The organism is Colwellia maritima (assembly GCF_022669015.1).
Taxonomy (GTDB): domain Bacteria; phylum Pseudomonadota; class Gammaproteobacteria; order Enterobacterales; family Alteromonadaceae; genus Colwellia; species Colwellia maritima.
This window is the reverse complement of record NZ_JAKKSL010000001.1, coordinates 1,095,759-1,326,444: the sequence shown is the minus strand read 5'-3', so window position 1 is coordinate 1,326,444 and position 230,686 is coordinate 1,095,759. Positions and strand designations below refer to the sequence as shown.

The 230,686-nt window shown below is 37.4% G+C and carries 184 protein-coding genes, 1 tRNA gene, 37 pseudogenes and 2 riboswitches (2 of these 224 only partly in view); of the genes and pseudogenes, 103 read left to right on the top strand and 119 right to left on the bottom strand.

The genetic code is table 11. The annotated features are described in order from the left end of the window. From L3081_RS06560 to cobO, 3 genes and pseudogenes are all read left to right on the top strand, one after another. A protein-coding gene (locus tag L3081_RS06560) for a TetR/AcrR family transcriptional regulator (RefSeq protein WP_242284318.1) crosses the window boundary here: on the top strand, window positions 1–55 show its 3' end. Its footprint begins 626 nt before the window's first position; only the last 55 of its 681 coding nucleotides appear in the window; the start codon falls outside the window, past its left edge; the stop codon is at window positions 53–55. Window positions 56–293: 238 nt separating this feature from the next. Continuing rightward, window positions 294–2,367 (top strand): annotated as a pseudogene (locus L3081_RS06555) (M13 family metallopeptidase). 254 nt (window positions 2,368–2,621) lie between these two features. Further along, window positions 2,622–3,245, top strand: coding sequence for a cob(I)yrinic acid a,c-diamide adenosyltransferase (gene cobO, locus L3081_RS06550; RefSeq protein ID WP_242284316.1), 624 nt, complete (start codon window positions 2,622–2,624; stop codon window positions 3,243–3,245). 63 nt (window positions 3,246–3,308) lie between these two features. Here the strand turns inward: cobO and L3081_RS06545 are convergent, their stop codons facing one another. The 6 genes and pseudogenes from L3081_RS06545 to L3081_RS06520 form a co-directional block, all read right to left on the bottom strand. Continuing rightward, window positions 3,309–3,713, bottom strand: coding sequence for a hypothetical protein (locus L3081_RS06545; RefSeq protein WP_242284314.1), 405 nt, complete (start codon window positions 3,711–3,713; stop codon window positions 3,309–3,311). Window positions 3,714–3,784: 71 nt separating this feature from the next. Further along, the gene (locus L3081_RS06540) at window positions 3,785–4,315 is read right to left on the bottom strand and encodes a hypothetical protein (protein WP_242284313.1); all 531 of its coding nucleotides are present in this window, start codon (window positions 4,313–4,315) and stop codon (window positions 3,785–3,787) included. Between the two features lie 70 nt (window positions 4,316–4,385). Then, the gene (locus L3081_RS06535; RefSeq protein ID WP_242284312.1) at window positions 4,386–4,646 is read right to left on the bottom strand and encodes a hypothetical protein; all 261 of its coding nucleotides are present in this window, start codon (window positions 4,644–4,646) and stop codon (window positions 4,386–4,388) included. 327 nt (window positions 4,647–4,973) lie between these two features. Beyond that, complete coding sequence (locus tag L3081_RS06530; protein WP_242284311.1) at window positions 4,974–6,107, bottom strand: reprolysin-like metallopeptidase; 1,134 nt, start codon at window positions 6,105–6,107, stop codon at window positions 4,974–4,976. Between the two features lie 153 nt (window positions 6,108–6,260). Next, window positions 6,261–9,489 (bottom strand): annotated as a pseudogene (locus tag L3081_RS06525) (efflux RND transporter permease subunit). A gap of 2 nt (window positions 9,490–9,491) precedes the next feature. Continuing rightward, the gene (locus L3081_RS06520; RefSeq protein ID WP_242284310.1) at window positions 9,492–10,709 is read right to left on the bottom strand and encodes an efflux RND transporter periplasmic adaptor subunit; all 1,218 of its coding nucleotides are present in this window, start codon (window positions 10,707–10,709) and stop codon (window positions 9,492–9,494) included. 384 nt (window positions 10,710–11,093) lie between these two features. Between L3081_RS06520 and L3081_RS06515 the strand changes: the two genes are divergently transcribed. Both L3081_RS06515 and L3081_RS06510 read left to right on the top strand, forming a co-directional pair. Next, window positions 11,094–11,549 carry a tellurite resistance TerB family protein gene (locus L3081_RS06515; protein WP_242284309.1) on the top strand — a complete coding sequence of 152 codons (456 nt, stop codon included), beginning with the start codon at window positions 11,094–11,096 and terminating at the stop codon, window positions 11,547–11,549. 67 nt (window positions 11,550–11,616) lie between these two features. Then, window positions 11,617–12,482, top strand: a pseudogene (locus L3081_RS06510) (CvfB family protein). 297 nt (window positions 12,483–12,779) lie between these two features. On the opposite strand, the gene L3081_RS26500 reads toward L3081_RS06510, so the two are convergent. The 12 genes and pseudogenes from L3081_RS26500 to dapA all read right to left on the bottom strand — a co-directional run bounded on the left by L3081_RS26500 (window position 12,780) and on the right by dapA (window position 22,315). Further along, a complete protein-coding gene (locus L3081_RS26500) occupies window positions 12,780–12,902 on the bottom strand; it encodes a hypothetical protein (protein WP_274620349.1) in 123 nt (40 codons plus the stop codon). Window positions 12,903–13,071: 169 nt separating this feature from the next. Further along, window positions 13,072–13,662 (bottom strand): class I SAM-dependent methyltransferase, encoded by a 591-nt coding sequence (locus L3081_RS06505; RefSeq protein ID WP_242284308.1) that lies wholly within the window; start codon window positions 13,660–13,662, stop codon window positions 13,072–13,074. Window positions 13,663–13,925: 263 nt separating this feature from the next. Then, window positions 13,926–14,213, bottom strand: a complete 288-nt coding sequence (locus tag L3081_RS06500; RefSeq protein ID WP_242284307.1) for a flavodoxin family protein — start codon at window positions 14,211–14,213, stop codon at window positions 13,926–13,928. A 58-nt stretch (window positions 14,214–14,271) separates the two neighbouring features. Next, window positions 14,272–14,679: a PaaI family thioesterase gene (locus tag L3081_RS06495; protein WP_242284306.1), complete on the bottom strand. Its 408-nt coding sequence runs from the start codon at window positions 14,677–14,679 to the stop codon at window positions 14,272–14,274. Between the two features lie 30 nt (window positions 14,680–14,709). After that, on the bottom strand, window positions 14,710–14,916 hold the full coding sequence (locus L3081_RS06490) for a hypothetical protein (RefSeq protein ID WP_242284304.1): 207 nt from the start codon (window positions 14,914–14,916) through the stop codon (window positions 14,710–14,712). A 155-nt stretch (window positions 14,917–15,071) separates the two neighbouring features. Then, window positions 15,072–16,865 (bottom strand): TonB-dependent receptor domain-containing protein, encoded by a 1,794-nt coding sequence (locus L3081_RS06485; RefSeq protein ID WP_338027146.1) that lies wholly within the window; start codon window positions 16,863–16,865, stop codon window positions 15,072–15,074. Next, window positions 16,841–17,530, bottom strand: a complete 690-nt coding sequence (locus L3081_RS28070) for a carboxypeptidase-like regulatory domain-containing protein (protein WP_338027145.1) — start codon at window positions 17,528–17,530, stop codon at window positions 16,841–16,843. Before L3081_RS28070 ends, L3081_RS06485 begins: the two co-directional genes overlap by 25 nt. A 94-nt stretch (window positions 17,531–17,624) precedes the next feature. Continuing rightward, window positions 17,625–17,942 (bottom strand): hypothetical protein, encoded by a 318-nt coding sequence (locus tag L3081_RS06480; RefSeq protein ID WP_242284303.1) that lies wholly within the window; start codon window positions 17,940–17,942, stop codon window positions 17,625–17,627. A 131-nt stretch (window positions 17,943–18,073) separates the two neighbouring features. Then, the gene (locus tag L3081_RS06475) at window positions 18,074–19,279 is read right to left on the bottom strand and encodes a succinylglutamate desuccinylase/aspartoacylase family protein (protein WP_242284302.1); all 1,206 of its coding nucleotides are present in this window, start codon (window positions 19,277–19,279) and stop codon (window positions 18,074–18,076) included. Window positions 19,280–19,337: 58 nt separating this feature from the next. Further along, entirely contained in the window at window positions 19,338–20,558 is a 1,221-nt protein-coding gene (locus tag L3081_RS06470; protein ID WP_242284300.1) for a PLP-dependent decarboxylase, read from the bottom strand. Window positions 20,559–20,563: 5 nt separating this feature from the next. Then, window positions 20,564–21,314, bottom strand: a pseudogene (locus tag L3081_RS06465) (2,3,4,5-tetrahydropyridine-2,6-dicarboxylate N-succinyltransferase). Next, complete coding sequence (gene dapA / locus L3081_RS06460; RefSeq protein ID WP_420839701.1) at window positions 21,311–22,315, bottom strand: 4-hydroxy-tetrahydrodipicolinate synthase; 1,005 nt, start codon at window positions 22,313–22,315, stop codon at window positions 21,311–21,313. The pseudogene L3081_RS06465 and the gene dapA overlap by 4 nt, the downstream one beginning before the upstream one ends. Window positions 22,316–22,437: 122 nt before the next feature. Further along, window positions 22,438–22,652: riboswitch (Lysine riboswitch) on the bottom strand. A gap of 330 nt (window positions 22,653–22,982) precedes the next feature. Here dapA and L3081_RS06455 point away from each other — a divergent pair. The 4 genes and pseudogenes from L3081_RS06455 to arcA all read left to right on the top strand — a co-directional run bounded on the left by L3081_RS06455 (window position 22,983) and on the right by arcA (window position 26,587). Next, window positions 22,983–23,444, top strand: coding sequence for a hypothetical protein (locus L3081_RS06455; RefSeq protein WP_242284298.1), 462 nt, complete (start codon window positions 22,983–22,985; stop codon window positions 23,442–23,444). Between the two features lie 108 nt (window positions 23,445–23,552). After that, a pseudogene (locus tag L3081_RS06450) lies at window positions 23,553–24,026 on the top strand (class I SAM-dependent methyltransferase); the annotation flags it as partial. Window positions 24,027–24,075: 49 nt separating this feature from the next. Further along, a complete protein-coding gene (locus L3081_RS06445) occupies window positions 24,076–25,701 on the top strand; it encodes a sensor histidine kinase (protein WP_242284294.1) in 1,626 nt (541 codons plus the stop codon). A gap of 172 nt (window positions 25,702–25,873) precedes the next feature. Then, window positions 25,874–26,587 carry a two-component system response regulator ArcA gene (gene arcA / locus L3081_RS06440; RefSeq protein ID WP_242284293.1) on the top strand — a complete coding sequence of 238 codons (714 nt, stop codon included), beginning with the start codon at window positions 25,874–25,876 and terminating at the stop codon, window positions 26,585–26,587. A gap of 29 nt (window positions 26,588–26,616) precedes the next feature. Here the strand turns inward: arcA and L3081_RS06435 are convergent, their stop codons facing one another. Together L3081_RS06435 and L3081_RS06430 are read right to left on the bottom strand one after the other, a co-directional pair. After that, window positions 26,617–26,973, bottom strand: coding sequence for an Hpt domain-containing protein (locus L3081_RS06435; RefSeq protein ID WP_242284291.1), 357 nt, complete (start codon window positions 26,971–26,973; stop codon window positions 26,617–26,619). 349 nt (window positions 26,974–27,322) lie between these two features. Further along, window positions 27,323–27,844 carry a TetR/AcrR family transcriptional regulator gene (locus L3081_RS06430; RefSeq protein WP_242284290.1) on the bottom strand — a complete coding sequence of 174 codons (522 nt, stop codon included), beginning with the start codon at window positions 27,842–27,844 and terminating at the stop codon, window positions 27,323–27,325. A 410-nt stretch (window positions 27,845–28,254) separates the two neighbouring features. Here L3081_RS06430 and L3081_RS06425 point away from each other — a divergent pair, with 410 nt between their 5' ends. Together L3081_RS06425 and L3081_RS06420 are read left to right on the top strand one after the other, a co-directional pair. Beyond that, window positions 28,255–28,623, top strand: a complete 369-nt coding sequence (locus L3081_RS06425; RefSeq protein WP_242284288.1) for a VOC family protein — start codon at window positions 28,255–28,257, stop codon at window positions 28,621–28,623. A gap of 73 nt (window positions 28,624–28,696) precedes the next feature. Further along, window positions 28,697–29,390, top strand: a pseudogene (locus tag L3081_RS06420) (cupin domain-containing protein). A gap of 58 nt (window positions 29,391–29,448) precedes the next feature. On the opposite strand, the gene L3081_RS06415 reads toward L3081_RS06420, so the two are convergent. After that, entirely contained in the window at window positions 29,449–29,649 is a 201-nt protein-coding gene (locus L3081_RS06415) for a glutaredoxin family protein (RefSeq protein ID WP_242284287.1), read from the bottom strand. Window positions 29,650–29,958: 309 nt separating this feature from the next. Between L3081_RS06415 and folE2 the strand changes: the two genes are divergently transcribed. From folE2 to L3081_RS06380, 5 genes and pseudogenes are all read left to right on the top strand, one after another. Further along, complete coding sequence (gene folE2, locus L3081_RS06410) at window positions 29,959–30,933, top strand: GTP cyclohydrolase FolE2 (protein WP_338027143.1); 975 nt, start codon at window positions 29,959–29,961, stop codon at window positions 30,931–30,933. Between the two features lie 402 nt (window positions 30,934–31,335). After that, window positions 31,336–35,944 (top strand): annotated as a pseudogene (gene gltB / locus L3081_RS06400) (glutamate synthase large subunit). A 19-nt stretch (window positions 35,945–35,963) separates the two neighbouring features. Further along, window positions 35,964–36,479, top strand: coding sequence for a hypothetical protein (locus tag L3081_RS06390; RefSeq protein WP_242284283.1), 516 nt, complete (start codon window positions 35,964–35,966; stop codon window positions 36,477–36,479). An 11-nt stretch (window positions 36,480–36,490) separates the two neighbouring features. After that, a pseudogene (locus tag L3081_RS06385) lies at window positions 36,491–37,189 on the top strand (FAD-dependent oxidoreductase); the annotation flags it as partial. A gap of 7 nt (window positions 37,190–37,196) precedes the next feature. Then, window positions 37,197–37,454 carry an FAD-dependent oxidoreductase gene (locus tag L3081_RS06380; protein ID WP_242284281.1) on the top strand — a complete coding sequence of 86 codons (258 nt, stop codon included), beginning with the start codon at window positions 37,197–37,199 and terminating at the stop codon, window positions 37,452–37,454. 471 nt (window positions 37,455–37,925) lie between these two features. On the opposite strand, the gene L3081_RS06375 is transcribed toward L3081_RS06380, so the two are convergent. The 6 genes and pseudogenes from L3081_RS06375 to L3081_RS06355 form a co-directional block, all read right to left on the bottom strand. Next, on the bottom strand, window positions 37,926–38,294 hold the full coding sequence (locus tag L3081_RS06375; RefSeq protein WP_242284279.1) for a hypothetical protein: 369 nt from the start codon (window positions 38,292–38,294) through the stop codon (window positions 37,926–37,928). A gap of 12 nt (window positions 38,295–38,306) precedes the next feature. Next, window positions 38,307–38,795, bottom strand: coding sequence for a hypothetical protein (locus L3081_RS06370; protein WP_242284277.1), 489 nt, complete (start codon window positions 38,793–38,795; stop codon window positions 38,307–38,309). Between the two features lie 375 nt (window positions 38,796–39,170). Beyond that, window positions 39,171–40,143: pseudogene (locus tag L3081_RS06365) on the bottom strand (transposase). Window positions 40,144–40,549: 406 nt separating this feature from the next. Further along, window positions 40,550–41,872, bottom strand: coding sequence for a hypothetical protein (locus L3081_RS06360; protein WP_242284275.1), 1,323 nt, complete (start codon window positions 41,870–41,872; stop codon window positions 40,550–40,552). A 380-nt stretch (window positions 41,873–42,252) separates the two neighbouring features. After that, window positions 42,253–42,381 (bottom strand): hypothetical protein, encoded by a 129-nt coding sequence (locus L3081_RS26495; protein ID WP_274620348.1) that lies wholly within the window; start codon window positions 42,379–42,381, stop codon window positions 42,253–42,255. 60 nt (window positions 42,382–42,441) lie between these two features. After that, window positions 42,442–43,950, bottom strand: coding sequence for a dipeptidase (locus tag L3081_RS06355; protein WP_242284274.1), 1,509 nt, complete (start codon window positions 43,948–43,950; stop codon window positions 42,442–42,444). A 458-nt stretch (window positions 43,951–44,408) separates the two neighbouring features. Here L3081_RS06355 and L3081_RS06350 point away from each other — a divergent pair, with 458 nt between their 5' ends. From L3081_RS06350 to L3081_RS06340, 3 genes and pseudogenes are all read left to right on the top strand, one after another. Next, a complete protein-coding gene (locus L3081_RS06350) occupies window positions 44,409–45,329 on the top strand; it encodes a LysR substrate-binding domain-containing protein (RefSeq protein ID WP_242284272.1) in 921 nt (306 codons plus the stop codon). 226 nt (window positions 45,330–45,555) lie between these two features. Continuing rightward, window positions 45,556–50,015: pseudogene (gene gltB, locus L3081_RS06345) on the top strand (glutamate synthase large subunit). Between the two features lie 23 nt (window positions 50,016–50,038). After that, window positions 50,039–51,469: an FAD-dependent oxidoreductase gene (locus L3081_RS06340; protein ID WP_242284270.1), complete on the top strand. Its 1,431-nt coding sequence runs from the start codon at window positions 50,039–50,041 to the stop codon at window positions 51,467–51,469. Between the two features lie 118 nt (window positions 51,470–51,587). Here L3081_RS06340 and L3081_RS06335 read toward each other — a convergent pair whose 3' ends face one another. After that, window positions 51,588–53,846: a xanthine dehydrogenase family protein molybdopterin-binding subunit gene (locus tag L3081_RS06335; RefSeq protein WP_242284262.1), complete on the bottom strand. Its 2,259-nt coding sequence runs from the start codon at window positions 53,844–53,846 to the stop codon at window positions 51,588–51,590. Continuing rightward, window positions 53,843–54,319, bottom strand: coding sequence for a (2Fe-2S)-binding protein (locus tag L3081_RS06330; protein WP_242284260.1), 477 nt, complete (start codon window positions 54,317–54,319; stop codon window positions 53,843–53,845). The genes L3081_RS06335 and L3081_RS06330 overlap by 4 nt, the downstream gene beginning before the upstream one ends. A 255-nt stretch (window positions 54,320–54,574) precedes the next feature. Here L3081_RS06330 and L3081_RS06325 point away from each other — a divergent pair, with 255 nt between their 5' ends. From L3081_RS06325 to L3081_RS06315, 5 genes are all read left to right on the top strand, one after another. Beyond that, window positions 54,575–55,543, top strand: coding sequence for a sialic acid TRAP transporter substrate-binding protein SiaP (locus L3081_RS06325; RefSeq protein ID WP_338027265.1), 969 nt, complete (start codon window positions 54,575–54,577; stop codon window positions 55,541–55,543). Beyond that, window positions 55,518–55,733 (top strand): hypothetical protein, encoded by a 216-nt coding sequence (locus L3081_RS06320; RefSeq protein ID WP_242284259.1) that lies wholly within the window; start codon window positions 55,518–55,520, stop codon window positions 55,731–55,733. Before L3081_RS06325 ends, L3081_RS06320 begins: the two co-directional genes overlap by 26 nt. Window positions 55,734–55,753: 20 nt before the next feature. Next, a complete protein-coding gene (locus L3081_RS28945) occupies window positions 55,754–56,095 on the top strand; it encodes a TRAP transporter small permease (protein ID WP_420839700.1) in 342 nt (113 codons plus the stop codon). Window positions 56,096–56,245: 150 nt separating this feature from the next. Next, a complete protein-coding gene (locus tag L3081_RS28065; RefSeq protein WP_338027142.1) occupies window positions 56,246–56,404 on the top strand; it encodes a TRAP transporter large permease subunit in 159 nt (52 codons plus the stop codon). Beyond that, window positions 56,373–57,386 (top strand): TRAP transporter large permease, encoded by a 1,014-nt coding sequence (locus L3081_RS06315; RefSeq protein ID WP_274620347.1) that lies wholly within the window; start codon window positions 56,373–56,375, stop codon window positions 57,384–57,386. Before L3081_RS28065 ends, L3081_RS06315 begins: the two co-directional genes overlap by 32 nt. Window positions 57,387–57,396: 10 nt before the next feature. Here L3081_RS06315 and L3081_RS06310 read toward each other — a convergent pair whose 3' ends face one another. From L3081_RS06310 to L3081_RS06275, 8 genes and pseudogenes are all read right to left on the bottom strand, one after another. Next, window positions 57,397–58,953 (bottom strand): Na+/H+ antiporter NhaC family protein, encoded by a 1,557-nt coding sequence (locus L3081_RS06310; protein ID WP_242284257.1) that lies wholly within the window; start codon window positions 58,951–58,953, stop codon window positions 57,397–57,399. Next, window positions 58,954–59,499: a type 3 dihydrofolate reductase gene (gene folA, locus L3081_RS06305; protein ID WP_274620346.1), complete on the bottom strand. Its 546-nt coding sequence runs from the start codon at window positions 59,497–59,499 to the stop codon at window positions 58,954–58,956. It abuts the gene before it with no gap. Window positions 59,500–59,649: 150 nt separating this feature from the next. After that, window positions 59,650–59,886, bottom strand: a complete 237-nt coding sequence (locus tag L3081_RS06300) for an RNA recognition motif domain-containing protein (RefSeq protein WP_242284255.1) — start codon at window positions 59,884–59,886, stop codon at window positions 59,650–59,652. A gap of 90 nt (window positions 59,887–59,976) precedes the next feature. Next, on the bottom strand, window positions 59,977–60,564 hold the full coding sequence (locus tag L3081_RS06295; RefSeq protein WP_242284254.1) for a hypothetical protein: 588 nt from the start codon (window positions 60,562–60,564) through the stop codon (window positions 59,977–59,979). A gap of 134 nt (window positions 60,565–60,698) precedes the next feature. Next, window positions 60,699–61,409 carry a DUF6445 family protein gene (locus tag L3081_RS06290; RefSeq protein ID WP_242284252.1) on the bottom strand — a complete coding sequence of 237 codons (711 nt, stop codon included), beginning with the start codon at window positions 61,407–61,409 and terminating at the stop codon, window positions 60,699–60,701. A 31-nt stretch (window positions 61,410–61,440) separates the two neighbouring features. Then, on the bottom strand, window positions 61,441–62,172 hold the full coding sequence (locus tag L3081_RS06285; protein ID WP_242284251.1) for a SapC family protein: 732 nt from the start codon (window positions 62,170–62,172) through the stop codon (window positions 61,441–61,443). 106 nt (window positions 62,173–62,278) lie between these two features. After that, entirely contained in the window at window positions 62,279–63,859 is a 1,581-nt protein-coding gene (locus tag L3081_RS06280) for a tryptophan halogenase family protein (RefSeq protein ID WP_242284250.1), read from the bottom strand. Between the two features lie 80 nt (window positions 63,860–63,939). Next, window positions 63,940–66,781: pseudogene (locus L3081_RS06275) on the bottom strand (TonB-dependent receptor). An 819-nt stretch (window positions 66,782–67,600) separates the two neighbouring features. Between L3081_RS06275 and L3081_RS06270 the strand changes: the two are divergent. From L3081_RS06270 to L3081_RS06260, 3 genes and pseudogenes are all read left to right on the top strand, one after another. After that, the gene (locus tag L3081_RS06270; RefSeq protein ID WP_242284248.1) at window positions 67,601–68,182 is read left to right on the top strand and encodes an RNA polymerase sigma factor; all 582 of its coding nucleotides are present in this window, start codon (window positions 67,601–67,603) and stop codon (window positions 68,180–68,182) included. Next, on the top strand, window positions 68,175–69,296 hold the full coding sequence (locus tag L3081_RS06265) for a FecR family protein (RefSeq protein ID WP_242284246.1): 1,122 nt from the start codon (window positions 68,175–68,177) through the stop codon (window positions 69,294–69,296). The genes L3081_RS06270 and L3081_RS06265 overlap by 8 nt, the downstream gene beginning before the upstream one ends. 133 nt (window positions 69,297–69,429) lie before the next feature. Continuing rightward, window positions 69,430–70,896 (top strand): annotated as a pseudogene (locus L3081_RS06260) (sugar porter family MFS transporter). A 72-nt stretch (window positions 70,897–70,968) separates the two neighbouring features. On the opposite strand, the gene cgtA reads toward L3081_RS06260, so the two are convergent. The 3 genes from cgtA to rplU all read right to left on the bottom strand — a co-directional run bounded on the left by cgtA (window position 70,969) and on the right by rplU (window position 72,902). Continuing rightward, entirely contained in the window at window positions 70,969–72,132 is a 1,164-nt protein-coding gene (gene cgtA, locus L3081_RS06255) for an Obg family GTPase CgtA (protein ID WP_242284244.1), read from the bottom strand. Window positions 72,133–72,317: 185 nt separating this feature from the next. Further along, entirely contained in the window at window positions 72,318–72,575 is a 258-nt protein-coding gene (rpmA, locus tag L3081_RS06250) for a 50S ribosomal protein L27 (protein ID WP_242284243.1), read from the bottom strand. Window positions 72,576–72,590: 15 nt separating this feature from the next. After that, complete coding sequence (rplU, locus tag L3081_RS06245; protein WP_242284241.1) at window positions 72,591–72,902, bottom strand: 50S ribosomal protein L21; 312 nt, start codon at window positions 72,900–72,902, stop codon at window positions 72,591–72,593. A gap of 308 nt (window positions 72,903–73,210) precedes the next feature. Here rplU and ispB point away from each other — a divergent pair, with 308 nt between their 5' ends. From ispB to L3081_RS06230, 3 genes are all read left to right on the top strand, one after another. Further along, window positions 73,211–74,197: an octaprenyl diphosphate synthase gene (gene ispB, locus L3081_RS06240; RefSeq protein WP_242284239.1), complete on the top strand. Its 987-nt coding sequence runs from the start codon at window positions 73,211–73,213 to the stop codon at window positions 74,195–74,197. A gap of 69 nt (window positions 74,198–74,266) precedes the next feature. Continuing rightward, window positions 74,267–74,671, top strand: a complete 405-nt coding sequence (locus L3081_RS06235) for a VF530 family protein (RefSeq protein ID WP_242284237.1) — start codon at window positions 74,267–74,269, stop codon at window positions 74,669–74,671. A gap of 128 nt (window positions 74,672–74,799) precedes the next feature. Beyond that, a complete protein-coding gene (locus L3081_RS06230) occupies window positions 74,800–75,210 on the top strand; it encodes a bacteriohemerythrin (RefSeq protein ID WP_242284236.1) in 411 nt (136 codons plus the stop codon). 116 nt (window positions 75,211–75,326) lie between these two features. On the opposite strand, the gene mdh is transcribed toward L3081_RS06230, so the two are convergent. After that, the gene (gene mdh / locus L3081_RS06225; RefSeq protein WP_242284234.1) at window positions 75,327–76,259 is read right to left on the bottom strand and encodes a malate dehydrogenase; all 933 of its coding nucleotides are present in this window, start codon (window positions 76,257–76,259) and stop codon (window positions 75,327–75,329) included. 256 nt (window positions 76,260–76,515) lie between these two features. On the opposite strand from mdh, the gene argR reads away from it, so the two are divergent. After that, complete coding sequence (gene argR / locus L3081_RS06220; protein ID WP_242284232.1) at window positions 76,516–76,989, top strand: transcriptional regulator ArgR; 474 nt, start codon at window positions 76,516–76,518, stop codon at window positions 76,987–76,989. Window positions 76,990–77,108: 119 nt separating this feature from the next. Here the strand turns inward: argR and L3081_RS28060 are convergent, their stop codons facing one another. The 14 genes and pseudogenes from L3081_RS28060 to L3081_RS06160 all read right to left on the bottom strand — a co-directional run bounded on the left by L3081_RS28060 (window position 77,109) and on the right by L3081_RS06160 (window position 88,358). After that, a complete protein-coding gene (locus L3081_RS28060; protein WP_338027141.1) occupies window positions 77,109–78,044 on the bottom strand; it encodes a response regulator in 936 nt (311 codons plus the stop codon). A 40-nt stretch (window positions 78,045–78,084) separates the two neighbouring features. Further along, window positions 78,085–79,863, bottom strand: a complete 1,779-nt coding sequence (locus L3081_RS28055) for a histidine kinase dimerization/phospho-acceptor domain-containing protein (protein ID WP_338027140.1) — start codon at window positions 79,861–79,863, stop codon at window positions 78,085–78,087. After that, entirely contained in the window at window positions 79,818–80,420 is a 603-nt protein-coding gene (locus tag L3081_RS28050) for a hypothetical protein (RefSeq protein WP_338027139.1), read from the bottom strand. The genes L3081_RS28055 and L3081_RS28050 overlap by 46 nt, the downstream gene beginning before the upstream one ends. A 114-nt stretch (window positions 80,421–80,534) precedes the next feature. Beyond that, the gene (locus L3081_RS06210; RefSeq protein WP_242284231.1) at window positions 80,535–80,783 is read right to left on the bottom strand and encodes a fibronectin type III-like domain-contianing protein; all 249 of its coding nucleotides are present in this window, start codon (window positions 80,781–80,783) and stop codon (window positions 80,535–80,537) included. Next, window positions 80,761–82,389 carry a glycoside hydrolase family 3 C-terminal domain-containing protein gene (locus L3081_RS06205; protein ID WP_274620345.1) on the bottom strand — a complete coding sequence of 543 codons (1,629 nt, stop codon included), beginning with the start codon at window positions 82,387–82,389 and terminating at the stop codon, window positions 80,761–80,763. The genes L3081_RS06210 and L3081_RS06205 overlap by 23 nt, the downstream gene beginning before the upstream one ends. Before the next feature lie 2 nt (window positions 82,390–82,391). Beyond that, entirely contained in the window at window positions 82,392–82,763 is a 372-nt protein-coding gene (locus tag L3081_RS26490) for a glycoside hydrolase family 3 N-terminal domain-containing protein (RefSeq protein ID WP_274620344.1), read from the bottom strand. Further along, window positions 82,718–83,137, bottom strand: a complete 420-nt coding sequence (locus L3081_RS06195) for a hypothetical protein (protein WP_242284229.1) — start codon at window positions 83,135–83,137, stop codon at window positions 82,718–82,720. Before L3081_RS06195 ends, L3081_RS26490 begins: the two co-directional genes overlap by 46 nt. A 50-nt stretch (window positions 83,138–83,187) precedes the next feature. Continuing rightward, window positions 83,188–83,784, bottom strand: coding sequence for a CBM9 family sugar-binding protein (locus tag L3081_RS06190; RefSeq protein WP_242284227.1), 597 nt, complete (start codon window positions 83,782–83,784; stop codon window positions 83,188–83,190). 26 nt (window positions 83,785–83,810) lie between these two features. Next, complete coding sequence (locus tag L3081_RS06185; RefSeq protein ID WP_242284226.1) at window positions 83,811–83,975, bottom strand: hypothetical protein; 165 nt, start codon at window positions 83,973–83,975, stop codon at window positions 83,811–83,813. Next, window positions 83,972–84,547, bottom strand: a complete 576-nt coding sequence (locus L3081_RS06180) for a gluconokinase (RefSeq protein WP_242284224.1) — start codon at window positions 84,545–84,547, stop codon at window positions 83,972–83,974. The genes L3081_RS06185 and L3081_RS06180 overlap by 4 nt, the downstream gene beginning before the upstream one ends. Continuing rightward, a complete protein-coding gene (locus L3081_RS06175) occupies window positions 84,540–84,800 on the bottom strand; it encodes a hypothetical protein (protein WP_242284222.1) in 261 nt (86 codons plus the stop codon). The genes L3081_RS06180 and L3081_RS06175 overlap by 8 nt, the downstream gene beginning before the upstream one ends. After that, window positions 84,793–86,925 carry a GH36-type glycosyl hydrolase domain-containing protein gene (locus L3081_RS06170; protein WP_242284221.1) on the bottom strand — a complete coding sequence of 711 codons (2,133 nt, stop codon included), beginning with the start codon at window positions 86,923–86,925 and terminating at the stop codon, window positions 84,793–84,795. The genes L3081_RS06175 and L3081_RS06170 overlap by 8 nt, the downstream gene beginning before the upstream one ends. Further along, window positions 86,918–87,127 (bottom strand): hypothetical protein, encoded by a 210-nt coding sequence (locus tag L3081_RS06165; protein ID WP_242284219.1) that lies wholly within the window; start codon window positions 87,125–87,127, stop codon window positions 86,918–86,920. The genes L3081_RS06170 and L3081_RS06165 overlap by 8 nt, the downstream gene beginning before the upstream one ends. Next, window positions 87,085–88,358 (bottom strand): annotated as a pseudogene (locus L3081_RS06160) (MFS transporter). Before L3081_RS06160 ends, L3081_RS06165 begins: the two are co-directional and overlap by 43 nt. A gap of 391 nt (window positions 88,359–88,749) precedes the next feature. On the opposite strand from L3081_RS06160, the pseudogene L3081_RS06155 reads away from it, so the two are divergent. The 3 pseudogenes from L3081_RS06155 (at window position 88,750) to L3081_RS06145 (ending at window position 94,951) form a co-directional block, all read left to right on the top strand. Continuing rightward, window positions 88,750–91,733, top strand: a pseudogene (locus L3081_RS06155) (TonB-dependent receptor). A gap of 166 nt (window positions 91,734–91,899) precedes the next feature. After that, window positions 91,900–93,443, top strand: a pseudogene (locus L3081_RS06150) (tryptophan halogenase family protein). Window positions 93,444–93,473: 30 nt separating this feature from the next. Continuing rightward, window positions 93,474–94,951, top strand: a pseudogene (locus L3081_RS06145) (tryptophan halogenase family protein). Between the two features lie 126 nt (window positions 94,952–95,077). On the opposite strand, the pseudogene L3081_RS06140 reads toward L3081_RS06145, so the two are convergent. Together L3081_RS06140 and L3081_RS06135 are read right to left on the bottom strand one after the other, a co-directional pair. After that, window positions 95,078–97,620, bottom strand: a pseudogene (locus L3081_RS06140) (glycoside hydrolase family 3 protein). A 136-nt stretch (window positions 97,621–97,756) separates the two neighbouring features. Then, window positions 97,757–99,017, bottom strand: a pseudogene (locus L3081_RS06135) (sugar MFS transporter). 285 nt (window positions 99,018–99,302) lie between these two features. Here L3081_RS06135 and L3081_RS28045 point away from each other — a divergent pair. The 3 genes and pseudogenes from L3081_RS28045 to L3081_RS06120 all read left to right on the top strand — a co-directional run bounded on the left by L3081_RS28045 (window position 99,303) and on the right by L3081_RS06120 (window position 103,409). Further along, window positions 99,303–100,634: pseudogene (locus L3081_RS28045) on the top strand (GH1 family beta-glucosidase). A 64-nt stretch (window positions 100,635–100,698) separates the two neighbouring features. Then, window positions 100,699–102,270, top strand: a complete 1,572-nt coding sequence (locus tag L3081_RS06125) for an MFS transporter (RefSeq protein ID WP_242284216.1) — start codon at window positions 100,699–100,701, stop codon at window positions 102,268–102,270. Between the two features lie 134 nt (window positions 102,271–102,404). After that, complete coding sequence (locus L3081_RS06120) at window positions 102,405–103,409, top strand: LacI family DNA-binding transcriptional regulator (RefSeq protein ID WP_242284214.1); 1,005 nt, start codon at window positions 102,405–102,407, stop codon at window positions 103,407–103,409. Window positions 103,410–103,423: 14 nt separating this feature from the next. On the opposite strand, the gene L3081_RS06115 is transcribed toward L3081_RS06120, so the two are convergent. From L3081_RS06115 to L3081_RS06090, 6 genes and pseudogenes are all read right to left on the bottom strand, one after another. Then, the gene (locus L3081_RS06115) at window positions 103,424–104,374 is read right to left on the bottom strand and encodes a DUF808 domain-containing protein (protein WP_242284212.1); all 951 of its coding nucleotides are present in this window, start codon (window positions 104,372–104,374) and stop codon (window positions 103,424–103,426) included. A 179-nt stretch (window positions 104,375–104,553) separates the two neighbouring features. Then, window positions 104,554–104,709: a type II toxin-antitoxin system RelE/ParE family toxin gene (locus L3081_RS06110; protein ID WP_242284210.1), complete on the bottom strand. Its 156-nt coding sequence runs from the start codon at window positions 104,707–104,709 to the stop codon at window positions 104,554–104,556. Further along, complete coding sequence (locus L3081_RS06105; RefSeq protein WP_242284208.1) at window positions 104,696–104,983, bottom strand: type II toxin-antitoxin system ParD family antitoxin; 288 nt, start codon at window positions 104,981–104,983, stop codon at window positions 104,696–104,698. Before L3081_RS06105 ends, L3081_RS06110 begins: the two co-directional genes overlap by 14 nt. A 237-nt stretch (window positions 104,984–105,220) precedes the next feature. After that, a pseudogene (groL, locus tag L3081_RS06100) lies at window positions 105,221–106,866 on the bottom strand (chaperonin GroEL). Between the two features lie 70 nt (window positions 106,867–106,936). Then, on the bottom strand, window positions 106,937–107,227 hold the full coding sequence (locus L3081_RS06095) for a co-chaperone GroES (RefSeq protein WP_242284206.1): 291 nt from the start codon (window positions 107,225–107,227) through the stop codon (window positions 106,937–106,939). Window positions 107,228–107,341: 114 nt separating this feature from the next. After that, window positions 107,342–107,881: an FxsA family protein gene (locus L3081_RS06090; protein WP_242284204.1), complete on the bottom strand. Its 540-nt coding sequence runs from the start codon at window positions 107,879–107,881 to the stop codon at window positions 107,342–107,344. A 141-nt stretch (window positions 107,882–108,022) separates the two neighbouring features. Between L3081_RS06090 and cutA the strand changes: the two genes are divergently transcribed. Continuing rightward, window positions 108,023–108,337, top strand: a complete 315-nt coding sequence (cutA, locus tag L3081_RS06085) for a divalent-cation tolerance protein CutA (RefSeq protein ID WP_242284203.1) — start codon at window positions 108,023–108,025, stop codon at window positions 108,335–108,337. Window positions 108,338–108,372: 35 nt separating this feature from the next. Further along, a pseudogene (locus L3081_RS28940) lies at window positions 108,373–110,266 on the top strand (protein-disulfide reductase DsbD). A gap of 131 nt (window positions 110,267–110,397) precedes the next feature. Here the strand turns inward: L3081_RS28940 and L3081_RS06075 are convergent. The 6 genes from L3081_RS06075 to L3081_RS06050 form a co-directional block, all read right to left on the bottom strand. After that, on the bottom strand, window positions 110,398–112,836 hold the full coding sequence (locus L3081_RS06075) for a bifunctional diguanylate cyclase/phosphodiesterase (protein WP_242284201.1): 2,439 nt from the start codon (window positions 112,834–112,836) through the stop codon (window positions 110,398–110,400). 16 nt (window positions 112,837–112,852) lie between these two features. Next, on the bottom strand, window positions 112,853–113,173 hold the full coding sequence (locus L3081_RS06070) for a hypothetical protein (RefSeq protein ID WP_242284199.1): 321 nt from the start codon (window positions 113,171–113,173) through the stop codon (window positions 112,853–112,855). Window positions 113,174–113,217: 44 nt separating this feature from the next. Continuing rightward, window positions 113,218–114,078: a hypothetical protein gene (locus L3081_RS06065; RefSeq protein WP_242284198.1), complete on the bottom strand. Its 861-nt coding sequence runs from the start codon at window positions 114,076–114,078 to the stop codon at window positions 113,218–113,220. Then, window positions 114,056–114,340: a hypothetical protein gene (locus L3081_RS06060; RefSeq protein WP_242284197.1), complete on the bottom strand. Its 285-nt coding sequence runs from the start codon at window positions 114,338–114,340 to the stop codon at window positions 114,056–114,058. The genes L3081_RS06065 and L3081_RS06060 overlap by 23 nt, the downstream gene beginning before the upstream one ends. A gap of 657 nt (window positions 114,341–114,997) precedes the next feature. Then, window positions 114,998–116,224, bottom strand: coding sequence for a hypothetical protein (locus L3081_RS06055; RefSeq protein ID WP_242284196.1), 1,227 nt, complete (start codon window positions 116,222–116,224; stop codon window positions 114,998–115,000). Further along, entirely contained in the window at window positions 116,202–116,615 is a 414-nt protein-coding gene (locus tag L3081_RS06050) for a substrate-binding domain-containing protein (protein WP_274620339.1), read from the bottom strand. The genes L3081_RS06055 and L3081_RS06050 overlap by 23 nt, the downstream gene beginning before the upstream one ends. A 520-nt stretch (window positions 116,616–117,135) precedes the next feature. Between L3081_RS06050 and aroQ the strand changes: the two genes are divergently transcribed. From aroQ to L3081_RS06030, 4 genes and pseudogenes are all read left to right on the top strand, one after another. Then, window positions 117,136–117,600 carry a type II 3-dehydroquinate dehydratase gene (aroQ, locus tag L3081_RS06045; protein WP_242284195.1) on the top strand — a complete coding sequence of 155 codons (465 nt, stop codon included), beginning with the start codon at window positions 117,136–117,138 and terminating at the stop codon, window positions 117,598–117,600. 89 nt (window positions 117,601–117,689) lie between these two features. Then, a pseudogene (gene accB, locus L3081_RS06040) lies at window positions 117,690–118,132 on the top strand (acetyl-CoA carboxylase biotin carboxyl carrier protein). A 23-nt stretch (window positions 118,133–118,155) separates the two neighbouring features. After that, complete coding sequence (accC, locus tag L3081_RS06035; protein WP_242284194.1) at window positions 118,156–119,502, top strand: acetyl-CoA carboxylase biotin carboxylase subunit; 1,347 nt, start codon at window positions 118,156–118,158, stop codon at window positions 119,500–119,502. 118 nt (window positions 119,503–119,620) lie between these two features. Beyond that, the gene (locus L3081_RS06030; RefSeq protein WP_242284193.1) at window positions 119,621–119,791 is read left to right on the top strand and encodes an oxidoreductase-like domain-containing protein; all 171 of its coding nucleotides are present in this window, start codon (window positions 119,621–119,623) and stop codon (window positions 119,789–119,791) included. A gap of 308 nt (window positions 119,792–120,099) precedes the next feature. On the opposite strand, the gene L3081_RS06025 is transcribed toward L3081_RS06030, so the two are convergent. Beyond that, window positions 120,100–120,546: a MarR family winged helix-turn-helix transcriptional regulator gene (locus L3081_RS06025; RefSeq protein ID WP_242284192.1), complete on the bottom strand. Its 447-nt coding sequence runs from the start codon at window positions 120,544–120,546 to the stop codon at window positions 120,100–120,102. 117 nt (window positions 120,547–120,663) lie between these two features. Between L3081_RS06025 and hppD the strand changes: the two genes are divergently transcribed. From hppD to L3081_RS06010, 3 genes are read left to right on the top strand one after another with little or no spacing between them, the layout of a single operon-like run. Then, window positions 120,664–121,737, top strand: coding sequence for a 4-hydroxyphenylpyruvate dioxygenase (gene hppD / locus L3081_RS06020; RefSeq protein ID WP_242284191.1), 1,074 nt, complete (start codon window positions 120,664–120,666; stop codon window positions 121,735–121,737). Between the two features lie 11 nt (window positions 121,738–121,748). Then, window positions 121,749–122,309, top strand: a complete 561-nt coding sequence (locus L3081_RS06015; protein ID WP_242284190.1) for a VOC family protein — start codon at window positions 121,749–121,751, stop codon at window positions 122,307–122,309. After that, window positions 122,309–123,316, top strand: coding sequence for a fumarylacetoacetate hydrolase family protein (locus L3081_RS06010; protein ID WP_242284189.1), 1,008 nt, complete (start codon window positions 122,309–122,311; stop codon window positions 123,314–123,316). Before L3081_RS06015 ends, L3081_RS06010 begins: the two co-directional genes overlap by 1 nt. Window positions 123,317–123,520: 204 nt before the next feature. Here the strand turns inward: L3081_RS06010 and grxB are convergent, their stop codons facing one another. The 3 genes from grxB to L3081_RS06000 form a co-directional block, all read right to left on the bottom strand. Continuing rightward, complete coding sequence (gene grxB, locus L3081_RS06005) at window positions 123,521–124,171, bottom strand: glutaredoxin 2 (protein ID WP_242284182.1); 651 nt, start codon at window positions 124,169–124,171, stop codon at window positions 123,521–123,523. A gap of 138 nt (window positions 124,172–124,309) precedes the next feature. Beyond that, window positions 124,310–124,480, bottom strand: coding sequence for a DUF6436 domain-containing protein (locus L3081_RS28935; protein ID WP_420839699.1), 171 nt, complete (start codon window positions 124,478–124,480; stop codon window positions 124,310–124,312). A gap of 89 nt (window positions 124,481–124,569) precedes the next feature. Further along, window positions 124,570–125,439 carry a DMT family transporter gene (locus tag L3081_RS06000; RefSeq protein ID WP_242284181.1) on the bottom strand — a complete coding sequence of 290 codons (870 nt, stop codon included), beginning with the start codon at window positions 125,437–125,439 and terminating at the stop codon, window positions 124,570–124,572. A gap of 399 nt (window positions 125,440–125,838) precedes the next feature. Between L3081_RS06000 and L3081_RS05995 the strand changes: the two genes are divergently transcribed. Continuing rightward, window positions 125,839–126,030, top strand: coding sequence for a hypothetical protein (locus L3081_RS05995; protein ID WP_242284179.1), 192 nt, complete (start codon window positions 125,839–125,841; stop codon window positions 126,028–126,030). Between the two features lie 186 nt (window positions 126,031–126,216). Continuing rightward, window positions 126,217–126,417 carry a hypothetical protein gene (locus tag L3081_RS05990; protein WP_242284177.1) on the top strand — a complete coding sequence of 67 codons (201 nt, stop codon included), beginning with the start codon at window positions 126,217–126,219 and terminating at the stop codon, window positions 126,415–126,417. A 233-nt stretch (window positions 126,418–126,650) separates the two neighbouring features. Here L3081_RS05990 and L3081_RS05985 read toward each other — a convergent pair whose 3' ends face one another. From L3081_RS05985 to L3081_RS05940, 10 genes are all read right to left on the bottom strand, one after another. Further along, a complete protein-coding gene (locus tag L3081_RS05985) occupies window positions 126,651–126,890 on the bottom strand; it encodes a hypothetical protein (protein ID WP_242284176.1) in 240 nt (79 codons plus the stop codon). A gap of 186 nt (window positions 126,891–127,076) precedes the next feature. Continuing rightward, window positions 127,077–127,982, bottom strand: coding sequence for a DUF3800 domain-containing protein (locus L3081_RS05980; protein ID WP_242284175.1), 906 nt, complete (start codon window positions 127,980–127,982; stop codon window positions 127,077–127,079). Continuing rightward, complete coding sequence (locus L3081_RS05975) at window positions 127,975–128,316, bottom strand: hypothetical protein (protein ID WP_242284174.1); 342 nt, start codon at window positions 128,314–128,316, stop codon at window positions 127,975–127,977. Before L3081_RS05975 ends, L3081_RS05980 begins: the two co-directional genes overlap by 8 nt. Next, window positions 128,313–128,717, bottom strand: a complete 405-nt coding sequence (locus L3081_RS05970; protein WP_242284172.1) for a restriction endonuclease subunit S — start codon at window positions 128,715–128,717, stop codon at window positions 128,313–128,315. Before L3081_RS05970 ends, L3081_RS05975 begins: the two co-directional genes overlap by 4 nt. Before the next feature lie 146 nt (window positions 128,718–128,863). Then, on the bottom strand, window positions 128,864–129,310 hold the full coding sequence (locus tag L3081_RS05965; protein ID WP_242284170.1) for a restriction endonuclease subunit S domain-containing protein: 447 nt from the start codon (window positions 129,308–129,310) through the stop codon (window positions 128,864–128,866). Next, window positions 129,307–130,863: a class I SAM-dependent DNA methyltransferase gene (locus tag L3081_RS05960; RefSeq protein ID WP_242284169.1), complete on the bottom strand. Its 1,557-nt coding sequence runs from the start codon at window positions 130,861–130,863 to the stop codon at window positions 129,307–129,309. Before L3081_RS05960 ends, L3081_RS05965 begins: the two co-directional genes overlap by 4 nt. A 76-nt stretch (window positions 130,864–130,939) precedes the next feature. After that, complete coding sequence (locus tag L3081_RS05955; protein WP_242284168.1) at window positions 130,940–131,185, bottom strand: DNA-binding protein; 246 nt, start codon at window positions 131,183–131,185, stop codon at window positions 130,940–130,942. Between the two features lie 26 nt (window positions 131,186–131,211). Then, window positions 131,212–132,024, bottom strand: a complete 813-nt coding sequence (locus L3081_RS05950; RefSeq protein WP_242284167.1) for a Fic family protein — start codon at window positions 132,022–132,024, stop codon at window positions 131,212–131,214. Window positions 132,025–132,235: 211 nt separating this feature from the next. Then, a complete protein-coding gene (gene hsdR / locus L3081_RS05945; RefSeq protein WP_242285598.1) occupies window positions 132,236–134,446 on the bottom strand; it encodes a type I restriction-modification system endonuclease in 2,211 nt (736 codons plus the stop codon). Then, window positions 134,443–135,645: a type I restriction endonuclease gene (locus L3081_RS05940; protein WP_242284165.1), complete on the bottom strand. Its 1,203-nt coding sequence runs from the start codon at window positions 135,643–135,645 to the stop codon at window positions 134,443–134,445. Before L3081_RS05940 ends, hsdR begins: the two co-directional genes overlap by 4 nt. 221 nt (window positions 135,646–135,866) lie before the next feature. Here L3081_RS05940 and L3081_RS05935 point away from each other — a divergent pair, with 221 nt between their 5' ends. The 11 genes from L3081_RS05935 to L3081_RS26450 all read left to right on the top strand — a co-directional run bounded on the left by L3081_RS05935 (window position 135,867) and on the right by L3081_RS26450 (window position 141,797). Next, entirely contained in the window at window positions 135,867–136,766 is a 900-nt protein-coding gene (locus tag L3081_RS05935) for a nuclease-related domain-containing protein (RefSeq protein WP_242284163.1), read from the top strand. 521 nt (window positions 136,767–137,287) lie between these two features. After that, the gene (locus L3081_RS28040; RefSeq protein ID WP_338027263.1) at window positions 137,288–138,031 is read left to right on the top strand and encodes a tyrosine-type recombinase/integrase; all 744 of its coding nucleotides are present in this window, start codon (window positions 137,288–137,290) and stop codon (window positions 138,029–138,031) included. Next, window positions 137,973–138,479, top strand: a complete 507-nt coding sequence (locus tag L3081_RS05925; protein ID WP_242284159.1) for a site-specific integrase — start codon at window positions 137,973–137,975, stop codon at window positions 138,477–138,479. The genes L3081_RS28040 and L3081_RS05925 overlap by 59 nt, the downstream gene beginning before the upstream one ends. 196 nt (window positions 138,480–138,675) lie before the next feature. Continuing rightward, the gene (locus L3081_RS05920; protein WP_242284157.1) at window positions 138,676–138,873 is read left to right on the top strand and encodes a helix-turn-helix domain-containing protein; all 198 of its coding nucleotides are present in this window, start codon (window positions 138,676–138,678) and stop codon (window positions 138,871–138,873) included. A gap of 83 nt (window positions 138,874–138,956) precedes the next feature. Further along, window positions 138,957–139,169 (top strand): helix-turn-helix domain-containing protein, encoded by a 213-nt coding sequence (locus tag L3081_RS05915; RefSeq protein WP_242284156.1) that lies wholly within the window; start codon window positions 138,957–138,959, stop codon window positions 139,167–139,169. 11 nt (window positions 139,170–139,180) lie between these two features. Beyond that, window positions 139,181–139,570, top strand: coding sequence for a hypothetical protein (locus L3081_RS05910; protein WP_242284155.1), 390 nt, complete (start codon window positions 139,181–139,183; stop codon window positions 139,568–139,570). Beyond that, window positions 139,567–140,256 (top strand): toprim domain-containing protein, encoded by a 690-nt coding sequence (locus tag L3081_RS05905; protein WP_242284153.1) that lies wholly within the window; start codon window positions 139,567–139,569, stop codon window positions 140,254–140,256. The genes L3081_RS05910 and L3081_RS05905 overlap by 4 nt, the downstream gene beginning before the upstream one ends. A gap of 196 nt (window positions 140,257–140,452) precedes the next feature. Continuing rightward, window positions 140,453–140,725, top strand: coding sequence for a hypothetical protein (locus tag L3081_RS05900; RefSeq protein WP_242284151.1), 273 nt, complete (start codon window positions 140,453–140,455; stop codon window positions 140,723–140,725). Further along, window positions 140,703–140,966: a hypothetical protein gene (locus L3081_RS05895; RefSeq protein WP_242284150.1), complete on the top strand. Its 264-nt coding sequence runs from the start codon at window positions 140,703–140,705 to the stop codon at window positions 140,964–140,966. Before L3081_RS05900 ends, L3081_RS05895 begins: the two co-directional genes overlap by 23 nt. Further along, window positions 140,908–141,582 carry a primase-helicase family protein gene (locus tag L3081_RS05890; RefSeq protein ID WP_242284149.1) on the top strand — a complete coding sequence of 225 codons (675 nt, stop codon included), beginning with the start codon at window positions 140,908–140,910 and terminating at the stop codon, window positions 141,580–141,582. Before L3081_RS05895 ends, L3081_RS05890 begins: the two co-directional genes overlap by 59 nt. A gap of 80 nt (window positions 141,583–141,662) precedes the next feature. After that, window positions 141,663–141,797, top strand: coding sequence for a hypothetical protein (locus L3081_RS26450; protein WP_274620338.1), 135 nt, complete (start codon window positions 141,663–141,665; stop codon window positions 141,795–141,797). A 272-nt stretch (window positions 141,798–142,069) separates the two neighbouring features. Here L3081_RS26450 and L3081_RS05885 read toward each other — a convergent pair whose 3' ends face one another. From L3081_RS05885 to L3081_RS05790, 18 genes and pseudogenes are all read right to left on the bottom strand, one after another. Further along, window positions 142,070–143,242, bottom strand: a complete 1,173-nt coding sequence (locus tag L3081_RS05885) for a trypsin-like peptidase domain-containing protein (RefSeq protein ID WP_242284148.1) — start codon at window positions 143,240–143,242, stop codon at window positions 142,070–142,072. Further along, entirely contained in the window at window positions 143,235–144,248 is a 1,014-nt protein-coding gene (locus L3081_RS05880) for an ankyrin repeat domain-containing protein (protein ID WP_242284147.1), read from the bottom strand. The genes L3081_RS05885 and L3081_RS05880 overlap by 8 nt, the downstream gene beginning before the upstream one ends. A gap of 418 nt (window positions 144,249–144,666) precedes the next feature. Then, window positions 144,667–144,743 (bottom strand) — tRNA-Ile (locus L3081_RS05875). A 315-nt stretch (window positions 144,744–145,058) separates the two neighbouring features. Then, a complete protein-coding gene (rpoD, locus tag L3081_RS05870) occupies window positions 145,059–146,924 on the bottom strand; it encodes an RNA polymerase sigma factor RpoD (RefSeq protein ID WP_242284145.1) in 1,866 nt (621 codons plus the stop codon). 199 nt (window positions 146,925–147,123) lie between these two features. Further along, a pseudogene (dnaG, locus tag L3081_RS05865) lies at window positions 147,124–148,876 on the bottom strand (DNA primase). A 189-nt stretch (window positions 148,877–149,065) separates the two neighbouring features. Then, window positions 149,066–149,518, bottom strand: a complete 453-nt coding sequence (rplI, locus tag L3081_RS05860) for a 50S ribosomal protein L9 (protein WP_242284143.1) — start codon at window positions 149,516–149,518, stop codon at window positions 149,066–149,068. Between the two features lie 18 nt (window positions 149,519–149,536). Continuing rightward, window positions 149,537–149,764, bottom strand: a complete 228-nt coding sequence (gene rpsR / locus L3081_RS05855) for a 30S ribosomal protein S18 (RefSeq protein ID WP_242284141.1) — start codon at window positions 149,762–149,764, stop codon at window positions 149,537–149,539. A 50-nt stretch (window positions 149,765–149,814) separates the two neighbouring features. Beyond that, a complete protein-coding gene (priB, locus tag L3081_RS05850; protein WP_242285596.1) occupies window positions 149,815–150,150 on the bottom strand; it encodes a primosomal replication protein N in 336 nt (111 codons plus the stop codon). Between the two features lie 10 nt (window positions 150,151–150,160). Next, a pseudogene (gene rpsF, locus L3081_RS05845) lies at window positions 150,161–150,578 on the bottom strand (30S ribosomal protein S6). 339 nt (window positions 150,579–150,917) lie between these two features. Continuing rightward, a pseudogene (locus L3081_RS05840) lies at window positions 150,918–154,016 on the bottom strand (efflux RND transporter permease subunit). Continuing rightward, window positions 154,013–155,349, bottom strand: a pseudogene (locus tag L3081_RS05835) (efflux RND transporter periplasmic adaptor subunit). The pseudogenes L3081_RS05840 and L3081_RS05835 overlap by 4 nt, the downstream one beginning before the upstream one ends. Window positions 155,350–155,351: 2 nt before the next feature. Continuing rightward, window positions 155,352–156,767: pseudogene (locus L3081_RS28930) on the bottom strand (TolC family protein). A 222-nt stretch (window positions 156,768–156,989) separates the two neighbouring features. Continuing rightward, a complete protein-coding gene (locus L3081_RS05825; protein WP_242284140.1) occupies window positions 156,990–158,273 on the bottom strand; it encodes a DUF945 family protein in 1,284 nt (427 codons plus the stop codon). A 99-nt stretch (window positions 158,274–158,372) separates the two neighbouring features. Further along, window positions 158,373–159,128, bottom strand: coding sequence for a 23S rRNA (guanosine(2251)-2'-O)-methyltransferase RlmB (gene rlmB / locus L3081_RS05820; protein WP_242284138.1), 756 nt, complete (start codon window positions 159,126–159,128; stop codon window positions 158,373–158,375). A 132-nt stretch (window positions 159,129–159,260) separates the two neighbouring features. Beyond that, complete coding sequence (rnr, locus tag L3081_RS05815) at window positions 159,261–161,738, bottom strand: ribonuclease R (RefSeq protein ID WP_242284136.1); 2,478 nt, start codon at window positions 161,736–161,738, stop codon at window positions 159,261–159,263. Window positions 161,739–161,905: 167 nt separating this feature from the next. Next, entirely contained in the window at window positions 161,906–162,523 is a 618-nt protein-coding gene (locus tag L3081_RS05810; protein ID WP_242284134.1) for a tetratricopeptide repeat protein, read from the bottom strand. A gap of 321 nt (window positions 162,524–162,844) precedes the next feature. Then, window positions 162,845–164,981, bottom strand: a pseudogene (locus L3081_RS26445) (TonB-dependent receptor). Between the two features lie 53 nt (window positions 164,982–165,034). Next, on the bottom strand, window positions 165,035–166,159 hold the full coding sequence (locus L3081_RS05790) for a PepSY-associated TM helix domain-containing protein (protein ID WP_242284129.1): 1,125 nt from the start codon (window positions 166,157–166,159) through the stop codon (window positions 165,035–165,037). Window positions 166,160–166,417: 258 nt separating this feature from the next. On the opposite strand from L3081_RS05790, the gene L3081_RS05785 reads away from it, so the two are divergent. From L3081_RS05785 to L3081_RS05780, 3 genes are all read left to right on the top strand, one after another. Continuing rightward, the gene (locus tag L3081_RS05785; protein WP_338027129.1) at window positions 166,418–167,332 is read left to right on the top strand and encodes a cyclic di-GMP phosphodiesterase; all 915 of its coding nucleotides are present in this window, start codon (window positions 166,418–166,420) and stop codon (window positions 167,330–167,332) included. A 26-nt stretch (window positions 167,333–167,358) separates the two neighbouring features. Further along, window positions 167,359–167,604: a hypothetical protein gene (locus tag L3081_RS28025; protein WP_338027128.1), complete on the top strand. Its 246-nt coding sequence runs from the start codon at window positions 167,359–167,361 to the stop codon at window positions 167,602–167,604. Window positions 167,605–167,669: 65 nt separating this feature from the next. Then, window positions 167,670–168,713 (top strand): DUF484 family protein, encoded by a 1,044-nt coding sequence (locus L3081_RS05780; protein WP_242284127.1) that lies wholly within the window; start codon window positions 167,670–167,672, stop codon window positions 168,711–168,713. An 83-nt stretch (window positions 168,714–168,796) separates the two neighbouring features. On the opposite strand, the gene erpA is transcribed toward L3081_RS05780, so the two are convergent. After that, window positions 168,797–169,138: an iron-sulfur cluster insertion protein ErpA gene (gene erpA / locus L3081_RS05775; protein WP_420839718.1), complete on the bottom strand. Its 342-nt coding sequence runs from the start codon at window positions 169,136–169,138 to the stop codon at window positions 168,797–168,799. A 160-nt stretch (window positions 169,139–169,298) separates the two neighbouring features. Next, window positions 169,299–170,015, bottom strand: coding sequence for a DUF6776 family protein (locus tag L3081_RS05770; protein WP_242284123.1), 717 nt, complete (start codon window positions 170,013–170,015; stop codon window positions 169,299–169,301). A 153-nt stretch (window positions 170,016–170,168) separates the two neighbouring features. Here L3081_RS05770 and L3081_RS05765 point away from each other — a divergent pair, with 153 nt between their 5' ends. The 7 genes and pseudogenes from L3081_RS05765 to hemL all read left to right on the top strand — a co-directional run bounded on the left by L3081_RS05765 (window position 170,169) and on the right by hemL (window position 177,335). Next, window positions 170,169–171,995 carry a chloride channel protein gene (locus L3081_RS05765; protein ID WP_242284122.1) on the top strand — a complete coding sequence of 609 codons (1,827 nt, stop codon included), beginning with the start codon at window positions 170,169–170,171 and terminating at the stop codon, window positions 171,993–171,995. Between the two features lie 14 nt (window positions 171,996–172,009). After that, complete coding sequence (gene hemJ / locus L3081_RS05760) at window positions 172,010–172,447, top strand: protoporphyrinogen oxidase HemJ (protein WP_242285590.1); 438 nt, start codon at window positions 172,010–172,012, stop codon at window positions 172,445–172,447. Window positions 172,448–172,596: 149 nt separating this feature from the next. After that, the gene (locus tag L3081_RS05755; RefSeq protein WP_242284120.1) at window positions 172,597–173,661 is read left to right on the top strand and encodes a S41 family peptidase; all 1,065 of its coding nucleotides are present in this window, start codon (window positions 172,597–172,599) and stop codon (window positions 173,659–173,661) included. Next, a complete protein-coding gene (locus tag L3081_RS05750; RefSeq protein ID WP_242284118.1) occupies window positions 173,631–174,248 on the top strand; it encodes a S41 family peptidase in 618 nt (205 codons plus the stop codon). The genes L3081_RS05755 and L3081_RS05750 overlap by 31 nt, the downstream gene beginning before the upstream one ends. Further along, window positions 174,238–174,630: a hypothetical protein gene (locus L3081_RS05745; RefSeq protein WP_242284116.1), complete on the top strand. Its 393-nt coding sequence runs from the start codon at window positions 174,238–174,240 to the stop codon at window positions 174,628–174,630. Before L3081_RS05750 ends, L3081_RS05745 begins: the two co-directional genes overlap by 11 nt. A 285-nt stretch (window positions 174,631–174,915) precedes the next feature. Further along, window positions 174,916–175,925: pseudogene (locus L3081_RS05740) on the top strand (aspartate carbamoyltransferase). A 102-nt stretch (window positions 175,926–176,027) separates the two neighbouring features. Continuing rightward, window positions 176,028–177,335: a glutamate-1-semialdehyde 2,1-aminomutase gene (gene hemL, locus L3081_RS05735; protein WP_242284115.1), complete on the top strand. Its 1,308-nt coding sequence runs from the start codon at window positions 176,028–176,030 to the stop codon at window positions 177,333–177,335. Window positions 177,336–177,371: 36 nt separating this feature from the next. Here the strand turns inward: hemL and L3081_RS05730 are convergent, their stop codons facing one another. Together L3081_RS05730 and moeA are read right to left on the bottom strand one after the other, a co-directional pair. Further along, window positions 177,372–177,755, bottom strand: a complete 384-nt coding sequence (locus L3081_RS05730; protein WP_242284113.1) for a hypothetical protein — start codon at window positions 177,753–177,755, stop codon at window positions 177,372–177,374. Between the two features lie 68 nt (window positions 177,756–177,823). Then, window positions 177,824–179,059: pseudogene (moeA, locus tag L3081_RS05725) on the bottom strand (molybdopterin molybdotransferase MoeA). 220 nt (window positions 179,060–179,279) lie between these two features. Then, window positions 179,280–179,472, top strand: a riboswitch (molybdenum cofactor riboswitch). Between moeA and moaA the strand changes: the two are divergent. The 10 genes and pseudogenes from moaA to L3081_RS05670 all read left to right on the top strand — a co-directional run bounded on the left by moaA (window position 179,459) and on the right by L3081_RS05670 (window position 186,482). Then, a pseudogene (moaA, locus tag L3081_RS05720) lies at window positions 179,459–180,431 on the top strand (GTP 3',8-cyclase MoaA). It overlaps the preceding riboswitch by 14 nt. A gap of 1 nt (window position 180,432) precedes the next feature. Next, a complete protein-coding gene (mobA, locus tag L3081_RS05715) occupies window positions 180,433–181,083 on the top strand; it encodes a molybdenum cofactor guanylyltransferase (RefSeq protein ID WP_242284111.1) in 651 nt (216 codons plus the stop codon). 42 nt (window positions 181,084–181,125) lie between these two features. Then, the gene (gene moaB, locus L3081_RS05710; RefSeq protein WP_242284110.1) at window positions 181,126–181,668 is read left to right on the top strand and encodes a molybdenum cofactor biosynthesis protein B; all 543 of its coding nucleotides are present in this window, start codon (window positions 181,126–181,128) and stop codon (window positions 181,666–181,668) included. Next, window positions 181,668–182,176: pseudogene (gene moaC, locus L3081_RS05705) on the top strand (cyclic pyranopterin monophosphate synthase MoaC). The gene moaB and the pseudogene moaC overlap by 1 nt, the downstream one beginning before the upstream one ends. 79 nt (window positions 182,177–182,255) lie before the next feature. Then, on the top strand, window positions 182,256–182,504 hold the full coding sequence (gene moaD, locus L3081_RS05700; RefSeq protein ID WP_242284106.1) for a molybdopterin synthase sulfur carrier subunit: 249 nt from the start codon (window positions 182,256–182,258) through the stop codon (window positions 182,502–182,504). 1 nt (window position 182,505) lies between these two features. After that, window positions 182,506–182,967 (top strand): molybdopterin synthase catalytic subunit MoaE, encoded by a 462-nt coding sequence (gene moaE / locus L3081_RS05695; RefSeq protein ID WP_242284105.1) that lies wholly within the window; start codon window positions 182,506–182,508, stop codon window positions 182,965–182,967. Window positions 182,968–182,987: 20 nt separating this feature from the next. Then, window positions 182,988–183,809, top strand: a complete 822-nt coding sequence (gene modA, locus L3081_RS05690; protein WP_242284103.1) for a molybdate ABC transporter substrate-binding protein — start codon at window positions 182,988–182,990, stop codon at window positions 183,807–183,809. Between the two features lies 1 nt (window position 183,810). After that, complete coding sequence (gene modB, locus L3081_RS05685; protein ID WP_242284101.1) at window positions 183,811–184,491, top strand: molybdate ABC transporter permease subunit; 681 nt, start codon at window positions 183,811–183,813, stop codon at window positions 184,489–184,491. A 4-nt stretch (window positions 184,492–184,495) separates the two neighbouring features. After that, window positions 184,496–185,657 (top strand): annotated as a pseudogene (locus L3081_RS05675) (molybdenum ABC transporter ATP-binding protein). 60 nt (window positions 185,658–185,717) lie between these two features. After that, complete coding sequence (locus L3081_RS05670; protein WP_242284089.1) at window positions 185,718–186,482, top strand: HesA/MoeB/ThiF family protein; 765 nt, start codon at window positions 185,718–185,720, stop codon at window positions 186,480–186,482. An 81-nt stretch (window positions 186,483–186,563) separates the two neighbouring features. Here L3081_RS05670 and rmf read toward each other — a convergent pair whose 3' ends face one another. From rmf to L3081_RS05645, 5 genes are all read right to left on the bottom strand, one after another. Further along, entirely contained in the window at window positions 186,564–186,737 is a 174-nt protein-coding gene (gene rmf, locus L3081_RS05665; RefSeq protein WP_242284087.1) for a ribosome modulation factor, read from the bottom strand. 601 nt (window positions 186,738–187,338) lie between these two features. Further along, window positions 187,339–188,415 carry a GYF domain-containing protein gene (locus tag L3081_RS05660; RefSeq protein ID WP_242284085.1) on the bottom strand — a complete coding sequence of 359 codons (1,077 nt, stop codon included), beginning with the start codon at window positions 188,413–188,415 and terminating at the stop codon, window positions 187,339–187,341. A 65-nt stretch (window positions 188,416–188,480) separates the two neighbouring features. Further along, window positions 188,481–188,927 carry a hypothetical protein gene (locus L3081_RS05655; RefSeq protein ID WP_242284084.1) on the bottom strand — a complete coding sequence of 149 codons (447 nt, stop codon included), beginning with the start codon at window positions 188,925–188,927 and terminating at the stop codon, window positions 188,481–188,483. Between the two features lie 212 nt (window positions 188,928–189,139). Beyond that, window positions 189,140–190,528, bottom strand: a complete 1,389-nt coding sequence (locus L3081_RS05650; protein WP_338027126.1) for a cbb3-type cytochrome c oxidase subunit I — start codon at window positions 190,526–190,528, stop codon at window positions 189,140–189,142. A 4-nt stretch (window positions 190,529–190,532) separates the two neighbouring features. Then, window positions 190,533–190,973 carry a c-type cytochrome gene (locus L3081_RS05645; protein WP_242284082.1) on the bottom strand — a complete coding sequence of 147 codons (441 nt, stop codon included), beginning with the start codon at window positions 190,971–190,973 and terminating at the stop codon, window positions 190,533–190,535. A 414-nt stretch (window positions 190,974–191,387) separates the two neighbouring features. On the opposite strand from L3081_RS05645, the gene L3081_RS05640 reads away from it, so the two are divergent. Continuing rightward, the gene (locus tag L3081_RS05640; RefSeq protein ID WP_242284080.1) at window positions 191,388–192,257 is read left to right on the top strand and encodes a hypothetical protein; all 870 of its coding nucleotides are present in this window, start codon (window positions 191,388–191,390) and stop codon (window positions 192,255–192,257) included. A 26-nt stretch (window positions 192,258–192,283) separates the two neighbouring features. Here the strand turns inward: L3081_RS05640 and L3081_RS05635 are convergent, their stop codons facing one another. Beyond that, complete coding sequence (locus L3081_RS05635; RefSeq protein WP_242284078.1) at window positions 192,284–192,601, bottom strand: cupredoxin domain-containing protein; 318 nt, start codon at window positions 192,599–192,601, stop codon at window positions 192,284–192,286. A 305-nt stretch (window positions 192,602–192,906) separates the two neighbouring features. On the opposite strand from L3081_RS05635, the gene L3081_RS05630 reads away from it, so the two are divergent. Both L3081_RS05630 and L3081_RS05625 read left to right on the top strand, forming a co-directional pair. Continuing rightward, complete coding sequence (locus L3081_RS05630) at window positions 192,907–193,278, top strand: hypothetical protein (RefSeq protein ID WP_242284076.1); 372 nt, start codon at window positions 192,907–192,909, stop codon at window positions 193,276–193,278. A 57-nt stretch (window positions 193,279–193,335) separates the two neighbouring features. Continuing rightward, window positions 193,336–193,755 (top strand): hypothetical protein, encoded by a 420-nt coding sequence (locus L3081_RS05625; protein WP_242284074.1) that lies wholly within the window; start codon window positions 193,336–193,338, stop codon window positions 193,753–193,755. Between the two features lie 12 nt (window positions 193,756–193,767). On the opposite strand, the gene L3081_RS05620 is transcribed toward L3081_RS05625, so the two are convergent. Together L3081_RS05620 and L3081_RS05615 are read right to left on the bottom strand one after the other, a co-directional pair. Further along, window positions 193,768–195,498 (bottom strand): bifunctional protein-serine/threonine kinase/phosphatase, encoded by a 1,731-nt coding sequence (locus L3081_RS05620; protein ID WP_242284073.1) that lies wholly within the window; start codon window positions 195,496–195,498, stop codon window positions 193,768–193,770. Window positions 195,499–195,685: 187 nt separating this feature from the next. Then, window positions 195,686–197,161: pseudogene (locus L3081_RS05615) on the bottom strand (NarK family nitrate/nitrite MFS transporter). A gap of 283 nt (window positions 197,162–197,444) precedes the next feature. On the opposite strand from L3081_RS05615, the gene L3081_RS05610 reads away from it, so the two are divergent. Next, complete coding sequence (locus L3081_RS05610; RefSeq protein WP_242284071.1) at window positions 197,445–198,716, top strand: MFS transporter; 1,272 nt, start codon at window positions 197,445–197,447, stop codon at window positions 198,714–198,716. A gap of 47 nt (window positions 198,717–198,763) precedes the next feature. Here the strand turns inward: L3081_RS05610 and narL are convergent, their stop codons facing one another. Then, complete coding sequence (narL, locus tag L3081_RS05605) at window positions 198,764–199,402, bottom strand: two-component system response regulator NarL (protein WP_242284069.1); 639 nt, start codon at window positions 199,400–199,402, stop codon at window positions 198,764–198,766. A 49-nt stretch (window positions 199,403–199,451) separates the two neighbouring features. Beyond that, complete coding sequence (locus tag L3081_RS05600; RefSeq protein ID WP_242284067.1) at window positions 199,452–201,275, bottom strand: histidine kinase; 1,824 nt, start codon at window positions 201,273–201,275, stop codon at window positions 199,452–199,454. A gap of 394 nt (window positions 201,276–201,669) precedes the next feature. Between L3081_RS05600 and L3081_RS05595 the strand changes: the two genes are divergently transcribed. The 6 genes and pseudogenes from L3081_RS05595 to L3081_RS05555 all read left to right on the top strand — a co-directional run bounded on the left by L3081_RS05595 (window position 201,670) and on the right by L3081_RS05555 (window position 211,430). Beyond that, window positions 201,670–203,274, top strand: coding sequence for an MFS transporter (locus L3081_RS05595; protein ID WP_242284065.1), 1,605 nt, complete (start codon window positions 201,670–201,672; stop codon window positions 203,272–203,274). A gap of 219 nt (window positions 203,275–203,493) precedes the next feature. Beyond that, window positions 203,494–207,307 (top strand): annotated as a pseudogene (locus tag L3081_RS05590) (nitrate reductase subunit alpha). A gap of 19 nt (window positions 207,308–207,326) precedes the next feature. Beyond that, window positions 207,327–208,872 (top strand): annotated as a pseudogene (gene narH / locus L3081_RS28020) (nitrate reductase subunit beta). Between the two features lie 7 nt (window positions 208,873–208,879). Continuing rightward, window positions 208,880–209,617 (top strand): nitrate reductase molybdenum cofactor assembly chaperone, encoded by a 738-nt coding sequence (gene narJ / locus L3081_RS05565; protein WP_242284062.1) that lies wholly within the window; start codon window positions 208,880–208,882, stop codon window positions 209,615–209,617. A 12-nt stretch (window positions 209,618–209,629) separates the two neighbouring features. Beyond that, the gene (gene narI, locus L3081_RS05560; protein ID WP_242284060.1) at window positions 209,630–210,307 is read left to right on the top strand and encodes a respiratory nitrate reductase subunit gamma; all 678 of its coding nucleotides are present in this window, start codon (window positions 209,630–209,632) and stop codon (window positions 210,305–210,307) included. A 283-nt stretch (window positions 210,308–210,590) separates the two neighbouring features. Further along, a complete protein-coding gene (locus tag L3081_RS05555) occupies window positions 210,591–211,430 on the top strand; it encodes a peptidylprolyl isomerase (protein WP_242284058.1) in 840 nt (279 codons plus the stop codon). 115 nt (window positions 211,431–211,545) lie between these two features. On the opposite strand, the gene L3081_RS05550 is transcribed toward L3081_RS05555, so the two are convergent. Then, a complete protein-coding gene (locus L3081_RS05550; RefSeq protein ID WP_242284056.1) occupies window positions 211,546–212,157 on the bottom strand; it encodes an alpha-ketoglutarate-dependent dioxygenase AlkB family protein in 612 nt (203 codons plus the stop codon). Window positions 212,158–212,300: 143 nt separating this feature from the next. Between L3081_RS05550 and L3081_RS05545 the strand changes: the two genes are divergently transcribed. Continuing rightward, a complete protein-coding gene (locus L3081_RS05545; RefSeq protein WP_242284055.1) occupies window positions 212,301–213,515 on the top strand; it encodes a M24 family metallopeptidase in 1,215 nt (404 codons plus the stop codon). Between the two features lie 107 nt (window positions 213,516–213,622). Here the strand turns inward: L3081_RS05545 and L3081_RS05540 are convergent, their stop codons facing one another. After that, window positions 213,623–214,942, bottom strand: a complete 1,320-nt coding sequence (locus tag L3081_RS05540; protein WP_242284053.1) for an NAD(P)/FAD-dependent oxidoreductase — start codon at window positions 214,940–214,942, stop codon at window positions 213,623–213,625. 285 nt (window positions 214,943–215,227) lie between these two features. On the opposite strand from L3081_RS05540, the gene L3081_RS05535 reads away from it, so the two are divergent. The 6 genes from L3081_RS05535 to L3081_RS05510 all read left to right on the top strand — a co-directional run bounded on the left by L3081_RS05535 (window position 215,228) and on the right by L3081_RS05510 (window position 218,931). Beyond that, window positions 215,228–215,401, top strand: a complete 174-nt coding sequence (locus tag L3081_RS05535) for a hypothetical protein (protein ID WP_242284051.1) — start codon at window positions 215,228–215,230, stop codon at window positions 215,399–215,401. A gap of 75 nt (window positions 215,402–215,476) precedes the next feature. Then, window positions 215,477–216,505: a 4-hydroxyproline epimerase gene (locus L3081_RS05530; protein WP_242284049.1), complete on the top strand. Its 1,029-nt coding sequence runs from the start codon at window positions 215,477–215,479 to the stop codon at window positions 216,503–216,505. Window positions 216,506–216,605: 100 nt separating this feature from the next. Then, window positions 216,606–217,172, top strand: a complete 567-nt coding sequence (locus tag L3081_RS05525) for an aldehyde dehydrogenase family protein (RefSeq protein ID WP_242284048.1) — start codon at window positions 216,606–216,608, stop codon at window positions 217,170–217,172. Then, window positions 217,105–217,647: an aldehyde dehydrogenase family protein gene (locus L3081_RS05520; protein WP_242285570.1), complete on the top strand. Its 543-nt coding sequence runs from the start codon at window positions 217,105–217,107 to the stop codon at window positions 217,645–217,647. Before L3081_RS05525 ends, L3081_RS05520 begins: the two co-directional genes overlap by 68 nt. Then, window positions 217,584–218,021, top strand: coding sequence for an aldehyde dehydrogenase family protein (locus tag L3081_RS05515; RefSeq protein WP_242284046.1), 438 nt, complete (start codon window positions 217,584–217,586; stop codon window positions 218,019–218,021). The genes L3081_RS05520 and L3081_RS05515 overlap by 64 nt, the downstream gene beginning before the upstream one ends. 247 nt (window positions 218,022–218,268) lie before the next feature. Further along, the gene (locus tag L3081_RS05510) at window positions 218,269–218,931 is read left to right on the top strand and encodes a GntR family transcriptional regulator (protein WP_242284044.1); all 663 of its coding nucleotides are present in this window, start codon (window positions 218,269–218,271) and stop codon (window positions 218,929–218,931) included. Window positions 218,932–218,975: 44 nt separating this feature from the next. On the opposite strand, the pseudogene L3081_RS05500 reads toward L3081_RS05510, so the two are convergent. Both L3081_RS05500 and L3081_RS05495 read right to left on the bottom strand, forming a co-directional pair. After that, window positions 218,976–220,279 (bottom strand): annotated as a pseudogene (locus tag L3081_RS05500) (MGH1-like glycoside hydrolase domain-containing protein). 41 nt (window positions 220,280–220,320) lie between these two features. Beyond that, window positions 220,321–221,430 carry a trehalase domain-containing protein gene (locus L3081_RS05495; protein ID WP_242284039.1) on the bottom strand — a complete coding sequence of 370 codons (1,110 nt, stop codon included), beginning with the start codon at window positions 221,428–221,430 and terminating at the stop codon, window positions 220,321–220,323. 123 nt (window positions 221,431–221,553) lie between these two features. On the opposite strand from L3081_RS05495, the gene L3081_RS05490 reads away from it, so the two are divergent. From L3081_RS05490 to L3081_RS05460, 7 genes are all read left to right on the top strand, one after another. Beyond that, a complete protein-coding gene (locus L3081_RS05490; protein WP_242284037.1) occupies window positions 221,554–221,934 on the top strand; it encodes a hypothetical protein in 381 nt (126 codons plus the stop codon). Then, the gene (locus L3081_RS05485; protein ID WP_242284035.1) at window positions 221,931–222,875 is read left to right on the top strand and encodes a hypothetical protein; all 945 of its coding nucleotides are present in this window, start codon (window positions 221,931–221,933) and stop codon (window positions 222,873–222,875) included. Before L3081_RS05490 ends, L3081_RS05485 begins: the two co-directional genes overlap by 4 nt. A 558-nt stretch (window positions 222,876–223,433) precedes the next feature. Next, entirely contained in the window at window positions 223,434–226,421 is a 2,988-nt protein-coding gene (locus L3081_RS05480) for a TonB-dependent receptor (RefSeq protein WP_242284033.1), read from the top strand. A 311-nt stretch (window positions 226,422–226,732) separates the two neighbouring features. Continuing rightward, window positions 226,733–227,395 carry an MFS transporter gene (locus L3081_RS05475; RefSeq protein ID WP_242284031.1) on the top strand — a complete coding sequence of 221 codons (663 nt, stop codon included), beginning with the start codon at window positions 226,733–226,735 and terminating at the stop codon, window positions 227,393–227,395. Between the two features lie 78 nt (window positions 227,396–227,473). Beyond that, window positions 227,474–228,547, top strand: a complete 1,074-nt coding sequence (locus L3081_RS05470) for an MFS transporter (protein ID WP_242284029.1) — start codon at window positions 227,474–227,476, stop codon at window positions 228,545–228,547. 5 nt (window positions 228,548–228,552) lie between these two features. Next, window positions 228,553–229,665, top strand: coding sequence for a proline racemase family protein (locus L3081_RS05465; RefSeq protein ID WP_242284027.1), 1,113 nt, complete (start codon window positions 228,553–228,555; stop codon window positions 229,663–229,665). A 28-nt stretch (window positions 229,666–229,693) separates the two neighbouring features. Continuing rightward, window positions 229,694–230,686 carry the 5' portion of a M24 family metallopeptidase gene (locus L3081_RS05460; RefSeq protein WP_242284025.1) on the top strand. It continues 102 nt past the right edge of the window, so the window shows 993 of its 1,095 coding nt (coding positions 1–993); the start codon lies at window positions 229,694–229,696; its stop codon lies beyond the right edge, outside the window.

The window sequence follows — 230,686 nt, the reverse complement described above, 5'->3', positions numbered from 1 at the left end:
TGATGAAATGTGTCAATGCGCCGTTGATCTATTTATTACTCATCCTGACAAATAAATAGCATTCTACCCGAAAAAATTAACCAACCAACTCAAGCCACTTGTAAACATTTTGTAAATTTATTATAAACTTTTAGTTACATAAAATATGTAAATAGATGTGTCTCTAACTAGAAGTTTAATTAAATTCTTCGTAACATTGAATAACCATATTTTTCATAACAACGTATCTAATCTAAACACAAAACATAAATTGTGCCGTAGCATATGTTCAAAAATAAAATGAGAGTGATTACATGAAAACAATTATAGCAAGTGCAGTATGCTCTTCTTTACTGCTACTTAGTGGCTGTAGCAACAGCGACGAGTCAAAATCAACAACTAAAAACAGTATTACAACGCCTCAAAAATCAGTACTAGCTTCAGGTATTGAACAAGCAAATATAGATCATAGTGTTCGTCCTCAAGATAATTTTTATCGTTATATCAATGGCGGATGGATGAAAAAAAATAACATTCCTGATGATAAAACCGCGATTGGCTCCTTTTATGATTTACGAGATAAAGCCGACAATGACGTAAAAGCGATTATTGAAGAGCTAGCGGCAACCAAAAATTTAGCGATGGGTTCAGATGAACAAAAAGTTGCTGATTTATTTCGCTCATACATGAACACAGATAAACGAAACTCGCTTGGCATAACACCTATCAATAGTATTTTCAATGCAATTAATAACCTTAAAAATAAAGATGATTTAGCCACCTTCTTTGGTGCCTACTCATCAAGTGGCATTAATAATCCTCTTGCCCTCTATGTCAATATAGATGAAAAAGACTCGTCGAGCTATGCTGCTTATATTTGGCAAAGTGGATTGAATTTACCTGACCGAGATTACTACTTTAATGAAGAAGAACGTTTTGTATCACTGCGCGCAAGCTATCTAACACATATTGAAAAAATGCTAACATTAGCGGGATTACCAAACGCAAAAGCTTCAGCTAAAAATATAATGGTATTAGAAACCAAATTAGCCAACTCTCATTGGACACGAGTCGAAACGCGAGACAGTGAAAAAAGCTATAATAAGATTTCCACAAACAAATTGCACACCTTAACAAATAAATTTAACTGGAACGCATTTTTAAGTGCTGAAGGGATCAATAAACAAAAAGATATTATTATCAATCAACCAAGTTTTATTGAAGGTTTTGGTAAAGTATTTGATGAAACCTCATTAGCTACTTGGCAGCAATATTTAACCTTTAATACCTTAAATGCCTTCTCAAGCTATCTAACAACAGACATTGATAATGAAGATTTTGATTTCTTTTCAAAACAACTGAACGGCCTAAAAGAACAGCGTCCACAGTGGAAACGTGGCGTTAGCGTAGTCAACAGAAATTTAGGTGAGGTTATTGGTAAAGTTTATGTGGCTCGTCACTTTACGCCTGCAGCTAAAGCACGCATGAGTGAGTTAGTTGAAAACTTACGCAATGCCTACGGTTCAAGTATTGATAACTTAGACTGGATGTCAAAGGACACTAAAAAAGCAGCCCAAGTGAAACTAGCCGCATTCACACCTAAGATTGGTTATCCTGATCAATGGGAAGATTACGCCAAACTAACCATCAATGCAGATGATTTAGTCGGTAATATTATCCGTGCCCGTAAAGTTGCTTGGTGACAAAGAACTAGCGAAATTAGGAGGTCCTATCCATAAATGGGAATGGCACATGACCCCTCAAACGGTAAATGCCTATTACAATCCACCGGCAAACGAAATTGTATTTCCTGCCGCTATTTTACAAGCACCATTCTTTAATATGCAAGCTGATGACGCGGTAAATTACGGTGGTATTGGTGCCGTTATTGGTCACGAAATGGGCCATGGTTTTGATGACCAAGGCAGTAAATATGACGCTATCGGCAACTTACGCAACTGGTGGACAGAGCAAGATCTTAAAGAATTTTCGAAACGTACCAAAGCATTAGTTGACCAATATTCTGCCTACCAAGTATTTGATGATTTAAACATTAATGGAGAATTAACTTTAGGCGAGAATATTGGTGACTTATCCGGTGTCACTATTGCTTATAAAGCGTATAAAGCCTCTTTAAATGGTAAAGAAGCTCCGATTATTGATGGTTTAACGGGTGACCAACGTTTTTTCATGGGCTATGCCCAAATCTGGCGCTCTAAAATAGTGGAAAAATCAATGCGTAATCGTGTTGCAACTGACCCTCACTCTCCAGGTGAATTCCGCGCCTTAGGTTCACTATCAAACATGAATGAGTTTTACAAAGCTTTTGATGTTAAAGAAGGTGATGCAATGTATATAGCACCAGAAAAACGCGTAACGATTTGGTAATTCCGTTTCATTAACCGGCCGTAAGGCACTAAAAGTAACGAGCCCATATACTAGGCTCGTTACTTTTTACTTCTTAGCAAAGACCTAATATTCCTATTTCCTCCCTTTTCGTAACTATCATTCATTTCAAGACTTAAGCATTGCAAATAAAATATCAATTACTCCACCGTATAACCTTTGAAATACCGCCAATAACTCTTATACTCTTCCCTATAGAATATTCATAATTCCTATTAAAGCGAAGATATAATCCGATGACCGATAACAGCGAAGAAAAAAGCTCAGAAACAAAAAGTACACAACATAAAAAACGTATGCAAGCCGTAAAAGAAAAAGTGGATCAACGTATTGAAAATGCCCAAGAAGAACGCGGTATTTTAATTGTTATTACTGGTAATGGTAAAGGCAAATCTACTTCAGGATTTGGTACTATTGCTCGTGCTGTGGGTCATGGTTTAAATGCTGCTGTTGTGCAATATATAAAAGGCACTTGGGCTTGTGGTGAACGTGCATTACTTGAAAATGCGGGTGTTAGTTTTGATGTGATGGCCACAGGATTTACTTGGAATACTCAAGATAAAGAACACGATATTGCCGCAGCACAAAAAGTATGGCAACGCAGTAAAGAATTATTAAAAGATAACAATATAGATGTCGTTTTACTTGATGAGTTAACCTATATGGTTGCTTATAAATACATTGATTTAGATGAAGTACTTGAAGCTTTAAAAAATCGTCCTAAGAATCAACACGTGATAATTACCGGACGAGGTTGTCATCGCTCAATTATTGATTTAGCTGATACTGTTAGCGAAATACAATCAATCAAGCATGCTTTTGACAACAGTATAAAAGCACAAAAGGGGATTGATTGGTAAGCAATCTATCCTCCCTCTTAATGCAGTAGTTTTGGCTAACTACTGAAAACTTATCAGACCCTATTACTTTTCCGTTAACTGATGTTTGTTTTCTTGGCAGATAATTAACATTTTTTCATTGTATTGGCGCATAAAGCTAATAACTTTTTTACGCGCCTCTCGTTGTTCTTCCGAGGTAATAACATCACCGGTGGTTGGTGAATACTTTTTCCCACAAAGTGCAATTGCTGCTTTATAATCACTGGATTCTACACCTGGAATATTCATGTTTCTGCCTGAAGTAACCAGTAACCTGTAATCTTTATTTTTAGTCGCTAACAATAACGCTTGATTTAATTCATCTGAATCGGTTATTTCCATCATATGCGGCTTAGTCTCCTTCTCATTAATCACCTCATCGGTTGAACTCGATACAGTAGTACAAGCGGTATTGAACAAAACGGATAATATCAAGATAATATATTTCATGGATATACAGTTCCTTTTCTAACAAAAGAGGGTTTGAGTAAATAGCGTTGATATTCGTTTGATGCTGTTACTCATCGCCCTTTACTCAAATAACGCAAAGGCAGTACAAGAATAAAGCATAATAACCAAGAAATACCTCCTGAAGATTTACCACTAGTTGTTTCTGACACAGGATCTGGTTCAGGCTCTGGTTTTGCTTCTACGGTAATGGCTACAACAAAAACATCACTAGTTACAGTATCTTTATTCGCAATAACCGGAACGCTTAACTCGCCAACAAAGTCACTGTTTGGCGTAATAGTGTCACCTGAAACAGTATAATTAGCGCCTGCTTGAATAGTGATTGAATCAGGGCTTTCACAGGCATAAGTAAAGTGTGAACTGTTAAGTACAACACTACCTCCTTGCACAATCGAAAATGGTTGCCGGATGATGATGGCAATATCACTAGATGCTAAAGCTTTATCAATGGTAAAGCTCCCCTCATTTATTGTGTAAAAAACATTATTGCTACAGGCCAATTTTACTCTTGCACTTATTGTGTTGATGTCATCACTGCAAAATGAACCTATATCAATGTTGGCACTACCATCATTAACCACACCACTTGCTAAGGTAATATCAAAATTATCACCATTATCTCTAGAAAGTAATATCTCAACTGACGGGCAATTAATTGGGTCTATATCCGTGCCACCACCTGCCGATTAAATTACTAGCGTTTGTCCATGTCTCGCCCAATAATGGTGTATTAAGAGAAAAGGCTTCTCCAGTGTCAATAACGGTTAACTTAGTTTCATCAAAACTTACCCCACCTTCATCATCAAACACCATCAAACGAAAATTTAATTCTCGGTTTGTTGTCGGTAATGATTCACCGATAGTACTTACCCCACTAAGTACATCAGTTAATTGAGGAAAATAACGACTCACATCCGTACTGGGAAAAAAGCGCGGAACAAAGGCCGTGTGCCGTCATCTATTTGCTCAAGTAATGATGAGCTTGCTTTGCCTAAATCAAATTGTTGCCGCCTATAGCGCAAACTATCACTATCACTATCTTGCGCACTACCTGATAATTTAAAAGGTGTTTGCGCGGGAATGGTATAGTCTAATCCGGCGTCAACTACGGCAGTATTATTAGGTGTTCCTGTCTCTACACCACATTGACTACCAAGCCCTGCTTGAATATTATCACGTATTTGATCTATGGACCTTGCATGAAAAAATGCATCAGAATGAGGCTGTATATTTTGATCATCACAAATACCAAAGATAAGACATAATTGTTGAGCCGCTACCTACTTCATAAGCCGAATGGCTTACTCGGTTTCCTTCACAGGCACCTGCAGAGCCATTAAACGTATGATTAGCACCAAATTGGTGTCCTATTTCATGGGCAACATAATCAATGTAAAAAGCATCATTCGTGGGATGAGAGTCACCTGTTACCCCATCACCTTTATAGATCGAATCGCAAACGCCACCAAGTACGGCTAAACCACCGCCATCGGTATTAACAACATGACCAATATCATAGTTTTCGCTGCCAATAATACCGTCAATAACTTCTGTGTTGATATCACCATCATCACTATCATTATTAAATGGGTCTGTGTCAGTGTTGGTGAAAATTAATAAATCATTATTTTCTACCAATTCTAGTTTTATCGCCAAATCATGTTGATACACCTGATTCAAACGATTAACCAAGGTAATTATTTCAGCCATTGCACTGGCTACTGTATCACCATTAAACTCTGTGTATTCTGCTGCTGCTGCTATGGCAATACGATAGGTTTTCATTGTGCTTTGTGATTCAATCGATTTATTTGCTCGATAAACGGATGGATCTTGCAATATACTCGGGTGAGATTTCATCTGCTTCGGCGGATGAAATTTATGCGTTAACTTACTCGCCAAACGATTATCTACATCAGAGTAACTCTGATATTCACTGTTATGTTCATTAAAAATTCTTTTCTCTTTCGATGATTTAAGAGTATCTTGGTTTTTAATATACACATTTTCAGGTTCAATAAATATACGTTCTCCACCATAATAAAACATACCGTGGAATCCATTAGGCGTAATATCAAAACGCCCGGTATTACTCAGATTATCAAGTTCCGTTCCTGCAAAAGTCCTCGTGTTAGGGTATTTTTTGGCAAGGCCATCTGCCATGATTTTCACCGGAACTAATGTAAAACGAGTAAATTCCCCATTAGGCAAAGGTAATGCGACAAGTACAGATTCAGCATCACTTAGCAGTAAACTACGTAAATCATCAATATCCGCAGTAAGCGTTGTTCCATTACTACTTTGCTTAAAAAAATGACTCTGTTCATCCTCTATATCTTGTGCGAGAACGACATGAGATATAACCGTTTGCATAAGTAATATTAAGAAACTGTATACCGTTAATTTGTTCAATTGCTTCATTTCGTTCTCATTTGTAAAAATCACTGATTTAAGCTTAGCGGTAATGTAATAAAAAAACCACTGATAATACAGTGGTTTTTTACTAATAGGCAAAGAATAGTGTTATTAATTTAAAGGTAATTCTTGCCCTTTTATTATGTCTTCTGGCCTAGCCGTTGTTTTCTTTTTACGGCTAAATAATGTTCGTAAATCCTCAATAATAACGTATAGGCTAGGTATAAATATTAACGTTACAATAGTGGCAAATAACACGCCGAACGATAACGACACAGCCATAGGAATAACAATTTGAGCCTGCGCACTGGTTTCAAAAAAGATAATAGGTACTAAACCAATAAATGTCGTAGCTGAGGTTAGCATGATGGCTCTAAAACGTTTTGTACCCGCATGTATAACCGCATCTTTTAAGCGCTCACCCCGTTTTCTTGCATTATTTACATAATCCACCATGACTAATGAATCATTTACAACAACCCCTGAAGCGGCCAATATTCCCATTATTGATAATGCACTTAAATCCATACCTAAAATAAAGTGACCAAATACCGCACCAATAACTCCAAAAGGAATTACGACCATAATCATCACAGCTTGTGAATACGAACGTAATGGAATAGCAAGTAAAGAAAATATAACCATCAAAGAAACAACAAAATCTCTAAGTTGATTATCAGCACTGTCCATTTCTTCTTGAATACTACCAGACACTTCACTCTGAACATGCGGATATTGTTTCAGTAATTTAGGAATAAAATTGTCCCTAATATCTTTTGCAACTTCAAATGGCTCAACTTGCTCTGCATCAACACTTGCCCAAACATTAATTGTACGATTGCCATTTTCACGTCGAATTCGGGTAACACCGTCAGTTAATGAAATGTCAGCCAGTTCAGACAATGGAAGTTCTGCCCCATTAGGTGCTTGTATCATCACGTCATCAACATGCCCAACACTACTACGTTGTTCTAGTGGGTAACGCACCATCACTTTAATTTCTTCACTATCACGTAGTATACGTTGTGCTTCTAAGCCATAAAAACTGTAACTAACTTGTGATGCCACTTCTGCCAATGTTAAGCCCATGCTGTAAGCTAAAGGCTTCAGTTCAAGCTGTACTTCTTTGGCACTAGTTTGACGTGAATCATTGACATCACCCACACCTTTAAGTGAGTTAAGTTTAGCTTTTAATTGTTTGGCTGCTGCTAATAATTGTGCATCATCAATACTTTCTAATTTAAACGCCACATCACCATCATCACGCCCACCGCCAAATAAATTATCACTGATCGTTAATGATTTCACGCCCGGATAACTAGGGATCGCTTTCCGCCATAAATCAGCCAATTCAAACGTATTAATTGGTCGATCTTTTGGTATCACTAATTTAACCATAACATTACCACTAGTGCGGCTACGTAAGTCTACTTGCATATCCGCAATCATAGAACGACCATATTTTCCCTCTACTTCTTTATCTACTTTGTAAATAATACGTTCGATATTTAATAACGTTTTTAACGTCGCTTTTTCTGAAGCATCAATATTCATATCAATAGTCACACGAGGAAAATCATGAGGGATTTTCGGTTGTCCTATAAATCGAACAAAACCACCACTATATAAGCCTGCACTTAGTAGCATAAGACTAATAAAAAACATTAATACGCCATAGCGATATTCAATACACACGGTTAAAGTCGGTCGGTAAGTATTTTCAATAAAGCCTTTTAACTTGATATCTACCCATCGACGAATTCTATCCATTGGATTTTTAGGATTAAATGTCTTTGCTTTCATTTTAACTAAATGTCTTTGGTAAAATAAGCTTTGATTCAATCAACGAGAAAATAAGACATAGCACAACCACTGCCCCAATAGCCTTACCAAAAGCCGATGAGGGCCCCTCACCAAAGAGAAATGGTACAAAAACAGCAATAGTCGTTAATACACCAAAGGTAGCCGGCATGGCTACACGTTTAACGCCTCGAATAACATTTTCAGTGGTATGCCCATGCTCTTCAATTTCATCATGAGCGCTTTCGCCCATGACAATAGCGTCATCCACCACAATACCTAGCACCAAAATAAAGGCAAACAAGCTAATAATATTGATCGTTACATCAATAAATTCCATTGGCATTACTAGCAATGTACCAAGGAAACAAACCGGTAAGCCCATCATTACCCAAAAAGCTAAACGCACACGTAAAAATAATGCCGGCATTAAAAATACCAGAATCGCACCACTTTTCATGTTATCTAACATCATGTTCAGACGACCTTTAAGGTAGTAGGTCATATCTACCCAAGTTTCTAACTTAACGCCTTGGGGTAATAATTCAGATTTTTCTTCAACATAAGCATTTATAACATCGGCAACATCCGTGATACTTTGATTATCAGCAGCACCAATAAATAATGTTACGGAGTTTTTTCCATTGAATTTAGAATATTGCAATCCTTCTTCAAAGCCATCATTAATGGTTGCGACGTCACCTAATAAAATTTTGCTTCCGTCCGCTAAGGTAATAAGAGGAATTTGTTCAAACTCATGCCCTCGGTAGGCTTGGTTTTCAACCCTGAGATTAATATAGCCATTTTCTGCACGAATTTGACCCGCTGACATATTTCGCGACGAATTACGCACAGCATTGGCAACATCTCTAAAACTTAAACCATATTCTCTAAGCTTATCCTTACTGACTTCAACAGAAATTTCATAACCTAAACCACTATAAAATTCAGAAATATTAATTTTAGGTAATTGCTGTATTTCATGATGAATTTTACGACCTAACTCTTTAAGTTCACCGTTAGTCAAATCACCATACAAGCTGATGTACATAACTTCTTGACGGAATTTTTCGCGTTCTACTTTAATTCGCTCCATCCCATCAGGAAAACTCGAAATTGAATCAATGGCCGATTTAACTTCTTCTAATACAACTTGAGGATCATAATCAAGCTCTACTTCAAACCAACCATTTGAAAAATTTCGATTTGAATAAGTAATCACTCGTTTAAGACCTTGCACTGTTTTCAGTGCTTCTTCAATTTTGATGGTGATGCCTTCCTCAACTTCTTGAGGTGCTGCGCCAGGATATGGAGCAGCATATGAAATCCAATTGATTTTTACTTGCGGAAACATCTGTTTATCAATGGTTTGCATCGTAAGAAAACCACCGATCAAAATAAACGCCATTAATAAATTAGCCGCAATCGTATTACGGGCAAACCAAGCAATAATCCCTGTATTAGTATCAATAGTCTCATCTACTTTTTTGGGTATTACCGCATTGTCATCTTTATTGTTATTTTCAGAAAGAGAACTCATACCTATGCCCCCTTATTCTCAATACTTACAACTTGCGTGTCGACATTTTCCTGTGTGCTTTTATCTTCAAGCTCCTCTGCTTCATCACTCGCCAAGGTTAATTTCATCCCTGCAACAGGATAATCTAAAGCGGAAACAATCAGTTTATCCCCATCCATCAAACCATCAGAAACAATGACATTACCGCCCTGCTCTCGCAGAATATTTATTTTTGCGAAATGTAGTTTTGATTCATTATCTAAAATAGCGACACTGTTATTTACCACTAAATATCGGGGGACAATACTTGCCTGTGCAACGTCAACACCTAATATTTTTGCTTGAACATAAGAACCAAAACGTAATGGGTGTTCATTTATTTTCGTGTTTTCTTGTAAATGATAAGGGTCTTTAATTTCTGCCACTAAATAACTCATGCGACTATCACTATCAATAACGCCTTCACTTCGTGCTATTTCTGCTTGCCATTGTATTTCTTCACCGGAATAAGTACCTATTAATTTAACTTTAGCCTGTGCTCCTTGATCCAATAAAAACTGTAATTGATTATCCGCAACAGGTAATCGCACTTCAGCAATATCAGTACCAAGTAACATACCGATTTCACTCCCCACACCAACAAATGATCCAAGACCAATTTTTCGACTATTGATCATTGCATCGTAAGGCGCTCTTATTTCAGTGCGCTGTAAATTACGTTTAGCACGTAAAATGGCTGCTTGAGCAGATTTAACACGGGCTAATTCTTGAGCAAGCTGCGGTTTACGTAAACTTAACTCGGTTGGTGATGTATCGGTTATTTGTTTCCATTCTTGTTCGGCCACTTTGCCCTGAGCCACTTCTTTTTCTAATGCTGCTCGCGCAGAAGCCATATTTGCTTGAGCATCAATTAATGCCGCATGGTAATCATTAGGATCGATACGCGCGAGTAATTGATCTTTTTTAATCAGTCCTCCACGAACAAAAGCATCGCTTAGTTCAACAATTTCACCACTAACTTGTGCCACGATTGTCGTTTCATATTTAGGTTTAACTATCCCGTAAGAACTGACTTCAAGTGTCATAGGTGCGACAGAAATATTTTCAACTGCAACAATAGGCGTTTTATCTACAGGAGCCTTTTCTTCAGGCGGCTTTTTCATACTAGAAAAACCTACAAATGCGAGTGCTCCAATTGCTAAAATGGCGATAGGTATAATTATTTGTTTTTTACGAGCCACTGTTTTATCCCTTTTAAAATCTATATTTATTATTAAACAGAAAATTAATGACAATTATCTGATCATATCAATAAATCATAGCGAATTAATCGCCACGACATATTATAAAGTTGTAACTGTCTATTACAAAATGTGCGCCTATTTGCAAAAATGTTATAAAAAAACACAACAAAAATAACAATACAGATAATTATCAATAAGTTAACTGCAAATATTTTAAAAGAGATTTATTTGAATAAGTATCATAAACTGAATAACTAAATATCTAGTTAGTTAAATACACCATTTATTGAACTTTTTATAAATTTACTTTGGCAAATTAACCACTATCAAAACATTAAAAGACAACTATTGTGCCTTTTATAACATTCTCGAGGAACAACTATGCTCAATAGAATTACTGATTTTTTTAACACCATGCTGAACACTGAAAGTAAACAAACTGAAAATACAGTTTCTATCGAAATTGCTTGCGCCGTATTACTCTGCGAAGTGATGCGGGCTGATCATGTGTTTACTGAAAATGAACAAGATGAACTCTCCACTATTTTAACAAAGCAATTTAACTTATCAGAGCCTGAAGTGACTAGCACTTTAGAACAAGCCTTTTACTTAAGTGAAAATGCTAATGATTTTTATCAATTTACGACAAGAGTAAATCAGCACTATTCCCTTGATGACAGGATCAAAATAGTCACCTTATTGTGGCAAGTCGCTTACGCTGATGGAGAATTAACCAGTATTGAAGAGCACATTATTCGCAAAATTGCTGATTTGCTACATTTAAGACACAGTGAATATATAGCAACTAAAATTGCTGCCGAACAATTTGCTAAATAATTAGTGAAGCGTATTAGAATCGGGTAAACTAGCACCCGAATTAATTCCCCATAAAGTGGCACCATCAATGACAAACTCAAGCGAACAATCAACTAACCTTCCTCACGCTCAGATAGGAAAATATAATACGCTCAATGTTGTTGCAGTAAAAGATAACGGTGTATATCTTGATGGTGATGATTTAGGGGAAATATTATTACCCAAACGTTATGTACCTGCCAATTGCATAGTTGGCACAAGCATTGACGTTTTTCTCTATACTGATTCGGCTGACAGACTTGTTGCTACGACAGAAAAAGCATTAGGGCAAGTAGGAGAATTTGTTTCTTTGAAAGTTGTGCAAGTAAATAAAATGGGGGCTTTTTTAGATTGGGGCTTACCAAAAGATTTATTAGTGCCATATAACCAACAACATTCTGATATGGAAGTTGGCAAATATTATTTAGTGCGTATTTTTCTTGATCAACATACCGACCGTGTTGCTGCATCAAGTAAGCTTGATAAGTTTATTGATATTTGGCCGCCGAATATCAACAAGGTGATAAAGTTAAGCTGATTATTGGCGGTAAAACTGACCTAGGTTTCAAAGCCATAGTAAACGATTTGCACTGGGGTTTATTATACGACAATGAAATTTTTCAACCGCTACGTATCGGCAAAAAAATGGATGGTTATATCAAACAAGTTCGCGAAGATGGGCGTTTAGACTTACTACTCACACGAGGCAGTAAAAATACCGTAAATAGCTTCGCTGATAAATTATTAGACCAGTTAGAAAAGAATAATGGCTTTATTCCACTCCACGACAAAAGTGCACCAGAACTCATTCAAAGACGGTTAGGTGTAAGTAAAAAAACGTTTAAAGCTACCGTTGGAAATTTATTGAAAAATGGTAAGTTGATCATAGAAAAAGAGGGGATAAGATTAAAGTAAGTATAGAGCAATTTGATATTCTTAATAACGAATGAGCTAACTTAGGTTGCTCATTCGTGGCCACGTCGCACTACCTATCTAAATAACCTCAGCTCGGCTTAAATAAATGTTCTTCTAGCAGCTATTTTTACTGACTTCGGCGTTAAATTCACTTACAACAGCTCCCTATTGACGCGTAAATTTGCCTTGCTTATTCTGCGGACTAAAGTAGTAAAACTATCAAGCTAGAAGTGAAGCGAAATTTTAATGTCTAATTTTCAACAAGTTAACTATATATCAAACCGAGCTCAGGTTATATTAACGAAGTAAATTGAACCGACCCATTAACATTGGCAGTAAAGGAAAAACAACTATTGCTACAACCAATAACAAAATTTGGCCTACGCCGGTAGTATCTTTAAACTCTTCTTCGTGTGACATTTTTATTACATCCTAACAAGTGAAATTGGCGCTATTCTAACGAGTTATGACTTCAAAATGAAGCATATATTGATCTATATCAAGTATTGAAATTGGTGATGTAAAAACATGAACAAAAATTGTGCTACAACATAAGAAAAACATGGATAAATTCATGCCTAAATTAAAGTTAATTAGGTTTTATCGCTACTATTTGTGCAATGGCTTGTTGAGTATTATCTTGTATAGAAACGTCCACAATTCCCTCAAAACTATGCACTATTTTCCAATCAGAAAAAATACTGGCTAATTCACCGTGTTTTAATAAAAAATCAGAGTTTTTAGGGCGACCTAACAGAGCTTGCTGCTCGGTAAAGGTTTCATAAATAACCATTCCTCCAGGTATTATTGCTGCTTTAATTTGTTCAAATAATGGTCGATGCAAATAACGAAACACAATAATGGCACTAAATAACTTATTCTGTAGGGGTGAAATATGATCCGGAGCAGATGCTGACGATGCTGCATTGATGAGTTCAAAATCCACTTGCCAAAAGTGCGCTAATTTTTGTTTATCGGTTGCTAACATTTCTACTGACTGTTTAACTTGCTCAAGGATTTCTCCTTTTACATCAGCAAAAATAACAGGGATATTATTTTCAATTAAATATAAACCATTTCGCCCATGACCACAGGCAAGATCCAGTACGGGTACCTGTTCTTTCGCTTTTAAAGCCTGCAATGAGGATAAATATTGTTGCAATAAAGCTGAATGTGGCATTTTAATAAGCTCTTTTGGGAACAAGAAAAAACATAACTAGCAGGGACTTAACGCGATAAATTTTAATAATTTATCTATATGATCTTTCTCTACAAAGTCATATTCGCATGGGCAATAAAGCATGTCATGATAAATCATACCGAGATAATTTGCCGAAAGAATAAAGGGTTGCTCAAAACACAAAGGCGATTCATTATCAGACCCTGTCGCTAATACAGAACAATACTTACCTTGTAAACCACGTCCTATTTCTTTTTTAATCGTTAAAAGATCGGATAAACGGTCAAAAAAACTTTCATCTGCCCGCTCATAGAATACCAGTACATTGGGGTTGCAAAAATCAAGTAATCGTAATGCAGTAGCATCTTAGCTAAGTTAATAAAATCATCTTCTTGATTTCTATGCTCATAATCAAACATTGAGATAGCGTAATCTGATAAAAAAAACACATCGGCAGCTTGATATGCTTGATAACACTTAACTAACTTATGGGTATTACCCTCTGCTCTAGCAGTACCTAAAATAATAGCTGTTTTTAGCAAACTATCCATTAAACTGCTCCTGTACAACGTATTATCTATTGCCAAACATTCTATAACGCATTACCCGTTATTTTGAGTGTGGCACTGAATATGTACCCACCACATGAGCGACCGTTTTAGGATCGCCTTGTGAATATAACGACACCTCTCCGACAATAAGTGTTTTACCTACTTTCAGTAATTTACATTCACCAATAATGGGCTTGGTAGATGAAGGTTTTCTCATAAAATTGATAGTCATACTGGTAGTAACAGTTAATGACACAATGCCAATCTCACCTAAAATAGCAACATATAAAGCATAATCAGCAACAGCCATCAAAACAGGGCCAGACACTGTATTGCCAGGTCTTAATTCATCAAATCCTATTGACTGTTTAACGACTGACGACTGCTTACCTACGGATTCAATCGTGCATTTAGCCTGAGGAAAATCTGCCTTCATAAAATCAATTATTTCATCTTTAGTTGCCAAAGATTTTCTCCCAATAGTTTATACCGCGCTTTACAGTTTAATGAAATAAGGAATGGCGACTAACACAACCCCAACAGCTAACAATAGCGTAACATTAGGCATAAAGTATGGGTATACAAAAAGCGCTAATCCCGTACAGAATGGCACAATCGCTTTTTGCTTTTTTCCATACATAAAGTAACCTATTCCGATACCACCAAATAAAACACTCCAAACCATTATTGATGCGCTATCCATTCATTAACCACCTGTTTGGTAAAAACAATAACTATAACAAGTCAAATACTATCATAAATATTAATGTAATCGACTTAGCCAATCAGTATTATTAAAACTTGTGTATGAATGCGCATCTCAAAAACTAAATACTCAGCAAAACGTTCAATACTTGCTTAAAAACTTCCGCGTATACCAATGCTAAAATTACGTCCTGGTAATGGCGACACGTCTTTTAAAAATGACGAATGCACTTTCGCCACTTCATCTGTTAAATTATTGCCTTTGATATAGACCACTAAATCATTACCAATACCGTCAATATAATAATTCATGTTGATATCTAGTAAAGTATATGACGCCGTTTTAGTTTCTAATGAACCAATGTTATCTTGTTCAAAATAATGATTAACGCTGAATTCACCATCATAACTATCACCTTGGTATTGTAACACGCCACCAATACGCATAGGCGGTGTTCTCGGTAAATACCCACCATCAGATAATTGTGCGTTTATGTAATCACCAAATAATCGTGCTTTTAACGGTGCTGCAATTTGATATACAAACTCAACTTCAACACCATACATGTCAACATCGTCTTGGCGATAAACTAAAATGGGTAAACCCTCTTCATCTATTTCATCGTCTGTGTGCACATCTTCTTCATGCTCATGTGCCGCTTCAAAAAATAACCCGGTATCTTGCTGATAGTAATAGTCTGTAACATGATTATAAAAAGCACTGATGATAAAACCAAAATCACCCTCAAACTTACGCCACGTTAAATCAAGGCTGTAAGAAGTTTCAATATCTGGCGTTTGTGGGAATGCATCTACATGTACTTCGCCATTTTCTGACGATAAATCATAAAGCGCCCCTACTTCAAATGTGTTGGTACCTATGTGAGGACCAAATGAAAATAATTCTGCAGCTGAAGGTGCACGTTGAGAAAGCGCAAGTGAAACACCTAGGTTATAGCCCGTTTGATAATTCCATACGAGCCCTGTAGAGGCACTTACTGGGGTGAAATTTTGCTTACCAAATGAAATGTTTTCTGCATCATGGTCATCCTGATGATCATGATCGTCGTCATGTTCAAAAACAGACAAATCAACCCCTTCACCTTTTTCAGTAATATTAACACGCTCAACTCTAGCACCAACTTGTAGTAAAAGGTTGTCAAAATGTTTTTCTTCTAACCACGCAACCGCAAAACTTTCCGTGGTAGACGGTGGAGAAAAAGCTTCTTCGCCGATAGCTTCAAAATCAGATTTTTTATAATGCAACGTCCAAGCACCTTGCCAACCATATGTTTCTTGATGGTATAAATCTGTTTTCACTTCAATACTTTCATTATTAAACGTAGTGCCAACTTCGCCATCTTCAATTTCTCGATCTTGGTAGTCGGTATAAGCCATTTTAGTTGATAACTGCTTAATGAAATGTTTATCAAAGTTTACCTCACTTAGCAGTTGTACTCTGTCTTGCTCCATCTCAGCTTGCGTACCTTCATCAATTGCTTCTTCGTTATGCTCTTCTTCGTCATGATGTGTATGACCTGGAATACCATAGTCACGACTCATTTTTCCATAAGAAACCCCAACATAGCCTTGATCAAATATGTAACTAGAGCCTAAGGTAAAACCACTGGATTCGGATGCTGAGTTAGCTAAATGACTAGGTGTTTCTTCCAGTTCTTCACCCTCTTCATGTTCTTCTTCATGTTCTTCTTCATGGGCATGGGCATCAAAATCACTTGGTAAACGATAATCACCAAGATCACGCCAAAAACCATCAAGATGCACAGCAAAATTTTCACTACCTGTTTGAGCAGAAAAAGATCCCTGTTTTTCATCAGATACATCGTTATATTGTAACAACCATTCTGCTAATGTTTCACTTGATTTAGGAACACGGTTATCTACCACATTCACTACACCACCTATTGCACCACTGCCATAAAACAACGTAGTGGCCCACGTAACACCTCAATTTGAGTAGCGGTACTTGTTTCAGCAGATACTGCATGATCGGCACCAACACGTGACGCATCACCGGCATCTAAACCATTTTGTGTAATTAGTACGCGAGGACCGTCCAAACCACGAATAATAGGGCTACTGGTAACTGAACCATAAAAATTTGAATGAACACCCACTTCATTTTTTAACGTCTCTCCTAAGGTGGAGGCTTGTTTTAATTTAAGGGCATCACCCGACAGAACATTAACTGGTAAAGCCGATTCAATCGTAGAAGAATGTAATGGGGTCGCGTATACATCTATCACTTCTAATGCAGAAGGTGAAAGTTGAATAACCACATCAGATATATCAGCCTGTTCAAGGGTAATATATTGATTTTTATGAGCGTAGTTTTTAGCCGTAGTATGCAGTTCAACTTGGCCTGCTCGTAAATTTGAAAGTGTGAAAAGACCTAATTCATCTGTGGTAATAAATTGTGCTATACCGTTAACGCTAACTACAGCTGAGCTAACAGGTTTTCCTTTTTGGTCAACAACTTTTCCCGAAATATTTTGTGCGAGGGTTACCGAGCTATAACCTAGCGATACAGCTAATAAGCTTAAAGAAAAAGTAGCATAACGCTTCTTTGTTAAAAAAGAATGAATAAACATGACTGTGTTCCAATAAAAATTAATAATGTTTATCAACAACAAACTTAACGTAATAATTAATGTTGGCTGATGATTAAAATAATATAAAAATTTACTAAAACACTGGTGGTGCTCTTAAGTGTGGTTGAACAAAGGTATTAACTTTAAATTGAGCAGAGTTAACATCAGCAACCATATAGCAATAACTTGCAATAAAATCATTTTTTATCAGTGATAAGTCAGGTGGGGTATCAAGCCCTTGATGACATATATAACACTCTTGTTGTTCAATATTAATATCATTGATTGCAACGTGACTGGCGTGCACAAATGTTGACGTTATCAATAACACTACAAAAACCACGAGTGCAAGCGCAGTCATGGTTGATGGTTTTTTAGCACTGATTTGTTTAGAGCGAAAAGGTAATGTCATATTGCTTGTGATAATATAACACAAGAGTTCTTTCTACAAGAAAACAATACTCACAAAAACTCACAAAATTAATAAGTGAGCGTTCTCATCCTTATTTCACTATCAATAGTTAAATATTATTTAAATACTGGTTAAAGCTCAAAGTAGTTGCAAAAAACTTTATAGAGCTCTGTTCCTTGGTTTACACTAGCCGATGCAAAATGCAAAATTGGTATCACGGTTCTATCTAAACAGACATTATGTAATGGATCACCATCACCATAATTATCCATCCGTAAAATGCGAGCCAATGGCTCCCCCGGCAATGGCTTGCCAAATTCGGCTAAGTAATCCACCATCCCTCCCATTGGCGAATACAAGGCTTTGTAATCATCTAAGTAACAAGCGTAGCGTGTCATTTCTTGCGGAAAATAACCGTTAGATTGTCCATTTTGCAAGGGAGTTGAGTTATCATTCTTTTGAGCAATAACCCCTTTATATTGTAAATAACTTAAAATACTTAAGGCATCTTGGTGTGCTACTGCTAAATCAATTTGCTCCTGAGAGCCTAGCTCAACTGTGAAACTTTCTTTCGCGAAGATACCTTTACCCATCACAAAATTTCTACCCAATTTTTGATACGCTTCTTGTAAACTCCACCATGGACAAAATGTTGACTCATCCATCGCGCCACCAAAATCGTTAGGAATTAATAACGTATGAGGTATATCAAAATAACTTGCGCTTGCTTTAGCATACTCAGGGCAATATAAATGTTTACTCGCGATTGGCCCTGTGTGTAAATCAAGCACTAAATCGGCTTGATGCGCCATACGTTGCAGCTGATAAGCAATACGCTGCCCTGTGGTTAACCCCCAAATATTATGGTCGAGTTTTTGTTCAATTTGCGCCAACAATAATTCTTGAAATTTTGCTTGAATTTCAGCATCCGAAGCATCAATATTGCGCTCTGCAAAAGGTGCGATAACCATTTCGTCAAAGTGATACATTCGGTTCCAATTAACCCCTGTAATAGGGTCAAATCGGCCTAATGTATATTCACCATTTTTATGATTGCAAGCAACAGGGTTAGCATAAGGCACTAGCGTTATATTACTTTGAATATCACAGTTTTTTAATAACTCAAGTAACTGAAAAATTACCGCATTACCTTGCACTTCAGCGCCATGCATATTGGCTTGAATATAAACATTAGGTACTTTATTCTCAAAACTAGCACCTTGATCTGTTGGTTCAACCTCAAAAGAATAAACAGGTACTGTCAGTTTGGCACCACTGGCCATTTCCCCCATATGGATAATACTTTTTTTGAACGTATTGGCTTTGAAGGTATTCATATTTTCTTTCATCTTTTATCTCTCAAACAAAAGCTAATCTACTTTACATAAAGTAGATTTACGCAAGATAGGTACTTGCAGGTTTAGCGGCTCTAATTTCAACCAATTCGCCCTTTTGCATAACATATTCTGCTGCCAGTTGATGGCACAAAAAGAATGGCATGCTTTCAGTAAACCCATAGGCACCACAGTAACCAAAGACTAATTCATCTCCTACCTGAACATCTTCTGGTAAAGGTAGTTGCCCTAATTTATCCATGCTAGTACATAACGGACCATGAATATCAAAGTATTGTTCAACTTGCTCCGACTGACGAAGCAAAGTGACTGGAAAGGGTTGGTCGGTAATAGCCGGACGAATAATATGGTTAATACCTGCTGCCAATACTAATTGTTCTTGGCCATAATTTATTTTTCTGTCAACCACAGGCACAACATAATAGCCACACTCTGCTACCGCAAAACGTCCTAACTCTAACCAAAGTTCATCAACCCCTGCTTGGGCTTTTATATCCGCTAAATCGCGGATAATTTGTTGCCACACTAATGTGTTTCCTTCCCCAACATAGTCAATACCCAAGCCACCGCCTAGGTCAAGAATTTTTAAATCCATGCCTATATGCGTAGCGAGTTTTATTAAGGGTGCAACCATTTGCTCCCATAATGAATACATTTTTTCATTACTGAGCATATTGCCCCATTGAAAAATATGTAATCCACAAATATTCAAGGCCGGATAATCACTTACCCGCACACTTTGCCATTCTCGTACTGACAAACCAAAAGGCGTTAAACTGTTACCCCCTAGCGGGTTTTTTTCACCGTCAGGCCACTGTAATTGCACTCGCAATAACACCGTTGGCTTTTTAAAGTTTTCATCCTGAACAATTTCATTAAGCCAGATTAATTGGTTTAAACTTTCTACAACAAACGTAGCAACGCCTTGTTTTAAAAAGGCCGCAAGTTGTTTTTTAGATTTAGCAGGCCCAGTGTTAAGAATCCTATTCGGACTAATTCCTTGTGCTAATACTTGTGCTAACTCACCTGAGCCGGCTACATCAAAATTGAAGCCTTGACTATCAAAGGTTTGAATAATTTTTGATAAGGGATTAGCTTTTACGGCAAACCATAACTTAATCACATCTTGCTGCTGTAATTTAGCTAAGTGCTGCTTTAAGGCATCAAGTTGATAAACAAAATAACCTTGTTCATCTTCTGGCGATTGATGCGCTAATAATGCATATTCAATCGTGGGGTCGAACCAAGCGGGTTTAGTCATAATGCTTATCTCAAAATTGACTCTAATTCGAGTGCCGCGTCACTTTGTTCGTCACGATATTTAACAATCAAAGCACAGGCCATATTCAAGCCCTGTGCTTTAGCCCATTCACCTTTTACAGGTCGCGTACCCGGTACTACAATAGCATTTTCAGGAATTTCAGCGCCTTTTTCACGCATCACTTCATTAACACAATCATATACTGGTACGGATTTAGATAACGTAACGCCTGGGGCTAATACAGCGCCCTTCTTCACTACAATACCTTCAACTATTACAACGCCTGCACTTAAAAAGGCGTTATCTTCGATAATAACAGGGCTAGCACCAATAGGCTCTAACACACCACCAATTTGCACCGCGGCAGACACATGGACTTTGCGGCCTACTTGAGCACATGAACCAATCAAGGCATGGCTATCCACCATAGTACCGCTATCTACATATGCACCAACATTAATATAAGGCCGGCGGCATGATAATAACGCCTTCAGCTACATAAGCGCCTGCACGAACAGAAGAGCCACCAGGGACTAAACGCACACCATCTTCTGGTGAAAATTGACGAGCCGGCAAATTGTCTTTATCAACAAAACCTTGATAATTATCGGTAAAACTTATGTTTTTTCCTGCTTTAAATGCCGCTAATATACCTTGTTTTACTTCGACATTAGCATGCCAATTTCCATTCTCATCTTGATTTGCTGCACGTAATGCGCCTGTTTCTAACTGTGCTATAACATCTTGCCAGTTCATGCGATATTCCTATTTTCAACTGTATTTATAAAAGAAGACTGGCTAACTTGTGCTAACCATTGATTAATTTGTTTATCAAAATCTAATAACTCGCTGTTATTAGATAACTCCAAGTGGGTCAGTGGTGCACGTAATATGGGCGTTTGAATATTTTGTTGTTGTTGCATTAACACTTTCACGGGAATGGGATTAGCAACGCAAAAAAGCGACGCTACTGCATTATTCCAAAGCGGAAACATACTTTCCGTTTGACCCGATAAACATAACTGTACGTAGGTTTGAGTAGCTTGTGGCCAAGCATTAGCGCACACAGACACTAAACCTTTCACGCCTGCCGGCACTAAATAGGGCAACATAGCATCTTCACCACTATATAACTCAATAGACGGGCATGATTGACGGTAATTCAAAAACTTAGTTAGATCTCCACTCGCCTCTTTCATCGCCCAACAATTAGGGTGATTTTGTAAGTTTTGTACTGTTTCTACAGGAATTTCAACGCCACTTCGAGAAGGTACGTTGTAAAGCATGCAAGGAAATTTAGCTGCATCTAATAACGCTTCAAACCACTGTGTTTGACCAACAACACCGGGCTTTGCATAAAGGGGACTTCCCAGTAGAAAACAGTCAATATTTAGCTTATTACAACGTTCAACCCAACTGATTTGTTCTGGTAAATTATATCCTCCTACTGCTACCATAATTGGTACTTCAAGGGATAAACCACAAACAAACTCAACGATACTTAACTGCTCAGCATGGGTTAACGCCAAACCTTCACCGGTACTACCAAGTAACAATAAACCATTACCCGCTTTAGCTTGCGCTGTGGCAATGGTTTTTAAACTAGTAAAATCAATGTGATTATTTTCAAGAAAAGGGGTGACTAACGCGGTCCATAGCGGAAATTTCTCAATACTGTGTGCGATACGACCTTGGCTGCCATTACCTTGAGAATTTATGTTAATAGATGATGTATTTTTCATTGCTCTCGAACTCATTAATGATTGCACTGCGCTGAACGCAATACAAATTAGTTCGGAGAACTTAACGGCATTTACTAAGAGCCAAATAAAATACCGGAGTATTTTTTGCAAACAGGACGTTTACTGGCTTTTATGCAAAGGCCAGAAGCTCTCCACTCAATTATAACCTACCCTTGGCAAGTCAATATCAGTGACAGTTGTCGGGATTCAGCCCAAACAACCGATAAAGGTTTCATCAAAAAAACGTTTATCTCGGCGTTAATCCCCCTCATTATCATTAGCAAAGTTTGATCTTTGTGTGTTAAAAATAACACAATGATAATTACCTGGTTAACGCTCCTCTTCTGGCCCCTCTATATCCGTTCCACTTAAAGATGCTCGTTTCAGGAAGGCCGGTTTAGAAACGCTTTATGCTACGTTATTGATTTTGAGAAGGGAGTGACCATTCCCTGCAATCAATGTCTTGTCTAAAGGCGTTTCTAATTCTAGCTGAATCCTGCATCTTCAAGTGGAGCGGATATATAACTTCACGGAATAAAAAACCATAAAGTTAGAATTAGGGACGCGGCTATTAAAACACTTTAAACACTTTTTTGTCAATATTGAGCACCGCTAAAAGTTGAATTCAACGGGTTATTAAGTAGAATACTATCTTCTATCATATTCACTACCATGCCTATTCATGCCAACGTCAAACATCAGCCAAATATTATTACGTAATAGTGAGCTATTATCTGCCAACACCCCACTATTCATCAACTTAATGGCTGATGATTTCATCAACAGTTATTTAGCTGAAAACCCAAACGCAGAGATTAACTGCTATAACACCAATTATATTGACCACCTTGCCATTAATAACAAGTATGGTTCGCGAGTGGCTACACAGTTTAACAGCGAATATAAAAGTGATCTAAAACACGATGTAGTGATCATCAACTTCCCTAAAAGCAAAGATGAGCTTGCTTTCACGCTCGCGATGATCGCTCCTTACTTACTTGAAGATGCTAAAGTTATACTCGTGGGAGAGAAAAAAGGCGGCGTACAATCTAGCCCTAAACTTACCGCCGACTTTTTACAGCACTGCCAGAAAATTGATGCGGCACGCCATTGCCTTATATTTGCTTGGTATTGTGAATTCTGACAAACTCAATAAACCGTTTACGCTAAGTGACTGGTTTAAATACTACCAAATCAATATAAATAATATTGAACTCACTATAGCGTCTCTACCCGGTGTTTTCAGCCAAAAAAACTCGATATTGGCACCGCTTTACTATTAAATAACTTACCAGAGGTTATGAAAGGTAAAGTATTAGATTTTGGCTGTGGTGTCGTAATCAGCTGTTTTATTGGGAAAAAACATCCTGACACTCATTTATCTTTACTTGATGTTAGCGCTCTAGCAATAAAGTCAGCAGAAGAAACACTTACCCTAAATAACTTATCAGGTACTGTTTTTCCTTCTAATAGTTTATCTATGGTTAAAGGACAATATCAACACATTGTATCTAACCCTCCGTTTCATCAGGGAACAAACACAAGTTATCAGGCAACAGAAGACTTTTTAAAGGGTATTCACAAACACATGCACGCCCGTGCAAATATCACTATTGTCGCCAATAGTTTTTTAAAATATTTGCCAATAATGCAGCAGCACATTGGTAAAACTAAGCCCCTGATAAATACACAAGGTTTTACTATTTATCACAGCCAATTAAATTAAATAGAGTGCCGAACTTGATATATTTATTTTTTTCAGCGATGGTGACATTATGAATAAAAAAATTAAAGTAATGTCTAATCACAAATTCTTATTTGGCTCAATTCTAGGGGTTGCTTTTATTGTATTAACGCTCATTTTAGTCAGTACTGTCTATATTGCTGAAACACAAGAACAGTCAAGCATTGAGAGGAATACCCAAGCATGGGCTAACACATTAGCACAATTAAGCCTTAGCTATTTAGTTGAAAACGAGAACAATGCGCTTAATGCTGAACTAAAAAAATTAGTCGCGCCAACCGACATCAATTACGTGCATGTTTATAAAAAAAATGACGACGAACAGATTACATACTTTACTGGGTATAATAAAAATATCTATTTTCCTTCAATACCGGATAAGATAGAGCAAATACAAACGTTATCATCATTCAGATACCAAAATGATCATTTGGAATTAGTGGTAAAAATAGCACAAGATGAAATAACACAGGGTTATTTATACATTCAAGTGAGTACAAAACACATTGAAGATTTTAAACGAGAACTAACCTTTGATGCAGTATTATTACTATTATTGGGTTTAACACTGTTTTTACTTTTAACTATCATTATTAAAAAGAAAATAAATCAATCAATTACAACCATAACAGAATCAGTACAAGCAGTATCCCACAGCAAAAACTACCATCATACGATAAAGCCGTTGTCCATTCTTGAATTTGATGTGTTAGCGCAAAACATCACCTTTTTATTAAATAAAACGGCCAGGCAACTCAATAAAGCAGATGAAAAACACCAACAAATTCTGCTTGAAAATAAAAATTTAGAAGTAAAAGTCCAAACAAGAACGGATGCGTTAAAAGAGTCAAATCAAGAATTACTTTCAACCTTAGAGAAGCTCCACCAATTTCAAGGGCAACTAGTTGAAACTGAAAAAATGGCATCGTTAGGCGACATGGTTGCAGGCATTGCTCATGAAGTAAACACACCAATAGGATTAGGCGTTACCGCATCGTCCTTATTAAGTGATCGCCTCATCGAAATTAAACAAGCTTTTGAAGATAAGTCGTTAAAATCAAGTCAATTAAAAAAATTCTTAAATCAAGGTGAAGAGAATATAGGTATTATTTACCGAAACCTAGAACGCGCTGCTAAGTTAATTTCCGGCTTTAAAAAAGTAGCGGTTGATCAGTCAAGTGTTGACACCCGAGTGTTTAATGTAAAAGAATTAATTGAAGAAGTATCCATTACGCTAAAAGGAAAACTCAACAAACTGCATATTGACCTTAATATAGACTGTGCTGAAAACCTTGTTGTAGAAAGTAAACCAGGACCACTTAACCAGATACTGCTAAACCTTATCTTAAACTCTATTATTCATGGTTTTGAGAATAGACCTGATGGTGTAATAGAAATTAATGTTATTTATTTAAGTGACCAATTACATTTTTCTTATAAGGACAATGGAAACGGTATAAGTGAGAGTATTAAAACAAAAGTTTTCGAGCCTTTTACCACAACAAAACGCGGCAGTGGTGGCAGCGGTTTAGGGCTTCATCTGGTCTATAATATTGTTACACAAGCCTTAAATGGGCATATAGACTTTGACAGTAGCGTGGGGGTAGGCACAACATTTAATATCACTTTTCCTGCTTTACTCATTTCAGAACAATAAACTATAACCATTAAAACCCACTAAATATTAGGTAATGTAATTGTTATTTAATCCATACTTAGTTACCATGGTTAATAGGATGTTAAATTAATTGACGCCATGATTTAACACTATAACTAAAATGAATAACGCATTTTTTTGCTAAAAAATAACAATAACTTACGGAAATAGCATGGATAATTACCAAGTCCTTATTGTAGAAGATGAAGATGTCACCCGTTTTAACCTACGTAACTTATTTGAAGCTGAAGGTTATAAAGTTGTTGAAGCAACTGATGGTGAAACAATGGCTACAATGCTTAGTCAGCATGAAATAAATCTCGTTATAATGGATATTAACCTCCCAGGAAAAAATGGACTATTACTTGGTAGAGAACTTGCTAGGAACAAAAACTTAGGCCTAATATTTCTCACTGGTCGTGATAGTGATATAGATAAAATATTAGGACTTGAAATTGGTGCCGATGATTATTTAACCAAGCCATTTAATCCGAGAGAATTAACCATCAGAGCTCGAAACATATTGAGTCGAATTGGTAAAAATAATACCGAAAATGAAAGAGAATCAATTCAAGCTATTGTTAACTTTAATGGCCGGACATTAAATGGAAATTCTCGAGAAATGACAAGTCCAAGCGGAAATGTTATTGCAATCCCCCGAGGTGAATATCGCGCATTACGCTTACTCATTAAAAATCAAGGCAATATTGTTTCCAGACAAGCTCTTATTAAAGAAATGACAGGACGTGATTTACGTAGCAATGATAGAACAGTTGATGTCACTATTAGACGACTACGTAAACATTTTGAATCAGATGTTAGTACGCCAGAGTTAATCAATACAATACACGGTGAAGGTTATCGTTTTGTTGGGCAATCTGATTAATTAGATGATTTAACTTAAACAATAACGCATTATAAACTTGCTAGCCAATGAGTAAATTCAGCCATAGCTTGTTTATTATGCATATTAAGATCTGCTAATTGTTGTGCTCTACCATTCTTATTTTCATTTGTTTTTTCCATATTTTTCAATCGAGTATATAAAGCCTTCAAACCAACACTACCCGCGGCTCCCTTCATTTTATGACAACGTGCTTGCCATAATTGCACATTACCGGTATGCAGAGACTCTTCTATATCTTTCAAGTAAATCACTACTTGTTGTTCATACAAAGAAAACATTTTCTTAACAATGGGATAACCTAAACTTTGGGCATACTCATTAAGAAGATCAACATCTAACTCTATCAACTCATTACTTTCATTCATAAAATGACCTATATACACCTAACCTATACATGACCCTAAATTGATTAAGTCATTATTTCCAATGCAGTTTAACAATTTTTCTCTATAGCACCAAATTAATGACGTTAACACCACTGGTAAGAAGGGGTATACCAACGTAGAAACATTGTTCAAATAACGTACTTTCATCCAAAAAATATAGTGTTGTTGGGAGAATCGTAGACATAAAGAATTTAGTGTTGGATCAACCCGAAATTTGTTTAATAGTGTAAAATATACCTACTACTGTTTGCGTAAGCCCTTATCTACATAAAAACGAACAAAGACTAAATACTGTACCCCAGATAACCATGATAAATAATTATAGATGTCACTTTTGAGTAGCAAGAGTAAAGTAACTATGGTCATTCAATGCTTTGCTAATCATCATTGCACCTTCAAGTATGCTAACCGTGGTTATTGCAGAATGCGAAGGATTAACTTCACCATTAGCAGTATGTGCCGCATTTAACCATGCTAAATTTTTAACAAAAAATCGCTTTACTTCAACTTGAACTTTCTCTGGCAAACTTTCATTTTGAGCACCTAATAACCCACATAAACACATTTTATCGTCAGTCAACAAAGCACCTTTGAAAATTTTTGTATAAATATCAATTGGATTTTCGCCTCTTGCTTTAATGTCGTCTACATCACCTAATGCCGCTAAAAAAGCGTCAGTATATTGATGTGCTAACTCAGCGCCTAAATCAGCTTTAGTCGGAAAGTGATAATGCACACTAGCACTTTTAATTCCAACTTCGTTGGCAATTTCTCTAAAACTGAAATTGTTATAACCGCCTTTACGTACTTTATTTTCAGCGACTTTTAACAGTTCTTCTTTTTTGCTCATGATCATAATCCTATACTGGACGGGCAATTATCTAACACTAGATAGCCCATTACAAGGCATATCACTTTTAGTAAAAACCCATTAATTACCCGAATTTCATTAGAACCATCAAGATAATAACGCGATACAGCATCACAAAAAAACATTGAATAACACATAAATACTTGTTTACCTCTCCTACCCTAGTTTCAATTTTTCATTGTGAACGACAATAAAAAATCATTGTTTATCTATATTATATCTGTGTTTTTTAAATTATTACGCAAAAGCAATTCAAACAAACCCATTGACTACCTACTGATAGGTAGTTTAATATTCGTTCGTTCGAAAACAAATATATTACTCAGGTCACTCAATTAAAACCTATGGATATATTTCAAAATTCATTTGATAAAATTAAGGTACTAATAATGATTGGATACACTACTATCGGTTCAAAAAACCTAGACAATGCGGTTTCTTTTTACGATGCTTTACTTACTCTAGTTGGAGGTAAAAGAGTAATGGAAATGGATAGAATTAAATTTTATGGTACAGAGACAGGTGGTGCAATGTTAGCTGTATGTACGCCCCATAACAATGAAGAACAAAGTTGTGGAAATGGTCAACAAGTTGCAATTCCTGGTGGATCGATTGAAGGTGCACAAGCGCTTTACAGTAAAGCAATTGAATTAGGTGCTACTGATGCAGGCGAACCTGGGCAACGTTTTGATTTCTTCTACGGTTCATATGTTTATGACTTAGATGGCAATAAACTTTGTTTCTTCCATATGACTTAATCGTTAATATAAAAACATTAAAAAGGTTGATAGTTTGTCAGCCTCTTTTATTCACCTGATTGAGGAACCAAAAATGAAAATTGCGGCCGATTTTAGTCAACGCATTGTTGTGCATAGCGACACCCTTGAATGGATTGAATCACCCATGCCAGGGGTACATAGAAAACCACTTGATAGAGTAGGTGCTGAAGTTGCACGTGCAACAACCATAGTACGATATGCACCTGGCAGTAAATTTTCACCTCATGTTCACACTGGTGGCGAAGAATTTATTGTGCTTGATGGTGTATTTCAAGACGAACATGGTAACTTTCCTGCGGGATCTTATATAAGAAACCCACCACAGTCGAAGCACCAACCAAGTTCAGATACTGGTTGTACTATGTTAGTAAAGTTATGGCAATTTCAACCCGATGATAGAACACACGTTCGGTTACAAACAAATTTTATGGGCAGTGTTTCACCGGGAAACTTTAAGGGAATACATATTACCCCTTTGTATAAAGATACTATTGAAGAGGTGAGTATATTGCACTTTAAACCTGAAGCAGAGATAACACTTACTGTAACAAATGGTGCAGAGCTATTTGTGTTATCAGGTTCACTAACTGAACAGACTGATATGTTAACCCAAAGATAGGCGGTTACGCGTGCCAGTAAATGGCGAAATTAACGCTAAAGCAGGTAAAGAAGGCGCTAAAATTTGGCTTAAAACAGGTCATTTAATTGATGTTAGCAATCAAATTATGCGCGTAACAAATGCTTAGCTGCCGATAAAATGATACTTTGATGCTTAACCTGTGCCATAGAGTTTCTTAAAATTTGCTAAATTCCGCCAATCATGACTTCATTACCAATTTTTAAAGTCGGTACAGAGCGAGCCCCTATAGCATCAAGCTCTTTTCTACCGCGCTGCATTTTGGCATTGGTTAATCTGTATTTAATACCATTATCATCTAAGTATTTTTGAGCTTCACGACAATGAGGACATTTATCTGAAATATATAAAACAACACGTTTCATCATTAACCCTTACAAATCATTTAAAGACTAATTATTTTACTGAACTATCAAAAAAAACAAAGATAAATATTGACGGGACAACTGCCTGACAACTACAAGAAAAATCCTCCTCCTGAGAAAAGCACTACCCTATTGACGTGTGAGGTTAAAATTTTCTCACGATGCGCCCGCATAAACGCTGTAAAATATTGAAGTAGTATGGGGATAAAAAATAAGATAGAATACGCGACCTTGAATTTACTTGTTGTGCGGTTAATTAGCTATCATCGCGCAGCCTTTGTTAAGTACCTATAGCTTAAAAGCGGAGTCATAATGCCGACAACGATGCCTGATATTGCCAACCACACCACTGCACAAACCGAAGGGACACTTGATTGGGTTGGTATGAGCAATATTGAAATGCCAATAATGGTCGCCTCAAAAGGTGAAACTGAGCGTATGGTTTCAGCTCATGTTAATGCGTTTGTAAACCTAAAGGAAGCTCAAGCAAAAGGCATTCATATGTCACGCCTTTACTTACTCCTAGATGAATTATCAACAAGCAACATATTAAATTATCACAGCTTAGTGACTTTGCTTGATGGTTTTATTAGCAGTCATAATGATTTAAGTGATCAAGCCAAAGTAACCTTTAACTTTGAATATCACTTACGTAGAAAATCACTCATTAGCGGTAAAGAAGGGTGGAAAGCATATCCTATCACGCTAACTGGTCATTTGAATCAAGGTGAACTGGCAATAGAAATGTCTATTGATATACGTTATTCGTCCACTTGTCCTTGTTCTGCCGCCCTAGCGCGACAACTAATTCAAAAAGCATTTCAGCAAACCTTTCAAAAAGATAGCAACGCTGAAAACTTTGATTTAAACAAAGTTCATGAATGGCTTGGCACAACAGAAGGGATTGTTGCAACACCTCATTCTCAACGCTCTGTTGCTGAGATAAAGGTAAAACTTAACAATGATATCAGTGACTTTCCTATTACGGACTTAGTTGATTTAATTGAAGGTGCTTTACAAACGCCGGTACAAGCAGCCGTTAAACGTGAAGATGAGCAAGAATTTGCCCGTTTAAATGGACAAAATCTAATGTTTTGTGAAGATGCTGCGCGTCGATTACAATACAGCATGAATCAAGCCCAAGAATATGATGACTTTTGGCTAAAAATAAACCACCTTGAGTCTTTACACGCTCATGATGCGGTTAGCATAACAACCAAAGGTGTTCTTTGGTGGTTATCAACCATAAAAGCACAGAGTATCAATAAACTCACTTGTAACTTATGATTTTATAAAAGCCTCTTCAGTTATGTTGTGGCTTTTTTTAGCTCCTTTTTACCCATTTTTAGATAGTAATGAAACATTTAGTGCTTATCTAGCATTTAATTTAAGCATTTTTAATAATTATTTATCGCTGTATATATTCAAATAATCTGCATATATATTCATAAAAGCATTGACTAAATCCCCTTTTACGGGTAATTTTGCCGACCGCTTTAAATAATGATTTTCATTAATAGCATATCACCTCATAAAAGGCTCAGTAGAAGCTTGGTGTTTAATGCTCGAGAAGCTATAAGTAATATTCTGAAGGATCAGCATCGTACAGTTGGGGCATTAAAAATATACAGCTTAAATTAGCAAACACACTGTAGCTAATAAAAATAGTTGATGAAATAGGAATAACCGATGAATGATATGAGCAAAAAATCACAAGGCCTTTATCGCGCCGAATTTGAACATGATAGTTGTGGTATTGGCTTTGTCGCCAACCTAAAGGGTAAAAAATCTCACGATATTATTGAAAATGCACTTACCATGCTAAGCTGCATGGAACATCGTGGTGGTACCGGTTTTGACGTCAAAAGTGGTGACGGTCTTTACGGTATTCTTATTCAAATCCCACACGATTTTTTAAGCCAAGAAACGGCAAAATTAGGGTTTAACCTACCCGATGCAGGTAATTACGGCGTAGGCATGATTTTCTTTCCGCGCGATGAAGTGCAAGGTGAAGCGTGCCGTGATATTTTAAACCAAAATATCACTGAACTTGGGTTAACTTTAATAGGTTATAGAAACGTACCTGGTGATAATTCAATGCTAGGTGCTGCTTCATTTGACAGCGAACCCAATATTGAACAGGTATTTATTGCCAAACCAAGAGAATTAAACGCACAAGAGTTTGAACGCAAGCTTTTTGTACTGCGTAAATATACCTCTCATAAAATTAATGCCACCATTGCCAAAGAGCGTGACGAATTTTATGTTACCTCAATGTCATCAACTAAATTAGTTTATAAAGGACAATTTACCACCGAGCAAGTGCGTCAATATTACCTTGATCTGCAAGACGAACGTACTATCTCTGGTATGGCGATGTTCCATTCTCGTTTCTCAACGAACACTTTTCCGCGTGGCGTCGTGCGCAACCATTTAGATATATTGCCCATAACGGAGAAATTAATACCGTACGTGGCAACATTAATTGGATGAACGCACGTGAAGCGTTATTTAAGTCAGTTAATTTTAGCGATGCTGAATTAAAAATGTTAAACCCCATTTGTAACAAGGATAACTCTGATTCTGCCAACCTTGATATGGCAATAGAGTTGTTAGTGCTTAGTGGCCGTTCATTAGCGCAAGTGATGATGATGATGGTGCCAGAAGCATGGCAAACGCAAACTAATATGGATGCTACCAAACGCGCCTTTTACGAATACTATGCCTGTATTATGGAGCCGTGGGACGGTCCTGCTTCATTATCTTTTTCTGATGGTAATGTTATCGGTGCAACACTCGATCGTAACGGTTTACGCCCTTCTCGTTATTTATTAACGGAAGATGGCACCTTGGTTATGGGCTCAGAAACGGGCACATTGTGTGTTGACCAATCAACTGTTGTTGAAAAAGGTCGCCTTCAACCAGGCAAAATCTTTATTGCTGATTTAAAGCAAGGTCGTATCATCAGTGATGATGAAGTTAAAAAGCAAGTTAGCTCTGCACAACCTTACGGTCAATGGGTCGCAAAAAATAAAATAGAATTGGATCAATTACCCGTACCAACGGCTTCAATTGCACAACCACCGTTAACAGAGCTACGCAAAATACAAAAAGCGTTTGGTTATACTAATGAAGACCTTAACCTGATACTTGCGGGTATGGTGGGTACAGCAAAAGAGCCATTAGGCGCCATGGGTACCGATACACCATTAGCCGTATTGTCGCATCGTCCACAACAGCTCTCACATTATTTTAAGCAATTATTTGCGCAAGTAACTAACCCACCAATTGATCCAATTCGTGAGGAATTAGTAATGTCATTGCGTGGTTATATCGGTAAGTCTCTTAATTTGCTTGAAGAAACTGCGGCGCATTGTCATAAAGTTGAAATTGACCAACCTGTGCTCACCAACGAGCAATTACGTAAACTTCAACACATTGATAACGACCATTTACAATCAAAAACCATCAGTATTACTTTTAAAGCAACTGGCGAAGGCGGCGCACTTAAAAAAGCCCTTGATCGTATTTGTTTATATGCGAAAAATGCCGTCGAAGATGGCTATGCACTATTAATATTAAGTGACCGTGAAGTTGACAGTGATCACGTTGCTATTCCTTCAGTACTAGCAACCGCTGCGGTACATCATTATTTAATCCGTGAAAAATTACGTTCTTATGCTGATATTATTTTAGAATCTGCTGATGTTCGTGAAACACATCACTTTGCAACTGTTATTGGCTACGGCGCTGCGGCAGTAAACCCATACCTAGCATTAGAAAGTATGTTTGCTTTGCGTGACGAAGGTGTATTAGATAACAAATTAACGAATGATCAAGTAACGGATAAATACATCAAAGCCGTTGGCAGTGGTTTATTGAAAACCTTCTCTAAAATGGGTATTTCAACATTACAATCATACTTAGGCGCGCAAATTTTTGAAGCCTTAGGTATTAACTCTGATGTTGTTGATGAATACTTTACCGGTACGGTTAGTCGTATCCAAGGTTTAAGCCTAGATCAAATCGCTCAAGAAGCTGTTTTACGTCATCGTGAAGGTTTCCCTGAAGCCAGTCGTATAGCTATTGAAAACTTATTGCCTACGGGTGGTGAATACTCATGGCGCAATGATGGCGAACGTCATTTATTTAGCCCAACGGTTATTCGTTTACTGCAACATTCAACGGCAAGCAACGACAAAAATCAATTCAAACAGTACACTAAAACGGTTGATGACCAATCTAAAGAAGCGTTTACGTTACGTGGTTTACTCGACTTAAACAGTGATCGCCCTGCCATAGATATCAGTGAAGTTGAACCCATTGAAAATATTTTCAAACGTTTTGCCTCAGGCGCAATGTCGTTTGGCTCAATATCATGGGAAGCTCATACAACATTAGCCATTGCCATGAACCGTATTGGCGGTAAGAGTAACAGTGGTGAAGGCGGTGAAGATCCAATTCGTTTTACACCATTAGAAAATGGCGATTCAATGAATTCGCGTATTAAACAAGTTGCATCTGGTCGCTTTGGTGTTACCAGTCATTACTTAGCGAATGCTGACGAATTACAAATTAAAATGGCGCAAGGTGCAAAACCGGGCGAAGGCGGACAATTACCAGGTGACAAAGTTGATGCTTGGATTGGTAAAACACGTGGTTCAACTCCAGGTGTAGGGTTAATTTCACCGCCTCCACATCATGATATTTATTCTATAGAAGATTTATCACAACTTATTTTTGACCTTAAAAATGCTAACCGTGAAGCACGTGTTAACGTGAAATTAGTGTCAGAAGCAGGTGTAGGTACCATTGCCTCAGGTGTAGCTAAAGCCTACGCTGATGTTGTATTAATAGGCGGCCATGATGGCGGTACTGGTGCTTCTCCACTAAGTTCAATTAAACATACCGGCTTACCATGGGAATTAGGTCTAGCTGAAACACATCAAACCTTAGTACGTAACAAGTTACGTAGCCGCATTACCGTGCAAACTGATGGCCAACTTAAAACGCCTCGCGACTTAGCTATTGCGACTTTATTAGGTGCAGAAGAATATGGTATGGCAACAACCGCACTAGTGGTTGAAGGTTGTATCATGATGCGTAAGTGTCACTTAAATACTTGTCCTGTTGGCATTGCCACACAAGATAAAGGTTTACGTGATAAGTTTACAGGTCGTGCTGACATTCTAGTTAACTTCTTCACCATGATGGCTGAAGGTCTACGTGAAATCATGGCAGAGCTTGGCTTTAAGAGCATTGAAGAAATGGTTGGCCAAACCCAATGTTTAAAACCACGTAGCAATGTTGATCATTGGAAATACAAAGGTGTTGACTTAACACCACTATTACACAAAGCAGAAAGTGATGATGGTGAGACGCTTTATCGTTCTATTGAGCAAAAACATCTCATACACGATATTATTGATCGTCAGATGATTAAAGATGCACAAGCCGCGCTTGATTCATCGCAAAGTGTTGAACTTGAATACGACGTAATTAATACCGACAGAACCGTTGGTGCGATGATTTCTAACGAAATATCTAAAAAATACGGCGCTGAAGGTCTAACTGAAAATACCATTAAAGTGAAGTTTAACGGTTCAGTGGTCAAAGTTTTGGTTGTTTCTCAGCTAAAGGTTTACGTTTTGAGCTTGAAGGTGATGCTAATGATTACTTTGGTAAAGGTTTGTCTGGCGCTAACTTAGTTGTTTACCCAAGCAAACAAGCTAAATTTCTAGCAAATGAAAACATCCTTATTGGTAATGTAGCTTTCTTTGGCGCAACTTCTGGTTCTGCCTTTATTCGTGGTGTTGCAGGCGAGCGTTTCTGTGTTCGTAACTCAGGCGCTACCGCAGTTGTTGAAGGCGTAGGTGATCACGGCTGTGAATACATGACTGGCGGTAAAGCAGTTATATTAGGTAGTACTGGTCGTAATTTTGCGGCAGGTATGTCTGGCGGTGTTGCTTATGTTCTTGATAAGAAAAAAGACTTTTCACCTAAATGCAACATGGAAATGGTGTCATTAGAAACCGTTGAAACCGAAGCAGAAAGTGCTGAATTAAAAGCCTTAATTACTCAACATTTTGAGGCAACAGGCTCAGACGTTGCTAGTGAATTATTAGAAGATTGGGACAACAACGTTAAACAATTTGTGAAAGTAATGCCGGTCGATTACAAGCGAATGCAAGGTTACATGAATGACGTACGCGCAAGTGGCAATTTTGAATCAGAATATGACATTGCCGTCAAAGCTTTCGATATCCATTTAAACAACATAGCTAGCGCAAAAGCTTAAGCTGCAAGGAGAATATATTATGGGAAATCCAACAGGGTTTATCAACGTAGGTCGTGCCTTGCCAACTGAACGTAAAGCAAGTGAACGTTTAATTGACTGGCTTGAAGTATATGAAGAAATTCCACAAGCAGCGGTAGAAAAACAAGCTTCTCGTTGTATGGATTGTGGTGTACCGTTTTGTCAATCAGCTAAGTCAGAGTTCGCTCCTGCTGTGGGCGGTTGTCCGGTAAATAACATTATTCCTGAATGGAATGATTTAGTTTACCGCGGTCGCCGGAAAGACGCAGTAGAGTTATTGCATAAAACCAATAACTTCCCTGAGTTTACAGGTCGAGTTTGTCCTGCGCCTTGTGAAGGTGCATGTGTATTAGGTATTAATTCAGATCCTGTTACTATCAAACTACACGAAAAAGAAATTATTGATACCGCCTTTAAAGAGGGTTGGGTCGTTGCAGAGCCACCTTCAGCACGTACAGGTAAAAATGTTGCTGTTATTGGCTCAGGACCGCGGGTCTTGCGGCAGCTGCGCAATTAAATAAAGCGGGCCATATGGTCACTGTTTATGAACGCGCTGATCGTATCGGTGGATTATTAATGTATGGCATTCCAAACATGAAATTGCAAAAAGAATTAGTGCAACGTCGTGTTGATCTGCTAGCTGATGAAGGCATCGTTTTTGTAACCAACACCGAAGTAGGTAAAGACATCAGTGTTGATCAACTTGAAAAAGACTTTGATGCTGTAGTGCTATGTATTGGTGCCACTGTACCGCGTGATTTACCTGTTGAAGGCCGTGAACTTAACGGTATTCATTTTGCTATGGACTTTTTGAAAGCCAATACCAAAAGTTTACTTGATAGTGAGCATAAAGATGGCAATTTCATTAATGCCGCAGGTAAAAATGTTGTTGTGATTGGGGGTGGTGATACGGGTACTGACTGTATTGGAACTTCTTTACGTCATCAATGTGCAAGCGCCATTCAATTAGAGATTATGCCTCGTCCACCTGAAAAACGTGAAGAAGCGACTAATCCTTGGCCACAATGGCCAAAACGCTTGCTAGTTGATTACGGTCAAAAAGAAGCCATTGCTATTCAAGGCCAAGATCCACGTCAATACTTGGTAATGACCAAAAAAATTGAAGGTGATGAACAAGGTAATGTAAAAGCGGTTCATACCGTTGATATTACCTGGGAGAAAAACGACAAAGGTCAAATGTTCCCACAAGAAGTTCGCCGGCAGTGAAAAAGTATTGCCTGCCGATATCGTCCTGATCGCCATGGGCTTTATGGGTCCTGAGGGTGGATTAGTTGAACAATTTGGACTGGAAAAAGATAACCGTTCAAACATTGCTGCTGATTACGACAAGTTTGCCACTAGCAAGCCAGGCGTATTTGCTGCGGGTGACGGTCGTCGTGGTCAAAGCTTAATTGTATGGGCAATTGACGAAGGTCGCCGCTGTGCACGTGAAGTAGACACTTTCTTGATGGGTAAGAGCTATTTACCTTAAGTCCGGTTAACTTAAGTTGTTTAGCTTAAGCTTAAAGCATTAATTATGCTTATACCAAAAAGCGCTTTGATAGATTCTATCAAAGCGCTTTTTTTACTAACGTCAATTAACTGCTTTATCGCTGTAAACATAATATAGTGCCGGCAAAAGGTTAACCGATGAATGTCTAGTGCTCCTGCTACCAAAAAGGATTAAGGAAAAGCAGGCAGTGATGAGATCACACTAAGAGAGCCTCAATATGTGTTTGCCGTAAACGAGCGTTTAATGGCTAACTGACATAACGAAGATTCAACTTTAAGCGACTGTCCTTTTTAATTTTTCTGTCCTTTTTAATTTTGGGTTTAGTATCACTTAGGGATATCTGGATCAAAATCCATCATGGTTAATGAACCGCCCTGTGCGGAGCCGCATGCAGGGTGGTGTGGGGGGCCGGAGGGTAGAAACCTCCGGCTACCCGATTTATATGCAATTTTAATAAAAGCCGTGAAGGGAAATAACAAGAGGGGATTTATATTTATACTTTACAACCTGATTACAAATAAAAAAATTGACGTTGTTCTTTTGATAATGCCCTTTGATTTCTTCAAGGACTTTTTTAACCACTTGCTTTAATCGACCTTTGTATATTTGCGAAACTGATGCCGAAAGCAACTCGGTTGTGAGCTGTGTCATTGCCTTATTGCAGAAATTATTAGCGCTAACTGCCTGCATATAGAGCTCTAAGGTTTTTACTGTTGGTAAAAGTTCCTTAAAATTTTTACTCTCAGGGTACATCTTTTGAAGGATAAATTGTAAATTGTCTTGATCTTCTTTATCAAGAGCATTAATTGCATTAGACATATAACTTCCTAGTTAATTGATTTGGATTGATTTTAAAAAATTTAAAAATTTATCTTTTGACATAGTAGTTGAAATACTAATTAAAGATGGTGTGACTATATACGCGACATGGGTTTGAGGTATATCTGGCTTTTTTTCAATAAAAAAGCTGATATTACTAGATTGAAATTCTTTAGTTTCAGAAAAACTATCATAAATGCCCTGATAAATTTTACTTTTACTATTTTTATTTACTTTATGTATTTTGTCTTGATGGATTTGAACAATTGAAATAGAGCTGCCGTCTTCTAATGTCACTAATGATTTACTTTCATTAGATTGTTGCACTATTAGATATTGGTCATCAGGGATCTTAATTGCAATTCCTGCACCATCTTCTAGAAGCCTTATCGTTTTCCAATTATTATTTAAAGGGAATGAATACCCACTAAATATGATGTTATCTAATGCAGAGCATGAAATGCTAGTGAAGAGAAAAAAGGCTATTAAGGCACTTTTCATTGATAATTCCTTTTATTACTGATGATATTTAAATGCTAACACATACTAAATAATGATGCACACACTATACTGCGCATTGCATATAACAGCTTATTGAACACCACTTTGGGGGTTATAACACCCCAAAACGGCGTATATTACATGTGTAAATAAATATTAGCTAGGACACTCGCTTATAAAGTAAACCAGAAAAAAACAATAACACAAGTTAAATAGCCACTCAAAATAAGCCAAATGATTGCTAATAAATCCTGTATGCGAATAATACTTACCAAATTTGTAAAATACAGTAGAAAACTCGGTTTTTTAGACACACCAAGGACATCAGGCTTGATGTTTTGTTTTAAGATAAGAGGAGTGATAGACGTTAAGTCGTTACGCTAACAATTTATCACAACAACTGACATTGGTTCGCCGCTTTAATCCTTTATGCTCACAGTAATCGGTTAACACATCACTATGACCTACCGCGCCACGGAATACCTTTCTAAAGTCTTTTGTTAAGGTTAGCCAATTATCAGGACTTATGTTCAAGCGGTTAAGTAAAGCAGGTTGAGTTGCTACAATATAGCCTGCTTTATCTTCACGGAAACACCGACCTGTCAGTTCAATTAATTCAAGGTAATCTTTAAGCTCAAATGGTAAGCCTTTTGGCATTGCTTTACGTGGGTTTCCTACAAATGGTAGTAATGATTTGGGTTGTTTAGCTTTTTTAGCTTGTGCTACTCGCTCTTTTACACTGGTATGTGCGGATGTTTCAGGCGTTATGGCAATGTTAGCTCTAACGGGGTTTAAATCTACATAGGCCATACAAGCCGCAAGTGCCGCTTCATCTAATAGCGCTTGGGATTTAAAGCGCCCTTCCCAAAAATGACCTGTACAGTTATCTTCTTGATTGGCTTGTATTGCAATACTTTGGTTCAGTAAGCGCATAAACCGGCTGATATCCATCAAACGATTGCGATAAACATCTACTGTTTCAAGTAAAGAAGTCATAAGGTACTCAGGGATTTCTTCTCCTCGGCAATATTTTTGCGTTAATAAGGTACCTTTAAATAACTGATGCCGCTCTCAAGCACTTCAACTGTTGACCAAGCTTTTGCTGTGGCTTCATCCACAAACAGTACCATGTGGGTATGATTACTCATTACTGCGTAAGCGCACACATCAATAGCAAACACTTGACTTAGGCTGAGTAATTTATCCTCAACCCGACCCGCCTGTGCTCAAAGTTTTCCCCTGTGTTTTTATCTTCACCACATAAAAAGGCACGGCGAACACAACGAGAAATACAATGATAATAAGGGGTATCAACTAAGCTAATGAGTTGTTTTCTGGCAGTTGTCATAACAAAACCTCTGAATAATGGTTATAGATTAACCTTAGTTCAGTGGTTTATATTATTCAACTTTAAGCGACTGTCCTTTTTAATTGTTAAACCTCTCAATTAATGGTGATAGATTAACCTTAGTTCAGTGGTTTATATTATTCAACTTTAAGCGACTGTCCTTTTTAATTCCTAAATACAAGCAGAAAAATGGTGTGCCTTACCTAATTCAGCCTTTTTTTTAAGCGTTTCTATAAAAACTTTTTGTGTATCGCTGTTTAGTTTCTCTAAGTGCTCAGTAATATTCATTTAGAACCAACGTCTCCGGATTATTCGTGAAATGAAACGCCCGCATTTGCGGTCGGGTTGGAGCGCAGCGGAAAACCAGTCCGATAACATGCGCTTGTTAAATTTTGGCTGCTCCTGACTAGAAGTACTTAACATTATCTCGTTCCGGCCTATCGTCTAACTCTACGTCTTTTGCTTTAGGGTGAGTTTGAAGATTTTTTCTTAAGCTACCTATTGATATGTAACACGCTTCAACAATTTTCTTTTGTTTATCAATAAACTTAGGATCATAATCATTTTCAATGACTTTATGAGCCGGTTTTTGTCGCTCTCTTCTCACATTCTTTAAAGGCTTCAACATTTTTTTGGGGAAAGAGTCATCTGGAAATCTAAAAGACTGATTCACCCATTCCTCTAGGAGTCTTAGCGTTCCTTTTTGGACTCTTTCCACCATATTGTCGCCAATGGGTTTTAGCTCTTCTAGCTCTAGCGAACTCTCAAAAAATGACTTGTTAATATTCTCTGATAGATATTTATCAAGAAGGTTAATGAAGTCGTAATAATTTTTGGACGTAGGCGAAAAGAAAAATGTGAAGTTCTTAGGGCGGTGCTCACCATCTAGCTCTTTATGAAAGAGCGGTACACCAAAAATTGACTCAGTAATTTTGTAGATAGCATTGATTTCATCAATCAATGCAGTGAACACAGATTTTGATGTTATCCACTGCCCTAAAATTAAGTTATTATAATAATCATCTAGTACCTTGCATTCTGTCTTGGGTATTTCTTTAGCTCCCCAAGCAACTTGATGTTCAGAAGAAAGCTTGCCCAAATCACAAAGCATAACAGCTACAACCCTAGCGTCTGACGAATCAAACCCTAGGCCAAATGATTTTAAAAATATTTGATCTTCTTCTCTAAGTATTGGATTGCCTTCATCATCATATTTACATGATATTTGACCACTAAAATCTTTAAACTCGAAATCAAAACGAGGTTCATTCGAGTAACGCTCTAGGATGTCTGTTTCAAAAAACCTAAAACTCATTTGAGGTTCAGATAGAGCCAAATCAATACTATATTTTGCGTACCCATACTTATCAATATCTCGATTTTTTTTTGCATATTCCGGAGTTGGATATAAGCAAATAGGGTATTCGGTTGTCTCTACTGCTAGTTCGAAGTTACCGAATGATTGTTTCTCCACTTTAATTGATTTTGCGTGTTCTAGTATCTCTAATTGAGATTGAACTGGATGATGCTGAAAACCAATAATGTGAGGATTGGTGCTAGATTGAATTGAAACAATTCCAGATTTTACAAGCTCTTTTATGTGGTCAATTGACTCTTCATATTCTAAGTTCAAGTCTTGTGAAACCTGTCGCAAAGGAATTCCATTAAAATCTGAAGAGTCACAGAAAAAGGAAAAGACCAGTTTTTCAATATTTTTTAAGTCACTCACACTCGAATCCATCCACGTACTCTTGAGAAATTTAACAGCTTATTGAACACCACTTTGGGGGTTATAACACCCCAAAACGGCGTATATTACATGTGTTAATAATTTCACTAAAAAACACCTTTGTAAACAGATAATTATATGTATTTAAAAATAGCTTTTTGTTGTTACGCCCCAAAACGCCTTGTAATAATGTTATAGGACAAAATTACAAACACAATGTAAATAAAACTATTAACGTGGCCTGAATAGCTGCTATAGGAAGGCAGAACTGTGCTTTATATTTCTTTATCTAATAATTCATACTACTGCGTAATAAAATGAAAGTTTGCCATGATAAAGGTAGCAAGCACTGATATTTCACGTAGTCAAAAGATTACCTATTAGTCATTGATCAATAATGATTTAGTTAAACTTTCTGTGAAGTATATTGGCGAGCTACATTCATAGGCAATAGCATCATCTTCCGGGGTATTTAATATATTAGGCGGATAGCCATGGTTAGAATTCATTCTGACACAGCGCAATGAATTACGCCCTACACGGGGTAAGCTTTTATTCTTTACTGCGCTTTACTGCGCTAATTCAATCAACACCGCAGTATACATCTTCAAATTCAATATAAATTGTTCCATGGTAATGAACTCATGTTCGGAATGCCCGGTGTATTCTTTACCTGGCATGGAAGGACCAAAACTAACAGCATTAGGGAAAAGCCTTGAATTGGTACCACCGCCAATGGCGACAGGTTTAGCTTCAGTAATACCTGTATAAAACGAGAATACATTTAGCAAGGTATCAATTTGCGGCGCATTATTTTGCACAAACGGTTCGCCAATATAGTTTTTTAAATTGGTGAGAGTTACTTTATTCGCTTGCTGCCACTGATTAAGTGTTAAATTAATCTCATTTTCTAATTGTGCTGCGGTTTTTCCTTTGGGTCGACGTAAGTTAATATTAAGCTCTATGCCCTGCTCTTTTTGCTTCAATACGGTTGGTTGTAAAGACATTGGCCCCATAAAATCATCGCTATAAGCAACATTGCCAAACTTTTCACCATATAAGTCGGTGCCTAAATTATCATTAATAAAATTAACGAGCGCACCACTGGCGTTGTTAGGCCAACGGGTAAATGATAATAAATCAGCTAAATAGGTAATCGCATTGACACCATCTTCTGGCTTAGATGAATGCGCTGATTTCCCCAATGCTTTAATCGTTAATGCATTTCCATGCCATTGGTAATTGTAATGAATCTGAGGATGAGATTTCGCGATTTTTTGCACTTTAGCTAATAAAAATTCATCTGCATTTTCAATGGTTGCTTGTGCATCCTCTGGAATTTGACTACCAAAAAATCCCCCTATAAAGTCACTTAAATAGCGTTGCTCTGTCGTAATCTCTTTGTTTGGAAAAGTCATGCTGATGGTGCCATAACCTTTTTCCGCCGTAACAACAGGATATTCAGCGTCAAGGGTAATGTTTACTTGAGGTAAAGTGTGTTCTTTAATGTAAGCTTCTAACGGTGCCCAATCTGATTCTTCAGCCATATAAACATATAGTTCAATACGTTTATTGAGTTTTATCTTCATGTCTTTAATAGATTTCATTGCATAAAGGGCATTCGAAATTGAGCCTTTATCATCCTCTGTGCCTCTGCCAACTAATTTTCCAGGCTCGGAGGTAAGATCCAGTTCAAAGGGTGATTTAGCCCATTTAGTCGGCGTCGCAGGCTGAACATCGCCATGGGTGATCATACCAAGTCGTTCTTTACTATCCCCTAAGCCAATAATGACAATATAGCCGTGGTCGGTGTAATCTAAACCAAGCTGTTTTGCTTGTTGTGCTAATGATTTTTTAAATGCTTGGTGAACAGGATTTTCTGTTGACGGAAGCCCCTCAACTGCAACCGTATTGAATGATATCAATTCTTCAAGGCTATCTAACATCTTTTGTTGGTAAGAATCTACGGCATATTGCGCGGTATTATTTGCCACATCACTGACCTTTGCTTGAACCTGAAAAGGCTGAGCTAAAGCACTTAGTAACAATATAAAATAGTAAACTGAACGTCTAATCACTGGGTAACTCCTTTTTTGTTGACATTTTATCCCTATTTTGGGAATAAATTGCAAGAGATGAATATAATTTTATTACTTCTGATAAATAGCCAAGGATAAACCTAACTTATTTGACATGTTCGTCAACAACTTTTCTATTGAGTCAAGGCACATACGTTTCAGTTGTTTTTCCGCCTATTACTTCTTCATTATCAATCTTATCTTTCCCTCCATTTTCGCTAAGCATTATAGATTTTTCTGTTAGTTTAGTCATATACATCAATATTTCCTTCTTATGGCAATATGATCATTTTGTATTGTATTCCATACGTAAACCAACAATAATTATTTACATAATCTATAAGCTTAGCTTATATTGCTGCATTACTATTTCTATTCTTGTAAAATTAATAAGGATTAAACTGAAGCCTCTTTTTACATGAGCGAGATAAGCGATAACTCAATTGGATTGGCGATAAATGGACAAACGGTTAAAACATTTAAACAATTTACGTAGCTTTGAGAGTGCGGCTCGCCATCAAAGTTATAGTAAAGCGGCAGCAGAATTATTTGTTACCCAAGCCGCAGTAAGTCAACAAATGCGACAACTGGAAACATCGCTAGGTGCTCGATTATTTACTCGACGTGGTCGAAAAATGCAATTGACCGACAGCGGCGACAAGCTATATCAAGCAACCCAACTTGCTTTTAATACGCTGTTAAAAGGTTTTAATAGCATTCAAACCGAAGATATCGCAGGCAGTCTCACAATCACCTCTACTCAGGCCTTCACTTCATTGTGGCTTATGCCAAGGTTGTATCAATTTTCAGTGAAACACCCTGATATAAAAATCAAAGTACTCGCCTCTAATTGCCTTGAAGACCTTCGCCAAGGACATATCGATCTGGCAATTCGTTTTAGAACCACAGCAGACAGTGATATCAGCGAGGAGATGACTTATGAATTTGTCAGTGAGGATCATGTTTATCCAGTTTGTTCAGCTCAACTTGCTAATAAAATGCACTTTAATAATCCCCAAGATATTTTAAACTGTTGGTTGGTAAGCTTAGAACATGAAGGTCTTATTAATTGGTCTGCTTGGTTTACACAAGCAGAGATCATACACTATCAAGCCCATACAAAATGGACTCAAGTGAGTAGTGGCGACATGGCATTAAGTGCTGTACTCAGCGGTCATGGGTTTACTTTAGCTTCAGAAGCGTTATTTTCCCAGTATATAGAAACGGGTCAGTTGGTTATTCCATTTAATATTAAGCACCCAATATCCTTTAAACGATACTATGTCTATGATCCTAATTCAGCGAAGAAAGCTCGCCTGAATATTTTTATTAACTGGCTAAAAGAAGAAACATTAAAAGACAAAACCAAAACAAAATAAAAACAAATAGTTAAACCTAATAACCTGTAAATGGAAAATTCCCTCCTTTTGAATACGTGGTAACAGTCATGAGCAAAAGCTCTATTTTCAATTGACCTTTTCCTGACAAATGAGTAATGTAACCATCCCTCCTCTTGGATAAAAATGGAATAGTTAATCGCTTTTCTCTTACCTTTGATCCTTTTTTGTTCTGTTTACCAAGTGGACTTTTTATTAGGAGACAGTAATGCAGCTTTATGATCATAGCGTTCAACGCGAAAATTGTGGTTTTGGCTTAATCGCCCATCAACATGGTGAAACCAACCATAAACTTATTAAAACCGCTATTTCGGCCTTAGATCGCATGCAACATCGAGGTGGTATCGCTGCTGATGGTAAAACAGGTGATGGTTGTGGTTTATTGTTACAAAAACCAGATACTTTCTTCCGGGCTGTTGCTGAAGATAATGGTCGAAACTTGGTAAAAAATATGCAGTAGGCATGATCTTTTTAAACCCCGATCCTGTTGCTGCTGCATTATCTAAAAAAATACTAGAAGAAGAGTTTGCTAACGAAAGTTTGACCCTTATCGGTCGGCGAACAGTACCTATCGACACCTCAGTATTAGGTGATGCCGCCATCAACAACATGCCAAAAATTGAGCAAGTATTTGTTGATGCACCTCCAGGTTGGCGAAATCGTGATCTAGAACGACGCTTATATATGGCACGTCGCCGTGCAGAAAAACGTATTACTGACGATGTATTTTATGTTGCCAGTTTGTCGTGTTTGGTTACTATCTATAAAGGCTTAATGATGCCAATAGATTTACCTAACTTCTATTTAGACCTTGCCGATATTCGTATGCAAAGTGCTATTTGTGTTTTTCACCGTTTTTCAACAAACACATCACCACAATGGTATTTAGCGCAACCCTTTAGATACCTAGCACATAATGGGGAAATCAATACCATTAATGGTAATCGTCAATGGTCACGGGCACGTACATACCGTTTTAAATCGCCGCTATTACCCGATTTACATGATGCCGCTCCTTTTGTTGGTCAAACAGGCTCGGATTCTTCTTCGTTAGACAATATGCTTGAACTTTTTCTTGCCGGTGGTATGGATTTATACCGCGCGATGCGTTTATTAATGCCGCCGGCATGGCAAAACAGTAACTTAATGGACGATGACTTACGCGCCTTTTACGAATTTAACTCTATGCACATGGAACCATGGGACGGCCCGGCAGGTGTGGTTATGACCAATGGTCGCCATGTTGCCTGTAATTTAGATAGAAACGGCTTACGCCCGACCCGCTATGTTATTACCCGTAATGGTTTCATTACCCTTGCCTCAGAGGTAGGTATTTGGGATTACGGCGAAGATGAAGTGGTTGAAAAAGGTCGTGTTGGTCCCGGCGAAATGCTCGCCCTTGACACCTATACAGGTAAGCTTTTCAACTCAAACGACATCAATAATGAATTAAAATGTCGTCACCCCTACCGTGAATGGCTTAACAAAAATGTTCGCCGTTTAATTCCATTTGACGAGTTAGAAGCAAATCAAATAGGGGTACGCGTTTTCTCTGATATTGAGATGAATCAATACCATAAAATGTTTAATTACAGCTATGAAGAAATTCATCAAGTTATTAAAACACTAGCAGAAAATGGTCAAGAAGCGACTGGCTCAATGGGTGATGATACCCCTATGGCTGTGCTCTCAAGTAAACCACGTGTGCTATATGATTATTTCAGACAACAATTTGCCCAAGTAACCAATCCACCTATTGATCCGTTGCGTGAGCGCTACGTTATGTCGTCGGGTACCTGTATTGGTCGTGAACACAATGTCTTTAACGAAACATCCGGCCATGCGGATCGTATGCTCTTTTCCACTCCCGTATTAATGTACACCGGTTTAAAACAACTGCGTGAGCTTGACCCGGCTCACTACCGTTCTGACACATTAACACTAACATACGATGACGAAGAAGGTTTAGAAGCCGCAATTATTCGTTTATGTGATGAAGCTGAAGATTTAGTCAGAGATAAAAGTACGGTTATTTTAGTACTTTCAGATAGACAAATTCACAAAGGATTATTAGTCATTCCTGCCGCAATGGCGGTGGGTGCAGTACAAAAGCGTTTGGTAGATCAACAACTACGCTGCGACTCTAATATTATTGTAGAAACGGCTTCAGTACGCGATTCACATCAATATGCCGTGTTACTAGGATTAGGGGCCACCGCTATCTATCCTTATTTAGCCTTTGAAACTATTGAACAATTAGTGGAGCAAGGGCAAATTAAATTAAGTGCTCGTGATGCAGTCGCTAACTATCGCGAAGGTATCAACAAAGGCTTATTGAAAATACTCTCAAAAATGGGTATTTCAACGATTGCTAGTTACCGTTGTCTTTGGTTTATTTGAAGTTATTGGCTTAAACGAAAACATAATGAATTTATGTTTTAGCGATTTACCTAGCCGAATTCAAGGAGCTGATTTTTCTGATATTGAACAAGACAATATTAATCTTGCTCGTAAAGCTTTCTTACCCCATCAAAAAATGTCACATGGCGGTTTACTGAAATATGTTCACGGCGAAGAATATCATGCCTTTAACCCAAATGTGGTGAACTACTTACAACGTGCCGTACAAAACGGTAATTACGATGACTACCGTAAATTTGCCGACGAAGTCAATAACCGTCCTATCGCAATGCTGCGAGATTTATTAGTGTTAAAAAATGATGGTGAGGCGATTGATATTTCACAGGTTGAAAGTAGCAATGAAATGTTTAAACGGTTTGACTCTGCTGCCATGTCAATAGGTGCATTAAGCCCAGAAGCCCATGAAGCACTTGCTATTGCAATGAATCGTTTAGGTGGCAGTTCAAATTCAGGTGAAGGTGGTGAAGACGAACGCCGCTTTGGTACCGTTAAAAATTCACGTATCAAACAAATTGCCTCAGGACGCTTCGGGGTAACACCGCACTATTTAGTCAATGCTGATGTGTTACAAATTAAAATAGCGCAAGGTGCAAAACCTGGTGAAGGTGGCCAATTGCCCGGTGATAAAGTCTCACCATTAATTGCAAAGTTACGCTATTCAGTACCTGGTGTCACACTTATTTCACCACCTCCGCATCATGATATTTATTCAATTGAAGATTTAGCACAGCTTATTTTTGATTTAAAACAGGTCAACCCGAAAGCGGTTATTTCTGTTAAGTTAGTGTCTGGCCCTGGTGTGGGAACTATTGCCGCAGGTGTTGCCAAAGCATATGCTGATTTTATTACTATATCGGGTTATGACGGTGGTACTGCCGCTAGCCCCTTAACATCAGTGAAATACGCAGGTTGCCCTTGGGAATTAGGCTTAGCTGAAGCACATCAGGCCTTGGTAACTAATGGTTTACGCCATAAAGTACGTTTACAAGTAGACGGTGGGTTAAAAACCGGGGTCGATATTGTTAAAGCTGCCATATTAGGTGCAGAAAGTTTTGGCTTTGGTACAGCACCTATGGTGGCATTAGGTTGTAAGTTTTTGCGCATATGCCACTTAAATAATTGCGCAACCGGTGTAGCTACGCAAGATGAAGTGTTACGCGAGCAATTTTTTAAAGGCTTACCTGATCAAGTGATGAATTATTTTAAATTTATTGCTCAAGATGTACGTGAGATCCTTGCTAATTTAGGCGTTAAAAGTTTAACCGACATTATTGGTAGAGTAGACTTGCTAACACAAATTGAAGGCATTAGTGCCAAGCAACAAAAATTAGATTTATCGCCGATTATCGCACCGGTTGTCGCTGCAGATGATACGGCGCTTCATCAAACAGAAGCAAACAAGCCGTTTGACCAAGGACAGCTAAATCAGAAAATGGTCGCTATTGCACATGAGGCCGTTGCACATTGTAAAGGTGGGGAATTCAGATTCACCATACAAAATACCGATCGTTCTGTTGGGGCAACTTTATCAGGTGAAATTGCTCGACAACATGGCGATCAAGGAATGGCGGCTTCACCAATTACTTTTCATTTATCTGGCACTGCAGGTCAAAGCTTTGGTGTATGGAATGCTTTGGTGGATTGCACCTTAAACTTACGGGTGATGCTAACGACTACGTAGGCAAAGGTATGACAGGTGGAATAATAACAGTTATGCCACCAAAAGGCGTTGAGTACCAAAGCCATAAAACAATGATTATGGGTAACACCTGTTTATACGGGGCAACTGGCGGTCAATTATATGCCTGTGGCCGTGCAGGAGAACGATTTGCCGTACGTAACTCAGGTTGTAGTGCCGTTGTGGAAGGAACAGGCGACCATGCCTGCGAATACATGACAGGTGGTATTGTCACTATTTTAGGTGATATTGGCGTTAACTTTGGTGCAGGTATGACGGGTGGTTTTGCCTATGTTTTAGATTCAAAAAGCGATTTAGATATACGTATCAATCCTGAGTCTATTGAAATGTTAGCGATTGATGAACTCAGTATCCATAAAGAGCATTTACGAGGTATTATCAATCATCATCTTGAAGAAACGGGTAGCCTACGCGCACAAGAAATTTTACAAGATTTTGATAAGTTCGCACCATTATTCAAATTAATTAAGCCAACAGCAACGGATGTTAAAACCTTATTAGGTCATCGTAGTCGCTCAAGTGCTGAATTACGTGTACAAGCACAATAAATAATTGATAAGGAAAGAGAGCAATGAGTAAAAATGTTTATCAATTTATTGATGTAAAAAGAATTGACCCTACGAAAAAGTCAATTAGTGAACGTAAAATCAACTTTGTTGAAATTTATCAACCCTTAGGTAGTGAGCAAAGCGCAGGTCAAGCAGATCGCTGTTTAGATTGTGGCAACCCATACTGCGAATGGAAATGCCCTGTACATAACTATATTCCACAATGGTTAGAGTTAGTTACTGAAGGTCGTATTCTAGAAGCTGCTGACTTATGCCACCAAACTAATAGCCTACCTGAAATGTGTGGTCGTGTTTGTCCACAAGACAGATTATGCGAGTCTGCTTGTACGTTAAACGATGAATTTGGCGCAGTAACAATCGGTAATATAGAAAAATATATTACCGATACTGCCATCGCCCAAGGGTGGAAACCTGACTTATCTGAAGTAGTCAAAACAGGCAAACGTGTTGCTGTTATTGGTGCAGGTCCTGCAGGATTAGCCTGCGCTGATGTATTAACCCGCAATGGTGTTGATGCCGTTGTATTTGACCGGCATGCTCAAATTGGTGGTTTACTAACCTTCGGAATTCCGTCATTTAAGCTAGAGAAAAGTGTTATTCAAAAACGTCGCGACATATTTGAAGACATGGGAATTGAGTTTAGACTAAATACCAATGTGGGTGTAGATATTACTTTTGAAGCGATCAGTGACGAATTTGATGCGGTATTTTTAGGCCTAGGTACATACAAAGACATGAGTGGGGGTTTCGATAACGAAGGTGCCTCTGGTGTTTATAATGCCCTAGATTTTTTAATTGGCAATACACAAAATGTTATGGGAATCACGGCCGAACAATCTAAGCAAGTAAAACCTTACGTCAGTTTTAAAGGTAAAAAGGTGGTAGTGCTTGGTGGTGGTGATACTGCTATGGACTGCGTACGTACATCGATTCGCCAAGGTGCTACTGAAGTTACTTGTGCCTATCGTCGCGACGAAGCCAATATGCCAGGCTCTCCTCGTGAAGTGCAAAATGCGAAAGAAGAAGGAGTTAATTTTGCCTTTAACTTACAGCCTCTCGATATTGCTATTGATGAAAAGGGCAACGCTATTGGTGTCAAATTTGTTAAAACACAACTTGGCGCACCCGATGCTGATGGCAGACGTAACCCAGAAGCGATTGAAGGCAGTGAATTTGTGATGGAAGCCGATGCCGTTGTTATCGCCTTTGGTTTCTTACCAAGTCCACCTCAATGGATGATAGATGCAGGAGTCAAACTTGACCCGCGTGGTCGTGTACTTGCCGTTGAGAATAGTGATTTTGCCTTACAAACCAGTAAGCAAAACATTTTCTTTGGTGGCGATATGGTACTTGGCTCAGACCTAGTAGTTACCGCCATTGATCAAGGCAGAAAAGCGGCGCTAGGTATTCTAGATTTTGTAATCTCTGAATAACACTTTTAAGTTATAAGCTAATATAAAAGCCAATATTATTTAACGATAATATTGGCTTTTTAGTTATTATGTAGATTACTTTTTTTGAGTATTTATCTTGAATACTTATCCTAAATACTTATACAGTGAAGTATTGATTAAGCGGTAACTCTCGGTAACGCTTACCTGTAGCGGCAAAAACAGCATTAGCAATACTGGGTGCAACAGGTGGAACGCCAGGTTCACCAACACCTCCCGGATCTTTATTTTTGTCATATGCTAAATGAACGATAATATCTGGAGCTTGATTCATACGTGTAACAGGGTAATCATGAAAGTTCGATTGAACAATAACACCGTCTTTAATATCAATATTCCCCATTAATGCTATGGATGTGCCGAAAATCATTGCCCCTTCCATTTGCGCTTTTATACGATCAGGATTAATGCCTAACCCACAATCTATTGCACAATGAATTTCTTTTACCGTAAGTTTATTATTAAGCACCTCAACTTTAGTCGCTACAGCGACATAACTAACAAAACTTCGATGAACCGCAACTCCCCATCCTTGTCCTTTAGGCAATGTTTCCTTTATAGGCGCATTTGCCGTTAAGGTGTTTAGTACATTTTTATATCTATCAACTGAATAAGGATGTTTTTCTAATGTTTCGCCGTAATTACTAAAAGCAAACCCGTACGTTTCTTTATGATTAATATTACGATCTTTCCCCAACGAATTAATAATAAAATCCGCAGTAGGTACATTGGCTACGTGTGCAAGTTCATCAATAAAACAATTAAGAGCAAATGCGTGTTGAATATTACAAACAGATCGCATCCAACCAATACGCACTGGTGCTTCAGCAGTTGCTTTCTGCATCAAGACATTGTCAATATCATACGGTAAATCACCAAAACCTAGGCTTAATTCAAAGTCTTGAGGGCTATTTGCTTTGCTATTGAAAGTTGATGCGATACTGGGATAAACGGTTTGTTGCTGCCACGATATAATTTTTCCAGAATAATCAATGCCTGCTTTCATACGTTGAACAGAGCCCGCATGATAATAGCTTGAGCGAATATCATCTTCTCTACTCCAAACCACTTTTACAGGACGTTTTGTTTTATCTGCTAGGTAAATTGCTTCGTTAGCAAAATCTGTTTTAGATTTACGACCAAAACCTCCTCCTAACAGAGTTGTATGCACTTTGAATTTGGCCGCGTCTAGCTTCGTCATCGCGGCACCTTGTTCCATAACTGCTTGAGGATTTTGCACACATGCCCATACTTCACAAAGATCATCGTGGAACCAAGCAGTTGCCATAGGTGGCTCCATCGGGGTATGAGCTAAATAAGGAACAAGATATTCAGCCTCAATCACGTTACCTGAAGCTGAAAACCCCTTAGCAACATCCCCTTTTTTAGCAACTGTTTCTGGAGCATTTTTTAAACGACTTTTAAATTGATCAAATGTTACTTTTGAGTTGTGTGTTTTATTTTTACCAAGTTCCCATGCAATTGAGAGTGCTTTTCTCCCTTGTAACGCAGCCCAAGTATTTATAGCAAGCACTGCGACACCCGATAGCGGAAAATACAAAACGGTTTCAGGTGTTACTGGCATTTCAATAACATCGACAACACCCGGTATTTTTAATGCTTGGGTTGCATCAAATGATTTAACGGTTCCATGCAACACGGGACATCGTTCAATTGATGCAATTAATAAATTTGGTAACTCAACATCGATTCCGTAGATTGTTTTTCCCGTTACCATATCATTCAAATCAACAATAGGTATGGGTTTACCTATGTAGTTAAAATCTGCTGCTGTTTTATACTTCAATGACTCAACAGCGGGTAATGGTTTTTTACTCGCTAGTTCAGCTAAATCACCAAATGACAACATGCCACCTGTATTTTTATTAACAATATAATTATCTTTCGCATATACCGTATCAAGCGAGACATTCCAATAATCCGCTGCGGCCTGTTCTAACATGGTCCGAGCTGATGCCCCCATTTCCCTTAACTTGTCATAAAATTTTCGAATACTGGTAGAGCCGTCAGTATTTTGGTCGCCATAACCTTTATCACCTAAACCTTGAATAACTTTTACATTAGCCCAATTGGCTTCAAGTTCGTCAGCAATTATTTGAGGTATACCCGTTTTAGATCCTTGCCCCATTTCTGCTCTGTGACTAACAATTTCAACCGTATTATCAGGTTTTATTGCCACAAAAATATTCAAACGTTGAGGGGTATTATCAATAATCTCTACAAATTTAGGTAATGTTGGTGGTGTAGAAGTTATTGTACTGCAACCCAATAATAATCCACTTGTCGTAATACCGGCATAAGATAAAAACTCGCGACGAGACAATTTTGATGTATTCATGACTTTGCTCCTGCTTGAGTTGCAAGTACCGCAGCCGCTTCTTTTATCGCTTTTTTAATTCTAGGATATGTGCCACAACGGCAGATATTTCCAGACATATGTTCTTGAATATCTTCATCTGTTGGATTTGTATTCTTGTCAAGTAAAGTAAGGGCACTCATTATCTGTCCTGATTGACAATAGCCACACTGCGGTACATTGTTTTCTTTCCAGGCAATTTGAATAGGATGCTCACCTTTGTCATTAATACCTTCAATAGTGGTTATCTTTGCATTATGTGCAACTCCTACCGGTGTAATACAAGAACGAACAGCTTGGCCATTAATATGTACCGTACAAGCGCCACATTGACCTAAACCACAACCAAACTTGGTTCCCTTATATTTTAACAAATCACGTAACACCCATAATATTGGCATATCATCAGGCGCATCGACGGTATGCACTATGTTATTCACATTAAGTTTTATCATGTTATGTAATTACCTTACTTAGTTGTGTTTTTTGAAACAACTAAAAAAATCTGTTTCAATAATCGTGTTTACCGTCATTGATCATTAGCCAATACCGAGTGTGATGATAATAGCAATACACCCAAAATTGTCAACAATTGACAAATAACATCATACTATATTAAAGTGAATACTAATAATAAATAATAACCTTTTAATTATGCTTTTACGCTTTCCTATACTTAATCTTTATAAGTATTTATTCAGTCTTACTTTATTTGTTTTTTTACCTTTTGTTATTTTATCAGTTTTAATTTAAAGGCAGAAACTAACAATAAAGTAAAACACTTAACTTGGGCACATGTATATGAACTAACGGAACCTCTTCATATATGGTCGGTTTGGGCTGCAAAAGAAATTAACCGAAAAACCAATGGAAGATATGTAATAGACGTATTTCCGGCGTCTATTATGGGAAAAGAAGCAGAACTTAATCAGAGTTTGAGTCTAGGAACCATAGACATTATTTATACAGGAACAAGTTTTGCCGCTCAAAACTATCCTCCGATGGGTTTATCTGAGCTGCCCTATGTATTTAGAGACTACGAACATTGGCAAAAGTTTAATGACAGTATTTTGTTCAAAGAGCTTTCAGAGGGTTATAAAGCGGCTTCGCGAGGCAATCAAGTTGTAGGAAATAACTATTATGGGCAACGCCATGTCACCTCTAACACACCTATTTTAACCCCAGAAGATATGAAAGGTTTAAAATTACGCGTCCCCAATGCCTCTATTTACAAAATGTTTCCGTTAGCTGTTGGCGCTAATCCAAGCCCTATCGCGTTTTCAGAGGTATACCTTGCCTTACAACAAGGTGTGGTAGACGCCCAAGAAAACCCTCTCCCTACCATTAAAGCTAAAAAATTCAATGAAGTGCAAAAGTACATTAGTTTAACGGGCCACTTACAAGGTACCAATTTAACGCTAACAAGTAAGCACCTTTGGGATTCTTTATCACCCGACGACAAAAAAACATTTGCCGAAACATTGAAACAAGCAGCAGCAAATGTTTCAGCTGATACTCGTCAATCAGAAAAAGATTTAATTGAATGGTTTAAACAACAAGGAACAGAAGTTTTGACCGTAGATAGACAGCTATTTAGAGATAAAGTGTTACCTAGCCATCAAGCAATTAAACAAGAATTAGGAGCTGATTTTTATGACAGATTACAAAAAATCCGATAAATCAGGTGAAGCTGAAACCATCGTAAGCGATTTTCATATGGAGGAAGATGATCACTTTTCTTTTTCTGATTACAAAGTAGAAGACTGGTTAGCGTTTATTTTATTTTGGCTTTTAGCCATTACTGTGTTTGCTCAATTCATGAGTCGTTATATTTTTGAGTCTCCTCTGGGGTTTGGACTGAAGAAATAGCTCGCTACCAACTAATTTGTTTGGGTTTTTTAGGTAGCTGCATTGGCGTTAGAAACAACAGTCATATCTTTGTCAGTTTATTTCATCGTTGGTTCTCTGCCAAATTATCACACAATATTTATCGTATTATCGCTTTGTGTAATGTGCTTTTTCTTTCAATATTAGCTTATTTTGCATGGCAGATAATTCCACTACTTTCCATTCATAAAATGGCTTCGTTACCTATTTCTATTAGTGTTTTATATAGCGTAATTTTTGGGAGTCTTTTAATTTTGATTTTCCGAAGTATTCAACATCTCATCAAAATTTTATCGACTTCAGCGCCTGATAAAACTGACGATATACTCACGTCTTGCGATTAAGGGCAAATTAATGATTATTACAATTTTACTGGTTTCACTGTTTGCTATGATTATCTTAGGTTTTCCAGTGGCTTTTGCTCTTGCAGGTTCATCTTTACTCGCCATTCTTTATTATGGCCAAGTGCCAGAGTCAAGGTTGTACTTCATAGAATGGTGGGAGGCATGGACAGCTTTCCGTTACTTTCAATTCCATTTTTTGTATTAGCGGGCGCGTTAATGAATTCGTCTGGCATCACAACTCGAATTTTTGAATTTGCGAATGCTTTAGTGGGTTTGGATGCGTGGTGGATTAGGTCATGTCAATATTAGTGCATCTATTATGTTTGCGGGTATGTCGGGGGCAGCAGTCGCTGATGCCGGAGGTTTAGGGGCTATTGAAGTAAAAGCAATGCGTAATAAAGGTTATGATCTTGGATTTTCAGTTGGAATTACTGCGGCATCATCAACAATTGGGCCAATTATCCCGCCAAGTTTACCCATGATTATTTATGGTGTCATGGCGTCAGCTTCAATAGGGCAACTGTTTGCTGCCGGCTTTATTCCTGGTTTACTTATGGCTATTTCGTTGATGATCATGGTGGCTTATTACGCTAAAAAGCGTAATTACCCTAAAGATGCGGGGTTTAGTATGCCTCGTGTAGCCACTACATTTAAATCAGCTTTTCTTTCCTTAATGACACCAATTATTATTGGTGGTATTTTGTTTGGCATATTTACCGCAACCGAAGCCGCTATTGCCGCCACGGTTTATGCGCTTATTTTAGGGTCAGTAATTTATCGTACGCTTACGATAAGAAAGCTGATAAAAGTCAGTATGGAAACCATAGAAACCACCAGTATTATTTTACTGATTATTGCAGGTGCGGCTATATTTTCTTGGGTGCTTACTAGCCAACATGTTACTGAAGACTTTACTCGTTGGATGTTAACTATTACAGATAACAAAACACTTATTTTGTTAATGATCACCTTTATTTTATTTGCTGTTGGCTGCTTTATGGAAACCATCGCTGCTATTACCATTTTAACACCGGTGTTGTTACCTATAGCGGTTAGCTTAGGTATAGACCCAGTACATTTTGGTGTGGTTATGATACTCAACTTAATGATTGGCTTATTAACGCCTCCGGTAGGAATGGTACTTTACGTACTTTCCAGAGTAACTAAAGTCCCCTTTGAGGAGTGCGCTAAAGCCACTTTTCCCTTTGTAATACCGCTAGTAATCGTTTTGTTGTTAGTGACCTTTATTCCTGAGTTATCCATGTGGTTACCTACATTATTATATAGGTAAGTAGAACTCTCTAAGTTTTAATGGCTATTAAACAAAAAACACTACCGTTACTGTCCACAAGATTGCAGCTAGCACTGCCGCATATGTTGTTTGGAACAATTTGTGATTTAACATGATCCATCATGTCACAACCAGTGGTCATTGAACTTAAAATAGTGGTATCAGATATAGGTGAGCATTGGTCGCCATAAACACTACCATTGAGTACAGCGGCAAAACAAACCATCATAAATAATTCAGGGTTATCGATACCCGCACTTTGCGCTATAGCCCATGCAAGTGGCATAGACAAAGGAAATGCAATGGCAAAAGTTCCCCAACTTGTGCCTGTTGAAAAGGCGATAATCATTGCCATCAGCTGCAAAACAACTGGTAATAGCCAATAAGGCACTTGAGTAGAAAGTAGTGAAACCAAATACAAACCACCACCAATTTGTTTACTAATAGCCCCTATAGTTACCGCCAACATTAAAATAACAGATGCGAGTACGACGCCTTTTAAGCCGTTACCAAAGCCGTCAATAATATTGTTAAGGGACATGCCTTTCGCTAGTGCGATAAATGCACTGAGTAGCAATGCTACGCCAAATGCCCAATTTATTTTAGGAGAACCATAGAAAACAAAGGTTAGCACTGCGGTAGCAATTAAGGCAATTAGCGGTAAGATAAATTCAAGTACATGGGCTTTGTATCCTTGCGGCACACTACAAACCTGTAACTCTTTCGCACTTAATGGCTTGGCATTAGGTGCATCTAATTCCCCCGTTGTAGCCGCTCTATGATGAGCATCACGAATGCGTTTACCAGAAAAAGTAGTGATGTTTAAGCTAAGTAGTAAGGTACCAATGACAGCAATAATTCCGTAAAAACTGAAAGGTATCGCAGAGAAGAAAAAGGCGATGCGATCCGCCTCTGTCGCTAAAAAGGCAACACCTGGCACATATATCAAGGCTTGAACATAGGCAGGCCACGCATTAAACGCTATAACAACGGCTATAGGAGAGGCTGTAGAGTCAACAATATAACTCATCTCTTCATGACTAATTTTTGCCTTGTCAGCTAAAGGACGTACCGTTGTCCCCACAAGGACAGTGCTCATAGTGCCGCCTTGAAAAAACAATACGCCTAAAAACCATGTCACTAACTTTGCTGAGCGCTGACCACGAACAAAGTGTTGCGTCATATAATCAGCAAAAGCTTGTGCCGCCCCTGTTTTTGACCAAATCCCCAGTAAGCCACCTAATAGCCACAAGTAAAGTAGTAATAACCCTGCGGTACCGGCTTGCGCCATTGAAGGAATCAATATTTGATCGGTGAGATCATATTGCCCCATCATAAACGCGCCAATGGCAATACCACTTAATAGGGCTGTTAAGGGTTCTCGTGTAAGCCAAGACAATAAGATGGTAATAAAGGCAGGAAGTAATGACCACACCCCGTAATGATACGCTGAGCCAACAATAGTCGCTTCAACATAATAATTTACATATAAGGCAGAGCATAGTCCAAATATTAAAAGTATTAATGCCTGTGAATTACGGTTTGCTAATGAAAAACTTAAGCGCATTTAATGCTCGCCAGTTATCACTCGTTGATAAACACAAAAATATAAATCATAACTATTTTTATCGTCGCTTTCTCGTAGTTCACTACTTACTTTTTGCCAACTACCATCATCATAATCAGGGAATTGTGTATCACCATCAATATCAGCTTTTATATGCGTAACATATAAGCGATCAGCCTTTGGTAAACAGTGTTGATAAATAGCGCCACCACCAATCACCATCACTTCTTCTATTGTCTCATCGACATTCATTTCATTTAAGCGGTCAATAAAGGCGAGGGCCTGTTCAACTGAGGTAACAACATCCACACCTTCAGCACCTTTACCTTGTGGGGTATAATTTTCATCACGTGAAATAACTATATTTCGACGCCCTGGTAATGCCCTGCCGATCGACTCATAAGTTTTTCTGCCCATGATAATCGGCTTACCTAAAGTCACTTTTTTAAAATAAGCTAAATCCGCAGGTAAATGCCATGGCATATCATTGTCTTTGCCAATAATATTGTTATTAGCGGTAGCAACTATCATAGAAAGAATGGTCATAGTGTTCCTAGGAGTTTATCGAGCTATAAAAAAAGAGTAATGATAATCAATCATTACTCTGGTGTCGATACAATGATAAAAGCGTCAATAAAAGACATAAGTGAGAGTAAACATCAACACGACTTCAATACAAAATTCACTTTAATCTAATTACTGAGCAATTTTTACTCGGATCTTATTTTTAGCTACTCTTGTTTCATGCAGGCTAGACATTGCTAGTTTTGCCTCAGCTTCATCAGGTATTTCAACAAAAGCAAAGCCCTTTGATTTACCTGTTTCTTGGTCGAGCACTAGATTACATTCAGTGACAGTGCCACAAGCAGAAAATAAGATACGAATTTCTTGCTCTGTTGTTGTACGAGAAAGGTTGCGAACTAAAAGTTTCATAATAAACCGTTGGTATGTTATTGCGACCTGAATTGTCTCATATATTTTGATTAGTCAAAACGATATTGTGCGATTAGATGAAATAAAACGTCATATATCACTATTTTTAGTCGATGTAAGCTGCTTAATAATAATCTGCTCCACATCTATTAACAGCTCAAGAATATCAGCGACACCAAGAAAATTTCCAAAACATCGCTGTCCGTATAATGGATTGCGTTCACCTTTCAAGTTATCTGCAATTACGGCATAGCGCCAACGCGCCGGTTTAACCGGTTCTTTATGGATAAACTGAAAGGTATTGAGATGGGATGAAGCATTACGTATGTGACGAAAAAATTCAAACGTTTCTGAACCATCATTAAACTCTTTAACTGATTCATACGCTGTATTTGCTAGCATTATGCAACACGATACCATATGTTCACTACGATTAATCTCACCTCGTTCAGCTCTTACACGCAGTGAATGTGGAGCCATCACTTTATTTGATACAAATCTACCGGGAAAGCTAAGGCTGTGATCAGGAGGTAAAAACATTTCAACCCGATTATCGAATATAATCGGGCTACCACAAAGTGAAACTGAAAAGCAGGACACTAAGTTAAAAAAATATAAATCTTTTCTAAACTCAATACATTCAAGATTTGAATCTACCGACTTAGTTTTTTCCGTCATCTTCTTACCTTATTTTCTCTATCACTTTTCGTCGTGTTAAAGACTCACTTCATACAGATTTAATCAGATATTTTACTATCAATTTATCTTTTATGCGCACAAAAATGTTTTTATCACAGTAGAGTAAATAACGGCTAAACTAATTCGATAAAACTGCCAACAGTTAACCGCCCTTTTTGTGGGTCTAGCGACAACCCCAATGCTGAATTAACATCTCCTGAATGTAAGGCATTACTTGGATAAATAATAGCTCTATTCATTTTTGCTTTCACAGTAGCAATTTGTTCAAACATATCATTACTACCATTCATATAACACGGGTTTAAATGCAATTGATTTGCCATTGCTTCTTTTTTCAATGTCGAGGCATACCCTACTAATCGATCCGTGGTAATCACTTCAAAATTACTCGCACGATGCCGATAAAATGACGTGCCGCCATGCTCAACATGACACAAATAATGAACTACCGCTAATTGATTAGTATCTGTAGTATCGAAATGCGGTAACATTTGCATAGGTCTTAGTTGCTTTGGTTGCATGTCTGAAATAGCATACGCTGAGGCAATACTTCGAGCACATCGCGCTTGCTCAATACCAAAGTAACCATTGAGTAATGAAAAGTAGTGTGCACAAATCTGGTTAGCATAGTTGGAATGTACTATTCGCCGTTTACCTGGATAAAAATTTTTTGCATCAGAAATAAATAGCGAGCCATCACCTGCTTGCTCAATCAGTGTTTCGTGATTTTCAAAAAAATCATCAATAATCAACAACGGAATCCGCTCATGCCCCACAGTGATTTTAGTTATATCGGCACGCTTATTTAAAATAAAATGCTCCATTATTGCCTCGTACAATATAAATTCTGCGTAATTAATCCGTCAATCGTTGGTTTTTCAAGTCAATCAACGTCTGAATTTGTGCTAACGAGGTCATCAATGAATGTATTGCTCCCAATAGCCCCAAGGTATGAAGTTGTAGCACTTGTTCATCAGTTAACTTAGAAAATTTCGCTTTATCTATTGTATATAAACCATTTAGTTGCGTTGATTTTTGATTAATAAAAGTGATTTTTAAAGACATAGGTTGCAACAAGTCCATTGTTTGCAAATTCTCTATCAAGGCTTTATTTTCTTCTTCACCCATGAGTATGTGTGCAAGGCAAGCTTTAGCTTCTTGAAAATATTCTGTATCAAGCCCTCGTTCATCAAATAACGGCATACCTTGGTTTGTTGTAACCGCAGGGCTTTGACTGTCTATACACACAATATGGTCATCGCTTACTGAGATAGTTTGACTATTCTCCGTTGGATTCCCAATAAAAAATGGCTGACGTCTAATTTGTAAAGGTAAATAAAGCCCTTGCCATTCTCCTTTTTTCCAAAATAAATTTTCCCCTGCTTCAAAGCCTAATAAAGCAATGAAAGTAAATTCACCTGTATCAACCTTTTTAGTTAAAACAATTGGATACTGTCCGGCGGCATTTGAAAATTCAGGCACAATAACAGGAACCATATGTAGACTTGCGCCATGCATTGCTAATTTACTGATATCTATTCGTACTTTTTGGTGACTTTTATTATCTACTGCAACTAAATTTGCCATTGAATCTACTCTTTTAAATACCTAACTAAGACTAACCCCGCAAGATCAACCTTATTCTTGCAATAATAACGAGAACGTGAGTATTACTACATTAATATGTATAAATTTAAATAACGTTAAAGCCATAAGCTTTTACTTTATTAATCAACTCCCGGTTGGTTGGTAATGTTGCCACTGCCTTCGCCGCTAATTTTTTAGTCTTAGCAAATTGTTGTTCAACAAAATCAACATCATCTAAAATATAAGGGGTATGGCTATAATCACTTTTAAAGCCCATACCGTATAATACATATTGATAACTTGCTGCGGGAAACACTTCGTTATTACTGGTAAAATCACAGTCAGTCGGCGAACGATATTTCCAGACTAACATCATCTCTTGTAAGCTTTGAGGAATCGTATTTTGATTTCGGTTATCTACCCAAAATGGCTCGCTACGTTTATTTAAAATGTAATGTAATTTAAGAAAGTCGATGATTTTTTGCCAACGGTATAATGCGGTTTCATTAAAACGTTTGGCGACGACATCCATGACATCACGTGATAGGGGTAACTGCTCGGCGATCATTTGTGCTGCTAATTCCACCATAACTAGAGCTGAAGATTCCAAAGGCTCCAAAAATCCTGCTGATAAGCCAACGGCAACACAGTTATTTTGCCAAAACTTTTCTCTATGCCCACTAACGATAGGAATTTTTCTAATGGATAGTGACTCAATTTTTTCACCAACATACTCAGCTAAAACAGTCCTAGCCTCCTCTTCAGAAGAATATTTACTGGAATAAACATAACCAACACCACGACGATGCTGTAAACCAATATCCCATATCCAACCTGCTTCTTGCCCAGTTGATATGGTATGCGAAGCAATTGTTGAATCTTCATCATCATAAGGCACTTGTACAGCTAACGCGGTATCGATAAAGAGCACATCATTACAACTAGTAAATGGCACATCATAGTGTTTGCCCAATAATAATGAAGAAAACCCAGTGCAATCAACAAACAACTCACCACTAATATCGCCATTGTTTTGCGTGGAAACCGAGGATATATCGTTATTATCCGTTGAATTTACCGCAATAACATCGTCTAAGACATGCCTAACACCCAGTTTATTTGTGCAATGTTTTTGTAAAAACACAGCGAATTTTCCTGAATCTAAATGGTAAGCATAATTTGCGACATCAGCAAACTCAGCCGTTCTAATGGTTTTAGGTGCTAAGCCTTCCTCGCAAACCGCTTCTTGAAAACAAACTTCATTAGAAAATGAGCTAACTCCTTCTTTATCTTGCTTAGCCAACCAATGCGCAGCTAGCTCACCTTTACCATAACCTTGTGGCAATACTAAAGGGTGATAATAAAAATCGTCGTCATTACCATCAACCCATTTAGCAAACTTAGCGCCTTGTTTAAAACTAGCATCACATTCACGAATAAAATCAGTTTCACTAATACCTAGCGCGATTAAAGTGCTACGCATGGTTGGCCAAGTACCTTCACCAACCCCTATGGCCGGTATAGTGGATGATTCCACTAAAACTACGTTCAATCCTGTTTTAGTATTTGCTTTATGCTTTGCTGCTATTCGCCCTGCAGTAAGCCGACCCGCTATACCTCCACCCACCACAACAACCGTTTTCGTTGGTTTAAGAAACGTTCTTTTATTTTCTGAGGATTTATGCATAACATTCTTGCCTTAAGTTTTAATAAATGAAAAAAACTTCTACTGAAATTCAGTAGAAGTTTTTAGCTTTTTACTCGTGTTTAAAATGAGCCACGAATACCAAAAGCAAATCGCCGACCACTGTCTTCTACCGACAATAGTTGATTGGCGAAGCGACCACGCTTGTGAACATATTCTTCGGTTAGATTGATACCTTCGAAGAAAATCGTAATGTTGTCATTAATATCATAACTACCACTTGCATCAACTTGTGCATATTCTTCAACAATAGTGACACCGTCACCATTTAATTGCGTTAACGATTGCACAAATGCATCACGCCAGTTATAAGCCAAACGAATTTGAAATGGTCCATTTTCATAAAAACCAACAAGGTTATACGAATCACTTAGACCCGTTAACGCAAATACTTGCGTAATGTCAGCCGCATCCAATGGTGCGTCACTATCAACTAATGTTGCATTCGCCATCAAACCAAAACCACTATCAAAAGTATGTTGAAGTGCTATTTCCCGCCCGTCAACAATCGCTGATTCACTGTTACTAGGTAAAGTGTTGGTAAATACCGCTGTTGTATCTGTACTATCTGGGTGATCAACATCCGATCCCGTTGAAGGGTCAGTTAGTAAGTTACCGTCAGCCAAAGAAAAGATGATATCTTCGGTAGTATTAATTATAAAATTAGCAACGTTTTTTCTAAAGTAACCTGCAGATAAATAACTAGCATCGGCGTAATACCACTCTAACGATAAATCAACATTATCAGAGGTAAATGGTTGTAACTCTGGGTTACCAGAGCTAGAAGTTAAATTTCCCCCTTGGCGAGTTGTACCGATCACAGTTACCGGCGACATACTATCTAACGTTGGGCGAGTAATGGTTTGCGAAGCAGCAAAACGAGCAATTAACTCATCACTAATCTCTAATTTAACACTCAAATTAGGTAATAAGGCTTCATAATCTGAACTTTTAGAGATCGACTCTGCTGCCCCATAGCCGGCTAACATTTCTGTTTTGTCGAGAATAACAAGCTCTGTAACAGGCTCATCAGTTCCTGATACGTCAACATTGCTTGCTTCATATCTAAACCCTGTGGTTGCAGATAAAGGCATACCCGCCACTTCAGTTTCAAAATCAAACTCTACATACAAAGACATTGTCTCTTCGGTAATTTCGAATGATTTGTTACGTTTTACTGCATCAAAGCTGATGTTATTACCATCTGCGGCAGCAATACCTTCTAAGAAAGCAAAATTGGCTTCACCATCATGAGCCAACCATGATGTCGGCATACGACCGCTGCCACTAACACTACCTAAAAAGTCACTGCCTGCGTCAAATACATACTGTGAAAAAGCATCCATATCTGGCGAATCAGGATAACCACAAAAAGTACAATGGATACCTGCTCCCTCATTATCCCGATCAAGATTTTTAGTTTCAGAAGAGTACATAGCACCAAATTTAACGGCAGCTAAACCACTATCTGCATCATCAAGCCAAGTGCTATCCCAACGGAGTTGATCAACTGTATCTTCAACTGCCCGCCCACGACGCAGCATAACGTGAGCTCGGCTATTGGTCGGATCTAAAAGATCAGAGACACCATCAGGTGTAACGGTTGGATCATAAGCACTCCCATCAATTTCTTGTTGACCACTATAAATATCTGGATTAGCACTAGCAAACTCACTAGCGTACGGTAAAATAGCGTTGTCTACTTGGAAACGCACTCGGTTAGCATACCCAATCAGTGATAATTGATCGCCTCCGCCATTATTTGCCGCACGCTCAGCACTTGAATGGCTAAGATCAAATTGCATATTTAGATTGTCATTAACATCCCAATCAAAATTTAAGCCTAAAGCGCTTGATTCTGTTAAACGATCAAATTTCTTCGCATGCATATCGGTAGCTAGACCAACTTCTTGATATAAGTCGATAACAGTTCCGTTGGCATCAACCGTAGCACCTGTAGCATCACCAAAACCTTCAAGGTTAGGTGCAGTGAACCAATGTCCATACGAGGTAGTATCTGTTTCAACATCAAAATCTGAATATAAAGCATCGGCAGTCACAATGAGATTGTCTGAAGGCGCATATTGGATAACTAAATTAGCATTAGTACGCGTGCGTTCTTCTGTCGTGACTTTATGATCATAATTACGAGGTGAAAAAATATTGCCCGCATAAGCGTCACCATTTTCGGTTTGTGGGTTAGGCACACCAACGTTTTCTAACCAACCGTCGATTTGCGCTTGGTCTAGACGGGTTTCACGTTTTTGATGTGAAATAGCAAATAACACACCTAATGTGTCATCATTAAAAGTATTACTAATTAATGCTGATACTTGCGGGGTGGTTTCTTCACTATTTCCATCATATACCCCCTTAACACTACCCGCGAATTTGAAACCACTAATTGCAAAAGGACGGGCGGTTGTTACATTAACTGTCGAACCGATACCACCGGACTGCATTGTTGCTGAGGAAGTTTTGTGCACATCTAAACTTTTAACAAGTTCTGAAGCTACGGTATCAAAACTGAAAGCTCGGCTTTGATTTTCTGAAGCCATTTGGCGACCATTCACCAAAACGGTATTGAACTGAGGACCAAAACCACGCACGGTGATTAATTGACCTTCTCCACCGGAGCGATCGATTGATACCCCTGTAATACGTTGTAATGATTCGGCTAAGTTAGTGTCTGGAAATTTACCAATGTCTTCAGCAGATATAGAGTCAACTACACCTCCGCTTCTCTTTGGCATCCATCGCACGACCTAACGCACCTTTAATCCCCCTAACTTCAATGATTTCTGTTTCTTTAGTTTCGGTATCAGCTGTTGCCGGTAAGGTAGCAACTGTACTTAGTACTGCAAATACAGCACTTGAAACTTTATTCTTTTTATAATTAGCCATGTCGTTTTTTCTCTCAAAACTGGGATCTATTAAAATAGATAACTGCCCACTTTCACTAACATCACTTTTCAAGCCTGTATCTTTAAGCATTAATTGAAGTGCATTCATAATTGAATACTGTCCAGATAATGGATTAGTTTGCTTTCCTTCCATTTTATCTAATGGGAAAAGCAATGTTATATCCGCTTGCTCGGCAAAATTAATTAGTGATAAATCGGCCCTTTGTCTGGGAATATTAAACGTTACTTTTTCTGTTTCTTCTTCTGCTAAAGCCCAACTACTCCATAGGCAAAAAATAAGAACAAAAGAGACAAACTGTAAATGTAATTTTTGATATTCCAAGCGCACAGATTTTCGCCATGCACAAAACAAAGACGACTGGTCTTTTATTTTCCCCCATAACTTTTTTTTATTTTTTAATCGTATTTTTTTTAAATGATTAATCATGTTTATTTTTTTTGATGCCTTTATATTTTTATTTTTCGACATTTATTTTAAGTATAAATTGATTGCTTTGCACAAAGATAAGCAATTGTTTAACAATTGAAATATCTACTAAAACCAAAGATCGGCTATTAGAAATTAAGCGCGCTATAATAGTGCAATAAAAAACCTTATTACACTTCACGGGTAGATTACAAGCTTTTCAGAACTAAGCCCTAATTCATGAAAAATGGAAAAACAGTATTACCTGAGAAATTAAGCTAAAATTAATTTGTCTTTAACTGGTGGATTTTATATAGCTCGATCGTCTTTAAGGTATCCGAGTTAAATGGTTAACTCGATTAAAAAAATATTACAGGAATTGAGTGGGGTTTGATGTCGAACGATACATTATTTTATAAAGCATATTTAACCTCGATAAAAAGTATATCTAGGTTAGTTGCTCGCATTGTGCCGCCACATGAAATTGAAGATATTGTTCAAGAAACTTATGTCCGTATTTGCCAAATAGAAAATAAAGAAAACATAACCTCTCCTAAATCTTTTATGTATAAAACGGCGCGAAATTTAGCGTTAGATTATCAAAAACAAGCCAATGTTAGACTTGTTGATGGTATAGATAATTTAGAAACCTTAGAGCAATTACTATCAGATCATCATAAAGATGAAATGTATGAGAATATCTTAACCCAAAATGAGTTTGCTCATTTTTGTGAAGCTGTTAGACAATTACCAATTCAATGTCGTAAAGTATTTGTATTAAAAAAAGTTTATGGTTATTCGCAGCGCGAAATCGCTGCTCAATTAAATCTTAGTGAAAGTACCGTGGAAAAACATATATCAACTGGCATGAAACGTTGCACATTATTCATGCGCAAAATGCAGACTCCCTTAACGAGTAAAAACACTAAAATAGTACAAATCTCGCCTGTAAAGGTAGGAGGTACTTATGAGTAATGTTCATCAGATTCATAAGCAAGATACGCTTGGCGAAGAAGAAAAACGCTTAGATGATGCCTGTAATTGGTTAGCAAAAATAGATAGAGTGTTGTCTGAAGAAGAAAAATCAGCTTTACAGACATGGTTCTCATTAAACCCTAATAATGTAAATGTATTATTAGAAGTAGCCCACTTGTGGGATAAGATGGAAAATTTAACCCGTTTATCTGATCTATTCCCACAAACGTCAGTGAGTTTTACAAAAAAATATTCAACTTGGCTTAGTACAATGGCTGCTTCTATTATGTTAGTTATCTGTGTAGGCTTTTACCTAAACGACTTCAATCTTTCATTTTTATATAAAAATCAACCTTCTGTAGTTGTTGCTATGCAAATGAACTATCAAACAGGTGTTGGCGAAAGTAATACAATTAGCTTACCAGATAATAGTAAAATTGTTTTAAATACCAATAGTTTTGTACAAGTGCGTTATACCGCTTCTGCAAGAATCATCGATTTACAACGTGGCGAAATTCATATTGATGTTGCTCATGATAAAACACGCCCATTGAGTGTAATAGCCGGAGGTAAGGTGATTCAAGCCGTAGGAACAGCATTTAACGTTGAAGTACGTAATGAATTAGTAGAGCTCATTGTGACTGATGGCAAAGTTTTAGTCGCTAAAACGCATAAAGACAAAGAAAAATTAGAACCTGATGAAATAGGTAAAAGACTGCCTGCTAACTCTATGGCAATTTCAAAAGGGGAAAAAGTCAACTTAGATTTAACGGGCAATACCGTTGAAACTATAATCAAGATAAACCCTGTAGAAGTTGCTGAAAGTCTCTCTTGGCGCCAGGGTAATCTGATTTTCCGAGGTGAGTCATTAGCCGATGCCATGGCAGAGATCAGCCGGTACACTAATATAGAATTTGAATTATCCTCCGATAAAAAACTACAAGAAGTTCAAGTTGCAGGTATGTTTAAAACTGGTGATGTCACCGGTCTGCTTGAAGTATTAACCAACAATTTCAATATTAGCTATAAAAAAGTTGGTAATAATAAAATTATTTTAAATTACGTCAAGTTAATCGGAGTTTTCACTTCACTAATATTTCGTGTTTTAGAGTGAAAAGCTCTATTCCCATTTTAAATGTAGTCTCTTTCTCTACTGATTGATAAATATCAATTGCCAATGACTTTATTGGCAATTGATTCAACTTTTTATAAAAAAATTTACACAGCTAATACCACATATAGCCTTTATGGTTAAAAACAATAACAAGGAAATCCCCCGTGAAGACAAATACGTCAACAGACTTAAAAAAACCTTTCAAGTAGCAGAAGAACCGACCACGTCCGTCATGTATGTTCTATTCATTGCTTCAGTTGCCGCAATTGGTGGCTTCCTTTTTGGCTTCGACTCAGGTGTCATTAATGGCACAGTTACAGCATTAGGTAATGCTTTTAATTCTAATGATGTGTCTACTGGTTTTAATGTGGCCTCTGTTTTGTTGGGCTGTGCCTTAGGTGCTTTGGCTGCCGGACCTATGTCTGATCATTTTGGGCGTAAAACAATTATGAACATCACAGCAATAATATTTGCTATTAGTGCATTTGGCTCTGGTATCTCTACTTCGTCTGGTGAGTTTATTATCTACCGATTATTTGGCGGTTTAGGTATAGGTGCTGCTTCAGTATTAGCTCCGGATATATTGCAGAAATAGCACCAAAGAGCGTTACGAGGTCGATTGGCTACTTTACAGCAACTAGCCATTGTACTTGGCTTATTTGCCGCTTTTTTAAGTAATTACATCATTGCCTCTGAAGCCGGTGGTGCTGAGGCTATTTTTTTATATGACATTGCAGCTTGGCGTTGGATGTTTTGGGTTGAGCTTATTCCCTCAATATTATTTTTAATAGGTGTGTTCTTTATTCCTGAATCCCCCAGATACTTAGTGGCTCAAGGACAATTGAAAAAAGCTGAAAAAGTCTTTTCAAAAATATCATCCGCTAACCCTAGTGAGCAAGTGAACGAGGTTAAAAAGTCATTACATGGTGATAAAAAACCGAGTATTAGTGATTTATTCATAACAAATACAAGTACGATTCATCCTATTATTTGGGTTGGTATCGCTCTATCTGTCTTCCGGCAGTTTGTGGGTATCAATGTGGTTTTTTACTATGGTGCAGAACTTTGGCAAGCAGCCGGTTTTGACGAATCTCAATCATTATTAATTAATGTCCTCACTGGCACTACGAATATTGTATCAACTTTTATCGCCATTGCTTTGGTCGATAAAATAGGTCGTAAACCGCTATTGCTTATTGGTAGTATTGGTATGTTTATTAGTTTAGGGATTTTAACTTTTATTTTTGCAACGGTCGGCTTCAATGAGCTTGGTAAACTCGCATTAACTGAAAACATGGGAACCTCAGCTTTAGTTATGGCAAACTTGTTTGTTGTGTTTTTTGGGCTAAGTTGGGGACCAATTGTTTGGGTACTCTTAGGTGAAATGTTTAACAATCGCATTCGAGGAGCCGCCTTAGCTGTGGCAGCAAGTGCGCAATGGTTAGCAAATTTTACTATCACCATGACTTTTCCAATATTATTGGCTAATTTAGGTTTATCTAGTGCCTATGCCCTATACGCAATTTCAGCACTATTCAGCATCTTTTTTGTCATTAAATATATTAAAGAAACCCGAGGCATCAGTTTAGAAGCAATGTAATCAAAACGCAGCTCATAAAAAAGGCTCATGATAATCAATCATGAGCCTTTTATAACAAAGTATTAGATTAATCTAAGGACGATATTCTACTTCCACATCGTAATCGTCTTCATTCCAATCATCATCATCAAGATCGTCATCTAAACCATCATTAGCCATAGCATCTTCATGATAGGTATCCCATTTAAATTCAACATTTTTACCATCAATGACTTCTTCTTCTTCTGGTGGTAATTCTTCAATAAACGTCATAACTCTTTGGCACAATTCGTCTGTGCCCATTTTATTAAACGCTGAAATACTGTGTACTTCACCTTGCCAATCAAGCCCGCCTAAAATTGAATCGGTTAACTCTTTAGCTTCATCTTCAAGCATTAAATCTAGCTTGTTAAATACAACCCAACGAGGTTTGCCCGCTAGTTTTTCGTTATGTTGTTCTAGCTCACTAATAATAGTTTTAGCATTTTCTAATGGGTCCGATCCATCTGCCGGCATAATATCAATAATATGTAGAAGAATACGACAACGCTCAAGGTGTTTTAAAAACTGAGTACCTAAACCTGCACCGTCAGCAGCACCTTCAATAATACCCGGAATGTCGGCGATAACAAAACTACGCTGTGTGTCTAATCTTACTACACCTAAGTTTGGTACTAAGGTTGTAAAGGGATAATCAGCTACTTTCGGTTTTGCCGCCGATACACTGCGGATTAAGGTTGATTTACCAACATTCGGTAAACCTAATAAACCAACATCAGCCAATAATAGTAATTCTAATTTAAGATTACGAATTTCACCTGGAGTACCATCGGTTCTTTGTCTAGGTGCACGGTTTGTACTGCTTTTAAAACGTGTATTACCCAAACCATGCCAACCTCCTTTAGCAACAAGAAGCTTTTGATCGACATGAGTTAAATCACCGAGTAACTCGCCAGTGTCTATGTCAGTTACTCGGGTGCCAACGGGTACTTTAAGTACTAATTCATCACTGCTTTTACCTGTACAGTCACGGCTTTGTCCGTTTTGTCCACGTTTTGCGCGATGAAAACGTTCAAAACGATAATCAATCAATGTATTAAGGCTTTCGTGAGCCATAAGGTAAACATCGCCACCATCGCCACCATCGCCGCCATTAGGGCCGCCAAATTCAATATATTTTTCTTTTCGAAAACTGACACAGCCGTTACCGCCGTCGCCGCCTTCAACTCTGATCTCAACTTCATCAACAAATTTCATGGTGCTTTAAACAACCCTAAATCTTATGGTTTATATGTTTTCTAGTATAAACCATTTTGTATAAACATTCCGCGAATACTTTAAACCAATCTGATAAATGAATATTGGTAAAAATATTTTCGGCTATGTTTTTGTAACCAAAAAAAACCTCGCATGATGCGAGGTTTTTATAAATCGAATCTCAATTAGTCAGCGATGATGCTAACAAATTTACGATTTTTTGGACCTTTAACATCAAACTGAACTTTACCGTCAGCTAATGCGAATAAAGTGTGATCTTTACCGATACCCATATTGCTACCAAGATGGAAACGTGTTCCACGTTGACGAACAATGATGTTACCCGCTAACACTGATTCACCACCAAAACGTTTAACACCTAAACGCTTAGCTTCTGAATCACGACCATTTCGTGTACTACCTGCAGCTTTCTTATGTGCCATGTTAAATGCTCCTAATTAGCCGTTAATACCAGTAATTTTCACTTCAGTGAACCATTGACGATGGCCCGCTTGTTTACGTGAATGCTTACGACGTTTGAATTTTACAATAGTAACTTTATCAGCACGACCTTGGTTAACAACCTCAGCCACTACTTTACCACCTGCAACGTAAGGCGCGCCTACGTTGATGTTTTCACCATCGGCGATCATTAATACGTTATCAAATTCTACTGCTGCGCCTACTTCAAGTTCTAGTTTTTCAAGGCGAACTGTTTGCCCTTCGGTTACACGATGCTGTTTACCACCGCTTTGGAATACCGCGTACATAGCTACTCCGTACTGCGTCATCTCTTAGTTAAGTATTAGTTAAGTTAAATGACGCTAAATTTAAAAATATAGGGCGCGAATTCTACGCTAAGAAACCTAACAGGGCAAGTATAAAAGCAATCATTTCTAAAGTTTTTCGTACATTAGATAAAATAAACGTCTAAATACAGAACAAACTGATTAGAAACCACCTTTGCGGCTTTATTGTCGGCCAATATAGTGTAGAATTTACCTATAAAACCGATCGAAAAGGTGGTTATACCAAATGGTATAAAGAAACCTCCTAGCCCAAGTGGAAATTAAGTACTGTGGATATAAAAGCAATTCAAGCACTATCTCAAAATGACATGACTAAGGTAAATGGCCTTATTTATGAACAATTACATTCAGATGTCGCTTTGATAAATCAATTAGGCATTTATATTGTTAATCTTGGTGGAAAACGCATGCGTCCTATGCTGACAGTACTGACAGCACAAGCGTTAAATCAAGCTAACTCAACGCCTTTAAATGATGAGCATTGTATAATAGCGGCCATTATTGAATTCATTCACACTGCAACATTATTACACGATGATGTGGTAGATGAATCAAACATGCGTCGGGGACGTGAAACGGCAAATGCACTATTTGGCAATAGCGCCAGTGTGTTAGTAGGCGATTTTCTTTATACACGTTCATTTCAGATGATGACAAAGTTAGGTGATATGCGCATTATGGATATTTTATCTGATGCCACCAATATTGTTGCTGAAGGTGAAGTATTACAATTAATGAATTGTAATGATCCAGATACCACTGAAGAAAGTTATATGCAGGTAATTTATTGCAAAACAGCGAAACTATTTGAAGCCGCGACACGACTTGCTGCGGTTATTACTCAACAAGACAAGGCCACTGAACAGGCCATGGCAGATTATGGCAAGTATTTGGGTACGGCTTTTCAATTAGTTGACGACATTATGGACTATACAGCGGACGCGAAAGAAATGGGTAAAAATGTCGGTGATGATTTATCTGAAGGTAAGCCAACTTTACCCTTACTTTATACTATGAAACATGGATCTGAAGCGCAAAAACAGCTTGTAAGAGAAGCGATAGAACATGGAAATGGTATGGAGCATTTGGATGAGATCCTTTCGGCGATGAAGCAAACAGGTGCCTTAGATTACACACAAAGAAAAGCAGAGATAGAAGCAGACAAAGCTATTAATGCGTTAGCTATTTTACCTGAATCTGATTACAAACAAGCACTAACAGCCTTAGCGCATATTGCCGCTAATCGTAGTGTTTAATTAACGTAATTGGCGCTATCCCTTTTTCAATAACGTTTATTGGCTTCAGATTGCCAGAGAGACAATATTATGAGTTCAGATAACATATACGAAAATAACCCTTTGCATGGGGTAGGTTTAGAACAAGTACTCACCGAGTTAGTTGAACATTATGGTTTTGAGATTCTACATGCTTATTTAAATCTAAATTGTTTCAAAACTAACCCAAGTATTATTTCAAGTGTTAAATTTCTAAAAAAAACAGACTGGGCAAAAGATAAAGTAGAAGGATTTTATTTGTACCAATACAAAAATTTGCCACGAGCAGATGATAGCCAGTTTGAATTGCCTCCACGTGATCGCATTATACCTGCTGATCAAAAGCCAGGAGAGCCTGCGGAATTAAGTTTTGAAGATGCTGAGCGTCTTCGTCAAAAGAAAGCTAAAAAAACGCGAGAACGCTCATCAACACCTGATAACCCATGGGGAAGATAAGCTTTACATAGAAATTATACGACATCTTTCCTTTTATTGATTTAGCGCAGTAAAACCTGCCATTTAGGTTGTGTATTATTTTATTTGCAACTAACGTAGATAAATAATGCAACTTTGAAGGAATTAGCATGCCGTTAATTGAGTGGACAAATGAGTTAAGCATAGGGATAAAAAGTATAGATGAGCAGCACATAAAATTAGTCAATATGATTAATGCACTTAATGATGCCAAACTCACGGGTAGTTCAAATGAATTACTAGGAAAAATATTTACAGGCTTAACAGCTTATACCCAAAAACATTTCACTTACGAAGAAAATATGTTTGCAGAGTATGGTTATAGTCACTTTGATGAACATAAACGACAGCACAACGAATTAATAGCGCAAGTGATTGAGTTAAAAAATAAGTTTGTGGAAAATCCGCAGGGCACTATCAATGATGATTTACTGCATTTTCTTAAGCGATGGTTAACTAATCATATTATGCGAACGGATAAAGAATATGCCGAATTTTTGATTTCGAAAGGAGTTAAGTAAATCACGGGTAACCCCGCTTTTCTCCCTTGATATAGAGAGATGACTAATATCAAAAAAAGTAGTGAATAGTAGACGGAATTAAAATCGTGAGATTAAAATTCCGCCAACAATTGGCTTTATGCCATGAAATCGATACCTTCTTGGATATCTTTTTTCAGTGTAGCTAACATATCATCTTTAGCTTTTTGTTCAAATGCACTTAACTCACCGTAAGGTAAAATTTCAATAACACCATTAACACCTAAACGTACTGGGTGAGAAAAGTAAGGTGCATCGCCGTTATCTACCGCAACATAAGCGTAATCAACAACGTCTTCGCCTTGCAGACCTTTAACTAGAGACATACAAAAACGTGCTGCTGCGGCACCCATAGATAAAGTAGCAGATCCGCCACCGGCTTTAGCTTCAACAACTTCAGTACCTGCATTTTGAATACGTGGTGTTAAGGCAGCAACTTCTTCATCTGTAAAGCTTACGCCTTCTACTTGAGAAAGTAATGGAAGAATCGTTGTACCAGAATGACCACCAATAACAGGAACTTTTACTGAAGCAACATCTAAGCCTTTTAATTCTGCAACAAAAGCTTCTGAACGAATAACATCTAACGTTGTAATACCAAATACACGGTTAGCATCATAAGTACCTGCTTTTTTGAATACTTCAGCAACAATTGGTACAGTGCCATTTACAGGGTTAGTGATAATACCCACTAATGCTTTAGGACAAGCAGCAACGATACCTTCAGCTAATACTTTGATAATGCCCGCATTAACATTGAATAAATCAGCACGATCCATACCTGGTTTACGTGGCATACCTGCCGGAATTAATACAATATCAGCACCAGATAACGCAGCATTTAACTCATCACGACCAAAACCGGCAACTTTTACATCGGTAGGGATGTGAGATAAATCCACTGCTACACCAGGAACAACCGGGGCAACATCATAAAGTGATAACTCAGACCCGGCCGGTAATTGAGTTTTTAATAGTAAAGATAATGCTTGTCCAATACCGCCTGCGGCGCCTAAAACTGCTACTTTCATGTGTTCTCTCCGATATTTAATAGGGGTAAACTAAGGTCAAATTAACCTTTGATTCATTTTAACAAAAAAATTTGAGTAAATACGTAAAAATTTGCTGCGCAAAAGATATAGCATAGGCAACAAAAAAACAATTAATATTCATTTATACCGTATATTTGTTTATATGATAACGTATAATGCTGAATTGAAAAAACTCAACTTTAGTATTATAGCAATTGGAATAATGTGTCCTCTAAAAAGGTTTTAATATCAAACAATGAATCCCCAACAGAAACAAGAAGCACTAATACAAGCATTTAAAGACTTATTAAAACAAGAACAGTTTGGTTCACAAGGCGAAATTGTTGATGCGTTAAAAACGCAAGGTTTCGATAATATCAGTCAATCTAAAATATCACGTATGCTGAGTAAATTTGGTGCGGTGCGCACCCGTAATGCTCGTCAAGAAATGGTATACTGCTTACCTGCTGAACTCGGTGTACCTACAGCACAAAGCCCATTAAAACAGTTAGTATTAGAGATTGAGCATAATGGCATTATGATCATCATTCAAACAAGCCCTGGGGCTGCACAATTAATTGCGCGCTTGTTAGATAGCTTAAGTAAAAGTGATGGTGTTCTCGGTACTATTGCCGGTGATGATACTATTTTCATTGCGCCCACCGATGTCAATAATATTCAGAAAACGATTAATAAACTGGAACGACTTTTCAGTAAAGCCCTAAGCTAACTTGGTAGTATATTAAACCCGATAGTATATTAAACTCGATTAATCAATATCACGCTTTATCGCTTCTAATATACTCTTTAAAAGTAATGCCGGGGTAATAGGCTTGGCAATATGTAGGTTCATCCCGGAGATAGGCTGAGTTGTTTATCCTCTGCTCGCGCATGTGCGGTCATCGCGATAATTGGCAGGCTCTGATATTTTTTATTTTTTCTTATTTCTTTTGTTGCCGTCAAACCATCCATTATCGGCATTTGAATATCCATTAAAACCACATCAAACACCTCTTCTTTAAGTGCCTGCAATGCCTTTTGACCATTATCAGCAATGGTTACACTTGCTTTCATACTGAGAAGTAATTCTTTAGCAACCAGTTGATTTACTAAATTGTCTTCAACTAATAATACATGTACATTGGATAAGTCTTCTTTGAGACTATCTTCTTCATTAAGCCTCTTTTTTTGAACTTCATCTTTATGACTTAATAAAGGTGACATTGATGAGAGGGTGTTTTCAGCTGATATTAACGTGTCTTTTTCTTTTGACCCCTCGCTTAAAAGGTGCAGTACCGACTGCCCAATTTTATCTAAAGAGTAACGATATAAGGGGGTATCAAGCAAAATATACGGTACGTTCATCAGATCAAGTTGCTTACAAATACTACCGCTTAACTCTTGCATGACCGGCTGACAAAGTGCGATTAAATCCACTTCAGCAAATAAATTAGCATGCATTGTGCTTTGAGACAGCACATCTTCATTAATTAATAATACATTGATACTGTCGCAACATGCTTGATTAGACGATGTTTTATCTAGGTGAGTACTATTTGACAACAATACTTTTAATTCATGGAGATCATGACATGAATGATAATCCCAAGACATAGCTTTAATTGTATCAATACAACTCTCAGACAATGTTTGCTGAACACCATATACATTCAGGGTTAATGCATCACTCCCATTGAAATCATGATAAGCGTCTAATTTTATGATGTCGTCATTATCAGGGATAACGAAAGGTAAAATAAAGTGAAATTCACAACCTTCACCCAAATTTCACTATTAAGTACAATTTCACCTCCCGGCAATTTCACTATTTGTTGGCAAATAGATAACCCCGTGACCCTGAACCTCCATATTTTCTTGTCATCGAAACATCAGCTTGAGAAAAAGCATCAAACAAGTGAGTTTGGTTTTCTTTCGCTATGCCAATGCCTGTATCTTTCATCTTAAATTGAATTGTGGCATCTTTCTGGCTCAAAGCTATAATGTCAATGTATAGAGCGATTTCGCCTTGCTCAGTAAATTTGATAGAATTATTTAATAAATTAGAAAGTACTTGAACTAACCGCATTTCATCACTCATAAGAAAGCGAGGAACATTCGCTGCCCACTCAACACGCATGGTTAATTTTTTTAGGTGAAGGTTGGTAGAGTTTAGTTTAATGGCCTTATCGATAACCGGTAAATCAATTACCCCCTTAACTATATGCATTTTACCTGCTTCAATTTTTGATAAATCAAGTAATTCATCAATAAGATGCAACAAAGTAAAGGCAGCGGTTTGTGCATTTTCTAAATAGTGTTGTTGCCGCGAATCTATCAGCGTACGAGTTAATAAACTCATCATCCCTTGTATGGCATTGATAGGGGTTCTAATTTCATGGCTCATATTGGCCAAGAACTGTGTTTTGACCTGGTTAGCATTCTCAGCTTGGTTTTTAGCAAGTTTTAAAGCTGATTGTGTAGCTTGTTGTACCGTAACATCTTGTAAAATAGTAATAGTACCAAGCACTTCTCCTTGCTCATTAGTAAATTGATTATGATAACCTTGATAACTTTTGTCATGTGTTCTAAGTAATGCTTGCTGAGGATATTCAGCAGTAAAATGTTCGTTTAAATGCTCAATTTCAGCAGCTAGCTCATTCGGTATAAACGCTTTCGCTTGAAAACCTAGCATTTGACTTTCTGAACGACCACTTAAAAGCTCAAACGCATGGTTACAGCCCATTAAGTTTCCATCAGGGTCGTTAAAAATAATTAATTCCGGAATTGCGTTCATAACAGAACGTAATAAAACATAATCACGCTGATGTTTTATACTACTTTCTAATAGTGCTCTGGTTTTTTCTAACACCCGACTATCGAGTACTTCATTTTGCTCTTTTAATTGCAGCAGTAAACTTCGATTTTGAGTGAATATATCTTCAACTAGGATAAACCAATGCAACCAATCAGCCGTGGCCTTTACTTTTCCAGGGTCGCCTTGAGCACAATACTCAATATGACTAATAAAATCATGAGTCGGTTTAATAAAACTACGTTTTGTCATAGCATTTACTAGCATTAAAAACGCAAGTAAACCAATTAACAAAATAGTAAACATGTATATAAAATGACTACGTAAAGGGGAAATAAACGTTGAGTAGGGTTGGTATTTTAACAGCGTCCAACCATTAATTGGCAAGGTATGTTTTTCAACTAACCAATCACCAATTTGTGATGAATCAGGTAACTGCGTTAATTTATCTGGATTTAACTGGTGCAACGCCTCAGGTAAAAGTTTTTGCCATGATGTCCGATAACTTAAAGGCGCCTCGCCTTTTTGTTTAAAAATTAAAATATCATTGCTTTGATTAAGTAATACTAAACGTTGATCTGCTGATGTTAACTCGGGCAAGCTTTGCTGCAAGCGAGCTAAACTAACATCAATAATAACTGCGCCTAGCATGTCTTTATTACGGTAAACCCCCATACCTAAGGAGAAGTTTATTCCGGTACCCGCAGTATCAATATAGGGCGATGACCATACAACTTTATTATTTTCTAACCCAAGTGCTTGTATTTTTTTTGCATGGATATTTGTGAGCATTCGATCACTAAATCGCCGCCTATCACGACCAATCCAGGGAATATGTTGACAAATTGCTCAACAGAAACGTAGTAAAACCAATTGGCTTCTGCAATTATTTTTTGCGCCGCAACAAAAGCCGGAGTTAATGCATTGGCCATGGCGATTTCTTGTTGTTTTATCAACGAAAATTCATCAATTTGCCCAAATCCTGTAATATTGCCACTGATACGTTTGTTTTCTTCTAAAGAGCTACGGATCGGTTTATCCAGAAAAAACAAAGAACCATCTTGCCTTAAAGGCGGTATTTTTGCATGTAGTTCATCTGGATATTTAAGGTTATATTGAGCAAACTCTTGGATACCAGTAATTGCTTGCTCGCTTTGGACTAACATTGCATTTAATTGGTTAGCTTGTGCTGTTAACTGATTTAATCCCCGCTTTTTATGATCAGACAATTCACTAATATAACGAAGTGACGCCGCCGTAAGCGCGATAAAAACAATGACAATAAAAGCAACAACAACAGCTGTATTGTACCGCCTAAATACAGTATTCTCTGTTATTTTACCTAACACGACCTACGCCTTAACAAAATTCATTTCCTGCTACGTTAATGTACTCACCCAAAGTACACAAGCATAATGTTATTTTGGCTTGTAAAACAGTATACAATGCTAATTTTATGATTATTATTGCAAAATAAACTTCTCACGATGGCTAATATTGTCTAATGAATTACCCAGTAACACTTCAAACTCTCCAGGCTCAGCTAGCCAATCATTTGTTTTTTCATCCCAAAAAGATAAATCGCGCGTGGTTAACTTAAACCTGACAATTTTAGTTTCTTTGGGTTGCAGCATAACTTTCGCAAAACCTTTTAACTCTTTTATCGGTCTTGAAACACTTGACTCAACATCACGTAGGTAAAGTTGTACCACTTCTGCGCCGAACTGTCCCTATATTCTTAACTGTGGCAGTGACAAAAATATCGTCATTATGCGCTACGGTATTTTTTGATAGTTTAATGTTACTAATATCAAATTGTGTAAAAGATAGCCCATGGCCAAAGCTAAATAATGGCTTTATTTTTTGTTGCTCAAACCAACGGTAACCAATAAAAACCCCTTCAGTGTATAAACTCTCTTTTGCAGTATAATCGTTCAGTGCAATAGGCGCAGTATCTTCAAGACGAACAGGTAACGTAATTGGCATTTTACCGCTAGGATTAACTTTCCCCGTTAACACATCAGCAAAAGCATTACCCGCTTCCATACCACCATACCATCCCCAAACAATCGCATTAGCCTGCTCAACCCACGGCATTTCAACAGCAGAGCCGGCAACTAAGAAAATAATCGTTTTTTTATTAACCTTAAGTAGTTTTGCAATAATTTCATCTTGCGAATTGGGTAACTTCATATTTGAGCGGTCAATTGACTCTCTATCATCGGCATGACTCAAGCCACCAAAATAGATAACTGCATCCGCTTTTTTTGCTGCCGTTAAATAGTCTGTTTCACTAGTAAACAATTCACCTGGCGCGTTCCAACCCAACATAAAATGTTTTTGCCCATCATATTCAATTTCAAACGCATATTCTTCACTTTCCTCTAGCGAAATATCATAGTTTAGTGCTGATTTACTGCTTATACCTTCTTGATAGGTAATCACTAATTCATTATTGATTTTTAATTGAAAATCTCCTTGCACTTCAGCATGTAGATGATGAATACCACTGGCTAACGGCTTAATTTTAGCCTTCATCGTGATATGTTGGGGTGATAATTGTTTCTTTGGTTTAAATTGTGAGTCAACAATCCAAGATTCTTCAATTAATGTTTTCCGTGCTTGCTCAGCATAATAGGAAATATTCCACGCAGGTGTACCTGTCCAATGTCTGCCGGCAACGTAATCACTAGCAATAGGAGATAACTCACTACTTTTCGCTCTCATGACATTAATGCTGACGTTATCACCCAACGCTGCTTTCAACCCTGCTAACGGTGTCACTTCGTACAAAGATTTAACTTCAGAAGAACCACCACCCGTACCATGTTTTTTATCTGCGTTAGGACCTAGGACTAATATATTCTTTATTTTAGTTATGTTTAAAGGCAACACAGGTGTTGAGTCAACAACCTTGTTTTTAAGTAACACAACACCTTCAGCGGCTATTTTACGCGCTGCAGCTTGGTGAGTCTTAGTATTTCTGTTGCCAATTTTTCTATTGTTATCATACATACCAATAGTATGTTGCACTCTTAATAATCGTCGAGCTTTATCATCAACAACCGATTCAGGTATTTTTCCCGCTTGCACCATTGTTAATAACGGCTTGGCAAAGAAATAATCCTGGTAATCTTCAACATCGGTTCCCATTTCGAGATCAAGACCATGCATCGCCGCATCATAGGTATTAATGTCAACATTCCAATCGGTGAGTAATACCCCTTGATATCCCCACTCCCCTTTCAGAATATCCCTCACTAAATGTTTACTTTGATTAGCATTAGTACCAAAATATTGGTTATACGACCCCATCATACCTAACACGCCGCCTCTTTAACGGCTGCTTCAAATGCGGGTAAGTACACCTCTCTTAAAGTACGCTCTGTTGGTTTTGCGTTAACACCTGTTCGATTTAATTCTTGTGTATTGAGTGCATAATGCTTAACGGTTGCTGCTACATCGTTTTCTTGAATCGCTTTAATTTGAGGAACAACCAATTTAGCTGCTAAAATTGGATCCTCGCCCATATATTCAAAATTTCTACCATAAAGTGGTAATCTTGCTAAGTTCACACCCGGACCCAAAATAAAATCTTTTTTTCTGTCTCGTGCTTCTGCGCCTAATACTTGTCCATGTAATCGGGCTATTTCAACATCCCAACTTGCGGCAACTGAAGTAAGATGTGGCAAATAAGTTGAGTAGTCATCAGTCCAACCACCGATGCCCAACTGTGCTTTTGAATTTGATGGCGAACACCATGGGGACCATCAGAAAGCCACATTTCTGGTATACCAAGACGCTCTATCGCATTAACATGAAACTTACCACTTGCATGTGTAAGGGATACTTTCTCGGCTAAAGTCATCTCATTCAATAATCGGGTAACATCTGTTTCAACTGAGGCTAGACGATTGCTTTGTGTATTGTTGGTTTGTACTGTTTGTACTGTTTGTACTGTTTGTACTGAGTCATTTTGACACGCCGTAACTAACATAACTAAAGTTAACATAGCTAAAAAGGTTACGTTAATCGGTTTTAATATCTGCTTTACTTTTATCGTCATAAGTCTGTATCTACCTTTAATTATTATAATCTGTTGTTTAATAACCTAAGCTATTCAATTAATTTTAGTTTTTGAAAAACATCTGCGGTGATATAACCTAAATTTTTATCACCATTAACAGGCTTAATATCTGTTGACCCCATAAAACTTTCTCTTTCTTTTGAACCATCGTTATCACAATAAGCCAACATAAAACCGAGCGTTTTACCTAGAGTTAAGGTGACTGGCTGCTGATTTTTATTGTTTGAATATAATGTAAAATCATCACCATAAACACGAAGCGCGACTTCCCAGATAATTTTGTGGGGCTTACTTTCTCTGCGTCGCCAAATACTATTAAGGTGCTCATTTAACAACACAAAATTTGTTGAACCATCTTGTTTATTAGGACCTATATCAACCACTTGATTATCAAGCGCAATATGATATGCAAAGGCATTAAAATTAAATTGGTGATTTCCACCTGATGCATCTTCGTCGATAAAAACCTCTAGGCAATCATCATCCCAATAAAAGTGCAAAGGATCGGCATGTTGATCAAATAATATGTTATCAACAACTTCAACCAACAAATAAAGTTGTTCTGCATCCCATAAGATTTTAAATCTGCCACTAAAATCGTCTGTTGTTGGTTGGCTGCCTGACATTAAATGATCTAGAGGCTGCCATGATGCTAATGCCCACTGGTTTCATCCGCCTTACCATCAATCAGAATATTAGTTGATGCTTTGTGTGCCAATAGTAAATTTTCGCTCTTATCATGAGCTATAGCCACATGACCAAATATGGCCACAAGACAGCATGAAAAAATTAAAAAATTCGCGATTACTTTGTTCATATCAGGACCTTTACAGTGTTTGCTGAACATGTGTGATAACTTGTTTGGTAGACCTCATCTAATGATCCACTGACATCTATCGTAGTTAAGTTTTGCTCATCATCACTCACGGCTTCCATTGCTAAAAATTGACTAGTTAATAGTTCCGGTTTAAAGAAATGATTGTTACGGTTTAACATACGCGTTCGTATAATATTCATATCGGCTTGGAGATAATAAAAAACCGTATTAAAACTTAATGAACGTAAACAGTTTCTATGCTTAAGCTTTAAGCCAGAAAATGCTAATACCACATTTTTATTTTGCGATGCTAACTCCATCAGTTTATTCATAATCGCATTCACCCAAGGCTTTCTCATGGTGTCATCAAGTGGAAGGTTAGCAGCCATACGCTGTTTGGCTTGTGGTGAATGAAAATCGTCTGCATCAATAAATTCAACCTTAATTTGATTGCTAAGGTATTGCGCAAGTTTTTCTCCAATAACTGATTTACCTGAGCCACTAACCCCCATCACAATATATAGGGAAAGTTTGTCTATGTTTTGTTGTTTTTCATTAGAAAGTCTAGTCATTATCAGGCACCAAAATACGCACTTGATACGTTTTATCTGCTTTAATATTGGCTAATTGATTATTTAGCATCAATTCACCATCTAAATAGGTTTTGATACTTTCTATTGAGTTAGATTTTTCGATAACATAGATGAGTTTTGCACCACGAAATAATCGCTGCCCAGATATACTGTTTAAACAACGGGGTAATTTAGGGGCAACATGCAAAACACCATTCCCCCTTTTAAACCACACAACTCTTCGACTAAACAACGATACAGCCAAGCCAGTGTACCCGTATTAAATAACTGACTTGAACGACCTGCTTGATCTGGATATTGATGATAAGCGCCGCGGTAATAATTAGGCACAAAAACCGCCGCTGTCCGCTTTGATCAGCATCGTCTATAGCAGGTAGTATTTTTTTTAATACATCAAAGGCTAAATCATTTTCATTTATTTGGTATAAACTGTAAGCATAAAAAATGGCGGCATGATTATAAACAGAGCCGTTTTCTGAAACACCAGGATGCTTTTGTGTAATTCGACCGATGTCTTCAATCATGTGGGTATAACTTGGTGCTAACATCATCACGCCATAAGGCGTCATTAATTGTTTAGTAATTGCCTTGATCATCCGCTGTTGCTGTTCTGGTGATGCGGCACCACTTAATATAGCCCAGCTTTGTGGATTTAGGTATATTTGTCCTTCGTTATCTTTCACGGTACCAAAAACACGGTTTTCATCAGTTATGCCTCGAGCAAACCAGTTGTCGGCCCACAAATATGAATTAACCGCTTTATTTATGGTTGTAGCAGCTAGTCGGTAATCCATGAGTTTTTTCACATCAATATTGATATTATAGTCATCACACAAATCGCACCATGTATTCAACGCGTATGCCGTAGCAAGAGACAACCAACTTGAAACCCCCTTACCTCTGTAACCAACCATGTTCATAGGGTCACACCAATCACCTTGCTCTATCAAGCTTAAGTCTCTGTGATCTGTAGCCGCTAATAACCAATCTAGCGCAAGCATTATGTGTTCACTGAAGGTTTTGGTTTTATTAGAATCGGCAAATGAAATATTGCTTGATAACAAACTAACGTCACCCGTCTCATTTAAATAAACTGCCAAACATATCGGTAACCAAACACAATGATCCGCATGAGGGATTTGATTAATATATTTAAGTTCCGCTTGTTCATGAAGTAAAATACCGTCGGGCATCGCGCCACTAACTTGTTGCTGTGATAATGCTAAAATAAAAGCATCCCGCGCGATATTAGGATTGATATAACACATGCCCATATTATCTTGAATATAGTTACGCGTTTGAGGATCCGTACTTAGGCGATTAACATCGCCATGATAATACATTTGCCTAGGCAACCAATGGTTAACAAAATCGTCAAATTCAGCGGCACCTGTGTTGACAGCTAAACACCCTTGCCCTTTAGCAATATACGTATCATAAACTTGTTGTGCCTGTTTTGCTTTTTCAGCACCAAAATAACGCTTAGCTAATGTCGCTATTTCTAACTCATCTTTAGCGGGACCAAATAAAAATTGATAATCGATACCTTCATTTTCACCGAATGACTCTCGGTATTGAAAAACCGCAACCGGTGTTTCATATCTGGCTTCATCATTAGATAGTGTAAGTGTCTTTAATGCGTCTGGTGCATGTAAGCCTCCTTCCCCTTCGAAGGCTGCTTGATTAGTATGCCAAGTTGTTGGTTTTTTGTCGGCGATGAAAAATGATTTTTCTTTCAAGTCTTTGTTTTTAAAATACTGCTCTACTTTTTGGTATGGTGTTATTGCCGAAGCAACAATCGCGTTTAGTTGTTCATTAAAACAGGCTGATTGATTCATCCAAGACATATAACCGATAGTGAAATAGGGATAAATACTGATATTTCGCTGTCCACCCGAAGCTCTCATATTTTTAACTGATAAAGACCAACGTTCAACAATATCTTGCTTACTTAAGCTTATGGAAATTTTTATGCTCAGCTCTAAGTGCTCAATCAACCAGTAAATTTCACTAGCAGTTTGAACGAAACTAAACTTATCAAGTTTTTTTCTCATTGGCTCATAAGGTACTGAAAAGCACTGTTCAAGATCTTCATCTTTAATATAGAAAAAACGTCCCGGGTGGTGAGTAAAATAGCTATGCTCTGGCTGAATAAAAGTTTTTTCTTCCATGTTAGGCGCATAAGAGTATTTTCTTGGCTCAGGCTGCATATACTGTGAATTTACATAGCCACGACAATTCACTTGTACAACCATCTTTTTATTCCACAAAAAACCACTGGCTTTTGGCATTTTAATCGGGCAATCAAGTTCAACTTTCACACGTGATTTATTCTCTGTATTAACCATATTACCCATTATTCATAACCTCGTTTTCATCCTGTTTTACCACTGTATTTTTTCTTTGATGTAAACCTCTTTGCACATCTGTTAAGGTTTTGTTGTCTAATGGATACAGCATTATGAGAGGAATAGCTAATGCAGCAAAAACCGCGGGAATAATAGTCAATAAAAGCACTATGCCTTGCTCTGATGCGCCTGTTTGTATTTGGTTAGCCACATAACCCAGTGATGCAAGCAACCACCTATTGTTGCCCCCGCAAGTGCTCCTCCTAATTTTTGTGCAAAAGCAGCAGCAGAAAATATCATTGCCGTTGCTCTTCTACCTGTTTTCCATTCAGAAAAATCAGCGGTATCTGCATACATTGAAAAAACCAAGGGTGATTTTGGTCCTAACGCCAATCCAATCATAATTTGCAGTCCGAACATCAACGCAATATTGTCTCTAGGAACAAAATAGAATGCGGTAGATAAGCTAGCGACTATACTCATTAAAATAATCAACAAACGACGTTTATCTACATATCGTGTTAACAAGGGTGTCGATGCCGCCCCTATAGCTAAAGCGATCATGTATACCATTGCAAAACTACCAATCAAGTCAGGTCGTTGTGTGTAATATTTAAAATAAAATGTCCCTGAACTTGCTCGTAACGAAATGGTGATCATGATGATGAGCGCCAAACCAAATAACACTAACCAAGGTTTATTATGCCCTAGATCTTTAATGTCTTGTAACACTGGTGTTTTTTGATCTGGTGGTGGTGAAATACGTTCTTTAGTACCATAAAATGTCAGTGTAAATAACAGCGCTGAAATACAACCATACAGCCCCATGGTTAATTGCCGACCTAATGCTTCATTCCCTTGTCCTAAATATAGAACTAATTCCGGTGTTAAATAAGCAACCAGGCTCCCCCTGAAAAAGCGCCTATAAACCGAAAACTAGTGAGTGTAGTACGTTGTTGCGTATCGCTCGTTATCACACCAAGTAATGCGCCGTATGGCACATTAATAAAGGTATAGGCCAACATCATAAAAATGTAGGTGCCATAAGCCCAAATCAATTTATTATCTTCACTAAGATCGGGTACTGTAAAAGTTAAAACACCCGCAGCAACAATAGGAATAATCCCCCACAAAAGATAAGGCCTAAATTTGCCAAAACGGGTTTTAGTTCTATCGGCTAACGCCCCCATTAACGGATCAGAAAAAGCATCAATTAACCGTGTGACTAACATTAAGGTACCTACAGCTGCCGCTGAGATACCGAAAACATCGGTATAGAAAATAAATAAAAACACATCAAACACACGCCAATAAAAATTGGATGCAACGTCACCACAAGCATAAGCAACTTTCTCTTTTAAACGCAGATTACTGTTCACGAATAAATCCCTTATTGAATCATAGATAATAGTAAAATTTTTATGCTTCAATTTAAAACGCATTCTTATAAGGATAAAATAATGAATAATTCAATATTTTATCCTTATAACGATAAAATGTAAGCGCTTACAAAATAATTCATATTTTTTATAAACACAATGTAAATTTACAAAAACAATTTTTAAAAACAATCAACCAATTGTTTTTAAATGACTTATTACTACATAAATTTTTATTGGCTTTTAAAGAAACTTACTTATTTGGCGTAAGATTATTCATTGGTTTGTATAATTATAAAAATAGTTATTGACCTTAATCATTTAATACTCTAACTTAAATGTAAGCGCTTTCATTTGTTTGTAATTTATCACCTTAAACACGATACTAAATAATTAATGAAAGCGCTTACTACAACAGATAATTATAAAACATGTAAATTGGTGGGAGATAAACATGATTCAGAATAAATTTATTAAAACAAAAGTGGCAACAAGCTTATCATTAATTTTAGGGGTTACAGCTCTTCCTGCGATATCAGCAGAAGAAGTAGCCCTAGAAGAAAGTTTAGAAGTTATTACCGTAACAGGAATGCGTTCTAGTATTAAAGAGTCGACAAGATTAAAACGTGATGCATCAGGTGTAGTTGACGCTATTTCAGCAGAAGACATTGGTAAATTCCCTGATACTAACTTAGCCGAATCTTTACAGCGTATAACCGGTGTTTCAATTGACAGAGACAATGGCGAAGGTAGCAAAGTAACCGTTCGTGGTTTTGGTCCAGATTATAATATGGTAACGTTGAACGGCCGTACTATGCCCGCTTCGAGCCTACCAGGCGGCGGCGGTGTGTCAAATTCACGTGCCTTCGAATTTTCAAACCTAGCCTCCGATGCTGTTAAATCTGTTTCTGTTTATAAAACCGGTCGAGCAAACATTGCAACTGGTGGTATTGGTGCTGTTATTAACATTGTAACCGGTAAGCCACTTGATAATCCTGGTATGCACGCGAGTGTTGGCGCAAAAGCAATAATGGATACCAGTAATCGTGTTGGTGATGATGTTACTCCAGAGTTATCTGGACTACTGAGTTGGACTGATGAAGAAGAAAAATTTGGTGCTTCTTTAACCGTCAATACACAAACAAGACATAGCTCAACTTCTGGCGCTTTTGTTAACGAATGGCGTACAAGTTTATACGATGGCACTATTCCACAAGCAGCGAGTGACATTCAAATAGCTAATGAGCCTGCACTCGGTCAAATCTATTCAATGCCTTCAGATTTACGTTATTTTATTTCGGATCAAGAACGTGAACGTACAAATGCGCAGTTAACATTACAATTTAGACCAGTAGAAACATTAACTGCAACGCTAGATTATACCTATTCAAAACAAGACACTTTTCAATCCCGTGCTGAACAATCCATCTGGATGGATACTTACAAATCAAATCTAGGTTTTGATGATGAAACTGTGACCACACCGGTTGACTACAATGAAGATCGTGGTGATCAAGCGCCACGTGATTTAGGTTTAGCACTACAAGAACTTAACCAAGTAAACGAAAATGATTCAATTGGTTTAAATATCAAATATGATGTGAACGATTATTTCACATTGACATTTGACGGTCATAGTTCCACTGCTGAAAGCTCACCTGATGCCCAATATGGAACCTGGGTTAATGCCGGTTTAGGTGCAAACATTTCTGCAGGTCAAAGTGTTGAATTCAACAATGGTTATCCAATAATGCATGTTGATTTTGACGACTGTGATGCTAGAAGAGGCTTAAACTGTAACGGTGTACTTGATCAAGATGATGTAGGTACTTCAATTCTTGATATGAATTATTCATCTCAGAAAACTGAAATAGATGAATTTCGTGTTATTGGTGCGTATGAGTTCGAAGAAGGAAGTATTGAATTCGGTATTGAATCTCGTTCAATGGAAAGCCATTCAGTACAGAGCTTAACACGCCATACTATGGGTAACTGGGGTATTGAAAACCCAGGTGAATTACCTGATAACTACTTAACCTTAGTTGATTTTACTAGCGAGATTAATGATTTTGATAAAAGCAATGCTTTTAATCAAGGTTTCACGGGGAGCGCATCGCAAATAGGAGAATGGGCGAGTTTGGTGAATATGGTTTTGATTTTGTTGCCAATGGTGCAGCAGCAACTGATCGCACCATAAAAGAAGATATTACGTCTGCATTCTTCCAATTGGATCTTTCAGGTGAACTAGGCGGTCGTCCCTATAATATGTCTGCTTTGGTCTTCGCTTTGAAAGTACTGACATTACCTCTTCAGCAAATGTTGCCTTACCTAACGCAGTGGCGTGGGAAGGTAATAATGATTTTAACGTACGTTTTGGCACGGGCATGCAAGATTTTTCAGCTAAAGCTGATTACAACCATCTTTTACCCAAACTTTGATTTTGACATAGAAGTGGTTGATAATGTTATCACTCGATTCTCTTACAGTAAAACAATTGCTCGCCCCACATATGATCAATTAAGTGCTGCTGCGGCAGGGGTTAGTGGTCCTTCTGGCCCAACAACAATGGCAGGCGTACAATTAGGTACAGCATCCAGTGGTAACCCAGGATTAGTGCCGCTAGAATCAGACAATGTTGATTTATCTGCTGAATGGTACTTCGCAGATACCGGCTATGTGTCAATTGGTTATTATGAAAAGCGTGTTAATAACTTTGCCGGTCGTGAACCTGTTGTGGAAAATGTATACGGTTTGCGTGATGCAACAGCAGGCCCGCGTGCTCAAGCTGCTGCAATAGCTTTAGAAGCGTTAGGTGAAGAGTTAACCGATACCAACTTATTCGCCATGGTTGCCGCGACTGAAAACAACGTAGATTACTATTCAATTCCTGCTGAGCAATTTGAAGTAGATTATGATGTATTGCCGAACAGCGATGATCCATTAATGGACTTTACTGTAACGAAATTTGTAAACAATAAAGAAGCTAAAATAAACGGTTTTGAAATTGCAGCACAACATTTCTTCGGTGAGAGTGGCTTTGGTATTCAAGCTAACTATACAACCGTTTCTGGTGATGTAGGTTTTGATAACAACGCTGATCCATCTGTAACACAGTTTGCCCTTGTTGGTTTAAGTGACACAGCTAACTTGATTTTAATGTATGAAAAAGATGCTTTTCAAGCACGTGTTGCCTATAACTGGCGTGATGACTTTTTAAACTCACAAGCTAGATATATCAATGAACCTGCGTATACTGAAGCTTATGCACAAATTGACTTTAATGTGGCCTATCAAGTTAATGAGCAATTATCAGTATTTTTAGAAGGCATCAATATTACAGGTGAAGACACCCGTATCCATGGTCGCACTAGTGTTCAATTATGGAATTTAGCTGAACAAGAAGCACGTTATGCTTTTGGCGCACGTTATACTTTCTAAGTTTATTTAGCTAGATATTTAGTTAGATAATTACCTTTATAAATGCCGTGCACTTGCACGGCATTTATCGATTGACACATAATAATTTATACCAATGAATAAACTTGTTGCTCGGGCACTAAGAATAAAGGTAACGAATTAGTAATACCCGTAGGTAGGAGATTACATGGATAAACCTATAAAAAAAATTGTCATTGTTGGTGGCGGATCCGCAGGATGGATTACCGCCGGTAGTATAGCAGCCGAACACTGTATTGATTCAGCCAGTGAAATTCAGATAACGCTAATTGAATCCCCTGAAGTGAATAGTATTGGTGTTGGCGAAGGTACCTGGCCATCAATGCGTAATACGTTAGAAAAAATAGGCATAAACGAAAAAGAGTTTATCCAACAATGTGACGTTTCATTTAAACAAGGCTCAAAATTTGTTGGTTGGAGAACCGGCAGCCCTGATGATTATTACTATCACCCTTTTATGACACCAAATGGCTATGGTCAAGTTGATTTACACGCGGCTTGGCAAGCCAATCACTTTCAACAATCATTTGCAGACACTGTCAATATACAAAGCCATGTTTGTCAAGCAGGTTTAGCACCAAAACAAGAAGCCACTCCAGATTACGCCGCCGTAACAAATTATGGATACCACCTTGACGCAATGAAATTTGCTGCTCTCTTACAAAAGCACTGTATCAAAACATTAAACGTTCGACACATTGTTGACCATATGGATGACATTATCTCTGCCGAAAATGATGATATAGCTGCCATAAGTACTAAAGCACACGGCAATATTGAAGGCGATCTATTTATTGATTGTACTGGGAGTGCTTCACTATTATTAGGAAAGCATTATAAAATTAACTTTATCAACAAAAAGCATATTTTATTTAATGATTCTGCGCTTGCTGTACAAGTACCCTACCCAACTAAAGATGCCCCAATAAATTCAACAACATTATCCACAGCCCAAGATTCAGGCCGGATTTGGGATATAGGATTACAAACCCGACGTGGTGTGGGATACACCTATTCTAGCGCTCATACAAATGATGTTGACGCTGAACAAGCATTAAAACAATACCTTACTCAGTCAATTGGCGAAGCACAAGCAGCATTACTCACACCTAGAAAAATAACATTTGAACCAGGTCATAGAGAAAAGTTTTGGCATAAAAACTGTGTCGCTATTGGGATGTCTGCAGGTTTTCTTGAACCGCTAGAAGCTTCAGCTTTAGCTATGATCGAGTTAGCATCTACCATGATAACGGATGAATTACCCGTTACTCGTCAGCATATGGACATCATTGCTAACCGTTTCAATGAAAAATTTATTTATCGTTGGAATCGCATCATCGACTTTTTAAAATTACATTATGTTTTAAGTAAACGTGAAGACTCAAAGTATTGGCTTGATAACCAAAAGCCCGAAAGTATTAGTGAAGATCTTAAAACTCTTATTAAACTATGGCAATACCAACCGCCTAGTCGTTATGATTTCTTTCAAAATGAAGAAGTCTTCCCATCGGCAAGCTATCAATATGTGCTTTATGGTATGCGCTTTCAGACAAACAGACGCGTCACCCCAACTAAGATCAAAGTTAACTCACCGGCTGAACAAGCAATTGCAGTGGTTGCACATAAAAAAATCAATATCTGACTGGCTTGCCAAGCAATAGATCATTACTCAACAAACTAAAAACAAAGTAGCCAGTAAAAATTAGTAATAAGGATCGAATTATGAATAATAAAGTACAAAATATTGTTATTGGCGGCGGTGGAACAGCTGGCCGGATGGCGGCGGCCGCCTTCTCGAAGCTTCTAGGTAAAAAGTTGAACATAACCTTGGTTGAATCAGATGAAATTGCCACGGTAGGTGTAGGTGAAGCCACTATCCCCCCCATAAGAACATTTCATAAATTACTCGGTATTGACGAACAAGAACTGATGCGCACCACAAATGCCACCTTTAAACTGGGTGTCGGTTTTGAAAACTGGGGACAAGAAGGTAAAGATTATATTCACTCATTTGGCGTAACAGGCAAAGAATGTTGGGTGGTGAATTTCATCACTTTTGGTTACATGGTTTACGCAACGGTATTGAAAGTGATTTTGGAGAGTATTGTTACGAGCTGCAAGCTGCAAAAGCACAAAAGTTCGCCTTAACAAAGAACACACCTATCAATTATGCGTACCACCTTGATGCCACTCTCTATGCTAAATATTTACGAGAATTTAGTAAAAATCTTGGCGTAACCCGCGTTGAAGGAAAGATTAAGCAGGTAAATAAGGATAATAAAACGGGTAAAATCAGTTCACTGACCTTAGCATCAGGACAAGTAGTTGAAGGCGACTTCTTTATTGATTGTACTGGCTTTAGAGGCCTTTTAATTGAACAAGCACTACATACAGGCTTCGATGATTGGTCACATTGGCTACCTTGCGATAGTGCAATAGCGGTACAAACTGAAACACTATCGGATCCCTTACCTTATACTCGCTCCATTGCCCATAAAAATGGTGGCAATGGAAAATCCCCCTACAAAATCGTGTTGGTAATGGTTTAGTTTTTTGTAGTAAATATTGCAGTGATGAAGAAGCACTAAAGACCTTAACCCGTAACATTGAAGGTAAAGTACTCACAGAGCCCCGAGTGATTAAGTTTAACACAGGTAGACGCCGCAAAGGTTGGAATAAAAACTGTGTTGCTTTAGGTTTATCAGCCGGCTTTATTGAACCACTTGAATCAACCAGTATTCATTTAATTATGTCTGGCATTATCAGATTATTACGCTTATTTCCGTTTGAGGGCATCTATCAATCAGCCATTGATGAATATAATAATAAGCTCGACTCCGAATTGAACGCTGTGCGTGATTTTATCATATTGCATTATAAGGCGACCCGGATATGAAGACAGTAATTTTTGGTTACATTGCCAAAACATGGAAATCCCTAACTCTCTAGCACATAAAATACAATTATTTAAAGATACTGGGCGGGTGTTTTTGGATGATGGTGATATTTTCCGTGTTGATTCGTGGACTCAGGTCATGCTTGGTCAAGGTGTTATGCCAACGCAATACCATAAGATCGCAGATATCATGAACGAGAAAGAATTAAATCACTTTATGAGTAGCTTGAAAGCGTCTATTGCTAATGCGGTAGAAAAGCTACCGAGTCATGCCGACTTCATACAACAATATTGCAAATCATAGCTTCCAACACGCTTTTTATTATCTGAAATTTACACCATTATTAACTCTCAAAGGTGATAGCTAATAATGGTGCTTCGTTCAACAAAAACAAAAGCAATGATACTGACAGTACTACAGCTGACAATATTATTGCTGACAGTTTAGGGTTGCAGAGTTAACGCTATTAGGTTTTATAACAACCTCTGAGAAATCCATAGTTAAAGGTCCAGTTGACGACAATACAAAGGGGCTTTTTACCTTACTGATATCAGCGCCATTTTTTTCAAAACACTGTAAATCTATACTCAACGTCTGCCATTCATCCGCTGTTAATTCTGTCAGCGCAGACGTTATATCAACAACTCCTTGACACTGTTCACCACATAACATGGCAATATTAACGATTCCTTGCTTCAGCAAATTTTGCTTCTGGTTAGTACGAACCGTCAATGAAAGTGTTGAGTGAGCTTTTACGTATTGGGTAAAGTCAGTTGCATATTGGCTAGTAAACGCAACCTGTCCGCTTTCTTCCCCTTTGAAGAAAACCCTTCTGGCATCTTCTTGAACATTGCGGTCAATAGTTCGCAAATAAAGCGCATTATTTTCAACAACACTACTAGTCATCACACGAGTAGAGTCAGTATCTGCAATTGTCATTTTCCATGGTGCTTTAATCGAATTTTTAAAAAGCGTGATAGCCTGCAAACTATCAGAATGCTGAACGCTAGTCGCTTCTAAGGAGTCGGGTAATACATTTTTATCACCGTAACTTAACCCAAAACCATAAGGCAATAACGGTTTATAATCAGTGTCAAAGCGATTAACCACCGTTTGGTTGGCACTTTTAGGCCATGAAAATGATAGTTTTCCCACAAAGTCATACTGAATTTCCCCATTGGCTTGGGTAAATAGCACCTCAGCAATAGCAGCACCTTCAGAGCCGGGTAACCATACAGCAACAAAAGCATCAGAGGCATTAAGCTCTGTATTAACCCACATAGGGCGACCACTGATGAACAATGAAACAACAGGAATTCCTTGAGATTGTAATCGCTTCAATAGCGCAAGGTCTTGTTTAACCCCTTGTTGATATTCTAAATTTTTAATATCTCCTACGCCTTCTGCGTAAGGTTCTTCGCCAAAAACAACAATAGCTACATCTGGCTTTTCCTTAAAATTTCCATCACTATTTAATTCAACACTGCCGCCTTGAGATTTTACTTGCTGCACAATGCCATCATAAATAGAACTGCCACCAGGGAAATCAGTATTATTATTATTAGTACCTTGCCAAGTAATAGTCCACCACCTGATTGTTTACCTATATTGTCAGCGCCATCGCCCGCAACAAGAACTTTTTGATTACCAGACAATGGCAAAATATTATTTTTATTTTTGAGTAAAACAAGTGATTCTCGCACTGCCTGACTCGCAACTTGCCTATGTTCAATCGCACCAATTAACTCTGTTTTTCCTGATAATGCACGCTTAGTCCGGCTAGGTTTGTCAAAGAGACCCGCCCTAAACTTTACTCTCAAAATTCTGCTTACTGCATCATCAATACGAGACTCGGCGATTTCACCATTTCTCACCTGGGCAATCGTGTTCTCATACAACGGCTTCCATGCATTAGTGGGTACCATAAAGATATCAAGCCCTGCATTAACAGCCTGTGGACAGCTTTCATTTGAGCAACCTTTAACTTGTCCATGGCCATTCCAATCACCCACAACAAATCCATCAAACCCCATACGTTCTTTCAATACATTAGTCAGTAAATATTTATTGCCATGGTTTTTTTTGCCATGCCAACTATTGAAAGAAGCCATTACAGATTGCGCCCCTGCTGTTAATCCGCCTACATAACCTTGGGCATGAATATTAACCAACACCTGCTCTGATGCAATATTATTACCTTGATCATCGCCGCCATCAGTTCCCCCATCACCAACAAAATGTTTTACCGTGCTAATAACACGCTGATCGCCAAGAAAATCTTTATCAGCGCTTCCTTGTAAACCTTTTACAATAGCTGATGAATAAGATTTTACTATTTCCGGATCTTCAGAATACCCTTCATACGTTCGTCCCCATCTGTCATCACGTACAACGGCCACGGTAGGAGCAAACACCCAATCGATACCTGTTACCATCACTTCTGTTGCTGTGATTGCTGCTATTTGTTCAATTAACGCAGGGTTATTTGCCGCACCTAAACCAATATTATGCGGAAATAAAGTCGCACCGATAACATTATTGTGTCCATGAACAGCATCAGTGCCCCACATGGTAGGAATACTAACGCCATCAAGACTGTCATCAATTGCAGCTTGATACATTGCTTCTGCAAGATTGATCCAATCATTGGGTGTTGCATGTTTATCGTGATTAGGAAAAGAGCCTCCGCCATTTAAATAAGAGCCAAATCCATACTTGCGCATATCATCAACGCTAATATCACGAATTTCAGGTTGGATCATTTGGGCTATTTTTTGTTCTAACGTCATAGTAGCAAGTAACTGTGCTATCTTGCTTTCAATACCTGTATCTTTTTTTACCGCTAAATCGAGCTTTGGCCAAACATCAATAGTAGATTGCTCTACTGAGCTATCGTCAAGTGCCTTTATGTTAGTAATTGTATTAAGTGAATTTTCATCATGATTCACATCATTACAACCAAAAACGATCATTGAAAAAACGCAATAAAATATCCCTGTATTGATTTTTTTGTTGGTGCTATTTTTAGCATTTAATTGAATTAACTTATTATATTTCATTATATTACCTCTTAAGGTTTTATTATCAATTGGAGAATTCGCTAACATGCTAATTATTTCTAACTTTACAGCCTATCAGACCGTAATAAGTGATAAATAAATAGCACAAAATAGGTAATATAAATGAGTGTTGAATACCAACATTATCAGCCAGAATCCCTTGAAAAATAGGGATAATTGCACCACCCACAATGGCTAAACATAAAATCCCTGAAGCTTGGCCGGTATGTTTTCCTAAGCCATTAATTGCAAGACTAAAAATGGTTGGGAACATAATAGAATTACAAAAACCCACGACTAAAATGGCTATCATGGCAACACTGCCCGATGAAAACGTCGCCACTAAAATAAGTAAACAAGCTATCGAGGCATTAAAAGATAACAATTTACCCGCATCAACCTTCTGCATAAGAGCAGCACCAATGAATCGTCCGATCATAGCGCCTCCCCAGTAGTAAGCTATATATTTTGCCGCTTCAGATTCTGCTAATCCTGCAATAGATGGTTCAGCAAAAAAACTGACTAAAAAACTACCAATTGAGACTTCAGCCCCAACATATACAAAAATACCAATGGCACCTAACACCAAGTGACTATAGCCCCAAGCACTACCTGTATCGGTACTGATATCGGTATGATTCGTATTTGTTGTCGCTATATCCGGTAGTTTTAACCACGCAAAAATTGCAGCCAACATCAGTAACATTATGGCTAAAAAAATATAAGGAAGTTGTACCGCCTCTGCAGAAGCCTGATCAGACATTGACTCTGCCGCGTGATTCAAAATTAAAAATGCACCGAAAAATGGGGCGACCGTTGTCCCTAAAGAATTGAATGCTTGTGTCATAGTTAAACGCGAAGAAGCCGTTTTTGCATCACCTAACATACTGACATAAGGGTTAGCAGACACTTGAAGTAAAGTGATGCCGCTAGCCAAAATAAACAATGCCATTAAAAACACAGGATAACTATGTAAAGCGGCAGCAGGATAAAAACATAAACAGCCAAGTGCAGCTACAGACAGCCCAATAACAATACCCTTTTGATATCCCAGTTTTTTTACAATCGCACCAAAGAGGTAAAGATACGAGAAAGTAAGCACCAAAAAAACAAAATTGCACTAACATGGCTTGACTATAAGATAAATCAAACACCCCTTTTAAGTGAGGAATTAATATATCGTTTAGACAAGTAATAAAACCCCACATAAAAAATAAAGACGTTAACGATGTCAATGCAAAACGGTAATTCTCTTGCCCTTGATTATTCGCTAATTGTTCAACAGTACCTGAGCTTGCATGTATTGCCATATGAGCCTCTTTACGTTTATTTTATTATTAATTTACATACGCTATACCTATTTGCTTGATTAAATAGCACAGGTTGCTAGCTCTCTACGCGCTCATTTCAAATAATTAAAAAAGCTCAAATTAAAAACTGATGAAATTAGTTGACCTCGGTTAGAGAAAGCACTAACCTTAACAATGTAAGCGCTTACATTGTTACATTAAAAACTATCTTCACTGTTTAATCAACATTTTTTGTAAGCGCTTTCAAAAAATCATAAAAACAAGTTTAAGTAATAGGTATATTCAATGACAGCCAAAATTTCTTTGCCCCTAGATTCTACTATGCTAAAAGGTGATTTCATCTATGGCGTCGCAACTGCCTCATTTCAAATAGAAGGTGGCGCAAAAAATCGATTGCCCTGTATTTGGGACACTTTTTGTAATACACCAAATAAAGTTATTGATGGATCTAATGGATTAATTGCCTGTGATCACTATAATTTATGGAAAGAAGATATCGCCTTAATCGAGTCATTAGGTGTTGATGCGTATCGTTTATCTATATCATGGCCACGAGTTATCACACAATCTGGAACGTTAAACCCAGAAGGCGTTAACTTTTACATCGATATTCTTGATGAACTAAAAAGTAAAAACATTAAAGCTTTCGTAACCCTATATCACTGGGATTTACCTCAGCATTTAGAAGATGAAGGAGGTCAAGTTAAATAGAGAAACTGCTTATAAATTCCAGGATTATGTCGACCTAATCAGCCAAGCATTCGGTGATCGTGTATACTCTTATGCAACACTAAACGAACCCTTTTGCAGTTCATTTTTAGGTTATGAAGTAGGCGTTCATGCTCCAGGAATAGTTGGTGAAGAATTTGGTAGAAAGTCAGCTCATCACCTATTACTTGCTCACGGTTTAGCAATGAAAGTGCTCGCAAAAAACAGCCCTAATACGTTAAATGGCATAGTACTAAATTTTACCCCTTGCTACCCCGCGTCTAATTCAGCGAACGACAAAATTGCTAGCGATTTTGCAGATGATTATTTTAACCAATGGTATATCAAACCAATTTTTGATGCTGCCTACCCTGACATATTGGCACAATTACCTGCGGATCATCATCCTGAAATACAAGAGGGTGATATGGAAATAATATCCCACCCCATTGATTTTTTGGGTATTAATTTTTATACACGCGCCATCTACCAAGCGGATAGTGCAGCGCGATTTGTTCAAATCCCCCCCTGAACCACGTACAGATATTGGTCCGGGAAATATACCCTAAAGCTTTCAGTGAATTACTGGTTTCACTCAATGAAAAATACCCACTACCCCCTATATATATTACAGAAAATGGGGCTGCGACAGACGACAAAATTATTGATGGTGTTGTTAATGACACTGTTCGAGTAGAGTACTATCAACAGCATCTTAATGCTGTTAACGATGCAATAGAGCAAGGCGTTAATATAAAAGGCTATTTTGCATGGAGTTTGATGGATAATTTTGAATGGGCTGAAGGTTATTTAAAACGCTTCGGCATTGTTTATGTTGATTATAAAAGCCAAGTTAGAACAATAAAAAGTAGTGGCTATGCCTATCAAGCTTTAATTAGCAATCGATAACATTAGTTGACAATACGGGTTAATAACGCAGACTTTAATATCAACATTCAAGATGGGAAACAAGATGAATAAACTGCCTTTTTATGAAAAAGTGGGTTACGCCATGGGTGATGCTGCTGCCAATTTAGTATGGCGCGGCGCCTTAGCTTATTTAGCTGTTTTTTATACTGATACTTTTGGTTTAACTGCGGCAGCAGCGGCCATGCTGTTTTTAGTGGTACGTTTATCCGATGGGGTTACCGATATTATCATGGGAATGATAGCTGATAGAACCAATACACCTTGGGGTAAATTTCGGCCTTGGATATTATGGTCAACCCCTTTTTTAGCATTATTCATGGTACTTTGCTTTACAACGCCTGAGCTGAGTTATAGCAACAAACTCATTTACGCTTATATTACCTACATCGGCTTAACACTCGCTTATACGCTTAATAATGTGCCTTATTCAGCTTTAATGGGTGTGATAACCCCTTGTGATACTGAGCGTACTAGCTTATCTGGCTTTCGTTTTGCCGGGGCATTTGCAGGTGGTTTGTTAGTTATGGGCTTTTTACCCGATCTAGTCGCTTACTTTGGTCAGGGCGATGATGCTCAAGGCTACCAATACACTATGTATCTCTTTGCTGCTTTACTTACTGTACTCATGTTAATTACTTTCTTCACAACAAAAGAACGCGTTATTCCAACTATTGATGAAACAACTACATTAAAATCAGATCTTATCGATTTAAGTAAGAATTTGCCCTATATTATTTTACCTCTGTTAGCTGCCACATTATTCTTCTATTATCGCAATTTATATAGTGGAATATTTTTCTTTGCTGTAGTCTTTTTGATGTGGCTACTTATCAAACGATTAACAAATGTAGAAGTGAATCAAGAAAGTAATCAAAAGAACAATGCCATTAGTGGTACCCAACAAGATATGTTGGATTTACTCGCCAATAAACCTTGGTTAATACTATTGGGTATGGGGTTTTTAACCATGATGTTTAACGGCATTAAATATGGCGTTATTGCCTATTATTTCAAATACCAAGTAGGTGATGAGCTTATGGCAGGTAAGTATTTTATCGCCTTACTTTTAGTGTCTATTTTGGGAGCATTATGCACTGGTTATTTATCAAAAAAAATGGGAAAACCAACGCTATTTATCGTGTCATTATTATGTAGTGGTCTATTGACGGCCGCTTTCTATTGGATACCTTCTGGCAATATTTTGGGCATTTTCATCTTAGGATGCTCTGCCGAATTTTTTGCAGCCATGATGCCTACTTTATTCTTTAGTATGTTAGGAGATTCAGCAGATTATTCTGAATGGAAAAACGGTCGACGAGCTACCGGCTTGATATATTCAGCAGGAACTTTTGTGCAAAAAACTGGCGGTGGTTTTGTCGGTGCGCTTGTTTTAGTTGTACTAGCCAATTACGGCTATAACGGAATGGATAAAAGTACCATTGAAGGTGCATTACCCGGTATGCAATTACTCATGAGTTGGATTCCTGCTGCTTTTGCCTTTGCAGGTGCCGCACTTATGGTATTTTATCCACTATCAAGCCATAAGAATCAACAAATCAGTGCCGATTTAAACCAAAGGCGCTCATCAATAAGCGTAAAAGAACCATTATATTGAAAAATATTATTTAATTTTCATCCCACTGATAATCCGCTAGTTTAGCAAAACTAAATTATGATAAAATAGTGGTTTGTTTAGCGTTATTATCTATTAAAATAATGGAGTAACAGCTCGCACATTGTAGGATTAGCATGGCGACAATATATGAAGTATCAAGTTTGGCCGGTGTTTCACTAGCAACCGTGTCACGCGTAATTAATAACAATGCGCGTGTCAGTGATAAAACACGCCAAAAAGTTGAAAAAGCTATGAGTGAATTGGGCTACCGCCCTAATTCAATTGCACAGTCATTAGCATCAAATTGTACAAATAGTGTTGGTATTTTAGTTTCTGAATTACATGGCCCTTTCTTTGGCCAAATGATGGCCGGTATTGAAGCTGAGTTAAGAGCTGCAGGAAAACACGTTATTATTACCCCTGGGCATAGTGAAGAAGATAAAGAAAAAGAAGGAATTGATTTTCTAATCTCTCGTAATTGTGATGCCTTAATAATACATGTTGAAGGATTAACGGATGAGTATTTGATTGAGTTAAGTAAAGGTAAAACGCCTATTTACTTTATGAGCCGAATCATTCCAGACTTAAAAGAAAATTGTATTTATCTTGATAATGAACTAGGTGGCTACCTTGCAACAAAAGCCCTTATTGAGCATGGACACACCAATATCGCTTATATTGGTGGTCCTCAATTCAAACCTGATTCGCAAAACCGATTAACTGGGCATAAACGTGCCTTAGCAGAGCACAAAATACCTTTCAATGATACACTTTATGTTGAAGGGGATTTTAAAGAAACGGGAGGAAAAAAAGGTCTTAAACACTTTTTAAATGCCAAAACACCTTTTACTGCGCTAGTTTGTGCCAATGATGAAATGGCATCAGGAGCAATGACTTATGCCCGTGAACATGATTTTTCATTACCTAAAGATCTATCAATTATAGGTTTTGATAACATTATTTTCTCTCGTCACATCTACCCCAAACTCACCACGATAAATAATCCAGTTGACGAAATGGGGAAAATGGCAGCAAAATTAGTATTAAAAAATGTTTATCATCATAAAGATTTAATTATTAATCACTCCTTTGATCCTGCACTTATTGAACGAGATTCTATCGCTTATTTAGGAAAGTAATTTCTATACATAAATTATCTAGAGAATTTAATCGAATACTTCTTAATGATAAGTTCAATAAACACTAATAATGCCCCTAAGGTAAAACCAACAACCAGATCGATTGAAAGTGGGGTAATAGCAGAAAGTGCATTACCAATAATAGGGGTCTGAGCCGCAAATTCAGAGGCGGTTGCAATAAAAGTATGCAGGCTGTGCACACCATGAGTAATTAATGAACCACCCACTAACCACATTGCAATGGTGCCGGCAACAGCAAGAAACTTCATAAGTTTTGGGGCAAACCCTATCATAAAGCGGCCTATGACACGCTTGAACTTCCCCCCGATTGATAACGACTTATCTTTAATTAGTGCTAAACCGCCATCATCAATTTTCACTATACCTGCAACTAAACCGTATACACCAACAGTCATAACCACAGCAATAAAAGCTAAAACGGGAATTTGTGTTGTAATATCTTTATCTGAAATAGTACCTAGCGCAATAATGATGATTTCTGCCGATAAAATAAAATCAGTTCTAATTGCCCCATTTATTTTATCTTTTTCAAATTGCTGTAAATCAACCGTAGGATCTTGCAACGCAGCTTTCAATTGCTGCTTATGATGCTCAACCGCCGCCTTATCAGTAAAGTTATGCCATACTTTTTCAAAGCCTTCATAACACAAATAGGCTCCTCCAAGCATTAGTAATGGCATAATAACAATCGGTAGAAAATAGCTAAGCAATAAGGCGATAGGCACTAATATAGCTTTATTGATCATTGAACCTTTAAAAACAGCCCATACAACGGGTAACTCTCTATCAGCACGTATACCACCCGAAAGCTGCTCTGCATTTACCGCAAGATCATCACCGAGCACACCCGCTGTTTTTTTTGCTGCAACTTTAGATAATACCGCTATATCATCAAGTAGCATCGCGATATCATCGAGTAAGGTAAGTAAACTAGCGCCGGCCATAATGTGTCTGTAAAATAAGTAAAAGTATTGCTATCATCATAGTTTTTTCGATATTTATCAATAAGATTTATAAATATCGAAAAATTAGTTATGGAATTAGTAGACTTAATACTAATGACTTGGCCCAAATTACTTAATCCCGATAACGAAACGTATCGGGTTAACACTATAGATACCTATCATGTAATATCAGGAAATTGAGCAAGTTTTATTAAGGCGGCATCTATATTCTGTGCATACTCTTTTGCTTGCTCATTACCCCATGAACTCATTGTTGTTGAGATTATTTTATATAAATCTTCTTCTGCTAAGGGAGAAAGCCTATAGGTTGGCATTATCGCCCTTACTTTCAGACTGTTTATTTACGGAAAGAGAGGCTTGTTCAAATATATCCATAACACTGTGATTTGACAATTCGCCCGCAGCTAGCTGTTCAAAACCTTTAGCCACTTCTTCGCGTAATATTTCGAGCTGTTGATTTTTAGCTGCATCTTTTTCAAACAATAATCTCAACCCATCACGGATCACTTCACTCGCAGAGGTATATAAGCCTTCTGAGACTTTCTCTGTGATTCTTCTTTCGAATTCTTTACCCAAAGTAATATTCATAATTAACACTCCAACCATCTAACAATCATATCATGCGCATGATATGCGCATAATTCAAGTCTGGTTATTAATAAATAAAAAACCTGCCGAAGCAGGTTTTTTATTTAAAGCGTTAAGTAGCAAATGCTATTTATGCGCAGAGTAAATTGTCACTAACAAGGCGTTTAGAGCGACGCATAGTCTTTTCTATGCGAGCGAATAAACAACGACGTTAGAGGAAATTTAATCAAGCATAAATTACATCATGCCGCCCATACCACCCATACCGCCCATATCAGGCATAGCAGGAGCAGATGATTCTTTAACTGGTGAATCTGTGATCATACATTCAGTGGTTAACATTAAGCCGGAACAGAAGCGGCAAATTGTAATGCTGAACGCGTTACTTTCGTTGGATCTAGAATACCCATTTCTAACATATCACCGTAAGTGCTGTTACCAAGATTGTAACCATAGTTACCTGTACCACCATTACGTACTTCGTTTAACACAACAGAGGCTTCATCACCCGAGTTAGTGGCAATTTGACGTAAAGGAGCAGACATTGCACGAATAGCAACATTAATACCGTGTGTTTGATCTTCGTTGATACCTTCTAGGTCTTTAATCGCTTCAGCAGCGCGAACTAAGGCAACACCACCACCGGCAACAACACCTTCTTCAACTGCTGCACGAGTTGCATGTAATGCATCTTCAACGCGTGCTTTTTTCTCTTTCATTTCCATTTCAGTTGCTGCACCCACTTTAATTACTGCAACACCGCCCGCTAATTTAGCTAAGCGTTCTTGTAATTTTTCTTTGTCGTAATCTGAAGAAGACTCTTCAATTTGACCACGAATTTGTGCAACACGTGCTTGAATGTCAGCTTGCTCACCAATACCGTCAATAATCGTTGTATTGTCTTTAGAAATGATGACGCGTTTAGCTTGACCTAAATCTTCTAACGTTGCTTTTTCAAGCTCCATACCAATTTCTTCAGAAATAACCGTACCACCCGTAAGTGTCGCAACATCTTGTAGCATCGCTTTACGACGATCACCAAAGCCTGGCGCTTTAACCGCTGCCACTTTAACAATACCACGCATGTTGTTTACTACTAATGTCGCTAATGCTTCGCCTTCAACATCTTCAGCAATAATTAATAATGGTTTACCTGACTTAGCAACCCCTTCAAGTGTTGTAAGTAATTCGCGGATGTTAGAAATCTTCTTATCTACAAGTAGAATAAAAGGATTATCTAACTCAACCGTGCCGTTTTCTTGGCTGTTGATAAAGTAAGGTGATAAATAGCCACGGTCGAATTGCATACCTTCAACAACGTCTAACTCATCAATTAAAGCTTGACCTTCTTCAACGGTAATAACCCCTTCAGTGCCTACTTTTTCCATTGCTGTAGCAATAATTTTACCTACGGTTTCGTCAGAGTTAGCTGAGATTGTACCAACTTGTTCAATTGCTTTGTTATCAGTCACTGGCGTAGAGCTTGCTTTTAATGCTTCAACCGCAGCAATAACCGCTTTATCGATGCCACGTTTAAGATCCATTGGGTTCATACCCGCAGCAATTGATTTTAAACCTTCATTAACAATTGCTTGTGCTAAAACAGTTGCGGTTGTTGTACCGTCACCCGCTTCATCATTGGCTTTAGAAGCAACTTCCTTCACCATTTGTGCGCCCATGTTTTCGAATTTGTCTTCTAATTCGATTTCCTTTGCAACACTAACACCATCTTTAGTGATTGTTGGACCACCAAAAGATTTATCTAATACTACGTTACGACCTTTAGGGCCTAAGGTTACTTTTACAGCGTCTGCTAATATGTTTACGCCTTTAAGCATTTTAACTCGGGCGTCGTTACCAAATAATACGTCTTTTGCAGCCATGTTATTTTTTCCTATAGTTTTGTTAGATTTCGATGGAGCAAAGCTCTACATCACATTAAATTTGATTCTATTATTCTACAATAGCTAAAATATCTGATTCACTTAGAATAAGTACTTCTTCACCGTCGATTTTCTCAGTTTTAACGCCGTAGCCTTCAGAGAAAATAACTTGATCGCCAACTTTCACATCTAACGCACGTACTTCACCATTTTCTAAGATGCGACCATTACCAACGGCAACAACTTCACCACGTGTTGATTTTTCTGCAGCGCTACCGGTTAGCACAATGCCACCTGCTGATTTAGATTCAACTTCTTTACGTTTTACAATAACGCGATCATGTAATGGACGAATACTCATAAATTTTCTCCTGAGAGTTATTAGTTATAACAAATATGTTTGTGTGTAATTAAATGGGGCTAAAAAAACACTTCACAAGTCTTTATCGTATTTTTTTAATGATTTGTTTTGCGATTAATCTTTTCGTTGAAAATCACCTTCAATGGTTTCACCTTGATGATGGTGCTTTTCATGAGGAATCTCTTTAGGTTGAGTAAAAATATCCACCGTTTCTGCTTCATTTTCGTATACATGACCGTTTTTTTCACCGAAAGTAGACGAATGAAAATGCGCACCTGCACCAAAAGCACTTCCTTGACTAGTTTGTATATGTTTTTGCACTGATTGCGAAAGAGTATGACGTACAGCAGGTACAAGTAATAATAACCCAAAAATATCCGTAACAAAGCCAGGCGTAACCAACAAGACTCCTGCTACCAATAACATTAAACCTGTAACAATTTCACCCGATGGCATCTCACCCTGCGCCATTTTGCTTTGTACTGATTGCAACGTAGCTAAACCTTGTTGCCGCACATATTTTGCGCCCAACCACGCACTGACAATGACTATGGCAACCGTTGGCCAAGCGCCAATCAACTCTCCAACTTGCATTAATACGGTAATTTCAATAATGGGGATAATAATAAATAGTGCAAATAATAGGCGAAACATAAAGACTCCTGCTTTCTTTGTAAGATATATTGGGCTTAACGGGTCTTTTTCAAGCACTGAACATTTTTAACTCAATTATTACTGGTGTTGTTAAGTTTTTTTTAAGAGAATAAAGCTAAATTATTTATCTGTAGATGCGCTATGATATTTCAACTCGTCTTAACAACGTGCCCAACTGAGCAAGTAGCCAAAGTAATTGCTGAACATTTAATTAACGAAAAATTAGCTGCTTGTGTCAATATTTTACCAAATATAACCTCTATTTATTCTTGGCAAAATGAGGTGCAGTATGACAATGAAATTCAGCTGTTAATAAAAACAACGAGCAATAAATTTACTCAGATGAATGCTCGTATTAATGAACTACATCCTTATGATGTAGTAGAAGTGATTGCTTTGAACATCCGGCAAGGCGATAACCACTATTTAAACTGGATCCGTGAATATTTAAAGTAGACTTAATGAAAAAATCATCATCACTTTCAAGTTACCTGCAAACTGTACTTTTTGTTTCAGTTATCATACTCGGTTTTTTTCAATCAACTGCGAGCAAGGCGCAACAGTCTATTTTTGACACATCAAGCGCGTCATTATTTAGTAATGATGACGAATTCTTAAAAGTAGATCAGGCCTTTGTTTTTAACTTTGATCAAGAAAATAATAAACTAGATATTAGCTTTGATATTAGCGAAGGTTATTACCTCTATCGACATCAATTTAAAATCACTACTGATAATGCACAATTTTCACCTGTAAATTTACCTAAAGGCATAGATCATGAAGATGAGTTTTTTGGTGTTCAACAGATTTACACACAACATGTAAATTTTACCCTTGATATAGAAGCAGCTGCTGAAAATGATGTGATTACGGTACGTTATCAAGGCTGTGCTGATAAAGGTCTATGTTACCCACCTACTAAAAAAACAATATCGTTAACCCAAGTGCTTGGGCAAGTTAAAAGTGATAATGACACTGGGGCTATTTTATCTGCTTTAAAAAATGAACAAAGCGAAACGACGACAACAACTAATACGGCAACACCGCAAGCCAGTGAACAACATCAACTGGCTGAAATGTTAAAACAAGATAGCTTATTATTAACCTTAATCGCCTTTTTTGTCGGTGGCTTACTACTCTCTTTCACCCCGTGCGTTTTTCCAATGTATCCTATTTTAACAGGCATTATTGTCGGTGCAGGTAATCAGGGTGCAACACCTTTAACCACAAAAAAAGCTTTCACCTTATCTTTCTTTTACGTGCAAGGTATGGCGGTTACTTACACTTTATTAGGTATTGTTGTCGCCCTAGCAGGGGCGCAATTTCAAGCAATATTTCAACACCCTTATGTACTGATCGCATTAAGTATTTTATTTGTATTTTTAGCTTTATCAATGTTTGGTGTATTCAATTTAGCGCTACCGGCAAAAGTGGCAAAATAAACTAAATAACCTAAGTAACAAGCAAAAAGGCGGCTCTATTGCCGGTGTTGTAATGATGGGGGTTATTTCAGGATTAGTTGCATCACCTTGCACAACCGCACCGTTAACAGGTGCCTTATTGTATATTTCTCAAACAGGTGATGTGGTACTAGGAGCTTCAGCATTATATGCATTAAGTTTAGGTATGGGTCTTCCGCTATTAATTTTAGGTAGCTCAGGTGGAAAATTATTACCTAAAGCAGGCGCATGGATGAATATCATCAAAAACATCTTCGGTTTGTTGCTACTTGCTGTACCAATATTCTTATTAGAGCGTTTTATACCTGAACTGGCGAGTAAAGCTTTATGGGCACTGTTACTATTAGGTTCAGCAAGTTACCTTTATGTTGCGAATCAAGATACTGCAAAAAATGCTACAGCGAGTAAAATGAAAAGTTTCGGTTTTGGTTTGCGGTCATTACTCATTTTTTTAATGATGTTTTTTGGTGCAAACATGGTTTATCAACTCCTTATCGCTAACAATATTATTACCGACAGTAAACAGAATAATATTCAACAGATATCGGTTACTGAAACAAACCAACATTTTAAGCGTGTAACAACGCTAAAAGAATTACAATCGGCTATTGTTCAGGCCAACAGCCAAGGTAAAACTGTTATGTTAGATTTGTACGCCGACTGGTGTGTTGCTTGTAAAGAATTTGAGCAATACACCTTTCCTGATAAAAAGGTACAAGAGGCGCTTGCTAACGCTATTTTATTGCAGATAGATTTAACAGATACAGGAACAAAACAAAATGTTGAACTAATGGATTATTATAGTGTATTTGGTTTACCGTCTATTTTGTTTTTCGATTTACAGGGTAACGAACTAAGCCAACAACGAGTCACTGGCTTTATGGGAGCTGAAAAATTTAGTGCACATATTAACAGTATATTTTAATTGATAATGTGTTCATCAAGCATTAAAAACAAGAATTAAAAACACGGATTGTAATACAGTAGATATCGACAACATAACGTTATTTGGTGTATTAATGAGTTGTATGAACTCAATATAGTTACTCGATATAGTTACTCGCTTTTATCAACCTGTGTTTTCCAATACCCGTCATGAATGTGAGTTTTAATAAACTCAATTAATTCTATTTCGGGTATCGGTTTAGAAAAATAATAGCCTTGAATTATGTCACATTTGTTTTCTGTTAAACTTCGCAATTGCGCTGCCGTTTCAACACCTTCCGCGACAACCATTAAATCTAAATTTTTCACCATGGCTATTGTTGACATAATAATTTGATAGTCAGCGTGATTTTCCAACATACCGAACACAAAACTTTTATCAATTTTAATCACATCAATTGGCATTTTTTTGATGTAAGCTAACGATGAATACCCCGTACCAAAATCGTCAATAGCAAAACTAAACCCCATGGATTTCAGACTATCCATCATAGTAATAGTGTGATCAATGTCTTTTACTAACGTTTGCTCAGTAAGCTCTAATTCAAAAATATCCGCAGACAATGAAAACTTATCAAGTAAACTTTGTAAATAACTGGGTAAATTTACATCCACAAACTGCCCTGCTGATAAATTAATGGCAATTCTTATGTCAGCTAAATTTTGCTCCCTGATCATAATGGCCAACTCAAAACAGCGATGAATGATCCAATACCCTAATTCAATCATATGCTGAGAGTTTTCTAGGATAGGAATAAAATCTTCAGGTGAAATCATACCGCGTTCTGGATGATGCCAACGTAGCAAGGCTTCAAAGCCATAAATTTTCTTATCTTCAGCCCGTAATTGTGGCTGTAAACTTAAACTGAATTGCTGTTTAGCAAGCGCTTGACGCACCTCACCTTCAAGCATCACTCGATGAGCAACCCGCTGATACATTTCTTGGTGATAAACATGGAATTGACTACCACCGTTATCTTTAGCTTCGTACATGGCTATATCAGCATGAGAAATCAAATCTTCTGCATGCTCATCACAAGACTCGGTGTAAGAAATGCCTATACTAGTAGAAACATAAAAAATACTAGTACCTAACCTTATCGGTTCTTTAAATTGCGTTAATAATTGGTCTGCAACGGTCACCGCTTCATTTACAGACTTCAAATTCCCCAAAATAACCACAAATTCATCACCACCAAAGCGACAGGCTAAATCAATTTTACCAACACTTAAACGTACACGTTCAGCAGCTTGAATAAGTAACTTATCTCCTTCAGTATGACCATTACTATCGTTTACCTTTTTGAAATCATCTAAGTCTAAAAATAAAACCGCAACACCACCAGGGTAACGACGAATATTTGCAATAGATTTACGTAATTGATAATTCAACATATTACGATTAGGTAACCCGGTTAGAAGATCATACATTGCAATATTTTCTAACTCTTTCGTTTTTTGCTCAACCTCTATATTCAGTTGCTCTAATTCATAACTCAGTTCTAAAGCCGAGTGTGTTAATACGTCTAACTCATCAGAGAATAATAAAGGTCGCTTCAATCTGACTTCCCGAAATTGATCAAACTTTTTATTTGCCAACAACGGCAACGCACCAGATAAACGTAATAACCGGTTAGTAAATGGACGAGCAACTAAATAAACAAACAGACCTAAAATAAAGAATATGCCACTAAGAGAGATTAAAAATTGTTGTATGTAATGCGCATTTTTTTCTTCAAATGAGGTGACATCATCAATTAAAGATAAATAAAACTCTCGATCGCTACTTTGTGCCAGTGGTAATAAATTAACCAAATAACTATAATTATCTAAATCAATAAGCAGACCTTTAGCAAGCACTCGCGCTAAATTAGTTTCTTTATTGGCATCAAGCAGCGCATGTGCAAGTTCCATGTTTGATGCTGAGACAATGTTTGTTTCAAGCACGGCATTGCTCCCGCCTAATGGAAAGCTAATCACAGCTACTTCACTATTAAGCGATGTATTGATTGCATAAAGCATATCAACAAGACTTGCACTCATCGTAATAACTAACACATTTCCTTGATTATTGAGCAAAGGAACACTTAATAAAAACTGACATTGTTGCTGACATTGTATTTGATGATTAGGACGTTGATGCTTTAATACTTGATCAACATTATTTTCTACTGCTGATGGCATAATAGACGTTACAAACAATGGTTTTTTATTTGCATCAACTAACCAAACATTCTCAACATTTAAATTAAATTGCAATCCATCAAATTGATTCGCAAGCTGATCAGCAAAGATAGTGACATCTTTTTGCTGTGAAAATTTTGTAATTTCAGCAAAAGACTCAAGCCAAACATTTAATTTTGAACGTAAAATATCACTGTGCAAAGCAAATTGAGCTTCTCCTTGAGACAAGGTTTCTTGGTGATATTTTTTATACTCCTCTTGGAGACGAGATAAAGACAATGCCGAAAAGCCTAGCGCTAAAAGTAGTAATGTTGAAAATATCAACAGCAATAATTTTGTTGGAACACTTATGAATCTTTTTGACATGATTAATGTTCCCTATTTAAAACCAATACATTAATTGCATAGCCCATAGCTGCCAATTTTTGTTATCATTTACTTCAGGATCGGGTAAAACAACCGGTGTAAGCCTGCCTGCCCCCTGAAACCAGTGGTATTCAAATCTCATCCTAAAATTACTAGAAAAATCATACGACAAACCAACAGTTGTATCATGATGATACCCAAAGTAAGCAGGAATCGATCCGTTACTCTCTTGTTCCATTTTTGTACCATCTTTATCATTTTTATCGCGAGCGAAAGTCTCATACCGTGTTAGTAAGGTTAGTTCATTATTTACTTTATATCGAGACTGTATATACAAACGATGACTGACTGGATTTCTTATATCATTTGGAGTAAAAAAACCTATGGTAGTAAATTTACTCTTATGAAATTCACCACTAAATTCCCACCTTTCTCCTTCATATAAAGCATTGATGCTAGTAGTTTGAAAAGAAAACCCCCATCGAAAAAGCGGTCTTGTTCTATATTAGTATGATAAGTAAAATCAGAATCTAAGTAAGAGGCCCCAAATCGCCAAGGTGAAAATGACGGCTGCCAATAAAAACTGGCTTGAACTTCAAAATCTTGCTTAACAGTCCCTTTAGCTTCCTTACTTAAAATAATATCAGCTTGTTTATCCGAAATAGGATTAGAGCCATAACTAAAATTAAAATCAAAATTGCCATAATCATCATCACTTCGGCTAATTTTAAAGGCGGCACCGTCAGCGCCCACGGCTATATCTCTAAAACCATCAAAATAAATAGATTGTGGTAAAATAATACTCGGACGTGCAAAAGGAACATCTCGAGAACTAGAATACAACCAATGGTTATTTTTAAAACGACCTAAGTAAATATTTGTGCGCCAATTGGCGTTTCTATAAGCTAACCAATCGATTAGTGCATAGTCAATGCGTGCCCCTTCGGCATAACGATTCCCACCATTCAAGTAAACAACCTGTCCGGCCAAACGCAAATTTGAACTCAGCTGATACGAGCCATTAATACCCAACTCAGTTAATTCTGTGGATATACCACCGTCATCATTAATAAAATTACTACCGTCAACATCAATTAACCCCTGAGCTATAAAACCATGATAATGAAGTTTTTCCTCTGTTGCTTGACTATTGAATGCGATAATAGGTAATGATGATCCTAATAAGCAAAGAAAATTTACAAACCACTTTTGAATCATTTTATTTTTCAATTTGAATAACATTTACTGCCTCCACATCCTTGGCACTTTCAATATAACCAATTGCCCCTGGGGTATTCCTTATCGCGTTTATTAGTTCTTCTGGTGTATTTACGGTAATTGGTGCAACACCTAAACCAGAATAAGTTAGTTTATTCCAAATACGATCAAGTTGATAAGGAAACATTTGTAATTGATCTTTAGTAAAACGTAGATGAAGGCTGTGTTGCCGGGGTAAAACATAGGCCGTGATTCGAAGACCATCAGACCACTGGATTTGTCGCATAGTATATATACGCCGCAATTGCGAAGTGGTGAGTTTCGACTCTTTAACAGACGGATGTACAATTATTTCAACCGCATAAGCTTTTAAAACAGTACAACCGAAATATATTAATAAACATAAATAAGTAAATGTTTTGATAATACAGTCCTTTAAAACCTAACAATAATTAACACATATATTGTTTAAGCATTTACCAATTACTAGTGGGGGTAACAAGTATTGTATTTTTTGCTGATCAGCCAAAACACATATCTTATTGATAAAATTAACAATATCAGGTTTACTCTATTTAATACAACTTTTCATATGAAACTACTAACAAAAATCTGCGTATCAGAAAAATTCTGTAATTTGTACTTTAAAATGAGTAATAAACCTTATTTTTGCTCATCATTCTCTTATTTTTATCATCTCCTTAAACATGTAATTCTTTTAAAAACAATAAATTAAAATATTCTAATTAAAACCTAGTGTAGTAAATAATTAAAAAAAAAACCACCTTTAAAATCAATTTGAGAGATTGGACCAGTATCGTGCTGCTATATTCTTCGAAAACGCAGCAATCATCGCCGATATGACAAATACACCTCTTATAATAATACCTTTACTGTATTCATTGTATTCAACCAGAGGTTAACGTAATTGCGACACTTTGCCTTAAAACCAATACATCAATTGCATAGCCCATAATTGCCAGTTTTTGCTGTCATTAACTTCCGGATCGGGTAACACAACCGGTGTAAGCCTACCAGTACCTTGAAACCAATGATATTCAAACCTTAACCTAATATTACTAGAAAAATCATAGGATAAACCAATAGTAGTATCTTTTTGATAACCAAAATAAGCAGGTGTTGCACCGTTTGTGTTTTGTTCTAATTTTTTGCCGTCTTTGTCATTTTTATCATTATAAAAATTCTCATACCGTGCTAGTAAGGTTAATTCTTTGTTTACCTTATATCGAGTCTGTAAATACATACCTTGGCCAATAGGCTTACTAATTAATTCTGGTTGATAAAACCCCTCCGTACTGAATAACTCTTGAAAAATTTCACCACTAAACTCCCAACGCTCGCCTTCGTACAGAGCATTTATCGTGTAAAATCGAAACGTAATATCACCATCAAAGAACCGATCACTTGCTTTGTTTTCCTGATATTTGAATACAGAATCTAAATAGGAAGCTCCAAATCGCCAGGATGAAAAAATTGGTTGCCAATAAAGGCTAAATTGCACATCAGAATCTTGTTTAAAAGTACCTTTTGCATCTGTGCTTAAAATGATATCAGACTGCTTATCAGATATTGGTGATGTACCGTAACTAAAATTAAAGTCAAAATTGCCATAATCATCATCACTTCGTCTAATTTTAAAGGCGATGCCGTCAGCACCCACGGCGATATCTCTAAAACCATCAAAATAGATAGACTGCGGTAAAATAATACTTGGTCGTGCAAAAGGAATATCCCTAGAACTAGAATGCAACCAATGGTTATTTTTAAAACGCCCAAGAAACAAATTTGCTTGCCAGTTTGCACCTTTATACAACGACCAATCCAATAGAGCATAATCCACTCTAAGCCCTTCTGCAAAACGATTGCCACCATTCAAGTAAACAATCTGTCCGGCCAGGCGTAAATCTGAACTTAACTGAAACGAGCCATTAAGACCCAACTCAGTTAACTCCGTCGATGCATCCCCTTTACTATTGACAAAATCACTACCATTAACATCAATCAGCCCTTGAGCGACAAAACCATGGTAGTGAAGTTTTTTCTCTGCTGCTTCACTATTGATAGCAAAAAACCACAACAATACTCCAAATAGAGAAAGTAAATTTATCATTTGTTTGGCAACCATCTTATTTTTTAATTTGAATAACATTTACTGTCTCCACATTCTTAGCACTTTCAACATAACCAATTGCCCCTGGCGTATTCCTTATCGCGTTTATTAGCTCTTCTGGTGTATTCACAGTAATGGGTGCAACACCTAAACCAGAATATGTTAGCTTATTCCATATACGATCAAGCTGATAAGGAAACATTTGTAATCGATCTTTAGTAAAACGTAAATGAAGACTGTGCTGCCGAGGTAAAACATAAGCAGTAATTCGAAGACCATCAGACCACTGTGTTTGTCGCATAGTATATATACGCCGCAATTGCGAAATGGTGAGTTTCAACTCTTTAACAGACGGATGTACAATTATTTCAACCGCATAAGCCTTTGAAAAAATACAACCGAAATATATTAATAAACATAAATGCGTCAATGTTTTGATAATACAGTCCTTTAAAATCTAACAATAATTAACACATATATTGCTTAAGCATTTACCAACAATTAATGGGGGGAATTATGGCTGATTAGCCAAAACGCATAGCTTATTGATAATAATTAACAATATCAGGTTTACCCAAATTAATACAACGTTTCATTTATATTAATTAACACAAGCCGACGTATCAAAAAGGTCTTTCTTTTATCCCTTTAAAATAGATAGAAATCCTACTTCTATTCTTCTTTCTTTAACCTTTATACTATTCACTAATATAGAACTCTTTAAAAAACAATATATTAAAAAGTCACTTCTCAAATCTAGTGTAGTTAATAATTTCAATAAAAACATCTTAAAAGTGAACAAAAGAGATTAGACCAGTATTTTGCTGCTATATTCTGCGAAAACACTATAATATTCGCCAATAATAAAAAAAGTAACTTTTTTATTCACAACATTATTTTTTTATGTAATCATTGTTACTAGTCACACTTTATAGGTATTTTTGACGAAAATGAGCACAAAGTTTGAAATTTTAATGTTAAATGGTCCAAATCTAAACATGTTAGGTAAACGTGAACCTGAAATTTATGGTGCACAAACATTAGATGAAATAGTAGCCTTATTAACAACACAAGCTAATGAACAAGCAATTAAGCTTTCTCATTTACAATCAAATGCTGAGCATCTACTTATTGAAGCAATTCATCAAGCTTACCAAAAAGTTGATTTCATAATAATTAACCCAACAGCATTTACGCACACAAGTGTCGCTATCCGAGACGCTTTATTGTCAGTAGCTATACCTTTTATCGAAGTTCACTTATCTAATGTCCATGCAAGAGAAGAATTTAGACACCACTCTTATTTTTCTGATATTGCAAAGGGTGTTATTTGCGGTTTGGGAACAGAGGGCTACAGCTTTGCGCTGCAATCTGCTCACACATGGCTTAAAAAAAACAAATCGAAAACAATATAACAATCTATATTGTTATTTAACAACATAATAGTTAGTAATCAATAACTAACATCATATAAATAAACGTAAAATAGAAATAAGGTAACGTAATGGATATTCGTAAGATAAAAAAACTTATCGAGTTAGTAGAAGAATCAGGTATTAATGAATTAGAAATATCTGAAGGTGAAGAATCAGTACGTATAAGCCGTGGTGTGCCTGCAGCAGCGGCACCTATGATGCAAGCACCGGAATGGCTGCGCCTGTGGCAGCACCTGTAGCGGCAGCTCCCGTAAAAGAAGCAGCCCCCGTAGTTACTGGTCACATAGTTCGTTCACCTATGGTTGGTACTTTCTATGCCTCAGCTTCACCAGAAGCTCCCACTTTTGCCGATGTTGGTCAACACGTCAATGCAGGTGATACCTTATGTATTATTGAAGCCATGAAAATGATGAATCAGATAGAAGCTGATAAGTCAGGGGTTATCAAAGAGATTTTAGCACAAAATGAAGACGCTATTGAATTTGATCAACCGCTATTCATCATTGAATAAGCCCAACCAAAAAGGGTCATTCCATGTTAGATAAAGTTGTTATCGCCAACCGTGGCGAAATTGCCTTAAGAATACTTCGTGCTTGTAAAGAGCTTGGTATTAAAACTGTTGCTGTCTATTCTACTGCTGATAAAAACCTTAAGCATGTATTATTAGCAGATGAAACCATTTGTATCGGTAAAGCGCCCGCGCCAGACAGCTACCTAAATATCCCAACCATTATTACCGCAGCCGAAATTACTAATGCTGTAGCAATTCACCCTGGGTATGGTTTTTTAGCTGAAAATGCTGACTTTGCCGAACAAGTAGAAAAATCTGGTTTTGCCTTTATTGGCCCTAAAGCTGAAAGTATCCGTTTGATGGGAGATAAAGTCTCTGCCATTAATGCAATGAAAGCTGCAGGCGTACCTTGTGTTCCCGGTTCTGATGGTCCGTTAAATGACGATGACGTTTTAAATAAAGCACATGCAAAACGTATTGGTTACCCCGTAATCATAAAAGCTGCCGGTGGTGGTGGTGGTCGAGGTATGCGTGTTGTTCGTACTGAAGAAGAATTAATTGAAGCCATTCAATTAACCAAACGTGAAGCAGGCACTATTTTCAAAAATGATATGGTTTACATGGAAAAATTCCTTGAAAATCCACGCCATGTTGAAATTCAAATTATTGCTGATGGTCAAGGCTCGGCTATCCACTTAGGTGAAAGAGATTGCTCAATGCAACGACGTCATCAAAAAGTGGTAGAGGAAGCTCCTGCCCCGGGTATCACGCCTGAAATGCGCGCTAAAATCGGTGAACGATGCTGTAATGCGTGTATTGAAATTAATTACCGCGGTGTCGGTACCTTTGAATTCTTATATGAGAATGGCGAGTTCTACTTTATTGAAATGAATACGCGTATTCAAGTAGAGCATCCCGTTACTGAAATGATCACGGGTGTTGATTTAATTAAAGAACAGCTTCGTATCGCTGCGGGTCAACCATTATCATATACTCAAGAAGATATTAAAATATCTGGTCACTCGATTGAATGTAGAATCAATGCCGAAGACCCACGTACTTTTGTTCCTTCTCCGGGTAAAATTACACGTTTCCATCCGCCTGGTGGTTTAGGTGTGCGTTGGGATTCTCATATTTATGCTGACTATGTTGTACCACCTAATTACGACTCGATGATTGGGAAGTTAATCACTTGGGGTGATAACCGTGATGTTGCTATTGCCCGTATGCGTAATGCGCTTTCCGAGCTAGTGATAGATGGCATTAAAACCAATATTACCTTGCACCAAAAAATATTACATGATCAAGGTTTTGTGAATGGCGGTGCTAACATTCACTACTTAGAGAAAAAGCTAGGTGACTTTGAATAGAAATTTATTTTAAAGTGATACTAATCAAAAGCCCTACATCTGCAGGGCTTTTTTTTTCATCCTCATTTAAGGTAAACTAACAACCAATACCTTGCTTCCGCATGATTACGAGACATATATGACTGAACAATTAGAAAAACCCATCCCACCCGCTGATGATGACTGCTGCGGTGGCGGTGCGTGTAATCCATGTGTGTGGGATCACTATTATGCTGAATTACAAAAATGGCGTATTCTACAAGCTAAAATAAAAGAGCAAGAACAAGAACAAGAACAAGAGCCAAAATAATATGATGAAGTGTTATGAAGTGAAATATCCCCAGTAGATACTTGCTCTCGCTTCCATGTCAGGATCTACATCAATCGCAGTCACAATATTCTCAGAAAGGGTTCTGAATCGATACTGTGTCAGATATTTCTGTATATTAAAACGCACATTTCTCATCTTTTCAGTGCTTGTGTACTCACCCGTACCGGGTTTAGACATTATCAATTTAAAAGTCTAGTAGCTCTATCAGACCTAACCTTCTTAGTTGAGTAAAGCGACAGTTCTTTTTTAAAAATTTTCGTACAATTTTCCTTACACCCATATTGTAGTTAAATTGAAGTGTTATCTAGTTTACTTAACAATTTTAGCAAGTCTTGCTTATCCTTTAAGGTCAAGTTAGCAATCATTAATTTTTCATGCTCTAACGCAATAGGAATAAGTTGTTGATACATTCCAACCCCATGTTTTGTTAAGGCCAACACATGACTACGTTGATCTTTTTTATCTAAATGCTTTACCAATAAGCCTTTTTCAATCAGCCTCTTAACTGCTCTGGAAACAGCCACTTTGTCCATTGCAATGCGATTTGTGAGAGCAACTGAGGATAAATGCGCCTCTTCACCAAGAGCCGCTAATATGCGCCACTCATGCACATTTATCCCAAAGCGCTCGCTATATTTAGAGGCTAGTGATTGAGAAATACGGTTTGATAAAACCGACAAACGATATGGTAAAAATTGTTGTAAAGTTAAAGTGCCAGTTTCGGTACCTAACATGATCAACACCTCTATTGTAATTAGTTTCACTTGCAACTAAAGTAAGTACATATGAAGCTATATTAGCATATTAATCAACACGAACAATGCCTGAAGGCTTTGAATTTAGGAGATATAATGACTGACTTATTTGAAAACCCAATGGGCCTAGATGGCTTTGAATTTGTAGAATTTACCGCGCCAACACGTGGTATTTTAGAACCCGTATTTGCAAGTATGGGCTTTGCGTTAGTCGCTAAGCATAAATCAAAGCAAGTAGAATTATGGCGTCAAGGTGATATCAATTTAATCACTAACTACGAGCCCAAAAGCCATGCAGCGTATTATGCAGAAGAACATGGACCATCAGCTTGTGGCATGGCATTCCGTGTTAAAAATGCGCAATTAGCCTATCAAAAAGCGCTAGAAAAAGGTGCTCAACCCGTCATCATTGAAACAGGTCCAATGGAATTACGTTTACCTGCAATTAAAGGTATTGGTGGTGCAACCTTATATTTAATTGACCGCTATGAAGGTACAAACACTATCTATGATATCGATTTTGACTGGCTTGAGGGGGTTGACCGTTATCCTGAAGGTTGTGGTTTCCATACGTTAGACCATTTAACTCATAATGTTTATCGCGGCCGTATGGCTTACTGGGCTAAATATTATGAAAACTTATTTAACTTCCGTGAAATTCGATACTTTGATATTAAAGGTGAATACACAGGTTTAACCTCAAAAGCAATGACCGCACCCGACGGTAAAATTCGTATACCTTTAAATGAAGAGTCGAGTGGCGGTGGTCAAATTGAAGAATATTTGATGAAGTACAACGGCGAAGGTATTCAGCATATTGCTTTTGCCTGTGACGATATTGTTGCTTGGGATAGACTTAAAAAGCAAGGTGTGAAGTTTATGACTCCACCACCTAATACGTACTACGACATGCTAGAAGATCGTCTACCGGGTCATGGCGAACCCATTGATCAACTACAAGCACGTGGCATATTGGTTGACGGTACAACGGATGGTGAAAAACCGCGTCTATTATTACAAATTTTCTCCGATACCTTACTCGGCCCTGTATTTTTTGAATTTATTCAACGTAAAGATGACGAAGGTTTTGGCGAAGGTAACTTTAAAGCATTATTTGAATCAATTGAACGCGATCAAGTTGAACGCGGTGTGATTGGTAATACTAAATAGGAGGTTGAATTATGGCTATTAAACGCATTCATCATGTAGCTTATCGCTGCAATGATGCAAAAGAAACCGTTGAATTTTACCGTGATATGTTAGGAATGGATTTTCAATTAGCCATTGCTGAAAATGAAGTGCCATCAACCAAAGCACCTGATCCTTACATGCATGTTTTTTTAGATGCCGGTCAGGGTAATGTATTGGCGTTCTTTGAATTACCTAACGCACCTAAAATGGGTCGTGATATTAACACGCCTGAATGGGTACAACATATTGCCTTTGAAGTAGAATCTATGGATGAGTTATTAACAGCCAAAGCCAAACTGGAAGATGCCGGCATTGATGTATTAGGTCCGGTAAATCATACTATCTTTGAGTCAATTTACTTCTTTGATCCCAATGGTCATCGTATGGAGCTTGCCGCACAAACAGCAAAACCAGGTATGATGGAAGAATTAAAACGTGTTGCTCCTCTAATGTTAGATGAATGGGCAATAACTAAGAAAGCGCCTGATCATGCAGCATGGTTGCATAATGGCGCCAATTTTGATGAACACAGTTTTTTAGGTGATAAATAATGAAATTAGCAAGTATTAAAGCAGGCCGCGATGGTCAATTACACGTAGTAAACAGCGCGTTAACCAAAATGGTGAGTGCTACTGATATAGCGCCAACAATGCAAGCTGCCTTAGATAATTGGGCAACGACTGAAGTAAAACTCGAAGCGCTATTTGATCAATTAGAGTCCGGAGAAATTGAAGGTATTGAGTTTGATCAAACAGCCTGTCATTCACCACTACCTCGAGCATATCAATGGGCAGACGGTAGTGCTTATGTGAATCATGTAGAACTGGTACGTAAAGCACGTAACGCCGAAATGCCCGCAACATTTTGGACAGATCCCTTAATGTACCAAGGCGGTTCAGATGCATTTTTAGCCCCGCATTCGCCAATATCTATGCCACAAACTGAAGGTTTCGGTATTGATTTTGAAGCAGAAATCGCTGTAATTACTGGTGATGTTCCTATGGGTGTTAATGCTGAAGATGCCCTTAACTATATAAACCTAGTGATGATAGTTAATGACGTATCATTACGTGGTTTAATTCCAGGCGAATTAGCTAAAGGCTTTGGTTTCTTCCAATCTAAACCTTCAAGCGCATTTAGCCCGGTGTGTGTAACACCAAAAGAGTTAGGTTCAGCCTGGAGTAACGGTAAATTAGCTTTACCTTTATGTTCACGTTACAACAACGAATTATTTGGTAACCCCAATGCAGGTATCGATATGACTTTCCATTTTGGTCAGTTAATCGCACATGCAGCTAAAACGCGTCCACTAACATCTGGTACCGTCATTGGCTCAGGCACTGTTTCTAATAAATTAAACGACGGTCCTGGTAAGCCTGTAGCTGAAGGTGGTGTTGGTTATAGCTGTATCGCTGAAATTCGTATGATTGAAACCATTGAAAACGGCAAGCCGAACACACCATTTATGAGTTTTGGTGATAACATTCAAATTGAAATGTTCAATGATGATGGCCAGTCTATTTTTGGTCAAATCAACCAAGATGTTGTGCAAAGCTAATCGGTGAAAGCCTAAATTGAAATTTATTTTAATTTAGGCTTTCATTAGAGTCTGTTAATCTTTTACGGTTAAAATTTGTTCGATATAAAAGCGTTTTAATCGCGGCGAGTAGTGTGTAGCCTAGTCATTCTAAGCAAATACTGCTCAACAAAGAATAAAACGCTTTGGCTATTAACTACCTATTTACCATCATCGGAAATAATTTTACTGTGCTATGTTGTAAAAAAGAGGGATACCACTCTCAGCCGAAAAATAATCAATATAGGCACGTATTTTTTCAGGAATAATTAAATCTTTAATAAGTGTAATGGCACGTAAGCGTCCAAACAAGTCGACGTCATCTATACTCAACTGCTCGTTTACATGCGCTTCACTATTTAACATTGCGGCTAATAGTATTAATTCTGCTTCTAATTCTTTGATCAACACATCACTGTTGGCTAATGCTTCAGAAAATGAGCCTAGCTCTTTGCTTTTTTTGTTCGTAAAATAATCAATGGCACTTTGTGTTTTAAATTCTTCTACCGAAGACGTAACCCAACGTGGATACAATAGTTTTTTAAATAAAGTATTAACCTTTTCTAACCACGTATTTAAGTCTTCTCGGTTTGCTGAAGGCCCAAAGATAGGCGATCCATCTAGTTGGTCAACATAATGGACAATATCCATGCTTTCGCCCATAAAACTACCATCAGTTTTTTGTAAAATAGGGCATGCTTTTATACCGATCATAGCAATAGGCGTAGCTTCGTCGTCATTTGATAACACAGATATGTCTACGGGTATATTCTTCATGCCGAATGGCATACGGGCTCTAACACAATAAGGGCAGTGGTCATAAATAAATAAACGCATAGTCGACTCTCATATAAAAGTATAATTCAAAGCGCTATGCATTGATTATAATGGGCTTAGGATTTTTCGTGTGAACAGTTATCACATCAGTCAAACGCTATATTATCATACTCCTTTTATAGCAAAAGCATTTTCAGCTCAGAAATTATGGTGGCAATAATAGCCCTTAGCATCACTAATAATTAAATTAGAGTTATAGCCTTGAGCGTAATTTTGCAATACAGAGCAAACATAACCATTCAACACGGAACAGCTAAGTCCAATAGAATAAGACCCCAAATAGAATACTAAATTTATCGCAAGCACCATCGTAAAACATGCCGAATATTTTAAAAAGCCATAGATATTCTCGCAGAAAATTTTCTAATTATTTTTTAAATTTTTCCGTCGTAAATAAATTACTTTAACATTGCCCCGCTTCTATTAATCACTATAGCAAACAAGATAAAACTAAACCCCATCACCTTATTTAAGGACATTTGCTCACCTAGCCACCACATACTTAACAACATCGTCCATACGGGTTCTAATATCATAATAATCGCTGCATTCTCTGTGCTAGTACCTTTTTGGCCTAATGTTTGTATTACATAACGGAAACTCGTTGCCACTAATACACTCAAGGTAAACCAAACCCAAGTTACATCAGGAACGTTGCTTGGCCATACTTCAAAAAAAGCTGAAGCAACCAACCCTATCAACCCCGTACAAAAAGGCCGGATAGTTGTTAATAACAACACAGGAATTCGTTGGGCATAACGACTATTAAAATTAAAGTGAACAGCCAACAACATCGCAGAAACTAAAAACCATAACTGGCCACTCGATTGATGCCATTCCCGGCCAAGGGATAATAAAATCAAGCCAATAACAGCAAAAGGTAATGAATACCAAAAGGTGTTTGTGGGTTTATCACCAAATAAAGCCCATGCAACTAACGGAACAAATAACATGGATAAACTCATAATAAATCCCCCCTCACCCAATGTATCACTCACCGATACGGCATAGACCCATAGCAATAAAGCGCTTCCCATTAAAGCCCCGACACAAAATGCTTTAAAAAGATCAATGGAGTCAACCCGGCTAAAATAACGATAACAAAAGGGTAATAAGCAAATTGACGCCAATAAAAACCTTAAACCAATAAAGCCAAAAATGGGTAAATACGCAATGGCTTCTTTAGAAAATATCCGACCAGATGCTGCAATTAAAGTAGCAACAACTAACAAAAGCGCTGCATACTTATGAGGAATATGTGACCGCATTAAATACTGACACCTACTGTTAAAATATTCATCCGGCGACGCCATCAATAAAAAGGTTAAGGCCAAAAAGAAATAAAAAGGAGTAACAAAGCCTGTATACCATACTTTGATTTATACTACGTAGTAAATTAATTCAGTTTAGCTGTAATAATCGATATATACGACAAAAGAAGTGGTGGCCCCTCAGTGACTTGAACACTGGACCTACCGAGTATGAGTTTGAATTTCCCCTTATTATTTGTAATGCATGGTCATTAACACTTGTTAACCAAGCAGTAGAACACGTTACTATGACGAAGCTATTGAAGGGCTTATTGTCGATGTTAGCCCTAATCATGTTATATCGTTTAGAGTATATAAGTTGTATCTACCACTAGCCAAGCTCAAGCAGATTTGGCAATGAGAGTTATGAGAGCGATATTTAACTTTGCTAAATATGAATACCGTGGCAACGAAAACGAAATAATTTATAAAGACAACCCTGTTAAAATTTTAAGCCACCTACGTTTGAATGTTGGAACCTATACCATTAAGCGATTACTTAATCATAAAACTAAAAGGGATGATGTTACCGCCGATATACTGTATTGACACCAGAATAGCTTAGAAAGCCTGCTCAAGCTATAGAGGATGAAATCCTAATTCAAGCAGGACTGAAACAACAAAAAGTTGGCGTTATAGAGCAAATAAATAATTTGTTAGCCGGCCTTTCAGAGGTAGAAAAGCACAAAGTGTTGTTGCAAATATCCGACCACTAAATTTTTCCGTATGTACTGAATGACAGCCAAAAAGTCATGTTTATCGTTAATTATTATATCTATACCCGCTTCACTTGAAGATGCAGGATTCAGTGAGTTAGAAACGCCTTTAGGCAAGGCATTGATTGTAGAGAATGGTTATTCAGGAGAATATGCTCCTGCATTCTCTAATAAACTACATCCTTGTAGCGTCCTTCTCAAAATCAATAACGCAGCATAAAGCGTTTCTAAACCGACCCTTGGGGAAGGCTGAGCAAATCATACCCGGCGTTACATTTCTTTTTAAGGGAACAACCCTTAATAAAAAAATGTGCCTTGGTTATGAATCGCTCAGACTTCCTGAAACGAGCATCTTCAAGTGGAACGGGTATATATGTTTACAGCATCGACACAAGAGTTTTTAATGTCGATATTTTGTGTTTTTATAAACATGAAAGCTTTAATCAAGATATTTTACAAATTTAACTTTGGCAAATTATTTCTAAACGCATCTCGTATACGTGTAATATCACATTCATCATTAACCAAATCATAAGGAATAACATTTAATCGTAAGCCTTTTTTTCGCTTTACATAAATGAATAGATTATCTGTTAGTTTGTGTTCATAGGCATAAATAGGGTGGCTACTTTTAGCACTTTCTTCTTTACATATACCTTTTAAAACTTCATGTATTTGTTCTGAATTCAACATCAATAAGCCTCTTGAAAATTCCCATCTCTTACTAACTATGTGCTTGTAGAATAACTTCAAACTTTGGTTTTTTACTATTTTCTATAATATTTTTATTGTTAATGTATTTACAAAATGTACGTTAGGGATCATACTATGCACAAGTGGATTGGGGGTGCCCGGTCGGCGTTATAGCCTCAGTGAGTTTCATTGGGGCTTTTCGCTTTTTAGCGGCGGATAAATTTTCATTCCTACCCCTTTAAAACCATTTCCAACATTTTCTCTTCCACCATCGCAATAAAATTTTGGCTCTAATACTTCAAACGCTCTATTTTCTTGTTCTGGTCTTAATGTTTTCAAACCTATTGGCCTTGCCACTAAATCCGCAAGTTGCAAACCTGATGACATTACTTTTTTGTCTGAAAATATCACTTCAAATGGCAGAGGAATGCCTAAACGATTATTACCGTCACATATGCGCCTAAATTCTAATTCAAGTTCTTTATCTTCTTTATTGCCACGGCATTCAACCACAATATGTGTTTTTTTCTGTTGCTGATCTTTTTCTTTTAAAAATTCAAACAGTGTTTCCATGCAAAAGCCAAGTGCTGTGTGATACGGGTTAGCCTCTAAATCACTAGCTTTTGTCAGTTTTCGTTTATCGATAGTACAACTAATTAATATAAAATTGCTGTACTCAATGATATTGGTTAACTCGTCCAGAAATTGATATTTTTGTTCTTTGCTTTTAAAAATATTAAACGCGCCTTTTTCCTTTCGAATTTCATTTTCATGCAATACCACTTGGTCGTGACCAAAATGATTAAACTTAAACTTTTCTAATGCAGGAACAATAGCTTCACTGTAATGGCGTTTATGGAAAACACAAAATGCCAAAACAAAAATGGGATAGTTTTCATCAATACTTTGTAAACTATGGTCACCACTTTCATCAACATAGACGATATATTTAGCAAACTCAGATTCAATCGCGGTTTCGTTTGGTGTTATTAGCGTCGAATCCTTCTCAGCTTCTTGATGAGTTTTTTGCTGAACTAAATCAGTATTATCTAATTCAAAAAGCGGTAGCTGTTGATTTTTATTCTTAGACATTAGCGACCTTCTTAGCTTTAGTATTTTTTACTGTCACTTTTTTAAGTTTCATCTGAGCTTCAGTTATTCGCTTTAATAATTCACTAGCAGGTTCATCATTTTCATCTTGTGGTACAAGTTCACCACGAAAGGCTTTAGCGAGAATAGACTGTGTTAATCTGTTAAATTTCTTTTGCGCACCTAGATACTGTCGTTCAAATAAACTTGCATGAGAAAACAATTCACCTACTCTCCTCACTATTTCTAACTGTTCATCAATTTCGGGCAAATAAAACTCATAAACTTGTAATTTTTTTGCATTTATATTTGATTGGCTTACACCGTCAGTTTTCACTTGCCGCAATAATCACGAGCATGAGGGCTGTTCAATTGAATATTTAAGTATTCAGTATTTAGGCGATCACTTCCCTTTACTCTAATTAAGTATCCTGCATAAATTGCCTTTTGTTCACCGCGATAAATAGATGTTTTACCAACCAATTCGGGACTATTTGTACGGTTAAAAAGTACATCTCCAGTTTCTAACAGATATTTTTCAATTTCTGCCTCATCTGAGGTATAAACTAACTTATCCCAATCAAGTCGGCCTCCTTGTAAATTCCCCATTCGCAATACAGGAACTTCGCCTTCAGGTTTAGATTTTGCCGATGAGCCATAATTGAAGCCCTTTCCCACATCTTTCAGTTTCACGTTCGGCCATTGATTGTCACTTCCACCTCGCCATTCTTTGGTCAATTCACCCGAAGTTGCGGCGGCAAGGACGGATTGGCGGAAGCGTTTTAGGATATTGGGGATTTTGTCGAGGCGCGCTTGGGCGGCATCGACTTTCGCTAATATTGAATCAAGTTTATTGGCAATACGGATTTGTTCGTTTAGTGGAGCTAGTGGAAACTCATAATTTTGAACATCAGACGATTTAGCTGCTTTGGATATAAAGCGCCTTGAACAACACCTGAGATGGCATTAATAAAATTCTGTGTTTTTACTAAGGCAAATAAATAACGACTATCAACACCTACTGATTTAATTACTTCGAAACCTGTTGAGGCATATTGTTCATCAAAGTCTTTAGGTACATGAGCTATAGCATTTAAATTTGGTCTAGTTAACGAAACTAATACGTCATTTGTGTTTATTCTTTTTCGGGCTCGACTTGGTGCATCAATACCTTTTAAATGTTGTGGATTTTCAATTACCTTTAGTTTTCTATTGATACTACCAATATCAACGTAGACTAATTTATCTTCATCATTGGGTTTGTTTTGAACACATTTTATAGAAACATCTTTTATTTTTGCGTTTACCCAACCTTTAGGCAATTCACTCACAGAGTCACCTCTTCTACTTCTTCTGCACCTAACTCAACAAGTATGGATTTTAGCTCTAACATTGCGCCGGCCATTTCTTCTATGGCTTCGTTTATCAATACATCAGGCTCTGGCAAGCTGCCGGCGTCTTCTGTGCTGTCGTCTCGGATCCATGCCAAATCAAGTGAATCGTCTTTTTTGGCAATTTCTTCACGAGTAAAACAACGCAATCTACAGGTATCAACATTACCGATTTCGCTGCCCTTATTTTGAGGTGAAGTGCTATGCTCGGTGATAAATTTCACTCTAGCTTTTTCATCCACTGTCGTTAAGTCGTTACCAACAGCTTCATAAAATTCTTTAAAATGATCGTGTCCTAATACCGTGCGCTTACCAAACATTGGCATATTCGAGCGTAAGTCGTAAACCCAAACGTTTTTGGTTTGTGCTTTGTCTTGTGGCTTTTTATTATGAGAAAGGTCTTCAGGCTTTGAGAAAAACAACACGTTAGTTTTAACGCCGCCTGCATAAAAAATACCGGTAGGTAAACGCAAAATGGTGTGTAGGTTACATTTTTCCATTAAATCGTTACGTATAGTTTTTCCTATACCGCTTTCAAACAATACATTATCGGGTAATACCACGGCTGCACGGCCACCGGGTTTAAGCATTTTATGATAGATAAGATGTAAAAAGGCGAGTTGCTTATTACTGGTGTAATGTACTAAGTCATCACGAGTTGGAATACCGCCGCCCATTTTTGTACCAAAAGGTGGGTTAGCTAATATCAAATCAGCTTGAGGCAGTGCTTTACCTTCGTTTGATAAGGTATCACCAAATAGAATACCGGCGTTTTCATCATCAACGGCTATGTCGTGCAGCATTAGGTTCATCATGGCTAGGCGACGTGTGTCAGGCACTAATTCCATACCAAAAAAAGTGCCATGTTGATATTTGTCGTAAGCGCGTTCATCTAACGATAGTATGTCGTTATTTTGTTTAATATGATGATGTGCGCTAATTAAAAATCCGCCAGTTCCTGCTGTTGGGTCAACTATTACATCATCAAGGGTTGGGTTCATTAACTCAACCATCACGTTGATTAAGGTACGCGGGGTAAAGTATTGGCCGGCGCCTGATTTTTTCTCGCTAGCATTAATTTCTAGCAAGCCTTCGTACATGTCGCCTAAACCTTCTGCTTTAGCGCTGTACCAATCAAGTTTATCTACTTCGGTCACTAATTTACTTAACGTGGCAGGCTTACGAATAACCGTCTTGGCATTAGCGTAAATCGCCTTGGTAATTTGTGAACCATGTGAGCCTAAATGTATCAGTAACTTTTTGTATTCTTCTAAGCGTGATGCTGCATCGTAGCTTTCTAAATCTTTCCGGCGGTAACCTTCTGGTATACGCACTTCACCCGATTGGCTATCAGTTTCAGTATCTGTTTCTTGCACCATTTTTAAAAAGATTAAATAGGTAAGTTCATTAATGTATTCGTGATAAGTAACACCGTCATCTCTTAGTAAATTACATAGGTTCCAAAGTTTTGCGACTAGGTCTTGCGTGCTCATAATATGTGTTCTCTACTCTTATTTCAGAGTTTTGGGGAAAATAAATAATTTTTACTGCGTCGGCTATAAGCTTTGGTTAATCAGATAACAGCGCATAAAGTTCATTGTTTAGGTAATAATTGTCTTTACCGAGTTTATGTTTAGTTAACACGCCAATATCAACTAATTGGTTTAAATATTTACTGGCGGTATTACGATGTATATTTAGGTCTTGTGTAATAAACTCTACTTTGGTGTATGGGTGCGCAAATAGGTTGTTTATTAACTCGTGACTATAAATTTTCGGTAGTTTCGCTTTAATAATATGTTTAGTACTTTGCATTAAGGCAATTAAGCCTTTAATGGTTTTTAAGGTGTCTTGGTGGTAACTTGTAAGGCTTTAAGCATAAATAACAACCATGGTTCCCAACTTTCTTTATTGCCATAATTATCGCGAATACCCTGTAATAATTGATAGTACTGCGCTTTGTTTTTATTTAGGTAGCGTGACAAATACAAAATAGGTGCACCTAATAAGTTTTGTTTACTTAAGTATAAAATATTTAATATACGCCCTGTTCTACCATTACCATCGTAAAACGGATGAATGCTTTCAAACTGGTGATGAATAAGCGCCATTTTTACCAGATCGTCATAATCACTGAGTTCATCGTTATTAATGAAGTTTTCAAGATCGCGCATTAAATCAATTATGTGCTGACCCGTTTGCGGCGGCGTATAAACTACCTGCGCATTTTGTTGATTAATTAACTGAGTGCCACCTTGAGTTCTAAAACCGGCATTGTTATTCTCGATAATTTGCTGAATATCAATAATAGTGTTGTTGGTGAGCAAGCCGGTTTTATTAATGGTATTAAAGCCCGTTTCTAAGGCTTTGGCATAGTTATGCACTTCTTTAGCGCCAGTTGATAAAAACTGCTGTGATTGATAGTTACTACGGTATAAGTCGTCTTGCGTGGTGATGATATTTTCAATTTCAGAGCTTTCTTTCGCTTCTTGTAACGACAGCGTCGCCAACAATAGGTATTGATTAGGCATAGTTACCGCTAAGCCTTTTAATTCACCTAATGCTTGATGCGCTTTAGCCGTTGCCTTTAAAACAGCTTTGCTTTCTATATCGCCTAATTGCTGTAAAGGGATAAAATTGTAATTACAGTTCAACGATTTTCCTTAAATCTTTGCTTTAAATATTTGTTTAAACCTTTATTTAAACCAAGCATGAGCAAAAATTGATTATTTGTGCACGTTGATTTTATATGCACACATTTTCGCATTATGTTGTGCATGTAGCAATAACATAAACACGTATTTATACAATGTTGTGCATGTACTTTTTTGATTGTTTCATCATAACTGTCAAAAGCAGCATGAATTAAGCCCACAACTGGCGATTAAAATCTAACAACACTTCAGTAATAGGTTTATCGAACAATTTATTCGCCCGTTTAATACCACCCAATTGTTGCTTGAATACACCGCTGTCGAGTGCGATGTCATCAACTATGGTGGTTGCTTTCATCTGTTTAGCAATAGCTTGTAACCATTGTTTTTGCGGTGTTTTCCATTCTTGGTCGGCGAGTATTTTTTCCAGTGCTTGATCTACCCGCGCTTCAAAAGGTATTAACGCTTCGCCAATAGCTGCTTGTCTGATAAAACCTATGATCCGTGCGGCAATTTCTTCGTTCTTCACTTCGTTCCATGCCGTGCAAAGCGCTTGTTCTCTGAATTTATTTTTTTCTAACTCAAACGCTAATTCTTTAAGGCTTTGTCGGGTTAATTCCCAAGGGCGTTGAATAACGGTTTGAATACCTACTAAACGGTTACTGTTGGCATTTACAAAGTCACTGAAAGATTTAAGGTAGTCTTCTGGTTTTAGGTTATCACCATAACCATGGCTAATATCTATTATTTCGTCTTGATGATCTGATAATACAATAGGAGCTGTACCTGAGCCTCCGGTTATTTTCAGATCAAGCAATTCGCCAAGCTCAGGGTGGTTGGTAAACCATTGTGCAACATCTTCAAGCTTCATTGCTTTTAATTCTTGGGCAAACTCTTGCGGCGGCTTGCCGACAATCCGTTCAAAGTTACTGGCTTGTAAATCACTTAAATGGCGCTTTTTACTTTGTAATTTAGCTAAAAATTGGTTCTTAGCTAACTGTTGTAATTCAGGTGACGACGACTGAGTCATTTCTTGTGCAAGCGCTGAAAAAGTAATATCAACTTTAGTGACTACCGGTTTCATGCTGTTAACTTTTTCAAGTTGTTTGTAGATATCTACGGCGTCATAAATACGGAAGGTTTCTTTACCTATTTCATCACAGCGTCTTGTAGCACGACCTAGCATTTGTTCAAATAAAATACGGCTATTAACTCGACGTAAAAAGACTAGATTACATATCGCCGGCACATCTATGCCAGTAGTAAGCAGGTCAACCGTAACGGCAATATTAGGTAGGCGGTCGTTTTTAAAACGCTTAATTTTTTCTAATGGTTTATCACTAGCGCCGGTAATTTTTTGAATGGCATCGTCTTCTATTTCGCCGTGGTAGTTTTCACAGGCTTTTTTAAACGCTTCTACTACTTGATCAGCATGTTTATCGGTTACACAAAACACCAATGTTTTAGTCGGCGAATAAGGATTAATGGAATCACTTTCAATTAACCATTTAGTGACTTCTTCAGTAAAGCTTGATGAGATAACATTGCGATTAAATTGTGCTACGTCAAAGTCTAGCTCGTCTGGGGTATTAAAGGTTTCAATATGGCTGTTTTGAACATCGTAAACTTTAACTTCTTCATTTACTTCATAATGAATACCTTGCTCTGCTAATTTGGTATGAATACGAATAGGCGGTAAATGATCCGTTAGGTATCCATCGATGACGGCATCGGTATAACTATAAATGTATACTGGCTCACCAAAAATATCAGTAGTATGTAATGCCGGCGTAGCAGTTAAACCTATTTTAAAGGCGTCAAAATATTCGATAACAGCACGGTATTTAGATTGGTAATCTTTTTGATCTCGAAACTCTATTTCAGTATCGCTGAGTTCTCTGTCGAGTAGATACCCTCGATGGCATTCATCCACAACAATACAGTCGTACTGACCAACACCTGGCTTATTTTCGTTGTCGCTCGGATACAAAATTCGCTTTACTAAACCTTGTACGGTAGCAACATGAACTTTAGTTTCATCTTCTGGCTTTTTACCTGCAGGCTTATTTATTTGCATGCCCATAATATCGAACGTATCAGCAAATGTTTGCAAGTTTTCCATGCGTACTTCTGAAAAGTCATCTGTTGCTTGTATGCCTAGTGCAGAGCGGTCAACCAAAAATAAAATACGACGAAAACGTTCTGATTTTAATAGTCGGTAAACTAATGCAATACAGGTTTTAGTTTTACCTGTGCCGGTAGCCATAGCAACTAAGGCTTTTGACTCACCTTTTTGAATAGTACTTTCAATCACCTTTATCGCGTCTACTTGATAATCACGCAATTTAAGGTCATAGCCAAAATTCATCTCATCAAGCTTTTGATCCGCTTGCTGCGGTGTTTGCTTTAAGTAAGCTTTTATCTCTTGAGGTGAATACCACTTTTTAATGCTCGGCGTCGGTTAGTGTTATCACGAACATCTAAAAACCATATGCCACTTTCTTGCTCTAGTTGTTTTAGATATGGGCGTCCATTGGTTGCAAATGTAAGGGGTACTTTAAACTCGTTCCACGTATGTTCAATTTCAAACTTATCATGAGGTTTTAAGCCACTGGCATAACGTTTTGCTTGATCAATAGCAGAGTAAACATTTTTAGATTTTTTCTTTGCTTCTACAACGGCTACAGGTGTTAACCCAATAAACAATACATAATCTGCAGGCCCAGAGTCAGTCGGCCATTCTGCAATCGCTTTATTTTTATTAATTTCAGGTATAGAGCCTTTAGAGTAGCGTAAGTTAACAGAGTCTACTTCCCAACCGTCATCCAATTGTTCATCAATTAATATTCGCGTTGCTTCTTCATCAACATAAAAAGTTGATTGTTGTACTTGATTGATGATGGCTGCTTGTTTTTCTTTATCTAGTTGTACAAAGTCGGTAATACGTTGGCTATTAGCAACTGTAAATTGCTTATCTAATTCGGCAATTTTTCTTTCTTGCTCTTGTGCAACAGATTCCCAAGTAGCTTTTTCTTGTGCCATTGCATCGGCACGTTGCTTTTCAGCATTCGCTTTTTGTTCTGTTACTTGGTTTAGTTGTTCGACTGCAGCAAGACGATCTGATGAGCGTTGAGATTCTATTTTTAAGGTGTTGAATTTTTCTTCTAACTCGCGAACATATTGCGAAGGATCAACAGGCTTAACAAAGGGTTTGAATTTAAACCCTTTAGCTTTATCTCCGCCAAAGGTGACATGATACCAACCACTTAAAGCACAACCGATCTGCATGCATTTAAGGGCGTCTCTATGACTTGACGAAAGGTATTCGTGATTAGCGACATTGCCCAATTTACGAATAGTATGAAAAGCATCTTTAACATTATCATCGAGTTTAAGGGTATATTCTAAATCTCTGATTAAATCGACTTGTTTTACATATTTACCAGACTCAACACCAACACACGCAGCAATTTTTTGCGCGATGGCTTCACCGAGTTGGCGCATTTTAATAAGCGAGGTGTTGGGATCAGATGCGTAACATTGTTCAGCCGTTTCAGCTAAACGAAATAACAATTCATCGTGGTGTTTTAAGAACTCAAAGTTACTGGTAAAAGAAGGCATATAACGTCCGTTTATTGTTCTTTGTTATTATTGGTGAATATCGTTAAATATTGCGCAATAAACAAAGTGCAATAATAACAACTCGCTGTCAAATAAATTGGACTAAAAAAACATTTAAATCAAAGTTATTATTGATTAAAAATATAAAATGAAAAATTATTCGCTAGCTTTGCTACCTACCAATTGTATATATTAATGAAAACGGATTTTAGAGTTTAACAATGGCAATACCAACAAACATTTTATTTATTTCACTATTAATCATTCCTATGTTTGTATGCATAGGCATCATTTATTTTATTAAATCATTTAGTGATAAACGTCGAATTTACCCTTTTGATGTAGCAAAAACAGCCAGAACCCCAGGCTATTCCTTAATTAGTCAAATTATTGATAGTACTTGGAATGTTGCCTTTTATATTATGTTTATTTTCTTTTCATGTGTGCTTCCTTTTGCTATTGCAGGGTTCAGTTTTTATGCCGACACCCAAGTAGCATCTCTATCGACAACGATATTCATTTCTATCTGTATATTTATATATTTTGGCATAAAGTTTCTAAAAGAATTCTTAAAACTAAATCAACTCAAGGTTGGTTTAGAAGCTGAATGGGCTGTTGGCAATAAACTCAATGAGCTGCAACAATTAGGCTATAAAGTATTTCATGATGTTCAGGCTGACAATTTTAATATTGATCATTTAGTTGTTGGTTCAAACGGTGTATTTGCCATAGAAACCAAAGGACGTCGCAAACCCTTGGTTAAGAGTAAAGGTCAAAATAAACCGAGGAATAAGCAGTTCAATGTTGTAGTAAAAGGAACCTTACTTGAGTTTCCAACATGGAAGGATACTAAATCCGTAGAACAAGCTATAAGGCAAGGCAAGTGGGTATCTAACTGGCTAACAAAATCTACGGGACAAGAAATTCAAGCAGCAGCTGTTTTAATCATTCCAGGTTGGTACATTGAACGTAAAGAAAAACCAATTATTCCTGTGTTACCACACAATAATTTAGCAAACACTTTTCCTAAATTATTAGGAAGCTCCTTAGACAGTAAAACTATCGACCGTATTTGCTACCAAATAGCTCAACGTGTACAGCGAGGTAGTAATTCTCTTTAATACACCTGTAATCTCTGTTAACAAACCATTTTAACGAGATAAGGATTGATGAATAGGGCAATATTGTTAGTTTAAAAGCGTCTTGTAAGAGCCTATGAAAAATTAATGGTTTGTATAAAAGGTAATTGACAAAGTATAAAAGGAAGTGGTGGCCCCTCAGTGACTTGAACACTGGACCTACCGATTATGAGTTTGTCATTTGCCATAAAGCTTTAAATACCCTACACTCTACCACTCACTACAACCTATTAAAATTAATGACTTATAGCCCTACTGATATTATATCCAGTTCTATTTTAATGGCGTCCAATAGGCGTCCAGAAGAATAAAGCGTCTAATAAGCGTCCAGATTTTCAGGAGTAAAAATGAGTGCGACTAAAGTTTTTTCATTTCGTGATGATCGAATTAAAGCTATTACTGAAGTCGGGAGTATAGAGATTCTTCTTTAGTGGTTTCAGTTGTCGTGTGAGCAATGCAGGTAAAAAAATATTTCAAGTTAGACGAAAAAAAATGGAAAAGATATTCGCGTTAAAATTGGCGAGCATGGGCTTATGAATTTAAGGCAAGCAAAAGAGAAAGCTTACCAATACCTTACTGACATAGAAAATGGTATAAACCCGAATGAACAGCGCAAAGAAGATAGTAATCACGCTATTACGTTAAGGCAAGCATTTGAGAGTTATCTTCTTGATAGAGAATTAAAGCCAAAAACAATAGTTGGTTATCGTCAGGTAATTAATTGTTATCTAAAAGCATGGAAAGAGAAACCTTTGATTCGTTTAGATGAATTTGAAGTGACAGCAATACATAAAAAAGTGAGTCAGAATAGCAAAGCTCAAGCGGATTTAATGGCACGAGTTCTTCGTGCCTTGTTTAATTATGCCAATAGAGAATATCGAGGAAATGACGGTGCATTTATTTTTGCTAACAATCCAGTCAAGGAGCTGTCTCACAAAAAACAATGGAACCATGTTGGTAGAAAAAATACTCGCATTCGCTCCAAAGAATTAAAAGCTTACCTTGAAGCACTAAAGGAAACTCGTAATAACCCAAAGTTTAATCATTTCACCAAATCAGTTTGTGATGCTTGTGAATTTGCTTTATTTACAGGATTACGCAAAGGTGAAGTGTTAGGACTTGAGTGGAATAGAGTTAATCTAAAAGATAGTTATTATTGGATTGATAAAACTAAAAATGGTAAGCAGCTTGAACTGCCTATTACGGAGTCTTTACGTAGAATATTGCTTAGGTCTTTGGGAAAATAAGGACGATAAAGCGTGTTATGTTTTTAGAGGTAATGCAAACGGTCGCATTATTACCGACCCAAAAAAAGTCATATTAAAAATTAAAGAAAACTTAGAAAATAATGCCCACTCATCAATTAATATTAACTGGCATGATTTACGCCGTACTTATGGGTCGTTAGCAGAATCGGTAAATGTATCCAGTTATACATTAAAGCGATTACTTAATCACAAAAACAAACGAACAGATGATGTAACTGCCGGTTATATCGTTCTTGATCATGAGGAGTTAATAGGCCCAACTCGAAGAATTGAGCAAGCAATTTTGGAACACGCGGGACTTAAACAATCAGAAGAAAGAATCAATGCAACTTTAACTGCTTTGTTGGGCGGATTAAGTCAGTCTGAAAAAAGAAAGATGATATTTCAACTCTCTGAATCTTCACCAAGTAGAACTAAAAACAATTAAATTGAAATATTTAGTGTTATAGGTATTGATATTTCGACCACTTTTATATACTATTTTACCAAGCTGTTATTTTACTGCCCAGAAGAAGCCCAACTTTAATCAGATGGGCTTTTTTTATGCCTGAAATTCAAAGTTGTTAAGTACTTCCATCTATAAGCCTCGCAATCTTGCGGGGCTTTTTTGTTTGTGGTGAATTATGATTAAAACCAATGAAAAAATTTCAAAATCGCTGACCTCGAAAGAGGTTGCTTATATATTAAATATTAAACCGCGTGTTCTTATGAAAATGCGCAAGCTTGGTGACAAACGCATACCTTGGAAAGGTGAAGGTAAGTCAATAATGTATAAATTAGAGGATGTAAAAAAGTTTATTGAGATTTGTAAAATCACATAGAATTACCAATGTGATTTTTTAAGTGAAAGCCCGATTGTTTGCTCAATCGGGCTTTTTTTTTAAAAAAAACAGGAATATTTAGTATGAAAAACTTAGCTAAAACAGGTTATTTGAACACACTACCACCACTACTTACAACAGAAGAGACTGCAAAATATCTAGGGTTAAAAACCGCTACGCTCGAGCAAAAGCGATGGCGCGGCGACAAGAGTTTACCTTGGGTAAAAATTGGATCTATTGTTCGCTATAAAGCAAGCGATGTAGCTGCATTAATCCAATCAAGCATTATTAAATAGGGGCATACTTCATGAATAAAAAAAATTGCGATACCCTGAACCAACAAAGTACCGCCGAAGCCATGGCAAACAATAACAAAAAACAGGTAAAAAGACAGTTAAAAATAGAGCGGTTTGCTGAACTATTATTACAAAGCGGTCTATCTGGTGTTACTCGTTGGTCAATAGTTGGCAAGCAGCAGTCTAATAATCCGGGCACCTTTGCTAGTGATTTAAGAAAGATTGGTTTAAACATAACCAAGGGCCGAGTTTACACATTAGTGGATTTAATAAGTGCCAAAGCCGGCGTTAATTTCATTAATAAAAAAAGAGCTGAGCGCAATGCTGAACTGTTAGAACATGATGTAATTGAACATTGGTTGCAACCCTTTATTGCTAGGGAAAATGAGGTGGAATCATGAATTACAACGAGCAGTTAAATGCTGCTCTTAACTTTGGCTTGTTGCTTGATGCTTTAGAATGTGATGGACAATTACACCGAGTTAGCACTCAATTAAAACCCAAAGGTAAAAACGGTTGGTATATTGCTTTTAATGAAAGTCCTACGTTAGTCATGGGTGACTGGCAAAGGGGCATTACTGAAACGTGGAAACCAGACGGACACAAACAAACGCACCATGAGCAAATAGCAATACAAAAGGCGATTAAAGCAGCCGAAGCCGAGCGAGTAAAAAATCATGCTTTGGCAACAAGGCAAGCGCTTGATATTTACAGCCATGCAAAACCCGTAACCGAACACCAATACTTAATCGACAAGGGCATTAATGCGCCCAACGTGATCAGGTGTAAGGATAACTTGTTAATTGTGCCGTTAGTTGATTACAACTTAGATAAGCCAGTGTTAATAAACGTGCAAATCATTAGCGAGCAAGGTTTTAAAAAATTCACCAAAGGCGGCAGGGTTACGGGTTTATGTTGCCCTATTGAACTACCTAACAATGAACCATTAACGCGCTTGTATATTGCCGAGGGCTTTTCAACCGCTGTTAGTGTTCACCAAATAACAGGCTATCCAGTATTAGCCGCAATGAATGCCAACAACTTAGCGCCCGTTGCTAAAATTGCGCGCCGCGTTGGCCTGATATAGAAATCATTATCACGGGTGACGATGATTACTTAACCGAGCGTAAAACAGGGAGTAACACGGGTAAAGATAAGGCGATTAATGCTGCCTCTATTATCAGAGGTAAGACAGCGTTTCCACCGTTCACCTTTGAGCAAAAGCTTGCGGGCTTAACCGATTGGAACGACTACGAACAAAGCCTAAATAACAAGGCGGTATCATGAAAGAAAATAATAATGTAGTAGAGCAATCCACTGCAGATGCGCCACCAGAGCCAGTAACAATAAACAATCAAATGGTTACTAATAGCGAACTCGCCACACTAACCAAGATGAACGATAAGTATAGTCATATTGTCATAGGTGCTAAACATAGAGTAATGACCTTTAAGCCATGCTCAGTGGATGGCGAGCGAATGACGTTTGAAAGCATTAAAGACTTTTATAATTACTTTGAACATATGCCTAAAGTTGCTTGGATTAAATCAAGGTAAAGCATGGTTTAAGTGGTCAGATAAATCATTCTATTCTGATGGTATTGGCTATTATCCTGATGTTTCAAAAGCACCTATTAAACTATTTAACACCTTTAGGGGCTTTGGTTGTGAGGCGGTATATGGTGACGTTACATTAATACTTAACCATGTTCATGATGTTTTATGTGGTGGTGATAGCATTGCTTCAACGTATTTTATTCAATGGTCAAGGCGCATATCTTCCAAAAGCCGCCGTTAAGCCCACCGTTGCTATATTGATGAAATCAGCAGAGGGAACAGGTAAAGGAACGCTTTATAAATTACTAAAAAAAATGCTTGGTTTAAATGCTAATCAGGTTAATGGGCATTACCAGTTAACAGGCCGATTTAATTCTGTTATTGCCGGTAAGCTGCTTATCTTTGGTGACGAAGTCGACCTAACCAGTAAGGTGGTATTTGACAAGGTAAAAGGGATTATCTCAGAGCCTACAATCAGTTTGGAGCTAAAAGGTATTGATGCCGAGCCAGTGCCAAATTTTGCACGGTTTATCTTTGCCGGTAATCATAGCCAAATATTAAGAGCCGGCACTAGAGAGAGACGGTTTTTAGTCTTAGAGCCATCATCGAAACGAGTTGATGATAAAAAATACTTTAGTGAGTTAAACGCTTTGATTGATGGTGATGGTGCTGCTTATTTTCTTGAATATTTGCTTAACATTGATATTACTTTATTTGAACCATACAAGGCGCCTGCAACAAAAGGATTGATTGAAGAAAAGCTATCAAGCTTACCTCCGATACTTTCTTTTTTTATGATGAGTTACACAAACCAAAACCATTTCATGAAGCGGCTAGGCTTTTCGCTAACGACTTAATAGAACTCTATATACAATGGACTGAAAGCAATGGTCTAACAACAACACAAGCAAGCGCCCGAAGCCAAATAGGAAAAGCAATGGTAGGGTTTAATATAAAGAAAATTGGACGAGCAGGCCGCAACAAAGGCATATACTATGAATTACCCAATAGTGAAGATATTAGAATGAAATTTGCTAAAAGCTTAGGCCATAACAGTGATGATATTTTCTAATATTACTAATTTACCTATACCACCTATACCAATAAGCTAAGAAGTACATTAATAAAGGCTTATAACTGTCACAGTTTTTTTTACACCTATACCAGAGCTATACCACCTATACCACTTTAAGGGTAATTATTAATAATATGGTACAGGTGGTAGGGGTAATAAACATAAATAGTACAAGTAAATTAAGTACCGACACCACTCAGAGCCATTGTTGTATGCGGCTTTAGTGACAAATGGTACAGGTGGCACAGCAAAAACGCGATATTTTTATACTAATTAAAACAAAGTAACATTTTTACTGCATTTTCATTCAGTTTGTATATATCTTTAGCTCTAAGCTGATTTGAACGAGAACTTTGGTGATATTTCACTTTATTGGCTTTTAAAAACGCTTTTAATATATTCGATTTTATTGCAAAATTTACATTTTGAGGTACATTCCCCTGACTTTTTAACATATAACTATCTGATAACTTACTCACAATTACACCAATTACAGCGCCTGTAGAATCGAAAACAGGGCCGCCGCTATTACCTGGCTGAATAGGTGCAGAAATTTGATAATTGCTTGAATCACCACCAAGCCCCGATAATGCACTTAAGCTTCCTGTTGTCAGTTTAATAGTATTACCCATAAGAGAAATTAAAGGGTAGCCAAGTACAACAACTTCTTCACCTAAATCATGAACTTCCTTATTACTGATATGAACATAATCATCAGTGAGCAAATTCACTTTTAAAACGGCAAGATCATTATGTTTATCTACGTGTACTACTCTTGCCGGATATTGAGTTGAATTACTAAAAACTTCAGTGCCATTACAGCCTTCAACCACGTGATAGTTCGTTATTATGTAACCAAGATCATTAATAACAAAACCTGAACCTGTTCCTATTAGCTCACCTTTATTTGGTTTTTTAATTTTTTCTTTTGCGGGCGGTATAGGCCTCTGTAACAAAGACTGGATGTAATAATCATTTTTAGCCATATGCATTGCTGTTCCACTAGCGGCACTATGCAAATATGGATCAGCTCCAAATGAAACCAATGCTTTTATTAAGCTGACATTTTTTTTATTAATAGCCCAATGGAGTGCTGTATCGCCATAAATATTTTGTACATTTACACTAGCGCCGGCACTTAATAATTCATTAAGCATATTTGTTTTATTCTTCATTACGGCCATTATTAGCGGGGTATTCCCTTCCCTATTTACCGCATTTACATTAGGTTTAAAATGCATTATTAACTTAAATAAATCAGCTTTTTGACTCAACGTGGCGTAATGTAGTGCTGTATTGGCTTTAGGTCCTACATGATCTATTTTTGCACCATTATTTAAAAGATATTTTGTTATTTCAAAACGAAAGCTGATTATAGCTTGGTTTAACGGTGTATTGTATTTGGTACTAGTTGTATTTATGGGGGCACCTGATTTAACCAAAGAAAACAACTAGGTTTTTATTTCCGATATATGCAGCATCCGTGAGCAAAGGAGCTGAATTGTTATTTGTATAAGTAACATCCCCTCCTGCATCAATAAGCATGCCTAACATTTTGTCGTTAGATTTACTTACTGCTAATGCTATAGGTGATGCATTTTTCACATTAACAGTATTTACATCCACATTATGCTTTATCAATAACTCAAGCATCTCTATATTACCTTGAACTACCGCAAGCTCTACAGCCCCAACATTTTTATTATTCAAATGGTTAACGTTTGCACCATGACTTTCTAAAAGTGTTTCAACGATTTCGACTTGATTCATGCTTACAGCAGCAAGCAAAGCAGTCCTTCCATATTCATTAGCAGCATTAGGCTTTGCTCCTCCATTGATCAGCAAAGTGACTATTTCTTTGTTTCCACCATATGCTGCATTTATTAACATAGCAGTTGGGTTATTTCCTACTCTATTAACATCCCCTCCTGCATCAATAAGCATGCCTAACATTTTGTCGTTAGATTTACTTACTGCTAATGCTATAGGTGATGCATTTTTCACATTAACAGTATTTACATCCACATTATGCTTTATCAATAACTCAAGCATCTCTATATTACCTTGAACTACCGCAAGCTCTACAGCCCCAACATTCTTATTATTCAAATGGTTAACATTTGCACCATGACTTTCTAAAAGTGTTTCAGCGATTTCGACTTGATTAGTGTTCACTGCAGCAAGGAAAGCATTCATACCAAATTGATTAGCGGTATTAGGGTTTGCTCCTTTATCTAATAATATATCAACAAAGACTGTTTTTCTTTGAACTATTGCGTAATGCAAAGGGGTCCACATCTTCAATATTTGCAAGTTCACTTCTGAAGATTGAATATTTTTAACATAATCTAAGTCATTATTTCGTATCGCATGTTGCGGACTTAATGTACATGATTGCAAATAGAAAATGCATAACAATACTAATATTATGTTTTTACTGGTTCTCATATAAATCCTTTATATAATCGATTGGGAATAACTATTTGCAATAATTCATACTCTTATCTATTTCATTGTAAGTAATGATACTATTTATCGCAGTAATACTTTATCAAAGAAACAATATTGATACATTCAATATGTGTTGTTTTGTGTTGTTTCACAAAATTTTTAAAAACACCTAAGCTAGCTTATAAAGAGTTTTTAGTATAACTATTTAAAACTTTGTCGGTGAAGCAGAATACAGAACAAGAAAAGTAACTCACTAAAATGCGCAGGATGATGTAATTGGATATGGGAAACACTTTAATGCTAATTAACTATCAAGACCTAAACAACAAAGCGTCCAATAGGCGTCCCAAAAAATATAATAAATTCATATTTGGAGCTAAACATTATTCAAGTTACTGATATTTCGAATAAAAAGTGGTGGCCCCTCAGTGACTTGAACACTGGACCTACCGATTATGAGTCGGGCGCTCTAACCAACTGAGCTAAGGGGCCATATACGTGGAATGTATATACTTAATTATACTATTTAGGACAAACAGTCTAATTAAGCGCGAGCAGTATAAGCATTTTTTATTTTATTGTCACCACCTGAACATGAAAAAAAAGATAAAAGCCGTTCAACTGGTCTATTAATGAACAAAACAATTGTAAACTTAAACTATTTGCTTATTCTGGTTTATCTTTTTTCTTTAATTCTTGAGTTTTAACGCTTTTAACATTGGAAACTAAGGCTAAACTGCTTAATAAAAAAGAGCCGCTTAATTAACTTAAACAGCTCTTTCACATTAGTTAAAACTAATGATAAGTTTACTCACCATCTAAGAAACTTTTCAGTTGTTCAGAACGTGAAGGATGACGTAATTTACGTAGTGCTTTCGCTTCAATTTGGCGAATACGCTCACGGGTTACATCAAACTGTTTACCAACCTCTTCTAAGGTATGATCTGTATTCATATCAATACCAAAACGCATTCTAAGTACTTTAGCTTCACGTGCGGTTAAGCCGGCAAGTACTTCATGTGTTGCGCCTTTAAGGTTTTCTGACGTTGCTGAATCAACGGGTAACTCACCGCTACCATCTTCAATAAAGTCACCTAAGTGTGAATCTTCATCATCACCGATAGGCGTTTCCATTGAAATAGGCTCTTTAGCAATTTTTAACACCTTACGAATTTTATCTTCAGGCATAATCATACGTTCAGCTAATTCTTCAGGTGTTGGCTCACGTCCCATTTCTTGTAACATTTGACGAGAAACACGATTCAATTTATTGATCGTTTCAATCATATGTACCGGGATACGAATGGTACGCGCTTGGTCAGCAATTGAACGAGTAATAGCTTGACGAATCCACCACGTTGCATAAGTTGAGAACTTATAACCACGACGGTATTCAAATTTATCAACGGCTTTCATCAAGCCAATATTACCTTCTTGAATTAAATCTAAGAATTGTAAGCCACGGTTAGTGTACTTTTTCGCAATTGAAATAACCAAACGTAAGTTAGCTTCAACCATTTCTTTTTTCGCACGGCGTGCTTTTGCTTCGCCGATAGACATACGGCGATTAATATCTTTAATGCCATGAATATTTAAGTTCGTTTCTTCTTCAATCTGATTTAATTTGTAGATACAACGTTCTACGTCAAGCTCAATATCAGCAAGTTTGGCTGAATAACTATGACCTGCCGCTTTTTCTGCTTCAAACCAATTTTTTGAAGTTTCATTACCAGGGAAAATTTTAATGAAGGTAGTTTTAGGCATGCCTGCACCCATAACACAGTGCTTCATAATTAAACGTTCTTGCACGCGCAATCTATCCATAACACTACGCATGTTTTTCACAAGTCGATCAAACAATTTAGGGATTAAACGAAACTCTTTAAATACTTCGGCAACGGCATCAATTGCGTCTTGTGCATCTTGATGACCACGCCCTTTTTTCTCTATGATTTTATTGGCATTTTCATAGGCGTCACGTAAGGCTGTAAATTTTTCACGGGCTAACTCAGGATCGGGTCCTGTGTCTTCTTCCTCTTCTTCACTGTCATCATCTTTGTCTTTATCTTCATCATCGTCGTCATCGCTATCTTCATCATCAAGTTCTTCTTTTGATAATTCAGAGCCAACGTGTGTTGCTGCAGCAGCAACATCATCATCTTCAGCATCAGGGTCTAAAAAGCCAACAATAATGTCAGTTAAGCGTACTTCTTCAGCTTCAAAATTATCCCACATGTCTAATAGATAGTTGATTGCCGGTGGGTATTCAGAAACACTGTGTTGTACTTCTTTAATGCCTTCTTCGATACGCTTGGCGATAACAATTTCACCTTTACGCGTAAGTAATTCTACTGTACCCATTTCTCGCATATACATACGAACGGGATCAGTTGTTCTACCTATTTCACTTTCTACCGTTGCTAATGCTTGAGCTGCAGCTTCGGCAGCATCTTCATCTGTATTAGCTTCACTCATCATTAGCGTGTCAGCATCAGGAGCATTTTCAAAAACTTGAATGCCCATATCATTGATCATACTAACAATATCTTCGACTTGATCTGAGTCGATAATATCTTGAGGAAGATGATCGTTAACTTGCGCAAACGTTAAATAACCTTGTTCTTTACCTTTGGTTATTAAATCTTTCAATCTAGATTGAGGGGCTTTTTCCATTGACGAGTATCCACCTATGTCTGGTATATATGGTTTTTAAAAACAATATTATAAATATGGGGCAGTAAAAAATTGCACAAAATAAAGCAGGAAATTATAGCGAGTTTTTTGCACTATTTCCACCATTGAATTTAGTATTGAGCCTTTAGTCTTCTTTAAATCAATAACAAAAGTATACTCCCGTAAGGTCAATAAGAGTCTAGCCATTCAGTATTGCTAATAGCTCTTGCCTTTCTTGATGCGTTATTTGCTTTATTCGTGCCTTTTGCAATAAAAATTCAGTGCGCTTTTCAACAAAGTTATTCAGCAACTTTTCAATACTATCAAGAAAAACATCTGCAGCGGCATTAGAAGCCACATGATGTTCCCAACACATTAATTTTGCTAGCTGTTTACCTTGTTCTGTATCCCGAAAATATTCCAATAATTGTGCTGTTTTTATGTCTGGCTTTGCTTGGCATAACTGTAATAACTGACTAAGTAACTCAACGCCGGGAACATCTAACGGCTCTAATACTGAAATATCTTCTAATTCATTTACTATATGGGGATGTTCCAAAGTAATGCAATAGCTAATCTCACGGGGGTAATTTTAGTCTGTTTACGTACTATTTTTTTACTTGGGCTCGCATTCAGTTTTTGTAATTCTAATAAGCGTTTTTCACTTGTTACGCCAAAATGCGATGACATTTCATCAATAATAGTATTTTTTAAAATGCTGTCAGGTAATTTAAAAAGGTAAGGCTGCAGTTTATCAATTAAGGTAACTTTTTCTTCCATACTATTAACAGGGTTGTCTTCCAAAAATTTATCAAACAAAAATTGCGATAATGGCATCGCTTCATCAAGAATTTTTTCAAACGCTTGTTGACCTTTCTCACGAATTAACGAATCAGGATCTTCACCCTCTGGCACAAAAACAAATTTCAACGAAAAACCATCACGAATTAACGGTAAAGCATTTTCCATTGCTCGCCATGCGGCATCTCGCCCTGCTCTATCGCCATCGTAACAACATATAACTTCTTTTACGGTACGAAATAAGGTTTGCATCTGCTCAGAAGTGGTAGACGTGCCTAGGGATGCCACAGCATAATCTACGCCATGTTGAGCTAGCGCGACAACATCCATATAGCCTTCAACAACCACCAAACGTGTTAAATTTTTGTTCGCTTGTTTGGCTTCATATAAACCATATAACTCTTGTCCTTTGTGATAAACACGCGTTTCTGGTGAATTAAGGTATTTAGGTTTTTCATCCCCTAATACACGACCACCAAACCCGATTACACGGCCACGTTTATCCCGAATGGGAAACATAATACGCGCACGAAATCTGTCATAAGGTCTATTTTTATCGCCCTGTATTGCCATACCTAATTCAACGAGTTGCTGATTGGTTTTACCTTGGGGGAAAACACCTTCATCATGCCATCCCATGCATCACTGATATATCCAATACCAAAACGTTTCACTATTTCGCCACTTAGCCCTCGGCTTTTTAAATAGTTAATGGCCGTTTCTTTATCCACTGCCGTTTTTAATTGCTGTTGGTAAAAGCGACTCACTTGATTCATCAGTTCGTAATCGTCTTGCTTTTGTTGATATGCGAGTTGTTGTTGACGTTGTTGTCTTGGGCTAGCATTATTTTCTTCACGAACAACTTCTATACCACAATGACTGGCTAGCTCTTCAACCGCATCAACAAAATCTAAACGGTCAAATTCCATTAAAAATGAAATAGCATTACCGTGTTCACCACAGCCAAAACAGTGGTAAAACTGCTTATCTTGACTAACCGTAAACGAGGGAGATTTCTCATTATGAAAGGGGCAGCAAGCTTGATAATTTTTGCCTGCTTTTTTTAAAGGAACACGGCCATCAATTAAGTCGACAATATCAGCGCGCGCTAATAAGTCATCAATAAATTGTCGAGAAATCCGTCCGGCCATACTGCTATTATTTTTGTCGTTTAAAAATTAAGGGGGTCATTATACCTGACATTTATGCTGCGCTAGAAACTATTTATTTTTATATCATGCTTGTCAAAAAGACAAAAAAATACCGCAGTATTAAAAATAATGCGGTATTTTATAAGTAGTGTCTGTTGGAATGAATACCAACCTACGCTAATTCAGCAATTAAGCTTCAGCGATAACAATTACTTTGATGCTAGTATCAACATCAGTGTGTAAGTGAATAGCGATTTCAAATTCGCCAGTTTCACGAATTGCACCTAATGGTAAACGTACTTCAGCTTTAGTTAACTCTACACCGGCTTCTGTGATCGCGTCAGCGATATCACGAGTACCAATTGAACCGAATAACTTACCTTCTTCACCTGCTTTAGATGCGATAGTAATTTCAGCCAATTCAACAATTTTAGCTGCTCGAGCTTCTGCAGATGCTAGAACTTTTGCTAGGTCAGCTTCTAATTCAGCACGACGTGCTTCAAAGTGCTCTACGTTAGCTGCTGATGCAAAAACTGCTTTACCTTGCGGTAATAAGTAGTTACGTGCATAACCTGATTTAACAGATACCTTGTCACCAAGGCCGCCTAATTTGGCGATTTTGTCTAGAAGAATTACTTCCATTATAAACCCCTTATTAGCTTACTTGTGTAAGTCAGTGTATGGTAACAATGCCAAGTAACGAGCGCGTTTGATAGCACGAGTTAATTGACGTTGGTATTTAGCAGCAGTACCTGTGATACGGCTAGGAACAATTTTACCACTTTCAGTGATATAATTTTTTAACGTGGCAATATCTTTATAATCAACAGATGTTGCGCCTTCCGCTGTGAAGCGACAAAACTTACGACGTCTAAAAAAACGAGACATAATATTCTCCGAATACGATTTTATTTATAACCTAATGTAAAAATAAAACACTAATTAATCATTTCGATCTGTTGTGCATGTAAAACAAGTAATGGATTACCATTTCTTGATTCATGACGGTTAATAAACCCCGTCACTTTTACCGTTTGCCCAACAACTAATTCACGAGTTAAGTGTGATAGTTCACTTGTTGCAACAACTTGTATTCTGACAAATGCTTGTCGATTCATACCTGCTTCATTTTGTATAGACTTATGGTCTATTGAAAACTGGCTATGAGTAATACCCGCCGGGCTTGTTGACTGTTTTGGCGTTTTGACTATTGAACCGGTCAACACAAGGACATTCTCTTGTAAAGAGTCTTTCAAAGAGTCTTGCGAGAGCATCACAGATTACTTATTCTTCGTTAGCTACTTCTTCAGAGCTCTCTTCTTCAGAGACTTCTTCAGTTTCAGCTGACGTAGCAGCAACATCTTTCTTAACTTCACGACGGTCTTCTTTAGCAGCAGCCATTACCGATGCTTCAGTTACCGCGTCTTTAGTACGCATGATCATGTTACGAATAACAACATCGTTATAACGGAAAGAAGTTTCAAGCTCATCAATAACTGACTGTGGCGCTTCAATGTTCATAAGAACATAGTGTGCTTTATGTAATTTATTGATTGGGTATGCTAACTGACGACGACCCCAGTCTTCTAGACGGTGGATTTTGCCTTCAGCAGTATTGATCAAGTCTGTGTAGCGCGATCATACCAGACACTTGTTCACTCTGATCAGGGTGAACCATAAATACGATTTCGTAATGACGCATTACGAGCTCCTTATGGGTTGTAGCCTCATCGCCTGGCTCAGTCAACACCAGTTGAGGCAAGGAACAAAAAGTTCGGACTGAATTAAGGACGCGTATTGTAGGTAAACCACCCTGTTAATGCAAGATCTTATTTCGTCTTACTGTATTTAACCTGACTCCAGTTTAAGATATACTTAAACAATTGAAATATAATGATTAAAAACAACTTCCCCTTCTAGTCTGCTATTTTTACATCATTCAAAAAAATTACGTGACAATAGCTTACCTATTGCCAGTAAATTTAATACAAAAGTTAGTAAAAATAGCCGTTAGTGGCATATTTCGTAAACCTAATAAAGGTTATTTAATCTTAATGGGCCATAAGTTCTTCACGCGTTCTGCCAACATATAATTAACAGGAATAAGCAACAAAGTAATAAACGTAGCAAATAAAATACCAAACCCTAATGAAATCGCCATGGGGATTAAAAACTGTGCCTGCGTTGATTTTTCAAATAGTAATGGCATTAAACCGATAAAAGTTGTCAAACTGGTTAGCATTACGGGTCTAAAACGTGAGGCACCTGCAATTAATACAGCGCTCATTAAATCATTCGTTTCTTCACGTTTTTTATTTATGAAGTCAACCAGTACTAATGAATCATTTACCACTACGCCTACTAAGGCGAGTAAGCCAAGTAAACTCATAATGCTTAAATCTACCCCCATTATCCAATGACCAACTACCGCACCAATCATACCAAAGGGGATAATGCTCATTACAATTAATGGCTGTAAGTAAGATTTAAACGGAATAGCTAACAACACATAAATAATGAAAAACACAAAAACTAATGCCCGGCCCCAAGGAGCTAAAAGATTCACGCTGTTCTTTTGCCTCTCCTTCTAATGAATGTTTAACCCCAGGGTATTGATTAACCAATTCATCTAAATAGGTTTTTAAATCCGCCTGAAGCACGGTCATATTTGTATTGGTTTTTTCAACATCGGCGGTAACATTAACCGTTCTATAAAGGTCAATACGATTAATTGTTGATGGGCTTTGCCCTGGAATTAAGGTAGCAACATGCGATAACGGAACATTACCACCAAGTGGTGTCGATATTAATAGGTTTTCCAAGTTTGCTATCGAGCTTCGCTCTTCATTCGGTAGACGTACCATTACTCGCACATCATCTCTACCACGCTGAATACGTTGAACTTCAGCACCAAAAAAAGCACTACGCACTTGTTGTGAAATACCAACCCGCGTGAGACCCACGGCTTTACCTTGCTTGGTAAGTTCTATACGTAACTCTTCTTTACCATCAGACAAACTATCTTCAATTTCAAATACAGTTGGATAAGTACTTAACCGAGTTTTAACTTTATTGGCGACTTCTTGTAGCGTTGTTAACGAGCTACCAGTTAGTTGCACATCAATAGGGTCTGATGAACGACCTGTTTCCGCTCTAAAAGTAAGACTTTCAGCCCCTGGAATTACACCAATAATTTGCCGCCATTCTCGCACAAGTTCACTTGACGTTATGGCTAATTCTCTTTCTTCTGGCGGTGTAATTTCAAAACGGACACCACCTGAATTAGACGCACCACCACGACCACCTGTCGTAGCTAGTATATTCAGAATGACACTTTTACCTGTATCTTCATCTCGATATTTATTTTGTAAATCTTTCGCTTTATCAGCAATTTCAATGACAAAGTTGTTAGTAACATCAAAAGGGGTTCCAACAGGAAGAGTCAAGCTCATCCGCACTGTTTCACTAGGAATACGTGGAAAAAATATAAACTTAGTCCAACCACTCATAACCAAAGAAACAATAATAAAGAATATTCCCAAAAATAAACTTAATGTGGTTAATTTATGCTTTAAAGCAACCCCAAGCAATGGCTGATAGTAACGCAAGATTACGCTTTCGAAGCCGTCAGCAAAATTACGCTGAAACCGTTCAAACTTTCCAGGTTCAGTTTGCTTTGGTGGCGAAGCTTTAACCCCTTTAAATGCGAAGGTAATACAAATTTTGATTCAATTAGTGAAAAAATTAACACGGGAATAACTACGACCGGTATCTGTGCAAATATAGGTCCTCGATTACCTTCAATAAAGGCAAGTGGTAAAAAAGCCGCAACGGTGGTTAATATGCCAAAGGTAACGGGCGTGGCCACCTCTTCGGTTCCTCGAATGGCTGCTTCTGTACCTGATTCTGATTTTTGTAAGTGAGTATATATATTCTCACCAGTAACGATAGCGTCATCCACCACAATACCTAGTACCAAAATAAAGGCGAATAAACTCATTACATTTAAGGTGATGCCCATAAACGGCATAACAATAAAAGCGCCCATAAAAGAAACAGGAATTCCAACACATACCCAAACAGCAATAGAAGGTCGTAAAAATAGAGACAACAAGGCAAAAACTAAAATGCCACCTTGCATCGCATTCGTTGTTAATGTGGCAATACGCGCTTTTACAATTTGAGAATCATCATCCCAATAACTTAACTCATAACCATAAGGTAATGTATCTTGACGATTTTCTATATAGCTCCTAACTTTGTCAGCAACCTCGGTAGCACTTTGTTGGCCAATACGATAAACATCAATAAAAGCTGCGCGCTTGCCATTAAAACGTGTTCTAACTGGTGTCTCTTCAAAGTCATCTTTAATGGTCGCAATATCATTAAGTGTTAACATCGAACCATCGCTATTCGTTTTTATCACTATGCGGGCGTATTCGTCTTTACGATAAGCTTGTCCTTTCGAACGAATAAGAATATCGCCACCTTGAGTTTTAATATTCCCTGCAGATATATCGCTACTTGAACTGCCAACAGCAGAAGAAACGTCGCTTAGACTCAAATTATATTGACGTAATTTATCTTGTGATATTTCTATCGCTATTTCGTAATCGCGAACACCGCTAAGTTCAAGCTGAGTTATACCTGATATTTGTAATAAATCGTCGCGGGTTTTTTCTGCAAATTCTTTTATTTCTTTCTCACCATAGATACTCGCAATAGTGACGGCAATCACTTCACGCTTGCGCTCAGCTAATGCAACGATAGGCTTTTCAGCATCCACGGGGAAAGTATTAATAGCATCAACTCGTGCTTTAATATCGGCTAACATTTCTCTTGCATCGTAGGCAGAGTCAATTTCAACGACGACAGAGGCCGAACCTTCTGAAGAACGACTAATGATCCGTTCAATACCTTCTAAGTCTTGTACTGCCTCTTCTATGCGAATAGAAACGCCTTGCTCTGCATCTTCTGGCGTTGACCCACGAAGAGAAACATTAATTGATATCTGATCCATTGCAAAAGTAGGAAATACTTCAAGGGGTATTTTCGCTGACAAACTAAATAAGCCAAGAAACAAAATGGTTAACATTAATAAATTAGCCGCAACGTGGTTACGAGCAAACCAAGCTATCATTGTTTGCTCTCCTTATTTCTCTTCTTTTTGTCACGGGGCTTTATATCTTCAGTACCCATGTTCGCGTTTCTTTTTTGTTTATCTAATCCATTGTTCTTTACACCATTTGAGCTAGAAATTTCTACTGGTGTTCCTGAGCTCACTTGACCAAGCGGCGTTAGAACCAAATTATCGCCAACAGACAAACCAGACTCAATAATAGCCTCATTAGCATTTTGCCAACGAATGATAATTTCTTTTCTTTGTAATACCGTTTTATCGTTAATATTTTCTGCAATATAAACATAGCTGCCTTGATAAATAGCACTATTAGGAATAACTAACGCTTGTTCTATGGTTTTACCAACAATTTCTGCATTAACATACTGGCCAATTTTGATTGGTGCTACTTTACTTTTGTTTCTCACATCATAAGGATCATCAATTTGAGCCACAATATAAAGCTGCCGGAGTTTTCATCAATGGCACCTTCTGTACGTACGATTTTACCTTGCCAATGTTGTTTACCTATTAAGTCAGACGTAATTTTAACATTAGGCCCTTCCAACTTTTTATTAGAAGAACGATATTCTTCGGGTAAAACAATAAAACTAAGATCTTTATTGTTAATGGGTAGTCTTATTTCAACATAATCAACCGCATAAATATCTGCTAATTGAGTATTGCTTGCTACAACACGGCCTAAATCAACATGTTTGGATAATATTCTTCCTGCAAAAGGGGCCATAATATTAGTGCGTTCTAGCTGTAATTGTGCTTTTTCTAAGTTAGCTTCTGCTGATAAAACTTGCGCTCGTGCAGCAGCTAATTGCGGTTCACGCAAAACCAACTCGCTCGCTTGTGCACCATTGCCTAATCGCTGCCAATCGATTAATGCCTGTTTAGCTCTCGCTTGTTCTTCTAACAACACTTGTTTGGCTGAAAGTAAGCTTGCTTGGTTAATTTTTACTTCCGCACGATGATCTCTATCATCAAGTTCAACTAGCACATCGCCTTTTTCAAAAAAGCCGCCATCCCTAAACTGTTGACTAATTTTATTTATTTCACCCGAAACTTGAGAAATAAGTACACTGCTCGTTTTAGGTTTAACCGTTCCAAAACTATTAATAACAATGGGATATAACTGTGGTTCTAACGTTAAAGTTTCAACACTAATTTTAGCGACCGCCGCCCCTTTACCTCGATTAGTTTCTGGCGGATTATCAATAATAATTTTAGAAATAAAATAGGTAACTATAATAATGACTACTGGAATAATTATTTTTTTAATTTTTGATTGGTTTTTTGCTTTGTTCGTTGATTGACTTGTTGATTCGTTACTTAATTTAGTCATACCTATTTATCCTGCTCTTGTACTTCTGCCGAAGATGATTTCGCAAAATTACCACCAAGGGCAATATGCAGGTTGATTCTGTTAGTGATTAATTGATTTTTAATTTGAATTACTGTGCTTTGTGCATCATAAGAGCGACTTTGTGCATCGAGTACTGTAGTGTATTCCACCAAGCCTTTTTGATATTGCTCAAATGATAAAGTTTCTGCTGCTATCGCATTTTCTTGTGCTTTTAGCATAATTTGATAACGTTCTGTCAGCGTTGCTTCCGTCGTTACCGCATTTTCAACATCAGCAAAAGCATTATAAAGCGTCGACAAATATGCTTGCTCAGTTTGTTTCAGTGTTAAACGAGCTTTTTCTTCATTTGCTTTAAGCTTACCGGCATTAAATAAAGGCATCGTTATATTACCTAATAGTGACCAACCCAATGAAGAACTAGACAACAAGTCTGAAATATCGGCTCTACTATCAGTTAACGAGGTGGTTATACTAATACTTGGGAATCTTTGTTTGTGGGCATACGCTAACGCTGAGTTTTTAGCAAGCAATTGATACCAACTAGCTAACAACGCGGGTTTTCTTGAAATTAGCTCACTAGGTAAACCAATAGGGATATCTGATTCTAATAAGGGTAATTGTGCATCAACGAGTAGTTTTCCTTCGGGGTATTGCCCTAATAATTGTTCAAGTGTGCGAGTAGCTAGTGTCAGCTGAGCTTCTTCCGTCCGATACACGTGACAACTCGTTATTGACTTCATTACGGGTTAAATAAACATCGAGTGCACTGTTCAAGCCTTGCTTTGGTAACCTGATTCGATAATGAGTAGATTTTGCTGTGTATTTTCACTTCGTTTTTGATAAAGCGCTAACAATTTATTTGCTTCTATCACGGTAAACCACGCTTTTATCACATCACCTACCAGTTGCTGTTTTGCTTGTTCATACGTAGCTTTTTGTGCCATTAACTCTAAATTTGCTTGCCTGTCTGCCGCTGATAATTTTCCCCATAAATCCAGTTCATATTGTAGGTTAAGATCAAGTGAAGCATTGCTAGTATAATTAGCTCCTGCTCCTTCTGATACGGTCTTTCTACGATTATTACTTAATGACATAGCTAACGTAGGCCATAACGTGCTACCCGTCATAATTAATTGTTGTTGTTGAATATCAATTAATAACGCTTGCTGTTTAAGTTGAAAATTATGATTAAGTGCAATATCTACTAATTGTGAAATCTGATCATTTTGTAATTGTTCAAACCAGTTTTCTTGTATTTGAGTGGTTGATAGATCAGATGACCAGGCTGCCGGCACGTGGGATTGACGTAGATTTTCATCTAATTCCCCTGTTGTACTGCAAGACAGTAAAAACACAGAGGATATGATGACGTAAAATGACTTGGTTTTTATTGTCATAAACTAAAGGTAATGTGATTTATTATCTTGTTATTCTAGTTTAGTTTTGTCTTAAAATACTACCTGCTTTACATAACATTACATAATAAATGACGTAAGAATTTATATATTAATGCTGTGTTCTTGTGGTTGAATATTTCATACCTATTAGTATCCAATATTTATAACCACTAAGAACACAGAATATACGTAGAAACGTAGACCTTGCGCAGTGAATCAAACTTACATTGGTATTATTTTACCGTTAACATCCAGTTTGCCTTGAGCATAGTTAAGTTTAAAACTGAGTTCATCTTCTTTTTGAATAATAAAGCCTTGATCTACATACATTCCAATCATAGGCGCTAGACCAAGTTTATCAAAAAAAGGCATAGGGGCTTTACCGTTGGCATCTGCTTTTACTGCTGCCATAATCGACATAATATTTGCTGTGTCAAACAAGTTTTTATCAACACTAATTTTCATTGCCGATTCAATTTTACCTTCTGGTGTTTGTACACTTAAATCTTTAACTTCAACAAGAGGATCGTCCGCTAATAACTTAGCAACAAGTAAAGAAATTTGTTGCATGTTTTCGGCGTTAAACATTGCCTCACCATCCGCGGACAAACTTGACATAAATGTATTAATTTCTTGCATTACGTGTATATTTAACCCACTAAACACAATGTCTAGATTAGCTTTTTCTAATTGCTGACCGGCGGATAAAATTTTATCAGCACTATAATTCATGGTGATATTCATCAAGTCGTCTTTAACAGACGAAATGGCGCTTATCAATAAGTTATCTAGTTTCAGCACTGTACTACCGGTAGTATCTTTTGCAGTAATAGCCGCGAGTGTGAAGTCAAAATCACCAGTAGAAATAGCATCACCGTGCAAATAATCACCGGCAATCAGTGTTTGATCCACTGAAAATGCTAATTTTTCAATGGCAAAGCTTTCCTCATTTGTGGTTGCACTTAAACCCGCCCAATTAAAGTTGCCATAAAATCTATTCGTGCTATCTAAGGTAAATTTACCTGATGCCTTTGCTGAAACAACATTGTTACCATCAATTTCTTTCTCAACTTCATCAACCGACAAATAAGTAACTATATTCTTAGAAAAAGTTAATAACGCGCTTAAATGCACGTTCTCTTTTATAAAGGTTTCAATTTCTTCATCAATTATTAAGTCTTTAAAATTAATATTTGCCTGTGAGTAGCTTAAAGCAAATTCTACTCCTTGGTCCGTAAAAATAACGGGACCAAATGACAGGTTTTCCTCAACAATAAAAGTAATTGTATTTAATTCCTCACCTTCAACTTTAATCGCAATTTCAGTAATGGCTTTACCATCAAACCACTGTCGACTAAACGTCTTTGAATTAACAGAAACTGCCGGGTTTTCATTGAGTTTTTCCATTGCTAGCTGATGCTCAGTCTCAACCACACCACCAATAAATTGAGGTGCAATTAATACTACACAGATAAGAAAAAAGAGTGCGATTAAGAGTTTTTTCATGTAGGTCGTCCCTGGAGTTTTTCCGTAAGAGTAAAATATTTTAGGATGTGGATCAGTGCTTACACTGAATTAAGGCTGAAATTATACTGTAAAGTAGCCTCAAATCAAACGTTGCCTAACCATTTCAAATAAACAAATACCTGTGGCAACTGAAACATTTAAACTCGATACACTGCCGCCCATAGGAAGTTTAACTAACTGGTCACAATTTTCACGGGTTAACCGACGCATACCTTTACCTTCCGCGCCCATCACAAGTGCCATAGGACCTGTCAATTTAACATCATACAGGCAGGTATCCGTTTCACCTGCGGTACCTACGATCCATATACCCATTTGTTGCAAATGTTTCATCGTTCGAGATAAATTAGTGACCTGTACTAAAGGTACGGATTCTGCTGCGCCAACAGCCACTTTACGTACTGTCGCAGTGATCTTTGCCGCATTATCTTTGGGTACTATAATAGCTTGTACACCTGCAGCATCGGCATTACGTAAGCATGCACCAAGATTATGGGGGTCTGTAACCCCATCTAAAATCAATAAAAATGGGGCGATATCACGTTTTTCTGTCGCGTTGATAATATCATCTAAATCATTTTCAGTGAGAACTTTACCTGGCTTTACTCGCGCAATAACTCCTTGATGCTGCTCTCCTTCACTTTTATCATCAAGTACACGTCTTTGTACCATTTGAGCGGGAATTCCATATTTGCGAGCTAAATTGATAATAGGCAACAAACGTTCATCGTCACGCCCTTTCAATAACCACATTTCGATAAAACGCTCTGGTGCACTTTCTAATAAAGCGTTAATTGCGTGAATACCAAATACTATTTCTTCGTTCTTTGCCATTTCATTTGCCTTTATCACTCAGAGTTACAAGCATAGAGCTCAAAACATAGGTGATTAAAATCTTGCCTACAATCACTGTTCAAACATTAAGTTAGTCGCCCTCTATCAAGAGACAACTGAACAATCATCTTATTACGTTGTTTTTTTACGTGCATTTTTTCCGGGTCGTTTTTTACGTTCCGTTCGTTTTTTTGCTTTAGACTTAACTTTAGATTTGTCTTTTTCTTTAGTTTTAGTCTTTGTTTTTAATGTATCTCTGTTTTTACCTTGGCTGTCTTTGCCTTTGTTTTGTCGACTATTTTTGCTCTTAACATTCACATTATTAGCGTTATTACCTTCAACACCCTCGATAGCAAGGTCAATTTTCTTTTCATCTAAATTAACCGCAGCAACTTCTACTGTGACAACGTCGCCAACTCGGTATTTAACACCCGTATTTTCCCCTGTTAAACACATTCTGACATCATCATAATGATAATAATCTCGCCCTAGCGACGTAATATGTACTAACCCTTCTATATGTAAATCATGTAATCGAACAAAGAGACCAAAATTAGTGACTGTACTAATGACACCGGTAAAGCTATCACCTACATGATCTTGCATAAACTCACATTTTAGCCAATCACTCACATCTCGGGTGGCTTCATCTGCTCTGCGCTCAGTCATAGAACAGTGTTCCCCAAGTTCTATCACTTCCTCAAGCTTGTAATCATAAGCTCCTTCATTGGCTTCACGTTGTGCTTGTGTTTGTGCCTCTTTAAGCAGAATACTTTTTATTACGCGATGTACAACTAAATCTGGATAGCGTCTGATAGGTGACGTAAAATGACTATATGATTCCGGCGCCAAACCAAAATGACCTAAATTGTCACTTTGATAGACAGCCTGACGCATTGAGCGCAAAAGCATGGTTTGAATCAATTCTTGATCCGGTCTACCAACTATTTTCGCTAAAATATCACAATAGTCTTTTGGCTCTGGCTCTTCTCTGTTTGGTAGTGTTATGCCCAACTCTGACAAATAACTAACAAAGTTATTATATTTTTCTTCACTTGGTTTATCATGTACACGGAATAGTCCAGGTTTATTGTGTTTTTCAATAAACTGTGCTGTAGCAACATTAGCCAAAATCATACATTCTTCAATGATTTTATGCGCATCATTACGGACAAGTGGCACAATACTTTCTATTTTTTTATCTTGGTTAAATAGAAAAAGTGACTCTTCGGTTTCAAAAGCAATAGCCCCACGTTTATTACGCGCATCACTTAATGCTAAGTACATGTCTTTTAGATTTTCTAAGTCAGGCACTAATGTTGAATATTCAGTACGTAGTTTTTGACCCATGTCTGTTTCACTACTACTTTCACTTTCGTCATTGGCGGCAGGTACATTAGCATCAAGTATCGCGGCAACTTTAATGTAAGTAAATCGTGCTTTAGAACGCATTACAGCAGGATAAAATTGGCTATTTGACAGTTGCCCGGTCGCGGTTACTGTCATCTCACAAACCATACAAAGTCGGTCAACGTCTGGATTGAGCGAACACAAACCATTAGATAACTTTTCCGGTAACATTGGGATAACTTGACTTGGAAAATACACTGAATTACCACGAGAAATAGCTTCGTCATCTAATGCTGTGCCATGGCGAACATAATAGCTCACATCTGCAATAGCTACCCATAAACGCCAACCACCGGCGGCTTCTTTTTGACAATAAACTGCATCATCAAAATCGCGGGCATCTTCTCCATCAATCGTTACTAAAGGTAAATCGCGTAAATCTTTACGAGGTAATTTCGCTGAGTCTTCAACTTCATCTGCAATTTTGGCAACTTCAGCTTGCACTGTAGGCGAAAATTGATGCGGTAAATCATGAGCTCGCAAGGCGATTTCTATCTCCATGCCCGCAGCCATATGATCACCTAACACTTCAATAACCTCACCAATGGCGTGAGAGCGTTTGGTTGGTCTTTGTAGCAAATTAACCACAACCATTTGCCCGTGACGTGCACCAAGCCTTGCTTTTGGGTCAATTAATATTTCTTGTTTTATTTTGCTATCTTCAGGAACAACTGTACAAATATGATGATCAATATAGAATCGCCCTACAATAGGGGCTTTTCTTGGCTCTATAACATCTAGGATTTTAACTTCTTTACGTCCCTTTCTATCAGTTCGGTCAACTAATATGGCTTGCACCACATCACCATGAAAAACACGCTGCATTTCATGAGAAGAGATATAAAAGTCTTTGCCAGGCTTAATTGGCAAGTCATCCTTCCTACTAGTTTTATCCGGTGAGAAAAAGCCAAAACCATCTCTATGCCCAATAACAGTGCCTGTTAATAAACTACTTTTAGCAGGAATGGCATATTGTTTAAATTGATTAAAGACAAGTTGCCCACTATTTTCCATCGCACGTAAACGACGTTTTAAACCGACAAGCAAATGTTCCTCTTGGTACTTTAATGTTTTAACAAGGGCATTAAAGGTGGGAGGGGGTGAGCATTTTTCAATGAGTGATAATAATAATTCGCGAGACGCGACTGGTTTTTCGTATTTTTTTGCTTCACGCTTAGCGTGGGGATCATTTAGGGTCAAAATAATGTGTTTCTTGTAATAAATGGAAAATAATAAGTGAAAATTTATAAGTAATTATCAACAAGTATACCACAAATTTGAAAAACACAAGTAGAAAGTAAGCTGTTGGAATCAACACGGCATTTGCGCGGTTTATTCCTTGCCATCATCATTAACGGCGGTAATGATCAATTAGTATAATCAGTTCTTTTAGCGGCATTAACTACCTTTATTGGCATTTTTGTGGCTAAATTTTGTTTCAATTGGTTAATTTTTTTGTGAATCGCTTTATCATCCGTCACCGCATGGTGAAGTTGAGAGTATAGTTCAGGGTAATCAAGTGGACTTCCATACCCCTGCTGATAAATACTGGCTAAACGCATTTGTGCGGCAAGATTATTCATAGAGGCGGCAGCTTTTAGGAAAATAATGGCTTGTTCCATATCTACCTGCATAAACTTACCGATATGATAATAGCGCCCCATTTGTTCGAGACCTTCAGCTAAACCTTGATCTGCCGCGAGTCTCATATAATGTAATCCTAACTCAATATCTTTTTTGACACAGACACCATAAGCTAACATATCCCCCCACAAAAATTGATATGAAGGCATTTCTGATTTTATTGCGCGTGCTTCAATATCTTGCACTAACTGACAATCATCTAAAACAACTTGGCTTAAGTGTTTGTTCACTTTGATTAAATTCAGTAATTGATCATCGCTATAAATTTGTACCGCTGTCAAATTTTGTCCATAAGCTAAAGGTAAAAAACACAGAGACATTAAAAAAAGAGTAAGACGCATATTGTAATCCTAGGAAAATAGACAAAATTTTGGCTTTATTTGTTATCGGCAGCAAAACACAAACCTAAACATAAGCGATAGTAAACTAAATCAATTAGAGCTCAGCCAAATCATTAAACAAAATAATTTTGCAATAATACTGATGCATTAAAAATAGTTGCAATGAAAATAGTTATGCAATAAAAAGACCACAATACATTAATATTCAACTCTACTGTACGGTTTCACCTTAGCCCAAACAAAAAAGCCCCCCTTTCTAACCTTGGGTGCCTTTTTATTTTTCAATACAATTTTACAACAATATTTATTTTTCAACCGCCATTAAAATTGATATTTAACACCAATATTTGCCGTAGTACCTAACCCTTTCACGTTGTAACCACCATAACGATACGCTTGAGACTTTGCAGGAAAGTAATCTTCATTAAATAAGTTTTCTATACCAAAAAATGCACTCCGGCTTTTATTAATATGAAATTGCCCACTTAGATTAACTATTTGATAATGTTCAACTGGTCCTTGATCACCAACATATTCACCCTCTTCATTTGCATCAAACTTTTTACGATCAGCTACATACAAATAGCTTAGGGCAACAGATACGTCTTCTGAGGGTTGCCAAGCAAGATTAACCGTTACTTTAGGTGGCGAAATTTGTTGTGCGCCTAAATGAACATTTGTTTCAGTATTTTCTCCTTCAACATAACTATATGTTGCCACAATTTGTAGCTCTGGGCTCATCTGGTAATCAACCAATCCTTCATAACCCCAAATTTCTTGTGGTGCTCTTACCGGTAAATAGACACCTGTTGCTTCATCAAATTGGCTGCCGGTACCTAATTCTGAAGTGCTACGGTAAGCAGCAAACTCAATACGTAAATCATCATTAACTTGCGAATTAAAGCCAATTTCATAATTATCGATAATAGAAGCTTGTGTACGAATTAACGTAATATTAGTTACCGTGGCGGTACGTAACAACCGGCCGATATCTGAAATATCAGCACCTTGAGAATAACTCGCAAATGGACTAAACAGTGGACTATAGTTATATTTTATTGCTGCATTATATGTGGTTGCTTCGTAATCAATAGTGCCACCAACTACCTCTATAGATGCTTGACATTGATCTTCTGATTTACATTGTTTAAGCGTTTGATAATCATCCACCTTCAGCTCAATATCTTCCTGGCGAATACCAACTTTGACAATGATATCATCATTAATCACCCATTTAGTTTGGAGAAAGCCCGCTAGGTTTTGCATGTCCATTTCAGGCACCCAAATACGTCCGTCAACTAATGGTTGTGAGGTAATATCATTAAGTGAATCAATACCGTATATAAAAGTGGCTTCAATATTATCGAAATCAATTTGGGTGTTAAAGGTCGCTCTTCCCCCCATTTTTTCTGATTTGATTACCGATTGTCCGCCCGTATAACCTTCACTTGGGTTAGCGAATGATGGTGAATAAAAGAAGGTATTTTTAATGTCTTGTTGATAGAAATCTAATGTCATTTGGGTTTGTGCAAATATGGCATAGTCAGAATACTTAACCATTAAATTAGTATTACCCTCTTGTCCCTGTGGCTCTCCCTGCTTTTCTTTGGGTCTAATGGAACATGAATAGCATAAGTTTTTTCACCTACATTAATATCACCAGAAACATCACCTAAATCTGTTTTTTGCTGAGAGCTATAGAAGTTATAGCTTAGTTGTAAGGCTTTATCATCGTCAAATTGATAACCAAGTTTGGTAAAATAGTTTTGAGTTTCCGCATCAGACAAACCGTATTGTAAACCGGGAATATCACCTTCAGCATCTCGTTGTACGCCGTTTTCTTCATAGCTAGCCGTAAATAAATAGCTAAATTTATTTATTTTACCATTAATGTTACCTTCTAAACGACCACCCGCACTTTCATCAGGTTGAACCATACTAAAACGACTAGATAAGCTGACTTCTCCTGCCATTCCTTCATTTGATGATCGTTTAGTAATATAGTTAATAATACCACCCGCCGCACCATTACCATAAATAGAGGTAGCCCCTTTTATTACTTCTATTCGTTCAATTGCGGCGGGTCTAATGTTTTAATACCTAACGAACCATTACGTAACGGTGTTGACTGCGGCACACCATCTATCATCACTAATGGAGATCGTCCACGTAACGTTTGACCGGCATTACTTGATGTACCTGTGCTAGTCGCCATACCAGGAACATACATCGCTAATAAGCTTTGCAATTCTGGCGAGACTTTCAAATGTTGCTCTATTTTTTTTCGGCTAATCACTGTAATTGAAGCAGGCACCTCATCAATACTTTCAATGACACGACTTCCTGTCACGATAATCCTTTCCATGTTTTCTTCTGGCTCATCAGCTTGAGCATAAACAGGAGTATAAAACTGAGCTGATACTGCCACTGCTAGCGTAGTAAGTTGTGTATATTTCATTGCGCCTTCCTTAATTTAATTGACGCAAATACTAATGATAATGGTTATCATTATCAAGAGATATTTATAGTTTTTTTCTTTTTATGGCGGCAAAACCAAAGGTAAAAACCAGATAACACAAAAAAACAGGGCGATAACGCTAATCCAATCCAAAATACTTGAACGATTGGACTTAAAAAATCACCAATATGAAATTTATATTTGAAGTTCCAAACCTGCGTGGAAAAAGAGGCTTTACTCGCATCATAAACTTGTAGAACCTTTGCCGTATAGGGGTTAACCCAAATCCAACTATACGCATGACTTTCATTAGGCATTTTCACTCTAAGTGCCATACTATTAGATTGTTTTTTAGGCATATAAATTCTATATAGGCTAGCTTGTGGTAAAGCACTTAAGCCATTTTTCAATGCTAAGTCCAATTGAAATTCAGATGAATAATGACTTTTTATTGTCGGCGCATCGGGTCTTTTCTCTATTTCACCAAAAGTGAGTGTTTCAACAACCTTTGAGGTTTCCATTTTCCAGTGAAAAGCGATACCACTAAAAGCAACAAGTAGAAGAGGAATAAATAAAAGCACGCCCAGAACGGTATGTAATTGGTAAAATATAATTTTATTTTTGGCTTTGAATTTTATTTTTAGCCGCTTTATACGATTTTTTGGTCTTACCCACAAATAAACACCAACGAGAACTTCTACTATCAAGCACAAGGTCGCTATTGAAACCCATATTCTAAATGGAAAATTTCCATCACTGTCTTGATACAATAACCAACGATGAAAAGCCATGGTAAATCCGTAGAAGGTTTTATAATAGTCATATTCCAATAAAATATTCGCATTATAAGGATTTACGCTAACATAATGATTATTAGATAATTGTAATTGCCAAGCTAAGTTAGGCTCTAATTCTGGCTGAACGAGTATCACTTTTTGTTGCGTATCACGCTCAACTATTTTGATAATATTATCAAAACTCAGCGTTTTGTTTTGAGGCATTACTTGCCAATAATCAACATTTATTTCACGTTGTATGGTTTTAGCATAAATTAATAATGTTCCTGTAATCTTGGAACTTATTAAAAATAGACCAGAAATAATTGCTAAGAATAAATGTATTCTTCGTAACCACAATTTGAACAATTTCGTTCCAAGTAAAAATATCACATACGCCATTACAAATAAGAATGATTAGCATTTATAGTTTTTTATTGTAAATTACTGAGACTAAAATAAAAAATAGGCGGAATTAAATAAATTTCATGCTGTAGGTGAATCTTTTTATCACATTAAACAAGTGTTACATAAACATAAGAATTGTTAAATTCAGCAAAACTCGCTAATATCAAATAGAGCAGACATGTGCTACTTCAAGCAATATAAAAGCTTGGTTAGGGAATTCAAATATTTATACGGTTAATTGGTCTGAATTAAATGATTGTAGAAAAACAACTTACTGAATTGCATGTGGGCCATTATGTCACTGAAATTGCCAAACAACTTGATTCGTTTTCTTTAAGCGCTCCTGGCTATATTAAAAACAATAAAGTTATTGCCCACCTGAAAAACAAAAATGTTCTTTCTGTTTTTATAGATGACAGCAAAACAATTCGCCAACCTCACAAAGCTAAAGCTGATGCTAAAGTTAAGGCTAAAATCAAAACAAAAACTAAAGAAGAGATATCTGCTGAAATAAAACAGGCAAAAGAAATTTTCAATGAATCCAAAGACATTCAGAAAAACCTTTTTTCTCAAGCTTTAAGTGGTGCAAACATAGATTTAAAACCTGTTATAGACGTAACAAGAAAATCAGTTGATGCCATTTTAAATAATCCCGATTCTTTAGTCTGCATGGTGAATATTCGTGAAAAAGATGCCTATTTATTAGAGCATTCGGTGGCCGTTTCAGTTTATATTACTATTTTTGCTTACTATTTAAAAATGCGTGATAGTGTTATTCATAACTTAAGTATTGGTGCTTTTTTACATGATATTGGAAAAATAAAAGTCCCTGACGAGATTTTAAATAAGCCCAGTAAACTTACCGATGATGAGTTTACTATCATGAAAACCCATGTAAATCATTCAATTGAGCTTATCAAAGAAATACCAGGTCTTAGCAAGCTGAGTTTAGATGTTGCAGCTTTGCATCATGAAAAACTTAATGGTGAAGGTTATCCATTTCAAATTGAAGGCAAAGACATTCATATATATGGTCGGATGATTGCAATTTGCGATATTTATGATGCACTAACGGCAGCCCGTTGTTATAAAGAAGGGTTTCCCCCACTAAAGCTTTTTCGATTTTACGAGAACTTGGTAAAAGTAATCATCTCGATCTCAAGTTAGTTGATCAATTTATCCAATGCATTGGCGTGTTCCCTATCGGTTCATTGGTGCAACTTAAATCGAAAAAACTTGCGGTTGTTGAACAACGAAATAATAACAATCCAACCAATCCCAAGGTGCGCTCATTTTATAGTGTAAAGTTAAATCAATACCTTAATACTCACGATATTGATTTAGCAACAACAGAAGACTATATTGTAAAAAGTGTAAAAGCAGAAGAATTTGATCTTGATATGAATAAAATTATTGAGATGCTACTAATGGAAGGTTAACTTCAATTGAAACACCTTATTGTACTTATCCTAATGGCTTAATGTGAAAAACTGGTATTTATTATATGTCTGACACTAAAATAGAATTAGAGCGTAAGTTATCAAGCCTGCTAGAGAACTCACGAGTTAACACTGAGATAGCACAAAAGTTGTTCGACATTGAAACACAAATATTAACCTGCACAACAAGCCAAGCCTTATTGGATCAGCTACTTTCATCCATAAAAGATAAATTCAATTTAACAGGAATTTATCTTTTATTAGCAGAGCCAACACCGATAAGTTATTTATTAAGCGGTAATATGCAATCAAGTTGGCATCAACAAAATAGTAAAAATATTGCTATAGAGCAGTTACAAAAAATACATCCCGAAAGAAAACCGTTTTTAACAAATGAACTTGACGTGCTTAGGTCAATTCTACCAAAGAGTTTAACAGCACAAGCACAATCAGCAGCACTACTCCCTTTAGTTATTGAAGATAAGCTGTTTGGTAGCTTACTGTTTACAGACAACGATAAACAACGTTTTCAACCTAATTTAGGCACATTGCACCTAGAGCAGCTCGCTGTAAAAGTAAGCTTATGTTTATCTAATGCCTTAATTAGAGAACAACTGGAGTATATGGCTCATTATGATAGGTTAACGGGAGTAGCTAATCGACGTTTAATGGAAGTATCAATTAACGAGGAGTTAATTCGTCAGCGTAGATATAATGTCCCCTTTTCACTATTGTTTATAGATTGTAATAAATTTAAACAAATTAATGATACTTATGGGCATGATTGTGGTGACAAAGTACTGACTTATGTAGCAACACAATTAAAAGAACTAATCCGTGAAAATGACAAGTGCTTTCGTTATCTTGGCGATGAATTTGTGATAACCCTAGCAAGTCAAACTTACCAAGAGGCATTGTTAGCTTGCAAACGCTTAACGGAATTCTTCAAAAATAATCCTATGCCTTATCAAAATACCTACTTACCCATAACGATCAGTTGTGGTGCGTCCGCTAGTGATGGCATAAAAACGATGGAAGAACTGTTAAAGCAGGCTGATGAACAGCTCTATTTACGCAAAAAAGCGGAAGTAATCAATGAAGACATTTAATAACAATATGTTTATCTACTATTAAAAATTATTGTGCTTGGAATTATGCCTGCAAACCGTTAACTAAATGAAATCACATAAAACTACATTGAAAAAGAAGAACCACAACCACACGTAGTTGTTGCATTAGGGTTGTTCACAACAAAGCGAGAACCTTCTAAACTTTCCAGATAATCCACTTCACCGTCAACCAAATATTGCAAACTCATAGGGTCAATTACCATAGTGACGCCTTGTTTTTCTATGGTCATATCCCCTTCATTAATTTTTTCATCAAACGTAAAACCATACTGGAAACCAGAACAGCCACCGCCAGTAACATACACTCTAAGTTTTAGTTCAGGATTTTCTTCTTCAGTGATTAAAGACAGCACTTTCTTAGCCGCTGAGTCAGTGAATTTAATAGGTAATTCTGGATTTGAGATAGGGTCAGACATGGAACTCTACTTTTGATTGAAAAAGATAAGGAAAATCGAGGTAATTATACCAATACTAGCAAATTTTTGTCCTCTGTCAGAAGGATAAATTTGCCAACATTCGTATTATCTTAAACCTGACTAATTTAATCAAGTATTATTGTTTTTATTATTCAAGGATCCAAGGCAGGCTTTTATTAAGTTTTTGATATTTTTGCCATTTTGTTTTCGTTAATACAGCAGATACTTGCATTTTTTCAGGAATAAAGTTTTTTGGCAAAGTAAAAGTACCTTCGATAACTTGAAAATACTTAAAACTAAATGACACGTCTGTTTTGCTGATAGTTGAAATATCTGACAATGTTAATTGGCTTGGTTGGTTGTCTAAACTACCTATTATTTCTAAATCTACATAGCCTTTAACGTAACCTCTCTTTCGTTGCTGCTGCACTAACACCACTTGAAAATGATAATAATTAGGGCTTTTACTTTCTGAAATTTTAATCCCGTCGATAACTAAACCATCAACTTCTTTCTCAGGCGCCATCACTTTTTCATAAAAAGCCAATTCTTTTTTTACTTGATAATGTTCAAGTGACATTTTTTTTAAGGTTGCTTGCGCATTTTGGTTAGCTAACTGCTCTACTGCTAACTCGACTTCTAAGGTATGAATACGTTCAACCTGTCTTGATTGTTCTTCATATAACTGATCAAGTCGACCTTTTTGTTGCGCTAATGTCGTTGATTGAAAATTATGATAGAAATTACCAAGTCTATAGCCGATGAATAAACAAAGGATGATTAACGTTAGTAAGAAGAGTGCTGATTTAAAGGGGCCTAGGCGCTTTGTTACAACAGTGAGATTTATTTTTGCTAACCAATTCATTTGTAACGTACAATAACCTTTAAAATAAAGAATAAAAATAAATCCATATAATAAAAACAAGCGCTGTATAGCTGTCGCTTATTAACTGTGCTTATTTATTCCGTATTGATAAGCTACGCTGATGAGTAAAACCAATAAAACTAGTCACTAATAATGAGTTACATTAGCACAGTAAGAGAACATTTAGCATTACCTAAAACCTCATGGCAAATTTGTTTACTTGCCATTGTTGGTGGCTTTGCATCTGCATTATTAGTTATTCTGTTTACTTTGACTATAGAGCAAATTCAGCAAATCTATTTAGTTAAACGTGATAACTATATCACTTTAGATGGGGTAAGTCGTTTTGATTTACCTATTATCGGTTCACTCATCATTTTACTCTTTGCCTGGGTTACTGGCTACGAATACATCAGAACGGGTATTCCATTTGTACTTTATCGACTAAAAGTCGCTCATGGCGTTATCCCGTTCAAAAACACTTTCAATCAATTTTTTGGTAGCGCAGTGGCACTTGCCTCTGGATTTTCTGTAGGAAGAGAAGGCCCTGCAGTACATTTAGGCGCCGCGGCGGCTAGCTTTGTAGGTAGTTCATTGAAACTCCCCTACAACAGTATACGCACGTTATGCGCTTGTGGTATTGCAGCAGGTATTGCAGCAACATTTAATACGCCAATTGCTGCCGTACTTTTTGTAATGGAAGTCATCATGAGGGAATATAAAATACATATTTTTATTCCGGTTATGTTAGCTTCTTTAGTGGGTTCAATAGTCACCCGCAGTGTTTTTGATGTCTCACAGCATTTTGACTACTTTCATAGAATAGAACTTATTCCACAACACTACATTCCTTTAGTTCTTTTAGGAGTTTTACTCGGCACTCTTGCTGCTGCTTTTAATAAAACCCTCGTAACAGTTATCAAGCACAGTGAAAAGTTTCATATAATACCAAGACTTATGTTAGCGGCAATAATCACAGGAGCCATAGGCTATTTAGTGCCTGGTGCTATGGGGGTTGGTAGTGGCGCTATTGATGTATCGCTAGAGAATAATTGGCATATAGGTTTATTGTTAAGTTTGTTATTAGCTAAGTTTTTAATGACTACTTTTGCTTTAGGTTTAGGCATTCCAGGTGGTATTGTTGGCCCTATTATCGGTATAGGAGCTATAGCAGGTGGATTTGGGGGCGCATTAGTAATGCAAATAATTCCCGGTGAACACCTTGGCAATGATTTTATACTAATGGGGATGGCAGGCTTTATGGCGGCAAGTTTAAACGCCCCACTTGCCGCATTATTGGCCGTGGTAGAATTATCAGGGCAGTTAGAAGTGATCTTGCCCGCAATGATTGTCATCACAGTTGCCGGCATTATTTCAGGTCAATTATTTAATAACCGATCTGTTTTTACTATGCAACTCGACGTCCAAGGATTGGTTTATCGTAAACCCCCTATTGAAAAGGCTTTACAGAAAGTAGGGATACTAAGTTTGATGATTAAAAATATAGAATATACAGAAAATGCCTCAACCAAAGCGATTGCAGGTATGATTATGTCAAGCGATAGCAAAATTCCGGTGGTAAATAGAACCCTTCGGAAAATAACTCAAGGCAAAAAAGTAGTGGAGCAAGTAAGTTTTCATTGGGCTGAATTTAATGAAACTACGCCTTTAGTTAATATACAAACTGAAGCTGCCTCCCCTCTTGAAAAAGATACAATTGAGTATCAAGTGACAGAAAAAATTAATTTGCACAAGCTTATTCCACTTTCTCAACAAGCAACATTAGCTGAAGCGTATTTAGCACTTGTACATGACCGCCAAGGCGGGGTTTATATTTACCAAGATGATATTGATGATATTATTGGTATTGTAACCTTTGAACAAATTAGACAGTATCTAGTTAATGGTAAGCTCATCGCAAACCTATTGCCAACGCAAACAGCAGCAAGAGAGTGCGTACTTGAAGGAAAAATAGATTAATGAATGAATTTTTAATGAGCAATATTTTATGGTTTAAAGCTTTTCATGTTATTTTTATGGTGGCTTGGTTCGCAGGAATATTTTATTTACCCCGGTTATTTGTTAATCACGCAGAAACAAGTTCTGTTGAAGTGAGCGAACAACTGAAAGGGATGGAAAGACGACTGCTTTATTTCATCACTCCCTTTGCAATATTAACTGTGTTATTAGGTTTACTATTGATATTCGCCTATGGAAACGCATGGTTTGTTGCTGCTAAATGGTTACATATAAAGCTCACTCTTGTAATTTTACTTTTAATTTACCATGGATACTGCTTTAAATTGGTTAAAACCTTTCAGCAAGATAATAATTTGCGCTCAGGAAAGTTTTATCGTGTATTTAACGAAATTCCTGTGTTCGCATTATTTGCAGTGATATTGTTAGCCTACATCAAGCCAACCTTTAGTTGATGTATTTATATAATTAATGAAAATTTCACGCTAATTTAAAACGTTTACTTAATTTTAATAATACCTTTTAATATACCAAACAAATATTCTCACCGACTATTTGTTTGGTATAATGTTTACAGGAAAGCATAATAAATGGACCCTAAACAATGCGCATAAACAACACCACAAAATTTCCACGATTATTACCCCTACTATTACCATTTACTTTGTTAAGTGCTTGTGGTGGTAGCAAAATAGATACTAGCTCTAACTTTACTTACCCCACTGATAGTTCAGCCCCTACATGGAAACAGGACAGCTTCGAATCATCAAATAAGTTTGTTGCTCAATGTGAAAACCCTAGAGTAGGCAAAAGTCCTATTACGGGGATAGCATACCCAGACGAGGACGGCAGTGAATTAATTGAAAAACACTGGCAACGCGCTTTTACGCACGAAACTTATCTTTGGTATAAAGAAGTAATCGATAAAGACCCAAAAAACTATAGTTTATCCGATTACTTTGATCAGCTTAAAACAACGGCAGTGACGGACTCAGGAAAAAGCAAAGATCAGTTTCATTGGTTACAACCGACAAGCGAAGTTGAAGAATTGACACAGTTAGGGGTGAGCTATGGTTACGGTATCTTATTTGATAAGCAACAAAGTACAGTACCAAGACAATGGATTGTTCAAAATATCACCCCAAACACACAAGCATCAGCTTCCCCTATATCTAGGGGCTCTAGTTTAGTAGAGATTGATGGAATTGATTTTGTTAACAGCAATAATCAAAATGATATTAATACTATAAACAATGCTATTTTTAGTGATGTCGAAGGTGAAACACATACGTTCAAATTTATCGATAATGAAGATAATACCTATGAAGTTGAACTGCAAACGGCCGCAATAACCGGTGTACCACTGCAAATAACAAAAACAATTGAAACGCCAGAAGGCAAAACTGGCTACCTATTGCTCAATTCATTTTATAATAGCGTCGTTGAAAAAGACTTATTTGAAAGCTTTAACACCTTTTCAGAACAAAACATTAATGAACTTGTTGTAGATCTACGTTATAACGGTGGCGGCTATTTAGCCCTATCATCACAATTAGCATATATGGTGGTGGTCGTAATGCGACAAACGGCAAGATATACGAAACAACAGTATATAACGATAAAACAGCTAATGAATCCATGCCATTTTATGATGAAACGCTCGATTTAAGAAGATTGATAGGAGGTGACTCTATTATCCAAGCAGGACAGGATCTGCCAACCTTAAATTTAGATCGTGTTTATGTACTCACTACCGGCGCTTCATGCTCGGCCGGCGAATCTTTTATCAATTCTCTTATTGGTATTGATATTGAAGTGATCCAAATTGGTACCACTACCTGTGGCAAACCTTATGGTTTTGTCAGCGAAGACAATTGCGGATCAACCTATTTCACAGTGCAATTTAAAGGTGAAAACCATGTTGGTTTTGGTGACTATGCGGATGGTTTAACACCTGTTAAATTGCCTGAAGCCGGTAAATTAGCACAAGTTCAAGGGTGCCCAGTCACAGAAGATTATCAGCATGATTTGGGCGATGAACAAGAACGGTTATTAGCAAGTGCCCTCTACTATCAAGCAAACAATGATTGTCCAGAAGTGACTGAGCAACGTGTGAAAAAAATGAGTTCACACGCGCCACTATCAGAGCAAGAAACAATACTTCACGGTAAAACGCCTTTGCAAGATGCCATTATTCACGACGTTTATTTTAACCAATATAGACACATTAATGCAGGAAAAAACAATGATGAATAAACTTATTTGTAGATACACCAAAACAATAATGTTGTTCGTTCTATCTTTTGTTTTATGTGCATGCGCTATCCAAGCGAGTGAAAAAGAATGGGCTTTACTTCCTCTTGATAATGAACAAGCACGTACAGAAATAATTAAATTGATAAGTGAGTCAATGGGAGGGAAAACAATTCCTATTGCAAAGGATGTTTTTCAACAAACAAGTAGATTATTGCTCGGCAAAACGTCGGTAACTTCGCCGAATGGTATTAGGGTTATTCGTACTGACAACGAAGCTGCCATTGTTTTTGAATTACTTAAACAAGGAAGTCATTGTCTACTTAGACGAGTAGACAACGCACAAGAATGGACCTTAATAACGAAATCTTGTATTAAACGTTAGCTAGCTACCAACAGAGCAATTAAAAGGCTGTTACTAAAGTCATTTTATTGCTCTGTTTTTTTAGCTCGAACGAATTCTGTATCGTATTTATCCGCAATATTATCACAAATCATCACCAATCAAGCATTCTTGTAATATTATCTATGTAAAGTATACGAGACCACCTCGTCTAATTTCTTCACTTACATTAAGAATGAAAACTTCTTTTTATCATTCTATAAATAGTCAATCTATGCTATATTTCCGCAAATTTTTTGCTCTTCATTAACGATGGGGCTTATCCAAATGATGAAATTCCAAGGCAATAACATACTATCAGTATCCCAGTTTGATCGTGATGCTATTGCAAAAATTCTCGATGTTTCAGCACAAATGGCGCCGTATGCCGCTCGACAAAAACGTTGTACAGTACTTGATGGTGCTATTCTCAGTAATCTTTTTTTGAACCGAGCACGCGAACTCGCGTTAGCTTTGGTACTGCTTTTAATTTACTGGGTGGGTTTGTTCGTGAAACCGTGGGGCAAGAAAACTCATCGTTAAGTAAAGGCGAGTCATTATTTGATACCGCACAAGTTATCAGTGGTTACAGCGATATTATAGCAATGCGACACCCACAAATGCATTCAGTGGAAAAATTTGCACAAGGCAGTACTGTACCTGTTATTAATGGTGGTGATGGCGCCAATGAGCACCCAACTCAAGCATTATTGGATCTATTCACTATTCAATCTGAAATGATGCATTATCACAAAGGATTAGACAACTTAGATATTGTATTAATGGGTGATTTAAAACATGGGCGGACGGTACATTCACTTTCAAAGCTACTTAGCCTTTATAACAATGTCAAAGTGACCATGGTTTCACCAACCGCATTACAAATGCCTGACAGCGTTATTTCAGCACTAGAGAATGCAGGTCATCAAGTGATCGTGACCGATACGATGGCAGGTAACTTATCTTGCGATGTTATTTATCAAACACGCATACAACAAGAACGTTTTGCTAGTAAAGATGAAGCGGATTTATATCGTGGCCATTTCAGTTTAAATAAAAGTGTCTATCAACAGTATTGCCGTGAAAACACTGTAATTATGCACCCGTTGCCACGAGATTCTCGCCCTGAAGCCAATGAACTGGATATTGACTTAAATGATTTAGACAGCCTAGCTATTTTTAGACAAGCACAAAATGGTGTCTTAGTAAGAATGGCGCTTTTTGCCTTAGCGTTAGGTGTTGAAGATCAATTAACGCAGTACGAAAAAGAGGTAAACTGGTATACAAACAAACGGTAATTTTTCTGTAACTAATCTCTCTGTTTTTTAGCAAAAACTTGTTCTACTAGAGCAATTAAGTAACCGATTAACAACATAACGAACCCAAAAAGAGTTTTGACAATGACTGGATCAACTAATTTTTCAACACACAATTCAGAAAAACTTTTTGCTAAAGCAAAAAGTGTTATTCCTGGTGGTGTAAATTCGCCCGTACGTGCATTTAATAGTGTTGGGGGCACCCCATCATTTATAAAGCGTGCAGAAGGCGCTTACCTATATGATGAAGACGATAATGCTTATATAGATTATGTTGGTTCTTGGGGTCCTATGATTTTAGGTCATAATCACCCTGCAATACTAGAAGCTGTAATTAATACAGCTCAACGTGGTTTAAGCTTTGGTGCACCAACAGAAATTGAAATTACCATGGCCGAAAAAGTACGTGAGTTAGTCCCCTCAATGGAATCTTTACGTATGGTTAGCTCTGGCACTGAAGCAACTATGAGTGCTATTCGTTTAGCGCGTGGTTTTACTGGCAGAGATAAAATTTTAAAATTTGAAGGTTGTTATCATGGTCATGCTGACTCTCTATTAGTGAAAGCGGGCTCTGGTGCACTAACGTTAGGCGTACCTAACTCGCCTGGTATTCCGGCTGACTTTGCAAAACATACTTTAACGGTTAGCTATAATAACTTGGATGAAGTAAAAGAAATTTTCACTAAATATCCCGATCAAATCGCCTGTATTATTGTTGAACCTGTTCTTGGTAATATGAATTGTATTCCACCTGTTGAAGGTTTCCTTAAAGGTCTTCGTGATGTGTGTGATGAATATAGCTCTGTGCTTATTTTTGATGAAGTTATGACAGGTTTTCGTGTCGCACTTGGTGGCGCACAAGCCCATTATGACATAAAACCAGACTTAACAACGTTAGGTAAAGTCATTGGCGGCGGTATGCCCGTTGGTGCTTTTGGTGGTAAAAAAGCAATCATGGATTTCATTGCCCCAGTTGGCCCTGTGTATCAAGCAGGAACACTTTCAGGTAATCCTCTTGCAATGGCTGCAGGTTTAGCCTCATTAACGGAGCTAGCCAAAGGGAATAAACATAAACAATTAAGTGCTGCGACTGAAAAGCTAGCAATGGGCTTAAAAGCCGCGGCAGACCGACATGGTGTTGATTTAAATATTAACTATGTTGGTGGTATGTTTGGTTTCTTTTTTACTAGCGACGAAACACCTATTACTACGTTTGAGCAAGTAATGGCTTGTGACAGCGAGAAATTCAAACATTTCTTTCATTTAATGTTAGAACAAGGTGTTTACTTAGCGCCATCAGCGTTTGAAACAGGTTTTGTATCGATGGCTCATAGTGACGAAATTATTGAAAAAACATTAGAAGCTGCGGCTAAGTGTTTTGCCCAACTTTAATTAATAACATCATGAAATAAGAAAGAACAGTTAACGCTATGTTGACAGTTCTTTCTTTATCCACTCTAATCCTTCTTGCCGGCCTAATTCTAACCCTGAAAAAATTTTTAGATTTAGATTATCTTGTTTTCGAAGTTGAATAATTCTATCAGTTTGTTTACGGCCGTTTTGGTGGTAATTTATTACAGCTATGGCACAAAGTTTTTCATTCATACCAATCGTTAGCTTAGCTTCAAAGGAATATTGATAAGCATTTATTTTATTCACTAATATACCGAAATTATCAGAAAAATGTTGGCTAAAAAATTGCTCACATTCTTCAACCATTTCTAGCGACATTTCAATATTATCATTAATAATAATTTCAGCAATATTGCCATCAATAATATTAATTTTTCCAAAACCCAAATTATAGGTCATCTATAAAGTTCCTCATTAAGTTACTTATAGCCTAATCCTTTGACTTTTTGTAAGTTGAAATAACCGATTTATTGAATGAAATGGTCAAACAGTTGAACTGTGACTAACTCACCTGCGTTAACCTTTCCTTTTTCGGTTTGGTAAAACGATAAAGCAATTAGCTTGCGCTAAACTTGATAAAATACCTGAGCCCTGTGACCCCGTTGAGTTAACAACATTCTCACCTTGATCATTAATACTCAACACACCACGTTGAAAATCAAGTCGCCCTGGTGATTTTTTTAAATCACTAACACATTTAACTTGCAATTGAGTGCGCGATAACGCTTTGCCATTTTGCATTTTGGTTAACGCAACAATCGCTAGTTGATGAAAGGTAACTAAAGCTGATACTGGGTTACCTGGTAAACCGAAAAACACACTGTTAGTTAGCTTACCAAAAGCAAAAGGCTTACCTGGCTTCATGGCTATTTTCCAAAAACCTATTTCACCTAAATCGTCAAGCACTGCTTTGGTGTAATCAGCATCACCAACTGAAACGCCACCTGATGAAATAACCGCATCAGCTTGCGGTCTGCACTAACAAATGCAGCTTTAATTGAGTCAAACTTATCTTCAATAATACCAAAATCAATCACATTTACGTGCAGCTTAGCTAGCATACCACGTAAAACAAAACTATTGCTTTCATAAATATCGCCCGAATTTAACCTTTGTCCGGGTAGTTTTAATTCATCACCTGTTGCAATTAACGCCACAGTTAATTTGCGATAAACGTTCACCTCAGCAATGCCCAATGAAGCTAAAATACCAATATCGACTGCCGATAATTTTTGGCCTTTATTAAAAACTTGCTGACCCAATTGAATATCTTCGCCCGCATGTCGTACATGAGAGCCCTGCGTTTTCTCTTGTAGAAATGTTACCTTGTTATCATTTACTTGTACGTTTTCTTGCATTTCAACACTATCACAACAAGCCGGCATTTTAGCTCCTGTCATAATACGTATACATTCGCCTACATTACATTTACCTTCAAAAGGCGCACCGGCCATTGAACGACCAACTAAGGATAGCACTTTATTTTGTTGTAAGCTTTCTATTGCAAAAGCGTAACCATCCATAGCGGAGTTATCGTGATTAGGTACATTAATCGGACTAGCTATATCTTGCGCTAAAATATAATTAAGTGCCTGAGTTATTGGCAACGTTAATGTTTCTGTCACCGGCGTTATTTGTGACAACATATTTTCTAATGCACACTCAAATGGCAATAAGCCTGGCGCAGAACAACAATCAGACATAATAATCTCACTTAATTACTTGCGTAAAGTAATTTAATTATTTAAAAGCCGTTATTATCACCTTATTAACGACTAAAGTAACAGTGCTTTTTTACATAACCTTGATGCGTATCAAAAAGTACTAAATCAAAAAACATTATGATGCTTAACAATAGATGATATACTTATTTTTGGTCATGTAACCGCTCTCAGCACATCATTGTGTTTGTAAGAGTAGTGCATGAGTATTTAACACCGAGCTTAAATAACTAACGCCCAGTTTTTGTAAAACAGGTTATGTTATTTCAAGCCGTAGCAACTTTAGCTTTGGATAGTTTTTCTGAAAATATCTAATGCTTTGAGTTCGCTGCCAGGGTTAACAAGGAAACGCGTTAGCCTCCCGACATTTGGAAAGGTGATATGTTAGAAGACAATTTTGGTCGCAGATTTTACTATCTGCGCCTATCCATTACAGACGTGTGCAATTTTAAATGCAACTATTGCCTACCTGACGGTTATCAATGTGATCAACCGCGTGATTTCATGTCACTTACTGAAATAAAACGCTTAACAGCTGCTTTTGCCAATTTAGGGACAGAAAAAATTCGCATTACAGGTGGGGAACCCGCACTTCGAAAAGATCTCCCCGAGATCATCGCTACATGCAAACAAACACAAGGCATCAAAAAAGTTGCAATAACCAGTAATGGCTTTAAATTACCTGATCATTTACCCGCTTGGTTAGATGCTTGGTATTGATGCCATCAATATTAGTATAGACAGCTTAGATCCAAGACAATTTCATGCAATTACAGGCCATAACAAGCTCGACACTATTCTAAAAGGTATTGATATGGCACTCGCTGATGGTCGACCGAGCATCAAAGTAAATACCGTTTTAATGAAAGAATATAGTGGCCGTAATATTCAAAGCTATTTAGACTGGCTGAAGGATACACCTGTCACTTTACGTTTTATCGAACTCATGCAAACGGGTGACAATCAAGATTTTTTTGACGCACAGCACGTACAGGGATCTCGCATTAAACAAAATTTAATTCTTGATGGTTGGCTACCCGTCATTCAAGAAAAAACAGCGGGGCCTGCACAAGAATTTTATCATCCTGATTACCAAGGTCGGATTGGCTTGATCATGCCTTATTCTAAAGATTTCTGTAATACCTGTAACCGTTTACGCGTTAGTTCATCAGGAAAACTGCATTTATGTCTTTTTGGTGAAAATGGCTTATCGTTAAGAGAGCAATTGCAGTCAGACAACATTATTCCCTTACAAACAAAGATATTATCCTTGTTAGGTGATAAAAAAGCAGCGCATTTTTTACATGATAAGCTAACGGGCGGTACTAAACATTTAGCGATGTTAGGCGGTTAGCATGAGTACAGTTATACATGCCTCAACTTTAAAGAGCTCGCCATTAAATGAATATTGTTTAGGCGTAGTGCTTGCGGGTGGCTTATCAACACGTATGGGCCGTAATAAAGCAAAACTACTTCGTGATGATAATTCTATGCTCTCTATGTTAGAGTTTTCTAAGCAAGTACTTAATGAGTCGGGCATTAATAACATAGTTGTGAGTGGTGATAAATATGATGTTCCAGACACAGTAAAACTCAGCGGTCCTGTTGGCGGAATTTTAAGCGTTCTAGCTAAATATCCTCAAGCGAAGTCTTTGTTGATACTCCCCGTTGACTTACCTTTTATGAAGGCTAAAGCCTTAGCTGATTTACGTCTAAAAGGAGAGCTTAGCCAAAAAGCAACATTTTTTGAAGGTCATAATATTCCACTCTATTTACCGAACAACTCATATGTAACGCTTTTTTTAGCACAAGCTTTTGTTAAAACGGGTAAGCAGTCCAACGATAAATCTCGTTTTAGTATTGCAGGACAGGAAAAAGGCCCTTCAATTAAAGCGTTACTAAAGAACATTCCGCATCAAGCTATTCAATGTAGCGATGCATCCGTTTTATTTAATACCAATACACCGGAACAATGGCAGCAAGCAAAACAAAAACTTAACTTTTAACCGATTCATTTTAAACAGCATAAGTGTAAAAAGGAAAAAACTATGTCAGCACACGGCGGCACAACATTTATTCCCTTAAATATAGCAGTATTAACCGTTTCAGATACCCGCACTGAAGACAATGATACTTCCGGGCACGCATTAGTAGAGCGTCTTACCGCTGCCGGTCATAACCTAGCAGACAAAGCGATTGTCATTGATGATGTATATCAACTTCGCGCACAAGTATCAAAATGGATTGCTGATAATAGTATTAACGCAATCATTTCAACTGGTGGTACTGGATTTACTGAACGCGACAATACACCAGAGGCGTTAATGGCATTATTCGACAAAAATGTTGAAGGCTTTGGCGAGGTATTCCGCCACGTATCATTAAGCGAAATAGGCACATCAACTATTCAATCGCGCGCATTTGGTGGCATTGCCAATAAAACGGTTATTTTATGTGTGCCTGGGTCAACTAATGCCTGTAAAACAGCTTGGGATAAAGTGATTAAAGAGCAATTAGATGCCAGTCATAGACCCTGTAACTTTGTGCCTCATTTAAATATTAGTGCTGAACAATGTGAGACTCGTGGCTAATGAGCAGTTCAACACAACCAATCCAAAAGACAACAGTAGAGCTTAGTCACCTAAATCAACAAGGTGAGGCGAATATGGTTGATGTAACTGAAAAAGCAATGACCTCTCGCACTGCAACCGCCCAAGGTTTGATAAAAATGAACCGCGCTACGTTTGACTTGATCACGACAGGCAAACACAAAAAAGGCGATGTTTTTGCTGTCGCGCGTATTGCCGGTATTCAAGCAGCTAAAAAATGCAGCGATTTAATCCCTTTATGTCATCCGTTAATGCTAAGCAAAGTACAAGTTGACTTCACGCTTGATGATAAAAACTCACAAGTAAAAGTAATGAGCCTTTGTCGCTTAACTGGACAAACAGGGGTTGAGATGGAGGCATTAACGGCGGTTTCTGTAGCATGTTTAACGCTATTTGACATGTGTAAAGCGGCTGATCCTGCCATGATAATTACTGACATTAAAGTGCTAACTAAAGAAGGGGAAAGTCAGGTCATTGGCACGCTTCCTAAGTTTGCCTATATCTGAAATACTCACACCCCCTATTTATAATAGTAGATTTAACCGTGCTTATTAAAAGAGAAAATAATTATGATTAAAGTCGTTTTTTTTGCCGCCTTACGCGAGCAATTAAATTGCAGCGAACTATCATTAAACAGTAACGATTTCAGCACTGTAGATGAAATTAAGCAGCATCTCGCAAGCAAAAATGAGCAATGGCAACAAGTCTTTGCTAATAACTCCTTACTATCAGCAGTTAATCACGAGATGGTAAGTAACGAGCAAACAGTTAAACCGGGTGATGAAGTGGCTTTTTTCCCTCCCGTAACAGGTGGATAAGATGACAGATTCAACTTATCCTGAAATATCTATACAAACAGACGATTTTAGCTTATCGGATGAGGTTGCTTTGCTCGAATATGAAAATGCCGTTGATGGTGCTGTTGTTACTTTTACCGGTCGAGTTCGTAATCAAAATGCAGGCAAGCAGGTCACTAGTTTAACGTTAGAGCATTATCCTGGCATGACCGAAAAATCACTGTTAAAAATTATTGCACAAGCAAAAGAGCGGGAAATTGGACGAGTAAAAGTCATCCACCGTGTTGGTGAGCTCTTTATTGGCGATCAAATTGTTTTTGTTGGTGTAACCAGTAAACATCGTCAAGACGCTTTTGCCGCCAATGAATTTATTATGGATTACTTGAAAGTTCAGGCACCTTTTTGGAAAAAAGAAACTAGCAAAGATGGTGCAAACTGGTTGGATGCCAAATCAAGCGACGAAAATAAAGCCGCATCTTGGTAAAGCGAGATAAAAGACATTCTATGCATCAATACTCTTCCACTAGAACACTATTTTTTACCCTCACGCTAATTCTATTTTACCTTAGCTCTGCCCTAACTTGTTCAGCACAAGATGCTACTAGTAAAGAGGTAAATCGTGTAGTTGAAAATACAACAAAACATCCCGAGCAACCTTTACGTATTGCTGTGGCCTCTAATTTCACCCCTGCATTAAAAAAATTGTTAGTTGAATTTCATCAACTAACAAGCATTAAAACACAAATTATTAGTGGGGCAACTGGCGCCATGTTTATACAAATTCAACATGGTGCACCTTTTGACATTTTCATTGCAGCCGACAGTTTACGCCCCAAACAGCTTGAGCTAGAGGGCTTAATCGTCGCCAATAGCCGGCGAACTTATGCACAAGGCCAGTTAGCCCTTTTAGCAATGAATAAAACACCACAATTAGACGATTTACTGTCAATTCCTTCACGTTTTGCTATTGCTAACCCAGACACTGCACCATACGGTAAAGCAGCGAAACAAACTTTGAAGTATTTAGGCTTATGGCAGCAGTATCAACCAAAACTCATTGTTGGAATGAATATTAACCAAACTTTTTCACAAGTGCGTTCTCAAGCCGTAAGTAGCGGTTTAATCGCAAACAGTCAACTAGTACTTAGTAACTTAACGGGTGTTATTATTCCAGAAAATTACCACCAACCAATAATACAACAGCTCGTTATCCTAAAAAACAGCAGTCAAATTAACCAAGCAAAACGTTTAAGTGACTACTTACTAGCGCCTAGTACCCAACAACAAATAATCCGTTTTGGTTACGCAAAGATTGAGCAACATTAGTATGGTCAATCCTGATTTTCTTGCATTACTCACTACATTGAAACTGGCGGCATTAACTACCATTATTTTAATGTTCATAGGCACCCCCTTGGCTTGGTACCTAGCTAATATGCAAAGTCGATATAAGGTTATCATTGAAGCTATTGTTGCCCTTCCCTTAGTTTTGCCACCCACCGTACTCGGTTTTTATTTACTCATTGTTTTTTCGCCACAATATTTACCAGGGCAACTATGGCAACAAGCGACAGGACAACAGTTAGCCTTCAGTTTTTCAGCGATAGTTATCGGCTCTGTACTTTATTCTATGCCCTTTGTAGTTCAGCCTTTACAAAAGGCCTTTGAACAATTAGGCGAGCCACTCCTTGAAGCCGGTGCAATGCTAGGTGCAGGTACAGTGGACCGATTTTTTAACATCGTAATCCCAATGACCAAGGCAAGCTTTATTACAGCAGCTAGTTTAGGCTTTGCTCATACAGTAGGAGAATTTGGTGTAATACTAATGATAGGCGGTAATATTCCTGGAGAAACAAGGGTATTATCTATCGCTCTCTTTGATCATGTTGAAGCTTTTGATTACGCTAAAGCTCATATTTTAGCATTCAGCCTACTAATAAGTTCGCTCATTTTATTAGCCTTAATTTATCTGCTCAATGCCCCTAAAAAAAGCGCTTTAAAAGGATGATAAAATGACATCTACCTTAAAAACTGCTCAGCGCCTTTCTATAAATATGAAACTGAATTTTCAACAATTCAATTTATCTATTCAAGAAGAGCTTTCTCTCCAAGGTATTACCGGCATATTCGGTCATTCTGGCTCAGGTAAATCCACCCTACTACGTGCTATTCGGCTTAGAAAAAAATTTTTCGGGGCACATTATATTAAATGATGTTAGCCTAATAAACAGTTCGAACAAATGCTTTGTTAAAGCAGAACATAGAAATATCGGCCTAGTGTTTCAAGATTCTCGTTTATTGCCGCACTTAACTGTATTAGGAAATTTAAACTTTTCGATTAAACGTTGTAAGAACAGAAAATTAGATTTTGATGAAATTGTCAAACTAACAGAATTAGACAATCTGCTACCGAAACACATCAATGAATTGTCCGGCGGACAAAAACAGCGAGTTGCCCTTGCGAGAGCGATTTTAGCTGAACCCAAACTACTATTACTGGATGAGCCACTTAGCGCCCTAGATAGACAAGCAAAAACGAGATTAATGAAACTCATTTTAAAAGTACAAAACCAGTTACAGTTGCCTATGCTTTATGTCAGTCATTCTCTTGATGAATTACAACAAGTCTGTAACAAGTTGCTTGTGCTATCACAGGGTAAAGTTACTGGCTATGACGGTATTCATGCAATGATTCATCGACTAAATTCAATGTACCAAGATGTTAGTAGCCCAAACCAAAGTATCAATGAACAGATGAAAATCCCCCACTTGACTCATCAACAGACTAGTTTGTCTTTACCCATAAAAACAATCGATAATGGTCACGGATTGGCAGTGTTAGTACTGAATGCCCAAGATAATCTATATTTACCCACACCATCAGAATATTCAGCAGAAACACATTTGCGTTGCTTTATTTTAGCATCGGATATTAGTATTTCATTAACAGAACCCGTTAACTCTTCTATAGTTAATCATCTACTGACAAAAATTGAAACAATAGACAAGCTAGACAATAAAATATTTATTACAGCCTGTTGTGCAAAAGGTAATGATAAACAGCTATTTTTTGTTGAAATTAGCGCATTTTCACAACAGAATTTGGCGCTAACAATAGGACAAAAAGTATACTTGCAATTCAAAGCCGGTGCTGTGCGAACTTATCTCGAATGAAGTAATTAATTTAAGAAACAGGCTTTTTTTCGAACTTTTATCAAATACAAAGGTACCAATGTGTTAACAACGCAAGACAAGCTCAAATATTCACGACAAATTATGATGGACAAAATTGGCGAACAAGGTCAAACAGCCTTACGAAATGCCAAAGTGCTCATCGTGGGGGTAGGTGGTTTAGGCAATCCGGCCAGTTTGTATTTAGCTGCCGCAGGAGTTGGCACCTTATACCTAGCTGATGGTGACTCTGTAGAAATTAGTAATTTACCTCGTCAAATACAATTTAGCGAGCAAGATATTAACCAGAATAAAGCGGATACTGCTGCCGAAAAACTTAGCCTGCAATTTCCCGATACTAATATTGAAGCGATTGACGATATGTTAGACCAAGAATTATGTGATTATTACTTACCACAAGTAGACCTAGTACTAGATTGTTCAGACAATATTGAAACGCGATATCTAATTAATCAAGCCTGTGTCATGCATAAAGTGCCATTGGTTATAGGGGCAGCAACAGGGTTTGATGGTCAACAGCTAGTCGTTGACCCAAGAGATGAAAACTGTGCTTGCTACCATTGCTTATTCCCTGCCTCATTGAAAGCACCAACAAACAATTGCCAAACAATCGGTATTTTAGGTCCGGTACTTGCCATTATTGCAGGTATGCAGGTTTTGCAAGCAATAAAATTGCTCGTTGCTAAAGACACGACCAATGATGTACAAATTAATCAATTGAATTTATTTGATGGCTTATCAAACCAATGGCAACAATTTAAAATGAAAAAACAAGCAAACTGTCGTGTTTGCGGAGGGAAAAATTAACTGATATTGCTGCCATTTCGTTCGTTTTAAACAGATAAGTTGAGCGAAATGGCAATAAACGATGATCAAAAATATGAGTGACTATTTAAATAATCCCATATTTCTGTCGGTTACAGCTTCTCGCCATCCCCCTAACCATTCTGATTTAGCATCAATGCATTGATATGGACAATGATCTTTTGACTTACCACTAAGTCCTGCTTGGTAACCGTTTGAATGCGCTCTTCCTAATTTATCTCTTTTCTGTCTTTTCATTCTTTAACACCTCGTAACTATATCTTAAAAAATACCTTTTAAATTTATCACTTAACCTTAAGTGATAAAAAACTACGTTGTGGCCAAACTACTAGATATTCAAACAAGTTATTCATAGCACCTAAATAAAAATAAATATCCTCTTTCAGCAGCTGTAAATAAATATAACTGGCCTGATGAACAATAAGTTTGACGGTTTATTTAAAAGGATTTTATCAGAGGATGCAAGCTTAAAAGTTGTTGCTTACACCAACAAAACTGTATTTTAAATGCTAATAAAAAGCAGTTTTTTTTAACTAAAAAACTTCTTTTAATAAAACAATTCATTAGCGTAATACAATACTTTTTATATAGAATAAGGTGACATAAAAATATAATTTTTATGTCAATTTAGTTTAATAAATCTAATGTATTATTTTTAATAAAACATATCAAAAAAGTAGCTTCAAAACTTGATTTTGCTAAAAAATAAAAATCATCTAACAAAGGCCAGTATAGAGAAATAGGTCATATCGACAGCAAGGTAAACACAGCTATAAGTGTTTATCATTCATAAAAAAACAGAACTTTCGTTCTGCTTATTTTATTTCTTAATTATTACTTAATATAGGTCAAAAGACGAACTAGAAACGTCTTCTTCTTCTATGTTTTTTCTTAGATCACTTTCGTCATCTTCAACCTTAGATTCTACATCATAATCAAGAAAAACTACCTCTTCCTCTTTATCATTTTTTGCTATTTCGGCCTTTTCAATTGCTTCTTTTTCAAGCGATAGTAATCTATCTGAAAGCTTGCCTAAATCAGCGTCATTATTTTGCTTACCAAATACAGATTTTAATTTATTCTTAAACCCCATTTTCTCATTCTGAGAAGTTTGCACATTATCCTGTACTGCAACTTTGCTCGCCTGATCTTGCTGCTTTTCTTGAACGATAGTAGAAAAGTTTTCGGTTCCTTGCGTCGTCTCTTTTTCTTTGGTTACCTTTCTAATAGGTACAACTGAAGGCTTAGGTACGTTGTTTTCATCCTCATAATCAACAACTGTGCCACGTAGTTCTGCAGGAATGCTTGTCGGCTTCTCTTTATTGGTCTCACTGCTTTTAGGTTTTTCTCTAACGGCAGAAGTAGGAACACTAGGCGTTGCTGTACTTTGAATAAGCTCCGCAAAATCTTCGCGCTTTTCTGTTGTTTTGTTTAAGACCAAGCCTCCAAACTCTTGCACCGCATCCTCTATTTCTTGTTTTGAAATAGCTAAAGCTTTTTGTAGATCATTCAATTGCTTGCCAATACTATTGTATTTTTTTTCTAATGGCACAATATTATCTTGAACATCAGCAGAAAGCGCCGTTGTTAACTCTTGATATTTACTAATCTCTCGTTCAAAAAGCGCCATTTTTTCAATTGTCACTTCAATAGATGAGTTAATCAGTGCCACTTTTTTATTAAGATCACGTTTTCTATTCACGAACTTATCAATTAGCTCTTTTGATACTTGCTCGGAAGATTGATCCTCAGAAATAAATTCACTGAAGTCTTTAATTTTCGTTACTGGTAACCAGTGGCTATAGGATGGATTCCATCCATATAAGTCACTACTTTTGGCTATTAAACGTTGAATTTCGTCTATATTTAATGGTCCAGTTACACGGCCATTAGCTGATATATACCATTTATCCATAATTTATTTATCTTATTATTTGTAATTTAGAAATAAAGATCACCATAAAACATAGCATATCGTATTTATCTGTAGACGAGTTTGCTTTTAGGCGAGGTCCTGATACTTTTTTGCAAAGCTGCATACTGTTCACTTACTTTCTCTAAGGTTTCCTTAACTTCAGTATTGAGCTCTTCAGTAAAGGTGAAATACATATCAATATCATGATCCATTTCTGAAATAACAGATCGCGTATTTCCTAATGTATTATCAACACGAGCAAGTATTTTAAATAATGCTTCTTCTTTATTTTTATACTCTTCAAGCAGTGTTTTAGGTATCGCTACTGGTGGAGGAGGTATATTGATATCAAGTTGAAAGTCTTCAACTTCATAAAGTGGACGCCAGTATGTATATGTAGGATGCCAAACATAAAGACTTGATTCAGCGTGTTTTTTTATGTAATTTTGTGCTTCATCAAACGTTAATGATTCAGTGATTTCGCCGTCATTAGAAAATAGCCATTTTTTCATTGAAACCCTTCCTGTTTATTTATTTTGAACGTGCCTCAGGGACACCTTTCCATAGTTAGCAAATTAACTTAGCAAGTTATTAACATTTTTTCACCTATTATTTTCAATAAATAATAAATTTTCTTTTAAAATAAAAAACCGCGAATTTCATTTCGCGGCTTTTATTTTATATCATTCTGTCGAATTAACTATGACTTACAAAAGGTTAAAAATTAAACAGCTTTTTTCTCTGTGATGAAAAAGCTATATATATAAGCAATTAATCCAAGTAAAAATATAACACCTGCAATTTCTCGTAACCAGTAGAAAATAGCTAATTTATCTTGAGTTGCCATAAAGCTTAACGCTTCACCCGATTCAGGTAACCGTTGTAACCAAACTTGCAAGATACCTGCGCCAGTTAAGAACAAGGTAATAAACACCATCGCAACAGTCATCAACCAAAAACCCCACATTTCAACAACTTGAGATTTATTACAGTTAGCCTCACCAATACCACGAAGCTTGGGCATTGCATAAGACATTATGGTCATTACGATCATTGCATAAGCACCATAAAAAGCCATGTGTCCGTGAGCCGCTGTGATTTGAGAACCATGGGTGTAATAGTTTACAAAAGAAAGTGTATGCAAGAACCCCCAAACACCCGCTCCTAAGAAAGCCATTACAGCTGTACCTAGCGCCCATAATGTTGCGGCTTTGTTAGGATGTTCACGACGGCGACGGTTAACCATGTTAAAGGCATATAACACCATAGCAAAGAAGGGTAGAGGCTCAAGTGCTGAGAAGACTGAACCAACCCACTGCCAATATTCTGGTGTCATTAACCAATAGAAGTGGTGACCTGTTCCTAAAATACCTGAAATAAGTGCCATAGCAATAATGACATACAACCACTTTTCAATTACTTCACGATCAACACCAGTGACTTTGATTAAGACATAAGCCAATATTGCACCCATGATCAATTCCCAAACACCTTCAACCCATAAATGTACAACAAACCACCAAAAGTATTTATCTAATGCTAAATTAGTTGGGTTGTAGAAAGCGAATAAGAAGAATACGGCTAAACCAATTAACCCTGTCATAAGCACCATATTTATGGCTGTTTTACGACCTTTTAGAACCGTCATACCTAAGTTAAACAAGAAACCTAAGGCAACCACTACAATACCGATTTTAGTAATAGTAGGCTGTTCAAGGAATTCACGTCCCATAGTCGGCCATAAATCATTCATTGTAAAATGAGCAAGGGTTGAATAAGGCACTAACAAATAGCCTAATATCGTCGCAACACCTGCTGCAGCAAATATCCAAAACAAGACCATTGCTAACTTAGGGCTATAAAGTTCCGTTTCAGCCTCTTCAGGAACCATATAATAAGCAGCCCCCATGAAACCAAAGAGCAACCAAACTATTAGCAGGTTAGTATGTACCATTCGGGCTACATTGAACGGAATTAAGCCGCCGACAATATCACCGATAACATACTGTAGCCCCATTAATAGGCCAAATAAAATTTGACCAACGAACAAGATCATAGCAAAGATAAAATAAGGTTTTGCTACGGCTTGTGATTCATATTTTAAAGTACTCACAGCTCTATCCCTCTATGTTTGGTGGCCAATTATTGGCGTCTAGCTCTGATGTCCACTTAAGGAATTCAGCTAAATCATCAATTTCTTGATCGGTTAAATGGAATTGTGGCATTTGGCGACGACCAGGAATATTCAAAGGTTGCGCCTTCATCCAACCATTGAAGAAAGCTTTAAAACCTGCTTCACCGCCACGACGATTATAGACATTCATTAACTCCGGTGCGAAATATGCGCCTTCGCCAACAAGTGTATGACAACCAATACAGTTATTTTCTTCCCAAAGCTCTTTACCTCGCTCAACAGCTTCAGTTATATTTTCTCGATGATCCCGTTTAGGCATCTCTTTAGTGGTATGAAAAGTCAAAGCTAAGAATATTAAGAAGAAGAAAATACTTCCTCCGTAATAAATATTCCTTGCCATGCCTTTAGTAAAGCTCTCTGACATGGTATTTCCCTTAATGAATTATTAAATTCATGCGTTAGTGATGTTAATAAAAGCTAATGGATAATAACTTAAACAATACAAAGTATAGCTTGATAGAAATCAAGTTTCCCAAGACTTGTAAAAAAATGTGTCTAAAAGTCAACAATCCTTGCGCCATATCAAAAAAAGTATAGCATCTAATGATTAAAAACCCACCACTCCACATATAACCCTATATAAAACAAGGTTATTTTTTAAAGACATCAACTAACAACGACAGGTATTTATACTAAATTTTCCGCACATAGATACCGTTTATTTTAGTCAATATCAGGCATATCAACTTGCAATAATACGTGTTTACTTATAAGTTTATATTAACCGTAATTTTAGTGATAATAGCCAAATAAGATCGATACTATGAAGGATTCAAAAGTGAAATCTATTTTTTTTATCAGGCTTGTTATCGTCATTGTTTCCTTTGCTATTCCTAATGCACTAGCAATAGATACTATTAAGTTATTAAAGCCTTTTGCAGAGAATGATAAAAGGTCGCAACATAAAAATGAAGTGATACTCAAAGCACTAGAAATCACTGAAACTGAATTTGGCCCATTTCATTTTGAATATGTTGATATTAATATGACCCCCTCAAGAGCGCTCATTTCTCTCAAAGAAGGACAACTCATCAACACATATATCGGACCGGACACTCAATCGTGGGAAAATAGCGTCATCACGATTAAAATTCCGATTAGGTTGGGGCTATTAAGCTATCGACTTTTACTGATCCATAAATCCAACCTCCCTTTGTTTGCTAGCGTTAACAACAAAGAAGCGTTAAGTGAACTCAATGCGGGACTTCAATATGACTGGGTTACAACCACCGTATTTAAAGAAAACAGTATGAAATTCACAACGTCGCATAAATTTGATAGCTTATTCGAAATGTTAAAACAAACGCGCTTTGACTATATTCCAAGAGCAGTTTATGAAATTTATGATGAGCTCAATATGCGTAAATCTACATTAGCAGATATCATCATAGAACCCACACTAGCATTACATATTCCTATGGCGACCTATGTATATGTATCTCCGCAAGAGACTCGTCTAGCAAAACGGATAGAATTAGGCTTACACAAGTTAATAGCTAACGGTGACATAAAAAAAATATTAGATAAGTACTACGCCAAAGATATTAGTCGAGCTAACTTAAAGCAACGCCAAATAATCCATATAAGTAATCCATCGTATAATGATAAAGACATAATTAAGTACAAAGATGTATGGCGTGAGTATTAAGCTAATTTAGAGTTCTGAGCGTTTCACTACTCTTTTTTAATAACCGTTACTTGTCCTTTCATCATAGGGTGAGGTCCACATTCATATAGAAATACTCCCGCTTGTTTAAAACTGCGTTGATATGCTTCATCAGGAAAAAAATAGTCGGGCTCTTCTTTATCAAACTGCTTAAACCAAACATTATGGTATTGACGTTTTTCAATGTTTTTCCATATAACAATATCACCTTCTTCAATGATAATTTCAGCAGGTATATATTTCTTTTTATAGATCTCAACAATAACTTCTTGTGAAAATAAATTATTAGAAAGTAAAAATAAACAAATAAATAATAGAATACGCATAACAACCTCACTTTATTTCATCTTAATAAAAACTCAGTCTACTGATAGACCTATTTACCTTCTCATTCACACTCACATTCTTTACACGCTTTGGAATAAACCCACGTTTAACCATATTCTTAAAATACATGTCGAACAAAAAAAACTATTTTACTGTGATACGCGTGTGTTGGAGTGAAATAATCATGCATTGTAGTTTACATATTTTTTTATTAAACGAGTTAATCTAGATCAGCGTTTAGCAAAATACTTTGTGGTAATATTTTGGCTCAGTGCTTTTAATTTAATAGAAAATAGAGAAAACCATGGAAAAATCACATTACTTTTACCGTACAGTAGTTTTCACCCGTAAAGCAGGCATTATTGCCCTAGCCGACATCAATAATCCAACCGAAAGTACCGCACTAGAAGAATGGTTTGGTGTGGTAATTTCACTGGCAGATGGTAAACATACCTTGCAAGAATTAACGGACTTTATGGCAAAGCAATATCAACAAAAGCCAGAACGTTTAGATGATACGCTTGAGTCAGTCATTGAACGTTTAGTCGAAAGTAAAATGCTAAAATTAAGTGAGAATGCAATAGAACTGCCTTATTATTTAGCCGCCCCCATTGAACAATTAGATATTGAAAAAGCTCAAAAACTCATTATAGAAGATGGTTACACAGTACATTAACCACAATGATTAATTATATATTTCATGATATTAAAGTTATAGAACGAGTATTTTCTAATGACCGAAAATAAAGCCTTAGCACTTGCCCCACTAATAACCCCTTTTGCTTTTACTTTTTATGCTTATATTTCTGATATACCGGGATTTAATATGGATACTGGCCTATTTGACTTTTTAGGACTTTTTTTAGGGTTAACGTTAGCTGCCATTCCTGTTGCTTATATTTATATGTTTTTTATCGGTGGTAAATTCTGGGGAATGATTAAAAGAAGACGGATAGTTAATTTTTTCACTATAGTTTTTGGTTCTATCTTTGTAGCAGATATCCCAATGTTATTTATTTGGCCATTAGCAAAAGGAAATGAGTTCTATTTGACCTTGCAATTATTTTCATTTGTCGGACTAATGGTTGGTCTCAATTGTTGGTTTTTAATCAATTTAGATAAGTTAAAAGCAAAATTCGATAGAAATACCTAAGGCAAAAATGAATTACCCTTGCGTAAATAACGCCACAACAAGTATTAACATTAAGATCCAAAAACCAGAAAGCAATTGCCAAAACAATACTTGAGATTTATTTTTGGTAACCTTAGGATCATCCAACAAATAAGTTGGATTAGGTTTTTTGAGATCTTGAATGAACTCTGGAATATTATCGTAACGTTGCTCAAGGTCAAAACTGACGCCTCGCGCTAAGGTACGGTCAAACCATATAGGAATAATAGGGTTTGCTACTGTTGCAGATATATAGCGCAAACGATCATATTCAAACGCCGTTTGACACTCCTCAATTTTGTCACCATACGGTAATTTACCCGTAAAAATTTCATATGTAATCGTAGCCAATGCATATAAGTCACCTTGAATACCGGTATTTTTACCTAATAAGTACTTGGGATCAGAATACGTCGCTGTCCCTAAAACGCCTTCATGCTCTAAAGGAATAAAGACCTCTGCTAACCCCGCAACAAATACAGATCCAAAGTCCACTATTTTTAATTTTAGCTCGTCATTTACTATGATATTTGCCGGTTTGAGATCTTGATGGATAGTTTCCATTTTATGGAAATCAGATAAGCCCATAGCTATTTGCTCGACTATTGCAATAGCAATTTTGGGTTTAGGAAAATGGTTTTTCTGCATCCATTTATCCAATGAAACACCATGTACGTATTCCATTAAATAATACAAACAAGTCCTAGGTCGCTGCTGCTTAATAATATTCACAACATAATCGCTGTTTATGCGTTTACCAATCCACTCCTCTTGAATAAATCGGTCAATATAACCTGTATCCTCTTCAAAATTAATTGAGGGTGTTTTCATGACCATTTGTTCACCCGTATCTATGTCTTCAACTAAATACAGTTGACTACGACTACTGGCAAACAGCTCTTCAAGTACTTTATAACCATCAAGCGTTATGCCTTTATCAAGCGGCGGCGGAAAAGGTAAACGTGTGAGTTTTGAGTTGTAATCATTTAAACTTTCGTTAGGCAATGACGTTATTTGACATATAGAGCCACTAATATTGTCATCGCTACCGTTATCTAAAGCCGATTGAACTAAAGTTTCAATTCGCGCTTGGCATGACTGTTCGGCTGACATGATCTTAGCAATCGTCTCGAAAGATAAAAAGTCATGAATACCATCAGAGCTTACTAAAATAATATCATCAGCTTCGAGCGTAAATTGGCTATAATCAATTTGAATAGAATTATCCATCCCCATAGCACGGGCAAGGAAGCTTCGCCCAGAGCCAATACTCGCAACATGGTCTCGAGTTAACTGCTTTAATTCTCCACCACGAAACAAATAGGCACGGCTATCGCCGGCATGAAAGAAATGCGCTATACGCGATTTTAAGACTAACGCGGTAAACGTAGTTAAATAACCTTTTTCTTCACTGGTAAACTCATGACTGCGTTTAAACAATGTTAAGTTAATACTCGAAAGAATTTTCTGCCCTGCATGTTTAACCGACCAAGTTTCAGGGGTTTGATAATAGTCGCTGAAAAAACGTGTAATTGCGGTATGACTTGCTTCTTTACCGCCTTCAGCACTACTAACGCCATCAGCCACTGCAAGCACAATACCTTTACCTTCAAGTACCGTAAGCTCTTCAGGCACTAAAAAACCAACCGCATCTTCATTGTTATCCTTTAAGCCTTGAATTGAATGGCTAGCAATATCAACTTGTAGTTGGTTGGTTTTGGGCATAGTTTCTTCTTTTTTTATATAAACTTTAGAGTGACTATTGTACTAAATAGCTAAAAAGGCAATAAGTAACTGTTTAGCTTTAAGCTGTATCATTCAATTTAAAGAAAAAAGCACGGAGTTGACGGTAGTCAATGAGTACTTTTGACGCCTAAATTGGGCGATACAGCAACAAGATGAATAGTTACTTTTAGTTGACGTCTATTAACTCTACCGTCCCATCTGCATTAACCTCTGCCATGTGACCTTTAGGCTCAGTTAAAAACATAGTAGCAAAGAAAATTACACCAAAGAGAAGCAGCAATAACCATGAAGAAAGTTGAGTAGTCAACAAACGATAATACGGTTAAGTAAGTTACTGCTCCAACATTACCATATGCGCCGCCCATTCCAAAGAATTTGACCTGTCATACGACGTTTAACAAGAGGGACAATTGCAAATACCGCACCTTCTCCTGCTTGCACGAAGAAAGAACAACACATAGTTGCTATTACCGCTAAAGGAATAGCCCAAGCACCAGTAACTTGGCTAAGCACCATGTAACCGATAGCCAATCCACCAACCAAAATCATTAGCGATTTACGACGACCAAATTTATCACTAAACCAACCACCGGTTGGACGAGCGACTAAATTCATAAACGCAAAACCAGACGCTAACATACCCGCTTGAACTGCACTTAAGCCTTCAAACGTTTCTAAAAAGAATAATGGTAACATAGACACAACGGCTAATTCTGAGCCAAAAGTTACAAAATAAGACAAATCTAAAATAGCAACTTGTTTAAATTCATATTTTTCAATGTCTGCAACACCGTGAGTTAAGTTTTCTTTATTCACTCGCCAAATTGAATGAACCTGTACTGCAAATAATACAACTAAGCCTATCCACATAATGTACATGGTTTCAGCTGTTAACAATTTCACACCTGAAGGCGATAATTTCCATGCTAATACAGCAAGGGCAATATACATTGGGATATTCATGAATAAGTAAAAGTAAAAATCTTTCCAACTAGTAACTTCTAAGCCTCCAGATTTTTTTGGTTTGAAATAGGTTGAACCTTTAGGTGTATTACGTGCAACAATATAAAAAAACACACCATAAACACCGAATAATCCCCGTTAAACCAAGCGCATAACGCCAACCGTCATCACCACCAAACATTAACGCAAGCGTGGGCAAAGTCATTGCGCCCGCAGCGCTACCAAAATTCCCCCAACCTCCATAAATACCTTCCGCAATACCAACTTGCTTAGCGGGGAACCATTCTCCTACTAAACGAATACCAATAACAAAACCCGCACCAACAAAACCCAGTAAGAATCTAAATAGAGCTAATTGCTCAAAGCTATCTGCCATAGCAAAACCAGTACAAATAAAAGCAGAGCTGATTAATAGACAAGAATAAATAATTCTAGGGCCGTATTTATCCACCAATATGCCAATAACAATACGCGCGGGTATGGTTAATGCTACGTTTAAGATCATTAATGCTTTAATTTGTGCGCTTGATAAATCAAATGCTTCTTTAATAAACACCAATAGTGGCGCATGTGAAAACCATACAACAAAGGTTAAGAAAAACGCAAACCACGTGACGTGTAGCATTTTTATTTTAGGATCTGCAAAATTGAGCAGATTCATTTTTCCATCGTGAGACATAGTACTAACTCCCGCGCTATACAATTAAAAAGTAGCTATATCTAATAATGTAGTCATACCTAAAAGTGATAATGCGCTTACTTACGTTAAGTTTAAAATTTAATTACAATTTGATTGTCGTTATTCTGCGCCTTTGTCACTTTTACTTTATTGACTTATGTCAACAAATTTATTGTCTCTAAAGTACGCCATAAATAAATAAGGTTTTTTAAATTAAAATTTGCGTTAATCTATAATGACAATAACAAAAGTTTAAACTGGCTATTACACATAAAGAGATACCATGGAAATCCAACAAAAACATGCATATAGAGCTCTAACTCTCTCTACTCTCGCTTTCGCCGCGTGTTTTTCAGTATGGACTTTATATTCAATTATTGGCATTGAAATAAAAGCTAACTTAAATTTATCAGCAACTGAGTTTGGTTTACTTTTAGCCGCACCAATTTTTACAGGTGCTATTTTCAGAATACCTATTGGTTATTTATCTGAAATTGTGTCTTGTAGAAATTTATTTTTTTGGCAAATGTTATTGACTGTGCCCCCACTTTTTTATTTACCCTATGTTGAAACGTTTACTGAATATATATTGCTCGGTTTTATATTAGGATTAAGCGGTGTTTCATTTACCATTGGCATTCGCTATGTAACAGACTGGTTTGATGGAAAAAAGCAAGGCTTTGCGTTAGGGGTATTTGGCGCAGGTAATACAGGCGCTGCAATTACTCTCGTGTTAGTACCTTTTATAGTTGATGCCTACGGGTGGCAAGATATTGGCCCATTGTATGGATTTGGCATGTTAGCGATGGCTATTATTTTTAGGTTTTTCGCCCCAGAAATTAGCCAATATTACCAAGAAAAGAAAAATACCAATCTCGCCTTTCATTTAGCTCCCCTTAAAGATCTTCAAGTATGGCGCTTTGGTTTGTATTATTATTTTGTATTTGGCTCTTTTTTAGCGCTGATTCTATGGTTGCCTCAATATTACATGGAGGCATATAAGTTATCGCTAAAACAAGCTTTAGCCTTAACATTACTCTTTGTTACTACTTCAAGTATGGTAAGAGCTGTTGGAGGTTGGTTTGCTGATAGATTTGGCGCACGTACCGTTAACTGGGGAGCTTTTTGGATTTGTATGGTTTGTCTATTTTTCCTCAGTTATCCGCCAACAACCATGATCATTCATGGTGTGAATAAGAATGTTGAAGTTTCGTTTGCTGTTAATGTTTGGTTATTCACTTTCCTAATTTTTGTTATTGGTATAGCCCAAGGTATTGGTCGTGCGAGCGTTTATAAAATCATCTATGATTATTACCCCAATCATATGGGTAGTGTTGGTGGGGTTATTGCTGCGGTGGGTGCACTAGGGGGCTGCACTTTACCAATATTGTTTGGTATAGCAGTTGATATAATTGGTGTTTATAGTGCCTGCTTTATGCTGTTATACGGTGTATTAGCCCTATGTATGGTGGCAATGTACTTAGCATTACAAGCTGAGCGTCAACAAAATTTACTCAAAGAAGCGCTTGAAAATAACTTTTTAGAACGAGATTAAGTGAGTTTCAATCAGCGCCTCGTAAATGAATAAAGAGAACAAGGCATCTAGAAACTTAACTTATGGTCAACTGCCCACATGGCGGCCTCTACTCGACTTTTTAATTCCAGTTTTTTGAATAAGTTTTTATTGTGCACTTTCACAGTAGATTCTGCTATACCAAGTTTACGCGCTATTTCTTTATTGCTCTTACCTCCTGCAATAAGTTTCAAATTTTCTAATTCACGGGGCGTTAAGGTTTGAAGAATGTTTGTTTGCTGTTGAGGTCGTAGCGAACGCGCTAAAATTTGAGTAAGTGGCTCGCTAATCACAAATTCACCTGAAATGGCTTGGTTTATTTTCTCTATTAACTCTTCTGGCTCGCTATCTTTAAGTAAATAACCGTCAGCATTAAATTTTAGCGCCTGCAGCACATCAGTTTCATTGTCAGAAACACTAAAAATAATAACTTTAGCACTCACATTTGCTCGCTTCAACGCACTTAATGTTTCTATACCACTTAACCCTTTCATGTTCAGATCAAGTAAGACTAAGTCTGGAACATGCTCAACAGCAAATGAAATAGCTTCATCTCCCGAATTAACTTCACCGATTACATGAAGATTGTCTTCCAAAGATATAAGTTGGGCAACACCTTTACGCAGCATAGGATGATCGTCCACCAAGAGAATATTCGCTTGTTTCATATGTTTTTCTTCTGTTTCAAAGGACGTGATTATCCTTTTAACCTATTGATTAATGAAAAAACTCAAAACTAATGATACTACCCCGCTCTTCGCGATTAGCAATATGAATTTTTGTATTGAGTGATTTCGCTCTTTCTTGCATTATCCCTATCCCAAAATGTCCGTGATGATTATTTTTTTGTTCTAAAGTCGATTCTGGGAATCCTTTGCCATTGTCCCATATTTTAACCGTTACTTGGGTATCTTTTAGCTTGATAGAAATACCCGCAATTGTTGCTTGAGCATGACGATGAATATTAGATAACGCTTCGCGTACAATTTGTAATAAATGAATTTCTTGATTGGCACTAAGATAATTAGCCGGTAATTGATAATCAAACTCTATGGTATGTTGGCACTTAGCACTAAACTCTATCACAGTACTGGCTAAAGCACTTTTAATAGAAGGATCATCTAGTTTCAATCTAAACGTAGTTAATAGTTCTCTCAGTTGAGAATAAGCGCTATTTAATCCGTCTTTAATATCATTAATCGTTTCTTCTAGCTGAGTTTGCGGCACTTGTTTTTGCATTTTGCGTGTTAACAAACTCATTTGTACTTTTAAATAAGATAACGATTGTGCTAATGAATCATGAAGCTCCCTGGCGATAACAGCGCGCTCTTCTACAATCACTAAACGGTTTTCACTGGTTCTTTTTTGATCTAGCTCGATAGCAGTGGCCATAATATTAGCCATCCCCTGCAAGATCTGCTTTTGCCAACCACACGCTTGTTTATTTTTAGGTAGTTCCCAGACTAAATAACCAAATAGCAGACTACCTTTCTCTAACGCAAACTTATGATAATTATTACAAATAGTATCAATGGTAACATTTTGACTATTAATCACATCAATAATCAAATTATTGTGTTTAGCATCCGTTATCTCAATATTAATTTTTCCATAACCAATTAGTGTTTGTAGTTCTTCAATGATATGGTGATTTATTTGATAAGTTGGACTGTCTTGCTCTGAGAGCGTATAACCCGCTAAGTTATGAGCAGCCCGATATAAGAGATCTAACGACTTATTGCTTCGAGTAAGTTCGAGTGTTTTAGTATCAACCCTATGTTCAAATTCTTGATAGGTTAGTTTTAGTTCATCTGACATTTGATTAATAGTATGTGCTAAAACTCCCAGTTCATCCTGCTTATCATAACGAGCTTTAACCGAAAAATTACCTTTACCAACTTGCTCGGCAATATTGACTAATTCTTTTAACGGCACCAATACCGCGCGATTTAACTTAATTAAAACAAAACTTGCCGTCAATATAACTAGCAACAAACTAATCACTTGAATTAAACGCAATAAACTGAGTTTTTTTTCAGATTCTAGCTGTAATAATTGAACGAGTTTATCTAATACCAGAACAAATTGATCAAAATTTTTCGACTGCTGAATTAGTGCGTTTATCGTTATAGAATCTTCTCGAAGATTTTCATCGTTGAAGTTAGCCCATAACCGTAAAACGGTCTCTTTATGTTTTGCCAGTTCAGATTGGTCATTTTCATTATTAATACTATTGCCTGATAATAAATGAGACAGTCGAATATTGAAATTTTCAACTTCGGTAATAACTTGTTTTTTATCCTGCTCAGCTTGTGTCAGCTTATAGGCAAAAGCAGCTCTCGAAATGCGTATTGCTTGCATTCTTAAGGAACCCGCATTATTTATTTGTGCCGCATCGCCATTTAAACTTTCGGTCACTAGCATAGAACTGATCATACTGACTAAGCCAAGAGTGATAATAACCACCATTATTTGTCCTGCGCGAGCAATGAGTGAAGAGCTTGAGTCGGCAAAGTCTGTTGTAGGGTGAAATTGTTTCATTAATTTGCATGACCAAATGATTAACAGGAGAAATACCTGCTTAAAATAATACGCAAGTTTATAGTAAATACCAAACATTTTAGTGACTACTACCAAATAGTCATTTATTACCTTTACTGATACAAGATCAAAAAAATAAAAATAAACCAAATAAAATACAATAACTTAAAAAAAACCAAACATACCACCAAAGTGGTACACCATGGCCATCCATGCATGGACAGTCTGTAACACATTGATCCAGATCAAGTGCTCAAAGAATGCGTATTGGTATTTTAACCTCAGTAGAAAAATCAAATCCTTTTATAACATCGATAACCTAGTTTTAATTCGGTTCATATGGTTGAACCGCACTGAATTTATTTCAACAAATCCTGATAAGTTGGAGAAGACAATGTCAGATATTAAAGAATGGGACGTGGAAGATCCCAAGTTTTGGGAAAGCAAAGGTAAAAAGATTGCCACACGCAATCTTTGGCTTTCAATACCAAGCTTACTATGTGGTTTCGCAGTTTGGCTATATTGGGGCATCATTACCGTTCAAATGTTAAACCTTGGCTTTCCATTTGCAAAATCAGAACTATTTACGCTAATGGCTATTTCGGGTTTAACTGGCGCAACGTTACGTATTCCAAGTAGCTTTTTTATTCGATTGTGTGGTGGTCGAAATACCATTGTTTTCACTACAGCCTTATTAATGCTTCCGGCAATTGGTACAGGTATCGCACTACAAGACATGAATACACCATTATGGGTCTTTCAAGGGCTTGCGCTTTTATCTGGTTTTGGCGGTGGTAACTTTGCCTCTTCAATGTCAAACATCTCTTTTTTCTACCCTAAGAAACAACAAGGTTTGGCACTTGGCCTAAACGCCGGTTTAGGTAACTTTGGTGTTACTACAATGCAAATTTTAGTGCCATTAGTAATGACCTTTGGTTTATTTGGTGGTGAACCAATGCAACTGGTTAATACTTCAGGGACCTTAATTGGTAAAATTCCGGCAGGCTCTGATGCTTGGATCTTCAATGCAGGCTACGTATGGTTATTATTTTTAATCCCGCTTGCGATCGTTAGTTGGTTAGGTATGAACAACATACGTGCATCACATGTATCACCAGATGCACCAAATGCCGTTGTTTCTTTTGGTATAATTACAGTTATGTTACTCATAGGCTTCATCACTGCAACGACTGGTTTGTGGTTAATGTTGCCAGAAAGCGTTAATGGTTCTGGTTTTGGTGTGCCAAAAGAAATGGTGCTAGTTGGCGTTGTTGGCGCCACGGTCATGTTATTAAAATTCTTACCAGGAAAGATTCGTACTAACCTTGAGCATCAGTACAAAATATTTAATAACCCGCACACTTGGGTGATGAGTATCATTTATACCATGACCTTTGGATCCTTCATTGGTTTTGCCGCTGCCTTTCCCTTGTCTATAAAAGTTATTTTCGGCTATCAACATATCATGGTGGACGGTGTTATGACACACGACACAATTAATTCAAATGGCCCTAGCGCACTGATGTATGCATGGATGGGTGCATTTATTGGCGCATTAATACGCCCTATTGGTGGTTGGATGGCCGACAAAATGGGTGGTGCTAAAGTAACTCAGTATTGTTCTATCGTTATGGTCGCCAGTGCATTAGGCGTGGCATATTTCATGAAAGCGGCTTACCAAAGCCCCAATCCTGAGCAATATTTTGTAGCATTCTTCATTTTATTCTTAATTTTATTCGCCGCAACGGGCATTGGTAACGGTTCAACTTTCCGTACTATTTCAATGGTATTTGATAAAGAACAAGCCGGTCCGGTATTAGGTTGGACGTCAGCAGTAGCCGCTTACGGTGCTTTTTATATCCCTAAAGTATTAGGTGAACAAATCAAACTAACAACACCGGAAAATGCGCTCATTGGTTTCGCAATATTCTACGCAGTGTGTATTGGTATTAACTGGTGGTTTTATTTACGTAAAGGTGCTGAACATGACAACCCTTAACTATTTAGGTGATATTTAAGAGAGTTGTGTTAGGTCAACTCTCTTTTTACCTAGCATTTATGGTTCAGCTTAGCTTCCAAATGACAATAAAAGTAAAAGACACATTGTATAAATATCAACCTAAATAAAAGCGTCTATACTTAAAATTTTTATAATCGACTTTGTCAGTTAACAGAGCATATTAAAAAATAACTGATATCACTTCAACGGAGAAAAAAGATGAGTAACTTTCTTGATCGTCTACAATTTCTTAAAAAGAAAACAGGCGAATTCAGTGACGGACATGGTGATACCACCAATGAAAGTCGTGAATGGGAAAACAGCTATCGCCAACGCCGGCAACACGACAAAATCGTACGCTCTACCCATGGGGTAAACTGTACGGGGTCTTGTTCTTGGAAAATTTACGTAAAAAATGGTTTAGTAACATGGGAAACTCAGCAAACTGATTATCCACGTACTCGTCCAGACTTACCCAACCATGAACCACGCGGCTGTCCTCGTGGCGCAAGTTACTCTTGGTATTTATATAGTGCTAATCGTTTAAAATACCCAAAAGTACGTAAACCCTTATTAAAATTATGGCGTGCGGCGCGTGCAACACAAGATCCTGTTGATGCATGGGGCTCAATCGTTGAAGATGAAGCGAAAACTAAATCGTATAAATCAAAACGTGGTTTAGGTGGTTTCGTTCGTTCTTCGTGGGAAGAAGTTAACGAAATTATTGCTGCAGCTAACGTTTACACTACAAAAACTTATGGCCCTGACCGTGTTATTGGTTTCTCGCCAATTCCGGCAATGTCGATGGTTTCTTATGCGGCCGGTGCTCGTTACTTGTCACTTATTGGTGGTGTTTGTTTAAGTTTTTATGATTGGTATTGTGATTTACCTCCTGCCTCTCCAATGGTTTGGGGTGAGCAAACCGATGTGCCAGAGTCTGCTGATTGGTATAACTCTAACTACATCATTGCTTGGGGTTCTAATATTCCTCAAACACGTACGCCTGATGCGCATTTCTTCACAGAAGTTCGTTATAAAGGAGCTAAAACAGTTTCTATTACACCAGATTACGCAGAAGTATCAAAACTTACTGATGAATGGTTAAACCCTAAACAGGGTACAGATGCTGCATTAGGCATGGCTTTTGGTCATGTAATCTTAAAAGAATTCCATTTAGAAAACCCCAGTGAATATTTCACAAATTATGTTCGTCAGTATACCGATTTCCCAATGTTGGTTATTTTAGATAAGCATGATGACCTTGCAGTTGCTGATGGCTCTGCATTTGTTTCTACACGCTTCTTACGTGCGAGTGATTTAGCCGGTGATTTAGGTCAAGAAAACAATCCTGATTGGAAAACTATTGCGACAGATGAAAACACTAACGAGCTAGTTTCACCTACGGGGTCTATCGGCTACCGGCATGAAAAAGGTAAGTGGAACATTGATCAACGTGAAGGTAAATCTGGCACTGAAACTAAACTACAACTTTCTCTTATTGGTGATAACGATAACGCTACGCAAATAACACCTGTAGCTTTCCCACACTTTGCTGCTGATACTAGCAACAGTGCCTGGGTCAAGGTTGTGATCAAGAAGCAATTCAAGTTCGTAACGTACCCAGTAAAACCATTGTTGGTGCCGACGGTAAAGAATACTTAGTCGCGACTGTTTACGATTTAATGATGGCTAACTACGGTATTGACCGTGGCTTAGGTGGCGGTAACGTTGCTTCTAGCTATGACCAAGACATTCCTGGCACGCCCGCTTGGCAAGAAAAAATTACCGGACTTGATCGTTCAAAAGTAATCAAAGTTGCCCGTGAATTTGCTGACACAGCGAATAAAACTCATGGTAAAGCCATGATTATCGTTGGCGCAGCAATGAACCATTGGTATCACATGGACATGAACTATCGTGGTTTGATCAATATGGTGATGATGTGTGGTTGTGTTGGTCAATCAGGTGGCGGTTGGTCACATTATGTGGGGCAAGAAAAACTACGCCCACAAACTGGTTGGCAGCCACTAGCGTTTGGTTTGGACTGGTCTAAGCCACCACGTCAAATGAACGGTACTTCTTTCTTCTATAACCATTCTTCACAATGGCGCCATGAAAAAGTCAGTATGCATGAAGTATTATCGCCATTAGCGAAAAAAGCAGACTTCGCTGAACATCAGCTTGATTATAACATCAGAGCTGAACGTATGGGTTGGTTACCTTCTGCACCTCAAATAAACCGTAACCCTTTACAGTTTACTAAAGATGCACAAGCCGCGGGGATGACTCCCAAAGATTTTGCGGTACAAGAGCTTAAATCAGGTAATTTAAAATTTGCTAGTGAAGCACCTGACGCACCAGAAAACTTCCCTCGTAACATGTTTATCTGGCGTTCAAACTTATTGGGTTCTTCAGGTAAAGGTCACGAATACATGCTTAAATACCTTTTAGGTGCTAAAAGACAAAGTGTATTGAACGAGGACAATGGTGTTTCTGGCGGCATAAAACCTGAAGAAGTAGAATGGGTTGATGAAGGCGCTACCGGTAAATTAGACCTGGTAACTACGTTAGATTTCCGTATGTCGTCCACCTGTATGTACTCTGACATTATCTTGCCAACTGCGTGTTGGTATGAAAAAGATGATTTAAATACCTCAGATATGCATCCGTTTATTCACCCATTATCAACAGCGGTTGACCCCGCATGGGAAGCAAAATCCGATTGGGAAATCTACAAAGGCATTGCTAAGAAATTCTCTGAAGTGTGTGAAGGTCATTTAGGTGAAGAAACAGATTTTGTTACAGTACCTATGCTGCATGACTCTCCTGGAGAACTTGCACAACCTTTTGATGTTCAAGATTGGAAAAAAGGCGAGTGTGATTTAATCCCAGGTCAAACAGCACCAAACATGATCGTAGTTGAGCGTGATTATCCTAACACATATAAGAAGTTTACTTCGTTAGGGCCACTACTTGATTCATTAGGTAATGGCGGTAAAGGTATTAACTGGAATGCTGATGACGAAATCTTGTTATTAGGTCAGTTAAACCACCTAAATACGGATGAAGGTATCAGTGAAGGTCGCCCAATTATCGAATCTGCCATTGATGCTTGTGAAACTATCTTAACCTTAGCCCCTGAAACTAACGGCAGTGTCGCGGTTAAAGCATGGGCAGCATTAGGTGAGTTTACTGGTATTGACCACACACATTTAGCTAAACCTAAACAAGAAGAAAAAATACGTTTCCGTGATATACAAGCACAACCGCGTAAAATTATCTCTTCTCCTACTTGGTCTGGTTTAGAAGATGAACATGTTAGTTATACCGCCGATACACTAACGTTCATGAGCTTGTACCATGGAGAACCATTACTGGTCGTCAACAGTTCTATCAAGATCACAAGTGGATGCAAGCTTTTGGTGAACAATTAGTGTCTTACCGTCCACCGGTTGATACTAAAACAACTGAAATGGTTAGAAACTCTAAACCAAATGGTAATAAAGAGATCGTATTGAACTGGATCACGCCACATCAAAAATGGGGTATTCACTCAACTTACTCTGACAATTTATTGATGCTCACTCTATCGCGTGGTGGTCCAATTATTTGGATGAGTGAAGTTGATGCCGCAGAAGCGGGTCTTGAAGATAACGACTGGGTTGAAGTATTCAACGCGAACGGCGCTATTGCTTGTCGTGTTGTTGTTTCACAACGTGTCATGAAAGGTATGACCATGATGTACCATGCACAAGAGCGTATTGTTAACGTACCAGGTTCTGAAATGACAGGTACACGTGGTGGTCACCATAACTCTGTTACCCGTATCATTATGAAACCAACCCATATGATTGGTGGTTACGCACAACAAGCATGGGGCTTCAATTACTACGGCACCGTTGGCTGTAACCGTGACGAAATGGTTGTAGTACGTAAGATGGACAAAATTGATTGGTTAGATGATGACGGTTTTGAAGCGTCAAATACTGAGCAATTACCGCGTCCGCTACCAACTAACCCAGATGAAGCTTAAGGCTGAGAGGATTAACAACATGAAAATTCGTTCTCAAATAGGTATGGTACTTAACCTTGATAAGTGTATCGGGTGTCATACTTGTTCAATTACATGTAAAAACGTATGGACGTCACGTGAAGGCGTTGAATACGCTTGGTTCAATAATGTTGAAACTAAGCCTGGCATTGGTTACCCGAAAAATTGGGAAGACCAAGACAAATGGAATGGTGGTTGGGTTCGTAAATCTGACGGTAACATCGAACCCAAAATTGGTGGTAAATACCGCCTATTAGCTAGTATTTTTGCTAACCCGAATATGCCTGAAATCGACGATTACTATGAACCGTTTGATTATGATTACCAACATTTACATACTTCACCTGAAGTAAAACATCAGCCAACGGCTCGTCCGCGCTCTGTTATTTCTGGCAAACGTATGGAAAAAATTGAATGGGGCCCAAACTGGGAAGAAATTCTTGGCAGTGAGTTTGAAAAACGTTCTAAAGACAAAAACTTCGATAACATGCAAAAACAAATGTATGGTGAATTCGAGAATACATTTATGATGTATTTACCACGTTTATGTGAACATTGCTTGAACCCCACTTGTGTCGCTTCTTGCCCGTCTGGCGCTATTTATAAGCGTGAAGAAGATGGTATTGTATTAATCGACCAAGAAAAATGTCGCGGCGGCGTATGTGTATTTCTGGTTGTCCGTATAAGAAAATTTACTACAATTGGAAATCTGGTAAATCAGAAAAATGTATTTTCTGTTATCCACGTATCGAAGCAGGGATGCCAACTGTATGTTCTGAAACTTGTGTTGGTCGTATCCGTTACTTGGGCGTAATTCTTTATGATGCTGACAAAATCAAAGAAGTGGCGTCTACGCCATCTGAAACTGATTTATATGAGAAGCAGCTTGAAGTATTCCTCGATCCAAATGATCCTGCGATTATTGCCCAAGCACGTAAAGATGGTATTGCTGATTCAGTGATTGAATCTGCTCAAAAATCTCCAGTTTATAAACTAGCAATTGATTGGAAACTCGCATTACCTTTACATCCTGAGTATCGTACTTTACCTATGGTTTGGTACGTACCATCTCTTAGCCCTATTAATAGCGCAGTTGAGTCAGGTAACTTAGCCACCATTGGCAAAGCGGGGGTTATTCCTGATATTCGTAGCTTACGTATTCCGTTGAAATACTTAGCTAACTTATTGACAGCCGGTGATGAAGAGCCTGTAGCTCGTGCACTCGAACGTTTACTTGCTATGCGTGCTTATAAGCGTGCAGAGAATGTAGAAGGCGTTGAAGACTTACAAGTTCTCGCAGATGCTTTGGTTTATCGAAAAAACAAGCGGATGAAATGTATCGTTACTTAGCAATTGCTAACTACGAAGACAGATTTGTTATTCCAAGCGGACATCGTGAAATGAACGTTCCTGAAGCCTACGGCGAAAAAAGCGGTTGTGGTTTCACTTTTGGTAACGGCTGTAGCGATGGTGAAAATGGCGTTAACATGTTTGGCGGCAAAAAAGTTGCCAAACGTGACGTTATTAAAACCGTAAACGTAGGGTAGGTGTTATATGTTAATTCTTAAAGTTATTTCACGGTTACTTGATTATCCAACAGTTGAGCTATTTGCGGCAAAAGACGAACTTGTAGCAATTGTTGAAAAAACCGATGAATTATCACAAAAAAACCGTACCGAGTTGGTAGATTTTATTTGCCAACTCACGTCTAGAGACATTTTTGATGCACAAGAAAGCTACGATCTGTTGTTTGATCGTGGTCGTGCATTATCACTACTTTTGTTTGAACACGTGCACGGCGAATCTCGTGATCGTGGTCAAGCCATGGTAGATTTAATGAATGTTTATAAAACTAACGGTTTTGAAGTCAATTCATCACAACTACCCGATTACATTCCGCTTTACTTAGAGTTTTTAAGTGAGCAAACACCTGAGTTCATTGAAGAATGGCTTGGCGATATTTGTCACTTATTAACCATGTTATCAGAGCGACTAATAGACAGAGAATGTTATTATTCAGTTATTTTTGATGCACTCATCGATATTTCAGGTCAAGAAGTTGACCGCAAAGAAGTGGCAGATGCGGTGAAGCAAGAGGAGCGCGATGATACAGTCGAGGCTATTGATAAAGAATGGGAAGATAAAGAAATACGTTTTGATGATCCTATGGTAGGTGACTGCTCATCGGCGTCAGGAATACAAAGTTCTAAAAATTCACTCGATCCAAATACTGTTCATCAGGTGCCGATTAAATGGCACGATGCTGATGCAGCAGAAGTATCAGGACTGTAAGGAAGAATACTTATGTCAAATTTAAATTTTTTACTTTTTGGGATATATCCCTACATAGCTATTGCCGTGCTTTTCATTGGGTCTTGGATCAGATATGACCGTGAACCCTATTCTTGGAAAGCCGACTCTAGCCAATTATTAGATCAAAAAGGTTTCCGCTTAGCGAGTAACTTATTCCACGTTGGTATTATTTTTGTACTTTGTGGTCACTTTGTTGGCTTATTAACACCCCATGCTATTTACCATGCCTTTATTTCAACTGCTAACAAGCAATTACTTGCCATGGTAAGTGGTGGTTTCTTTGGTGTTTTGTGCTTAATTGGCTTAGTGATGTTACTTAAACGTCGCCTAACTAATCCACGTGTTCGTGCAGTATCGAAGACTTCAGATATCTTTATTTTAGTATTGTTGCTAGTGCAATTATTACTAGGGTTAATGACTATCTTTGCTTCGATGAGTCATTTAGATGGTTCAGTCATGGTATTGTTAGGAAACTGGGCGCAAAGCATTGTTACTTTACAAGGAGTTGCAGCTGCAGAAGCTATATCTACCGTCGGTGTTATCTATAAAATGCACATTTTTGTTGGCTTAACTATGCTCTTGGTATTCCCATTCACACGTTTAGTGCATGTGATCAGCGTACCAGTAAAATACTTTGCACGTAATTATCAAATAGTTCGTCAAAGATAGTTTAGAACACTTAGTTAGTTAAGCTGATTGAGTAAAGGCGATTTTCATTAATGATTATCGCCTTATATTAAAATGAATATTACCAAGTTGATTACGTTATTTTTCACTAATAATCATCATATTGGTTCTGTCATGTAAATATGGTTAAAGGATTTACCTGTTATAAATTTCTTGTACTAGCAATTTATAACAATAAATACAGAGTTGACAATAAACACCAACCAACAATAAAGCATTTACCCATATTTATTTAACAAGCATATTTAAGATAAAGAGTAATATTATGAGCAGTTCATGTGGAACAAGTGATCCAACCACCCCATCAAAAGAACAATTACCTGTGATTACCGTTAATGGTGTTGCAATTCCAGAAAAAGACTTAGCCAATGAGTTACAGTATCACCCCAATGCAAACTTTGCTGTTGTAGTACAACAAGCAGGCCAAGCCTTAGTGATCCGTCAATTGCTAATTAATGAAGCGAAGAAACATGGTTTACTTTCTTCCTCAGCAGAATCATCAAACGAAGAAGAAGCGATACAAAAAGTAGTTGAAAGCAATATCAGCTACGAAGCACCTAATGAAGATATTTGTCAGCGTTATTACGAAAACAATAAAGAAAAATTTATGACCATGCCGCTAATGGAAGTGGATCATATTCTACTGGCTGCGGCTAAAGACGATATTGAAGGCCGTGATGCCGCAGAAAATAATGCAAAAGTCATTATTTCACAGCTTTTACAAGAAATTAAAAATGGTGAACCTTCAAGTTTTGCAGCGCTTGCTAAAGAATATTCAGCTTGCCCATCAAAAGAGAATGGTGGCAACTTAGGTCAATTGAGTAAAGGCCAAACGGTTCCCGAATTTGAACGTCAGCTTATGCTATTATCAGAAGGTATCAGTGATAAGGCTATCGAAACGCGTTACGGTTTTCATGTAGTTAATATCAACCGTAAAATTGAAGGTAAACAACTTGAATATGATATGGTCAGTGATAAAGTTCGTGGTTATTTAATTAACAGCGCATCACATCTAGCCATTCAAGCTTATATTCAGTCTTTAGTTGAGAAAGCTGATATTCAAGGCGTACCAATTAAATTCAGTGATGAGAATATTCATATCTAACTAATGTAAATTTTCAAGATACGTTATCACCGTAATTTATTTTCCTTGTGAATAAAATGGCGCACAATAGCGCCATTTTTGTAAGTCTTTTACCCGTTATGTATCGTTGTCAATTTTATGTCGGTGTTATGGTTCTAAACGTTAAGTTTATTCTCGCATCGAACACTTTTTTTGTTGGCGGTAAACGATGTAACCAATGCTGTTGTGTTATCCCCTTCATTACTAATAAACTGCCTGGTTTTAAGTATAAAGAAATAACATCCTTACTTTGTTTATGTTTAAAAGCAAATTTACGCGTAGCACCAAGGCTTAATGAGGCAATGGCACCATGTTTTTTCAAGTCAATTTCGCCATCGCTGTGCCAAGCCATGCCCTCTTCACCACTATGATATAAATTAAGCAAACAAGAATTATAATTTTCGTTAGTCTGCTGCTCGACCAAAATTTTTAACGCCAATAAATTCTGTGTCCAAGGCAAAGCTCGTTTTGTGATATTAGAATACGTATATTCGAAGGCTTGATCGGCATACCAAGCAACTTTCCTTTTTGTTTCAATGTGCTTGCCAAAAATAACGGCTTGGTCACGCCGCCAATCAATTTCATTCAATAAGGCAATGAAATAATCGTTCGACGCTTTCACCGGTAATATTTCACCGTAATAATTTACTAGTCCGTCTTTAGGTAAAATATTAATCGGCTCAGCTAACGTTTGTTCAAATAAGTCCATCACAACCTTCTTTATCAACCCCAAAAGCACAAAACTATGCAAATAATACACTGTTATAATATACAGTACCCTAGTAATTGTACATCATTAAAAAGCTTTGCTATGATACTTTACATATTGTATACAATTATAAGGTTTTCATTATGACTATCGGTGTTGGAGGCTCTACTATTGAAATAGAGCTTAATAAATTATCTAATATGACAACGGATGTTATTGCTATTAGCGAAGCAGAATTTCGAGATCGTATTAACAAAGCACAACAATTGATGCGCGAGCAAGGTGTCTGTGCCTTGTATTTAGATGCGGGCACTAATTTGCATTATTTTACTGGCTTAAAATGGTATAAAAGCGAGCGTATGGTGGGGGCTATTTTAACCGCTGAAGGGGAACTAGAGTTTATTGCACCGCATTTTGAAGAAGGTTCATTGCGAGAAAATATGCTTATTCAAGGTAATTATAACGGCCGGCATGAAGATGAAAGCCCTTATGAATTATTTGCTAATATTTTAACGCGTAAAGGTTTTACCCAAGGAAAAGTCGCCATTGATGAATCGGCTGCTTTTTTTGTTTTTGATGGTTTACGTAAAGCAGCTCCCGCTTTTGAATATAGCAATGGTGCCGATATTTCCGCGCCATGTAGGCAAATTAAATCCCCCGCTGAAATTGCTTTGATGCAAAGAGCCAAGGACATGACTATTGAAGTGCATAAAGCTGCCGCACGTATTTTACATCCTGGAATAAGTACAATAGAAGTGACCAATTTCATTAACGATGCCCATAAGCGTGTAGGCGCTTCAGGTTCTTCTTTTTGTATTGTATTATTTGGCTTAGCGACGTCCTTTCCTCATGGCGTAAAAGATCCACAAACATTGCAAGAGAATGACTGGGTGTTAATTGATACCGGTTGTTTATTACATGGCTACAATTCTGATATCACACGCACATACGCTTACGGTAAAGCAACCGATGAACAACGAGTTGCATGGCAGGTTGAAAAAGATGCCCAAGCAGCAGGTTTTGCTGCCGCCAAATTAGGCTCAGCCTGTGGTAATGTTGATGATGGGGCGCGTACTGTTATCGCCCAAAATGGTTATGGTCCTATTTATGAACTACCCGGCTTACCACATAGAACCGGTCATGGTTGTGGTTTAGATATTCACGAATGGCCCTATTTATTACGTGGCAACCAAACGAAACTTGAGACTGGTATGGTTTTTAGTAACGAGCCAATGTTGGTTATTCCAGGTAAGTTTGGTATTCGATTAGAAGATCATTTTTATATGGGAAAACAAGGACCAGTATGGTTTACAGAGCCATCACATTCTATTGATGATCCTTTTGGTTTAGAAGCGTAATCACCACTAAGCGGTTCTGTGCATTAATGCCAAGCGAGGAAGCACTTGGTATTAATGCTTAAGCACGCAATATTCAGTTTATCATTTAATATTTGTGTGAAGTATCATTAGTTAAATCGCTCGATATTATATGGGCTAATATCTATATCGGTTTTTTGCCCACTCACTAATTGGCTGATTAATTTTCCTGTGATTGCCCCTTGGGTTAATCCTAAATGTTGATGTCCTAATGCGAAATATATATTTGAATGCTGTGGCGCTTGGCAAATAACAGGTAACGAATCAGGTAATGATGGACGACACCCCATCCACCGTTGTCTATCACTCTCATTATTACTTAGCGCCTGTTCGGGTAATTTTTTCAAAACAAACTCAGCGTTCTTTAGCAACATATCGGCACGTTTATTATTAGCTTTTGCAGCAAGACCTGCATATTCAACCGTACCGGATAATCTCAATATATTGTCCATTGGTGTAATAATAAATTTACGTTCTGCCGAAGCTACGGGACGTGATAATAATGCAGGTTCATCTTCTGATAACTGTACACTTAGACTATAACCACGCTCAGCTTCTATGGGTAAATGATAGCCTAAGCCTTTAAGCAATTTTTTTGAATAAGCACCTGTTGCTACAACACATCGATCAAAATATGCTGTCTCATTACTACCATTAGCCATGACACCATTGATTACAACCCCCGTAATACTCGCAGTAATATGCTCAATCGCTAATTGTTTATATTCCATCCCTAAGTTTTTCGCATAATCCGCCAATACTTGGCAAATCGCCAAAGGATCACCGGTATGTCCCACCTCAGTAAAATACAACGCATACCTAATCTTGCTATGTAAGTTTGGCTCAAGTGCTAATGCTTGCCTTTGGTCTAACAGGTCAACAGCTATACCCGCTTGTAGATAATGTTGATGTATAGCTAGCACTTCTTTATAGGGTGTGTGCTCAAAAACTAACAAAGAGCCATTACTTACTAACAAATGCTGTGCATTAGCTGCGGCTAACAAGGGTTTGTAATAGTCGATTGCATTTTTATTCAAGTTTTTCAAGGCAGTACTATTATGTGCTCGCTTCTTGGGTGCCATATTATTAAAAAACTTGATGAACCAAGGAATCGCCTTAATGAAATGTTTCGGTGATAGCGCAACGGGCCCTAAAGGATCGAGCAACATTTTTGGTAATTGTGTTAATAAGCTTGGCTCTGCCAAAGGAAAAACTTGCTCTGTGGCAAAATGTCCGGCATTCCCTTTAGAGCAACCTGCACCAACCGCTTCTCTATCAATTAAAGTAACTTTATAGCCTAGTAATTGCAACGCCAAGGCACAATTAACTCCAACAATACCTGCGCCAATGACGGCGATTTTTTGAGTGACCAACTCCTCTTCTGGGAAAAGGCCTAAGTTAGTGTTCATTTATTATTCCTATTAATCAAAACTTAGCTAGATATAAAACTATATTTTACATATTACTTGCAACGACAAAACAATTGTATACAATATACCTACTTTTAACTAGTGATACTTTAAAATTGTTATGACTCGTTTAGTTTCATTAACATTCACTATTTATTAACGAGAACATTATGGCTGTGGATTGGCAAGGTGTTTACCCTACGGTAACCACAAAATACGACGACTTATCAATTAACAGTAAAGCTATAAAAAAAATGATTGATACCATTATAACGTTTAGATACTGTGCCAACACTTGTGAAATGCATTACGTTATGTGAACAAGTTGCTAGCCGCGGTAGTGAGTTAACTCGCGCACCTCGTATGCCACTTACTGGTGATGAACGTGCCAATGTTGAACGTATTTTTAATGACGCCAACAATAACCGTATTGATTTAACTAAAGTAAACCTTGATTAATACCCGTACAGCTATTCGCCTGGCTAATGTATTGATTTGTTTACACTAACATCTAAATAATGAGTGGATAATAATATGATAAAAGGCACTTTCTTCTGCATAGATGCTCACACTTGTGGCAACCCTGTTCGGTTAGTAACTAGCGGTCACCCTGATTTAAAGGGTAAAACCATGAGTGAAAAACGACTGGATTTCATGCAAAACCATGACTGGATCCGCCAAGGTTTAATGTTTGAGCCACGTGGTCACGACATGATGTCTGGTGCTTTCTTGTACCCACCATGTAGTGACAATGCAGATGCTTCAATATTGTTTATAGAAACTTCTGGCTGTTTACCTATGTGTGGACACGGCACTATTGGCACCATTACCGCAGCAATTGAAAATGGCCTATTAACACCGAAGACTGAGCCCATTGATGGTAGAAATACACTCACTATTGATGTACCAAATGGACAATTGTCAGTAGAGTATCAACAAGAAGCGGCGAAAATAACCTCCGTTAAAATTTTTAATGTCGCGTCTTACTTAGCCCATCGCGATGTCATTTTAGACATCCCTAATCTTGGTACTTTGAAGGTTGATGTTTCTTATGGTGGCAATTTTTATGTCATTGTCGAGCCACAAGAAAATTTCCCTGGGATTGACCAATGGAATGCTAGTCAAATTATCCATTGGAGCGTAATCGTTCGCGATATTGCCGAAAAAACGCTTACTTGTGTACACCCTGAAGATCCTAGCGTTAATGGTATTTCTCATGTGCTCTGGACAGGCTGTCCAAAAACTGCCGGCTCTGATGCAGCTAATGCCGTATTTTATGGTGAGAAAGCCATTGACAGATCACCCTGTGGCACAGGAACTAGCGCACGAATGGCACAACTTTTCACTAAAGGGCAACTCAAACTAGGTGACACTTTTATTCATGAAAGTTTTATCGGTAGCCAATTCATTGGCAAAATCGAACAAGTCATTACACTCAATTCCGATAACGGCGATATACCTGCCATCATGCCAAGTATAGAAGGTCGGGCTCACGTATTCGGCAAAAACTGTATCACCATTGATGACGACGATCCCTACACTTTTGGTTTTGTAGTGAAATAATAAGTAGGGTAACGGCAGTCACCCCCATAAACAAATGAAAACAATTAGGATATTAGTATGACTATAACAGGTAAAAATTTAATCGCAGGTGAATGGACTGGTGAAACCGGGCGGCTTCACTGCCTTTGATGCTAACAGCCATCAAGCTTTAGCAACCACATTTGCTGATGCAACAGAAACAGAAGTTAACACCGCGATTAATCGTGCCAATGAGGCTTTTGCTTCCTATAGCCAACTTAGCCCTGAAAAGCGTGCGCACTTTTTACGTACTATAGGCGATAAAATTAACGCACTAGGTGATGAATTAATAACAACTGCTTGTACTGAAACAGGCTTACCCGCCATACGCATTCAAGGTGAGCGTGGCCGCACAGTTAGCCAACTAGGTTTATTCGCTAATCTATTAGAAAAAGGCGAATATGATACAGTGATCGAATTAGCTGATAATGATCGCCAACCATTACCAAAACCAGATACGCGTTTAGGGTATTTGCCACTAGGCGTGGTTGGAGTGTTCGCCGCCAGTAATTTTCCACTTGCGTTTTCAACTGCTTGGTGGCGACACTGCATCGGCCCTCGCTGCGGGCTGCCCTGTAGTGATGAAAGCTCATGCTGCCCACCCTGCTACTGCCGAATTAGTGGCACAAGCCATTTTAGCGGCTACTGAAATTTGCGATATAGACAAAGGGGTTTTCTCACTTATTCAAGGAAAAAACTATGCTATTGCCGCCCAAATAGTAACGCATCCGAAAGTTAAAGCCGTAGGCTTTACTGGCTCAGAGCGAGTTGGCATGATTTTACAACAGCAGATTAACCAACGTCCTGAGCCTATTCCATTTTATGGCGAATTAGGCAGTATTAATCCGCAATACATCATGCCTATGAAACTAGCCCAAGATACCCAAAGTATTGCCCGCGAACTAGTAGCTTCATTGGTAATGGGCCAAGGGCAATTTTGTACTAGCCCAGGTGTTTGGGTAGTTGTAGGTAAAGAAACTGACGAAAACTATCAAGGATTTATCAACGCAGCAGCACAAGCAATAAGTGAACAAGCCGCAGGAGTGATGCTAACACCACCATGTGTCAATCCTACACTAAAGCGGTTACAGCACGTAAAGCGATTACGGGTGTTGAATTACTAGCCAGTGGTTTATCCGGCCGTACGCAAGATTGTACAGCAACATTATTTACTACTGACTTTACGACTTATGAAAATACGCCAGAACTCCATGAAGAGCTATTTGGCTTTAGCGCCTTAATTGTTCGTTGTGATGACTTTGGCCAAATGATGATGCTCACTGAGATGTTGACTGGTAACTTAACTGCCAGTATCCATGCGGTTGATGCTGATTTATCTTTATCAGGACAGCTTGCGCAAACATTAGTACACAAAGTCGGTCGTTTAATCTACAACCAGATGCCTACTGGCGTAGAAGTATGTGCCTCAATGAACCATGGAGGACCATTTCCGGATCTACAAATATCAGAACTACTTCAGTCGGTAGTGAAGCAATAAAACGTTTTCAGCGACCGATCTGTTATCAAAATATGCCCCAAGCCCTATTACCTAAAGCGTTACAAAATTAAAAGTACTAACATAACCCTGATACTTTAGTACTGTAATTAACCCAAAAGGACTAAGATTTGATCTTAGTCCTTTTTTTCATCGCCAATTTCTTTATAATGAATTGTATAAAATAAGCAATTCCTTTTAATAGTGCTCAAAATTACACTATTATCACTATAAAAATGGCATAAAAATAATGGCAATTGAATACAAAACTCGCACGCAATTAGTGGTTGAAATTTTACGAGAAAAAATACTGAGTGGTGAAATTGTGGCCGGACAACCACTACGTCAAGCAGCATTAGCTGAAGAGTTGAATGTTAGTCGTATCCCCGTGCGTGAAGCGTTACTGCAGCTTGAAGCCGAAGGTTTGGTTTCTTTTGAACCTCATAAAGGTGCCAGTGCCACCGAATTAAACCTCGATCAAGTCGATGAATTATTTGAACTAAGAGCCATGATAGAAGGAGACTTGCTTACTGCCTCTTTAGTTAGTATTTCAGATGAAGCATTAACACAAGCAACTGAGATATTAGCTAAGCTTGATAGCGCCTTAGGTAAAGAAAATGCGGCTAACACGTGGAGTGAACTAAACTCCGACTTTCATAATTGCCTATACTCAGGGGCGAATCGCCCGCAAACATCTGATTTAGTTAATATTCTTAATAAGAATGCCGACCGTTATATTCGTATGCATTTGTTATGGGTCGGTGGTATTTCAAAAGCAGGCCCTGAGCATGCTGAACTATTAGCTTTATGTAAAGCACGAGATATAGATAAAGCCGTTGCAAAACTGAAACAACATATTCTTAGTTCTCGTGATGAAATTAAAGCATTTTTATTACAACGTGAAGCAAGTTAGGTCAGTTTCAAATTGTACTAAAACTAAACTCTTTACAGCTGATTTTACAGCTCTCTATAAAGCATATATAGATGAGCTGCACTCCGGCTAAAGTTTGTAGCTCCTTGCTCTGCCCCTGTTTCAGGATTATAATTTTCTCTTATGGCTTTATCTTTCTTTAATCCTTGCGCATTTGTTATTACTTTATTCAATAAATGCTTAGCCTCTTGCTCAAAGCCATACTTTTTTAAGGCTATCAAACCAAAATATACTTGGTCTAACCAAACTCTACCACGCCAATAAATATTGGCATCGTATGCAGGGTTAGATAATGCAGCTGTGCCTAAAGGAATATACGTATTGAATTCATCTTTAGAAAGCATTGTATCTGCTACTTTTTTAGCGTATTTATCGGTCGCAATGCCGCCCACAATGGGCTCCAACCTTCAGGCCCACGACCACGCATAGTAAGTAACTCCCCCTGACATAAATCAGTATTTTCTTCTGCTTTATCTGGGATCTTTCTGTCATAATAAAATCCAGAATTCTGATCGAAAAAACAACGATTGATGTACTTTGATAATACTTGGCTTGCTTGTTCAAATTTTTCTGCTTGGCTATTATAACTTAATAATTTTGCCATTTTTGCCAACAACTGCTTTTCCAAGGCCAAATAACTATTTAATTCAACCGATTCTTGATCGATGGAGTAGCCCAACAATTTATTATTGGCATCAACATTTTTAAAGAACCTTACTTGCCAGTCTTTCCTAGCAAGCTCAAGGTCACCTTGCTTTCGTTTATCTGCATATTTTTGCAATTGCTGTTGATTAATAAAGCCAAACCTAGCCGCATTATCCATACCTGATTCCCAACCTGTCGCATGTTGAACACCTATATCTAGCTTTGTGTAGTTGCCAAACTCCAATATGGTTTGATAGGTGTTCATGCCAACACAGTGAAAGTTATTTTCTTGGCCTTTGCTACATTGTGACATTAAGCCTTTCTTAAGCGGTTTTTTTTCAAATTGCACACTAAAGGTTAGCTGTTCTTGCTTGTTGTTATGAGCTGAATGTTTCGTGGCTCCGTATTCAACCAAACCATTTTTATTATGATCACGGTTTCTATACCACCATTGATGGTAAGCAACTAATTTGGGATACATTTCTTTTATAAAATTAACGTCACCGCTTTCTTTATAAACTTGCCATACCGCCCAACTCGCTAGTGGCGGTTTTGTGTTTCTTTCATTCCAATTACCCCCATCACCTGATCTAGCCTTATCTTTGTTATAGAAAATTGCATCGATCACCATACCTTCATCTTGTGGCCTAACACTATCTCCGGACGTTATTTGATAATCAAACATGGCACGAATGTTATCCTTTGCTAGATCATTATTTATACTTGCTAATGCATAAGCATGCTTCCGCTATCCCATGCCCAAGCGCCATTAAACCATCTGGCAGTGACCGATGGAGATACAATATCATGTTTTATTTCACCGGCAGCACTTCGCCAGTTCCCCATTAAGGTTTCAATAGATTTGACAGCTAGACGCTGTCGAGATTTATCAATATTGGCTAGGGCCTGTGTTAAATAAGATGACCATCTAGCCTGGCCTTGTTTAATTAGGTTGTTACCATTAACCAACGCCATTACAATTTTCGTTTGCTCCTTCAAAGCTTCTTGCTGATTATGAAAAAAACTTTGGGTGCTATATATTTCATAATTATGATTTGCTTGTACTGTGATATTAGCCAAACTTTCATAAGCAGTGCGATTAATATTTAATCTTGTTTTTGTGGGCACTGAACGCTGAATTTTATACTGTGCTTGCTCATCCAACATTAAATTCCAAGTGTCACGAACTTTTGGAAAGTGAAATACAATGGCGTCTGAATCTATCTCAGTGTGTACTTCCCAGTTAGAAAACACCTGTTTTATAGTTTTCTGGCCCTGCCATTGTTTGAGTAGTTCACCTTGCCAAGTTAATTTTAACTTTTTATCAATTGTGGCTTTATTAAAAATGTTTGTTTTAATTAATGCTGTACGGTTACTAATAAAAATTAACGTTAGATCAATTGTTAAATCATCAAAAGCATAGCGCTGTATTAATGAACCCATTTTTGAGAAGCGTTCATTTTTTGCTTCAGAAAATAAATATTTTCGTTTGCTAATTACATCCTCAATGCTTACTTGATCCAGTTTTTTAGCAATAAATAAGCTGTATTCTTGGGCAATTACCATAGGGCCAGTAAAGCTAGCATAATCTTCTGGTTGCTCAGGCAATAAAAAACCATGCCAAGCACCTAAATCAAATAAAGGGTTAAACTTTTGATTATGATAATTGTCGTACTCTTTAAACTGCTTGGGCGTACCTGTACGGTCAATAATATTGATAAAGTTGTCAGCACTTAACATGTTCTCAGCGACAGCTTTTGACCATGACTTAGCTGAATTGAAACAAATAACAGAAATAAGCCATAAAAAAATAACGAGAGTATTTAACTTTTTCATAGTAATGGTGCTCTATAGCAAAATTTTAATTATTGTAATAGTGATAACCAGTAGCTAGTAATGCACCTCAATAAAACGTATATTGTATACTTATTAATTGTAATATAAAAACAAGGAATAATCTTGATAAAACTTACAGACCTCAAAACTACCTTTTTTATTATCACTTTACTTACCCTTAATGCATGTGGCCAAAAACAAATGTCAGTTCAAAAAAATATCAATCAAGAAAGCACTATAATAAATATTAATGGTATCGCTGAAGCGTATGTCAAACTTACTCTTAACGTAGGTCAGCACCATAGTTCCTATATTGATGCTTATTATGGGCCGAAAGAATGGCAACCTACTGAAATGCCTATTGAGTTAAGTAAACTAAAGCAAAACACCGAACAACTTCTTAGTAAGCTTAAACAAGTTCAAGTACCAAAAGCTCAAGAACAACGAAAAGAATTTCTGAAAATTCAACTACAATCAGTTGGCGTATTTATCCGGAACTATTGAACGAACCACTAAGTTTTAAGCAAGAATCATTGGGTTTATATGATGCTATTTCACCTGAAATTAATATTGCCCAATTGGATTTAGTACTTAATAAACTTGAGCAATTATTGCCGGGTGATCTGTCGCTCAATCAAAAATATAATGAATTTCAAAGCCAATTCATTATAGATACATCTAAATTAGATCTGGTATTTAAAGCAGCAATAAATGAGGCACGTCAGCGCACAAAACAACATATCGCATTACCTGAACAAGAAAACTTTGCCATTGAATATGTCAACAACAAAGTATGGAGCGGCTATAATTGGTATAAAGGCAATAGTTACAGTTTAATTCAACTTAATACTGATTTTCCTATTTACATAGACCGAGCAATTGATCTTGCCAGTCATGAAGGTTATCCCGGACATCATGTATTTAATTCACAAATAGAGCAACATTTAGTGAATGACAATGGGCGGATTGAATACAGTGTGTACCCACTCTTTTCACCCATGTCTTTACTAGCAGAAGGTAGTGCTAATTATGGTATTCAAGTCGTTTTCAATGCTGAAGATAGATTGAAATTTGAACAAGACGTGTTATTTCCATTGGCCGGTTTAGACGCGAATAAAGCTCAAAAATATTATCAAGTCCAAGCGCTAAAAGAAGAGCTTTCATATATCGACAACTACGTCGCAGCCCAATATCTTGATGGTATTATTGATAAGCCCAGAGCGATTGAATTATTGATGAAATATTCTTTAGTCAATGCAAAAAAAGCGGAACAAAGAATCGGCTTTATAGAGGCTAATCGAGCATACGTGATTAACTATAACTTAGGACAAGATCTAGTACATAAGTATGTTGATAAACTAACAGGAACTGGTGATGACAACATTCGTTGGAATGTCTTTGCTGAGCTTTTGGCAGCCCCTAAAACAGCTTCAATGATGCAATAGGCTGAAATCAGAGTAATCAACATATTACTTATTCCTTTCTAAATCGTGATAAACATCTGCTCAAGTTCCCTTAATTAATTAAGGGAACTAAACTATCTGTGTTGCATAAAACTTTACTTTTAAAAAAATATAAATCGATAAAGATAGAAAAACATTTATTTAGTTTTTTTATGTATATATATATTCATAAAAAGAATAAACGATTCAAAACATTTCCCATAAAAAGCCGATTATCATCAAATTAAATTTTAATTAATCACAGTAAGTTGACTTATCTACAGAATAGAGCCAATGATGTCTTGACGCTTTTACCTGATACCTGCAACTGATTATTTTTAACCAATATGTACAAAATTACCCTTTTTTTCCTAAAACAGTAACTAGTGTAAATCCATCCAAAAAACAAAAAATCTCACTTTACTCATTAAAAAAATACTATATTGTATACAATATATGTTATATAACTACACACGATTATTGCATTTGCTTGTTTTTAGGTTAAGGGAATGACTTTTTACAATGAGCGACAACTAAAACAACATGAACAAGGGTAAAAACATGTCAAACATAATTAAAAGTGGCTTCAAGCCACGTAAATCGTTAGCAGCTATTGCTGTTGGTACTGCACTTATGCTGTCAATGCCTACGGCAATGGCGGCAGATGCCTTTAACGGTTCGGTTAAAGGGGTTATCACTAATACTTCGGCGCAAGCAACAAGTGGCGCTACTATTACTTTAAAGCACAAAGGTAAAAATATTACCCGCACTATCCAAACTGCAGTAGATGGCTCTTATTCATTACGGAAACTTCCCGTTGGTGAATACCGCATGACGATTACAAAAGAAGGTTTCGATACCATTGAAGAACGCGACCTAACGGTTACCGTTGGGGGCGCAATCGTTTATAACGGCGTGTTATTAGCCGTAGGAAATACCAGTGCCGATATTGAACGAATTTCGGTTACTGGCTCTAGAATCAGCCAAATTGATTTAGAGTCTTCAACTGGTGGTATTGTTTTAACGGCTGACCAATTGGAAAAAATGCCTGTTGATTCAGGCTTTGAAGCAATGGCTCTTCTGGCTCCGGGAACAACAAGTAACTCTGAATTTGATGGCGCTAGTGTGGGTGGTAGTTCGTCGGCAGAGAATGGCTATTACCTGAATGGGATAAACATTACTTCAATCAAGACAGGTATTGGCTCAATCTCAATGCCTTGGGAAGCTATTTCACAAACTGAAATAAAGTCAGGCGGTATTGATCCGTCATTTGGTGGTGCCTTAGGTGGTATTGTCAACGCTGTTTCAAAATCTGGTTCAAATGAATTTGAGTTTGGTGGTTACTTGCGTGTAGACCCGGAGGCAACTCGTGAGCATCACGATAACTTACTAAATGCTGATGGCACACTTAATAAAAACACCGCTCAAGATGAGTCGACATTTACTCGTTATAATATTTGGGCAAGTGGCGCTTTAATTGAAGATAGTGTGTTTTTCTATGCTTTATATGAACCGCAAAAAAATGACTACTCTGCAGCTAAAATAAATACATTAGATGAAGGTGAAACAACGTCAGATCGTTATTTTGGTAAATTAGATTGGTACATTAATGACGAACATTCTATCGAATTAACTACTATAGGGTTTACTAAGAAAGGCAAGGGTACCACTTTCTTAAATGATGGCGCTACCCAAGAAGTTGGTGCAGCAACGGGGTCATATGCAACGAGCACAGGTGGTGATGTATATGGTTTGAAATACTCAGGTATTTTAAATGATGCAATGACAATTGAGTTTGTTGCCGGTCGTACAACAGATAATACATATAACGCAGTAGAAAATACTGACCCTTTGGTTGTTTCTTATTTAACAGGCTCAAAACAATATATATCGGCAGAGACTGATGATGTTGTCACTGAAAGTGAATTTATCCGTGATCAACTCCGTTTAGATTTTAACTGGGTATTAGACGCTCATGATATCAAAATCGGCGTAGATTACACTAAGATTTCGGTTGACTACCAATCTAAACAAAATGGTGTTCCTGGCCGCGAAGGTTGGTGGACTGCTACTTACGCTGCAGGAGGTGGCAGAGATGGTTTACCAGAAGGCACTGCTTATGTTGATCAGCGTATTCGTACTGATTTTTCAGATTCAGATGTAGAGTCTACCGCATTTTATATTCAAGATGTTTGGACTCTAACAGATCAGTTAGTATTAAATTTAGGCGTACGTTACTCTGATGTCGCTAATACCGTTTCTGATGGTAGGAAATACATTGATATAAAAGGCCAAATTGCTCCACGAGTACAAGCAATCTACGATTTTTCCGGCGATGGAACAACTAAATTATTCGCTACCTACGGCCGCTACTTTCAGCCGGTTTCTGCCAACATGAATATTGTGCAAGGTGGTGATCGTAGTGATGTACACGATTATTATTTAGTAGGAGACACCGATCCAACAACGGGTGAAGTTATTTTACTAAACGATGGTTCGCCATCAACTGGTGAACACGTTGGTCAATATACTGTACCGGCTTCTTCTGAGCCTGATCTTATCGCTTCTTCTAATCTAGAAGCTATGTATTCAGATGAAATTACCCTTGGTTTTGAACAAGAGTTCATGGACGGTGATATGAAGCTTGGTATGCGAGCTATCTACCGTAATTTGGGTCGTTCAATTGAAGATACCGATTACAATTCACCCATATCAAAATATTTCGCTGCCAATGGTATTGAAGCTAGCACAATTCCTAGTTATGTATTAGCTAACCCCGGCGAAGATCTTGAAATGACATACGATATGAATGGTGATGGTACAAAAACCTCTATACTTATTCCTTCATCTGAACTCGGTTTACCTGAAGCTAAACGTCAATACGGTGCGTTAGAGACAACATTGTCAGGTGTAGGCGGTGATAGCTTCTTCTATAATGCCTCTTATACATGGTCACACAGTTGGGGGAATACTGAAGGTTTAGTAAGAACGGATAATGGTCAAGATGATCCAGGTTGGACTACTTCATATGATTATCTTGGCTTAATGGATCATGCCAATGGAAATCTACCCAATGACCGTCGTCATGCTTTCAAGCTTAACGGCTACTATGAAATTTCAGACTCATTTACCTTTGGCTTTAACGCCAGAGTTGTTTCAGGTATGCCGATCAATATGTTCAGTGTGCATCCTGAAGGTAAAGACAGTTGTGTTGCCGGTTCATTATGGGAAGATTGTATTAGTAAATACTATGATCAAGCATCTTTCTATGATGAAGAAGGCAACCCGACTCCGCGCGGCAGCGCCGGTGAAACAGACTGGACTACAGAGATTGACTTAAGTCTTTCATATAATGTTGAAGTTGGTGGTGGTGATCTGTTACTAAAAGCAACCGCATTTAATGTACTTAATGCTGACACCCAAATTGCTGTTGAGCAAATACGTTCACAATATGGTGATAGTGGCTTAGAACGAAACCCAAATTGGGGTATGACGACGGATCGATTAGCCGCGCGTTACTTTAGCTTAGAAGCAAGCTATCGTTTCTAATCACAGCGAATAAATCATTATTTTCTAGCCAAAGCCGCTCAATTGAGCGGCTTTTTTATGCTAAATATTTACTACAGATATGAGCACTTGAAAATTAAAGGTATACTGTATACAATCACATTTACAGTTAATTAAATTACATGCCTATGTAGATGACTCAGGCGCTACTGATAATTATTAAAATATCCTATGTAGGTTGGACTTTAGTCCGACAAGGGGCAATAAATTACCCCCTACAATGGATACATCATTTTGTCCTGAGCAAAATACATAGGCACGTTAAATTATAAAAATAATACTGCAGAGAACTTATGAAAAACACCACTATAACCCCTTTCCCCGCAGCATTTTATGTTGCCAACACCATGGAAATATTCGAACGCTTAGCGTGGTACGGCATGTATACCTTGCTTGCCAGTTATATTATGACACCCGGCAGCCAAGGTGGGTTAGGGCTTGGTAATACTGAACGCGGCTTGATTATGGGCGTGGTGCCTTTTTTCTTATATTTATTCCCGGTTATTTCAGGTGCGTTAGCAGACCGAGTTGGTTATCGAAAAATGTTTCTGCTTTCATTCGTTTTAATGGCACCCAGTTATTACTTTTTAGGTTACGCAACAAACTTAGGCAGTTTTATTAGTATCTTCATGTTGATTGCTTTAGGTGTTGGTATATTCAAACCTGTGGTTATCGCCACTATCAGTCGCAGTACCGATAACACTAACCGAGGTTTAGGTTTTGGTGTTTTCTATATGATGGTTAATATTGGTGGCTTTTTAGGGCCCGTTTTAGCACCAATCATTCAAAAAAATTATGGTCGGCAGTGGGTATTTACCTTCGCTGCCATCTGGATTTCTGTTAATTTTATTCCTGCTTTATTCTTTTACAAAGAGCCTGAACGCCATGTAAAAACAGGTGGCCTAAAGCAAGTATTTAAAGAGATGCAAGAAGTGCTTTGGGTAATTCACGGCTAGCCTTATTAGTGGTGCCATTATTGGTATTATTAGTGTCGTTTTATCTTTGGTATTGTTCAGAGTGGAGAATTGACTAGCATGATTGCTGCAGCTTTAATTATCTCAGCGATTGTTTGGGATATATGGGCTGTTAAAACAGTTAAACAGAGTAAGACAAATGAACGTGCAAATAGCAGCCCTACGCCTTGGTACAAACAAACCATGCAAGTTGGCAATAAAGCGTTCATGGTTTATTTGCTGATTATTACTGGTTTCTGGGTGGTATATTTACAAATTTTTATTACCTTACCTGTATTCATTCGCGACTTTGTTGACACCTCCGATTTAGTTCGATTATTACACAGCGTTAGCCCTTGGTTGCACGACACGTTAACCGCTATCAATATTGATACTTTGGCGAATGAAATAGCACGATTAAGTAAAGAGCTAACCAACCTAGACTTAGCTAACTTAGATTTACATCACAGTGCTGCAAGCATTAAAGAAATTTCAACCACACTCGCTTCACTTGACATTCGTGTGCCAAATGATGAACTCATTAATGCCTTTAGTTTATTAGCGCAATCAGGCGATCAACTACCACAAGCCAGTAGCGACTTTGCCAATCAATGGGCAAGCCACTATCGCCAAATGAATCCGGCGACTATTTTAAGTATCGACTTTTTAATGATTATCTTGTTTCAAGTGCTCATCAGTCGCTTTATTCAACGATTCAAAGCATTACCGACGTTAATTGCCGGTACAGGAATTTTATCCATCGCGATGTTGGTCGGAGGTTTAGCTAACGGGATTATATTTGGAGGGTTAATGATAGCGACCTCTGTGATTATATTTGCTGTGGGCGAAATGACCGCTTCGCCAAAAAGCCAAGAATACGTTGCTTCATTCGCTCCACCAGACAAAGCGGCAATGTTCATGGGCTATTATTTTGTTTCAATGGCGCTAGGCAATTTATTTGGTGGCTTATTATCAGGTTGGTTATATCAATCATTCGCTATTGATTTAGCCAATCCCATGATGATGTGGACCGTTATTGCACTGCTAGGTTTTGCAACCTGTACCGCTTTGGTTATTTTCAATCGCACATTGGTGAGTGATATTGAACAGCAACAAGCGTTTCAATTAGAACAAGCAACAAACACAAATGAGTAAATAATATGAGTCAACAGACAGCCTTGCTTGATACATTAGATCAATGGCAACCTAATGCGGGTAATGATGAATTTTTAACAATTAACACTTTGGAATGTCACACCGGTGGCGAGCCATTGCGTATTATTACTAGCGGTTTCCCTGAATTGAAGGGTGATACCATTTTGGCCATGAGACGAGATTGCCAAGAAAACCATGATGAGTTGCGCCGCGCGCTGATATTTGAACCGCGCGGACATGCTGATATGTATGGCGCAATCATTACTAAACCTGAACGCACAGACAGTCACTTTGGTGCTATTTTTATTCATAACGAAGGCTACAGCACCATGTGTGGTCATGCTGTTATTGCTTTAGCCAAATGCGCAGTAGAGTCTGGCGCGGTAAAGCAAACGGGTAAAGTTACTTCAGTGGCTATTGACGTACCTTGTGGTCAAATTCGCGCTAAAGCGCTTGCTCAAAACTTTCCAAATAACAAGTCGATTACTCTAGTAAGTTTCGAATCTGTACCTGCTTTTGTTTTTGCTCAAGCACAAAGTGTAGAGGTTGTTGGACTTGGTACGGTCAATTTTGATATTGCCTTTGGTGGTGCTTTTTATGCTTATGTAAACGCAGCAGACTTAGGGTTGACGTTAACACCAGAGCATCAAAGTAAGATCATTGATTACGGTAAAAGATTTAAAGCCGCAGTTATAAAACAGATTACTGTTAAGCACCCTTTTGAAGACGATTTGAGCTTTTTATATGGCGTGATATTCGTGCAAGAAAGCGTACAAGAAAATGAAAACAGTCCGTCAACAACAGAAGTACACAGCCGTAATGTATGCATTTTTGCTGATGGTGAATTAGATCGCAGCCCAACAGGTAGTGGTGTTAGCGGTCGAATTGCCTTGCATGTGGCTAAAGCAGAAGTGCCTTTACAACAAAGTATCGTTATAGAAAGTATTTTAGGGAGTCAGTTTTCGGTAGAAGCCATTGAAAGCATCTACTATGGCAACAATGAGCAACGTTATAATGCCGTGATCGCCCAAGTAACGGGTAATGCCTTTATTTGCGGAAAAGCGCAATGGCTTATTAACAAAAATGATCCGCTTAAAAACGGTTTTCTTTTAAGGTAAATAATAATTAAGGTAAAGAGTAATTCAAATGAAAATTAACCAATTCCGCCGGCAAGTATTAACACAACCGCACAGTGCAGTACTTATTTTTAGTGACATTAACATTCGCTACCTGTCTAACTTTTCTGGGCATGCTGCGACGGTATTAATTACCGAAAAAACTAATTATTTAATTACCGATTATCGTTATTTTGAGCAAGCGAAAGAACAAGCCGGACATGAACAAAAACGCTTTACTGTTATTTGTCGTGATCGCGCTAATCAAACACTGGCTGAGCTGATTGTTGAACTGTTGAATCAAGAAAGTTGCCAAACGCTCTTTTTTGAAAGTGAGCATATTAATGTTGCCAACTGGCAAACAATGTCGGCGCAAATAGAACAACAAACACAAGTTAAGCAAACCACTGCTTTAGTCGGCACCGTTGAAAAGCTGCGCATGATCAAAACTGCCGATGAAATAGCCAGTATTAAGCAAGCCGCAGCCATTGGCGATCAAGCCTTAGCTAATATTCTACCGCTAGTAAAAGCAGGTATTACTGAGCGTGAACTGGCTATTGAGTTAGATTATCAAATGGCAACATTAGGCTCAGAAGAGTTGTCTTTCGCCACTATTTTAGGTTTTGGTGAACGTAGCGCCCTGCCCCACGGCATCCCATCAAACCGCAAACTCAAACAGGGTGATTTAATCTTAATTGACTTTGGCGCAGTGGTGAACGGTTATCGCTCAGACATGACCCGTACCTTTGTTTTTGGTAAAGCTGATGCTAAACAAAAGCAAATTTATCAATTAGTGCAAGATGCACAACAAGCGGCTATTGATAAGCTCACTGAAGGTGTTAGTGGGCAAACCTTATATGAACAGTCTGCGAATATTTTACTTAACAGTGATTACAAAGGCCATGCGGGCGAAGGTTTAGGCCATGGAGTTGGTTTGCAATTACATGAACAGCCGTTCCTTGGCCCTGACTGCAAAACCACTATAGAACAAGGTTGTGTTATCACTATAGAGCCCGGCATTTAT

What these genes read in the sequence shown, in the direction of transcription:
- cobO (WP_242284316.1), top strand. Translation starts at nt 2,622, where the DNA reads ATGACCGATAACAGCGAAGAAAAAAGCTCAGAAACAAAAAGTACACAA.
- L3081_RS06545 (WP_242284314.1), bottom strand. Translation starts at nt 3,713, where the DNA reads ATGAAATATATTATCTTGATATTATCCGTTTTGTTCAATACCGCTTGT.
- L3081_RS06530 (WP_242284311.1), bottom strand. Translation starts at nt 6,107, where the DNA reads ATGCAAACGGTTATATCTCATGTCGTTCTCGCACAAGATATAGAGGAT.
- L3081_RS06515 (WP_242284309.1), top strand. Translation starts at nt 11,094, where the DNA reads ATGCTCAATAGAATTACTGATTTTTTTAACACCATGCTGAACACTGAA.
- L3081_RS26500 (WP_274620349.1), bottom strand. Translation starts at nt 12,902, where the DNA reads ATGTCACACGAAGAAGAGTTTAAAGATACTACCGGCGTAGGCCAAATT.
- L3081_RS06505 (WP_242284308.1), bottom strand. Translation starts at nt 13,662, where the DNA reads ATGCCACATTCAGCTTTATTGCAACAATATTTATCCTCATTGCAGGCT.
- L3081_RS06500 (WP_242284307.1), bottom strand. Translation starts at nt 14,213, where the DNA reads ATGGATAGTTTGCTAAAAACAGCTATTATTTTAGGTACTGCTAGAGCA.
- L3081_RS06490 (WP_242284304.1), bottom strand. Translation starts at nt 14,916, where the DNA reads ATGGATAGCGCATCAATAATGGTTTGGAGTGTTTTATTTGGTGGTATC.
- L3081_RS28070 (WP_338027145.1), bottom strand. Translation starts at nt 17,530, where the DNA reads ATGTTTATTCATTCTTTTTTAACAAAGAAGCGTTATGCTACTTTTTCT.
- L3081_RS06480 (WP_242284303.1), bottom strand. Translation starts at nt 17,942, where the DNA reads ATGACATTACCTTTTCGCTCTAAACAAATCAGTGCTAAAAAACCATCA.
- L3081_RS06475 (WP_242284302.1), bottom strand. Translation starts at nt 19,279, where the DNA reads ATGAATACCTTCAAAGCCAATACGTTCAAAAAAAGTATTATCCATATG.
- L3081_RS06470 (WP_242284300.1), bottom strand. Translation starts at nt 20,558, where the DNA reads ATGACTAAACCCGCTTGGTTCGACCCCACGATTGAATATGCATTATTA.
- dapA (WP_420839701.1), bottom strand. Translation starts at nt 22,315, where the DNA reads ATGAGTTCGAGAGCAATGAAAAATACATCATCTATTAACATAAATTCT.
- L3081_RS06455 (WP_242284298.1), top strand. Translation starts at nt 22,983, where the DNA reads ATGCCAACGTCAAACATCAGCCAAATATTATTACGTAATAGTGAGCTA.
- L3081_RS06445 (WP_242284294.1), top strand. Translation starts at nt 24,076, where the DNA reads ATGAATAAAAAAATTAAAGTAATGTCTAATCACAAATTCTTATTTGGC.
- arcA (WP_242284293.1), top strand. Translation starts at nt 25,874, where the DNA reads ATGGATAATTACCAAGTCCTTATTGTAGAAGATGAAGATGTCACCCGT.
- L3081_RS06435 (WP_242284291.1), bottom strand. Translation starts at nt 26,973, where the DNA reads ATGAATGAAAGTAATGAGTTGATAGAGTTAGATGTTGATCTTCTTAAT.
- L3081_RS06430 (WP_242284290.1), bottom strand. Translation starts at nt 27,844, where the DNA reads ATGAGCAAAAAAGAAGAACTGTTAAAAGTCGCTGAAAATAAAGTACGT.
- L3081_RS06425 (WP_242284288.1), top strand. Translation starts at nt 28,255, where the DNA reads ATGATTGGATACACTACTATCGGTTCAAAAAACCTAGACAATGCGGTT.
- L3081_RS06415 (WP_242284287.1), bottom strand. Translation starts at nt 29,649, where the DNA reads ATGATGAAACGTGTTGTTTTATATATTTCAGATAAATGTCCTCATTGT.
- folE2 (WP_338027143.1), top strand. Translation starts at nt 29,959, where the DNA reads ATGCCGACAACGATGCCTGATATTGCCAACCACACCACTGCACAAACC.
- L3081_RS06390 (WP_242284283.1), top strand. Translation starts at nt 35,964, where the DNA reads ATGGGAAATCCAACAGGGTTTATCAACGTAGGTCGTGCCTTGCCAACT.
- L3081_RS06375 (WP_242284279.1), bottom strand. Translation starts at nt 38,294, where the DNA reads ATGTCTAATGCAATTAATGCTCTTGATAAAGAAGATCAAGACAATTTA.
- L3081_RS06370 (WP_242284277.1), bottom strand. Translation starts at nt 38,795, where the DNA reads ATGAAAAGTGCCTTAATAGCCTTTTTTCTCTTCACTAGCATTTCATGC.
- L3081_RS26495 (WP_274620348.1), bottom strand. Translation starts at nt 42,381, where the DNA reads ATGAATTCTAACCATGGCTATCCGCCTAATATATTAAATACCCCGGAA.
- L3081_RS06350 (WP_242284272.1), top strand. Translation starts at nt 44,409, where the DNA reads ATGGACAAACGGTTAAAACATTTAAACAATTTACGTAGCTTTGAGAGT.
- L3081_RS06340 (WP_242284270.1), top strand. Translation starts at nt 50,039, where the DNA reads ATGAGTAAAAATGTTTATCAATTTATTGATGTAAAAAGAATTGACCCT.
- L3081_RS06335 (WP_242284262.1), bottom strand. Translation starts at nt 53,846, where the DNA reads ATGAATACATCAAAATTGTCTCGTCGCGAGTTTTTATCTTATGCCGGT.
- L3081_RS06330 (WP_242284260.1), bottom strand. Translation starts at nt 54,319, where the DNA reads ATGATAAAACTTAATGTGAATAACATAGTGCATACCGTCGATGCGCCT.
- L3081_RS06320 (WP_242284259.1), top strand. Translation starts at nt 55,518, where the DNA reads ATGACAGATTACAAAAAATCCGATAAATCAGGTGAAGCTGAAACCATC.
- L3081_RS28065 (WP_338027142.1), top strand. Translation starts at nt 56,246, where the DNA reads ATGGTGGGAGGCATGGACAGCTTTCCGTTACTTTCAATTCCATTTTTT.
- L3081_RS06315 (WP_274620347.1), top strand. Translation starts at nt 56,373, where the DNA reads ATGCGTGGTGGATTAGGTCATGTCAATATTAGTGCATCTATTATGTTT.
- L3081_RS06310 (WP_242284257.1), bottom strand. Translation starts at nt 58,953, where the DNA reads ATGCGCTTAAGTTTTTCATTAGCAAACCGTAATTCACAGGCATTAATA.
- folA (WP_274620346.1), bottom strand. Translation starts at nt 59,499, where the DNA reads ATGACCATTCTTTCTATGATAGTTGCTACCGCTAATAACAATATTATT.
- L3081_RS06300 (WP_242284255.1), bottom strand. Translation starts at nt 59,886, where the DNA reads ATGAAACTTTTAGTTCGCAACCTTTCTCGTACAACAACAGAGCAAGAA.
- L3081_RS06295 (WP_242284254.1), bottom strand. Translation starts at nt 60,564, where the DNA reads ATGACGGAAAAAACTAAGTCGGTAGATTCAAATCTTGAATGTATTGAG.
- L3081_RS06290 (WP_242284252.1), bottom strand. Translation starts at nt 61,409, where the DNA reads ATGGAGCATTTTATTTTAAATAAGCGTGCCGATATAACTAAAATCACT.
- L3081_RS06285 (WP_242284251.1), bottom strand. Translation starts at nt 62,172, where the DNA reads ATGGCAAATTTAGTTGCAGTAGATAATAAAAGTCACCAAAAAGTACGA.
- L3081_RS06280 (WP_242284250.1), bottom strand. Translation starts at nt 63,859, where the DNA reads ATGCATAAATCCTCAGAAAATAAAAGAACGTTTCTTAAACCAACGAAA.
- L3081_RS06270 (WP_242284248.1), top strand. Translation starts at nt 67,601, where the DNA reads ATGTCGAACGATACATTATTTTATAAAGCATATTTAACCTCGATAAAA.
- L3081_RS06265 (WP_242284246.1), top strand. Translation starts at nt 68,175, where the DNA reads ATGAGTAATGTTCATCAGATTCATAAGCAAGATACGCTTGGCGAAGAA.
- cgtA (WP_242284244.1), bottom strand. Translation starts at nt 72,132, where the DNA reads ATGAAATTTGTTGATGAAGTTGAGATCAGAGTTGAAGGCGGCGACGGC.
- rpmA (WP_242284243.1), bottom strand. Translation starts at nt 72,575, where the DNA reads ATGGCACATAAGAAAGCTGCAGGTAGTACACGAAATGGTCGTGATTCA.
- rplU (WP_242284241.1), bottom strand. Translation starts at nt 72,902, where the DNA reads ATGTACGCGGTATTCCAAAGCGGTGGTAAACAGCATCGTGTAACCGAA.
- L3081_RS06235 (WP_242284237.1), top strand. Translation starts at nt 74,267, where the DNA reads ATGAGTTCAGATAACATATACGAAAATAACCCTTTGCATGGGGTAGGT.
- L3081_RS06230 (WP_242284236.1), top strand. Translation starts at nt 74,800, where the DNA reads ATGCCGTTAATTGAGTGGACAAATGAGTTAAGCATAGGGATAAAAAGT.
- mdh (WP_242284234.1), bottom strand. Translation starts at nt 76,259, where the DNA reads ATGAAAGTAGCAGTTTTAGGCGCCGCAGGCGGTATTGGACAAGCATTA.
- argR (WP_242284232.1), top strand. Translation starts at nt 76,516, where the DNA reads ATGAATCCCCAACAGAAACAAGAAGCACTAATACAAGCATTTAAAGAC.
- L3081_RS28055 (WP_338027140.1), bottom strand. Translation starts at nt 79,863, where the DNA reads ATGCTCACAAATATCCATGCAAAAAAAATACAAGCACTTGGGTTAGAA.
- L3081_RS06205 (WP_274620345.1), bottom strand. Translation starts at nt 82,389, where the DNA reads ATGATGGGGTCGTATAACCAATATTTTGGTACTAATGCTAATCAAAGT.
- L3081_RS06195 (WP_242284229.1), bottom strand. Translation starts at nt 83,137, where the DNA reads ATGACGATAAAAGTAAAGCAGATATTAAAACCGATTAACGTAACCTTT.
- L3081_RS06190 (WP_242284227.1), bottom strand. Translation starts at nt 83,784, where the DNA reads ATGTCAGGCAGCCAACCAACAACAGACGATTTTAGTGGCAGATTTAAA.
- L3081_RS06185 (WP_242284226.1), bottom strand. Translation starts at nt 83,975, where the DNA reads ATGAACAAAGTAATCGCGAATTTTTTAATTTTTTCATGCTGTCTTGTG.
- L3081_RS06180 (WP_242284224.1), bottom strand. Translation starts at nt 84,547, where the DNA reads ATGACTAGACTTTCTAATGAAAAACAACAAAACATAGACAAACTTTCC.
- L3081_RS06170 (WP_242284221.1), bottom strand. Translation starts at nt 86,925, where the DNA reads ATGGGTAATATGGTTAATACAGAGAATAAATCACGTGTGAAAGTTGAA.
- L3081_RS06125 (WP_242284216.1), top strand. Translation starts at nt 100,699, where the DNA reads ATGAATAAACTGCCTTTTTATGAAAAAGTGGGTTACGCCATGGGTGAT.
- L3081_RS06120 (WP_242284214.1), top strand. Translation starts at nt 102,405, where the DNA reads ATGGCGACAATATATGAAGTATCAAGTTTGGCCGGTGTTTCACTAGCA.
- L3081_RS06115 (WP_242284212.1), bottom strand. Translation starts at nt 104,374, where the DNA reads ATGGCCGGCGCTAGTTTACTTACCTTACTCGATGATATCGCGATGCTA.
- L3081_RS06110 (WP_242284210.1), bottom strand. Translation starts at nt 104,709, where the DNA reads ATGCCAACCTATAGGCTTTCTCCCTTAGCAGAAGAAGATTTATATAAA.
- L3081_RS06105 (WP_242284208.1), bottom strand. Translation starts at nt 104,983, where the DNA reads ATGAATATTACTTTGGGTAAAGAATTCGAAAGAAGAATCACAGAGAAA.
- L3081_RS06095 (WP_242284206.1), bottom strand. Translation starts at nt 107,227, where the DNA reads ATGAGTATTCGTCCATTACATGATCGCGTTATTGTAAAACGTAAAGAA.
- L3081_RS06090 (WP_242284204.1), bottom strand. Translation starts at nt 107,881, where the DNA reads ATGTTTCGCCTATTATTTGCACTATTTATTATTATCCCCATTATTGAA.
- cutA (WP_242284203.1), top strand. Translation starts at nt 108,023, where the DNA reads ATGATATTTCAACTCGTCTTAACAACGTGCCCAACTGAGCAAGTAGCC.
- L3081_RS06075 (WP_242284201.1), bottom strand. Translation starts at nt 112,836, where the DNA reads ATGTCAAAAAGATTCATAAGTGTTCCAACAAAATTATTGCTGTTGATA.
- L3081_RS06065 (WP_242284198.1), bottom strand. Translation starts at nt 114,078, where the DNA reads ATGTTATTCAAATTGAAAAATAAAATGATTCAAAAGTGGTTTGTAAAT.
- L3081_RS06060 (WP_242284197.1), bottom strand. Translation starts at nt 114,340, where the DNA reads ATGCGACAAATCCAGTGGTCTGATGGTCTTCGAATCACGGCCTATGTT.
- L3081_RS06055 (WP_242284196.1), bottom strand. Translation starts at nt 116,224, where the DNA reads ATGTTATTCAAATTAAAAAATAAGATGGTTGCCAAACAAATGATAAAT.
- aroQ (WP_242284195.1), top strand. Translation starts at nt 117,136, where the DNA reads ATGAGCACAAAGTTTGAAATTTTAATGTTAAATGGTCCAAATCTAAAC.
- accC (WP_242284194.1), top strand. Translation starts at nt 118,156, where the DNA reads ATGTTAGATAAAGTTGTTATCGCCAACCGTGGCGAAATTGCCTTAAGA.
- L3081_RS06030 (WP_242284193.1), top strand. Translation starts at nt 119,621, where the DNA reads ATGACTGAACAATTAGAAAAACCCATCCCACCCGCTGATGATGACTGC.
- L3081_RS06025 (WP_242284192.1), bottom strand. Translation starts at nt 120,546, where the DNA reads ATGTTAGGTACCGAAACTGGCACTTTAACTTTACAACAATTTTTACCA.
- hppD (WP_242284191.1), top strand. Translation starts at nt 120,664, where the DNA reads ATGACTGACTTATTTGAAAACCCAATGGGCCTAGATGGCTTTGAATTT.
- L3081_RS06015 (WP_242284190.1), top strand. Translation starts at nt 121,749, where the DNA reads ATGGCTATTAAACGCATTCATCATGTAGCTTATCGCTGCAATGATGCA.
- L3081_RS06010 (WP_242284189.1), top strand. Translation starts at nt 122,309, where the DNA reads ATGAAATTAGCAAGTATTAAAGCAGGCCGCGATGGTCAATTACACGTA.
- grxB (WP_242284182.1), bottom strand. Translation starts at nt 124,171, where the DNA reads ATGCGTTTATTTATTTATGACCACTGCCCTTATTGTGTTAGAGCCCGT.
- L3081_RS28935 (WP_420839699.1), bottom strand. Translation starts at nt 124,480, where the DNA reads ATGGTGCTTGCGATAAATTTAGTATTCTATTTGGGGTCTTATTCTATT.
- L3081_RS06000 (WP_242284181.1), bottom strand. Translation starts at nt 125,439, where the DNA reads ATGCGGTCACATATTCCTCATAAGTATGCAGCGCTTTTGTTAGTTGTT.
- L3081_RS05995 (WP_242284179.1), top strand. Translation starts at nt 125,839, where the DNA reads ATGAGAGTTATGAGAGCGATATTTAACTTTGCTAAATATGAATACCGT.
- L3081_RS05990 (WP_242284177.1), top strand. Translation starts at nt 126,217, where the DNA reads ATGACAGCCAAAAAGTCATGTTTATCGTTAATTATTATATCTATACCC.
- L3081_RS05985 (WP_242284176.1), bottom strand. Translation starts at nt 126,890, where the DNA reads ATGTTGAATTCAGAACAAATACATGAAGTTTTAAAAGGTATATGTAAA.
- L3081_RS05980 (WP_242284175.1), bottom strand. Translation starts at nt 127,982, where the DNA reads ATGTCTAAGAATAAAAATCAACAGCTACCGCTTTTTGAATTAGATAAT.
- L3081_RS05960 (WP_242284169.1), bottom strand. Translation starts at nt 130,863, where the DNA reads ATGAGCACGCAAGACCTAGTCGCAAAACTTTGGAACCTATGTAATTTA.
- L3081_RS05955 (WP_242284168.1), bottom strand. Translation starts at nt 131,185, where the DNA reads ATGCAAAGTACTAAACATATTATTAAAGCGAAACTACCGAAAATTTAT.
- L3081_RS05940 (WP_242284165.1), bottom strand. Translation starts at nt 135,645, where the DNA reads ATGCCTTCTTTTACCAGTAACTTTGAGTTCTTAAAACACCACGATGAA.
- L3081_RS05935 (WP_242284163.1), top strand. Translation starts at nt 135,867, where the DNA reads ATGGCAATACCAACAAACATTTTATTTATTTCACTATTAATCATTCCT.
- L3081_RS05920 (WP_242284157.1), top strand. Translation starts at nt 138,676, where the DNA reads ATGATTAAAACCAATGAAAAAATTTCAAAATCGCTGACCTCGAAAGAG.
- L3081_RS05915 (WP_242284156.1), top strand. Translation starts at nt 138,957, where the DNA reads ATGAAAAACTTAGCTAAAACAGGTTATTTGAACACACTACCACCACTA.
- L3081_RS05910 (WP_242284155.1), top strand. Translation starts at nt 139,181, where the DNA reads ATGAATAAAAAAAATTGCGATACCCTGAACCAACAAAGTACCGCCGAA.
- L3081_RS05905 (WP_242284153.1), top strand. Translation starts at nt 139,567, where the DNA reads ATGAATTACAACGAGCAGTTAAATGCTGCTCTTAACTTTGGCTTGTTG.
- L3081_RS05900 (WP_242284151.1), top strand. Translation starts at nt 140,453, where the DNA reads ATGAAAGAAAATAATAATGTAGTAGAGCAATCCACTGCAGATGCGCCA.
- L3081_RS26450 (WP_274620338.1), top strand. Translation starts at nt 141,663, where the DNA reads ATGGTAGGGTTTAATATAAAGAAAATTGGACGAGCAGGCCGCAACAAA.
- L3081_RS05880 (WP_242284147.1), bottom strand. Translation starts at nt 144,248, where the DNA reads ATGAGAACCAGTAAAAACATAATATTAGTATTGTTATGCATTTTCTAT.
- rpoD (WP_242284145.1), bottom strand. Translation starts at nt 146,924, where the DNA reads ATGGAAAAAGCCCCTCAATCTAGATTGAAAGATTTAATAACCAAAGGT.
- rplI (WP_242284143.1), bottom strand. Translation starts at nt 149,518, where the DNA reads ATGGAAGTAATTCTTCTAGACAAAATCGCCAAATTAGGCGGCCTTGGT.
- rpsR (WP_242284141.1), bottom strand. Translation starts at nt 149,764, where the DNA reads ATGTCTCGTTTTTTTAGACGTCGTAAGTTTTGTCGCTTCACAGCGGAA.
- priB (WP_242285596.1), bottom strand. Translation starts at nt 150,150, where the DNA reads ATGCTCTCGCAAGACTCTTTGAAAGACTCTTTACAAGAGAATGTCCTT.
- L3081_RS05825 (WP_242284140.1), bottom strand. Translation starts at nt 158,273, where the DNA reads ATGAAAAAACTCTTAATCGCACTCTTTTTTCTTATCTGTGTAGTATTA.
- rlmB (WP_242284138.1), bottom strand. Translation starts at nt 159,128, where the DNA reads ATGGCAAAGAACGAAGAAATAGTATTTGGTATTCACGCAATTAACGCT.
- L3081_RS05810 (WP_242284134.1), bottom strand. Translation starts at nt 162,523, where the DNA reads ATGCGTCTTACTCTTTTTTTAATGTCTCTGTGTTTTTTACCTTTAGCT.
- L3081_RS05790 (WP_242284129.1), bottom strand. Translation starts at nt 166,159, where the DNA reads ATGGCGTATGTGATATTTTTACTTGGAACGAAATTGTTCAAATTGTGG.
- L3081_RS05785 (WP_338027129.1), top strand. Translation starts at nt 166,418, where the DNA reads ATGATTGTAGAAAAACAACTTACTGAATTGCATGTGGGCCATTATGTC.
- L3081_RS05780 (WP_242284127.1), top strand. Translation starts at nt 167,670, where the DNA reads ATGTCTGACACTAAAATAGAATTAGAGCGTAAGTTATCAAGCCTGCTA.
- L3081_RS05770 (WP_242284123.1), bottom strand. Translation starts at nt 170,015, where the DNA reads ATGAATTGGTTAGCAAAAATAAATCTCACTGTTGTAACAAAGCGCCTA.
- L3081_RS05765 (WP_242284122.1), top strand. Translation starts at nt 170,169, where the DNA reads ATGAGTTACATTAGCACAGTAAGAGAACATTTAGCATTACCTAAAACC.
- hemJ (WP_242285590.1), top strand. Translation starts at nt 172,010, where the DNA reads ATGAGCAATATTTTATGGTTTAAAGCTTTTCATGTTATTTTTATGGTG.
- L3081_RS05755 (WP_242284120.1), top strand. Translation starts at nt 172,597, where the DNA reads ATGCGCATAAACAACACCACAAAATTTCCACGATTATTACCCCTACTA.
- L3081_RS05750 (WP_242284118.1), top strand. Translation starts at nt 173,631, where the DNA reads ATGCCATTTTATGATGAAACGCTCGATTTAAGAAGATTGATAGGAGGT.
- L3081_RS05745 (WP_242284116.1), top strand. Translation starts at nt 174,238, where the DNA reads ATGATGAATAAACTTATTTGTAGATACACCAAAACAATAATGTTGTTC.
- hemL (WP_242284115.1), top strand. Translation starts at nt 176,028, where the DNA reads ATGACTGGATCAACTAATTTTTCAACACACAATTCAGAAAAACTTTTT.
- L3081_RS05730 (WP_242284113.1), bottom strand. Translation starts at nt 177,755, where the DNA reads ATGACCTATAATTTGGGTTTTGGAAAAATTAATATTATTGATGGCAAT.
- mobA (WP_242284111.1), top strand. Translation starts at nt 180,433, where the DNA reads ATGAGTACAGTTATACATGCCTCAACTTTAAAGAGCTCGCCATTAAAT.
- moaB (WP_242284110.1), top strand. Translation starts at nt 181,126, where the DNA reads ATGTCAGCACACGGCGGCACAACATTTATTCCCTTAAATATAGCAGTA.
- moaD (WP_242284106.1), top strand. Translation starts at nt 182,256, where the DNA reads ATGATTAAAGTCGTTTTTTTTGCCGCCTTACGCGAGCAATTAAATTGC.
- moaE (WP_242284105.1), top strand. Translation starts at nt 182,506, where the DNA reads ATGACAGATTCAACTTATCCTGAAATATCTATACAAACAGACGATTTT.
- modA (WP_242284103.1), top strand. Translation starts at nt 182,988, where the DNA reads ATGCATCAATACTCTTCCACTAGAACACTATTTTTTACCCTCACGCTA.
- modB (WP_242284101.1), top strand. Translation starts at nt 183,811, where the DNA reads ATGGTCAATCCTGATTTTCTTGCATTACTCACTACATTGAAACTGGCG.
- rmf (WP_242284087.1), bottom strand. Translation starts at nt 186,737, where the DNA reads ATGAAAAGACAGAAAAGAGATAAATTAGGAAGAGCGCATTCAAACGGT.
- L3081_RS05660 (WP_242284085.1), bottom strand. Translation starts at nt 188,415, where the DNA reads ATGGATAAATGGTATATATCAGCTAATGGCCGTGTAACTGGACCATTA.
- L3081_RS05655 (WP_242284084.1), bottom strand. Translation starts at nt 188,927, where the DNA reads ATGAAAAAATGGCTATTTTCTAATGACGGCGAAATCACTGAATCATTA.
- L3081_RS05645 (WP_242284082.1), bottom strand. Translation starts at nt 190,973, where the DNA reads ATGTCAGAGAGCTTTACTAAAGGCATGGCAAGGAATATTTATTACGGA.
- L3081_RS05635 (WP_242284078.1), bottom strand. Translation starts at nt 192,601, where the DNA reads ATGCGTATTCTATTATTTATTTGTTTATTTTTACTTTCTAATAATTTA.
- L3081_RS05630 (WP_242284076.1), top strand. Translation starts at nt 192,907, where the DNA reads ATGGAAAAATCACATTACTTTTACCGTACAGTAGTTTTCACCCGTAAA.
- L3081_RS05625 (WP_242284074.1), top strand. Translation starts at nt 193,336, where the DNA reads ATGACCGAAAATAAAGCCTTAGCACTTGCCCCACTAATAACCCCTTTT.
- L3081_RS05620 (WP_242284073.1), bottom strand. Translation starts at nt 195,498, where the DNA reads ATGCCCAAAACCAACCAACTACAAGTTGATATTGCTAGCCATTCAATT.
- L3081_RS05610 (WP_242284071.1), top strand. Translation starts at nt 197,445, where the DNA reads ATGGAAATCCAACAAAAACATGCATATAGAGCTCTAACTCTCTCTACT.
- narL (WP_242284069.1), bottom strand. Translation starts at nt 199,402, where the DNA reads ATGAAACAAGCGAATATTCTCTTGGTGGACGATCATCCTATGCTGCGT.
- L3081_RS05600 (WP_242284067.1), bottom strand. Translation starts at nt 201,275, where the DNA reads ATGAAACAATTTCACCCTACAACAGACTTTGCCGACTCAAGCTCTTCA.
- L3081_RS05595 (WP_242284065.1), top strand. Translation starts at nt 201,670, where the DNA reads ATGTCAGATATTAAAGAATGGGACGTGGAAGATCCCAAGTTTTGGGAA.
- narJ (WP_242284062.1), top strand. Translation starts at nt 208,880, where the DNA reads ATGTTAATTCTTAAAGTTATTTCACGGTTACTTGATTATCCAACAGTT.
- narI (WP_242284060.1), top strand. Translation starts at nt 209,630, where the DNA reads ATGTCAAATTTAAATTTTTTACTTTTTGGGATATATCCCTACATAGCT.
- L3081_RS05555 (WP_242284058.1), top strand. Translation starts at nt 210,591, where the DNA reads ATGAGCAGTTCATGTGGAACAAGTGATCCAACCACCCCATCAAAAGAA.
- L3081_RS05550 (WP_242284056.1), bottom strand. Translation starts at nt 212,157, where the DNA reads ATGGACTTATTTGAACAAACGTTAGCTGAGCCGATTAATATTTTACCT.
- L3081_RS05545 (WP_242284055.1), top strand. Translation starts at nt 212,301, where the DNA reads ATGACTATCGGTGTTGGAGGCTCTACTATTGAAATAGAGCTTAATAAA.
- L3081_RS05540 (WP_242284053.1), bottom strand. Translation starts at nt 214,942, where the DNA reads ATGAACACTAACTTAGGCCTTTTCCCAGAAGAGGAGTTGGTCACTCAA.
- L3081_RS05530 (WP_242284049.1), top strand. Translation starts at nt 215,477, where the DNA reads ATGATAAAAGGCACTTTCTTCTGCATAGATGCTCACACTTGTGGCAAC.
- L3081_RS05520 (WP_242285570.1), top strand. Translation starts at nt 217,105, where the DNA reads ATGAAAGCTCATGCTGCCCACCCTGCTACTGCCGAATTAGTGGCACAA.
- L3081_RS05515 (WP_242284046.1), top strand. Translation starts at nt 217,584, where the DNA reads ATGTGTCAATCCTACACTAAAGCGGTTACAGCACGTAAAGCGATTACG.
- L3081_RS05510 (WP_242284044.1), top strand. Translation starts at nt 218,269, where the DNA reads ATGGCAATTGAATACAAAACTCGCACGCAATTAGTGGTTGAAATTTTA.
- L3081_RS05495 (WP_242284039.1), bottom strand. Translation starts at nt 221,430, where the DNA reads ATGAAAAAGTTAAATACTCTCGTTATTTTTTTATGGCTTATTTCTGTT.
- L3081_RS05480 (WP_242284033.1), top strand. Translation starts at nt 223,434, where the DNA reads ATGTCAAACATAATTAAAAGTGGCTTCAAGCCACGTAAATCGTTAGCA.
- L3081_RS05475 (WP_242284031.1), top strand. Translation starts at nt 226,733, where the DNA reads ATGAAAAACACCACTATAACCCCTTTCCCCGCAGCATTTTATGTTGCC.
- L3081_RS05470 (WP_242284029.1), top strand. Translation starts at nt 227,474, where the DNA reads ATGATTGCTGCAGCTTTAATTATCTCAGCGATTGTTTGGGATATATGG.
- L3081_RS05465 (WP_242284027.1), top strand. Translation starts at nt 228,553, where the DNA reads ATGAGTCAACAGACAGCCTTGCTTGATACATTAGATCAATGGCAACCT.